The sequence below is a fragment of the Prolixibacter denitrificans genome, from assembly GCF_003014495.1.
Lineage (GTDB): Bacteria > Bacteroidota > Bacteroidia > Bacteroidales > Prolixibacteraceae > Prolixibacter > Prolixibacter denitrificans.
The window spans coordinates 1-230686 of sequence record NZ_PYGC01000008.1; the positions used below are offsets into that span (position 1 = coordinate 1).

The 230686-nt window shown below is 45.5% G+C and carries 161 protein-coding genes and 4 tRNA genes (1 of these 165 cut by a window edge); 98 read left to right on the forward strand and 67 right to left on the reverse strand.

Annotated features, from left to right (window positions below; genetic code table 11):
* Positions 1–139 precede the first annotated feature (139 nt).
* The 18 genes from CLV93_RS14395 (at position 140) to CLV93_RS14480 (ending at position 32330) form a co-directional block, all read left to right on the forward strand.
* Positions 140–3034, forward strand: coding sequence for a two-component regulator propeller domain-containing protein (locus tag CLV93_RS14395; RefSeq protein WP_146142035.1), 2895 nt, complete (start codon positions 140–142; stop codon positions 3032–3034).
* Between the two features lie 370 nt (positions 3035–3404).
* A complete protein-coding gene (locus CLV93_RS14400) occupies positions 3405–6398 on the forward strand; it encodes a SusC/RagA family TonB-linked outer membrane protein (protein ID WP_106542917.1) in 2994 nt (997 codons plus the stop codon).
* A gap of 27 nt (positions 6399–6425) precedes the next feature.
* A complete protein-coding gene (locus CLV93_RS14405) occupies positions 6426–7880 on the forward strand; it encodes a RagB/SusD family nutrient uptake outer membrane protein (RefSeq protein WP_106542918.1) in 1455 nt (484 codons plus the stop codon).
* A 93-nt stretch (positions 7881–7973) separates the two neighbouring features.
* On the forward strand, positions 7974–9323 hold the full coding sequence (locus CLV93_RS14410; RefSeq protein ID WP_106542919.1) for a glucoamylase family protein: 1350 nt from the start codon (positions 7974–7976) through the stop codon (positions 9321–9323).
* A gap of 83 nt (positions 9324–9406) precedes the next feature.
* Entirely contained in the window at positions 9407–11032 is a 1626-nt protein-coding gene (locus tag CLV93_RS14415; protein WP_170108961.1) for a glucoamylase family protein, read from the forward strand.
* Positions 11019–13304: a beta-glucosidase BglX gene (gene bglX, locus CLV93_RS14420; protein WP_106542920.1), complete on the forward strand. Its 2286-nt coding sequence runs from the start codon at positions 11019–11021 to the stop codon at positions 13302–13304. Before CLV93_RS14415 ends, bglX begins: the two co-directional genes overlap by 14 nt.
* A 61-nt stretch (positions 13305–13365) precedes the next feature.
* The gene (locus tag CLV93_RS14425) at positions 13366–15636 is read left to right on the forward strand and encodes a glycoside hydrolase family 3 N-terminal domain-containing protein (protein ID WP_246187205.1); all 2271 of its coding nucleotides are present in this window, start codon (positions 13366–13368) and stop codon (positions 15634–15636) included.
* A gap of 269 nt (positions 15637–15905) precedes the next feature.
* Positions 15906–17951: a M13 family metallopeptidase gene (locus CLV93_RS14430; RefSeq protein WP_106542921.1), complete on the forward strand. Its 2046-nt coding sequence runs from the start codon at positions 15906–15908 to the stop codon at positions 17949–17951.
* A 245-nt stretch (positions 17952–18196) separates the two neighbouring features.
* Positions 18197–18781, forward strand: coding sequence for an RNA polymerase sigma-70 factor (locus CLV93_RS14435; protein WP_106542922.1), 585 nt, complete (start codon positions 18197–18199; stop codon positions 18779–18781).
* 101 nt (positions 18782–18882) lie between these two features.
* Positions 18883–19872 (forward strand): FecR family protein, encoded by a 990-nt coding sequence (locus CLV93_RS14440; protein WP_106542923.1) that lies wholly within the window; start codon positions 18883–18885, stop codon positions 19870–19872.
* Positions 19873–20049: 177 nt separating this feature from the next.
* Positions 20050–23484 carry a SusC/RagA family TonB-linked outer membrane protein gene (locus CLV93_RS14445; protein WP_170108962.1) on the forward strand — a complete coding sequence of 1145 codons (3435 nt, stop codon included), beginning with the start codon at positions 20050–20052 and terminating at the stop codon, positions 23482–23484.
* Between the two features lie 12 nt (positions 23485–23496).
* The gene (locus CLV93_RS14450) at positions 23497–25026 is read left to right on the forward strand and encodes a SusD/RagB family nutrient-binding outer membrane lipoprotein (protein ID WP_106542925.1); all 1530 of its coding nucleotides are present in this window, start codon (positions 23497–23499) and stop codon (positions 25024–25026) included.
* Positions 25027–25158: 132 nt separating this feature from the next.
* Complete coding sequence (locus CLV93_RS14455) at positions 25159–25926, forward strand: glycoside hydrolase family 16 protein (RefSeq protein WP_106542926.1); 768 nt, start codon at positions 25159–25161, stop codon at positions 25924–25926.
* 51 nt (positions 25927–25977) lie between these two features.
* Entirely contained in the window at positions 25978–26826 is an 849-nt protein-coding gene (locus CLV93_RS14460; RefSeq protein WP_106542927.1) for an endonuclease/exonuclease/phosphatase family protein, read from the forward strand.
* A gap of 124 nt (positions 26827–26950) precedes the next feature.
* Positions 26951–29584, forward strand: a complete 2634-nt coding sequence (locus CLV93_RS14465; RefSeq protein WP_106542928.1) for a glycoside hydrolase family 2 TIM barrel-domain containing protein — start codon at positions 26951–26953, stop codon at positions 29582–29584.
* Positions 29585–29616: 32 nt separating this feature from the next.
* Entirely contained in the window at positions 29617–30582 is a 966-nt protein-coding gene (locus tag CLV93_RS14470; RefSeq protein WP_106542929.1) for a carboxylesterase family protein, read from the forward strand.
* A gap of 131 nt (positions 30583–30713) precedes the next feature.
* Complete coding sequence (locus CLV93_RS14475; protein ID WP_106543080.1) at positions 30714–31328, forward strand: thioredoxin family protein; 615 nt, start codon at positions 30714–30716, stop codon at positions 31326–31328.
* A 162-nt stretch (positions 31329–31490) separates the two neighbouring features.
* Complete coding sequence (locus CLV93_RS14480) at positions 31491–32330, forward strand: endonuclease/exonuclease/phosphatase family protein (protein ID WP_106542930.1); 840 nt, start codon at positions 31491–31493, stop codon at positions 32328–32330.
* 87 nt (positions 32331–32417) lie between these two features.
* Here CLV93_RS14480 and CLV93_RS14485 read toward each other — a convergent pair whose 3' ends face one another.
* Both CLV93_RS14485 and CLV93_RS14490 read right to left on the reverse strand, forming a co-directional pair.
* Positions 32418–33851 (reverse strand): monomeric [FeFe] hydrogenase, encoded by a 1434-nt coding sequence (locus CLV93_RS14485; RefSeq protein ID WP_106542931.1) that lies wholly within the window; start codon positions 33849–33851, stop codon positions 32418–32420.
* A gap of 189 nt (positions 33852–34040) precedes the next feature.
* Positions 34041–35243 (reverse strand): L-serine ammonia-lyase, encoded by a 1203-nt coding sequence (locus CLV93_RS14490; protein WP_106542932.1) that lies wholly within the window; start codon positions 35241–35243, stop codon positions 34041–34043.
* A gap of 213 nt (positions 35244–35456) precedes the next feature.
* On the opposite strand from CLV93_RS14490, the gene CLV93_RS14495 reads away from it, so the two are divergent.
* The 10 genes from CLV93_RS14495 (at position 35457) to CLV93_RS14540 (ending at position 52061) form a co-directional block, all read left to right on the forward strand.
* Positions 35457–35543 (forward strand) — tRNA-Ser (locus CLV93_RS14495).
* Between the two features lie 165 nt (positions 35544–35708).
* The gene (locus tag CLV93_RS14500; protein WP_106542933.1) at positions 35709–36092 is read left to right on the forward strand and encodes a co-chaperone GroES; all 384 of its coding nucleotides are present in this window, start codon (positions 35709–35711) and stop codon (positions 36090–36092) included.
* 46 nt (positions 36093–36138) lie between these two features.
* Entirely contained in the window at positions 36139–39039 is a 2901-nt protein-coding gene (locus CLV93_RS14505; protein WP_170108963.1) for a ligand-binding sensor domain-containing protein, read from the forward strand.
* 450 nt (positions 39040–39489) lie between these two features.
* Positions 39490–42555, forward strand: coding sequence for a SusC/RagA family TonB-linked outer membrane protein (locus CLV93_RS14510; protein WP_106542935.1), 3066 nt, complete (start codon positions 39490–39492; stop codon positions 42553–42555).
* A gap of 26 nt (positions 42556–42581) precedes the next feature.
* Entirely contained in the window at positions 42582–44117 is a 1536-nt protein-coding gene (locus CLV93_RS14515) for a RagB/SusD family nutrient uptake outer membrane protein (RefSeq protein WP_170108964.1), read from the forward strand.
* A gap of 51 nt (positions 44118–44168) precedes the next feature.
* The gene (locus CLV93_RS14520; RefSeq protein ID WP_106542937.1) at positions 44169–45923 is read left to right on the forward strand and encodes a PKD domain-containing protein; all 1755 of its coding nucleotides are present in this window, start codon (positions 44169–44171) and stop codon (positions 45921–45923) included.
* Positions 45924–46042: 119 nt separating this feature from the next.
* Positions 46043–48388 (forward strand): glycoside hydrolase family 3 N-terminal domain-containing protein, encoded by a 2346-nt coding sequence (locus CLV93_RS14525; protein ID WP_106542938.1) that lies wholly within the window; start codon positions 46043–46045, stop codon positions 48386–48388.
* Between the two features lie 23 nt (positions 48389–48411).
* Positions 48412–49251 (forward strand): glycoside hydrolase family 16 protein, encoded by an 840-nt coding sequence (locus CLV93_RS14530; protein ID WP_106542939.1) that lies wholly within the window; start codon positions 48412–48414, stop codon positions 49249–49251.
* A 14-nt stretch (positions 49252–49265) separates the two neighbouring features.
* Positions 49266–51056: a family 16 glycosylhydrolase gene (locus CLV93_RS20280; RefSeq protein ID WP_170108965.1), complete on the forward strand. Its 1791-nt coding sequence runs from the start codon at positions 49266–49268 to the stop codon at positions 51054–51056.
* A gap of 129 nt (positions 51057–51185) precedes the next feature.
* Positions 51186–52061 (forward strand): creatininase family protein, encoded by an 876-nt coding sequence (locus CLV93_RS14540; RefSeq protein WP_106542940.1) that lies wholly within the window; start codon positions 51186–51188, stop codon positions 52059–52061.
* 1209 nt (positions 52062–53270) lie between these two features.
* Here the strand turns inward: CLV93_RS14540 and CLV93_RS14545 are convergent.
* Positions 53271–53900, reverse strand: a complete 630-nt coding sequence (locus CLV93_RS14545) for a peroxiredoxin (protein ID WP_211297862.1) — start codon at positions 53898–53900, stop codon at positions 53271–53273.
* A gap of 250 nt (positions 53901–54150) precedes the next feature.
* Here CLV93_RS14545 and CLV93_RS14550 point away from each other — a divergent pair, with 250 nt between their 5' ends.
* Positions 54151–54573, forward strand: a complete 423-nt coding sequence (locus tag CLV93_RS14550; RefSeq protein WP_106542942.1) for a Fur family transcriptional regulator — start codon at positions 54151–54153, stop codon at positions 54571–54573.
* A 65-nt stretch (positions 54574–54638) separates the two neighbouring features.
* Positions 54639–54908 carry a hypothetical protein gene (locus tag CLV93_RS14555; RefSeq protein ID WP_106542943.1) on the forward strand — a complete coding sequence of 90 codons (270 nt, stop codon included), beginning with the start codon at positions 54639–54641 and terminating at the stop codon, positions 54906–54908.
* A gap of 10 nt (positions 54909–54918) precedes the next feature.
* On the opposite strand, the gene CLV93_RS14560 is transcribed toward CLV93_RS14555, so the two are convergent.
* Positions 54919–55776, reverse strand: a complete 858-nt coding sequence (locus CLV93_RS14560; RefSeq protein WP_106542944.1) for a hypothetical protein — start codon at positions 55774–55776, stop codon at positions 54919–54921.
* Positions 55777–55898: 122 nt separating this feature from the next.
* Here CLV93_RS14560 and CLV93_RS14565 point away from each other — a divergent pair, with 122 nt between their 5' ends.
* The 5 genes from CLV93_RS14565 (at position 55899) to CLV93_RS14585 (ending at position 63940) form a co-directional block, all read left to right on the forward strand.
* A complete protein-coding gene (locus tag CLV93_RS14565) occupies positions 55899–58133 on the forward strand; it encodes an APC family permease (RefSeq protein ID WP_106542945.1) in 2235 nt (744 codons plus the stop codon).
* A 108-nt stretch (positions 58134–58241) separates the two neighbouring features.
* Positions 58242–59039 carry a glycyl-radical enzyme activating protein gene (locus tag CLV93_RS14570; protein ID WP_170108966.1) on the forward strand — a complete coding sequence of 266 codons (798 nt, stop codon included), beginning with the start codon at positions 58242–58244 and terminating at the stop codon, positions 59037–59039.
* Positions 59040–59082: 43 nt separating this feature from the next.
* On the forward strand, positions 59083–61452 hold the full coding sequence (gene hypD, locus CLV93_RS14575; protein ID WP_106542947.1) for a trans-4-hydroxy-L-proline dehydratase: 2370 nt from the start codon (positions 59083–59085) through the stop codon (positions 61450–61452).
* Between the two features lie 115 nt (positions 61453–61567).
* The gene (locus CLV93_RS14580) at positions 61568–62608 is read left to right on the forward strand and encodes a proline racemase family protein (RefSeq protein WP_106542948.1); all 1041 of its coding nucleotides are present in this window, start codon (positions 61568–61570) and stop codon (positions 62606–62608) included.
* A 30-nt stretch (positions 62609–62638) separates the two neighbouring features.
* Entirely contained in the window at positions 62639–63940 is a 1302-nt protein-coding gene (locus CLV93_RS14585; RefSeq protein WP_106542949.1) for a S28 family serine protease, read from the forward strand.
* Positions 63941–63943: 3 nt separating this feature from the next.
* Here the strand turns inward: CLV93_RS14585 and CLV93_RS14590 are convergent, their stop codons facing one another.
* Positions 63944–65308: an alanine/glycine:cation symporter family protein gene (locus tag CLV93_RS14590; protein ID WP_106542950.1), complete on the reverse strand. Its 1365-nt coding sequence runs from the start codon at positions 65306–65308 to the stop codon at positions 63944–63946.
* Positions 65309–65440: 132 nt separating this feature from the next.
* Between CLV93_RS14590 and CLV93_RS14595 the strand changes: the two genes are divergently transcribed.
* Entirely contained in the window at positions 65441–66037 is a 597-nt protein-coding gene (locus tag CLV93_RS14595; RefSeq protein WP_106542951.1) for a TlpA family protein disulfide reductase, read from the forward strand.
* Positions 66038–66138: 101 nt separating this feature from the next.
* Here the strand turns inward: CLV93_RS14595 and CLV93_RS14600 are convergent, their stop codons facing one another.
* On the reverse strand, positions 66139–67965 hold the full coding sequence (locus tag CLV93_RS14600) for a glycoside hydrolase family 2 protein (protein ID WP_106542952.1): 1827 nt from the start codon (positions 67963–67965) through the stop codon (positions 66139–66141).
* A gap of 289 nt (positions 67966–68254) precedes the next feature.
* Between CLV93_RS14600 and CLV93_RS14605 the strand changes: the two genes are divergently transcribed.
* On the forward strand, positions 68255–69421 hold the full coding sequence (locus CLV93_RS14605) for a DUF819 family protein (RefSeq protein ID WP_106542953.1): 1167 nt from the start codon (positions 68255–68257) through the stop codon (positions 69419–69421).
* Between the two features lie 10 nt (positions 69422–69431).
* On the opposite strand, the gene ppk2 is transcribed toward CLV93_RS14605, so the two are convergent.
* From ppk2 to CLV93_RS14625, 4 genes are all read right to left on the reverse strand, one after another.
* Complete coding sequence (ppk2, locus tag CLV93_RS14610; RefSeq protein ID WP_106542954.1) at positions 69432–70280, reverse strand: polyphosphate kinase 2; 849 nt, start codon at positions 70278–70280, stop codon at positions 69432–69434.
* A 159-nt stretch (positions 70281–70439) separates the two neighbouring features.
* Complete coding sequence (locus CLV93_RS14615; protein ID WP_106542955.1) at positions 70440–71150, reverse strand: redoxin domain-containing protein; 711 nt, start codon at positions 71148–71150, stop codon at positions 70440–70442.
* 246 nt (positions 71151–71396) lie between these two features.
* Entirely contained in the window at positions 71397–71852 is a 456-nt protein-coding gene (gene tnpA / locus CLV93_RS20690; RefSeq protein WP_106542956.1) for an IS200/IS605 family transposase, read from the reverse strand.
* A 388-nt stretch (positions 71853–72240) separates the two neighbouring features.
* Positions 72241–73440 carry a glycoside hydrolase family 27 protein gene (locus CLV93_RS14625; RefSeq protein ID WP_106542957.1) on the reverse strand — a complete coding sequence of 400 codons (1200 nt, stop codon included), beginning with the start codon at positions 73438–73440 and terminating at the stop codon, positions 72241–72243.
* A gap of 262 nt (positions 73441–73702) precedes the next feature.
* Between CLV93_RS14625 and CLV93_RS14630 the strand changes: the two genes are divergently transcribed.
* From CLV93_RS14630 to CLV93_RS14660, 7 genes are all read left to right on the forward strand, one after another.
* Positions 73703–77809: a hybrid sensor histidine kinase/response regulator transcription factor gene (locus CLV93_RS14630; RefSeq protein ID WP_106542958.1), complete on the forward strand. Its 4107-nt coding sequence runs from the start codon at positions 73703–73705 to the stop codon at positions 77807–77809.
* A 162-nt stretch (positions 77810–77971) separates the two neighbouring features.
* On the forward strand, positions 77972–80440 hold the full coding sequence (locus tag CLV93_RS14635) for a hypothetical protein (protein ID WP_106542959.1): 2469 nt from the start codon (positions 77972–77974) through the stop codon (positions 80438–80440).
* 111 nt (positions 80441–80551) lie between these two features.
* Complete coding sequence (locus CLV93_RS14640) at positions 80552–83575, forward strand: SusC/RagA family TonB-linked outer membrane protein (protein WP_246187206.1); 3024 nt, start codon at positions 80552–80554, stop codon at positions 83573–83575.
* Between the two features lie 26 nt (positions 83576–83601).
* Positions 83602–85089: a RagB/SusD family nutrient uptake outer membrane protein gene (locus CLV93_RS14645; protein WP_106543081.1), complete on the forward strand. Its 1488-nt coding sequence runs from the start codon at positions 83602–83604 to the stop codon at positions 85087–85089.
* Between the two features lie 114 nt (positions 85090–85203).
* Positions 85204–86241 (forward strand): glycoside hydrolase family 130 protein, encoded by a 1038-nt coding sequence (locus tag CLV93_RS14650; protein WP_211297863.1) that lies wholly within the window; start codon positions 85204–85206, stop codon positions 86239–86241.
* Positions 86242–86269: 28 nt separating this feature from the next.
* Positions 86270–87505, forward strand: coding sequence for an MFS transporter (locus tag CLV93_RS14655; protein ID WP_106542962.1), 1236 nt, complete (start codon positions 86270–86272; stop codon positions 87503–87505).
* Between the two features lie 3 nt (positions 87506–87508).
* Positions 87509–89239, forward strand: coding sequence for a hypothetical protein (locus CLV93_RS14660; RefSeq protein ID WP_211297864.1), 1731 nt, complete (start codon positions 87509–87511; stop codon positions 89237–89239).
* 163 nt (positions 89240–89402) lie between these two features.
* Here the strand turns inward: CLV93_RS14660 and CLV93_RS14665 are convergent, their stop codons facing one another.
* On the reverse strand, positions 89403–90137 hold the full coding sequence (locus CLV93_RS14665) for a GntR family transcriptional regulator (RefSeq protein WP_106542963.1): 735 nt from the start codon (positions 90135–90137) through the stop codon (positions 89403–89405).
* A gap of 683 nt (positions 90138–90820) precedes the next feature.
* Between CLV93_RS14665 and CLV93_RS14670 the strand changes: the two genes are divergently transcribed.
* From CLV93_RS14670 to CLV93_RS14710, 9 genes are all read left to right on the forward strand, one after another.
* Positions 90821–93961 carry a SusC/RagA family TonB-linked outer membrane protein gene (locus CLV93_RS14670; protein WP_106542964.1) on the forward strand — a complete coding sequence of 1047 codons (3141 nt, stop codon included), beginning with the start codon at positions 90821–90823 and terminating at the stop codon, positions 93959–93961.
* A gap of 32 nt (positions 93962–93993) precedes the next feature.
* On the forward strand, positions 93994–95466 hold the full coding sequence (locus CLV93_RS14675; RefSeq protein WP_106542965.1) for a RagB/SusD family nutrient uptake outer membrane protein: 1473 nt from the start codon (positions 93994–93996) through the stop codon (positions 95464–95466).
* A 37-nt stretch (positions 95467–95503) separates the two neighbouring features.
* Positions 95504–96355, forward strand: coding sequence for a hypothetical protein (locus CLV93_RS14680; protein ID WP_106542966.1), 852 nt, complete (start codon positions 95504–95506; stop codon positions 96353–96355).
* Positions 96356–96511: 156 nt separating this feature from the next.
* On the forward strand, positions 96512–99208 hold the full coding sequence (locus CLV93_RS14685; protein WP_106542967.1) for a GH92 family glycosyl hydrolase: 2697 nt from the start codon (positions 96512–96514) through the stop codon (positions 99206–99208).
* 11 nt (positions 99209–99219) lie between these two features.
* The gene (locus CLV93_RS14690; protein WP_170108967.1) at positions 99220–101211 is read left to right on the forward strand and encodes a sialate O-acetylesterase; all 1992 of its coding nucleotides are present in this window, start codon (positions 99220–99222) and stop codon (positions 101209–101211) included.
* A gap of 16 nt (positions 101212–101227) precedes the next feature.
* Positions 101228–102349 carry a glycoside hydrolase family 183 protein gene (locus tag CLV93_RS14695; protein WP_106542969.1) on the forward strand — a complete coding sequence of 374 codons (1122 nt, stop codon included), beginning with the start codon at positions 101228–101230 and terminating at the stop codon, positions 102347–102349.
* 269 nt (positions 102350–102618) lie between these two features.
* Entirely contained in the window at positions 102619–104349 is a 1731-nt protein-coding gene (locus CLV93_RS14700; RefSeq protein WP_246187207.1) for a class I mannose-6-phosphate isomerase, read from the forward strand.
* 6 nt (positions 104350–104355) lie between these two features.
* Positions 104356–105297, forward strand: a complete 942-nt coding sequence (locus CLV93_RS14705) for an ROK family protein (RefSeq protein WP_106542971.1) — start codon at positions 104356–104358, stop codon at positions 105295–105297.
* A gap of 22 nt (positions 105298–105319) precedes the next feature.
* Complete coding sequence (locus tag CLV93_RS14710) at positions 105320–106471, forward strand: MFS transporter (protein ID WP_106542972.1); 1152 nt, start codon at positions 105320–105322, stop codon at positions 106469–106471.
* Between the two features lie 117 nt (positions 106472–106588).
* Here the strand turns inward: CLV93_RS14710 and CLV93_RS14715 are convergent, their stop codons facing one another.
* From CLV93_RS14715 to CLV93_RS14745, 7 genes are all read right to left on the reverse strand, one after another.
* A complete protein-coding gene (locus tag CLV93_RS14715; RefSeq protein WP_106542973.1) occupies positions 106589–107359 on the reverse strand; it encodes a LytR/AlgR family response regulator transcription factor in 771 nt (256 codons plus the stop codon).
* 12 nt (positions 107360–107371) lie between these two features.
* A complete protein-coding gene (locus CLV93_RS14720) occupies positions 107372–108394 on the reverse strand; it encodes a sensor histidine kinase (RefSeq protein WP_170108968.1) in 1023 nt (340 codons plus the stop codon).
* Between the two features lie 114 nt (positions 108395–108508).
* Positions 108509–109960, reverse strand: a complete 1452-nt coding sequence (locus CLV93_RS14725) for a TolC family protein (RefSeq protein WP_106542975.1) — start codon at positions 109958–109960, stop codon at positions 108509–108511.
* A gap of 6 nt (positions 109961–109966) precedes the next feature.
* On the reverse strand, positions 109967–113107 hold the full coding sequence (locus tag CLV93_RS14730) for an efflux RND transporter permease subunit (protein WP_106542976.1): 3141 nt from the start codon (positions 113105–113107) through the stop codon (positions 109967–109969).
* Positions 113107–114186 carry an efflux RND transporter periplasmic adaptor subunit gene (locus CLV93_RS14735; protein ID WP_106542977.1) on the reverse strand — a complete coding sequence of 360 codons (1080 nt, stop codon included), beginning with the start codon at positions 114184–114186 and terminating at the stop codon, positions 113107–113109. Before CLV93_RS14735 ends, CLV93_RS14730 begins: the two co-directional genes overlap by 1 nt.
* 191 nt (positions 114187–114377) lie before the next feature.
* Complete coding sequence (gene ovoA / locus CLV93_RS14740; RefSeq protein WP_106542978.1) at positions 114378–116504, reverse strand: 5-histidylcysteine sulfoxide synthase; 2127 nt, start codon at positions 116502–116504, stop codon at positions 114378–114380.
* 128 nt (positions 116505–116632) lie between these two features.
* Positions 116633–117166 (reverse strand): DUF7935 family protein, encoded by a 534-nt coding sequence (locus CLV93_RS14745; RefSeq protein ID WP_106542979.1) that lies wholly within the window; start codon positions 117164–117166, stop codon positions 116633–116635.
* A gap of 211 nt (positions 117167–117377) precedes the next feature.
* On the opposite strand from CLV93_RS14745, the gene CLV93_RS14750 reads away from it, so the two are divergent.
* Positions 117378–118571 carry a pyridoxal phosphate-dependent aminotransferase gene (locus CLV93_RS14750; protein WP_106542980.1) on the forward strand — a complete coding sequence of 398 codons (1194 nt, stop codon included), beginning with the start codon at positions 117378–117380 and terminating at the stop codon, positions 118569–118571.
* Between the two features lie 66 nt (positions 118572–118637).
* Here CLV93_RS14750 and CLV93_RS14755 read toward each other — a convergent pair whose 3' ends face one another.
* Together CLV93_RS14755 and CLV93_RS14760 are read right to left on the reverse strand one after the other, a co-directional pair.
* Positions 118638–118955, reverse strand: a complete 318-nt coding sequence (locus CLV93_RS14755; protein WP_211297865.1) for an antibiotic biosynthesis monooxygenase family protein — start codon at positions 118953–118955, stop codon at positions 118638–118640.
* A 6-nt stretch (positions 118956–118961) separates the two neighbouring features.
* Positions 118962–119399: a hypothetical protein gene (locus CLV93_RS14760; protein ID WP_106542982.1), complete on the reverse strand. Its 438-nt coding sequence runs from the start codon at positions 119397–119399 to the stop codon at positions 118962–118964.
* A 142-nt stretch (positions 119400–119541) separates the two neighbouring features.
* Between CLV93_RS14760 and CLV93_RS14765 the strand changes: the two genes are divergently transcribed.
* The 3 genes from CLV93_RS14765 to uvrB all read left to right on the forward strand — a co-directional run bounded on the left by CLV93_RS14765 (position 119542) and on the right by uvrB (position 123427).
* The gene (locus tag CLV93_RS14765) at positions 119542–120153 is read left to right on the forward strand and encodes an HAD family hydrolase (RefSeq protein ID WP_106542983.1); all 612 of its coding nucleotides are present in this window, start codon (positions 119542–119544) and stop codon (positions 120151–120153) included.
* A complete protein-coding gene (locus CLV93_RS14770; RefSeq protein WP_106542984.1) occupies positions 120125–121177 on the forward strand; it encodes an endonuclease/exonuclease/phosphatase family protein in 1053 nt (350 codons plus the stop codon). Before CLV93_RS14765 ends, CLV93_RS14770 begins: the two co-directional genes overlap by 29 nt.
* Before the next feature lie 204 nt (positions 121178–121381).
* Positions 121382–123427 (forward strand): excinuclease ABC subunit UvrB, encoded by a 2046-nt coding sequence (gene uvrB, locus CLV93_RS14775; protein WP_106542985.1) that lies wholly within the window; start codon positions 121382–121384, stop codon positions 123425–123427.
* A 116-nt stretch (positions 123428–123543) separates the two neighbouring features.
* Here the strand turns inward: uvrB and CLV93_RS14780 are convergent, their stop codons facing one another.
* The gene (locus tag CLV93_RS14780; RefSeq protein ID WP_106542986.1) at positions 123544–124404 is read right to left on the reverse strand and encodes a sigma-70 family RNA polymerase sigma factor; all 861 of its coding nucleotides are present in this window, start codon (positions 124402–124404) and stop codon (positions 123544–123546) included.
* Positions 124405–124496: 92 nt separating this feature from the next.
* Positions 124497–125960, reverse strand: a complete 1464-nt coding sequence (locus tag CLV93_RS14785) for a Do family serine endopeptidase (RefSeq protein ID WP_106542987.1) — start codon at positions 125958–125960, stop codon at positions 124497–124499.
* 155 nt (positions 125961–126115) lie between these two features.
* Between CLV93_RS14785 and dapF the strand changes: the two genes are divergently transcribed.
* Both dapF and CLV93_RS14795 read left to right on the forward strand, forming a co-directional pair.
* Complete coding sequence (dapF, locus tag CLV93_RS14790) at positions 126116–126898, forward strand: diaminopimelate epimerase (RefSeq protein ID WP_106542988.1); 783 nt, start codon at positions 126116–126118, stop codon at positions 126896–126898.
* A 21-nt stretch (positions 126899–126919) separates the two neighbouring features.
* Complete coding sequence (locus tag CLV93_RS14795) at positions 126920–129307, forward strand: cache domain-containing protein (RefSeq protein ID WP_106542989.1); 2388 nt, start codon at positions 126920–126922, stop codon at positions 129305–129307.
* 13 nt (positions 129308–129320) lie between these two features.
* Here CLV93_RS14795 and CLV93_RS14800 read toward each other — a convergent pair whose 3' ends face one another.
* From CLV93_RS14800 to CLV93_RS14815, 4 genes are all read right to left on the reverse strand, one after another.
* A complete protein-coding gene (locus CLV93_RS14800; RefSeq protein ID WP_106542990.1) occupies positions 129321–129905 on the reverse strand; it encodes an LOG family protein in 585 nt (194 codons plus the stop codon).
* Between the two features lie 60 nt (positions 129906–129965).
* Positions 129966–131930, reverse strand: a complete 1965-nt coding sequence (gene gyrB / locus CLV93_RS14805) for a DNA topoisomerase (ATP-hydrolyzing) subunit B (protein WP_106542991.1) — start codon at positions 131928–131930, stop codon at positions 129966–129968.
* A 315-nt stretch (positions 131931–132245) separates the two neighbouring features.
* Positions 132246–134039, reverse strand: a complete 1794-nt coding sequence (locus CLV93_RS14810) for a TonB-dependent receptor (protein ID WP_106542992.1) — start codon at positions 134037–134039, stop codon at positions 132246–132248.
* A gap of 12 nt (positions 134040–134051) precedes the next feature.
* Positions 134052–137147, reverse strand: coding sequence for a tetratricopeptide repeat protein (locus tag CLV93_RS14815; protein WP_146142036.1), 3096 nt, complete (start codon positions 137145–137147; stop codon positions 134052–134054).
* Between the two features lie 162 nt (positions 137148–137309).
* Here CLV93_RS14815 and CLV93_RS14820 point away from each other — a divergent pair, with 162 nt between their 5' ends.
* Entirely contained in the window at positions 137310–138029 is a 720-nt protein-coding gene (locus CLV93_RS14820; RefSeq protein ID WP_246187208.1) for a cell division ATP-binding protein FtsE, read from the forward strand.
* Here CLV93_RS14820 and CLV93_RS14825 read toward each other — a convergent pair.
* Complete coding sequence (locus CLV93_RS14825) at positions 138006–139139, reverse strand: glycosyltransferase family 4 protein (protein WP_146142037.1); 1134 nt, start codon at positions 139137–139139, stop codon at positions 138006–138008. The genes CLV93_RS14820 and CLV93_RS14825 overlap by 24 nt on opposite strands.
* A 91-nt stretch (positions 139140–139230) precedes the next feature.
* Here CLV93_RS14825 and murB point away from each other — a divergent pair, with 91 nt between their 5' ends.
* The gene (murB, locus tag CLV93_RS14830) at positions 139231–140250 is read left to right on the forward strand and encodes a UDP-N-acetylmuramate dehydrogenase (RefSeq protein ID WP_106542996.1); all 1020 of its coding nucleotides are present in this window, start codon (positions 139231–139233) and stop codon (positions 140248–140250) included.
* 14 nt (positions 140251–140264) lie between these two features.
* Here the strand turns inward: murB and mltG are convergent, their stop codons facing one another.
* On the reverse strand, positions 140265–141299 hold the full coding sequence (mltG, locus tag CLV93_RS14835; RefSeq protein WP_246187209.1) for an endolytic transglycosylase MltG: 1035 nt from the start codon (positions 141297–141299) through the stop codon (positions 140265–140267).
* A 189-nt stretch (positions 141300–141488) separates the two neighbouring features.
* Between mltG and CLV93_RS14840 the strand changes: the two genes are divergently transcribed.
* Positions 141489–142691: an FprA family A-type flavoprotein gene (locus CLV93_RS14840; RefSeq protein ID WP_246187210.1), complete on the forward strand. Its 1203-nt coding sequence runs from the start codon at positions 141489–141491 to the stop codon at positions 142689–142691.
* 77 nt (positions 142692–142768) lie between these two features.
* On the opposite strand, the gene CLV93_RS14845 is transcribed toward CLV93_RS14840, so the two are convergent.
* Both CLV93_RS14845 and CLV93_RS14850 read right to left on the reverse strand, forming a co-directional pair.
* Positions 142769–144301, reverse strand: a complete 1533-nt coding sequence (locus tag CLV93_RS14845; RefSeq protein ID WP_246187211.1) for a UxaA family hydrolase — start codon at positions 144299–144301, stop codon at positions 142769–142771.
* Positions 144302–144324: 23 nt separating this feature from the next.
* Complete coding sequence (locus CLV93_RS14850; RefSeq protein ID WP_106542999.1) at positions 144325–145806, reverse strand: tagaturonate reductase; 1482 nt, start codon at positions 145804–145806, stop codon at positions 144325–144327.
* Positions 145807–146067: 261 nt separating this feature from the next.
* On the opposite strand from CLV93_RS14850, the gene CLV93_RS14855 reads away from it, so the two are divergent.
* Positions 146068–146604 (forward strand): AAA family ATPase, encoded by a 537-nt coding sequence (locus CLV93_RS14855; protein WP_106543000.1) that lies wholly within the window; start codon positions 146068–146070, stop codon positions 146602–146604.
* 47 nt (positions 146605–146651) lie between these two features.
* Positions 146652–147443, forward strand: coding sequence for an SGNH/GDSL hydrolase family protein (locus CLV93_RS14860; RefSeq protein WP_106543001.1), 792 nt, complete (start codon positions 146652–146654; stop codon positions 147441–147443).
* A 70-nt stretch (positions 147444–147513) separates the two neighbouring features.
* Here CLV93_RS14860 and CLV93_RS14865 read toward each other — a convergent pair whose 3' ends face one another.
* The 18 genes from CLV93_RS14865 to CLV93_RS14950 all read right to left on the reverse strand — a co-directional run bounded on the left by CLV93_RS14865 (position 147514) and on the right by CLV93_RS14950 (position 171080).
* Positions 147514–149544 carry a transketolase family protein gene (locus CLV93_RS14865; protein ID WP_106543002.1) on the reverse strand — a complete coding sequence of 677 codons (2031 nt, stop codon included), beginning with the start codon at positions 149542–149544 and terminating at the stop codon, positions 147514–147516.
* A gap of 191 nt (positions 149545–149735) precedes the next feature.
* The gene (locus CLV93_RS14870; RefSeq protein WP_106543003.1) at positions 149736–150914 is read right to left on the reverse strand and encodes a phosphoglycerate dehydrogenase; all 1179 of its coding nucleotides are present in this window, start codon (positions 150912–150914) and stop codon (positions 149736–149738) included.
* Positions 150915–151028: 114 nt separating this feature from the next.
* On the reverse strand, positions 151029–152384 hold the full coding sequence (locus CLV93_RS14875) for a GntT/GntP/DsdX family permease (RefSeq protein WP_106543004.1): 1356 nt from the start codon (positions 152382–152384) through the stop codon (positions 151029–151031).
* A 35-nt stretch (positions 152385–152419) separates the two neighbouring features.
* Positions 152420–152707 carry a hypothetical protein gene (locus CLV93_RS14880; RefSeq protein WP_106543005.1) on the reverse strand — a complete coding sequence of 96 codons (288 nt, stop codon included), beginning with the start codon at positions 152705–152707 and terminating at the stop codon, positions 152420–152422.
* A gap of 72 nt (positions 152708–152779) precedes the next feature.
* Positions 152780–153124, reverse strand: coding sequence for a DUF3024 domain-containing protein (locus CLV93_RS14885; RefSeq protein WP_106543006.1), 345 nt, complete (start codon positions 153122–153124; stop codon positions 152780–152782).
* Positions 153125–153256: 132 nt separating this feature from the next.
* A complete protein-coding gene (locus CLV93_RS14890) occupies positions 153257–154063 on the reverse strand; it encodes an alpha/beta fold hydrolase (protein ID WP_106543007.1) in 807 nt (268 codons plus the stop codon).
* Positions 154064–154243: 180 nt separating this feature from the next.
* Positions 154244–156130 (reverse strand): serine hydrolase, encoded by a 1887-nt coding sequence (locus CLV93_RS14895; RefSeq protein WP_106543008.1) that lies wholly within the window; start codon positions 156128–156130, stop codon positions 154244–154246.
* 247 nt (positions 156131–156377) lie between these two features.
* On the reverse strand, positions 156378–158030 hold the full coding sequence (locus tag CLV93_RS14900; RefSeq protein WP_106543009.1) for a serine hydrolase: 1653 nt from the start codon (positions 158028–158030) through the stop codon (positions 156378–156380).
* Between the two features lie 170 nt (positions 158031–158200).
* Positions 158201–159127, reverse strand: coding sequence for a DUF6624 domain-containing protein (locus CLV93_RS14905; protein WP_106543010.1), 927 nt, complete (start codon positions 159125–159127; stop codon positions 158201–158203).
* 825 nt (positions 159128–159952) lie between these two features.
* Positions 159953–162016: a TonB-dependent receptor domain-containing protein gene (locus tag CLV93_RS14910; RefSeq protein WP_106543011.1), complete on the reverse strand. Its 2064-nt coding sequence runs from the start codon at positions 162014–162016 to the stop codon at positions 159953–159955.
* Positions 162017–162497: 481 nt separating this feature from the next.
* On the reverse strand, positions 162498–163952 hold the full coding sequence (gnd, locus tag CLV93_RS14915) for a decarboxylating NADP(+)-dependent phosphogluconate dehydrogenase (protein ID WP_106543012.1): 1455 nt from the start codon (positions 163950–163952) through the stop codon (positions 162498–162500).
* A 38-nt stretch (positions 163953–163990) separates the two neighbouring features.
* Positions 163991–165115, reverse strand: a complete 1125-nt coding sequence (gene pdxB / locus CLV93_RS14920) for a 4-phosphoerythronate dehydrogenase PdxB (RefSeq protein WP_106543013.1) — start codon at positions 165113–165115, stop codon at positions 163991–163993.
* A 53-nt stretch (positions 165116–165168) separates the two neighbouring features.
* Positions 165169–166161: a Gfo/Idh/MocA family protein gene (locus CLV93_RS14925; protein WP_106543014.1), complete on the reverse strand. Its 993-nt coding sequence runs from the start codon at positions 166159–166161 to the stop codon at positions 165169–165171.
* 33 nt (positions 166162–166194) lie between these two features.
* On the reverse strand, positions 166195–167481 hold the full coding sequence (locus tag CLV93_RS14930; protein WP_106543015.1) for a nickel-dependent putative hexonate epimerase: 1287 nt from the start codon (positions 167479–167481) through the stop codon (positions 166195–166197).
* Positions 167482–167636: 155 nt separating this feature from the next.
* Positions 167637–167924, reverse strand: a complete 288-nt coding sequence (locus tag CLV93_RS14935) for a four helix bundle protein (protein ID WP_106543016.1) — start codon at positions 167922–167924, stop codon at positions 167637–167639.
* Positions 167925–168003: 79 nt separating this feature from the next.
* On the reverse strand, positions 168004–169083 hold the full coding sequence (locus CLV93_RS14940; protein WP_106543017.1) for a sugar kinase: 1080 nt from the start codon (positions 169081–169083) through the stop codon (positions 168004–168006).
* Between the two features lie 47 nt (positions 169084–169130).
* A complete protein-coding gene (locus tag CLV93_RS14945; RefSeq protein ID WP_106543018.1) occupies positions 169131–169982 on the reverse strand; it encodes an SDR family oxidoreductase in 852 nt (283 codons plus the stop codon).
* Positions 169983–170021: 39 nt separating this feature from the next.
* Positions 170022–171080 carry a LacI family DNA-binding transcriptional regulator gene (locus CLV93_RS14950; protein WP_308788911.1) on the reverse strand — a complete coding sequence of 353 codons (1059 nt, stop codon included), beginning with the start codon at positions 171078–171080 and terminating at the stop codon, positions 170022–170024.
* A gap of 211 nt (positions 171081–171291) precedes the next feature.
* On the opposite strand from CLV93_RS14950, the gene CLV93_RS14955 reads away from it, so the two are divergent.
* From CLV93_RS14955 to CLV93_RS14985, 7 genes are read left to right on the forward strand one after another with little or no spacing between them, the layout of a single operon-like run.
* Positions 171292–172539, forward strand: a complete 1248-nt coding sequence (locus CLV93_RS14955) for a tagaturonate epimerase family protein (RefSeq protein ID WP_106543020.1) — start codon at positions 171292–171294, stop codon at positions 172537–172539.
* Between the two features lie 12 nt (positions 172540–172551).
* Positions 172552–173952: a glucuronate isomerase gene (uxaC, locus tag CLV93_RS14960; protein WP_106543021.1), complete on the forward strand. Its 1401-nt coding sequence runs from the start codon at positions 172552–172554 to the stop codon at positions 173950–173952.
* A gap of 56 nt (positions 173953–174008) precedes the next feature.
* Entirely contained in the window at positions 174009–175046 is a 1038-nt protein-coding gene (locus CLV93_RS14965; protein ID WP_106543022.1) for a sugar kinase, read from the forward strand.
* Positions 175047–175079: 33 nt separating this feature from the next.
* Entirely contained in the window at positions 175080–175751 is a 672-nt protein-coding gene (locus CLV93_RS14970) for a bifunctional 4-hydroxy-2-oxoglutarate aldolase/2-dehydro-3-deoxy-phosphogluconate aldolase (RefSeq protein ID WP_106543023.1), read from the forward strand.
* Between the two features lie 35 nt (positions 175752–175786).
* Positions 175787–176806 carry a TRAP transporter substrate-binding protein gene (locus CLV93_RS14975; protein WP_211297866.1) on the forward strand — a complete coding sequence of 340 codons (1020 nt, stop codon included), beginning with the start codon at positions 175787–175789 and terminating at the stop codon, positions 176804–176806.
* Positions 176807–176847: 41 nt separating this feature from the next.
* Positions 176848–177333, forward strand: a complete 486-nt coding sequence (locus CLV93_RS14980) for a TRAP transporter small permease (protein WP_106543024.1) — start codon at positions 176848–176850, stop codon at positions 177331–177333.
* 3 nt (positions 177334–177336) lie between these two features.
* Positions 177337–178635, forward strand: coding sequence for a TRAP transporter large permease (locus CLV93_RS14985; protein WP_106543025.1), 1299 nt, complete (start codon positions 177337–177339; stop codon positions 178633–178635).
* An 86-nt stretch (positions 178636–178721) separates the two neighbouring features.
* Here the strand turns inward: CLV93_RS14985 and galU are convergent, their stop codons facing one another.
* The 3 genes from galU to CLV93_RS15000 form a co-directional block, all read right to left on the reverse strand.
* Positions 178722–179588, reverse strand: coding sequence for a UTP--glucose-1-phosphate uridylyltransferase GalU (gene galU, locus CLV93_RS14990; RefSeq protein ID WP_106543026.1), 867 nt, complete (start codon positions 179586–179588; stop codon positions 178722–178724).
* An 89-nt stretch (positions 179589–179677) separates the two neighbouring features.
* A complete protein-coding gene (locus CLV93_RS14995) occupies positions 179678–181594 on the reverse strand; it encodes an AMP-dependent synthetase/ligase (RefSeq protein ID WP_106543027.1) in 1917 nt (638 codons plus the stop codon).
* Between the two features lie 165 nt (positions 181595–181759).
* Positions 181760–182809 carry an aldose epimerase family protein gene (locus tag CLV93_RS15000; protein WP_106543028.1) on the reverse strand — a complete coding sequence of 350 codons (1050 nt, stop codon included), beginning with the start codon at positions 182807–182809 and terminating at the stop codon, positions 181760–181762.
* Positions 182810–182922: 113 nt separating this feature from the next.
* Here CLV93_RS15000 and CLV93_RS15005 point away from each other — a divergent pair, with 113 nt between their 5' ends.
* The 5 genes from CLV93_RS15005 (at position 182923) to CLV93_RS15025 (ending at position 188955) form a co-directional block, all read left to right on the forward strand.
* Entirely contained in the window at positions 182923–183939 is a 1017-nt protein-coding gene (locus tag CLV93_RS15005; RefSeq protein ID WP_106543029.1) for a GntR family transcriptional regulator, read from the forward strand.
* 107 nt (positions 183940–184046) lie between these two features.
* Complete coding sequence (locus CLV93_RS15010) at positions 184047–185207, forward strand: galactokinase (protein ID WP_106543030.1); 1161 nt, start codon at positions 184047–184049, stop codon at positions 185205–185207.
* Positions 185208–185226: 19 nt separating this feature from the next.
* Positions 185227–186273 carry a UDP-glucose--hexose-1-phosphate uridylyltransferase gene (locus CLV93_RS15015; protein ID WP_106543031.1) on the forward strand — a complete coding sequence of 349 codons (1047 nt, stop codon included), beginning with the start codon at positions 185227–185229 and terminating at the stop codon, positions 186271–186273.
* 32 nt (positions 186274–186305) lie between these two features.
* The gene (locus tag CLV93_RS15020; RefSeq protein ID WP_106543032.1) at positions 186306–187928 is read left to right on the forward strand and encodes a sodium/sugar symporter; all 1623 of its coding nucleotides are present in this window, start codon (positions 186306–186308) and stop codon (positions 187926–187928) included.
* 91 nt (positions 187929–188019) lie between these two features.
* A complete protein-coding gene (locus CLV93_RS15025; protein ID WP_106543033.1) occupies positions 188020–188955 on the forward strand; it encodes a metallophosphoesterase in 936 nt (311 codons plus the stop codon).
* Positions 188956–189062: 107 nt separating this feature from the next.
* On the opposite strand, the gene CLV93_RS15030 is transcribed toward CLV93_RS15025, so the two are convergent.
* The 6 genes from CLV93_RS15030 to CLV93_RS15055 all read right to left on the reverse strand — a co-directional run bounded on the left by CLV93_RS15030 (position 189063) and on the right by CLV93_RS15055 (position 191550).
* Positions 189063–189136: transfer RNA gene (locus tag CLV93_RS15030), tRNA-Asp, on the reverse strand.
* A 23-nt stretch (positions 189137–189159) separates the two neighbouring features.
* A tRNA-Asp gene (locus CLV93_RS15035) sits at positions 189160–189236 on the reverse strand.
* Between the two features lie 25 nt (positions 189237–189261).
* Positions 189262–189338, reverse strand: a tRNA-Asp gene (locus CLV93_RS15040).
* Between the two features lie 172 nt (positions 189339–189510).
* On the reverse strand, positions 189511–190056 hold the full coding sequence (locus tag CLV93_RS15045) for an RsmD family RNA methyltransferase (protein ID WP_106543034.1): 546 nt from the start codon (positions 190054–190056) through the stop codon (positions 189511–189513).
* Positions 190047–190898: a DUF3822 family protein gene (locus tag CLV93_RS15050; protein ID WP_106543035.1), complete on the reverse strand. Its 852-nt coding sequence runs from the start codon at positions 190896–190898 to the stop codon at positions 190047–190049. The genes CLV93_RS15045 and CLV93_RS15050 overlap by 10 nt, the downstream gene beginning before the upstream one ends.
* Before the next feature lie 10 nt (positions 190899–190908).
* Positions 190909–191550: a hypothetical protein gene (locus tag CLV93_RS15055; RefSeq protein ID WP_106543036.1), complete on the reverse strand. Its 642-nt coding sequence runs from the start codon at positions 191548–191550 to the stop codon at positions 190909–190911.
* A gap of 88 nt (positions 191551–191638) precedes the next feature.
* On the opposite strand from CLV93_RS15055, the gene CLV93_RS15060 reads away from it, so the two are divergent.
* Positions 191639–193060 (forward strand): ATP-dependent DNA helicase, encoded by a 1422-nt coding sequence (locus CLV93_RS15060; RefSeq protein ID WP_106543037.1) that lies wholly within the window; start codon positions 191639–191641, stop codon positions 193058–193060.
* A 451-nt stretch (positions 193061–193511) separates the two neighbouring features.
* On the opposite strand, the gene CLV93_RS15065 is transcribed toward CLV93_RS15060, so the two are convergent.
* The 4 genes from CLV93_RS15065 to rpsA all read right to left on the reverse strand — a co-directional run bounded on the left by CLV93_RS15065 (position 193512) and on the right by rpsA (position 198164).
* A complete protein-coding gene (locus tag CLV93_RS15065; RefSeq protein ID WP_106543038.1) occupies positions 193512–194771 on the reverse strand; it encodes a C1 family peptidase in 1260 nt (419 codons plus the stop codon).
* A gap of 134 nt (positions 194772–194905) precedes the next feature.
* Entirely contained in the window at positions 194906–195823 is a 918-nt protein-coding gene (locus CLV93_RS15070) for a ribonuclease Z (protein WP_246187212.1), read from the reverse strand.
* Positions 195824–195898: 75 nt separating this feature from the next.
* Entirely contained in the window at positions 195899–196246 is a 348-nt protein-coding gene (locus CLV93_RS15075; protein WP_106543039.1) for an STAS domain-containing protein, read from the reverse strand.
* Positions 196247–196283: 37 nt separating this feature from the next.
* Complete coding sequence (gene rpsA / locus CLV93_RS15080) at positions 196284–198164, reverse strand: 30S ribosomal protein S1 (RefSeq protein ID WP_106543040.1); 1881 nt, start codon at positions 198162–198164, stop codon at positions 196284–196286.
* 298 nt (positions 198165–198462) lie between these two features.
* Here rpsA and CLV93_RS15085 point away from each other — a divergent pair, with 298 nt between their 5' ends.
* The 5 genes from CLV93_RS15085 (at position 198463) to CLV93_RS15105 (ending at position 203761) form a co-directional block, all read left to right on the forward strand.
* The gene (locus CLV93_RS15085; RefSeq protein ID WP_106543041.1) at positions 198463–199419 is read left to right on the forward strand and encodes a UDP-glucuronic acid decarboxylase family protein; all 957 of its coding nucleotides are present in this window, start codon (positions 198463–198465) and stop codon (positions 199417–199419) included.
* 165 nt (positions 199420–199584) lie between these two features.
* Positions 199585–200466, forward strand: coding sequence for a glucose-1-phosphate thymidylyltransferase RfbA (gene rfbA / locus CLV93_RS15090; protein WP_106543042.1), 882 nt, complete (start codon positions 199585–199587; stop codon positions 200464–200466).
* Between the two features lie 6 nt (positions 200467–200472).
* Positions 200473–201042 (forward strand): dTDP-4-dehydrorhamnose 3,5-epimerase, encoded by a 570-nt coding sequence (gene rfbC, locus CLV93_RS15095; RefSeq protein ID WP_106543043.1) that lies wholly within the window; start codon positions 200473–200475, stop codon positions 201040–201042.
* 96 nt (positions 201043–201138) lie between these two features.
* Complete coding sequence (rfbD, locus tag CLV93_RS15100; protein WP_106543044.1) at positions 201139–202008, forward strand: dTDP-4-dehydrorhamnose reductase; 870 nt, start codon at positions 201139–201141, stop codon at positions 202006–202008.
* A gap of 7 nt (positions 202009–202015) precedes the next feature.
* On the forward strand, positions 202016–203761 hold the full coding sequence (locus tag CLV93_RS15105) for a phospho-sugar mutase (protein ID WP_106543045.1): 1746 nt from the start codon (positions 202016–202018) through the stop codon (positions 203759–203761).
* Between the two features lie 73 nt (positions 203762–203834).
* Here the strand turns inward: CLV93_RS15105 and CLV93_RS15110 are convergent, their stop codons facing one another.
* On the reverse strand, positions 203835–206114 hold the full coding sequence (locus CLV93_RS15110) for a spermine/spermidine synthase domain-containing protein (RefSeq protein ID WP_106543046.1): 2280 nt from the start codon (positions 206112–206114) through the stop codon (positions 203835–203837).
* A 262-nt stretch (positions 206115–206376) separates the two neighbouring features.
* Between CLV93_RS15110 and CLV93_RS15115 the strand changes: the two genes are divergently transcribed.
* From CLV93_RS15115 to CLV93_RS15130, 4 genes are all read left to right on the forward strand, one after another.
* A complete protein-coding gene (locus CLV93_RS15115) occupies positions 206377–207132 on the forward strand; it encodes a 3-keto-disaccharide hydrolase (protein ID WP_106543047.1) in 756 nt (251 codons plus the stop codon).
* Positions 207133–207167: 35 nt separating this feature from the next.
* The gene (locus CLV93_RS15120) at positions 207168–207623 is read left to right on the forward strand and encodes a DUF5362 family protein (protein ID WP_106543048.1); all 456 of its coding nucleotides are present in this window, start codon (positions 207168–207170) and stop codon (positions 207621–207623) included.
* A 243-nt stretch (positions 207624–207866) separates the two neighbouring features.
* On the forward strand, positions 207867–209396 hold the full coding sequence (guaA, locus tag CLV93_RS15125; protein WP_106543049.1) for a glutamine-hydrolyzing GMP synthase: 1530 nt from the start codon (positions 207867–207869) through the stop codon (positions 209394–209396).
* Positions 209397–209647: 251 nt separating this feature from the next.
* Entirely contained in the window at positions 209648–210157 is a 510-nt protein-coding gene (locus tag CLV93_RS15130; protein WP_106543050.1) for a hypothetical protein, read from the forward strand.
* Positions 210158–210522: 365 nt separating this feature from the next.
* Here CLV93_RS15130 and CLV93_RS15135 read toward each other — a convergent pair whose 3' ends face one another.
* Positions 210523–212988: a DUF5686 and carboxypeptidase-like regulatory domain-containing protein gene (locus CLV93_RS15135; protein ID WP_170108970.1), complete on the reverse strand. Its 2466-nt coding sequence runs from the start codon at positions 212986–212988 to the stop codon at positions 210523–210525.
* A gap of 307 nt (positions 212989–213295) precedes the next feature.
* Between CLV93_RS15135 and CLV93_RS15140 the strand changes: the two genes are divergently transcribed.
* The 9 genes from CLV93_RS15140 to CLV93_RS15180 all read left to right on the forward strand — a co-directional run bounded on the left by CLV93_RS15140 (position 213296) and on the right by CLV93_RS15180 (position 222263).
* Positions 213296–213511, forward strand: coding sequence for a hypothetical protein (locus tag CLV93_RS15140; protein ID WP_106543052.1), 216 nt, complete (start codon positions 213296–213298; stop codon positions 213509–213511).
* Positions 213512–213540: 29 nt separating this feature from the next.
* On the forward strand, positions 213541–214011 hold the full coding sequence (locus CLV93_RS15145; protein ID WP_106543053.1) for an HAD family hydrolase: 471 nt from the start codon (positions 213541–213543) through the stop codon (positions 214009–214011).
* A 178-nt stretch (positions 214012–214189) separates the two neighbouring features.
* A complete protein-coding gene (locus CLV93_RS15150; RefSeq protein WP_106543054.1) occupies positions 214190–215995 on the forward strand; it encodes an AMP-dependent synthetase/ligase in 1806 nt (601 codons plus the stop codon).
* A 192-nt stretch (positions 215996–216187) separates the two neighbouring features.
* Complete coding sequence (locus CLV93_RS15155; protein WP_106543055.1) at positions 216188–217795, forward strand: S41 family peptidase; 1608 nt, start codon at positions 216188–216190, stop codon at positions 217793–217795.
* Positions 217796–217859: 64 nt separating this feature from the next.
* Positions 217860–218459, forward strand: coding sequence for a nicotinamide riboside transporter PnuC (gene pnuC / locus CLV93_RS15160; RefSeq protein ID WP_106543056.1), 600 nt, complete (start codon positions 217860–217862; stop codon positions 218457–218459).
* A 3-nt stretch (positions 218460–218462) separates the two neighbouring features.
* Entirely contained in the window at positions 218463–218990 is a 528-nt protein-coding gene (locus CLV93_RS15165; protein WP_246187213.1) for an AAA family ATPase, read from the forward strand.
* A 193-nt stretch (positions 218991–219183) separates the two neighbouring features.
* Positions 219184–220122 (forward strand): cysteine synthase A, encoded by a 939-nt coding sequence (cysK, locus tag CLV93_RS15170; protein WP_106543057.1) that lies wholly within the window; start codon positions 219184–219186, stop codon positions 220120–220122.
* Positions 220109–221044: a serine O-acetyltransferase gene (locus CLV93_RS15175; protein WP_106543058.1), complete on the forward strand. Its 936-nt coding sequence runs from the start codon at positions 220109–220111 to the stop codon at positions 221042–221044. The genes cysK and CLV93_RS15175 overlap by 14 nt, the downstream gene beginning before the upstream one ends.
* Before the next feature lie 70 nt (positions 221045–221114).
* On the forward strand, positions 221115–222263 hold the full coding sequence (locus CLV93_RS15180; protein WP_170108971.1) for a THUMP domain-containing class I SAM-dependent RNA methyltransferase: 1149 nt from the start codon (positions 221115–221117) through the stop codon (positions 222261–222263).
* 178 nt (positions 222264–222441) lie between these two features.
* Here the strand turns inward: CLV93_RS15180 and CLV93_RS20695 are convergent, their stop codons facing one another.
* From CLV93_RS20695 to CLV93_RS20705, 3 genes are all read right to left on the reverse strand, one after another.
* Entirely contained in the window at positions 222442–222549 is a 108-nt protein-coding gene (locus tag CLV93_RS20695; RefSeq protein WP_106543060.1) for a lactococcin family bacteriocin, read from the reverse strand.
* Between the two features lie 884 nt (positions 222550–223433).
* Complete coding sequence (locus CLV93_RS20700) at positions 223434–223541, reverse strand: lactococcin family bacteriocin (protein ID WP_106543060.1); 108 nt, start codon at positions 223539–223541, stop codon at positions 223434–223436.
* 61 nt (positions 223542–223602) lie between these two features.
* Positions 223603–223707, reverse strand: a complete 105-nt coding sequence (locus CLV93_RS20705; RefSeq protein WP_106543061.1) for a lactococcin family bacteriocin — start codon at positions 223705–223707, stop codon at positions 223603–223605.
* A 341-nt stretch (positions 223708–224048) separates the two neighbouring features.
* Here CLV93_RS20705 and CLV93_RS15200 point away from each other — a divergent pair, with 341 nt between their 5' ends.
* A complete protein-coding gene (locus tag CLV93_RS15200) occupies positions 224049–226805 on the forward strand; it encodes a CHAT domain-containing protein (RefSeq protein ID WP_170108972.1) in 2757 nt (918 codons plus the stop codon).
* 33 nt (positions 226806–226838) lie between these two features.
* Here CLV93_RS15200 and CLV93_RS15205 read toward each other — a convergent pair whose 3' ends face one another.
* Positions 226839–228980 carry a S9 family peptidase gene (locus CLV93_RS15205; RefSeq protein ID WP_106543063.1) on the reverse strand — a complete coding sequence of 714 codons (2142 nt, stop codon included), beginning with the start codon at positions 228978–228980 and terminating at the stop codon, positions 226839–226841.
* A 281-nt stretch (positions 228981–229261) separates the two neighbouring features.
* Here CLV93_RS15205 and CLV93_RS15210 point away from each other — a divergent pair, with 281 nt between their 5' ends.
* Both CLV93_RS15210 and CLV93_RS15215 read left to right on the forward strand, forming a co-directional pair.
* On the forward strand, positions 229262–229849 hold the full coding sequence (locus CLV93_RS15210; RefSeq protein ID WP_106543064.1) for an RNA polymerase sigma factor: 588 nt from the start codon (positions 229262–229264) through the stop codon (positions 229847–229849).
* Positions 229839–230686 carry the 5' portion of a tetratricopeptide repeat protein gene (locus CLV93_RS15215; protein ID WP_106543065.1) on the forward strand. 658 nt of this gene lie beyond the right edge of the window, so the window shows 848 of its 1506 coding nt (coding positions 1–848); the start codon lies at positions 229839–229841; the stop codon falls past the right edge of the window. The genes CLV93_RS15210 and CLV93_RS15215 overlap by 11 nt, the downstream gene beginning before the upstream one ends.

Sequence of the window (230686 nt, forward strand, 5' to 3'; positions counted from 1 at the left end):
CAACAATGCCTACCAAAAATCAGGAAAATGTTCGGAACAATCAGGTTAGCTGCTTAAAAAATGAGGCCGCCCTTTTTGGACAGCCTCTTTTTTATACCCCGTGTATCGTTATCTTTATGCCCCAATATTCGGTTGGTATATGAAAAGTGTTTGTGGGTTGATGACGATTCTGAAAAGGGGGTTGGTGTTGATAGGGTTTCTGCCGGTCATGGCCGTGGCCCAACCGCTGGTTCTTCATTATTCTAAAGGAGATTATAAAGGTGGAAACCAGAACTGGTCGATTGCACAGGATAAGCAGGGATTGATGTACATTGGAAACAGTGACGGCCTCCTGCAGTTTGACGGCACCAACTGGAAACTCTACTCGCTTCCCGACCGCAATATTGTACGCTCGGTTGGTGTAAGCCCGGATGGTAAAATTTATACCGGCGCTTTCGAAGAGTTCGGTTACTGGCAGCCCGACAAAACCGGACAATTAAAATACACTTCCATTTCACATTCCTATCCCGGTTTGAAGCTCCACAACTGGGAGTTTTGGCGTATCCTTTTTTCGCATGATAAAGTTTATTTTCAGTCCTTTGGGGCGCTTTTTTCTTATGATGGCGATACCGTTCATCAGATTCCTCTGCCATCGAATGTCATTTTAATGTCGCAGGTTGGCGATCGGTTGATTACGCAGGAAGACGGCGGCGGCTTGGTGGAGTTGGTGAATGATCGACCGGTCCATATTCCCGGCTCGGATTTTTTGGCTTCCACGCAAGTGAAAAGTATTATTCCGGGAGGAAAAGATACGTTGCTTGTTTGTACTTCGTCGCAGGGAATATACCAGCTGACTTCCGGAAAATTTTCTCCGTGGGGAGGTGATATTCAGGAATTCTCGAAGCAGAACGAATTAAATGTCGCTATTCCGTTGAAAAACGGATTTGCTTTCGGGACTATTTTGAACGGTGTGGTTATTACCGATCGGCACGGAAATATCAAAACACGGATTAATACGGATAGTGGACTTCAGAATAATACGGTTCTCGCGCTGAAGCAAGATCAAAAAGGCGGCTTGTGGGTCGCGATGAACAAAGGAATTGACTATGTGGAAATTAATTCTCCAATGTCGATTTATCGCGATAAGGACCAGCGAATTGGGGCTTTGACCTCTGCAGTTATTTTTGAGGGGAAATTGTTTATCGGTTCGAACCGGGGCGTTTACTATCGTGAGTTACTCAATGGAGATCCGAGGAAACCCGTCGGCAATTTTCAGTTTTTGGATGGAACACAAGGCCAGGTTTGGGATTTGCAGGTGCATGCGGGTTCATTAATTATCGGGCACAACCGTGGAACCTTTACTTACAAAAATGGCCGGCTTCGTCACATCAGTAACGTGTCCGGCGGATACATGGTCAAACCTTACGAGCGTGGTGGAAAAAAATACATGATCCAGAGCACGTATACTCATCTGGTTATTTATCGCCTGGAGAATGGCGAGTGGCGATACGATCATCAGGTCACCGGATTCAACGAGCCTTGCCGGTTTGTCGAAATAGGACCCTTCGGATATGTTTGGGTAAGCCATCAACAGAAGGGAGTTTACCGGTTGAAGTTGGATGCCAACTATCGAAAGGTGGTTGATACGCGTTATTTTGGACGCGTATCGGGACTGCCGGCCGATTTCGATGTACATGTATTTAAGCTTGCCAACCGGATTGTTCTGACATCTCCGGAAGGACTGTATACGTATGATGACCTGCATGAGAAGGTTGTTCCGATGGATGATTTGAATCAGAGGCTGGGAGAGCTTTCCGCGGCCCGTCGCATCATTCGGGTCGACGATAACCGATACTGGTTGATTAGTCGGAATATGCTTGGAATGGTTGATATTCGCGATAGCGGAGCCATGTTGGTCAGAAAGATGGACCCTGCTCTTTATGGTTTCTCGATGGTGGAACGATACGAAAATATTGTTTCACTGAATAACCGCATTCAGATGGTGTGCCTCGATGAGGGCTATGCTTTAATTGATTTGAGAAAAGACCTGAAAGATACCGTGGCACAGAAAATATTTTTCCGGGATGTAGTGGCATCGGGACGGAAAGGTGAAAAACGACGGTTACCTCTTTCAACAGCCAATTCTTACCAGACAATTCAGTTGCAGCCCTGGGAGCGGAGTATCAAGTTCCGGTTCGCCTCGTTGAATTATTCTCCCGACGGCAAGTCATATCAATATTATTTAGAAGGCTTGAAGCCTGATGAACACTGGAAATCGACTTCTCCGGAAGGAGTTGCGGTTTATGATCGCCTGACGGCAGGCAATTATGTTTTTCACGTCCGAAATATTGATGCATTTGGCCATCCCTTTTCTGAAATAACTTACCCATTTACCATCAAGCCCCATTGGTATGCCTCGTCTATGGCCTATTTTTTTTACGTCATTATCGGTGTGCTTTTTATCATTCTTGCCCAGTTGTTGTTGTACCGACGATTAAAACGACGAGAAGAAAAAGCCCGCCAGGAGAGACATGCAGAGTTGGAGCGGAGAAGGCAGGAAGAGCGGGAGCATGCTGAGAATGAAATTATCAAGCTGCGGAACGAAAAACTACAGGCCGAGCTTTCGCACAAAGACATTGAGCTGGCCAATTCGACCATGTCCATTATCCGGAAAAATGAGTCGCTCATTGAAATCAAGAAGGAGATTGAGAAGCAGAAAACCCAGTTGGGAACCCGCTATCCTAAAAACATGTACGAGAAGCTGGTTGGATTGGTAAACAAGAATTTGACGAATGAAGATGACTGGCTGGTTTTCGAATCACATTTCGATCAGGCTCATGAAAACTTCTTCCGGCGATTAAAAAATGAATATCCTTCCCTCACTCCGAGCGATTTGAAATTGTGTGCCTACCTCAGGTTGAATCTCGCAACGAAAGAAATTGCGCCGCTGCTCAATATTTCAGTTCGGGGAGTGGAGATTCGGCGATACCGTTTGCGCAAGAAACTGGAGCTGCCCCAGGAAAAAAATCTGGTTGAGTTCATGATGGAGTTTTAAACTGCTTTTGGAATTTTAATACGTCGCTTTATGACGTTTTGATGACATTTTAACCCCGTTTAAAAATAAGATCTTTGCTGTTTGGGTTCTTTTCCATCTCCTGAACGTTAAACATTCCTTGTATAATCTTATCATTCCTTAGTCTCATTTTGCATTTATTTAATCTAAGTTTTAGAAAGCATAACTTTTTATTCTGACTGATAATTAGTTTGGTATGAAGATGTGTTCCTTTCGTGATGTAGTGATGTGAAAGTCAAAAATTGGATGTTTTTTAACATGATGTAGGTAGGTAGGGGTGGCATTTTTCCTTTTTACTCCACCAGGGGGTTCTTTTGTAACATATTCAAATTGTCAAAAAAAGACTGAACGAATGAAAAAGAGTTTATTAACCCTTTTGGTGGTCCTTCTTGGCTTTACAGTAGTGATGGCACAAAACATCACCGTTAAAGGGAAGGTAACTGGCGCGGATGATGGAAAACCCATACCGGGTGCCAGTATTTTAGTGAAAGGTACCACAAACGGTACAATTACCGATTTTGATGGTAACTACTCGTTAAAAGTTCCGGCTGACGGTACGCTGGTATTCTCGTTTTTGGGAATGAAGACAGTAGAGCAACCGGTGAACGGACAGAAAGAAATTAATGTGACCCTTTCAACTTCTACTAAAGATCTTGGTGAAGTTCAGGTGGTGGGTTATGGTGTTCAGCGGAAGCAGGACATCACTGGTTCCATTGCCGGGGTGAAAGGAGCAGATTTGATTAAACAACCGGCCTTGACAGCTACCCAGGCTATTCAGGGAAAAGTGGCCGGTGTACAAGTTGTGAACTCCGGGGCTCCCGGGGCCGATCCACAGGTTCGTATTCGGGGTACAGGAACCATTCTTGGTGGAGCTAAGCCGCTCTATGTTGTCGATGGAGTCATTACCGACGATATTCGCAATATCAATAACTCGGATATTGTCTCGGTAGATGTGCTGAAAGATGCTTCGGCTGCCGCTATTTACGGTGTTCGTGGTGCAAATGGTGTGATCATTATTACGACTCGTGCCGGCGAGAAAGGTAAAATGAAAATTTCGTACGACGGCTATGTTGGCACTAATGTAGCAGCCCATAAGGTAAAAATGGCAGACTCGAAATTGTACGCTGAATATACCAACGAAGCTTTGGGCTACGATGGAAAAGCTCCGGCATTTGATTTGAACAACCTGCCTCCGTACAATACCGATTGGTTCGACGCAATTACCCGGAAGGGAATTAGCCAGAATCATAACCTTTCGGTAAGTGGTGGAAATGATAAGGCAACCTATTATTTCAGCATGGGGTATAAAAGCGATCAGGGAATCCTGGACGGAAACAATTACGATCGTTTGACACTCCGCTCAAATAATACGTATAAGGTGACCAAGTTCCTCGAAGTGGGTGACAACATTGGCCTGTCTCGATATAATTCGGACAACAAGCCTTATTCGGCTTTCACCGCAGCTTATCGTCAGGCACCGACTGTGCCGGTGAAGGATAAAAACGGAAATTATGGTTTCACTGACATCAACAACGTGGGTAACCCGAAAGCTACACTTGATTACACCCATGATAAAAGCTGGGGAACTCGTATTCAAGGTTCGGTTTACGCCAAAGTTGATTTCACCAAACATCTCCAGTTTAAATCGAATATGGGAGTTGACTTATCGGAAGATCACGGGCGTATATACAACCCGGTTTACACCGTTTCAGCAACTCAAAAGAATGAGATCTCCAAATTGAGTCTGCATCAAAATACCAATGCACACTGGATTTGGGATAATTACTTTACCTACAACAACCGTTGGGGAAATAGCCGGTTGAAACTGATGGGAGGTACAACAGCTGAAAAATACCGTACGCAATACATTGATGCTGCCCGCCAGAATGTACCTTCGCAAAAGAATTACTGGTATCTCGATTTGGGCGATGCAGCATCTGCAACCAACGGAAGCAATGGCACAAAGAATACCCGTAACTCCTACCTGGGGCGTGTCAACTACAGCTTCGCCAACAAGTATCTGTTTACCGGTACGATTCGTTACGATGGTTCGTCGATGTTTCCATCCAATAACCGTTGGGCAACGTTCCCTTCTGTTGGACTTGGCTGGGTATTAACCCAGGAGAACTTCCTGAAAGACAATGCATGGCTGACTAACCTGAAATTGCGTGCCAGCTGGGGTAAAATCGGTAACGATAATATACCTGCTGATGCGTTTACTTATCTCATCAACTCTGATTTGGCGTATGTGTTTGGTCCCGACCAGGCTTATACCAATGGTGGTACGATAACGGATATCAAAGACCCGAATCTGAAGTGGGAGGTAACCACTGAAACGGACCTTGGGCTGGAATACGGATTGTTCGACAATCGCCTTTCCGGTGAGTTTGACTATTACAACAAACTGACCTCGGATGCGTTGATTTTCGCTCCGATTGCCGGAATATTTGGAGATAACGATGGAAAATTCCTGACCAACAAAGCTGATATCCGAAATACTGGTTTTGAATTCTCGGCCAACTGGCGCGATAAAGTCACCTCCGATTTCAGCTACAATATTGGATTGAATGTGACGACCAACAAAAACCGCATCGAAAAAGTAGGCGGTGGTTTGCCAATCAACAGCGGTAGTTTAGGCAATGGTCAGATAACAACACAGACGGCAGAGGGACAGCCGATTGGTTCTTTCTGGGTATACCAAACCGATGGTATTTTCCACAATCAATCGGAATTGGATGCTTACGTGAATAGCAACGGCCAGCCTTTGATGCCAAACGCTAAGCCGGGTGACCTGAAACTTGTCGACCGGAATCACGATGGCGTTATCGACGATAAAGACCGTTATTATGCTGGCTCGTACAATCCCACGCTTATGATTGGGTTGAACCTCGGAGTGAACTATAAGAACTGGGATTTCTCTGTAGATTCTTATGGTAACTTTGGTGGTAAAATTTACAATGGTAAGAAAGCACAGCGCTGGGGTGGTGAAAACATCGAAGCATCGTTGGCCAACCGTTGGACGCCTCAAAATCAGAATACCAATATCCCAAGAGCTTCCGATGCTGTACCGGTGGCTTCTGACTATTATCTCGAGTCAGGCGACTTTTTCCGCTTCAATAACATGACTCTGGGATACGCGCTTCCCAAAACATTGACGGAGAAAGTATCGGTAAGCCGTTGCCGTTTCTACGTCTCAGCTCAAAATGCCATTACGTTGACAGGTTATAGTGGATATAACCCCGAGTTACCCGGACAGACAGGTTCAGGTACACTTGATTCCGGAATCGAGTTGAGCTCTTATCCTGAAACGGCTTCTTACCTCTTGGGTCTCAACATAACTTTCTAATTTGTATTGGATATGAAAACCAGAAAGATGAAATTATTATATATGGGGGCTGCGTTCGCTGCAGCTCTGCTAACCTTCTCGGGATGTTCGAGCAATTATCTGGACGTTCCGCCGGAGGGGAATATGACGCCAAAAGATTATTATTCTGATCATCCGACTGAAGTGGTAAATGCAGTGTATAACAAGCTGCTCGACTGGAACGAAAGCTCCTTCTCATGGATTGGTATTTCCAGCATCACTTCCGACGATGCCGATAAAGGTAGTTCTCCGGGTGATACCGGAACGGACAAAAATTTGCTGGATAACTTCACGTTTGGAGCCGATGCTTTGTCGTTCAACGATGTATGGCAGGGAAACTACGAAGGAGTTGCTCGTGCCAATCAGGCTCTGAAAGTGCTGGGGGAAGTGACCATTAATGATACACTGAAGAACCGCCTGGAAGGGGAAACCCGGTTCCTCCGCGCTTATTTCTACTGGAATCTGGTTCGGACGTTCGGTGCAGTGCCGTTGGTGGACAGAGTGCCCGATCCAACCAATCCGGCTGATGTGGCTATGGGAAATACCCGTGTAGCAAAGGATTCTATTTATGCGTTTATTAAAACGGATCTGCAGTTTGCTATTAATCATCTTCCGAAGAAGAGCGAATACGCGGCAAAAGATTTAGGTCGCGCGACCAAAGGAGCTGCACAAACCTTCCTGGCAAAGGTAAATCTGTATCAAAAGAACTGGTCGGAAGTATTGCGCCTGACCAATGAGGTGATCAATTCCGGTGAATATGCGCTGGTTAGTGATTACTCAACCATTTGGCGTGAAATCGGAGAGAACAATTCCGAGTCTATTTTCGAAATCCAGGGACGTGGTCAAACACCGAACAAAGGAGTTCAGGGATATGTCGACGTTCAGGGAGTAAGAGGTCAGTTCGGATGGGGCTTCAATGTTCCTTCGCAGGATTTGGCTGACACCTACGAGCCTGGTGACCTCCGGAAAGATGCAACGATTATCTATCCGGGAGAAACCATGTGGGACGGTACGGTAATTAATTCCAACACACCGAACCCGATGTACAACCAGAAAGCTTACCTGAGTCGTACGCAGGAAACATATGACGGAAACTCCTGGGAATCCAGCAAAAATGTCCGGATATTCCGTTACGCCGAAGTGTTGTTGATGAAAGCTGAAGCGGCTAATGAAATGGGCGACCCGGGTACTGCACTGGCGGCATTAAACCAGGTTCGCGAGCGGGCCGGCTTGCCGGATTACACCGAAACCAATCAGGACAATCTACGGCTGAAGATTTACCACGAACGTCGCGTGGAATTGGCATTCGAAGGCGACCGGACATTCGACCTGATTCGTCAGGGACGGGCAGCAACCGTGCTGGCCAAAGAAGGATTTGTGGCTGGTAAGAACGAGTTGTTCCCCATTCCGCAACGTCAGATCGAGCTGAGTGGCGGTGCATTGACTCAAAATCCAGGATACTAAAATTATTCATAGATGTTAGGATGAACTTCCCGGTATGGTGTAAATTTACCTTCCGGGAAGTTTCTTCCTGTTTGCCATACTCATACAATCCGGATGAACAAGTATCTTTTTTTCATATCCTTCTGGGTAGCTTTGACTTTAGTTTCCTGTTCAAAGAAAGGCGATAATTATGTGCCGCCGGATGGAGGAGGAACGCTGCCGAAGCCCCCACCCACTTTGACGGATGATGAGCTGATGGATACTGTTCAGCAAGCAACTTTCAGGTATTTCTGGGATTTCGCTCATCCGGTTTCCGGTCTTATCCGGGAACGAAGCAATGGGAACAACGATATCGTCACAATTGGAGGTTCCGGATTTGGTGTGATGGCCATTATTGTCGGCGTTAAACGAGGCTATATTATCCGCCAGGAAGCGGTGACAAGGTTATTGAAAATGGTCACTTTTCTGCGCGATAAAACCACTCGTTACCATGGAGCCTGGTCACACTGGCTCAACGGTTCGACGGGGGAAACGATACCTTTCTCGCAAAAGGACGACGGTAGTGACCTGGTGGAAACAGCTTATATGATTCAGGGACTGTTGACGGCAAGGCAGTTTTTTGATGGTTCATCAGCTGATGAGACCCAGTTGCGGGATATTATTACCGGGCTGTGGCAAGATGTTGACTGGAAGTGGTATACCAATGGACAGAACTATCTGTACTGGCACTGGTCGCCAGACTATGGTTGGGCGATGAACATGCCCATACGTGGTTTCAATGAGACGATGATTACTTATTTACTGGCCGTTGCGTCACCCACGCATCCGATTGCTCCGTCGCTTTACGATACGGGTTGGGCCGGAAATAATTATAACGCGACACTCATCGTTGACCAATATGGATATTACGGCGGTCCGTTATTTTTTACACACTATTCTTATTTGGGAATGGATCCGCACTTTTCGGATAAATACATTCGGGCATCTAAGTTTGCTTCTTATTTCGATCGCAATAAAGAACAAACGTTGCTAAACCGGCAATGGTGCATCGACCGTGCATCGGTGTATTCATACTACAACAAGAATTGCTGGGGACTGACGGCTTCGGATGATCCGGTAAACGGTTACATGGCACACGAGCCAACCACAGCCAACGATAACGGAACGATTACTCCTACAGCCGCAATTTCATCAATTGTCTACACGCCTACCGAATCGTTGGCAGCCATGCATTATCTCTACGATACATACGGTTCGAAGGGACTCTGGGGAAAGTATGGTTTTAAAGACGCCTTTAATATTCATGAGAACTGGTACGCTCCCTCTTACCTGGCGATAGACGAGGGCCCTATTATTGCAATGATTGAAAACCATCGCAGCGGAATTTTATGGGATAATTTTATGCAGGATCCGGACATTCAGACCATGTTTAGCAAGCTGGGATTTGAGAAAACAAACAATTAGAAAAACCAACAAAATTTTTAGCCGGCAATCGGCTTCTTTATCATTGACGTGATCGCCTTTTGGGCAGAAAAAGTGTTCATCTAATGAAAAAATTCTTCAGTATCATTATTATTCTCCTGCTGGTGAAAAGTGTTTCAGCACAGGATCATCTCAACCAATACCTTACCAAACCTGACCATTTTACAGCCAAAGGATATGACAGCCACGTAGAGCTACGCTGGCCCGATTTGAAAAATGCTGTATCCTACCGTTTGTATGCAGCAACCGACAGTGCTTACCAGTTGCGAACTGAAACGAAGAATAATTACTACCTCGATTTTGTAACGGATTTGGGGCGCAACATCTCTTTAAAATATAAGTTGGTTCCGGTTAACCGGAAAGGAAAAGAACTGACTTCCGAAACGGTGGAGGCCAACGCATCGATTCATGATTTTACCGATGAAGAGCTCATGAACATGGTGCAAAAATATACCTTCCGCTATTTCTGGAACTTTGGCCGGGCCGATTTGGGAATGGCCCGCGAACGCGATAATCATCCGGATGGCGATATCGTTACCATCGGCGGCTCCGGGTTTGGCGTAATGGCCTTGATGGTGGGAGTGAAACACGGCTGGATTACCCGCGAACAGGCGGTCGACCGGTTGTTGAACCTCACCAAATTTCTCAAAACAACCGACCGTTTTCATGGAATGTGGGCACACTGGTACAATGCCGATACACAGAAAGCTTATCATTTTAGTAAATACGATGACGGTGGCGATATTGTCGAATCTTCCTTTATGATGGAAGGCTTGCTGGCAGCCCGTCAGTTTTTTAACCATCCGACTCCCAAAGAGAAATTTCTGCAACAACAAATTACCGATCTGTGGAAATCGATGGATTGGGACTTCTATACCCGTGGTCAGGATGTTCTGTACTGGCACTGGTCTCCCGATTATGGCTGGAAAATGAATCATCCCATTCATGGGTACAACGAATGTCTGATTACCTATATTCTGGCGGCTTCGTCACCCGACCATGCCATTTCTCCGGACGTTTATCACAAAGGCTGGGCCGGGAACAACTGGGACACATTCGCCAATAATTCCACTTATTACGGCATGATGCTTCCATTGGGAAACCGCAAATGGATGGGCGGTCCGTTGTTCTTTGCTCACTATTCGTACATGGGATTGAATCCAAAAGGCTTGCGCGACCGGTATGCCAATTATTGGCAGCAAAACCGGCGGCAGACATTGATTAATCGTGCGTACTGCATCGATAACCCATACGGATGGAAAGGCTACGGCCCTGATTTCTGGGGACTCACAGCCGGCGATAAAGTCCCGGATGGATACACGGCGCACGCTCCGGGTTTCCAACGCGATTTGGGAACAATCACACCAACGGCAGCACTGTCATCAATGCCGTACACTCCGAACGAATCGATGAAAGTATTGAAAAACCTCTACCGGAATTACGGAAAGTATCTGTTTGGCCCGTTCGGCTTCTACGATGGAATTAATCTTTCGGTTGGAAATAAGCCGGAAGACCACGTGCGCAAAACCTACCTGGCCATCGATCAGGGGCCGATTGTGGTGATGATCGAAAATTACCGTTCAGGCTTGGTCTGGAACTCATTCATGAAAAATGAAGATGTGCTGAGAGGGTTGAAACGTTTGGATTTTACCATTGATAATAAACCCATTCAAGTAAATGAAACCAAGTAAACCGGGGAAGAGTCGAAGAATCGGAGTGCGGGCGATTGCTGCTTTAGCGGTAATCATGTTGGCGATGGTCGGTTGCCAGCCTTCCGGGAAGCAGGAGTCGAAAACGGCGCAATCGGAGAGCCGGTACTTCACCAATCCGGTGATTGCGCACAAAGTGGATTCCATTTTGTCATTGATGACGCTGGAAGAGAAGGCTGGTGAACTCTGTATTTTGGGAGCGGATCATCCGAACCTGAAACAGCTGATTAAGGAAGGTAAACTGGGTGGAACTAACGGAGTTCTTCCCGGCAGGAATGTTGGACAATACACCCGCCAGATGCAAACACTGGCGATGCAATCGCGGCTGAAAATTCCGCTGTTGTTTATGGGTGATGTCATTCACGGTTTCCAGACAGGTTTTCCGGTTCCGTTGGCGTTGGCTGCTTCGTGGGACCCCGACTTAACCCGAAAAACCGACAGCATTTCGGCCGTTGAGGCAACAGCATCCGGTGTGAGCTGGACGTTTAACCCGATGATTGACATAGCCCGCGATCCGCGTTGGGGCAGAATCGTAGAGGGCGCCGGCGAAGATCCGTATCTCGGTTCGTTAATGGCTGCGGCTGCAGTGAAAGGATACCAGGGCGAGAGCCTTGCATCGTCGCACACCATGATGGCTACTGCGAAACATTTTGTAGGCTACGGTGCTGTCCAGGCCGGTCGCGACTATAATACGGTGAATATGCCGGAACGCGAGCTTCGGGAAGTTTACCTGCCTCCGTTCGAGGCGGCTGTTAAAGCTGGAATCGGGGCTGTGATGCCCGCTTTTGTGGCCTTTAATGGTGTTCCGGTAACGGCCAACCACTTTTTGCTGCAGGATATTCTCCGAAAGGAACTAGACTTTAACGGAATTGTGGTTTCGGACTTTGACGCAGTGACCGAACTCCAGGAACATGGGGTAGCGTCTTCTGCGGCACAAGCCGACGAACTGGCGATGAAAGCGGGTGTCGATATGGATTTACACAGTGGTTCGTACCTCGAGAATTTACCCAAACTCGTAAAGGAAGGTAAAATACCGGAATCGGTGTTGGACAATGCGGTGCGAAAAGTGCTGACCATGAAGTTCAAACTGGGATTGTTCGATAATCCGTTCCGCTATAGCGACTCCACATTGGTGGCCAATAATGTTCTGCCGGCAAGCCATCGCGAAGCAGCGAGGAAAGTGGCTTGCAAGACATTTGTATTGCTGAAAAACGAAAAAAATATTTTACCGCTAAGCAAGAAACTTCAGTCTATTGCTGTGATTGGTCCCGCTGCTGATACTCAGGATAACTTATTAGGGCCGGTTCATGCACTGGCCCGGCCGGAAGATGTGGTGACCGTGCTGCAGGGAATTAAAAAGGCCGTTTCGCCATGGACGAAAGTAATTTATGCGAAAGGAACTGATTACAATACCAGTTCGGAAAGCGGTTTCCAGGAAGCTGTTCGGGCAGCCCGAAACGCTGATGTGGTCGTGATGGTAATTGGCGAAAACAACAGCATGTGCGGAGAAGGCGACAGCCGGGCTTCGTTACACTTGCCCGGTAACCAGCTCGATTTGGTGAAAGCTGTCGTGAAGACCGGAAAACCAGTGGTGGCAGTATTGGTGAATGGAAGGCCATTGGCTGTAAACTGGCTGAATGACCACGTGCCGGGCATTCTGGAAACCTGGTTTCCGGGTACCGAAGGCGGAAATGCGATTGCTGACGTGCTGTTTGGCGATTACAATCCGTCAGGGAAATTGCCGGTTACTTTTCCGAGAAGTGTCGGGCAGGTGCCCATCTTTTACAGTCATCTGAATACCGGACGGCCGTTCAATCCGAATGATAAATACACGACTCGTTACGTGGACATGCCCAATACACCGCTTTATCCGTTTGGTTACGGATTGAGTTATACGAATTTTTCTATTTCGCCGGTAAAACTGAATACACAAAACCTGAATTGGAATGATACGCTTAAAGTATCGGTTTCTGTTATCAATACCGGAGAACGGGCAGGAACGGAAGTGGTACAGCTGTATACGCATCAACAGGTGGCCGATGTCAGTCTTCCGGTGAAGCAATTGCGGGCATTTCAACGTGTTTGGTTGGTCCCCGGAGAAGTGAAGGAAATTACTTTCCGGCTAACGCGAAAAGATTTGGCAATTCTGGATAAAGATATGAAGTGGAAGACCGAACCGGGTACATTCGACGTGATGGTAGGAAGCAGTTCCGAAGTGACCAATTCGGCCGGTTTTACACTGAAGAAGCCGTGATATTCCTGGTAAGTAGACAACGATACATTATGAACCTGAAATTAGAATAGTAGTGAAAAAGATGACACAAAAACTGACGATGTTACTGACTGCGGGAGCGGTTCTGTTCCTGTCGTCCTGTCAGCAGCCTGTTAATAATAAGGTTGCGAAAAAAGACGAAGCATCGAAGTATTTCGACGAGCCGGTGATTACGCACAAGGTCGACTCGGTACTATCGATGATGACGCTGGACGAGAAGATCGGACAGCTAACGCTGTACTCCAGCGGTTGGGACAAAACCGGGCCGAGCATGAACGAGAATTACATTAATGACATAAAAGCCGGAAAATGCGGAAATATCTTTAACGCTTTTTCGCCGGATTACAACCGGAAATTGCAGAAGATTGCGATGGAACAGACACGGATGAAAATTCCGTTGCTGTTTGGTTACGATGTTATCCACGGACAGAAAACCATCTTCCCGATTCCGTTGGGTGAAGCGGCTTCGTGGGATTTAAAATCGATTCAGAAAACGGCATCTGCCGCTGCCGCCGAAGCTGCTGCTGCCGGTATTCAGTGGACTTATGCCCCGATGTGTGACATTGCTCGTGACCCTCGCTGGGGACGCGTATCCGAAGGTGCTGGTGAAGATCCGTACCTCGGAAGTAAAATTGCTGCCGCGCGTGTGCATGGTTTCCAGGGAACTGATTTGGCGTCGGATACAACCGTTGTGGCTTGCGTGAAGCACTTTGCGGCTTATGGTGCCCCGGAAGCCGGTCGCGATTACAATACCGTTGATATGTCGGAACGGAAACTCCGGGATGTTTATCTGCCTCCTTACAAGGCCGCAGTTGATGCCGGTGCCGGTACAGTGATGACTTCGTTTAATGATTTGAACGGTGTTCCGGCGACGGCCAATCATTTCCTGATGACCGATATCCTGCGCAAGGAGTGGGGCTTTAATGGCTTCGTGGTAACAGACTATACGGCGATTAACGAGCTGGTGCCTCACGGCATTGCCAAAAATGAGAAAGATGCAGCTGCCTTGGCGATGAACGCCGGTGTAGACATGGATATGCAAGGCGGAACTTATTCCAAATACCTGAAAGAATTGCTGAAGGAAGGCCGCGTGACGCAGCAGGAAATTGACAATGCCGTTCGTCGTGTCCTTCGGATTAAATTCCGTTTGGGATTGTTCGCCGACCCGTATAAATATTTCAGCAACAAGCGTGAGAAGAAGCTGACTTATTCGAAATATCATATGTCGCTGGCCCGCCAGATGGCCCGTGAGTCAATGGTATTGCTGAAGAATGATAAGGAAACACTTCCGTTGAAAAAAGGTCAGCGAATTGCGTTGATTGGCCCGTTGGCTAATTCACAGCGCGACCTGCTGGGCTCGTGGCATGCAGCCGGCGACTGGAAAATCAACAAGACCGTGAAGGAAGCCATGGAAGACCAGTTTGGCAGGCAGAATATCCGGTATGCCAAGGGGTGTGAACTGCGTGGCGATAACCGTTCCGGATTTGCAGCTGCGGTTTCGGCTGCCCGTCATTCCGACGTGGTGGTGATGGTATTGGGCGAATCGGCCGAATGGAGCGGCGAAGCGGCGAGTCGCGCGCACATCAATCTGCCGCATATTCAGTCCGAATTGCTGGAAGCGATCCACAAAACCGGCAAGCCTGTAGTGGTCGTGCTGATGAGCGGTCGTCCGCTGGCGCTCGACAAAGAGGTGCCCATGACCGACGCGATGCTGGAAGCCTGGTTCCCGGGAACAGAAGGAGCGCCTGCTTTGGCCGATGTCCTTTCGGGAAAATATAACCCGTCGGGTAAACTGCCGATGACTTTCCCGCGGATTACCGGTCAGATTCCGATTTATTACAGCGCGAAAAATACCGGTCGTCCTTATACCAAAACAGGTAAAGAACAGAAATACCGCTCGCGCTACCTGTTTACACCGAATACGCCAGAGTTCGCTTTCGGTCACGGATTGAGCTATACGACGTTTAGTTATTCGGCACCGAAGTTGAGTACAACGAAACTGGAAATGGGCGATACGCTTCATGTGAGTGCTACGATTACCAACACCGGTAACTACGACGGAACCGAAGTGGCTCAGTTGTATATTCGCGACATGGTGGGCAGTGTCACTCGTCCTGTTAAAGAACTGAAGGGTTTCCGGAGAATATTCCTGAAAAAGGGTGAAAGCAAAACGGTCCATTTCGATTTGACGATGAACGATCTTTCTTTCCACCGTAAGGATATGACCTGGGGTACCGAGCCCGGCGACTTCAAGGTATTTGTCGGCGGTGCTTCGGACGATGTGAAAGAAACCGCTTTTACGTTAGTGAAATAGGTTGGATTTAATATCATAGACTACTAAACACCGAACCGGTTGGCGTTATGTCAGCCGGTTTTTTTTACGCTTTAGAATTGGAGGATTTGAACAAGTTGCGAAAGGTCGTGTTCTAATCCTCTGATTACGAGAAGTTCGCCTGACGAGACCTTTGCCAGAATTAATGGAATAAGAATTCATGGTAATGGAATCTGGCTACTCCTCTGTAATTTTTACGATGAAATGCTCACATACTACGTGAAATCGACTTCAATTTAATCATACAGTTTATGAAGAAATTTTTGATTCCTGCTTTGCTTATTGCATCTGTGGCGTTCATGGCCTCTTGTTGCAATAACTCCAATACGACACAGGCTCCCGATGCCCTGGTATCGCACATCGACTCGACCGTGAAGCCGGGCGATGACTTTTTTATGTTTGCCAACGGAAAATGGTTCAAAGAGCACCCCATTCCGGCCAGCGAACAATACAACGGTATTTTTCAGATTATTCAGGATACCGTGAGTGCTCAGGTTCGTGATGTCTGTGAATCGTCTGCGGCGATGACCAATGTAGAGAAAGGAAGCAACCGCCAAAAAATCGGCGATTTCTTTTATTCAGGAATGGATAGCGTGTCGCTGAATAAGAATGGTGTGAAGCCGCTGAAAGCTGATTTCGAGCGAATCGACAAGATTGGCACCGGCAAAGATTTGTTTAAAGAACTGGCATATATCCAAACGGTGGCGGGCTCACCGATGTTCGGTTTTTACGTTGGCCAGGACGATAAAAACAGTAGCAAGAATGCCATCTTTATTTCGCAGGGCGGATTGAGTTTGCCTGATCGCGACTACTATTTTGCTACCGATGACCGGGCAAAGATGATTCGTAAAAAATTCGTCGCCTATCTCGACAGTATGTACACCATCATGGGGTACGATAAAGCAGAAGCGGCGAAAGCAGCCGATAATACGATGAAGCTGGAAACCGCACTGGCCAAATCTTCGCGGAAGCGGGAAGATACCCGTGACCCGTTGAAGAATTACAATAAAATGTCGTTTGCGCAGCTTAACCAGGATACACCCAATATTGACTGGCCCGTTTTCACGGAAGATATGGGCCTGGCGAAGGTCGATTCGGTGATTGTTGGTCAGCCGGAATTCCTGACCGCATTGAACGGCTATCTGAAGAGTTTCCCGATGAGCGTTTGGAAAGATTATCTGAAGTTCCACTTGCTGAATGGACTGGCTTCTTCTTTGGATGACCATACTTATATGACGGCTTTCAACTTTTACTCGAAAACCTTACGGGGAATTCAGGAACCGCGTCCGCGCTGGAAACGAGTGGTTGGCCATACTAATAGCGCCCTGGGTGACCTGGTGGGGCAGGTGTACGTGAAGGATTACCTGCCTGCCGGAACCAAAGAGAAACTGCTGGAAATTGGTCACGCTATCAAGAAGGTGTATGCTGAGCGCATAAAAAATCTGGACTGGATGACGGAAGGCACTAAAAAGAAAGCGCTGCACAAGCTGGACGTGATGATTATGAAAGTGGGGTATCCGGATAAGTGGAAAGATTTGAGCTCATTGCATGTCGACCGCACTTCCTATGTGCAGAATGTGATTAACGCCAACAAGTGGTACACGAATTACATGATCTCGAAATATGGTAAGCCGGTCGATCGGACAGAGTGGGGCATGGAGCCACAAACCTATAACGCATATTATAATCCATCGAACAACGAGATTGTGGTTCCGGGTTGTAACATCATGGTTCCGGGATACGAGCGCAAAATGGCTGACGATGCGATTCTGTATGCTATCATCGGTGGTTCTACTTTTGGCCATGAGATGACGCACGGCTTCGATGATCAGGGGAGCAAGTACGACGCAAAAGGCAACCTGAACAACTGGTGGACTCCTGAAGACAGCGTAAAATTCTACGCCAAAACCCGGATGATTGTGAAGCAGTTCGATGGCTATGTAGCTGTTGACAGTTTGCACATCAACGGTTCGATGACGCAGGGCGAGAATATTGCCGACCTGGGCGGTATCATGATGGGATACCAGGCTTTTCAGCAGACCAAACAATATAAGGACAATAAAAAGATTGCCGGCTTAACGCCTGACCAGCGTTTCTTCCTGGGATATGCCATGGCCTGGATGCTGAACATGCGTCCCGAAGCAATTGCCAACCAGGTGCGCAGCGATGTGCACTCCCCGGCCAAGTTCAGGGTGAATGGCCCGTTGTCGGACATGACGGCTTTTTACAAAACTTTCGATGTAAAAAAAGGCGATGCGATGTGGAGGCCTGATAGTTTGCGGGTCAAAATCTGGTAAAATAATACGCTCACAAAATATGCAAGCCCGCTGGTTTTCCGGCGGGCTTTGTTTTTGGGCTGTATTTTTTCTTCTTTTTCGTTATGTTTATGTTTTACAACATCGAATGCGACCAATGTGCTGCAAAAAGCGAGTAGTAATTTATTTTTGCTGAAATTCATCTGCTTATTGGGGAAGCATGTGTATTTACTTTTATTTCTGTGAAGAGGAAATTTTTCTATTTCTAAAATAATATTTTTGGTTTTATGCAGCTGATTAAGGGCATACGAGAGAAATATATTATAGAACGGTTGCGGAGCGGAGACCGAACCGCTTTTGAACTGTTGTTTCAGTTTTATTATCCGGGTCTGGTTATCTATGCCACTCAGTTTGCTGTTGACAGGGGGCAAGCCGAAGATATTGTGCAGAATATGTTTGTAAAGCTTTGGGAAAAGCGTCAGCGTGTGCAATTGGTTGATTCGTTGAAAGGTTATTTTTTTACATCCGTGCGGAACAGTTGTCTGAATTCGTTGAAACATCAAAAGGTCGAGAGCAAATACATCGGGCAGCTGTACGAGATGTCGGAGAAGAACCTGCTTTACCAACCCAACCTTTACATCGCATCGGAACTTCAGGACATTATTCGCCAGGCTATTGACGAACTACCGGAACGGTGCCGTGAAGTCTTTGTTTTGAGTCGCCTGGAGCAACTGAAGAATGATGAGATTGCTGAAAAGTTAAATCTATCCAAAAGGACAGTTGAGACGCATATCAGTCATGCGCTAAAAACCCTCCGCGTAAAGCTCAAGGATTACCTGCCTTTGCTCATTCTACTTGGTTTTAGACTTTAGTTTCAATAATCCTCGTAAACTTTTTTTGTCTTTTATTACGTGTGCCCCCAGAGTTGATTGTATTTGATATAAACGATACAAGAAGAGGGAATCGCATTCGTATGCATATAGAAGATAAAAAGAAAGAAGTTGTTGCCTTGCTAGAAGAGCGTGAGCGTATGGATACGCTGGAGCAGGTGTCTGAGGCGGTCAATGTTATCGACCTGGTAGATCATGTCGATGTTTCAGGTGCTTTTGTCAAGGTTAACAACCGGTTGCCGGGAGACAGCAAGTGGAGACTTTATGTTGGGTACCTGAGCAAAGCTGCTGCAATTTTGTTTCTCCCCGTACTGTTATTTGCCCTTTGGCAATATTATTTTTCGCAGGGAGGAATTTCCGGTGACCAGATTTCAATGCAACAGATAACGAGTCCGCCCGGAACCCGTTCTCAAATTATTCTCCCCGACGGTAGTAAAGTGTGGCTTAATGCCGAGAGTACCATTCGCTTTCCGATACCATTTTCCAGAAAAACACGAAATGTTTCGCTGATTGGACAAGCATTTTTCAGTGTGCAGAAAAACCCCGAAGTTCCTTTCATCGTAAAGGCTGACAATGTCCAGGTAAAAGTTCTGGGAACCCGGTTTGATGTGAACGCCTACCCGGACAGGGAAAAGGTTGGGGTAGTGTTGGCCCGCGGTAAAATTAGTTTGACGGCGGAAAATCAGGAGCATACTTCGTCGAAGTCCGTAATTCTACATCCGGGTGAACGCGCTGTTGTCGATCGTCAGCAGGGCGATATTCAACTTTCAGAAGGAAATATTGAAAAATACATCGCCTGGCATAACGGTCGCCTGGTATTTGATGAAACGCCGATGAAGGAAGTCGCCCGACAGTTGGAGTTATGGTATGGGGTAAAGGTCGTTATTGAAGATCCGGAAATTCTTAATTACCATTTTTCCACCACGTTCGAGAATGAATCGCTTTACCAGGTGCTTGAGTTGCTGAAGCTCTCTTCGCCTATTGAAATTGACTATCAACCTGCTCATTATGATGAGGGAGGTAAAAAAACATATTCAAAATCAATCGTCTATATCAAAAAGAAAACAAAATAGATTTTGCCAATGAGAAACAACTTGTAAAGAAGAAAGGAAGTGCGCCAACACTCCCTTTCATACCCGGTTAAGGGTTAAATTATTGAAAAGTAATAATCTAAAGGATTCAAATCTATGAAAAAAAAAGCTAACAACTTGCCGTTGTGGTATCACAGCTGCAAAAAACTTCTTGTTATCATGAGGCTTACAGCAGTAATACTATTGCTTACAACGTTGCAGACCTTTGCTCTTGAAGGTTACGCACAGTCAGCCCGTCTCTCTCTTGACATGAACAATGCTACTGTTAAGCAGGTATTGTCAGAAATTGAATCGCAGAGTGAGTTTTATTTCCTGTACAACAGCGATTTGATTAATGTCAACAGAAGGGTAAGTATTTCAGCCAGCAATGAGCGTATCGATCGGGTTTTGAACCAGCTGTTCAATGGGGAGAAAATTAATTATACCATTAAAGACCGGCACATTGTATTAAGTCCGGCAACAACCTCCGGCGTTCAGCAAGATATGAGCATAAAAGGTCACGTAGTCGACAAGACGGGTGGGCCGCTGCCCGGTGTGACCATTGTGATTAAAGGTACATCGAAAGGTACCATCACCGATGCGGATGGTAACTACGAGATGGATGATGTTCCGGCCAATGCAACGCTTGTTTTTTCCTTCGTTGGTATGAAACCACAGGAAATCAGCGTTCAAGGCAGGAGCAATATCAATGTTACAATGGTAGAAGAATCGATTGGTGTGGGTGAAGTCGTTGTAACAGCACTTGGTATCAAGCGTGAAGAGAAAGCACTGGGATATTCAGTTCAGACTGTCCAGGGGCAGAGCCTGCAAAAAGTTTCCGGTGTCGATGTAGGAACATCATTGACCGGTAAAGTAGCCGGGGTTTTGGTTCAAAACTCAACCGACTTTAACGTAGCACCTACCATCTCAGTCCGCGGTGAAAGTCCGTTGATTGTTATCGACGGGGTTGCATACGCCAATAAATCCCTGAACGATATCGCTGCAGATGATATTCAGTCAATGAGCGTTCTGAAAGGGGCAACCGCTTCCGCTCTTTACGGTTTCCGTGGAGAAAATGGTGCGATTCTGATTACGACCAAAAATGGTAGTACCAATAAATTGGGAGTATCCGTTGATGTCTCCTCGAATACGATGTTTAGCGCTGGCTTTCTGGCCATTCCCGAAAAGCAGAGTGTGTATGGTCGAGGTACGGCATATGTTTATAATATCAACTCCGATCAGTCCTGGGGAACCTTTATGGACGGAACCGTTAGAACGCAATGGGATCCGATTGCAAAGGAATTCCGGGATTACCCATACCTGCCTGTTGGAAAAAATAATTTTAAAAACTTCCTGGAGCCAGGTTATGTTACCAATAACAACGTAAGTGTCGCTTTTAAAACAGACAAAATAGCGTTGAGGAGTTCGTTGAACTGGACCCAGAACAAGGGACAGTATCCTAATTCGATGTTGAACAAATACACCTATACATTAGGCGGCGATATTACGCTGGATAAGTTCAAGTTTTCATCGAATATGTCGTATACCAAACGGGAAACGCCTAACATGGGTTCCAATGGTTATACTTCATACGACCCTATGTACACGCTGCTTATCTGGTCTTCTGCCGATTTCAACATTCTCGACTATAAAAACAACTACTGGCTGATACCGGGCCAGCTTCAGAACAACCAGTTCGGATACCATTTTGATACCAATACCTACAGTGGTAAAAATCAGAACGATCCGTATTTTGACCGGTATCAACGTACCAATGAGCAATCGCGTGATATTTTCAACGCCGATCTGACGACAAGTTATGATATTGCCCCGTGGTTGACTGCCACACTTCGTGGAGGTCTCGATTTCTTTATTAACCGTGGGCAGTTGAGGATATCGCAGGGATCATATACTTCTTCAGGTAACACGGGTATTCCCGGAAATCCTTATACCTGGAATGGTAGCCGGACCGGAGCTTACCTGACTGGTCGGACGCAGGGCTATAGTATCAACAGTGATTTCCTGTTGACCGGTAGCCGGACTTTCCTGGATAATTTCGATGTGGATTATTTGGCAGGGGGGACCATGTTCTACGACCGTAGCGACAACATCAACGCTGAGACCGTCGGTGGTATCTCAATACCGGAGTATTTCTCACTGAATGCTTCTGTAAATCCGGCAGCTGTTGGTGAAAGCACTTCGCAGCGACAAGTCAATTCACTGTTTGGTCGGGTCGCACTTTCGTGGAAGAAAATGCTCTTTGTGGATGTTACCGGTCGTAATGACTGGGTTTCCATGTTGGCCAATCCGAATGTACCGAAAGCGGACCGCTCTTATTTCTATCCGTCCATTTCCGGTAGCTTTGTCGTATCTGAGCTTCTGCCGTCTACCAAAAGCTGGTTGGACCTGATGAAATTCAGAGGTTCCTGGACACAAGCAAAAACCCCACCGAATCCGTATGCCATTAACAGTGTTTTCTCGGTTAATCCGGGCACGTGGAATGCTTTGAACGGAGCAACAGCACCGAGTTCGTTATATCTGAATACATACAGCCCGAACTCTTACACCACAACAGAAGTTGGTTTTCAGGCGATGACGTTCAAGAAGCGTTTTACGGTGGATGTGACTTATTATGCGAAGCATATTTTTGATATCCTGAAGCTGGGTCCGTTGTCATCAGCTACCGGATATACCGGTATTTATTTGAATACGGATGAACAACGCTCCAACCGCGGATGGGAAGTCGCTGTTACGGCTACACCGCTGAAGACAAAGGACTGGCAGTGGGACATCGGTGCCAACTGGTCGACCTATAAACAAGTTTATACGAAGCTCGATTCAACCTATACATCCAACTACGGAAAACCCTGGGTGAAGGTTGGAGAACGCACAGACGCTTTTACAACGAAAGATTACCTCCGCGTTCCTGATGGACCGTATGCCGGACAGCTGATTTACAATACCAGCGGCCGTGTTGTTAGGAGCAGCTATACTACCTTGTACGGTTACAGCGACCCGGACTGGATTTGGGGTTTGAACTCCACTTTGCGGTACAAGAACGTCAGCTTGTATATGTCGTTTGATGGGGTTGTCGGTGGTTTAATGCCTACCCGGACCGAAAGTTATATGTGGCAAGCCGGAGTGCATCCCAATTCGGTAACCGAAGCACGCAAATTGGATGTTGAGGATCCGAGTACGGGACACTACATCGGAGATGGCGTTCAGGTCATATCCGGGTCGGTTACTTATGATCCCAATGGTAATATTCTTACCGATAACCGCCAATACGCTCCCAATGATGTACCTGAAACATACAAGCAGGCAGTACAGGATTTCCATAACTCCAGCGCATGGGGTGGTAGCCCCAATCCTAATGATATATATGCCAGAACCTTCCTGAAACTTCGCGAGGTGTCGCTGACTTACACTGTTCCGGATAGATTCCTGAATAATTGGGGACGAGGAATTATTAAAGGGGCATCGATTGGTTTTGTCGGACAAAATGTATTGTTCTGGGCCAAGGATTTTAAATATTCTGATCCGGATGGCGGTAATGAAGACTTTTCTGACCCGTCAGTGAGATATCTTGGAGGTAATGTTAAACTTACATTCTAATAAAACAGAACTATGAAAAATCTAACATATATATTTCTATTGATTTTTTCTCTCTTTACTGCGGTTTCCTGCAGTAACTTCGAGGAAATCAATACAGACCCAAATAAAACGAATCAGGTAACATCCTCGATGCTTGCTACGCAGGTATTGAAAGATACGTACCGGTTTTGGAACCCGAACCCTTCTGATTTTACTTCCGGTAACTTGTTTAATAAACACGTTGCCATGCTGGAAACCAATCCCAACCCTGGCCAATATTATTATTCATATTGGCCTTACGGCAGTTTTGGTGCCTATTCCAGACTGACGGATCTTCAGTATATGACCCAATATGCAGAAGGTTCAAAATTTGAATCATCCTATAAAGGATTGCAGTTGTTCATGAAAGCCTGGTTTGGATTCTCGGCTACATTGGATATGGGTGATGTGCCCTACTCGGAAGCCGGAATGGCGACGGAAGGTATCACCCAACCCAAATATGATAAACAGGCCGATGTATTTGCTGAAATCCTGAGTGACTTGCAGAAAGCAGAGGCTGATTTTGCACAAGGCACGAATTTCGATGGCGACATCATGTACGGTGGCGATGTTACCAAGTGGAGAAAGCTTTGTAATGCCATGCAGTTGAAAGTTATTCAAACCATGAGCAAGCAGGCAACTTCGGAACAGAAAGCAAGGTTTGCTGCCATCGTTAACGCCGGAAATTTAATGACCGGTAACGACGATAACTTTAAGCTGGTCTACTCTGATAATCCGAATGCAACATATCCGATGTATAACGGCGAGGAGCGCAGACAGAATACGGGTGTAACACAGTTGGTTGTTAATGCGCTGAAGAATTTCAATGATCGCCGCTTGTTCTATTTTGCAGAACCGGCACAGGCACAAATTGACGGTGGACTTACCGAGTCGGATTGGGATGCCTATGTGGGAGCTCCTTCATCCATGGCTGCCGAGCAGCTTGCGTTGAACAATGCAGACGGTGACTATTCTTTGCTGAATAAACGTTACGTCGCTTTCATGGATAATGATCCGATGCTCTATTTCACTTACTCCGAACAGTGTTTCATTATTGCGGAAGCCATTGAAGAAGGTTGGGTTTCGGGTGATGCTCAGCAGTATTATCAAAATGGAGTGAAAGCCCAGCTGGAATATTACATGAACCTTCCTCACACAGCTGATTATGTGCACGGAATGGCTATCGATCAAAACTACATTGATAACTACTTTACGGGTGCTGCAGCTTATGCCACCAGCGGAACAAAAGAGGATCGCTTGCATCAAATATGGACACAACGCTGGTTGATTGATTTCTTCCAGGGTAATGGAGGAAACTACCAGCAATTCCTGCGTACAGGCTACCCGGTTTACCCGCTGAATCCTTCGACCAGTCTGAACCCGGAAGATCCGACCGTATATCCTAAGCGCTGGATGTACCCAACGGATGAACAAACCAAAAATCCGGTCAATTATCAAAAAGCTATTGACGAACAGTATAATGGATATGATGGAATCAATCAGGTTCCGTGGTATTTGAAGTAAAGGGTGAGCTTAATTAGTAAAAATGTGAATAAAATGGGGGAGAGCTAAGCCTCCCCCATTTTTTTACGGTATGTATAAATCATTGCCCGGATGACATTTTGGTATATCGGGTAAAATAAAACACCAAAAGCTATGAAACACAAAATAATATTCTTTTCAGTCATTTTATGTCTTGTTTCTTTCAGTGCATTTTCACAGTCTACTGAAGGCTACAAATTGGTTTGGCAAGACAATTTCGACGGAAATTCGCTTGACACCACATCTTGGAACAATCGGGTAATGAAACCGGGAACGGTGAACAACGAGTTGCAGCGTTACACCGATGGTAAAAACGTAGAAGTGAAAGATGGGAAGCTAATTATCGAAGCCCGGCATGAAAATAACGAATACACTTCCGGAAGAATCAATACCAAAGGCAAGCGCGAATTCACTTATGGTATTGTTAAAATGAGAGCGAAATTGCCGGCAGGTGTGGGCACATGGCCCGCATTGTGGATGTTGGGAGCAGATGTTAAGGAAGTAGGTTGGCCGGCTTGCGGGGAACTTGATATCATGGAGCATGTTGGCAAACAACCAGGCTTCATTCATTCTTCTATACACAATCCGTCGGGTTACGGAGCAACACCCTATACGGGAATCGTGGAAATAAAAAATCCTTACACTCAATTTCATATCTACAGTATGGAATGGACGAAAGATTTTATCACTTTTTACGTGGACGGCAAAAAGATCTATCACTATCAGCCTGAGCAAAAAAATATTAAGAACTGGCCTTTCGATAAACCTTTTTACCTGATCTTCAATATCGCGATTGGTGGTAATATGGGAGGTTCGAAAGTCGATAATAAATGTTTTCCGACTGACATGGTCGTTGACTGGGTGAAAGTATATCAGAAGTGATATCCGGATGGAAGAAAAACTGAAATAGTTAACAGAGAATAAGATATCAAAATGAAAAAGCTGTTTTTTCTGATTCTGGTGATAGGTTCTATCCAGGTAGCACAGGCTCAAAACCTAAAATTAATGACCTACAATCTCCGGTTGGCACTGGCGTCCGATGGATTGAATTCCTGGGAAAACCGGAAGGATTTTATGGTCGATCAGCTCAATTTTTATGCACCCGATATATTTGGTACGCAGGAAGGATTACCGAATCAAATAGATTACTTGAATAAAGAACTGAAAGATTATCAGTCGATTGGTCAGGGGCGCGAAGGCGGCAGCAAAGGAGAACATGTTGCTGTTTTTTACAATGCCAACCGCTTTAAGGTATTGGTGCATCACACGTTCTGGTTGTCGGAAACCCCCGATAAAGTTTCGAAAGGCTGGGATGCTGCTTATCTGCGAATTTGCACGTATGGCCTTTTCTACGATAAGTTGACGCATGAATCGTTCTGGGTTTTCAATACCCATTTGGACAACAGAGGGGAGCTAGCCCGTAAAAACGGTGTGGCCCTGGTGTTGAAAAAGATAAACGAAATCAATACTGCCAACCTGCCGGTGATATTAATGGGCGACCTGAATTCAACTCCGGAAAGTGATGTCATTCAGGAAATCGACAAGAGCTTCAACCAGTCCAAGTCGCTCAGCGAAATCAAGCCGTTTGGTCCTGCAGCCACCTTTAATGGTTTTCAATGGGATGTAAAACCGACCAACCGCATTGATTACATCTTTATCCGGAAAGGGGCGCCCATTGCTGTGAAGAAATATGCTGTATTACGCGATAGCCGGGATCACCGATTTCCGTCAGACCATTTTCCGGTTTTTGTAGAGGTGACCTTTACGAACAGTGATAAATGACACCTGATAGTTGCGTTAGCGCCTTCAATTTTAATTCCCCCATGGAACGTATTCCGGGGGAATTTTTTTGCCGGGAAACCCCGTTCTTGTTAAATTCAGACCTTCAATAAAATCAACTTACATCATGAGCCGACGACTGCTAGGTCTAGCTTTTTCCCTGTTTCTGAGCGCTTCAATTTGGGCTGCTCCCGTCATCAAAACCAGCTTGAACAGTGGCTGGTTTTTCCAACAAACTGATCATCCCGACAGTACAAAATGGGAACCGGTCAATGTTCCTCATACCTGGAACGCGAAAGATGCATTTGACGATCAGCCTGGATATTATCGCGGAACGGGTTGGTACCGGCGCAATTTATATGTGGATGCGGGCTGGAAAGGACAGAAGCTTTTTCTCGATTTTGAAGGAGTCAACAAAACAGCAACTGTTTTTATCAATGAGCAGAAAGTAGGCGAACACAAGGGCGGTTACACGGCTTTCAGTTTCGATATCTCTCCTTACGTGCATTACGGTTCTGACAATGATTTGCGCGTGGAAGTGAGCAATGCACCTGACCCGCAAATTCCTCCGCTGGAAGCTGATTTCACTTTTTACGGAGGCATTTATCGCGACGTGTGGCTCAAAGTGGATAACCCCATTCATTTCGCTTTCTCGAAATATGCGACGCCCGCGGTTTATGTCAATACGCCGCAGGTTTCTGCTGAATCTGCTCAGGTGAAGGTTCGGGGAACCGTTCGAAATGAGACCGGAAAAACAAATCGTCTGCTTGTTCGTTCTGAGATTTTTTCCCCGGAAGGGAAGCTCGTGGAGGTGCTGAACAAGGTGTTTACCGTAAGACGAAATAGCGATCGCGATTTTGAGATGGTTTCGAAACCGTTAAATAAACCGCAGCTTTGGTCGCCCGATGCTCCTAACTTATACACCGTAAAAACCACGGTGCAGCTTTACCATAGCGACAGTATTCTCGACGGGGTGGAGAGTCCGTTGGGCTTCCGGTGGTTTAAAGCTGATCCGAATTTGGGCTTTTTCCTGAATGGAAAACCATTGAAACTGCACGGACTGAACCGGCACCAGGATTTCGCCGGGTTGGGAAATGCCTTGCCCAATGATTTGCATAAAAAGGATTTTGAGCTGATAAAAAAGATGGGAGCCAACTTTGTCCGGCTGGCGCACTACCCACAGGCTCCGGAAGTGTATCGCGAATGCGACCGGCTGGGACTGCTTGTGTGGAGTGAAATCCCGGTGGTGAATGAAATTACCGAATCGAAGGAATTTACCGAGAACTGTTTGAATATGCAGCGGGAACAGATTCATCAAACCTACAACCATCCTTCGGTGGTGATGTATGGTTACATGAATGAAGTATTTATCCGTCTGGCATACGCAAAACAACTTTCCGACAGCGTTCGTAACTGGAAAATCAAAAATACGCTGAAACTGGCGCGAGAACTGGATTCGTTAACCCGAAGCGAGGCGCCCGGCCGGTTAACCGTGATGGCCTTGCATCAGAATCCCATCTACAATAAAACAGGAATTGCCGATATTCCGCAGGTAATTGGATGGAACCTGTATATGGGTTGGTACGGCGGTAAATACACCGATTTGGGAACTTTTCTCGACAAACAGCACGCGGAACATCCGAACCGCTGTATCATGCTTTCGGAGTACGGTCCCGGAAGCGATGTCCGGTTGCATACCGATCATCCGGAAGTGTGGGATTACTCCGAAGAATATCAGTTCCTTTCACATGCCAGCTATCGTTTCCAGGTGGACGAGCGTCCCTATGTAATGGGAATGGCTGCGTGGATTTTTGCCGACTTTGGTTCGGAAGGCCGCGCTGATGCGATTCCGCACATCAACCAGAAAGGTTTGGTAAAGTATAACCGCACGCCCAAGGATGTTTATCACTATTACCAGGTGATGAACGATAAGTTGCCGCGGGTAGCCATTGCCGGAACGAATTATACCAACCGGACTTATGTGGCAGATGAAAACGGAAAGTCGAAGCATCAGGTTTGGATGTTCACCAATTCAGGGCAAGTGACCCTATATCGAAACGGCGAGTGGATCAATTCTCAAAAACCGGTTGACGGCATTGTGAAGATGCAGGTTCCTTTCGTTTCAGGGCCCAATAAACTTTTGGCGGTGACTGATATGGCGGAAGATTCGCTGGTGGTTAATGTAAAAATGATTCCGCGAAAGCTGACAGCCGGAGAATTTCATACCATCCGCGTCAACGTGGGCAGTAATTGCAATTTCCATAATGAGTTGACCGGTGAAAACTGGATTCCTGACCAGCCATATCAGCCGGGAAGTTTTGGGTATGTCGGCGGCGATATTTATCATTCTGTTTCGTGGAAAGCGTTGAGTACACAATCCAACATCAAAGGAACGGATGACGATCCGCTTTATCAAACCATGCGCGAAGGACTGGAAAGCTATCGGTTCGATGTGCCGGATGGCTGTTACAAGGTGACATTGTTGTTTGCCGAACCCAACTCGAAAGCAGGACAACCGCAGTTGATTTATAACCTGAGCAACGAAGAGAATGAGCAAAAGGCTAACCTCAGGAGTTTTGGGATTTCGATGAACGGAGAACATGAAGTCGGGCATTTCAACCTGGCGCGCGATTACGGTGCTTTGCGGGCAGTAAAGAAGACTTTTATGGTGAATGTGAAAAAAGGCGAAGGTCTTTCAGTTCAATTTCTGCCTGAGCATGGAAAAACGCTGCTTAGTGGCATCCGTATCGAAAAACGTTGAATACAATCATAAATCAGATAAAGTATCGAAGCATGAAGAGAAAAGTATTTACACTATTGCTGACGTTGTTCGTCGCTGTTGGTGTATCGGCACAAACTCGCTACAAAGACGATATCGCCAGTGGTTTTGTCAAGAAAACTTACACGTATGCCGTGAAAGACAGTCAGCAACTGAAGCTGGATATCTATTTCCCGGCAGGCGATAAAGCGACCGACCGGGCAGCCTGGATTCATGTTCACGGTGGCGGATTTGCCGGTGGAAGCCGTGATTCCAAAGCCGATGTCAACCTGTGTACCCATCTGGCAAAGAAAGGTTATGTGACTGCCTCAATTTCGTACCGGTTAACCCGGAAAGGAACGGGGTTCGGATGTGATGTGCCTGCTGATGTGAAGATGGAGACTTTCCGGAAGGCGGTGAGTGATTTGCGCAGTGCTACGGCCTTCATGCTGAAGAATCATACAGAGTTTGGCATTGATAGCAGCCGTATTATTATTTCGGGAAGTAGTGCAGGTGCCGAAACAGTTTTGAATGCGGCTTACCGTCCGGTAACGCAATGGGTGGAAGGAAAGCAGGAATTGCCTACCGGATTCCGTTATGCGGGAGTGATTTCTTTTGCAGGCGCCATGGTCAATGCAGCCAATATTACGGCTGAAACAGCCATTCCTACGATGATGTTTCATGGAACGGCTGACAACCTGGTGCCTTATGCCACGGCGCCTCACCACTATTGCAGCATCGACAGTCCGGGCTACATGATGTTGGATGGCTCGTACACGATTGCGAACCGCTTGCGCAAACTGGGAAAAACTTATTGGCTGGAAACCCGCTGCGGCGCTGGTCACGAAATGTCGGGATTACCGATGACCCAATCGGTGGATGATATTGTCGATTTTGCTTACAACTATATCATTCTGGGTAAAAAGGCGCAGATTCATACCATCGACAAGAGTCCGAAGTACAAAAAGGGTGATTCCCTTTATGATTTTTGCGACAATTAGGCAGACAAACATCAAAGCATAAGCCAGGCAGTCTCTCGGAAACGGAGGCTGCTTTTTTTTGTTTCTTCATCCGGAAACATTTTATATGGCGGCCCGTAAACGCTTGTAGTATAAATTCTTAATTGATGCTTATGAAGAGAATGATTTTGCTTGTAACCCTGATTTTTACTGCATCATTGTATGCAGCGGCTCAGGTTCATTTGCCGGATTTTAAGCTCGGCGGAAAAGCCGTGATGACCGACGTAAAAATGAAAGATGTTTCCGGTAAAGAATATAGCCTGAATGATCTGAAAAAGGCCAATGGTTTGGTCGTTATTTTCTCTTGTAATACCTGCCCGTTTGTGAAAATGTGGGAAGGAAGATATCCTGAAATTAAAAAATGGGCGGATGAACACCAGGTTGGAATGGTGTTGGTGAATTCCAATTACCAAAAGAGGGATGGTGTTGATTCCTTTGAAGCCATGAAGGAACACGCAAAGGAGCATAATTACACCATGCCTTACGTGGTGGATAAAAATAGCCGCTTGGCCAATGCCTTCGATGCGAAGACCACACCGCATGTCTTTCTTTTTGACAAAGATTTCACGTTAGTGTATAAAGGTGCAATTGATGACAGTTATCAAAGTGCTGATAATGTGAAGAGTCCATACCTTAAGAATGCTATTTCGCAATTGGCTGCCGGAAAAATGGTGGCAAAAAATGAAACACCACCCGTTGGATGTAGTATAAAAAGAAAACTTGATTAGTCCACAAGTAGAAAATTGAGATGTTGAGAGAGGGAGAATTGCCGGATGGTGGTTCTTCCTTTTTTGCTTTACAGCGATATTGATTTTAGTTTTTAAAGCATTATGAAAAATGGATGAAAACTGCGATCATTGTATGGTTTCCTAACAAAAATCCATTTTATCATGCGAAAACTCCTGACTTACTTTTTTTTACTTTTACTGACCATACCGGTTTTCGGGCAGGAAAACATGAACATCATCACTTACAATATCCGGTATAACAATCCTGATGACGGAGTGAATGCCTGGCCCAACCGCAAAGCAGATGTTATCGCTCTTTTGAAATTCCATAAAGCGGACGTTTTTTGTGTGCAGGAGGCTTTGCACGACCAGATTGTCGATTTGAAAGAGGGAATGCGGACGTTTGATTATGTGGGAGTTGGTCGCGATAACGGCAAACAGGCAGGTGAATATTCTGCTATTTTTTATGATACACGCCGATATCGTTTACAAGAGCAGGGGCACTTCTGGTTGTCGGAAACTCCCAATAAGCCCGGTTTAGGTTGGGACGCAGCCTGTGTGCGAATTTGCTCGTGGGCGAAGTTGAGAGACCAGGAGAACAATCAATCGTTCTTCGTTTTTACGACCCACTTTGATCATGTTGGGGTAAAAGCCCGCGAAGAGTCGGCAAAACTGATTTATAAAAAAGTGCAGGAATTAGGAGGTGATCGTCTGCCGGTTTTCCTGACGGGTGATTTAAACCTGACGCCGGAAGCCAATGCGATTGCTTTGATTCGTAGTCAGTGGAAAGATTCACGGTTGGCAACGCTTTCTCCACCTTACGGACCGGTTGGTACGTTCGAGGGATTTGATTTCAACTCACCTTTGAAAAACAGGATTGATTACATTTTTGTCAACGATAAGTTGAGGGTGTTGCGCTATGGTGTTCTCTCCGATTCAAAGGAGCAACGCTATCCTTCCGATCATCTTCCCGTATTGGTGGAAGCCAAATTTATTGATTGACGAGTTGATAAGAGATAACAAAAGAGCCGGAATTCCTGTCAAGATTCCGGCTCGTGATTGTTTTGGCTGTAGTTTGATTCGTTTTCGTTATGCCTGAAGCGATTCTAATGTCGCTTTCAGTTGTTTTTTTCCCTGGCCGGTATCGACATGTGCACTCGGTCCGGCGATACATCCGCCCTCGCAAGCCATCACCTCCATAAAGTTACCCGGCGCTTTTCCTCTGCTGTATGCTTTCAGCAAACCAATTGATTTCTTGTTGATGCCATTTACTTCGATGGCCCGAACATCAACGGCGAGGCCTTCTGCTTTCACCGCTTCAACTACACCTCCAGATTGCGCAAATCCACGACTTTCAGGCGTGCTGTAGGTCAGTTTGACCGGCTCACAATTTTCAATATCAATTTCAAACCCTTTGAAGAATGAATCCAGTTCTTCAAACGTCATCACATAATCAACGTTCGGATCAATCATTGCTTCTTTCCGCTTAGCGATACACGGGCCAATGAACACGAGTTTGGCATCAGGATACTTTTTCCGGGCCAATTCTGCCGCATAGTACATCGGTGTTTTGGTATGCGAAACGTATGATTTCATGTTCGAAACATGCTTCTCGACGGCTTGTACGTACCCCGGACAGCAAGAGGTGGTCATAAACGACTGGCCGCTTTCCAGCTTTTCTTTTAGCTCAGCTGCTTCGTTGGTGGTCGTAATCATCGCACCCTGCGCTACTTCCATTACGTCATAAAAGCCCAGTTCTTTAATGGCAGCAAATACTTTTCCTGCTTCGTAATTGTACTGTCCCAGTATGGATGGAGCCGGCAGGGCAATTACCTGTTCACCGGCCTGAATGGCTTTGAAAATATCGATGATGTGTGAAATTTCGAAAATAGAACCAAACGGGCAGGCATTCAGGCATTTTCCGCAGTAGATGCATTTTGCGTCGTCAATGTGCTCAACACCTTGTTCGTCTTTGGAAATGGCGCCAACCGGGCAGGCTTCTTCGCACGGAACGGGCACGTGTACGATGGAGTGATACGGGCAGGCATTCTTACAAATACCACAGTTGACACATTTTTTCGGATCAATCTGAGCCTGTCCGTTGCAGTTGAAGGTGATGGCATTCTTCGGGCAATTCATTTTACACGGACTGGCCACACAACCACGACAAAGATTGGAAACCACGTAATTGACTTTGACACAGGCGGTACATGCTTCGTCCACTACCGTGAGGATTTCCTTGCGGGGAGCTGTGCGTTGACGTGCCTCGTTCGCATAATCGGCGAGTGGCATCAGTTCATCAGTTTCTTCTTCCGGAAGGAGCCCCAGGATCGGCATCAGTTTGTATTTCAGAACGGCCCGTTCTTTATAGATACAGCAACGACGCTGGGCACCTCGTTCCCGTGGGGACATTTCTACCGGGATCCGGTCAATCTGGTTTTCTAACTGGTCTTCTTTGATGAGTCCCGCCAATCGGGAAAGGAGCTCCCGCCTGACGATCATGGTATTATTGACGTATGCCATTGATTAAAGCCTGATTAAAGTTTGATTTCGGCGGCAAAAATATACTTTTTCTCAGGCTTGTATGTTTTATAACATATAAATCTATGTTACGGCACTAATTCAAAATCAATTTAAAGAAGCGATTGATTTTGAATTATATAAATCGAAATATATAGATATTATGTGTGCTTGTTTTTAGATGACGATTTGTTACATCTTCAAGCCGTGAAAGTGAGCTAATCCTCCTTCCGATGTCTCTTTGTAGAGATGAGGCAAATCGTGGCCGGTTTGTTTCATCGTCTGCACCACCTTATCAAAACTGATGAGATGACGTCCGTCGGAAAGCAGTGCGTAGTTTTTGTGGTTTAGTGCACGGGCAGCCGCGAAAGCGTTTCGCTCGATGCAGGGAACCTGTACCAGGCCGGCAATCGGATCGCATGTGAGGCCGAGATGATGTTCCAGTCCCATTTCTGCTGCATATTCAATCTGGAAAATGCTACCACCGCTCAGTTGTGTCACAGCAGCCGATGCCATGGCGCAGGCTGTTCCCACTTCGCCCTGGCAACCCACTTCAGCACCTGAAATGGAGGCGTTGGTTTTCACCAGCGTGCCGATTAATCCGGCGGTTGCCAACGCGTGCAGAATTTTTTGCTCCGAACTTTTGTGGTATTTCTTCATGTAATAAAGAACGGCCGGCAAAACACCACTGGCGCCGCACGTCGGAGCGGTGACAATCTCTCCGCCGGCAGCATTCTCTTCCGAAACAGCTAAGGCATAAGCATACAGCAACGAACGTTTCTTGATAGCTGGTTTGAAATTTCTCGCTTTTGCGTAATAACCGGCGGCTTTTCGCGGATACTTCAGCACACCGGGAAGTGTTCCTTCTGTATCGAGCCCTCGTTTAACAGCGGCTTCCATTACATGCCACACGTTTGCCAGGTAATTCCAGATTTCGGGGCCTTCGTTTACTTCCACATATTCCCAAATGCTTTTCCCGTTTTCGTAACACCACCCGAGAATGCTGTCCATGGTGGAATCGGGGTAAACGGAAACGGTTTCCAGCTCAGTTTGGTCATCTACAATGGCACCGCCGCCAACCGAGTATACCGTCCAGCTGGCGGTGACTTTTCCGTCACTGTCGAGAGCTTCCAGCTTTAGCGCGTTTGGATGGCGTTTTAAAAACGTTTCCCGCTCCCACAATATGGTGACACGGTCTGGGCCTAATGTATTTTGAATGGCGACGTCGGTTAAGTGGCCTCTGCCCGTGGCAGCGAGACTCCCGTATAACGTGACCCGATAGCTCGATGCATTGGGGGTTTGAGCCAGAAAACGTTCGGCCGCTTTCTTCGGTCCCATCGTGTGACTGGACGACGGGCCGTTACCAATTCGGAAAATTTCTTTGATGGACTCCATTTGAGGAAATATTTGTTGCGAAATAACGGTTTTTCCGGATATCAATCATGAAAGTTACCTCTTTTTTTTATGCTATTTCAGCAAACTGGTTTCGTTCAGCGGGCCTAAATTTCATCGATGGACAGAGCGAAAAGCAACCAGATGAAAGATGCCGATTTTTTGAGATGAATTTGTCTGTTATTGTCGAATATTTTTAACTTTGCCACCGCTTTTGGAGAGTTGCCGGAGTGGTCGAACGGGGCAGACTCGAAATCTGTTGTACCCTTCGGGGTACCGGGGGTTCGAATCCCTCACTCTCCGCATTGATTACCGAAATAAGCCTCGCATTTATGCGGGGCTTTCTTGTTTTAAGAGCGGCTGTTTAAACTCTTCCTATATTCCATCCCTGTTGTACTGAAAAGAATACTCAGAATATAGTTTTTTGGCAAAATGCTATATTTGTGCTGATAAACGATTTAACTTGACATGACACTGGATATTGATAAAAAGGATATTGCCAAATTTATCCTGGTGGGAGATCGGGTATTGGTAAAGCCCAAAAATCCGAATACACAGACGAAATCCGGGTTATATCTTCCCCCCGCAGCAGTAGAGAAAGAAAAAGTACAGACCGGCTATGTTATTAAGGTTGGTCCGGGATTTCCTATTCCGGCCATGACGGATGAAGATGAACCGTGGAAGGATAAGCATGAAGAGGTGAAGTATGTTCCGCTTCAGGCGCAAGCCGGTGATTTGGCCATTTACCTTAGTCAATCAGGTTACGAAATCGAATTTAACCAGGAAAAGTACGTGATTCTTCCGCACTCAGCAATTTTAATGCTGGTGAGAGATGAAGGACTTTTCGAATAACCAGCTTGAAGAACCCGTTTGCAGAAGCGGGAATGATGGGAGGCTTATGATGGATAGAAAGATAGTATCCGTTTTTTTTATATTACTTTTATTTTTAGGTGAATCGCTTCAGGGAGCGATAAAGAGCATTGGTCTGCCCGTCATCAAAAATTTCACCAAGCAAGATTATAGCGCCGGCACGCAAAGCTGGGCTATCGCTCAGGGGAGGGATGACAAACTGTATTTTGCCAATAATAACGGACTCTTACAGTTCGATGGCGTCAATTGGAACACCTACCCACTACCTAATTCATCCATTGTACGTTCGTTGTTGGTGGGCGATGAAAACCGGATCTACGTTGGTGGATTCAACGAATTTGGTTATTTCGATCCCGACCAACAGGGACGTATGGTCTATCATTCTCTGTCTTCTCATCTTCCGGACGACGAAAAAAACTTCGGTGAGATTTGGCGTATTTACAAATTTAAAGGGCAACTGGTTTTTCAGTCATATACCAGCCTAATGCTGTGGGATGGAAAAACGTTCCGGATTTTGCATCCTGAGAAAGATGAGCTGTTTCATTTTTCATTTAAAGTGAATGACCGACTGTGGATAGACAATCGCGCTGAGGGATTACAGGAGCTGGTTAACGGGAGACTGGTTACTCTTCCGGGTACGGAGAAAATACGTGGACAGGAAATCTGGGGAATATTACCGTTTCCGGGAAACCGGTTTATGATTGCGACACAGAACAAAGGCGTATTTCTGTATGATGGCAAAGAGATGGTGGCATGGGATAATGAAGCTGACCAGCTTTTGAAAGCAAATCGTGTGATGGGGATTGCTCAGATTGATGGTGACCATTATGCGTTTGGAACCATTTCTCACGGAGTTGTTATTACCGATTCGAAAGGCAATGTTGTTCAGAATATTAGTCGTGAAGAAGGATTGCAAAACAATACGGTTCTGTCGGTTTTCGTCGATAATGATCACAATCTCTGGCTTGGACTCGATAATGGTATTTCACAGATAAAAATAAACTCTCCGCTTTCGCTCATCGGGTTTAATAATGGTGTCGGGGCGACTTATTCTGCGGCAATTTATAAAGGGAAAATATATCTTGCTACTAACCAGGGAGTGGTGTACCACAGCTGGGATCCAGACAAGAAAATTAAGCGTTTGGGACGATTTACCATGCTGAACGCGACTCGTGGCCAAGCCTGGTCGTTGGAAGTATTTGACAATATTTTGCTTGTTGGACACAATGCCGGTGCGTTTCAAATAATTAACGGAAAGCCTCAGCAGATTTCTTCTGTTATCGGATATTGGGGGTTCAGGCAAGTTCCGGGACATCCTGACCTGTTGATTGGAGGACACTATAATGGTTTGTCGCTTTTCAAGAGAGGTCCGCAAGGCTGGAAATATGTGCGCGAAATTGAAGGGTTCAAAGAGTCATCACGGCAGTTCGAGTTTGACGACAAAGGAAATATCTGGATGGAACACGGTTATCGCGGGGTTTTCCGGATAGAAATCAGTGAAGATTATACGCATGTCATTCGCACCGAACTATACGGAAAGAAAGAAGGTTTGCCTCAGGCCATGAATGTGGGAATTTACCGCTTAAAAGACAGACTGGTTTTTCTGACTACCGATGGCGTATACCAATATTTCCCAAGTACCAATAGTTTCCGTAAAAGTCAGACCTATTCCGAGCTGTTCGGGAAATTGAAGGGATTAAGCTATATCAGGGAAGACAAAAGAGGTAATATCTGGTATTTCCGGAATAATCAGGCCGGAGTGATGCAGAAGCAACCCGATGGAACGTACCGTAGTGTTGAGATGCCTTTTAGGAGTTTGTCGGGAAGGTTTCTTCCTACTTTCGAATTTGTTTTGCCCGTCGATGAGCAGGATGTTTTTATCGGTTATGACGACGGCGTGGCTCATTATGACCCGACTTTCATTAAATCGTGGAATAACAAGTTTTACACGTTGATCAGTAAAGTGTCGGTGATTAAAACTGATTCGGTGATTTTTTACGGCAACGGCCTGCAAAAGCAGGTTTCATCTATTCCTTACCGGGAAAACGACCTTCGTTTTTATTTTGCTGCTGCCGATATGGAAAACATCGGGCACGTGACTTACCAATTGAAGTTAGAGGGATTTGATGACGACTGGAATAATTGGTCGGGGCGTACCATGCGTGATTATACCAACCTGCCGGAGGGGGACTATACCTTCATGGTAAGAGGAATCAACCGTTACGGAGTTGAGAGTGCTCCGGCTACCTATCGGTTTACCATATTGCCTCCTTGGTACCGGAGTGTGTGGGCATATCTTGTTTATGGCTTTTTGTTCTTACTGCTCGTGTGGGGAATTTATTATTTCATTCGCTGGAAAATGAAGCGTTCCAAAGAGAAGGAAGCTAACCGGCAACGGGAACTCTATGCCCGGCGGGAAGAAGAACTGGGACGAAAACAGTTGGAAGCTGATAAAGAAATTATTCGTTTACGGAACGATAAGTTGCGCAATGAGATGGTTCATAAAGAGAAAGAGTTGGCAAATGCTTCGATGGAGATGATCCAGAAGAACAAGATGCTCAACAAAATCAAAAACGATCTCAAGAAAGCGACGGAGAATATAACTGACGAAAGTTTACAGGCCCGGCTGAGGAGCATTCTGAGACGAATCGACCGCCAGGTAGACAACGAAAAGCAATGGCAGATATTCGAAACACATTTCGAAACTGTCCATGAAGATTTTCTGACACGGATAAAGGAGCAGTTTCCTGAGCTTTCTCCCAAAGAATTGAAATTGTGTGCCTATCTGCGGATGAATATTTCCAGCAAGGAAATAGCTGCCTTGATGAATATCTCTGTCAGAGGAGTTGAAATAAGTCGATACCGGTTGCGTAAAAAACTAGGCCTGCAACGTCACGATAATCTCACTGACTTTATTCTTCGTTTTTAGAATCGTACCAGAAAAATCTGCCTCTTTCTTTTTATTTCTTTCTCACTGTAAGACAATACATTTCTTTCCTACTCTATACGCTTTATCCGGATTAGCTGTTGGAGAGAATCTTACTTGTGTTTTGAACAAAAAGCCAGCGTTTCCTACAATCCTGGTAGTTCACATTTGCTTAATATTGGTCATACCTCTGTCAACCTTCCCCATTTTTTAATTTGATGTAGTCAAAATCAGTGTGAGATATGGCAATTTTTTAGTTTTTCAAATTACATAATCCTGAAAATAAATTAATTAAAAATTGAATGATGAAAAAATGATGTATTGTTAAAAAGTGTTTGATGAGTTTTTGTTGGGTGGTGAAATTCTTCTGAACACTATATGAAGACTTCTTTTGTGACTGTATTTGTAAAGTCAATGTTAAATCGATGTTGTTTTAAACTTTGATCCTACTCTATGAAAAAAGTCTTCATTTTAACGTTTCTGGTTCTGGTGGCAACACTGGGATTTGCTCAGGAACGGAATGTACAAGGAACGGTAACCAGCGCTGAAGATGGTTCGCCGATTCCGGGCGTTAGTATTTCGGTAAAAGGTACCACAACAGGAACCATTACCGATGTTAACGGTAACTATTTAATTAAGGTGGGCGATAACGCCACCCTGGTGTTTTCGTTTATTGGATTGAAAACGCAGGAAGTTCCGGTTCAGGGACAATCGCAAATCAACGTCAGCATGCAAAGCGAGACCATGGGCGTTGATGAAGTAGTGGTTGTTGGTTACGGTACACAAAAGAAAAGTGTTGTAACCGGTTCCATTGCCAAGGTAAACTCTTCGGATATCAATAAAACAGCTAATCTTCGGACCGAACAAGCACTTCAGGGACGTACCGCCGGTGTCACTATCACCAGCAACTCTGGTCAGCCCGGTGCAGGACTGGACGTGAAAGTTCGCGGTACCTCTTCTATCAACTCGGGTACACAGCCGTTGTATGTTGTCGACGGTGTTCCGGTTGACGGTGGAATTGACTACCTGAACCCCGGTGATATCGCATCCATCGAAGTGCTGAAAGATGCTGCTTCTGCTGCTATCTACGGTTCTCGTGGTGCGAATGGTGTTGTGCTGATCACCACCAAGAATGGTAAAGCCGGCAAAATGACCGTCTCATACGATGGCTATTACGGTATCCAGAATCCTTGGAAAAAATTGTCTGTTTTGGATGCAACGCAGTATGCAGTCATCATGAATGAAGCTTCTGTGAATGGTGGTGGCCAACCGATTTTCTCTGACCCATATTCTTATGGAAAAGGAACTGACTGGCAAGATGAGGTGTTTAACTATGATGCACCGATTCAGAATCACCAGGTAACCATTTCGGGTGGAAACGAGAAGTCGAAGTATCTGACTTCTATTTCGTACTTCAATCAGCAGGGTATTGTTGCCAAGGGACATTCAAATTATGAGCGCATGACCCTTCGTTTCAATGCTGATCACAATGTTTCCAAGATTTTCAAGTTTGGTCACAACTTTGGTTACTCTCGTAGCAAAAGCGAAGGCGTTGATGAAAACACGGAATGGGGTTCTCCGCTGGGACGTGCATTGAACATGGACCCGATTACTCCGGTCGTAGTAACTGATTCAACTGCCGCTGCAGCATTGCTGTCGAACTATCCTAATGCGGTAACCAATGCCAAAGGACAACCTTACGGAATTTCTCCTTATGTGACTTCCGAGATTGTGAACCCGGTAGCTGCACTGGCTATTCTGCATCATAAATATTACACCGACAAATTCGTAGGAAACCTGTACGCTGAATTGACGATTCTGAAGAATATCAAATTGCGTTCGACCTTTGGTGCTGATATTGCATTCTGGGGAAATGATGGTTCATCACCGGTTCATTATCTGAATGCAACCAATTACCAGGATTATAATAGTATGACCCGTGAAACCAGTAAGGCGTTGAACTTTAACTGGGAGAACACGATTACTTACCATAACCTGTGGAATGATACGCACGATTTCACTTTCCTGTTGGGTAATACCATTTACAAAGCCGAAGGAAACACCATGGGCGGTTCAAAACAGGGAATGCCCTTCTACGATCCGTCGATGAACTATTTCGACTATGCACAGAACGAAGAGAGTGAAAATCTGTACGGTTATGCATGGCACTCATCTTTGCTGTCGTACTTTGGCCGTATGAACTACAGCTACAAAGATAAGTACCTGTTTACCGGTACGGTTCGTATGGACGGTTCATCAAAGTTCGGACCGAACAATCGCTATGCAATATTCCCTTCATTCTCTGCTGGGTGGGTGCTTTCGCAGGAAGATTTCATGGCTGGAAGCAGCGTTGTGAATTTCCTGAAGATTCGTGCCAGCTGGGGACAAAACGGTAACCAGCAGATCGACGATTATGCGTATACTTCGTTGATTGGTAGCGGTAGTCGTTACACTTTCGGTGTTGATCAGACACTGACTCCAGGGGCAAGTCCTACGAAGATTTCGAACCCCGACCTGAAATGGGAAACGGTTGAGCAGACTGACATTGGTATGGATATCGGTTTGCTGAAAAATAAATTCCGTTTTGCACTCGACTATTATCACAAGTTAACCCGCGATATGTTGGTGACTGCACCGATTCCTGCACTTGTAGGTAATGCTGCTCCGCTGACTAACCTGGGCGATATGTTGAACACTGGTTTTGACGGTGAATTCAGCTACAAAGCCAAGATTGGTGAAGTGAGTCTGGACACCCGACTGACAGTTTCATACCTGAAGAATGAGGTTCAGAAAATCGGTAACGAATCTGGTTATATTACTGGTGCAACCTGGGGACCGGAAGGTATGCAGATTACCCGCATCGAAGAAGGTAAGCCAATGAACTATTTCTACGGCTACAAAACAAACGGTATCCTGCAAAACCAGGCAGAAGCTGATGCTTATAACTCAACCTATGGCCAAAGTGCTGTCCCGGGCGATGTTCGTTTTGTTGACGTCAACAACGACGGAACTATCAGCGATTTGGACCGCACCATGATTGGTGACCCGACTCCAAGTTGGACATATGGACTGAACGTTGGACTTAATTATCGCCAGTGGGATTTCAACCTCTTCTTGCAGGGCGTCACCGGAAACGATATCTACGATGCTTCTCACCGTTATGACCTGGCCAACGCCAATTACACTACTGAAGTACTGGATCGTTGGACCGGCGAGGGAACTTCTACAACCCACGCTCGTGTTACCCTGAACGATACGAACCGTAACTACCGTTCTTCAGATCTGTACGTTCATAGCGGAAACTATGTGCGTATCAAGAACCTGCAGATTGGATACTCCTTGCCGAAGGGAGCTACCAACTGGTTGCATATCTCAAGACTGAGAATCTATGGTTCAGCACAGAACCTCTACACCATTACAGGCTACAAAGGTTTTGACCCGGAAATCAACGGAGGTATTGACCGCGGTATTTATCCGCAGCCGCGTACCTACATGATGGGTGTAAACCTTACTTTCTAATGCTTAACAGGAAAATGACAAGAAAGATGAAAATTCAAAATATTCTCAAAGTTGCCCTTTTCTCCCTGGTGATCCTGTTCTCTACGTCATGTTCCGATTACCTGGACATGAAGCCGCTCAACACACGGGTTGAAGAGAACTTTTACCAGAATCAACAGGACATGTATGATGCAATGGTCGCTGTATACGACGTATTGCAATGGGGCGGTTATCAGGGGTATATCCCTGAAGAAACACTCGCAAATGTTGCTTCTGACGACGCGTATGCCGGCGGTGCCAACGCCGGTGACCAGCCTGCCTGGGTGGCGTTGGATAATTTCAGCCTGACCCCAACATTAGGGCCGCAGGCAAGTATCTGGGGACGCTATTACAGTGGTATTTATCGTGCTAACCTGTTCATGGAAAAGCTTCCCGGAGCAACCGTTTCTGACGATTTTGCCAAGCGTTCGACTGCTGAGGTTAAGTTCCTGAGAGCTTTCTATTACTTCCAGCTGGAGCGTTGGTTCGGAAATCTTCCATTGATTCTGAAAACGCTGAAGCCATCGGAATATGACTATCCGCAGAGCGCGCCCGCAGATATTTATGCTCAGATTGAAAAAGATTTGACTGAAGCGATTCCTGATCTTCCTTTAACGGTATCGGATAGCGAGAAAGGACGTATCACCAAAGGTGCCGCTGAATCGTTGCTGGCCCGCGTTATCTTATTCGAAAACGATGATGCCCGCATGGGGGAAGTGGCTAACCTGATTGACGATGTTGTGAACTCTGGCGTATACGATTTGGTACCGGATTATGGCCAGATCTTTACCAACGCAGGACGTAACAATATTGAGTCAGTATTTGAAATTCAGCACTCATACAACTCCAAGTGGGGAGACTGGGGGTGGCTGCCAGGCGGCGAAGGAAACATCGCTACTGTAATGATTGGTATGCGCGACTATAACGGACCTACTTTCCAGGCTGGTTGGGGATTCTCTCCTGTAACCGAAAAACTGGCTAACGATATGAAAGGCGACCCGCGTTTCCAATACTCTATCATCGATGTATCGGACGGTACCATGGATGAAACCGGTATGATGAACGCAACGCTTGACGGTGGTGAGCAGATTAAGTACAAGCCGGGTTATCAGAACACCGGGTACTTTGTCCGGAAAAATGCGCCGCTGAAGGAAAATGTAGCTCCTGACGGTGAACCGATGATCAACTACCCAAACAACGTTCGCGTCATTCGGTACTCGGATGTACTGCTGATGGGAGCAGAAGCTTATGCCCGCAGTGGTAACGACGGCAAAGCTCAGACTTACCTGAACGAGGTTCGTGACCGCGTTGGACTCCCTGCTGTAACAGCAACCGGAACTGATTTGGTACAGGCTATCTGGAAAGAGCGTCGCTTCGAACTGGCGTTCGAAGGTCAGCGTTACTGGGATCTGGTTCGTACCGGACGTGCATCATCTGTACTGGGTGATCGTAACTGGCAATCGGGCCGTAACGAGTACTTGCCTATTCCGCAGTCTGAAATTGACAACACCAATAGAACCCTGGAACAGAATCCGGGCTACTAAGCAGTGTTCTGATTTATCGATTCTTATTTGAAATATTAATACTGATTTGAAATGAAAATCAATAAGATATTCAATTATATATTCATCCTGGGAGCTATTGCACTGGCATTTACGTCATGCGACCCTCAGGTTGTAGACGGTCCGCAACTCGGGCCCAAGCCCTCGGCTGATCAGTTGTCTTTCACAATTGCTCAGGGAGCGGATGACTTTCATCCGGTAATTACCAATACTTCCAATATTACCGGAATTGCCAAATGGGATTTTGGTAATGGAAATAAGGGAACAGGAGAGTCTGTTACTCCGTATTATCCGTTATCTGGAAAATACACGGTTACTTTGACGCTTTATACTTCGGGCGGTTCTGCATCTGTAACAAAAGAATATACACAGGAAACAACCGATTATGCTTACTTCCAGGATCCGGCTATCATAGCCCTTTCCGGTGGTGTTGATAACCTGAACGGCAAAACCTGGGTGGCCGATTCATTGGCTCAGGGGCACTACGGTGTTGGTCCGGCAGGTTCTGACGGAACGACATGGTGGAGTGCAGCTCCTATGGATAAAAGCGGTTTTGGTGCTTATGACGATGAGCTGAATTTCAAACTCAACGGATTTGTGGTTACTTATACCAACCATGGAAAGTCCTTTGTTAAAAGCTATCAGTCGGGCGTCTCATTCTATTCAAACCCTGTTGATGCGGGTGGCGATTTGACAGTTGACTACACTCCCGAGCCGGGTAGCTGGTCTATTTCTACCGAGAATGGAAAGCAGTACCTGATCATGAACGGTCCGACTCCTATTTTCCCAACCTTCGACGTAGGTGCGGTAGACGGGAAGTATGAAATTCTGGACATTTCAGAGAATAAACTCGAGCTGGTTACTACCGGAGCCGATGGTAATGCTTGGCACTACCTGTTGATCCCCAAAGGCTATGTAAAACCAACCGTTAAGTGGGATTTAAATGTGGCAGCCGGAGCTGATGCCAATACATTTGATATTTCTCTGGCTAACGTGGATATACCTTCAGGAATCAGCATCAGCCAAGTAACCTATGATTTTGGCGACGGAAGTGATCCGGTTACTGTAAGTGACTATACACAGTCGGTATCTCATACCTATATGCGGCAAGGAACGTATACGGTGACAGCTACGCTCGAAGCAAACGAAGAGCAGGTGAAAACCAGTACCGTCGAAGTGGCGCAGAATTCTCCGGATTATGTGCCGTTCCAGCCGAATGTGATGGTGATGTACAACGATTTCAGCGAAGTACAGATGGAACCGGTTCTGGGACAGGATTGCTCGGTTGAGATTGTTCCCAACCCATCGAAAATCTACCCGAATAAATCTGCTTATGTAGCACACTACAGTAAATCCAATCAGCAATGGGCCAATGCCTACATGCAGTTACCTGCAGGGTATCGATTCGACTTACGTACTGTTCATACTTTCCAGATTATGGTTTATGGAAAAGCAGGGCAAGATGTGTTGCTGAAGTTGGAGAATACCGATATGGGTGGAAACGCCTGGCAAACAGGAGTTGAACTTCACTATACTATCCAGAGTGATAATACCTGGGAGATAGCTACCTTCGATTTCGCTGGTGCTGCGACAGCTGACCTGTCTTGGGATCCGGGATTGGCTCCATTGATGTCTAGTGACGTAACTACTGACGATCGTTACAGCAACGATTATTATAACGTTGTTCGTATTATGCTGAACCCGGGAAATGACGCCGGTGATTTCGATTTCTATTTCGATGAACTGCAAGGTCCGTCAGTAGAGGGAATTAAATCTGCACAGTTTTAACATTTGGATTTGTGATTAATAATATCCGGAGGTGTCATCGTACATCTCCGGATTTCTAAAATTTTGGGACCTTTTCGTAAGCAATTTTTAAGTGGTTTAAATTTTTAAGGATATTGGCTATGAGATTTAAGTGGTTGTTGGTGATTTTGTTGTTTGTGTTTAGTGGGCTGAATTCAATTCAGGCACAGCAATATGTACCTGTTGCGCAGAAAATAGATCCGAAAGTGGAGGCTAAAGTCGACAAGTTGTTGTCGAAAATGACCCTGGAGGAAAAAGTGGGGCAGATGTGTCAGGTTACACTCGACGTCATCACCAAAGGTCCCAATCAGTTTTCGTCCGACGAACCTTTGCAACTGGACACAAGCCTGGTTCGTAAAGCATTGGTCGATTACAAAGTCGGTTCCATTTTAAATACGGCAAACAACCGCGCCCGCACTCCACAAAAGTGGAACGAAATTATCTCTCAACTGCAAAAGGTAGCTACCAAAGAAACCCGCCTGGGTATTCCAATCATTTACGGGATTGATGGAATTCATGGAGCTACGTATACCGCCGGAGCAACTATTTTTCCTCAGGAAATTGCCATGGCGGCTACCCGTAACCGCACGCTCGTGCGTAAAGAAGCTGAAGTAAGTGCCTACGAAACCCGCGCATGCGGTATCCCGTGGACTTTTTCTCCGGTCCTCGACTTAGGCATCGATCCCCGCTGGCCCCGCATGTGGGAAACTTTTGGCGAAGATCCATACCTGGTAGCCCAGATGGGATACCAAATGATTAAAGGTTATGAAGGAGAAAACAACGATATTGATAATCCGGTGCATGTGGCTTCGTGTATGAAGCATTTCCTGGGCTACTCAGCAGCCAAATCAGGAAAGGATCGCACACCGGCCTGGCTTCCGGAAATCGATTTGCGGGAGCGTCACCTGGTTTCGTTTAAGAAAGCGATCAATGCAGGTGCTCACACGGTCATGATTAATTCGGGCATCATCAACGGTGTTCCGGTGCATGCCAGCTATGATATTATCACCAAACTGCTGAAACAGGAATTAGGCTTTAACGGACTGGTTGTTACTGACTGGGCCGATATCGAAAACCTGCACAACCGGGACAAAGTTGCCAAAACGCAAAAAGAAGCCGTTAAAATGGCCATTAATGCCGGAATCGACATGTCGATGGTTCCTTACAACTTCGATTTCTGCGACTACCTGACCGAGTTGGTGAAAGAAGGTGAAGTTCCCATGTCGCGTATCGACGATGCTGTACGTCGTATTTTGCGTGTGAAATACGAGTTGGGACTCTTCAAAACGCCGGTTACCCGAATGGCCGATTATCCCGATTTTGCTTCAAAGAAATTTGAAAATGATGCGTATGAGGCTGCTGCCGAAGCCATCACCTTGTTGCGCAATAATAACCATGTGCTTCCGCTTTCCGCGCATGCGAAAATTTTGGTGACTGGCCCAAATGCGAACTCGATGCGTACCCTGAATGGCGGCTGGACTTACAGCTGGCAGGGCGAAAAAGTGGAAGAGTTTGCCGGTAAATACAACACCATTCTCGAGGCTATCCGGAATCATGCAGGCGATAAGAATGTTACTTATGTCCCCGGTGTGGAATACAAAATGGATGGTACTTATAATGAAGAGCAAAATGTGGATATCGATGCAGCAGTGAAAGCAGCTGCTAACGTTGATGCGGTTGTTCTTTGTTTGGGCGAAAATACATACACCGAAAAGCCTGGTGACCTGAACGATTTGTACATTTCGGATAACCAGACTGCTTTGGCAAAAGCCCTGTCTGCTACAGGGAAACCGGTGATTCTGGTGCTGAATGAAGGTCGTCCGCGGTTGATTAGCAAATTTGCCGACCAAATGCAGGCTATCCTGCAGATTTACCTTCCGGGAAATTTTGGTGGCGATGCACTGGCCGATGTACTGTACGGAAAGGTAAATCCCAGCGGGAAATTGCCTTACACCTATCCTCGCTATCCGAACTCTCTGGTGGTGTACAATCACAAACCTTCCGAGGCACAGAAGAAAATGGAAGGAATGTATAACTACGAAGGCGATGTTGGTTCGCAATTCCCATTTGGTGCCGGCTTAAGTTATACGGATTTCACTTACTCAGATTTGAAGATTAACAAGTCCGAGCTGGATGGAAAGGACGATTTTACCATTTCGGTAACCGTAAAGAATACAGGCGACCGGGAAGGAAAGGAAGCGGTTCAGCTATACATTTCCGACTTGTATGCCTCGATTACGCCTGACGTAAAACGCTTACGCGGATTCGAAAAAGTGGACCTGAGACCAGGAGAAGCGAAAACGGTTACTTTCCATCTGAATACCCGTGATTTGGCTTTTGTTAATCATCAGTTGAAATATGTGGTGGAGGAAGGAAAATTTGTCGCTTCGGTAGCAAATCTGACGGTGCCGTTTTCAGTGAAGAATACACAAACATTCGATCGTTAAACGATATTATATTATAAAGGAAAATGAAAAGGATTTTTTCAGGAATTCTCTTGCTGTTAGTGGTTGTAGCCTGTCAAACAACAACTAAAAAAGCTGAAACCAAAGCGGATGTTATTCCGCAAAAGAAAGGTGACTGGAATCTGGTTTGGGATGATGAATTTAATTACGACGGTTTACCCGATTCGACGAAATGGAGTTTCGATACACAGGGAAATGAGAGTGGCTGGGGAAACCACGAAGCGGAATTTTATACTGATAAACGATTGGCGAATGCGCAGGTGGCCAACGGAATGTTGACCATCACCGCCCGGAAGGAAGATTTCGGTGGGAAGAAGTACACTTCGGCCCGTATTAGGACCATTCACAAAGGTGACTGGTTAGGTGGCCGCATCGAAGTGAAAGCTCGTCTGCCGAAAGGTAAAGGTTTGTGGCCTGCAATCTGGATGTTATCTACCGATTGGAAATATGGAGGCTGGCCCGAAAGTGGTGAGATTGATATCATGGAAAATGTGGGTTATGATCCGGATTCCATTCACGGCACCGTTCATACCAAAGCGTATAATCACGTCATCGGAACGCAGGTCGGGAAAACCATTTCAGTGCCCGATTGCCATGAAAAGTTCCATGTTTATGCCCTCGAATGGGATAATGAAAAGATGAGCATGTTTGTTGATGATCAGAAATACTTTACCTTTAATAACGAACATACCGGCTTCGAAGCCTGGCCGTTTGATCAGCCGTTTCATCTTATTTTGAATGTCGCGGTTGGTGGTGACTGGGGCGGAAAATACGGAATCGACGATTCGGTATTCCCACAATCGATGGATGTAGACTATGTGAGAGTCTATCAGAAAAGTAAATAACAGAGAGAATAGCGATGATGAAGTACCTGTTCGGCTTAATCGTTTTATTAGCGTGGTTTCCAGCTCATGTTGCAGCTCAGGGTTGTGAGCAGTTGATTTGGAGTGACGAATTCAACTATACCGGTACTCCAGACCAGCAAAAGTGGAGCTTTGAAACCGGTGCCGGTGGATGGGGAAATAACGAACTCCAGTATTACACCGACCGGCTTTCCAATGCTGAGGTGAAGGATGGCAATCTGGTCATTACTGCCCGGAAAGAGAGCTATCAGGGGAGCGATTATACATCGGCCCGACTGATTACCTATGACACTGGTGGATATTGGACATACGGACGTATTGAAGCGCGGATGAAATTGCCTTACGGACAGGGAATCTGGCCTGCATTCTGGATGCTGGGCAAGAGTTTCTTCGAGGGTACTTCGTGGCCAGCCTGCGGTGAGTTGGACATCATGGAGATGATTGGTGGCGGTGACAATGACAATACAGTTTACGGAACGGCACACTGGTATAACAATGGTAATGCCGATTACGGTTTGTCGTATACCAATCCGGATAAACTGGCTAATGCTTTCCACGTTTACGCTATCGAATGGGACAGCCAGTCGATTAAGTGGTACTTCGATGATAATTTGTATTGTACGCTGGATATTACACCCGCCTCGTTGTCAGCCTTCCATAATCCGTTTTTTATTATTCTGAATATTGCTGTGGGAGGTAACTGGCCGGGTAATCCCGACGCGACGACTGTTTTCCCGCAAACTATGGAGGTCGATTATGTTCGGGTGTACAGCGGGACGCCACCCAATCCAACGGTTACGGGGCCGTCAACCGCTACAGCGGATGATACCGTTCAATTTTCGACTCAGAATATTCCCAATGCAACTTATACCTGGACGATTCCCGCAGATGCAACGATTGTTTCCGGTGACGGAACAAACAGCATCTCTGTTCAGTGGGGAAATACTTCGGGAGACGTTTCTGTTTCGGTAACGACTAGTTGCGGAACGTACGATTCGAATAAGCTGAATGTGGCTGTCGTTAAACTACCCCCCAGCGATCCGTGGTATGTTCCGCACACGGTTGGCGGAAATGTCAACTGGCAGGTTGTCCAGACCAACAACAATACGATATCGCTTTCGATGGCAGGCGAGGATTTGGAAGTGGACTATGACGTGCAGAATCCGAGTGCATCGCCGGCGATCTATTATCCGTTCGATGGAATTTACGATTTGACAACCTCATCGACGGCTGTACTGGAGTTGAAAACCGAGGCGGGAAATGCGCCTTCAAACATGCGTTTCGAATTGGTGGATGTTAACGGCAACGTGAATACAGCCGACTTGCTGAAGATTGATTCACCCAATGACGATGGTGCGTATCACATTCATGCCCATATTTTTGGTCAGAATCCGGATAATATCTTTAAGCTCGACCAGATTAAGGGAATGCGCCTTTATTTTAACTATGGAGTGCTGGGAACTGTTGGTGCAGGTAAATTTTGGCTGAAGCCGGTAGAACTGACCAGCGAAGACATCACAACAGGCATTACCGACCTGAAAAGTCATCGGCTTACGTTATTTCCCAATCCGGTAAAAGATATTTTATCGGTTCAACTGCCTCAGGAAAGCTATGGCGCTTCTATTCTTAGCATTCACGATATGAATGGCCGTCTGTTGAGACGATTCAATACCGAATCGTTGGGCAGACCTTTGCAATTGAATCTTAGTGATTTTGCCTCCGGTGTTTATTTCCTCTCGATTCAGGTGGGGGATAAACGGTTTGCCGGGCAGTTTATCAAAAGATAGATTTTTTCATAGGATTGTTTTAGCTAGCCCCGGCCTTGGATGGTCGGGGTTTTTATTCCCTTTATGTTCATGGCGTTATTCAAAATAATTGGTATTTTCATTCCCGTAAACTAACTAAATAACTGAACCATGAAAAAGGTTTTTTTGATGGTGCTTCTCTGCGCCTTGACTTTCTCATTGTATGCTCAAAACCTTCCGGTGAAAATGGAAGAGATGACTGCTCCCCAGTATGTTAATGCGGTTGATCAGTCGAATGCTACCTGTATTATCCCGATAGGCGTGTTGGAAAAACACGGTCCGCACCTTCCATTGGGAACGGATTTGATTGATGTGCGGGAAGTGGTTTTGCGTGCTGCCGCGAAAGAGTACGCGATTGTTTTTCCTCCTTATTATTTTTCCCAGATTTTTGAGGCACGGCATCAGCCGGGAACCATTGCGTACAGTCAGAAGCTGATTTGGAATATGCTGCAGGAAACTTGCGACGAATTAGGTCGCAACGGCATTAAGAAAATTGTGCTGGTAAGCGGACATGGAGGCAACAGCAGTTTTCTTCCGTTTTTCTGCCAAAGCCAGTTGGCATCGAAAAAGGATTATGCTGTCGTGTTATTCCAGCCCAGCAGAAATGCAGAGGCGTATAAAGAAATAAACAAGGAACTGGTTCCCGGTGGTTCGGGACATGCAGGACAGTCGGAAACATCGGTAATGTTGGCTCATCGTCCCGATTTGGTGCACATGGACAAAGCGACTTCTCAATCGGGGAAAGACCAGGATCGGATTAAAGGAATCGACTCCGACTACGAAGGAATTTGGTGGTACGCCAAGTATCCGAATCATTATTGCGGCGATGGCTCGCTGGCTACAAAAGAGCTGGGTGAAAAGATTCTGAATGCGCAAGTGGATGAATTGGTTACCATGCTGAAGCAAGTGAAGGCCGATAACACGATTCTCGAGATGCAGAACAAGTTCTACGAGCAGGCCAAACACCCGATGGACACGAAACAGTAACAAAGAAAAAGGATGTCCGGGCGGACATCCTTTAACCTGCTTAACCTAACCTAATCTAACTAACTAGTCCTATGAAAAAAACTTGCTCCTTGTTTTCATTACAAAGATGCATCGAAATTGTGTTAGCTCGTTTTAAGCGAGGTTAAAGAGTTTTAATATTCTATTTTATTCTAACCAATGTGCGTTAAAAAGTATAAAAAGGCGGAGTTTTAGAACTTTTTTGAACAGAACCGCACACTAAATTATTTTGCCCGTAGGGCCATTAAAAAAAGGGAGAATCATCGGATTCTCCCTTTCAGCTTTACCTAACCTAATCAATCATTCCTATGAAAAAACAACTCTTATCTCGCCTGCAAAGGTGCGTCATTATTGTGTTAGCTTATTATAACCGAAGTTAAGGAAGTTGAAATCGTCGGATTTTGTGCCTTCGGTGGGGAGAATAAAAAAAGAGACAGCTTTTTTCAAACTGCCTCTTTTCCCTGTTTTCACTAATCCAACTAATCCTATGAAATTGTCCCTGTTGTTTGCAAGATAGCAACCGATAGCGTTAACTCGTTGTAAGGTGTGCTAATAAAAACTAAAACCATTTCCGGCGCTCTTTTTTCCTTTCCGGTAACCGTGAAATAAAAATGAGAAAGGATGCCAAAACTGACATCCTTCCTCTTTACGATTCAATCTAACCAAACCTACATTTATGAAAAAAATTGTTTCTGCTTTTCACTTGTAAAGGTCGCGCGTTTTTGTGTGAACTCGTTTTAACCGAGGTTAAATAAGTTTAATAGATAGTTTCCGGACTATCTTGCCTGATTGTGTTTCAAAAAGAAAAAAAGGATGCATGGTGCGTGCATCCTTTTCCTGCTTAACCTAACTAACCTAATTCTATGAAAAAAAACTTGCTCTTGTTACACTACAAATATGCAGCGGATTTTGGTTAAGCCGAACTAATGGAGGTTAAAGAATATTAAGGAATTAGGATTATTATGAGGTGCATTGTTAAAAACAGCAATAAAGCGGTCCGAAATACAAAATTCTGCTAAAAAGAGCGCTGCGGAAATAAAAAAAGCTGCCCTCAAAAATGGGAACAGCTTTCATCGAAAATATGGAGTTCTTGACGTTTGCGTTAAACAACGATTGTTGTTTGCAGATTGATGTTGATTTGGTTGATAAAGCTCAAGAGCTGCAATAACGTCTTATTTGGTATTCCCCCAATTAGTGATTTGACAGGTAAGAAGCAACGCTGTCGGCTGATTCTTTCATTGCATCCTGACCTTCGGTCCAGTTAGCCGGGCATACTTCGCCGTATTGCTGGAAGTGGTGCAATGCATCAACCATACGCAGTGTTTCGTCTACGTTACGGCCAAGCGGCATGTCGTTAATTACTTCGTGACGAACAACTCCTTCCTTGTCAATCAGGAACAGTCCGCGGTAAGCTACCGGCTCGCCTTTGAATACTGAATTTCCTTCTTCATCCAGGTCGTATTCTCCGGCCAGTACACCATATGCTTCAGAAATGGTTTTTGACAAGTCGGCTACGATAGGATATTTTACACCTTTAATACCACCGTTGTTCTTTTCGGTGTTCAACCATGCCCAGTGTGAAAACTCTGAATCGATAGAGCAGGCAACTACTTCAACGTCGCGTTTTTTGAATTCATCGATTTTAGCCTGGAAAGCATGAAGCTCTGTCGGGCAAACAAAGGTGAAGTCGAGTGGATAGAAGAAAAACACAACGTCTTTCTTACCAATGAATTGCTCCAGTGAGAAGTTTTCTACAATGTCATTTCCGTTTACTACGGCTTTTGCATTGAATGCAGGTGCTTTTTTTCCTACTAAACTCATAATGTTCGTTTTTTTATGTGTATAAACTGTTTTTCAAAATTTGTAACGATTACAAAATTATGTATAAATTTTAAATTTGAAAGGAGATTTTTATGAATAATATTGATGGGGTAATAGAGATAATTTATATGTAGAAATCAGCATATTTGTCGGGATTAAGCTGGTGATTGTTTTTTCTTCTGTTGTCGAGAAAGATAGGGGTGATAGGATGTAAACAAAAATATTTAAATTTGTAATTATTTCAGAAATTATGATTGACGACACGAAAATAAAATCTTTCCTGGGGCAAAACGGAATCAGTCCGCTACCCAAACGGGTGAAGATTATGCAATATCTCATCGAGAAGCATAACCATCCGACCGTGGATATGATTTATTCCGAGCTGTTGCACGAAATCCCGGGATTGTCGAAGACGACCGTTTACAACACGTTGAAATTGTTTACGAGCAAACGTGTCGCGGTGGCTTTGAATATTGAAGACAACGAAATCAGGTACGATGCCGACACGGCCACACACGGCCATTTTAAATGTCGGGTTTGCGATGGTGTATTTGATTTTTCGTTGGATCGTGACCAGTTACCGGAGATACCTTTAAACGGATTTTCCGTTGATGAGTACCATTACTATTTGAAAGGTGTTTGTTCATCCTGCCGTGAAAAAGGTTTGGGTTAAGAATATCGACACAACTTGATAAAACAGACTTTGACGTTAATTTTGTACCCAAACAGCATGCAATCATGGATGAAAAATTTCGGAAACTGAAAACAACTTTGCTGGAGCAGGAAAAGTGGCCTTTGCTTTACTTCTTCAAGTTTATCGTGCCGAACGATTCGGATAAAATCGAGCAAGTAAAGGAGCTTCTACCTACTAAAGACAACCTGTCATTTAGAACGAGTCGCGATATCCGCTACATTGCCATCAGCAGCAAGGAAGTGATGCCCGACGCCGATTCCATCATCGACGTGTACGAAAAAGCAGCTGAGATCAAAGGTGTGATTGCGCTGTAAAATCCTCCCCTTATTTGAATTCGCTGAAGAAAAGGTCGAGTGCTGTATGCATGCCGGCTCCCACATTATCCAGAAAATACCGAAGATTTGGATATGCCGGCGATAAATGATTCCGCTGGTTGAACAGCTGGTTGAAACCTTCGGCAAACTCCGGCCTCATATCAAACGCTTGGTTCATGGTTTCCCAAAGTAACCGGAACAGATTTTTCTCCCCATACAGTGTCTGGTCATCTATCGAAATTACTTTCAGCATTTGAAGGAGCAACTGGCGATCCTTTGCCTCAATGGCAACGGCCATGCCCATGAAAAAATACCGGAATAGAATTACCAACTCATTTTTATCGTTGTACTGAGGAATCGGAACCGGCAGAAAATTCATCTTCTTCAATAGGCTGACGCCTTCGCTGGTTTGTTGATTCAGGCCTTTCAGAAAAGCGTTCAGTCCTGCTACGGTTATTTGCTGAAAGATTTTGTCTTTTCCCGCCGGAATATTCTCCATCGCCTTGTCCAGCGTTTTCTCACATTTCAGAAAGACATCTGATGCTTCGGCTGATGGAGTAGTGAATAAATGCCACAGCAGCATGGAGCCCTGTTGGAGAAGGAATTTCCATTTTCGGGCTTGCGAGGCATAGGGCACAGCCAGTTGGTATTCCCGCGAAGCTTTCAGGTAGTGTCCAAATAGGGTGAATGCTTCCGCACGAAGTGATCGCAAATGAAGATATTCAGCGTGCTGTCCGCGAAAATCGATGATGCGGTCATCGTTCAGAAAAGACCTTAGAACCTCCGCATTCCGCTTCGATTTTCCCTGTTCAAACTTTTCACAAAGTTCTTTGTAAACATCTCCCGATTCAATATCTTGCTTTTCCATGACTGACCAAATTGGGCGTAAAATTAAGATATTCGGCTTAGCCGGAAAAATCTTCTTTCATCGCATTTCTTTTGTTGAAAAGGAGATGGCATTGGTTAAGGCAAACTAAATTTTATCCTTGTATGAGCTCGACTCCAAATTCTCAATCAGCCAACAGGAAAGGCTTCGGTACAGCTCCTGTTTTTATTACGGCTATTTGTACCATTCTGGGAGCTATTCTGTTTCTCCGTTTTGGGTATGCCGTCGGAACGGTTGGTTTTTTCGGTGTTATCGGTATTATCATTATCGGGCACCTGGTAACCATTCCTACGGCGCTCTCTTTATCCGAGATTGCGACCAACCGGAAAGTAGAAGGAGGAGGTGAGTATTTTATCATTTCAAGAAGTTTCGGGCTCAATATCGGTGCAACCATTGGACTGGCACTTTACTCATCACAGGCCATTTCTGTGGCCTTCTATGTTATTGCTTTCACCGAGGCTTTTTCGCCGTTTTTCGATTGGTGGCAAAATCACTTTGGGTGGGTATTACCCCGCCAGGCTATTAGTCTGCCAGTAATGGCTATTCTGGGGATGGTTATCATAAAAAAAGGCGCCAATATTGGTATGAAAGCGCTCTATGTGGTCGCAGCCATTCTCTTCATTGCCATAGGCCTTTTCTTTGCCGGGAAAACGGAATATTTTTCCACCGGTGTTTTTCATCAGATTCCGATGTCGATTAAGAACGTCAATCAGTTCTACATCGTCTTTGCTATTATTTTTCCGGCATTTACCGGAATGACGGCGGGAGTTGGACTCTCGGGTGATTTGAGAAATCCCAAAAAGTCTATCCCGATAGGCACACTGACGGCGACGGTTTTGGGCATGATTGTATATGTATTCATTGCCTGGAAATTGTACGTGTCAGCCAGCCCTGATTTACTATTGAACGACCAGCTGGTAATGGGAAAAATTGCCTTGGGAGGTGCATTGGTTGTGCCCATCGGACTGGCGGCGTCGACATTGTCTTCGGCACTCGGCTCTGTGCTCGTGGCGCCCAGAACATTGCAGGCAATTGCGCAGGACCACTCTTTCCCTTCCGGGAAGATTAACCGTTTTCTTTCGCGAAACGATGCCCGGCACGAACCGGCCAATGCTTCGATCGTGACGGTCGTTATTGCTTTGGTTTTTGTTGCGCTGGGTAATGTGAATATCGTTGCACAGATTATTTCGATGTTCTTCATGGTAACCTACGGTTCACTTAACCTGATTTCGTTCCTGAACCATTTTGGCGCCGATCCGTCGTATCGTCCCACGTTCCGCTCGCGTTGGTACATCTCGTTACTGGGATTTTTGATGAGCCTCTGGCTGATGTTCAAAATGAGTTCGGTTTATGCGTTTGTGGCTATCCTGGTCATTTTTATACTGTACCAGGCGATACAGCGTTATCAGCGAAAGCGCAGGGGAATGGCTTTTCTTTTCCGGAATGCATTTTTTCAGTTGAACAGAAGGTTGCAGGTTTTTCTGCAAAAGTCGCGGAGACCGGTTCGGACGGAACTGTGGCGTCCTTCAGTAATTAGTGTTTCGCGCACTTCATTTACCCAGTTGCGCACATTCCAATTGGTCAGTTGGATTTCCTACCGGTTTGGCTTTGGTACTTATATTCATCTGGTTGATGGATATTACTCCAAAGAAACAACAGCGGAAGCACAGAAAAAACAGGAAGAGCTGATTCAGATGACCACGCAAATTCCTAACCTGGTTTATCTGTATACCATGGTGTCGCCTTCCTATACTTCGGCGGTGGCCCAGGTGGTGCAACTTCCCGGTGTTTCCGGAATGGAAAACAATACGTTTGTATTTGAATATGACCGGAAAGATCCGGCCGAGTTGAAGCTCATCCGTGACAATTTTAACCTTGTCAGAGCCGGTGGCTTTGATATTCTTGTGCTGACGACGAATCATATGCCGCCGAACTACAAGGGGGGAATTCATGTCTGGATACAGACGACTGATGTGGAGAATGCCAACCTGATGATCCTGCTGAGTTACATTATCACCAGCCATCCATCGTGGAGTAAATCGCCCATCAAAATATTTACCATTAGTCCGAAGGATGAAATGGTGGAAGTCAGGAATACCCTCGAAAAGCTCTTGAAAGAAGGTCGTTTGCCTATTTCCCCGTTTAACATCGAAATTATCCCACATGATAAAGATACCGGACTTCGAAAGTTGGTAGCCGATCGGTCGCACGATGCCGGGTTAACAATGATTGGCTTTGAATCATCGCAAATTAAACACGATGACGATTTATTCCAGGGGTATGAAAATCCCGGAGATATCCTGTTTGTGAATTCGAGATTTACCAAATCGTTGGAGTAATCATTCAACTGGAATGAATATAAAGTGCACTCATTTCCAAAAACTCATGCCTTAATGCGCAAAAAATTAATATCTTGAGAGAAACTAACCACAACCAAACTGAAGACCTTGAAAGGCATTATTTTCGATATCAAGCGCTTTGCTGTGCACGATGGTCCCGGCATTCGAACGACCGTTTTTTTGCAGGGATGTCCGCTTCGTTGCTGGTGGTGCCATAATCCGGAGAGTCAATCCCTGGTTTGTTCCACCTGGCAAAAACATGTAGCCGTTAGTGGAAAAATCTTTCAGCAATCAAAAAAATCCGGCTACGAAATCGATTCAGCCGAACTGTTCCTTGAAATTCAGCGTGACGAAGTTTTTATGAACGAATCGAATGGTGGCGTGACCTTCTCCGGAGGTGAGCCGTTGTACCAACCCGAGTTTCTGTTCGAGGTAATGAAGCTTTGCCATGAAGCTGGAATGCATACGGTTTTGGATACTTCCGGCGTGGCATCGGAAAAGGTGTTAGATGATTCCATGCCGTTGACCGATTTGTATTATTTCGACATTAAACACCCCGATCCGACCTTGCATATGCACTATACCAACGTGCCACTGGAGCCTATTCTTCATAACCTTGATCGGCTACTGGAAGCCGGTAAGAAGGTGCAGATTCGGGTTCCGGTGATTCCCGGAATAAATAATCATCCGGAACAAGTTGATAAACTGAAAGAGTTAATAGCGCCCCGGTTGGAAAAAATAGAAGGAATCGATTTTTTGCCGTATCATGCAACCGGAAGTCATAAATATAAGGCACTGCAGATGGAAAACCGAATGAATGGAATTCCGACCATGAAGAAGGAGGAGTTATATGATTTGGCCGAGGTATTTCGGATTATGGGGGCGAAAGTGTCAGTTGGAGGATAAGAGGTGTTGGAATTAAATCAACAACAAGAGTTTCTATTCAAAAATGAACGAACGAATCAAACGACTTCGTCAGGCATCGCTTGATGCGCCTAATTGCCTTTCGGCAGAACGGGCTTTGCTGATTACCGAATTTTATAAGAGCGACGCAGCCCATGGTGTTTCTTCGCCGCTGATGCGAGCGATGGCTTTCCGCTACATTTTGTCCAACAAATTTATATGTGTCAATCCCGACGAATTGATTGTGGGTGAACGGGGACCGGCTCCGAAAGCAACTCCTACTTATCCCGAAATCAATTTGCATTCGATGAAGGACCTGGAAATCCTGCATTCCCGGGAAAAGGTTTCTTTTCAGGTAGACGAAGAGTTTCGAAAGGTTTATTCGGAAAAAGTGATTCCGTTTTGGAGCGGGAAAACCAATCGTGAACGGATTTTTGGCAACATGACTCCGGAATGGCTGGCTGCATACGATGCTGGTATATTTACGGAGTTTCAGGAACAACGGGCTCCGGGGCATACGGTTGCCGGTGAGAAGATTTTCCGCAAAGGCATGCTCGATATTATCGATGACATTTATCTGGCTAAGAAGGAACTGGATTTCATGAACGATCCGGCAGCCTATGATAAGCGCGAGGAGTTGCGTGCCATGGAAATTGCTGCCCGGGCTTTGATTGATTTTGCCGAACGGTATGCAGTAAAGCTTGACCGAATGGCTCAGATGGAAACAGATTTAGTCCGGAAATCTGAATTGCATCAAATGGCTGAGATTTGCCGTCGGGTTCCGGCTCATGCGCCGCAAACCTTTCATGAAGCGTTGCAACATTATTGGTTTGTGCATGTGGGAGTGATTACGGAGTTGAATCCGTGGGACTCGTTCAATCCCGGTCGCCTCGATCAGCATTTGTATCCTTTCTTCCGGAAGGAAATTGACGAAGGAGCGCTTACAAAAGAGAAAGCCACTGAAATATTGCAGTCTTTCTGGGTAAAGTTTAATAATCACCCGTCGCCGCCCAAGGTGGGGGTTACAGCTTTGGAAAGCAACACCTACACCGATTTTGCTTTGATTAACCTGGGAGGAGTGAAGCCCGATGGTTCGGATGCGGTGAACGAACTTTCTTATTTGCTGCTCGATGTGATTGAAGAGATGCGGATTCTTCAGCCTAGTTCCATGGTGCAGGTCAGCAAAAAGAATCCGGAAAGATTTTTGCGAAGAGCCGTCAACATTGTGAAAACCGGTTTTGGTCAGCCTTCGCTTTTCAATACCGACGCGATTATTCAGGAATTGGTTCGACAAGGAAAATCGCTTGTCGATGCGCGAAATGGTGGCGCGAGCGGCTGTGTGGAAACAGGAGCATTTGGAACAGAAGCTTATTTTCTGACCGGATATTTCAATCTTCCCAAAATATTGGAGCTGACATTGCATAACGGTCGCGATCCCCACTCAGGAAGACAACTGGGCCTGCAGACCGGCGACCCCGGCCAGTTTAATGCTTACGAGGATTTGTTGGAAGCATTCCAGCGACAGCTGACTTATTTTATCGATTTAAAAATCAGGGGAAATAATACGATTGAACGCATTTACGCCATTCACATGCCGGTGCCTTTTTTGTCTCTCATCATTGATGATTGTGTCGCAAGAGGTATCGATTACGTCGCGGGCGGCGCCCGGTACAATACCAGTTACATTCAGGGAGTTGGTCTGGGGTCTATCACCGATTCACTGACAGCGCTCCGAACGCACGTTTTTGAGAAAAAGGATATTGCCATGGAGCAGTTGTTGGAAGCAATGAGACGTAACTTCGAGGGATACGAAGATTTGCGCTACCGTTTGCTTTATGAAACTCCGAAGTTCGGGAATGATGACGATGTTGCAGACGAACAGGCAGTGCAGGTGTTCGAACGATTCTTTAAAACAGTTGACGGTAAGCCAAATACTCGTGGAGGCGTTCATCGCATTAATTTACTGCCGACTACCAGCCATGTTTATTTTGGAAGTGTGATGGGAGCGATGCCGGATGGGAGACAAGCCGGATTGCCCCTTTCAGAAGGAATATCGCCGGTACAGGGAGCTGATGTTCATGGGCCGACGGCTGTGGTGAAATCGGTGGCAAAAATTGATCATCTGCGAACGGGAGGTACATTGCTAAACCAGAAGTTCTCGCCCGATTTCTTCGCTGATGACACCGCTATTGCGAAGGTTGCCGCGTTGGTTCGTACTTATTTCCGTCTCGACGGTCATCACATACAATTCAATGTGGTGTCGGCAGATACACTGCGAAAAGCACAGGAAACTCCGGAAGACTACCGTGATTTGATTGTTCGCGTGGCCGGATACAGCGATTATTTCAACGACCTGGGAAAAGATCTGCAGGATGAAATTATCCGCCGGACGGAACATTCGGAAGTTACCAGCTAGTTTTTTTGGGGAAGAAAATTTCGTCTGCCTTTGTGGCAATTTGATTGCAAACTTCACGTTAGCATTGTATCTTTCGACATCTTGCATGTGATACTGACTACTTATTGTTTACCGGATGAATGAAGGGCTGAGTAAGGTGCGGTGGCAGCCGCCTGAGAACTGGTTGCAGGTCGATACCATTGATATGCATACAGGAGGAGAACCTTTGCGAATTATTGTCGATGGGCTTCCTGAAATTCCCGGACAAACTGTCCTGGAAAAACGTCGTTATTTCCGAAAACATTTGGATCATATCCGGAAGGCCTTGATGTGGGAACCACGTGGGCATGCCGATATGTACGGAGCTGTTTTGACGCCTCCGGTGACGCCTGACGGCCATTTCGGGGTATTCTTTATGCACAACGAAGGGTATTCCACTATGTGTGGCCATGCCATTATAGCGTTGGTGAAATTTGCCCTCGAAACCGGTTTGGTACAGTATCCGAAAGATGGGTTGATTCGGATCGATGCACCGCCCGGACGGATTGACGCTTTCGCGGAAATGAAAGGCAACAAGGTCGTGAAATCGTCATTTCACAACGTTCCTTCGTTTGTCTTGTTGCAGGATAAGACAGTAGATGTTCCGGGTTTTGGCAATATCCGGTTCGATGTGGCTTACGGCGGAACATTTTATGCATTTGTTGATGCCGATGAAATTGGCTTGGAATTGGTACCGCAGCAAATTAGCCGGATAATTGATCTGGGCAGAAAGATAAAAAAAGCGGTGGTCCGGAATTTTGACATTCTCCATCCGTTTGAGGCAGATCTTAGCTTTTTGTATGGAACCATATTCACGGGGAAACCTAAAGATGGAAAACATCACAGCCGGAATGTTTGCGTTTTTGCTAATGGTGAAGTCGATCGTTCGGCTACCGGTTCAGGTGTGAGCGCCCGGGCTGCACTTCATGCTGTGAAAGATGGTTTGGAAACGGGAAAAAGGCTGGTTATCGAAAGCTTGATTGATACAACGATGGATGTGGAAATAGCCGATGTTACTTCATTCGGGCCTTATTCTGCCGTTATTCCCAAAGTAGCCGGGACCGCATTTTTTACAGGACAGCATCGCTTTTTGATTGATCCGGATGACCCGTTGAAAGAAGGATTTTTAATTAGATAAACAGGTTTCTAACCTCCCAATTTGGTTGATATGATTCGTTTACGTTCGCTCTTACTTCTCAGTTTACTGCTCGTTTTTCAGGCGGTACAGGCTCAAACATTAACACTCGAACAACGACTGAAAGCGCTTCCCGATGTCTATTCGGTGAAGCCGATGGAGAGCAATGAGTTCTTCAAGCAAGCGTGGGTGGTTATGGTGGCGCAGCCACTCGACCATCAGCATCCCGATAAAGGCTTTTTTACGCAACGAGTGATTGTATCTCATCTCGGTTACGATAAACCGGTGGTTTTTATTACAGAAGGCTATGCCGGCGATTATGCTGCCACTCCAAAGTATTTGAACGAACTGAGTTTGGTCCTCGATGCCAACCAGATTTTTGTAGAGCACCGCTTTTTCGGTAAGTCAGTTCCTGATTCGATTGATACCAAATGGAAATACCTTACGGTAGAAAATGCTGCAGCCGATGATCATCAATTGGTGCAGATGTTCAAGAAGATTTATCATGACAAATGGATAAGTACGGGAATTAGTAAAGGCGGTGAGACGTGTTTGTATCATCGGGCACTTTATCCGAAAGATGTCGATATTTCGGTTCCTTATGTGGCTCCGTTGAACTTCTCCCGGGAAGAGCGCCGTGAGCCGGCTTTTATCGAGCACATTACCGGAACGAAAGAAGGACGGGAGAAAGTAGCGGCTTTCCAACGTCAGGTGCTGGAGCGGCGGGACCAGCTGTTTCCAATGTTTCAGACACTTTGTGACGAGAAGAAATATACCTTCCGAATTCCCTTGGAGGCAGTTTATGATTACTGCGTACTGGAATACTCGTTTTCGTTCTGGCAATGGGGACACGACATTGATGAAATTCCCGCACCGGATGCTCCGGACCAGGAAATTTTCGATCACTTTGTTCAGGTCAGCTCACCCGAATATTTCAGTATCGAAGGCAGCAAAGGATTTCTTCCTTTCTTCGTGCAGGCTGCCCGTCAGTTGGGATATTATGCATATGACATGAAGCCTTTTGCCGATTTGATGACTATCAAAAGCACGGAAGGTTATCTTACCCGGATTTGGTTGCCCAAAGAGGCCCGTTTTCCTTTCTCATCGGCAATGAGTGAGAAGGTGGACAAATATCTTCGCTCCGATGCCAGGCACATTTTGCTGATTTATGGCGGATGGGATCCATGGTCGGCTTCGGCGGCTGAGGCAGGCAAAAACAAGGGAGTGATGAAAATCGTGAAACCGGAAGGCAGTCACCGTACCCGCATCATGAATTTACCAGACAACTTACGTCAGCAAGCCATCGATACCCTGAAAGTTTGGTTGAGCGAATAGTTGCTAAGCCGTTTCTTCCTTTAAGCGGGCGAAATAACGTTTGGCTTCTTTCATCACTTTCGGCGAAAGTAGAAGAGCGGACACCATTGTGGGAATAGCCATTAGCGCAAACGCTCCGTCAATGAGGCTAATGATAACCGTCAAAGTGGAAGTGGCCCCGACCAGGATGGAAGCGGTATAAATCACGTGATAGACTTTTGCCCAACGCGTACCGAACAGATAAGTGACACATTTTCCTCCGTAATACGGGAATGCAAACAAACTGGTGATTGCAAAAATCAGGATGCTGACAATAAGAATGTAGGGGCCGTACACCGGAATCCCTTTCTCGAATGCTTCCGCGGTCAGCGTAATTCCGTTCACATCGGGGTGTTGCCACATTCCGGTTACGATAATGGTTAGTGCTGTCAGACTACAAACTACTATGGTATCGATAATCGGTCCAAGCATCGCTACGAGGCCTTCCCTGACCGGCTCGCTCGTTTTGGCAGCTCCGTGAGCCAGCGGTGCCGTTCCCAGTCCGGCTTCATTGGAGAAAGCCGCCCGTCGTACACCGGTTATCAAAACAGCTCCCATCGCTCCTCCGGCAACAGCTTTCCCCGAAAAGGCATCGGAAATGATTAGCTGAAAGCCTGATAGAATATTTCCCGGATGCCTGAAAAGAATGTAGAAAACGGCAACCAGGTAAACTACCACCATGAGTGGTACCAGCCGGCCCGCTGCCCGTCCGATTCTTTTGACACCACCAATAACAACTAAAGCTACAATTCCGGCAATGACCAAACCTGTGCTGAGGTTGGTGAGAAATCCGGTTCTCACTCCATTGGGAATCAGAATGACATCGCGGATAACCTGGGTTAGCTGGTTCGTCTGGAACAAAGGACTCACCCCGATTAGGCAAACCACGCTGTAAAATACGGCCAACGGTTTCCAGTTTTTTCCCAAACCTTCCGTAATAAAATACATGGGACCTCCCTGTATTTGTCCCCGGTCGTCCCGGCCACGGTACATAATCGCCAGTGTATTGGTGAAAAATTTGGTGGCGACGCCAATCAGAGCGGAAACCCACATCCAGAAAATGGCGCCCGGCCCTCCGGTAACGATGGCCACCGCCACACCACTAATATTTCCCATTCCAATGGTGGATGCGAGCGCTGTTGACAAGGCCTGATAATGGTTTAACTGTCCCGGTTCGTCGGGGTTATCGTAACGCCCTGTCAAAATGTTGACAGCATGACGCAGATAACGAAAAGGGATAAAACGTGAATAGATGAGAAACCAGCTTCCACCGCCGAGCAAAAGGATGAGCAGGGGTGTGCCCCAGGCAATGTTGCTGAATTTGATGATGAATTGTCCGATATTTTCCAAAGGAAGTGGTTGATTTGGTTCAGGATCAAAGATAGGAATTTCGGGGAATGGCCAAAATTCAAGGTAATGCAGCAGCGACTTGTGTGAAGGAAGTCACTTTCCCGGATACGGAAATTTCGTTATTTTACCCACATGAAGAAGTATCTGAAAAGACAATGGGAGCAGTTTAAAAAACAATCGCTCCTTGGAAAAATATTCGATGTCGTTATCCTGGTGATTCTGATTGGACTGGTATTCCCGCCTACGCGGAAGCCGGTAGCATCGTTGCTGATTCGCACCACGCTGATGGCGCCGGGGAAAGACGATCACAGCATCAAGTTAACGAATGAAGACTACCAGTTCGGGATATATGACCTGAATGGAGTGGAACACAGTTTTGCTGAGTTTAAAGGTAAGCCGGTATTTTTTAACCAATGGGCAACCTGGTGTCCTCCGTGTGTGGCGGAATTGCCCACCATCCAGAAGTTATACGATGATTATGGAGATAAAGTGGCTTTCGTTATAGCTACGCATGAAGCTCCGGCTAAAGTCAAACAGTTTATCAGCGATAATGGCTATACCTTTCCGGTATATATCGTTCCGGGGCAGGTTCCGGGTGTCTTCCAGACGCGTAGCATTCCGGCGTCGTATATTATATCGCCCGATGATAAATTGGTGTTACGAAAAAAAGGAGCCGCCGATTGGAACAGTTCAAGGGTAAGGAAAATGTTTGACGATATGATTCAATAGGCATGTTTTTGATTTGAATGATATTTTAATGCCATAACAGAACAGGCTGCCCCGGTTATCCGGAAAGCAGCCTGTTTTTATTTTGTCTTTTTCGAGAGCTGTTATTTGTCTTTCTCTTCCATCTTTTTATAAAATTTCTGAAGGACGAAGAAGGCTTTCTTCTTGGTGCCGTTTTGGCCAATCAGACCTTTGCGGTTCCATCCGTCCTGAGTAACCGGAAGAACACGTTTTGGCGAACGGAAATCACACAAAATCCACGGAGTGACGCCACGGAACTGTGGTATTTTCATCAACATCGGAAGTGTATGTTTGTAAATGCTTTCCTGGTATTCTTCCGACCAGCGGGTGAGTGAGTCGCCGTGTAATCCCTGCAATGCTCCACCACCAAATTCACTGACCATTACCGGTTTGTTGTATTTGATAATCCAGTTGATACTATCGCATTTTTCGGGCAGGCCATCGTACCAGCCCACATATTCGTTGAAGTTGATAATGTCGACATATTGCGCGAAAGGATCTTCCACAATCCGGTCGTAACGATTGTTGTTCCCGTGAACCTCCAGCGCGGCCGATATCAACCGGGTGCTGTCCATGCTTCGGGCATGTTGTGTCAGTTTGCGGAGGAAGTTCGTCCGCGCATCGCTAACCGGCGTTTCGTTGGCCATCGACCAAATGATAACGGAAGCCCGGTTTTTATCACGGGTGATCAGGTCGGTGAGCTGATGTTCGGCGTTTTTATAAGTGCCGGGATTGCTCCAGTCGATGGTCCAGTAAACCGGATTTTCTTCCCAAACCAGGATGCCCATCTTATCGGCCAGCCTAATCATATTCTCGGCATGTGGATAATGCGCCAGACGGACATAGTTGCAACCCAGTTCTTTCGCCCAGTTGAGTAGCGTTCGTGCATCCGATTCGGTATACGCCCGTCCGCCTCTCATCGGCATCTCTTCGTGAATGCAAATACCTCGTAGGAACATTGATTTTCCGTTGAGCAGAATGTCTGTTCCTTTGGTTTCGATGCTTCGGAAACCGATGGGCTCGGACACACTTTGACCTGCATTGGAAACGGTAACCTTATAGAGTTTTGGATGCTTCGGTGACCAGAGTTCCGCTTTCTTCAACTGAAAATCAACAGCAGCTTTCCCGTTTTCGTCGGTCGTGAAGGTTTTATTGATTTTCAGTTCGGGGATGCTGACCTGAACCGTTTGATTGGCAGCATTCGGACCGTTTAGCTTCACATAGCCGGCCACATCTTTTTGAGAACCTTTTTTAAGCTGAATATAGTAATCGGAAATAAAGGTTTGCGGAACTTCCACTACGTCTACATCGCGGGTAATGCCGCCATAATTCCACCAGTCGGTGTTCAGCGTGGGGACGCCCTCTTTATGACGCTTGTTATCGACCTTAAGCACCAGCGAGTTCTTTCCGTCTTTTTTCAGTAAATCAGTAATCTCGTAATTGAACGGAGTGAAGCCACCAATGTGCTTACCTAATTTTTTCCCGTTCAGGTAAACATCGGATTCGTAATTAACTGCTCCGAAATGAATGAAGACACGGTCGTTGGGATTGCTCTTCTTGTAGTCGAACAACTTGCGATACCAGATAGAGCCTTCGTAGTAGAGCAATTTCTCATCCTGTGAATTCCAGTCCCCCGGAACCCAAAGCGTCGGACTTTTGTCGAAATTATATTCTATTAGTTGTGTTTTGTTCGTTTGATGCTGGTCGAGAAAAAAACCTCCGTATGGATGCGGATTCGCATCGTAAGGTTTGTATCGATAATCGTAATATCCGGTCTCGTACGGATCGATGATGTAATGCCATTTCCCGTTAAGGGTAAATGTGTTGCGGCCGGGGATATTGGTGATGACAGTTTGAGCGTGTACCTGTCCGACCCAAATCAGGCAAAGCAGCAATGTTAACTTTTTCATAGTGTGAATATTATTGGTTTATTTCGAGCCTTGTTCGGAACTTTCAACAGCAAAAAAAGATGCCCGTTTGCGTTACCGGTAAAACTAATTGTTTTTTCAGAAAGAACATAGAAAACCAGCAAGCCAAGTGAGGAATTTTAATGAACTCTTTGGCAGGAAGTATTTTCCTCGTTAGATTTTTATGATCCAATAAACCGAAACGCCACTTGAAGGGTTTACGAAAAGAAATTCTTTAGAATCGTTCTATTAAAAGTATATTTGCTCTCTTGTAATCTAAAACTGATACATTATGTCGTTAATAGCCCCCGGAGATCATCTGGTCTTGTTTTCCCTTATAACCGGGGCTGCAGCCTTAGGGATGTGGTCGGAACACAAAAAGTGGTTTGGTAAGGTATCCGGAATTCTGGTTACTGTTTTGCTGATGTCTCTCTTGTCGATGTTAAATGTCGTTCCGCCGGCATCGAGTACGAGAGTACACGTACCTGTTTACGACCTGATCTTTACTTATTTTGTGCCGATTTCCATCCCGATGATGCTGATGGGGTCGAACATCATGCGTACCATTCGCGAAGGCGGCAAACTGTTGATTGCTTATATTATTGGGGCTATCGGTGTGGTGTTGGGTAGTTTTCTGGCTTTCTCACTGATTAATTTGGGGCCAGACTCCGGAAAAATGGCTGGTGTGATTACCTCGACGCTGATTGGCGGAAGTATGAACTTTGTTGCTACCGGAGAAGCTCTGCAAATTACTACCCATCCGCTGTTTTCTGCTACCATTGCTGTCGACAACTTTGCCGCCAGCCTGTTTATTCTTCTGCTTTTTATGCTTCCCGGGATTAAGTTCCTGGCGCGCTTTTTTGCCAAGCCCAAAGCCGAAAACAAGATAGAGGCAGTGGTACAGGAACACGAAAAATCCCAGCCCATTACGATGGAGCGCATGGGACTGACGCTGGTCATCGCAGTAGCCATTGCGGCATCAGGTGCCTGGTTAGGTGATTGGCTGCAATCGGTTTTTCACACTCAAATGGATTTGAGTATTCTCATCATTACGCTCATTTCGGTGCTGGTAGCGAATCTCTTTCCCAAACGTCTCAAGCCGCTCGAAGATACAGCCTTTTCAGTCGGACTGTGGATGATGTATATCTTTCTGGCTGCCATTGGTGCAGCAACCAACATGGCCGACATTTTGCACATCGGTCCGGCCATACTCGGATTTTACCTCATTATTCTGTTCTTCCACCTCATCTTTTTGGTGGCACTGGCAAAAATTTTCAAGCTCGATATCTATGAAGTCATGATATCATCGGCCGCCAACGTGATGGGGCCGTCAGTGGCAGCACCGATGGCCGCTTCGCTCGGACAAAAGAAATTGATTACTCCGGGTATTCTGGTGGGAATTCTCGGTTATGTCATTGGGACCTTTATCGGAGTTTCCATTGCATTAGCTTTGAGCTAAATCCGGGAGCTTAGTAAACTTCGGGGACGAAAGTCTGGTCGGTAATAGGAGGACGTACGTAGTTGTCCTTTTCAATGCGTGGTGGTAGTTCCATCGGTTCGGGCGTCAGATCCTTGTACGGAACTTTGCTCAGCAGGTGATGAATGCAATTGAGTCGGGCCCGTCGTTTGTTATCAGCCGGAACTACATACCACGGGGCTTGTTTGATATCGGTGTACCGGAACATTTCGTCTTTGGCACGAGAGTATTCCACCCACTTTTCGCGTGAAGCCAAATCCATGGGGCTGAGTTTCCAGCGCTTGGTCGGATCATCGAGTCGGGCCTGAAAACGCAGCTCCTGCTCTTCGTCAGAAACCGAAAACCAGTATTTGATAAGGATGATGCCGGAACGAACCAGCATGCGCTCGAATTCCGGACAGCTGCGCATAAATTCGTCGTATTCCTCGTCAGTACAAAAACCCATTACATGCTCTACGCCGGCACGGTTGTACCAGCTACGGTCGAAGAGAACCATCTCTCCGCCGGCAGGCAGTTCGGTGACATAGCGTTGAAAATACCATTGCGTCCGTTGGCGTTCTGTTGGTGTGCCGAGTGCTACAACGCGACATATACGAGGATTAAGTGGCTCCATAATGCGTTTGATAACGCCACCTTTTCCTGCAGCATCACGGCCTTCGAAAATAACCACCACTTTTAGCTGTTCCTGTCTGATCCATTCCTGCAACTTCACCAGCTCGATTTGCATCTTGCGCAGCTCCTTGTTGTAAATCTTTTTTCCTAAGCGGCGCTTGTCCTTTTTTTCGGGTTCGATGTGATCCGGTGATTTGTGATGCTTCTTTTTGGTTTTCTCTTTACTCATCGTAGCGGGTTTTTATGGTTACGACAGGAATGGAAGGCTTGAATCTCTTTAAAATTAAGGCTTTCCTTCTGCTTTCGCAAAAAAGTTCTTTCCTGAAACGATTCTATGAGAGCAGAAAAAACCTGGCTGCCTTTGACTACGCAGCCAGGTGATATTTTACTATTGGTTGTCAATCATGTCGTCGAGTACCTTTTCCAGGTAACTGTAACTCGGACGATCGATGGTATTTTGACTAAGATATTTGAATTGTACCACGCCGTTTTTATCGATAATGAATACGCAGGGAATCGCTTGCGGAGCGTTGCCACCGTCAAATTTTGGGTCGTAAAGTCCAAGCGAATCGGTGAGTTTATGGTCGGCGTCAGCGATGATGGTGATAGGCGTTTTCACATCTTCAGGCTTGATGGTGTGGTCCTTCGGAAACATTTTCCGGGCTGTGTGCATCCAGCGTTTCCGTCCTTCCGAAAGCTTGGTTGTGTCGGCAGGGTATTTCCACTGTTCTACCACTTTCATCTGTTGCGGAATGGTGGCAATCCACTGGGCAACGGTGTCCTTACTGTAGGGAAGCACAAAAGCCACTTTCAGATTGTGCTTTTCTTCCAACTGATTGAGTTTATCGAAGTCGATCATCTCCATGTAGTTGTACTGACAGATGTTGCACCAGTGGTTGGGGACAACCAGGCCGCGGTTGAATATCAGCATCACATTCTTGCCTTTGTAATCGTTGAGGTCGAACTCGCCGCCCTGGTATATCTGGGCTTTGAATTCTGGCATTTCCTGCCCAACAATTACTGCTTTCATCTGTCCGAAACTAACGAGGGAGGTGCCCAGCAACAGGGCAATCAGTAACAAAGAAGTTTTTGTTTTCATAGAATATATAGGTTTGATGTTTCTGTATGAGCGGCAGTTAATGGTGCCGATTAAAGTTAAGAGGTTTTTTTTAATGAATAATTAGGAAAATAGGGGAAGAGTTGATTAGGCTCAAGCCATGGGGAAGAATGGACATCCAGGTAGATGCTGATTAAAAGAGAGATTATTCCTGAATGAGGTATTGAATTGCCCCTGACTTCAGTCGGGGGAGAAAGGAACCAAAGAGAAAAAGGGCTTTAGCCCAATCTAACTTCCTTTAAGTTTTTGAAAATTGTATTTCTGAATAAATTCATCATACTCCTCCTGAAAAGTTTTGTGCCGGTGATGTTCTTCCTGATGTTTAATGTAGCCACTAACACGGTCTAACATCGATTCCGAGACAGAAACAGCAAAATAGTCATTTTGCCATGCGAATTTTCGCCCTCTTAAGGATTGCTGAAACTCCGGGTGTCGATTAATCCAGAAAGATGATTCTCCTTTGATGAGTTGAACAGTCTTCTGCAGTGTCTGATTTGTGCCCAGAGATATTAGACAATGGCAATGGTCCTTGAAACCATTGATGTGTTCTATGAATATCTCTTTGGAACCCGCATGCTCCCGGATATGTTGCCAGACTTGTTTTCTGAACTCAGTTGAGAATAATAATGGTTCTCGGTTTTTGGTGCTCCATACAAAATGGATATGTGTTTTAACAAAAGGCATCTGGTCTAGTATTTAGGTGATGGATATTGAAGATAGTAAAAATGAAGCACAAAGGAGGTGTCTGGAGGATTGAAATAGTTGGGCTAAAGCCCATTGTTGTGGGCATTTTAACCCCATGGCTGAAGCCATGGGCAATTGAAGAAGACAGGATGCGAGCAGGTTTTGGATTGATTATTTTTGGATGAAGCAGTTTTAATTGCCCCCGACTTCAGTCGGGAATCGGATGCAAGAATTTAGATTGGCTTTAGCCAAAGAAGAAATTGGGCTAAAGCCCATTTAGTGTTTAGACTTGGTTATCCCATGGCTGAAGCCATGGGCAATTAGGGGAATTCATAAAAAAATGCCCCATCACTGAGGCATTTTTCATTCCATATATAAAGTCTTCTTTTTATTTCTTTTCCGGTGTTAGCCGCAACATTAACACGCCATGGGCGGGGATGTCGGCGGTAAGATTTTTGCTTGTGTTGCCGATAGCTTTGTGTTGCCACAGGTCGCGCAAGTCATATTTTTTATCGCTGAAGGATACATAATGTTTCGCGTGACTGATGCCGGTTTTCTGCCAGTTGTAATCCAGCTTCCAGGGTGTGTCTGCCCGGTTGAGGAAGCAAACGGCTAGTTCATCATTGTCAAGGAATTTCACCCATATTTCTTGGTCTCCATAGTCGATGAAGCGGAATCCCTGTTCGCCCAGTGCATCCTGGTCAACCTGAATAACCTCCTCATTGGTGAGTATCTTCTTGGTTTCGTCGTCCATGCTGCGGAGATCGTTGCCGGCCATCAATGGAGCAGCTAACATACACCACATACTGAAGTGTGTTTTGTACTCCTCGTCAGTCATCCCACCATTACCTACTTCCAGCATATCGGGGTCGTTCCAGTGGCCGGGACCAGCGTATTTCCAAAGGTCGGCATTGAGGTCGATGATTTGGAGGACGCCTTTGGCTCCCCAGTTAATTTCTCCTTTGAACGAATCGAAAATGTCGCCGGTGGTGCGCCATAGGTTGCCAATGCCTTTGCCCCATTCCCACGGCTTGTTGGAACCCCACTCGCAAATGCTGAACACGATGGGACGGCCGGTAGCTTTCAGTGCATCACTCATGGTTTTGTAGGCGGCTTCGGCATTTTGTCCTTCGTTGTAACACCAATCGTATTTCAGGTAATCGACTCCCCAGGCTGCGTATTGACGAGCATCCTGGAATTGGTATCCGCGGCTTCCCGGTCGTTTCTGGCAGGTCATCGAACCGGCACAGGAGTAAATCCCGAATTTCAATCCCTTGGAATGAATGTAATCGGCCAGGGCTTTCATCCCGTCAGGGAAACGTTTCGGATCGGGAATGATGTTTCCGGCACTATCACGGCCTACCTGCCAGCAGTCGTCAATCACAATGTATTGATAACCGGCATCGGCCATGCCGCTGTTCACCATGGCATCGGCCATCTCTTTGATGAGTTTCTCGCTAACGTTACAGCCAAACTTGTTCCAGCTGTTCCAGCCCATCGGAGGAGTGGCTGCCAATGTTTCCGTTTTTTGAGCAAACAGCTGCATGCTGAAGAAAACCAGTAGAAGGAGCGTTGTTAGTTTTTTCATCGTTTATATGTGTTACGTTGATATTGTGTGATGAACGTTTGAGTGTTGTCGTGGCGAAGATTTGTCAGGGTAGTTTTGTGTGATTTGATTTAGCTCTCCGAAAATAATGATAATGTCGGTAAATCGTTTGAATTTAGAAGGAAATTGTATGATTGACATTAAGATATTTTGCGGTTTAGGGATATAGGACGGATACTTTTTGTCCCCTTTAACACTGAAAATAAACGTATCTTCGGGGTGTGCTTTTGTATTAAGGGGAATAATGAGCCATAAAGTTACTTGCTTTTTCATCGTCTTTCTTTTCCTGAATTTCTTCGGCCGTTCGATGGCCAGCGAGCGTCAGTTTGAAATCCGTACACTGACTAACTCCAACGGATTGTCGAACAGCTCGGTGAATGATATTTTTCAGGATTCGAACCATGTATTATGGATTGGTACATGGGACGGTTTGGATCGTTATGACGGACATGCCATCCAAATCTTTCGGCCCGAGCCCGATAATCCCAACAGTTTAAGTAACCAGGTGATTTTGAAGATTGAGGAGGGTAAGGATGGTTATCTCTGGGTCTTGACTATGCACGGCATTAACCGATTGAATCCGAATACCCGGCAAATCAAGCGATACTTTTTCGGTCGTGAAGACAAAGCACCTCTCACCGAGTCTGAGTTCCATCTGGCGGTTGACCAACAACGAAACATTTTTTTTGAAGCGAAGGAATGGGGATTGGGGTATTACGCCAACGATTCCATCCGGCGACTTTCATCCGGCGATTTACCGGCACAGGCCGTGCGGGAGATTCGTTTTTCTCCGGTAAACACGCTACTGATTCAATACGCTAATGGCGATTTGCTGGAAGTTCGCCTGCATCGCGACAGTGATGGTGCTGTGACGGTGGTGGGGCTGAAAAAAATTGCTCAACATGTTCGTGATTTTTTGAATGAATCGAAGGATAAGATTCTGCTGTTGACAACCGACGGGCGGTTGGCGACCTATTCTTTTACCGATGGTAAAATAGAAACAACCCGTTTTAGTGGTATTCAGAAGCTCATTGGGAAAACGCGTAGAGGCGTGTTGATTGCTGACTCGAAAAAGCATTTCATCCTGAAACCGGATGGAACGGTGGAGCAAAATTCGTGGCTTAGTCACATCAACAGCAGGAAATTGTCGACGGTTTTTGAAGGGAATGAAGGTGTGGTCTGGATTGGAACCGATGGAGACGGAATTTATAAGCTGTTTCCTCGTCACAAGCTGTTTCATTCGGTTACACAGGCGCAGATTCCGGCCTTGCGGGGTGGCAACGTGCGGGCGTTCTGTCTGGCTCCCGATAGTGCTTTGTGGGTTGGAACCAAGGGACAGGGACTGTTCCGATTTCCGGCACATTTTTACCAAAAAAACTCTGAGGAGAAAATTCCGGAAGAGAATTACTATTCCGCCAATTCACCACTCAACAATTCGGTCTTTTCGCTCTTTTGTGGTAGAGACAGCCTGATGTTTATCGGGACGGACGGTGACGGACTTTCGGTTTATGATTTCCGGTATCACCGTCTGATTGATTGGGCAGATATTGAGGGCTCTGAAAACTGTATAGCTTTTCGTTCGGTGTATGCCATTTATCAGGATGAAGAGGGAGTTATTTGGTTGGGAACGAATGGTTATGGAATGCTGCGGCTGCGGCTGGAAAGAAACGGACGCAAGCTACGGGTAACCGATTTTAAGCAGTACGTAGCGAATGAGAACCTGGCCGGAAAGCTGAGTAGTAATATTATTTTTTCCATCATTCCGGAGAATGGACAGGAGTTGTGGATTGGCACGCGATTGGGCGGACTGAATTTGTTTAATAAGAAAACGGAATCATTCCGGGTTTTCAGAAAGACGCCAGGCGATTCGTTAAGTCTGAGCAACGATGATATTCTTTGCCTGTACAAGGATGCCCAAAAGCGGTTGTGGATTGGCACCAGTTTGGGATTAAATTACCTTGAAACGGAAAAATTGACCGATCATCCCGCTTTTCACGGTTTTACCACAAACGATGGGTTGCCCAATAATACCATTCACGGTATGGTTTGCGATCATGCCGGAAACTTGTGGGTGAGCACGAATCTCGGACTTTCTCAATTCAACGTCGAAAATCACCGCTTTCGTAATTTCACTGAAGAGGACGGTTTGCAGAACAACGAGTTTGCCGATGGTGCATTCTTTCGGGATGACCAAACCGGATATATTTTTATGGGTGGTAACAGCGGCTTTAACTATTTCCGCTCATCCGAAATCGGCGAATACACTTATATCCCGAATATCGCGATTAGTGATATCAAAGGACAGAATGACGATAAGCCCTATTATCATTCGTTTGTGGTGACGCCTCAGTTGAGAAATCCTCCTCATGTTAACCTGAAATATGATCAAAACTTCTTCGATATTACACTGGCAGCGCTAAGCTTCATCAACAGTGAAAAGTGCCAGTATTCATACTATTTGGAGAATTTTGACAAGCAATGGAACAACATTCAGAACCGGCGTGTGATTTCGTTCACGAACGTTCCGCCCGGAAATTATACGCTGTGGCTGAAGTGGTCGAACAGCGACGGTATCTGGAGTCCGCCGGTTCATGCGGTCGATTTTCGTATCAAACCGATTTTCTGGGAATCGGCCTGGGCTATTGGTATCTACGTACTGCTGACTTTGTTCTTCCTACTGTTCGTACAAAATTACTGGAAGAAGCAGCAGTTGCTGAAACAGAATATCGAGCTTCGGAAGCGGGAAGAGGCGCTGCACCAGAACAAGCTGACCTTCTTCACGAATATCGCTCACGAGCTGCAAACACCGTTGACATTGATTGTTGGACCGTCGCAAAAGCTGGCGGACGACCCCGGCATCGATCATGAAGGAAAGAAGTTCGTACACATGATTCAGCGGAATACGAACAGGCTGTTGTTCCTTATCCAGCAGTTGCTGGAATTTCGCAAAGCGGAGAATGGGCATCTGGAAATGCAGACCATGTATTTTAACTTGGTGAACCTTGTGGAGCAGATAGCCGAACTGTTCGACGACTGGGCCATTCGGAACAAAATTGATTACAAGATTGAATCGCCACCGGAAATTCCCGGCTGGTATGATCAGGATAAGATTGAAAAGATCATCTTCAACCTGTTGTCGAATGCCTTTAAGTATACACCGCGGGGCGGAAATATCAAACTGAAGATGCAGATTGCTGAGTCGGACAAACAGGTACGCATCGAGGTGATGAACTCCGGGAAAGGAATTCCAAAGGAAAAAATTCCCCGCCTGTTTGAGCGATTTTTCATAACCGATGAAGGAGTCTCTTCTGATCCGGATAAATTCCGGACAGGGATTGGCCTGGCTTATACCCGTAGTTTGGTGACAGCCATGGGCGGTACCATTGATGTGGAAAGTGTGGAAAACAAGCTCACGACTTTTTCTGTGTTGATGCCTTGTTGTCAACCCAAAAGCGAGAATATCGATGAGCAGGAGCCGGTTGATGAAGTCGTTCTTTCCCGGCAGCTGCATCACATTCTGACAGAGTCAAAGTCGCAGCCTGATGACGGACAGGAAAAGGTGCGCACCCTGGAAACGCTGGAGAAAAAGCAGAAGACGCTTTTGATTGTGGAGGATGAACCGGATATTCACCAGTTACTGGATGGCATGCTGAAGGATAAGTACCGGCTGCTAACAGCTTACAACGGTGTGGAAGCGTTGAAAGTGATGGAAACAGAGATGCCGGACCTGATTATTAGCGACGTGATGATGCCGCAAATGGACGGAACAGAACTCTGCAAACAGCTGAAAACGGATCTGAAGACCTGCCATATTCCCATTATTCTTCTGACAGCCAAAAGTTCGGTTGCGCATCGGATTGAGGGCCTGGAGAGCGGTGCCAATTCGTACATCCCAAAGCCATTTCATCCCCAACACCTGGAAGTACGAATTGAGAAGCTGTTGGAAGAGCGAGATCGAATTGCCCGTTATTTTCAGCAAGGTAACGGATTGGAAAATCATATTCAGTTGTCGGTTGCGGAAGAAGACCAGCAGTTCATCGATAAAGTAATGGAAATTATTCGGCAGCACATCGACGACGAAAAATTACAGGCTACTTTTCTTGAAAATGAGATGGGCATGAGCAGCTCGCAGTTTTACCGGAAGTTGAAACAGGTTTCCGGTATGTCTCCCGGCGATATGATTCGGTCGATGCGTTTGAAACATGCTGCACAACTTTTAAAAACTTCTTCGCAAACGGTAACCGAGGTTTTCTACCAGTCGGGATTTAACAACCGCTCCTATTTCTACCGCGAATTTCAAAAAATGTTTGGTATTCCACCTAAGCAATACCAATTGAAATATCGGAAATAGATATTTCGTCCCTATTGCAATTTATTGTAAATCTGAATGTTTTCCTGATTGTATACACTTTTGAAGACATAGTGTACAGCATTTGCTTCGTTCCTGCTCCAACTTTGAGGTACCAATAATCCACACCTCGAATCAACCTGAAACAACTGTAAAATTAAACCAATGTTCCAAACAAAATCCAGGTCCGGTGTGACCGTGCTTTTCTTGTTGTTCCTATTGATGATTACAGCGACTGTCTCGGGACAAAACCTGAAATTGAAGGTTGAAGGTTCTCCTGAATCTGGTTATGGCGTCGCGTTGTACGATGGAGCTAAAAAGTTGCTGGCTGATTCAGGAGCTTTTACACTGCATCTGTCTAATCTGGATTTAACTTCCGATACCACGCTCTATAACTGGCGAGGTACTTCCTGGACCGGAAATGACAGTGTTGTCGAGCTGCAGAAGGAAACTTACATGAAAGCGCTCGATTCGAAACTGACTGTTAAAGTCACCTACCAAATTGTTAATCCGCACATCGTAAAGAAGACAGTTGAGCTTTTCCAGCCCAGCATGCTTTCCATGTATTATACCCTCCGGGAAAACAACGTTCCTGCGCAACAGCCGAAAAAATACGTGACATTCGAGCAGGACAATTTTCCGGGAGGATTCATTCACGAACTTTTTCCATCGGCCGGATTTGTCACCGCTGATAACATGACCGTCGGCTTTCTGACCGATGCAGGATATAAAAATCAGTTTACACGTACAACACGACGCCGGTTCAGTGGACGTGGTGGCGGTTTTGTCGGGATGCGCCAGCTTCCCGATCCAAGACTGTTTTCTACGGCTACACCTGAAGAGCGGGCTCAGGGGAAAGACTATGTACGTTTGACTTTTGGTGAGATGTTCAATCTGAATGCCGGAACCGAAACCGTCTTACCGCTTCCGCAGAAATATGTTCGGGAGGGTAAGCTTTCGGTTTCCCGGAAGGATAGTTTGATTGTACTGAATTGTCAGGCCGGTGGTAAGGCTGGTATCCAAACGATGACGCCGATTGCCGGACAAAAAGTGTATACTATCTCCTTCAAGGTGAAAGGTAATTTGCCGGTGGCGCTCAAACTCTACCGGATGAAAAATGGTCAGCAAGGACCAGAGCTCGAACACGGAGTTAAGTACATCGATGCATTTCCGTCGAAGACGGACGAGTGGACAGAATTCAAAGGAAGCATCTTGGTTCCTTACATCGAAGGTGATAGTGTTTCAATGTTCATCGGAAACACGTCCGGAAAAGCCGGGACGATGCAAATCAAGGATTTGGCGATTGCCGAAAATCATCCGGCTATTCAGCCCTATAACATTCTTCCGCTGGGGAAAAAGGAAACGAAAACCACCTACATTTTTGTCGAACCGTGGAAATCTCATCGCAATTTCATGATTGATTCGCAATCGAGGCTAGCGGAAGGAAAAGGCTTCAAAGGCTCGTTGATTGAAAAGATGTTGTATGCGAATGCCAACATGCTGACCTGGATTACTTCCGTGCATGATTTTACTCCGTTCAGTGTGCCGAATATGAATTATTCGCCCGACATGTACAACCGGGATTCGTTCTGGACGACTGTGGCGACTCATAATAAAAAACTGAACCTGGCTATCTGGAATCAGTGGGCTAAAACGCAAACTCCCGATGGTGCTATCGGAACTATCATTACGCCCTACATGGGCTCGGTGGAAGCCAAGGACAATGAAGCGACTATCGAGTGGTTGGTTTGGGCGCTGGTGAATCAACGTCGGTACGGAGTTCAGCTTCCAAAAGATAAAATTGACAAAGCCGTGTCGTTTGTGCTCAACTCGTTTGATAAGAACCGTGATGGTATTTGTGAATCGCATTTCTCGATGAGCCAGATTGACGTGTGTGACTATGTGCCGAAAACTGATCGTTTGGCGGTGAACCAGGGAATGTTCGCGGTAGCATTGCACACGATTAAGGCTATGGGATATGATATTTCAGATGAATACCTGAACAAGGCGGAATCGGAATACCGGAAATTCTACGACCCAAAACGGAAACATTTGCTATTCGACCGGGAATATCCCGATTTGATCTCGCTGACGGATTTGGTGCCTGAGTTTTTATCGCTCTGGCTGTTCGATCACCCCATGTTAACGGATGAGATGGTGAACAACCAGTTGAACGAGATGCCGTATCTGAATAAAGTTCCCAATTCTCCGCATCCGGAGATGGGCACGACTGCACCCATTTTGGTGCGCCTCACACATGATGCAAAAGGTTATTCCTATATGACTTCCGATTATCAGCCTTTCGGCGAATTTGGAAAAGCAAATTATGCAGACCACTCCCGCGATGGTTTTTATTACAACGGCGGAAGCTGGATGCGGGCAGAGTACTGCGCCTATGTGGTAGGCTTGAAACATGGCTGGCCCAAGGCAAAGGAAATGATGGAAAACCGGGCTTGGGCGGAAATCAATCTGAACCCAAAATGGCCTTTTAGCAAGGAATTTATTCCAACCCATTGGAAAAATACCGATGAATGGTGGCTTTCAACAAGGGGACTCAGTTGGAACGTGTTCATCCTGATGGCTGACGAAGTCGCGGGACTACGCACTCCTGATATGGATCCCGACTATAAATAATTGGATGTAATTAATGATGCTCAATCAATTAAATTTTTAAAGCTAACTTCTATGAAAATCTTTTTTATCACAAGATTTAGAAGGGAAATACTTGGGCTTGTATTTCTTTTTATGACAGGGGCCGTGTTCGGCCAGGTCAACGTGACCGGTACGGTTACAGATGAAAGCGGAACGACGCTTCCCGGAGTAACTGTAGTGGTTTCAGGAACGACCAATGGTAGCATTACCGATATGAATGGTAAGTATACCCTTCAGGTCGAAAATACCAACGTATCCCTCGATTTCTCTTTTGTGGGATACCAGAAACAGACTGTTCCGCTTGACGGAAAGACTGTTCTCAATGTCACGATGAAAGAGGAGAAGAAGCAAATCGACGAAGTGGTTGTTGTTGGTTATTCTGCACAGAAGAAAGCCACTCTTACCGGTGCGGTTTCTCCTGTTAATGTCTCCGATATTGACAAACGGAAAGTTGGAGATCTGTCACAGGCATTGCAGGGACAAATTGCCGGTGTACAAGTGACTTCCAGTACGGGTGCTCCCGGTGATAAAGTGAATATCCGTATCCGTGGTGAAGGAACTATCGGCAACAATAATCCACTTTATGTCATCGATGGTGTTCCTTCACGGGATATCAGTTTCCTCAATCCTTCGGATATTAAATCGATGACGGTATTGAAAGATGCTTCGGCCGCTGCTATTTATGGTGCTCGTGCAGCGGGTGGTGTTATCGTGATCACAACTAAAGAAGGTGTAAAAGGGAAAAGTAGCCTGGATGTCAGTTATTACACTGGAATTCAGAAGGTGGCTCACCTTCCCCATATGCTGAACGCAACGCAGTACATGAATGTAGTGGAAGAGGCCTGGAATAACGCTGGTTATTCAGGAACCAATCCTTACACTGCCGATAAAGGACGCAGCGATTTTGCCAATACCAACTGGCTCGATGCACTGTTCGAACTGGGACATTCGCAGAATGCACAGGTGACAGCTACCGGTGGTAACCAGAAAGTGCAGTACCTGTTGTCTGCTAACTACTATGGGCAGGATGGAATCGTGGTGTACAACAACGATAAGTATCAACGTATCAACTTCCGTTCGAATATCAACGTTAATCTGACTGAACGGTTGAAAATGGGTAGTAACCTGTTACTTTCGTACGTTACACAGGATGCTTTGTCATCGAAAGGTGATGAGCCGGGAATCATTCGTCACGCGATGATTCGTCCTCCGATTATCCCAATTTACAAGGACCCGAGCGATCCTACTTGGTCAGCTCAGGATCCATTTACTGACCTGCCGTTCTACAAGAACAAGGATTCGTTTGAAAGCAATAAGTACGAATGGTCACAGAACCCTATTGCGTTGGCTTACTTCACCGACGATGTGCGGAGTTACTACAAAACATTTGGTAACCTGTATGCAGAGTATGCTTTCCTCGGTGATAAGTCGCTGAAATTCAAAACAAATTTAGGTATTGATCTGACCTTCTCTCACAATAAGCAGTTTAACCAAAACTTTGGTGACGACGATGGTAGTGGTAGCGCTCTCGATCAGGGATTGGGACGTGAAAACCGCCCGAGCACACTGAATGAAGACCGAGGTGAAGAAATTACTTTCACCTGGGACAATACGTTGAACTACGTGAAAGACCTGGGTAAGAATTCTATCAACGCATTGGTCGGTAGCGAGTTCATTACCAATCACTCATCTTCCATCAGTGGTTCACGTGCACGTTACGATTATACCGGTAAAAACTTCCGCTATCTCGATTTCGGAGGTTCGCAGTATGACGTATGGAACGGAGGTTCTGCAGCTGAATGGGCACTGTTCTCATTATTTGGATCGGCAACGTATTCATATGATAGCAAGTATATGGTAACCGCCAACTTCCGTGCTGATGCTTCTTCGCGCTTTGCGGAAAACAACCGTTGGGGTTATTTCCCGTCAGTTTCAGCCGGATGGAAATTGTCGAATGAGAATTTCATGAAGGATTTAACCTGGTTGTCGGATTTGAAACTGAGAGCCAGTGTTGGACAGTTGGGTAACCAGGAAATTGATAACTATGCTTATCTGACGCTGTTGAGAAAAAGTGGTGACAGCTACCTGATTTCGCGTTACGGAAACCCGGACCTGAAGTGGGAAACTACTACGCAGTACAACTACGGTTTGGATTTGGGACTTCTGTCCAACAAAATCTATTTCACCGCGGACTACTTCATCAAGAATACAACTGATATTTTGTTGCCGATTACATTGCCGTCAATTGCAGGTGATGTATCTCCAACCTACGTGAATGCAGGTGCCGTTACCAACAAAGGTTTTGAGTTTGCTTTGACACTTCGTAACAGCGAACATCAGTTCAAATACAACATAAACCTGAATGTGGCGACCCTCAAAAATGAGGTAACGAAACTGCACCCGAACCTGCCGATGATTATCAACGCAGCCAGTAAAGGTGTAGCGCGTACCGTTGTTGGTCAGCCGCTGAATTCATACTACGGTTACGTGATGGAGGGAATCTATCAGAACACACAGGAAATTCAGGATCAACTTTACGGAACAGCTAATCCTACAGCGCAGCCGGGTGATATCCGGTTCAAGGATTTGAATGGCGATGGTATTATCAACGATAAAGACCGGACGTTCATCGGAAACTCCATTCCGAAACTGACTTATGGAATGAACCTGACTGGTGAATACAAAGGCTTCGACTTGTCTCTGTTGTTCCAGGGAGTGCACGGTGTTGACCGTTACAATGATGGTAAGAAGATTGTCGACTACGATACCCGTCCGTTCAACTACACGACCCGCGTATTGAGTGCATGGCACGGCGAAGGTACCAGCAATACCATTCCGCGTGTAAGCTTCACAGATAACGGTAGTAGCAAAATTTCCAGTGTATTCGTTGAGGATGCTTCTTATTTCCGTCTGAAAAACGTGGAACTGGGTTACACATTCAAACAGTTGATGCAGCGTTCGAATACCTTCAAAAACCTGCGTGCTTACGTCTCTGCTCAGAATGTATTCACCATTACCGATTACACCGGTCTCGATCCGGAATCGACCGATTTGATTGACATGGGAACTTACCCGCAATCAAGAGCTTTCATTCTTGGTGTTGATGTGAAATTTTAATGTCCCAGCTAAAAAAATTCAGTAAAATGAGAAAAATATATATGATACTGGTTGCATCAACTTTACTGTTGTTCACCGGTTGCGACAAATATCTCTACAAGGAACCCATCGGGTTGATAACACCCGACCAGGTAGATACCTCACCAACCGAAAGTGCGGTGGAATATTCAGTCTTTACTTCGTACCAATTGCTTTCCAGTACCCTGAATATTATTGGGCAATGGGGCTGGGATGACGGAACTGTTCTTCGCAACGATTTTATCCTGAGTGATATCGCTTCGGATGACATGCAGAAGAAATGGAATCCGGATGGTGACCAGGCCTGGATGGATCAAATTGATCATTTCAATTTTACTTCAGACAATGGTGGTTTTAACGGGCAGTGGGCTTATGATTATGACGGTATTTCCCGTGCCAATCGGGCTATCAGTTACCTGACCAATGATGAGTTGATGAGTAAACTGACTATGGACAGTAACCTGAAAAACCGTTTGCTGGGTGAGGTTTACTTCCTGAGAGCTTTCTACTACTTCGATTTGGTTAATAATTTCGGAGACGTTCCGCTGTTGCTGAAGCCGCTGGAAAGTTTCTCTGAAGCGTATGATGTAGCCGTTCGTACACCGAAAGCTCAGGTGATGGACCAAATTCGTGCTGACCTGGCTCAGGCTGTTACATTGCTGCCTAACAGCAAATATTCTGATGATAGTCAGCCATGGCGTGCGTCAAAAGGTGCTGCTATTGCCATGCAGGCAAAAGTAGAGCTGTATACCGAAAATTGGCAGAAAGTGCTGGATTACGTCAATCAGTTGGATGGCCTTGGTTTCTATTCGCTCGATGATAATTACTTCGACAACTTCCAGGTTGAGAAAGAGTTCACTGACAACGAGGTGATCTTTGCTTACGACCATGAAAGTAATACAGTTCCGAGATCAGGTAACGGTTTGTGTGCATTACTGGGATGGGGCTTTGTAGCACCTGAACAGAACTTTATTGATGAATTTGAGCCGAACGATCCGCGTCTACTCTATACGGTCGACGTAGACAATCAGGCCGTTTACAAATTGATGGGTGAAACCAATACGGATAACAAAGGAAATGACGATTCGCCCAGTAACAAGATTTACATCCGGTATGCTGATGTAATGCTTTGGAAAGCGGAAGCCGATATCAATCTGGGAAACTACTCCGAAGCCATTGGTATCATCAATCAAGTCAGGGCACGGGCACGGAATTCTGTTGCTATCGACGGAACTACACCTCCGGCAGGTACCTTGCCTGATCGCGATGTGAATTCAACTGACAAGGCTCAGATTATGGGTTGGTTGCGTCACGAGCGCCGTGTGGAGCTTGGCTTTGAATCACAGCGCTTCAATGACTTGAAACGTTGGGGAATTGCCAAAGATGTACTGGATGCACAGGGTCAAAACTTCCAGGATAATAACTATCTCTATCCAATTCCACAGCGTGAAATTGATAAATCAGGTGGTACTATTACCCAGAACCCGGGTTATTAATGCTTAACAGATAATAGATAAAGGAAACAGGATGCCCCATAGTTTATGTCGGATATTCGGGGCATCCTTGTTTTCAAATTCCGCTAAGAAAAAGACAAAAAGCTAGTTATGGATATGGCAAAGAGATTCGCCGGGAACCCGATCTTGCGCCCCGGTGATCTGAAACCGAGCAGGGAAGGATTGAAAATTGAATGCTTGCTCAATCCGGGAGTGTTCCGGTACGATGGAAAGATATGGATGTTGCTTCGGGTAGCCGAACGTCCTGAGCAGAAGGAAGGATTCACTACTTTCCCTGTTTACAGTGAAGATGGTGAGCTGCAGATTATGGAGTTCAAGAATGATGACCCGGATCTCGATTTGTCCGATCCCCGGGTTATCAGCTATCAGGGACAAGATTATCTGACAACGATTTCGCACTTGCGCCTGGTTTGCAGTGACGATGGCGTCCATTTTCATGAACCAGAAGGATATCCTTTGCTCACCGGAAAGGGAATTCACGAATCTTACGGAATTGAAGACTGTCGGGTATCGCAAATAGACGACACCTACCATTTGACTTACACTGCCGTTTCACATTTGGGTGTAGGAGTAGGGCTCAGGACAACCAAAGACTGGAGAGAATTCGAACATCACGGGATGATATTTCCTGCGCACAATAAGGACAGTGCCATTTTCGAAGAAAAGATTAACGGTCGTTATTATGCGTTTCATCGTCCCAGCAGTCCTGAATTAGGAGGAAACTATATCTGGTTAGCCAGTTCGCCGGATGGTGATCACTGGGGAAATCATCAGTGTATTGCACAAACACGGAAAGGAAAGTGGGACAGTGTGCGCATTGGTGCAGGTGCCGCTCCCATTCGCACGGACGAAGGCTGGCTGGAAATCTATCATGGAGCCAACGAGGACAACCAGTATTGCCTGGGTGCTTTGTTGCTGGATATTGACGATCCGTCGAAAGTGCTGGCCCGTTCCGAAGAGCCCATCATGATGCCGGCAGAAGAATATGAAAAGACCGGATTTTTCGGCAATGTCATTTTTACCAACGGCCATCTGGTAGATGGTGATGAAATTACCATGTATTACGGTGCGGCCGATGAAGTGATTTGCGGTGCAAAATTCTCTGTCAAAGAGATTTTGAAATCACTGCATTAGAAAAACGAATGATCTCAACTGAGGAATTATGCTGAATAAACTGGTTAACGAATACCGCGTGTTTAATAACTATCCCAAGGGCATGCGGATACTACTGATTACGAATTTAATCTATTCGCTGGTACTGCCGATTATCGAGATGTTTATCGGTGCCTATATCATGCGAAATTCGCACGAAGCCAAGCTGGTGGTTATCTTTCAGCTGGCACTTTATTCCGGTATTCCGTTAACCTTTGCCATCAACGGATTTCTTCTCCGGAAGATAAAAATCGCATGGCTTTATTCATTTGGAATGCTGCTAAGCGGCGTTTCTATGTCGGCCATGATGATGCTCCATGAGCTGGATGCGACCGGTATTGGTGTCGCTGGATTGATCATGGGACTATCCTACGGTTTCTTCTGGGCCAACCGTGATTTTCTGGCGCTGGAGACAACCGACGATAATAACCGTAACTACTACTACGGGCTTGAATCATTTTTCTATACGCTGACTGGGGTGATTGTACCTTATGTAGTTGGTGTATTTATTGGGGCCACCGATGAACATCACTGGTTTGGAGGGAATACCAACATGGCGTACCGGATCGTTACGGCGTCGGTCTTCCTGTTGACGATTATCTCTTCCATTGTGGTTCACCGGGGTAACTTTGTTAACCCAAAACAAGAACGTTTTCTCTATTTCCGGTTTCACGTTCTCTGGCGAAAAATGCTGGGGCTGGCGTCACTGAAAGGATTAGCGCAGGGGTACATTGTTACAGCTCCGGCTATGTTAATCATGAAGCTGGTTGGGAACGAAGACGTATTGGGAACCGTGCAGGCTATTGGAGCCATTTTTTCTGCGATTGTCCTCTATCTTATCGGACGAATGGCGAAACCGAAGCACCGTATTTATATATTTTCGTTTGGGTTGCTGTTATTTGCTACCGGAAGTTTCATTAATGCAGGACTTTATTCCTCGCTGGGTGTGATACTTTTCATGTTGTGTCTGGTAATGGCTCGCCCATTGTTGGATGTGGCCTATTTCCCGATTCAGTTGAAGGTAATCGATACGGTAGCAGCTATTGAAAAACGAAACCAATTTACGTATATTCTGAATCACGAGTTGGGATTGTATGTAGGACGTTTGATCGGATGTGGACTTTTCATTCTGATGGCAACCTACATCGGTGAAGATTTTGCGTTGAAATATGCGCTGGTGATTATCGGTTTGTTGCAGTTATTGTCCATTTTCGTTGCACAGAATATCATCAAATCAAAATACTAAACCATGAAGAAAATATCATTGTTAGCAGCCATTATTCTGATGTTGGCATCTTGTGCCCCAAAGCAGGAGTTGCGTCATCAGGATAAGGTGCAGCAAAAAATGCTGGAGCGGATCGGTCAAATGCCCGATTTGCCTTCTCCTTATAAAATGCTTGACTGGAAAGCGAAAGCCAGAGGGTTTGACAAACTGGTTTTTGATTCTACTCAAACCGGTGATTACTGGCCGCTCATCTGGACCGATAATTCGCAGAAAAACTTTCCGCAGAAAACATTCGGAATTTATACCGCCATTGGCGACGTTCGCCAGGGACCGGATCATCACAACGGAATTTTCCATGAGTCACTCACGACGATGGGAGCAGTTCTCGGAGCGACCCTGATGGGCATTGACAAATCAAATCAGGATGGTAAGGATTATGTGAACATGCTTCGGAATTATTTCAACAAGGATACCGGTTGGGATATCATGATGAACAATACCTGTCCCGAAGTGGCTTTGTTGGGAGGCGGTTACGGCCGCGACTGGTGGTACGATGTTTTTCCGAATGTCATCTATTACGGAATCATGAATTTCTATCCGAATGAGGAAAATGCTACTCCGCTGCTTCGGTCCATCGCTGATAAATTCTTGGCCGCCGATTCAGTGTTGAACGGTAACTATCATCATTCGTTTTTTAACTATGGAAAACTGGAACCGGAAGACAGCCAGATATGCCCTCAACAGGATGCTGCGGCTGGACATGCGTACGTATTATATGCGGCGTATAAAAAGTTCGGTGACAAGCGTTACCTCGAAGGTGCCAAATCGGCTTTGGATGCATTGCTAAGTCAAAAGGACAATACGTTCTACGAGATTTTGATGCCTTTCGGAGCCTATGTGGCAGCCCGTTTGAATGCTGAAGAAGGCACTCATTATGATTTCACCAAAATCATGAAATGGACCTTTAACGGCGATGCCAAATGCCGCAGAGGTTGGGGCGTTTTAGCTGATAACTGGAATGGTTTCGACGTTTCGGGATTGGTTGGCAGTACTTACGATAACGGTGGTTATGCCTTCCTGATGAACACCTTCGATGTAGCCTGGGCGCTGGTTCCCATGGTTCGCTACGATCCTTCCTGGTCGAAAGTTGTTGGCAAGTGGATGTTGAATGCAGCGAATGCTGCTCATCTGTTTTATCCGTATGAAATCCCGGATGATCATCAGACGATTCCTCAGTTGAAATCAGTGACCAAAGGCGTTATTGCTTACGAAGGTTTGACAAAAAAATCAGCTTATGAGCAGTTTGCAGATATCAAAGCTCCGGTAGCGCAGGGTGACGGCCCCAATTGGGTGAAAGGTAAGAATCCCTGGGTGAGTCAGTTCAGCGTTTACGGAAGTGCCCAGGCGGGTGTTTTTGGTAGCATTATCGATACTACTAACGTGAAAGGAGTTCTTCAGCTCAACCTGCTGGCTTGCGATTTCTATCGTGATAAAGCGTATCCTACTTACCTGTACAGCAATCCTTACCCGGAAGCAAAAGCTGTTAAGTTGAATTGTGGAACAGCTCCGGTGGATTTGTATAATGTGTTAACGCATAGCTTTATTCGTAAAAACGTAACCGGAAAAACCGAGTTTACGCTGGAACCGAATGACGTAGCGATGCTTGTTTTGGTTCCGGCTAACGGAACGCCACAATACCATGGAAACAAATTATTGGTGAATAATGTGGTGGTAGATTACGCCATTGCAAAGTAAGAAACAGCTTTTTTTATTATAGTTTGGGTCAAATTGAAAACGCGCCGCAGCATTTGTCTGTTTGGCGCGTTTTTGTTTCTTACCGAATAGAGTGCAATGTCTGAATTGACTTTGTTCTCGCTAAAGTCGTTTCAGCTTTAAACGAGGATAATCTCCATGGATGCTATTTTTTTCGCTCACTCTCAACCGTGTAGACAAAGCTGTCTCCCCTGTAGTAACCATAGTTGTACTCAATCGGGCGTTTATTTTCGTCAAATACGAATCGCTTACGAAACAGTACCGGTTCACCAACGGTTAAATCAAGCTTCTTACAAAGAAAAGGTGTTGCTTTAATTGCGCTAATCTCTTCATAAGAGAGAGAGGCTTTAACATGGTATGTTTCTTCCAGCATTTCATAAAGTGGCCGGCTGAAATCTTCATTTCCTGTTAAACCAATCTCGGGATTGAAATATGATATGAAATAGACGAATGGAAAATCCTCTTTACCTCTAAGTCTCTCTAACGATAGTAACCTTGATTCTGGTTTTAGGTCAAAGAATGATAAAACTTCTTCTTCCGGTACTTGCCAACTTAGGTGCAACTCAAAATTGTGGGCAACTAGTCCCATCGCTTTCATCTCTTGTGTAAAGCTGAGCCAGTTTTTTGCTCTTCCTGAGATTCCCCGGGTGGCAACTTTGGTCCCATACCCTTTCCTTCTGATCAACAAACCTTCGGTTACCAGCTTATTGATCGAATGTCGCAGTGTATTTCTTGAAATATTTAATTGTTTCGAAAGTTCAACCTCACTGGGCAACAACTTTCCTTTCTGATATTCTTCCCGATTAATCAGTTCCCGGAGTAACTTTTCCGCCTGTGAGTGGAGAGGGGTAGAGCTATTGTGGTCGATTTTTAATTTCATATGATGTAGAAAACAGGTTTAAAATGAATTGTAATCTCAATTGTGTACATTTTTGCTGTAAATGTTCATACAAATATACATCGATTCCCGAAATTTGAAAATAAATATTTTAGTAGAGATTGCAAATGATTGTAAATGAATCCTAAATGTGCTGTGAGGATGAGATGGAGACTTGAATGCCTAGTCTGCATTTGCAGTAAAGTAAAACGAACATGTCAATTGGGATTGTTTGATGTTATTCACTACGGCTGTATTTATTTCCCTTATAACGTTAAGAGCTGATTTTGAGTGTTGAAATTCAGGTGTAATTAAACTGAATTGAGCTCATATGTGGCGATTTACCTTTTCCCTTCCGGGTTCATGTGTAGATTTTTAGTGTCGTTGATATTGTAGGTGCTGAAAAAAGATGCGGATGATCAAAAACATCTCTTTGCGCTTTTTTTTTCTAAAAAAAGAATATATGTTTGCACAAATACATAATTGTATGAACAAATATCGTTTCCTCCTATTATGATGATGCTATTATTCGATTGATGTTTATTCTGTTGGTATTTAGTATTGTATTTGGTTTGATGGGTGATGGCGTTGGTGTTTGTTTGACAAAAATGTGTTGAGGTATAAGAATCCATTCCAGTAATGTATGAACAAATAAAATCTTAATTTGCAAAATTAAACCTGCTATCATGAAACATAACTTACATTTAAAAGCACTTTTTGCTTTTGTCTTAATCTTGCTTTTCATTGATGTTTCTGCAGAGAATCGCAAGGGAAATAACTTACAAAACGTTTCAATTCAGCAAGAAAAGGTTGTTAGTGGTAAGGTGACTTCTGAGCAGGGAGAAGCTTTACCCGGAGTTAATGTGGTCATTAAAGGGACTACAAACGGAACAATCACGAACGTTAATGGTGAGTACTCAATCAAGGTTCCTGCCAGGGAGACAGTATTGGTATTTTCTTTTATTGGTTACAAATCTCAGGAAATAACGATCACAGATAAGTCTGTTGTTGACGTTGTTTTAAAAACCTCGACAGAGAAAATTTCTGATGTTGTAGTTATTGGTTACGGAGCTGTCAAAAAATCTGACTTGACCGGCTCTGTTTCTTCGGTGAAAGCTGAAGATTTAAAAGCGGTTCCGGCTACAACTTTTGACCAGGCTTTACAGGGAAGAGCAGCTGGTGTTCAGGTTGTACAGTCGAGTGGTGTTCCCGGGGGAGCAACGAATATACGGATTCGGGGAACGAGTTCTGTAAACGCTAGTAGCGAACCACTCTATGTCATCGACGGTATGTTGGTAAACAGCGATGCCGGAGAAGTTTCAGTGGGTGGTCGCGGCCCCAATATTGGTCCGCTGGCGTCAATAAATCCGGATGATATTGAATCGATTGAGGTGTTGAAAGACGCTTCAGCCGCAGCTATTTATGGTTCGCGCGGTGCAAATGGTGTTATTTTGATCACCACCAAACGTGGTAAGGAAGGAAAAGGTAAAATTGATATCGATTGTTACTATGGAGTGCAACAGGTCGCTCACAAGCTCGACTTGTTAAATGCTGCTCAATTTGCCAATTTGGTGAATGATGCTGCAATAAACGCAGGGCAAGTACCGGAATACGTGAATCCGAAGAATTTAGGAAAGGGAACCGATTGGCAGGAAGCTCTTTTCAGAATAGCTCCTATTGCTAACTACCAGCTGTCATTTTCCGGCGGAACAAAGAAAACGAAATATGCTGTTTCCGGAGCTTATTTTACACAGGACGGGATTGTAGTCGGATCTAATTTCGATAGGTATTCGTTCAGGGTCAATTTGGATCAGGAAATTAATCCTTATGTGAAACTAGGTACGAACATATCATTTTCGGGTATCGGAGCCAACCGCGTTGAAACTGGTCCTGGAGCCATTGTTGGTGGAGTTGTCTCAAACGCACTGCAGATGAATCCAATTCTTCCGATTTATGATGCAACTCAGCCTGGTGGTTATACCTATGAGAGTGATAGGAAAGACGCAATTGGTAATCCGGTAGCAGAGGCAAAGGAATATAAATCACTTACAAACACTTATCGACTGATTGGTAATACCTACCTGATGTTTCAGTTAAGTAAAGGACTCGAACTTAAAACGAGCTTCGGAATAGATGGATTAACATCCAAATCGAGGTCGTTCGGTCCAAATTACTTGAAGCGAACTGCCAACAGTAAGGGGGAAGCCTGGATTAATGACTTGCAGGCACTCACCTGGTTAAATGAGAATACCCTAACCTTTAATCATCAATTTGATAAGAATAACCGGATTGATGTACTACTGGGTTTTACCATGCAGCAGTTTAAAAATGAGAGTTTATCGGCAAGTGCTTTTGACTTTCCCGACAACAGGACCGGGTATCATAACCTAAGCGTCGCGCTAAATCCGCAAAACCCGGTTAATAACGAGTCGAAATGGAGTATGCTCTCCTATCTGGGAAGAATCAACTACAACCTGAAGGAAAAGTACTTACTCACTTTCTCTGGACGTATTGATGGTTCTTCAAAATTCGCAGAGGGTAATAAGTATGGATTCTTTCCTTCCGGTGCTTTTGCATGGAGAGCATCGCAGGAGAAGTTTCTGAAGAACGTCGAATGGCTTTCCAATTTGAAGGTCAGAACGAGTTATGGGTTTATCGGAAATCAGTCAATCAATCCGTATCAGTCTCTGGCATTGATTGGACCTGTTGGTCAGGGAGTATTTAACAGCGCATCAGGTTCCGAAGTTTTTACCGGAAACGAGCCTCTTTCATATCCCAATAAAAATCTGAAATGGGAAACAACTGAGCAAGCTAATGTCGGTATTGATTTTGGGGCACTGGACAATAAGATAACACTCTCAGCAGACGTTTATTTGAAGAAGACCTCAGATTTGTTGCTGAACACGCCAATACCTTATACAACCGGTTTTATGGCAACTCTTTTGAATGTTGGAAATGTCCAGAATAAAGGTCTTGACCTTGATTTTCGCACTATCAACTTTCAGGGAAAATTCTCGTGGAATACATCAATAAACTTCTCAATTAACAGGAATAAAATAACCAACCTGGCGGGACAAAACGATATCAATCTTGGCTATGGTAATATTTTGCGTGAAGGTCAGCCTATTGGAACTTTCTACGGATACGTTTTTGATGGTATCTTTCAATCAGATGAAGAAGCGGCCAGTAGCCCTGTTCTGAAGGGACAGGAACCAACAGGTCCGAATCCTCTTTCCAGAGCAAAAGCAGGAGATCGGAAGTACAAAGATTTAAATGGTGATGGTGTCATTGATGAAAGCGACCGCACGCTAATTGGCTCGGCACAACCTGATTTTATTTACGGAATTAACAACGAATTGTCCTATAAAAACTTCCGCCTGACATTCTTTTTCCAGGGTTCTAAGGGGAACGATATGATCAATATGAACCTTTCGAACCTGGAAAACTTCAATGGACAGCAGAATGTGCTGGCTGAAGCGGGCTTAAATCGTTGGACTCCCGAAAATCACAGTAATAAATATCCAAGGGCTCTTGCCACCGGAAGTCTTGACAACGTTTTCTCTTCGCGATTTGTAGAAGACGCTTCCTACTTCCGTCTCAAGAACGTCACTCTGAGTTATAGCTTGCCGAATCACATCCTGAACAGGATTGGAGTAACCAAGTTGCGGCTTTATGCAACCGGAACAAATCTTTGGACGGTTACCGGTTATAAGGGCTACGATCCGGAAGGTAATGCCTATGGAAATACAACGAATATAGTTGGCGTCGACAATGGTAATTACCCGCAGACAAAATCATACACCTTTGGTGTTCAGGTCGGCTTCTAATCATAGTACTTCACATCAAAAGACGCGTAAAAATGAAAAATTCAATAAAAAACAATATACAAGTTAAATGGTGGCTGGTAGTCGTCGCTCTACTGATGAGTTCGTGCAGCGATTTTCTGAAAGAGGACCCTCAAAATGTCGTGGCACAAACCAATTATTATCAGAATGAAAAAGATGCAATTTCTGCAGTAAATTCCATCTATGCATGGTTGGGGTCATATGATTTTGCCTATGGAAATACAGCAGGTATATATCATAGCACCTTCTGGATCACCCAGGGGTTGGCTTCCGATGAAATGAACAATAATCAATTGGGAGCTCCGGACCTCGACCAGTTAGCTACTTTTAGTTATAATTCAGAGAATGGAGCGATTCTGGAAATCTGGAAGATGCACTACAAAGCTATTTACGTGGCTAATATTGCCATCGATCGCATCCCCAAAATCGATATGGATCCGACATTACGTTCCAGATTGGTTAATGAGGCAAAGTTTCTTCGGGGGCTTCTCTATTTTAATCTCGTTAGGATGTTCGGCCAGGTTCCATTGTTGGTTAATGAGAATGAACCATTAACTCCTGAGGTATCAACTGTAGATGAAATTTACACGCAGATTATTAATGATTTAACAGACGCAGAGAATCTTCCCGACAGTTATCCTGTTGGAAATGGACTGGGGAGAGCAACTTCAGGCGCTGCGAAATCATTGCTGGCGAAAGTATATCTAACGAGAGGAGAATACCAAAAGTGTGCTGATATGGCGCAGGAGGTAATTAATTCGGGTAGATATCAGCTCTGGAGCAACTATAGTGATGTGTTTAAGCTTTCAAGCAGAAACGGCAAAGAGGCTATTTTTTCTGTAGGGTTTGGCGATGCGGACGGAGCGATCTCATTCTGGGAAGTAGGCCAGTTTAACGTTCGATTGCTACCAGCTGAGTTATCGCGTGATATTCCTGAAATATCGAATACACAAGGGTGGCAGGTTGCTACTCAAAACCTTTATGATTCCTATAGTTCGGCTGACAGCCGGAAAGATGTGACTTTCATGACCCAGTTTAATAAACCGGATGGCTCCACAGTAAATCTGGATAAGATTTATTTTCAAAAGTATTGGGATAAAGAAGCAGATCCAACTGCCGGCGGTTCGAAAAATGACTTCCCGGTATTGCGTTATTCAGATGTGTTGTTGATGGATGCAGAGGCGAATGCTCAGCTGGGGAACTTCGCGCCGGCAAACACCTATTTGAATATGGTTCGTAACCGGGCCAATCTTTCGGATGTTGATATTACCTCAAAAGATGCATTCATCAGTGAGGTGCTCTCAGAAAGAAGAAAAGAATTTGCCTGCGAAGGACAACGTTGGTTCGACCTGGTTAGAACACAAAAACTGATTGATAAAGTACAGGCTGCAAAAGGAATCACTCCGGGTGATGAATATAAGCTGTTCCCAATACCACTCAGGGAGCGGGATTTAAATCCGAACCTCCCTCAAAATCCGGGGTTCTAAACCAACTCATTGAATAAAAAACTTAATACTGACAGGAATGAAATCAATAACGAAATATATAAAATACTTGCTTGTACTGTTGTTTGCGCTAAGCTTGTACCAGTGCGAAGAAAACTATACAGAGAACATTTCTGATAATCCAAAGATTACGCTATCCGTGCCTACTGCACCCGGACACGCACAATATAAGGTTCAGGTAGAATCCGGTTATGATATTACCGTTCCGGTTAAAATAAGCTCTTCCAGTAATTTGAAAGAGTTTAAAATCACCAAAACGTTGAATCTTAATGCAGATCCTTCTTTTGGAGATAATGGGGTAATGACCGTTTTCAATTCAGATAAAGGAAAAGACTTCGACTATTCATTCACTTATATTCCGTCTACTCAGGATGTGGATCAGTTAGTCGGTTTTACTTTCACAGCAGTCAATAATGACGGGAGTGTGTCAGAGAGTGATTTGACACTTGTCGTCACTCTTTCTCCCCGCGATAACTTACCCCGTAAAAGGTGGAACCTTAAGTCGGTATTGTGGGTGACTAATCCGGATCATCCTAACCAGGAGTCTATCAGCGATTGTGAAAAGGATAATTCGATGTTGTTGAATGCCGATGGAACGATGTCGGTAGATTACGGAACAGACACTGGCTCCGGTAACTGTGCATATGATGGTCTTACAGTATATGATAGCTGGGAGCTCACTCCTGACGATCAGTATTTTATTCGCACTTCTCATGGTTTGTTTACTCCGGATGTTGAGGTGACTGACACGTTTGTGGTTCGAACGCTCACGGTACAACAATTCGCTATTGAACAAACTGTTGACCTGTCAGTATTTGGCGGCGGAACAGATGAGAAATTTCTTTATGTCTATGACGCTGGCCCCAGGTAATTGTTAGGTGCCATCGATTCGAATCATAGGATGAAAACACATCCGGACCTCTGGTGTTGGCCGAGAGGTTCGGATGTCAATAAACCCGATTGGTTGTCGGATAGATAAATCGGAATACGTCTTATAATTGGAGTGCAAAATATCAAAATCGAAACCATGACATTGAAGTTTAATTTTCTCATATTATTCTGTTTGCTGAGCTTTGCTGCGTTTGCCGGACCAGATAATATTGCGGGGAAGGCAAAAGTAACAGCATCCTCCGTTTTGGATCAGCATTACAATGCGGATAATGTGACAGATGGTATTATCGGAGTTGCGGGAAACGGTGAGTGGGCCTGCAAAGGGAAAACCGCTTATTGGGGATATGTTCGTTTCCCATGGATACAATTAACCTGGGATAAGCCACAGATGGTCGGCAAAGTGGTTTTGTATGATAGGCCATCAGAAAAGGAGCATATCGCCGGAGGCAAACTTTTGTTTAGTGATGGTAGTGTGGTTTGGGTAAATCAGATCCCGAATGATGGTACTGCTAAAGCCGTTTCGTTTAAGGCAAAGAAGACAAAATGGATAAAATTCATTGTCACTGATGGTACAGGCAAAAATCTGGGGCTGTCAGAAATAGAGGTATTCCCTTCTCCGGAGCAATATAAAGATTATGTATCTACAGTCGACCCATATATTGAAACTGACCGTGGACGCTATTTCTTCTTTATTACCGGAGCCCGCCCATTTGGTATGGTCGGTGCAGCACCTATGACCCGGAATAAAAATCAAAGCGGTGGTGGTTACAATTACAATGAGACAGAAATACTGGGATTCCCCCAGATTCATACATGGATGATCTCAGGCATTGATATTATGCCAACATCCAGTGATATAGACCCGACCCTTGGTGAGCAGGGGTGGAAATCAAAATTTTCACATGACGATGAAATTGTTCAGCCAGGTTATCAGAGGGTCTATTTGAGAAAATATCACACGTGGGTTGAGCTTACTGCAACCGATCGGGTAACCTTTCACCGGTTCCGGTTTACGAAGGATATGAAAGCGAAGATACTCACGAGCCTCGGCGGGTATGTTGGTAACAGCAGAATGGTGAATGCATCCGTAAAAGAGGTCAGTAAAAAGGAATTTGAGGGATCTTTCACTTCAACAGACCGGCTTTGGGGCGGACCAAAAAATGTTCAGGTCTATTTTGTCGCACGGTTCGATAAGCCATTTGAACAATTGGACGGCTGGCAAGGGAAAAAGAACTACAGCGATATCACAGAAATAAAAGGTGATAGTGCTGGTGTTTCGCCTGTTTTTGATGTGAAAGCCGGCGACCAGCTGCAAATGAAGATAGCTGTTTCCTATACCAGTATTGAAAATGCTCGTAAAAATCTCGAAGCGGAGTGTACCACATGGAATTTTGACCAGGTACGTAACGAAACGAGAACCATATGGAACAATCTTTTAGGTCGAATTCAGGTCGAAGGTGGTACAAACAAACAACGTATAAAGTTTTACACCGACTTGTGGCATGTTCTATTAGGTCGTCAGAAAATTAATGATGTAAATGGCGATTATCCCGATAGAACAACCGGGGTTCGGGATGGGAATTTTACTGATGCAGTTCTGAAAATAAGGACGCTCCCGAAAGATTCCAATGGGCATTTGAAATACAATATGTACAACACCGATGCACTCTGGTTGACACAATGGAATGTAAATATACTATGGGGCCTGGCCTGGCCGGAAATCATGGATGATTTGTCAGCTTCGATGATTCAATATGCCGAAAATGGGTATTTAATTCCCCGGGGGCCCTGTGGGGGAGGCTATTCCTACATCATGACGAGTTGTCCTGCAACTAACCTGATTGTTAGTACTTACATGAAAGGCTTACTCACCAAAGTAGATGCCAATTTGGCCTATAAAATGGTGAAACAAAATGCCCTTCCGGGCGGAATGTTGGGAAGTAAAGACGATATTAAATTCTATACAAAAAACGGTTACTGGCCCAATAATGCTGGTATTACAGTTGAAGCTACGTTCCAGGATTTTGCTATCGCTCAGATGGCTAAAAAACTAGGTAAGAAGAAAGATTATAATTTCTTTATTCATCGATCAGAAGGATGGAAAAAACTATTCGACCCCAGGCAGAAATTGCTATTCCCTAAAGATAAAGATGGCAACTTCACTTCTCACGATCCCTTATCTGGTGCAGGATGGGTGGAAGCCAATTCATGGCAGGCTACCTGGGGGGTATCTCAGGATATTCCCGGATTAGCCAAATTGATGGGAGGTAATGATACATTGTGTGCTAAGCTGAATCATGCTTTCGAAATGGCAGAACCCTCTGATTTTGTTTTTGCATACAATAAGGGATACATCAGTTATGCTAACCAACCAGGTCTGTCTGATGCACATGTCTTTAATTATGCCGGAAAGCCATGGTTAACCCAGTACTGGGTTCGGAAGGTAAAGGAAAAGGCTTACGGTGGAACAACACCCGACCTTGGATACGGTGGTCAGGATGAAGACCAGGGACAAATGGGGGGCTTGAGCGTTCTAATGGCTATCGGATTATTCAATATTCAGGGTAATGTAAATGCAGATCCGGTATATGACATCACCTCTCCAATTTTCGACAAAGTCACAATCAGGCTCAATCCGAAATATTATAAAGGGAAATCCTTTGTTATCACAACTGAGAATAACTCCAGGGAAAACATGTATATCCAAAAAGCTTTCTTAAACGGAAAAGCCTGGAATAAACCCTGGTTTAGTCATGAGCTGTTTGAGAAAGGTGGCACGTTGAAACTGATATTGGGTGACCAGCCAAATAAGAAATGGGGAGTAGTAAACTAACGATACATATCATGAAATATATAGTCAAAGTTATTCTTTTTATCGCTCTGGGCTTTTCCGTTGAAAACACTTATGCCCAATTGACTGTGGCGTCATACTTTAATGACCACATGATTTTACAGCGCAAAAAGGAGAATAAAATTTGGGGCCAGGCGAAAGCAAAAGACTGGATCACGGTATCCATCGATGGCCATACCTCAAAAACGAGAGCGGATAAAGAAGGAGCCTGGAGTACACAACTGCCTCCTTTTCCTGCCGGTGGTCCTTACTCAATCGTTATAGCAGATAAAAAGGATACACTTAAGATTGATGACGTGCTGTTTGGAGACGTTTGGCTCTGTAGCGGGCAGTCCAATATGGAACATGCTGTTATTTCCTTCCCGTGGGGGAAAGAGGAAATGAAAAAGGCTTCCAATCCTAATATTCGCTTTATCGACATACCCAATAGGATTGATGAAGTTCCCGGAAATGATTTACCCAAAACTGTTGAGTGGAAAACGGCAACAGGTCAGAATATAAAAAACCTTTCTGCGGTATCGTATTGGTTTGCCAAAAATTTGCAGCCCAAAGTAGGTGTCCCAATTGGTTTAATAACCTCTGCCTGGAGTGGCACTGCTATTGAACCCTGGATGGATATTGAATCTCTTAAACCTTTTCCTGAATACAAGGAGGTTCTTGACTATTTGCAGGATGATCCGAAACCGCATGCTCAAATAGAGAAAGAGTTCCAGAAATACCTGAAAACCGAGTGGGGACCCAGGTATTACTACAAAGGAATTGGGATGAAAGAAAAGTGGTATGAACCTTCAACTGATTATAGCTCCTGGACTCCCATCAAATTACCAACCTGGTGGGAAAATGCAGGCATAGGTTTGGATCATCACGATGGTGTAGTATGGTTTCGGACGACTTTTGACCTGCCTAAAAACTTTAAGGACTCAACCTATTTTATCGATCTGAATCTCATTAAGGACTATGACATTGTTTGGGTAAACGGCGTTAAACTAGGTGAGACTTTCGGAGACCAAAACTGGCGGCACTATTGGGCACCTCGCTCCATCCTGAAGCCCAAAGGTAATTCCCTCGTCGTAAGAGTTTATAATATTGGTGGCTATGGAGGTATGAATTTCAGTCCACTTTGGGCAACTCCTATTCTGAAAGGAAAATGGGTTTGCAAAAAAGGACTGACAATTGATCCGGACACCGTGCCGAAACCAAGGATTGTCAATAAGAGCCCCTATGGTTATCCGACAGCTATTTATAATGCCATGATACACCCTCTCTTGAATGTCAGTTTCACTGGAGCAATTTGGTATCAGGGAGAATCTAATGCAGGTAGAGCACAGGAATATAAAGCGATATTCCCGGCAATGATCAAGTGCTGGAGAAGGGTATTTAATGAAGGCGATTTCCCGTTTTACTTCGTTCAGCTTGCCAACTTTACCAAAGAAGCCAGCAAACCGGTTAATGACGAATGGGCTGAACTGCGCGAATCGCAGGAAGCAGCTTTAAAGCTGCCTAATACAGGTATGGCCGTGGCAATTGATATAGGCGAGGCAGATAATATTCATCCGACCAATAAAATGGAAGTAGGCAGAAGGCTTGCTCTCCAGGCTTTGAAAAAGACATACCATCAAAACGTGGTTGCTCAGAGCCCTTCATTCAAGAGTATGGAGATAAAGGGTGATTCCATTATTATCAACATTGAAACTTATGGAGATAGCTTAATCTGTACGAACAAATATGGCTATGTAAATGGTTTTGCTGTTGCAGCCAAAGGGCAGGAATTTCATTGGGCGAAGGCTCGTTTACGAGGTAAGCAAATCATTGTTCATAGTGATAAAGTGAAGAAGCCTGTTGATGTGCGGTATGCCTGGTCCGAGAATCCTGGTAAACTGAACATTTACAATACTAATCATCTTCCGCTTCGTCCATTTAGAACGGATAAAAGAAGCGGGGTCACAGATGGGCGAACCTTTGGCTTAGACAAAGTATATTTTTAAACCAAACTAATTTGTAATGAAGGCAATCAATAAGTATTTTTTATTGGTGATTTTACTCGGTGCTATGGGATGTCATTCACCCAAACCGAATGCACCGAAAAGCTCTGCTGTAACCAAGGATAGTACATTCAATAAACTCTTTCATCAGGATTCAGGCGGGTTAACAGGAGCCGATGGTACAATTTCGGTGCCCATGCCCGATGGTAGTTCCGTATTCATGATGGGGGACAGTTTTTTGGGTAAAGTGGTAGACAATAAAAGAGATACCACTACTAAGATGATTCACAATACCTTTGTTGTTGTCAACCCAACACAAACAGGTACCCGTACTTTATACCAGGGAACATATCAGGATCCGGAAGCATTTGTGATTCCCAAAAACGACCCGGGCAAATTCTATTGGCCCGCAAATGGTTTTGTTAGGGATAGTGTCTTTCACTTTTTTGCGTCCCGTTTTTATATGTCAGGTAAAGGTATGTGGGGATTTGAATTTGTGAATACCGATTATTTCAGATACTCATGGCCTGACTTCAAACCATTGTCTGTTGAGCCATTTAAGTATACTTCAATCAACCATGTACATTGGGGACACGCCATACTCGATGCGGGCAAATACATTTACATTTATGGCTGTAAACCCGATTCCAATAAAGTGTCAAAAGCCTTTGCCTGCCGCACGCATGTGGATAGCAGTAAGTCTCTTGATTTGAATGATGTGGAGTTTTTTGATGGGCATGGATGGTCAAAGAATCCAGTGAGTATAGCTCCCATGAAAGGTACCACATCACAGATATCCGAACAATTCTCTGTATTTCATTATAAGGACAAATATATTCTCTTGTCACAGGACAGGGGTATAGGGACTGGTGATATATTCACCTACACTTCAAATACGCCGGTAGGTCCCTGGGGAAATAAGCAGCTAATCTACAAAGCAAGAGAATCAGAAAGAGACAAGGATATTATTACTTACAATGCGATGGCTCATCCACAGTACATTCGTGATGGCGAATTGCTGGTCAGTTATAATGTTAACTCGCTCAAAATATCGAAGGTTTTTAAGAACGTAAATAACTATCGGCCTCGATTTATTCGGGTGCCAATGGATAAGATATTAAACAATAGAACTAAAAAGTAATAAGTTAAAAAAGAAGTATATCGGTTGTACTGGTAGCAGACCTTCACTGGTTTGTTGCGCAGCTATACATCATTTGGCACTCTTAAGTATGCAGCATGTCCTCAATGTGGGGAGAATGTGAATGAACCAATTGTTCACTTTTGAATTTATCGACCGGAATTGTGAACATGCATCCTTTGTGATACTTGAAAATCTTAGTGAGTGCAATTGTATTAACTAGTTGAGGGATTTAGAATATGGAACAGAAGAGGAATACAACACAGTTTTTAATGCCCTATCATTTGTCGGATCATGTTTCTGATGGATATGATATTTATCCATCGTACAAACTCGGCTCCGACAAAATTCATACAGATTTCAAATCGCTAGCCAAAAGAATCTCATCAGATAGCATTTCGCTCATAGACGGTTATGCAGGAGTCGACTTCGCATTCATAAGGAAAAGACTGGAAAGCGAATTGCAGGAAATGGGTCTGAAGATTAACTGGGTTAATACGGAAGATTTATTTAAGTCCGAGAGCGAAATTGACCAGCTTATCGAACCTTTCATGGGAGAGAGCGACTCCATTTTTGGTAGCCGGGCAACGATTGAATTGTCTGACTATTTCGACCAATCAAAACTCAATGACATAAAAATCAGTTCAAACGCTGATATCAATATTGTCTACGGCGCAGGTGCGCAATTAGTTGGCTTGAAAGGCACGTTGGTTTATATTGATCTTCCCAAAAATGAGCTTCAGTTCAGGGCCAGGGCAAATTTTGCCAGAAATCTGGGAACTAGTCAGGTATTTGACATGAGAACCACTTATAAAAGATTCTATTTTGTCGACTGGGTTGTATTGAACAGGCATAAGAAGCAAATCCTGAAACAGATTGATGTTATTGTCGATGGTCAGGGAGAAGAGCACATTACCTGGATGGAGGGTGACGACCTGAGGACTGGTTTAAATGAGATGGGCAAATCACTTTTTCGTGTGAGGCCTTGGTTTGAACCGGGTGTTTGGGGTGGTAGTTGGATGAAAGAGAATATAAAGGGTGTAAATCCGGATGTCCCTAACTATGCCTGGTCCTTTGAACTAATTACTCCTGAAAATGGGATTGTTTTCGAAAGTAATAAGAATCTGCTTGAAGTTTCCTTTGATTTTTTGATGTACCAGGAAGGCGATGCTGTCATGGGTAAACACAGAGAAGTTTACGGTGATGAGTTTCCAATTCGCTTTGATTTTCTGGACACTTTTGACGGGGGAAATCTCTCCATTCAATGTCATCCGTACCTGGAATACGCGAAAGAGCATTTTGGAGAGCAGATAACGCAAGAGGAAACCTACTATATTCTGGATAAGAAAGAGGATGCTTCTGTTTATTTAGGATTTCAGGAAGATATACAACCCGAAGAGTTCAGAATGGCGTTGTGGGATAGTTTTAATACGAACAAGGAACTTGACATAACCCGGTACGTGCAAAAGCACAGTGCCCAAAAACACGACCTGTTTCTTATTCCTCCGGGAACAATCCATGGCTCCGGTATTGACAATTTGGTGCTTGAAATCAGTACAACTCCTTACATCTTTACATTTAAAATGTATGATTGGGTTAGGCCCGATTTGAATGGGAAGCCACGTCCGCTCAATATTGAGCATGGCATGAAAAACCTTGATTTCGAGCGAAAAGGTGAAAGGGTGAAAAGCGAATTGATCTCTCAGCCACAGTTGGTAAACGAAGGTAGTGATTGGAAGCAGTATGAACTACCGACTCACGAAGAGCATTCGTACCGGGTAAACCGATATCATTTCGACACGGAAATCACAATTCAGACTGAAGGGAAATTTAATGTACTCAGTTTGGTGGAAGGTTCAACCATTGAAGTTGAAACGGAAAACGGGAGCAAACAAATATTTAAATTCGCTGAAACGTTTGTTGTTCCTGCAGCGGCCGTTAGTTATACGATAAAAAACAATTCCGATAAGGAAGCGACCGTTGTAGTTGCATTTATGAAATAAGATGGAATGGTAATGAATAGAAAATATGCTATAGGAGTAGATGTTGGTGGTAGCCACATCAGTTCTGTCTTGGTTGATATTGAGAGTAAGGCGATTATTCCGGATAGTTATGCCGAGCAAAAGGTCGATAATAAAGCGACCTCGGAGGAAATCCTTGATAATTGGAGCGCAGCGATCAGGAAAACGCTCAACAGTATTGAACCGGAAAACCTGCTGGGCATTGGATTTGCTATGCCAGGGCCATTCGATTATGAGAATGGAATCTCGCAGATTCAGGGGGTCGATAAATATGAGGCGTTGTACGGCGTAAATGTTACAAATGAATTAAGAGACAGGCTCCAGTTGAATCAATCAGTCCCATTGAGATACCTGAACGATGCCATGTCGTTTGGTGTGGGTGAATGTTGGATGGGTGAAGCATCGGCCTATGAAAATGTAGTTGCTATTACATTAGGTACGGGCTTCGGCTCTGCTTTTTTGTCGAATGGTATTCCGGTAATCGAAGGTAAAAGCGTACCTAAAATGGGGTATGTGTATCATATTTCATATGAAAATGGAATTGCTGATGATTATTTTTCCACCCGATGGTTCATTGATGAGTATCAAAAACGAACTGGTGTTAAGTGTTCAGGAGTCAAAGAGATTGCTGACAAAGCGAACAATGAAGTCGAAGCGGAAAAACTCTTTTCTGACTTTGGTAATAGCCTGGGGAATTTTTTGAGTCCGTTACTGGAATCATTTAATGCGGATTGTCTGGTGATTGGAGGAAACATCTCCGGTGCTTATAATTTGTTTGGTCCTTCCTTCGAAAAAGCTTTGAAGAGCAGCGGGCTGAATATTGAAATCGCTATTTCAGGTTTGATGGAAACAGCGGCGATGGCTGGTAGTGGTCGCCTGGCAGATGAAGCTTACTGGACTGACATAAAACATCTAATCCCCAATATCTAACCCGTCAAAAGACAATAGTTCTATGAAAAATAATAAATCAAATTTAGCAGTACTTCCTGTCCTATTCGGGTTTTTCATAATGGGATTCGCTGATGTGGTAGGTATTTCAACCAGCTATGTAAAACAAGATTTTCATTTAAGCGATTCGCTGGCGAACCTTCTTCCCATGATGGTTTTCCTGTGGTTTGCTGTTTTTTCCGTTCCTACTGGTTTATTGATGAATTCAATAGGAAGAAAGAAGACGGTTTTACTTAGTCTGGCTATCACGTTTATTGCTTTAATCATTCCACTTATTGCCTATCGATTCTCCATAATACTGTTTGCATTTGCGTTATTGGGAATCGGTAATACGATTACCCAGGTTTCACTGAATCCGTTGCTAACCAATGTGGTGAGCAATGAGAAGCTTACGAGTAGTCTCACTTTAGGCCAGTTTGTAAAAGCAATAGCTTCTTTCTCGGGCCCAATTATCACTGGCTTGGCATTTGGTAGTTTTGGCAACTGGAAATTAATTTTTCCAATATTTGCTGCGGTCACTTTGATTTCTGGTTTGTGGTTGGTCCTGACGCCGATACCAAAAGAAAAGCAGGAAGTAGCCACCTCCGGATTTGTTGAGAGTTTCAGTTTGTTGAAAGATCCGGTAATTCTAATGCTTTTCATAGGAATCGTTTTGTTAGTGGGGATTGATGTAGGTCTGAATACAGCCTTGCCGAAGTTTCTAATGGAGCGAAGTGATATTCCAATCGAGAAAGCCGGACTTGCTACAAGTCTCTACTTTGCGGCTCGTACGATTGGAACCTTTGTAGGAGCAATTCTGCTAATGAAAGTGTCTGGACGGAAATTTTATATCGGGAGTATGATCTTGGGAACTGTCGCTATGTTCGTGTTACTCATTCTTTCCAATATCTGGGGTATCCTTGTCATGGTATTTCTGTTAGGCCTGGCAATTGCCAACGTGTTTCCGATCATTTTCTCGGCCGCATTAAAGAAAGAGCCACAAAGAGCGAACGAAGTTTCCGGACTATTGATCATGGGGGTTGCCGGTGGAGCCGTTTTACCTCCAATCATGGGGGTTGTAGCTGATTATTCAAGTCAAACAGGAGCGATGTTTGTTCTTCTGTTGGCTTTGATATATCTGCTTTTCAGTGCTTTTAAAATGCAGCGTGATAAATAATAGCTAGTTAGTTTTTCATCGAACGCATTTTCTGAGAAGTAGGACTTGTCTTTTTTTAGCATTTGGGGCAAATTGAAAACGCGCCGCAGCATTTGTCTGTTTGGCGCGTTTTTGTTTTTACCGGTCCAGCCAGTTGCGGAAGAAGCGGGCGCGTTCGCGGCTGACGATGATTTTCTCTTCCGATTCGGGTTTGGTTTTTACGACTAGTTTCCCGTTGAACCAGTTGTTTACCCTGCTCACCGCATCGATGTTGATGATGAATTGCCGGTTAGCCCGGAAAAATTGCTCAGGGTCTAGTTGCTTTTCCAGTTTGTCCAGCGGATGGTCGACTACGTGATTTACTTGCTGAAAAGTGATCGCTGTGGTGGTTTTTTGCGAGCTGTAGAAAAAAGCAATGTCGTTCACATTGATCTTCACAAATCCGTCAGCGGTGGGAACGGCCATCCGGGTACGGTATTTCTTCTGTCCGCTGAGTAGTGCTTCCGCCAGTTCTTTGTAGTCGGAGCCCAGTAGCTCGGTTGCTTTTACCTGTTTTTGCATGGCATCCAGCTTCTCGATGCTCTTTTCGAGCATGGCCGGCTCAATGGGTTTCAGCAGGTAGTCAACGCTGTTGACCCGGAACGCCTGAATGGCGTATTCATCGTAAGAGGTAACGAAGATGACAAAGGATTGTGGCTGAATCGCGTCAAATATCTCGAAACAGATGCCGTCGGAGAGTTGAATATCGGAGAAAATGAGGTCGGGATTGGGATGCGTTTTTAGCCAATCAACCGAATCGCGTACGCTGTCCAGACAGGCAAGAATTTGCCAGTCGGGCCTGATGTTGCTGATCAAATCAGTCATCATCCGCTGCGTGGGTAATTCATCTTCAATAATCAAGACATTCATGACCTTGCAAATTTAATCGAGAAGCGGGATTTGCACAGTGAATTCCGTCTCCGTTTCCGTTATTTTAATGGTTTTCCCGGACAATAGCCGGTAGCGGTCCGACAGGTTATTCAGGCCCGTACCCGAACTGAATGTTGTTGTTTTCTCCTGCCGGTTATTCCGAACCTCCAGTGTCATTGTTGCAGCATCAGTTTTGAGCCAAATGTGTAACGGCTCTTTTTCGGTTGCCCGGTTATGTTTGATGGCGTTTTCCACCAGAATCTGTAAAGTCAATGGAGGAATACGCGATTTGAGCAGTTCCGGTTCCACCTGATTGTCCAGTGAAATAGCTTCTCCTAACCGTATTTTATGTAGGAAGATGAATTTTTCGGTAAACTGAAGTTCCTTTTCCAGCGAAACCGTTTCATCGTCGCGGCGTTGCAGTACATAACGGTATACATCGGCCATTTTCCGGGCAAACTCCTGCGCTTTATCCGGGTTATATTGAATCTCCGAAATCAGTACACTCAGGCTGTTAAACAGGAAGTGCGGGTTCATCTGGTTCTGGAGGACACGGTATTCCGATTTCAGCTTCTCCTGTTTTAGTTTTTCATTTTCTATCAACGAATTCCGCCAGTTAGAGAAAAAGCTTCGTAGGAATAAAATGCTATTGAAAATGAGTACGAAAATAGCACCGAAAACATAGGTCAGGATGATTCCACGGAAGTGCACTCCCGGATCGCAGGTGTCTTTTGGAATAGCTTGGAATAAGGCAATACCAACGATGGCGGTCCACAATAAACTTAGCGAAACCTGCTTGAAAACCCGTGGCACAATACGGAAGAACCAGGGCGTTTTCTTGTCCAAATACCGGTTGATCTGGATATTTCCTTCACTCAATAAGTTGAATCCGATAATGGCCAGAATATACGGATACGAATCGTTGAGCGGGTTTTGCGTGGGAGTTAAAATGAAATTGACAAACTGAAGGGTCAGGAGGGCCAACAGGGACACGATGCCCAGACGGATTAGTGTGAAGCGAAATTTGTTCGACATGATGCCTTCCTTTTTATCTCCTATCCCGAAATATAGCATAATTCTTTACATCACTAAAATGATTGGATACGATTCCCTCCAGCCTGACAATTTCTCATCTCAGGTTACAAAAATCTACTCTTTCTTTTTGGCTGTATCATTTGCCGGTACCAGTTTGCCAATGGTTTTCAGGTACTGCGTAACGCTCAGTTTTACATTCGATTTGGCATCGATATTATCGCTTAAGGCCTTTTCCCATTGCGCTTGTCCTTCGAGGTAATTGGCCAGTGTTTCCATGCCCACTTCGTAATTGTCCTTGCTCTCTTTCAGGTTCTCTTTGGCTTGTTCCAGTGCCTTTTCAGTGAGGTTTAGACGTGTCAATGCATCTTTCAGATTGAACCGGGCTTTCGCAATTTGGAGTGTCATCTTTTCGGTGACGTCCTGCAGATCGGTTTTTTGCATTTCCTGCTCGGCCTCTGCTGCCTTAATTTTGTTGCGTCCTTCGCCCCAGTTGAAAATAGGGATCTTAAGCGAAGCCATGGCCGTGAAAGCGGTACCGGCATAGGTTGAGCCGTTTATTTTCGGACCCTCCAGGTAATTGTAGCCCGCCGAGGCGCCCAGCTGCGGGAGAAAATCAGCACGCGTCAGACCGACTTGTTGCTGTTTCAGTTCCACCTGCTTCTTCACGATCTGCCAGGCGGGGCGGTTTTGCGGATTCTCATCTTCCGGGTTGGTGGAGGGAATAACTCCGATAGTCAGACTGTCGGCTGCTGTCACGGAAGTATTCAATGGCAAACCAATGATGCGGCAAAGGTTCATGCGCGCCAGTTCCCGGCCGTTTTCTGCTTTCTGAACCATCAGTACCGCTTCGTTTCGTTTTACTTCGGCTTTCAACAAGTCGTTGCGTGAACTCATTCCGGTATCGTAACTGTTTTGCAAGATTTTGACCAGTTCGTCGAGCATCTTTTTGTACTCTTTGGCGGCCTTCACCTTATCCTTCAGCGTGAGATAGGTCCAGTAAGCCTGGTCACTTTCGTAGATGACGTTTGACTGCTGCAACCGGATATTCGCGTCAGCCATTTCTTCTGCCAGACCAGCCATCTCGTTGGCCTTGCGGATTTTCCCTCCCATGTAAATGGGTTGTTCCAGTTTCACACCGGCCAATGCCACGCCTTTGAGACCGATTTCCAGGTTGACGTCGGGCATGAAGGCATACATGTTGAAAACCGGGTTCCCGTCGGACCCCATGACCGGCTGCCCTGTGGACGGATTAACCATCACATTGGGCTGCAATTGCCCGTTGGCATCGGGCGTATAGGTCGGTAGATAGCCGCCGTTGATGGTGTAATCAATGGTCTTGGGCGTATAGAGGAAGGTTCCGGTAGCCGATAATTTCGGGAAATAATTGGCCCGGTAAGCCTTTCTGTCATACGTGGCTTTCTCTTTCTGTGTGTTGGCCTTGCTGATCTGTTTGCTATACTCCAGGGCCATTTCACGGCATTTGTCCCGGTTAAGGGATAGCTGCGCATGAGCAACCGTTGCAGATGCAAGGAATATGAGAATGAATATATGAATTCGTTGTATCATGGTTGATTACTTTTTAGATGCTTCCCGTTTGGGATGATGAATCTTAAAGAAAAGTGAATAGAGCACCGGTATAAAAATCAATGTGATGAGTGTTCCCACCAGCAATCCGGCCATGATGGTGACTGCCAACGAGCCGAACATATCATCGGGTAGGAGCGGAATCATACCCAGAATGGTGGTTAAGGAGGCCATCATAACCGGACGAAGCCTGGAAGCTGATGAATCGATGATCGCCTGATAGCGGTCTTTTCCCGATTCGATTTGCAGGCCTATCTCCTCAATGAGCACCACACCGTTTTTAATCATCATCCCTATCAATCCCAACGCACCGACGATGGCAACAAAGCCAAATTCTTTTCCTGAAAGGAGCATACCAGAAACAATCCCAATGGTAGCCAACGGCAGACTGAGCAGGATAATGGCTGGTTTTTTGAAATCTCTGAACAGGGCAATCAGGATACCAATCATCAGGATAATCGCCATGGGCAGGTGCATGAATAGGTATTTCTGAGATTCGCTGCTGGCCTCATATTCCCCTTGCCATTTCAGGTGGTAGCCTTCGGGCAGCTTGATGGCTTCGATTTTACCTTTGATATTTTGGCGCACCTCTTCCGGCGAATGTCCGGGTACGTTATTGCATTGTGCCTTGATAGCCCGCTCGCCATTGTGTCTTCGAACGACCGGTTCTTCCCACTGTGGAGAAATCCCTTTGGTCGCCTGGTTGAGTGGTTTGCTACCCAGTGCTTTCTCCAGCAGGTCGGCTTTCGTTGTCTGACCGGTCAACAAGCCCCGCAGCTCCTGCGGACTGATATTCCCGGTCGTAGGAGTCAGGCTCCAAACCGGAATATTATCAAGTTTCTGAACTGGTTTTCCTTCCGCATTTGTGCTTTTCAGGTAGATGGGAAGCGTGTGCGTTCCTTCGTGATAATTTCCGACCGGCAAACCATCAGTTGCAGCGAGCAGTGCCAGGCTGACATCGCTTCGGGATAAACCTGCCTGACGGGCCAGCGGCTGATAATAATCGACCTTCAGGTACGGTGTTTCCGGCTCCCAATTGTTGGTCACCAGCGTAGCCGTTGGTTCTGCTTTCATGATATCTTCCGCTTTCTTCGCCAGCTTTTTCAAAACAGCCGGGTCCGGACCGGTGAACAGCGCTTCAATTGGAAATTCCTTGTACATCAGGTTGTACCGCTTCATGCGGACGTAAGCCTGAGGATAATGTGCTGTCAGATATTTCTGCAACGTATCCATCTTCTCTTTCAGCACATCAGGGCTGGTGAAATCGACGATGAGCTCTCCGTAATTCTGTGATGGTTGAGCGATGGAGCGGACCAGGTTATAACGGGCAGGTGTTCCACCCAAACTGGTGGTTACATGCGTTACCTCTGGTTGCTTCATCAGGTACTCTTCCATGCTTTTCAGGTCACTGTTCACCTGCTCGATACGGGTTCCACCATGAGCGCGATATTCGATGTACAACTGGTTGTAGCTCAGGTCGGGGAAGAATCCCTGTTTCACGTACCTATATGAAAATCCGGTGATAAGTAGCAAAACAGCAGTTGCTCCAATGGTCAGTGCACGGTGATACAGCAGGAAGTTCAAAGTCTTCCTGAAAAAGTCATAGATCTTACCTTCATGTGCACCTTTGCCGTTGCTTTTGATTTTCGACTTCTTGAACCGCTTATCAGCGATGATCGGGATATGTGTTAGTGCGAGAACCCAACTCAGCAACAGCGATACAGCCAGTACGATGAACAGGTCGCGGACATATTCACCGGAGGTATCGGGCGACAGGAAGATGGGCAGAAACGCAATGATGGCAATCAGTGTGGCTCCCAGTAAGGGGAGTGCCGTTTTCTTTGCCGTATTTCGCAACGCCTTCGACTTCTTGACGCCGTTTTGCAGGTCTACCAGGATGCCATCAACAATCACAATGGCGTTGTCGACCAGCATTCCCATGGCAACAATCAGCGATGCCAGCGACACACGTTGCAACGTCCCGTTGAAGAAGTTCAGAAACAGGAATGAGCCCAGGATGGTAATGATGAGGCCGCTACCAATTAGGATACCGCTTCGCAGTCCCATGGTAATCATAAGGATGACAATAACGATCAGTACCGATTCGAGCAGGTTGACCATGAAGCCTTTGATGGCATCTTCTACCTTATCGGGCTGGAAGAAAACTTTGTGAAAGCTGATGCCGGCCGGAATGCGTGATTGCTGCAGTTCGGCCAGCTTGGCATCGATTTTTTTTCCAAGACTGATGATATTTCCACCTTTCTCCATCGAAAAGGCGATTCCCAGCGCTTTCTGTCCGTCGTAACGCATCAGTTGCCGGTACGGTTCCTGGTACCCACGGGTCACCGTAGCCACATCTTTCAACCGGATTTGATCGGATTCGTGGCCTTGGATCAGCAGATTTTTAATATCGTCAATACTCTTGTACGTATCATTAACGGCAACCCGGAGGCGTTTGCTTCCGGCATTGAACTCGCCGGCGTAAACAGTTTTATTCTGGCTGTTCAGCGTGTTCAGAATCTCGGCGGGATGAACGCCCAGGTTGGCCATCCGGTTCTCTTTGAACTCTACATTGATACAAGGATTCCGTTCTCCGTAAATTTGTACCCGGCTGACACCCGGAATATCCTGTACCTCGCGTTTTACGAGATCGGCATAGTCCGACATTTTCTCATAGCTGTAGCCATCGGCAGTCATGGCGTAGAACATGCCATACACGTCGCCGAAATCATCAACAACGATGGATTGCTGCGCTTCACTAGGTAGAGAAGCCTGGGCATCGTGGACCTTACGGCGAAGGATATTCCATTTTTCTTCCAGCTCATTTGCTTTTGTCGTGCTTTTCAGCTCGACTTTTATCTCTGAATAGTTGTCCAGCGACCGGGAGTCGATACTTTTGATGTCTCCCATCGAGCGAATGGCCTTCTCCAGTTTATCGGTAACCTGAAGTTCAACTTCATGGGCCGATGCTCCCGGGTAAACGGTTACCACCAGGGCCTGCTTTACTTTGATTTCCGGGTCTTCCAGCTTGCTCATTTTGAAAAATGAGTAAGCCCCTCCGGCAATCAGGACGAAAAGCAGAAAATAAACCAGTGGCTTATTTTTAAATGCGCTTTCAGTCAAATTCATTATAACAGCCCTCCTACATTTGTTTTGCTAACCGGTGCCAATGGTTTTACTTTCTGTCCCTCTTTCAGCGAATGCACGCCAGCTGTGACAATTAATTCACCCGCTTTTAATCCGGAAGAGATCTCCATCGTTCCATTGCTGCGAACAGACTGTGTGGTTACCTCGCGGGGTTCGATCTGATTTGTTTTCGGCGAATAAATCCAGACCATCGATTTTCCATTCCGGTCGAACACTGCGGTTACCGGAACGAATACCAAATCCTGGTTTCCTGTCAGGTAGTTGATGGTTATATTGACATTCATTCCTGCCGCAACGTGAAGGTCTTTGGGCGGTTCCAAACGGAAACGGGCCTGGTACAACTGGTTCATATTCGATTTGGGGACAATCTCCAGCAATTTCAGCGGAATGGGCTGATTGGGATATACATCCACCGTACAGGAAAAGCCGGCAAATTGATTCTGCCGGATATAGTCGGTTGCCGGAATATCGGCATCTACTTCAAAATGTGAGGTGTTGAGGAAGGAAACAATCGGGTATCCGGCGTCGACTGTTTCGTGATTATCGTAGAATTTCTTTTGCACATACCCATCGAAAGGAGCAACGAGCCGTGTATCTTTCAATGCATTGCGATCGGCATTTAGCTTTGCTGTGATTTGTTTTAGACCGGAAATCGCTTTGTCGTAGTCGTTCGGCGTTACACTGTTGCGTTTGTACAACTCCTTCACCCGGTCGGCCTGCGCTTTAACCTGGTCGTACTTGGCCTGGCTGGCCGCCAGCTGAATTTTGTAATCGCGCGGATCGATTTGGGAAATCAGCTGACCTTTCTTCACAAACTGACCTTCCTGAACCGGAAAACGAAGAATCGGTCCGGCAACGCGGAAAGCCAAATTAACTTCGGTGGCCGGTTTGATTTTTCCGGGATATTGAACGGATTGTACTTGCTGGCCCTGCATTACAGTATCTATTTTTACCGTTTGCATGGTTACTTGCTCTGTCTTTTTTTCCTGGCATGCGCTGAAAAACAGGATTATCGCCATCAATAAACCTGTTGTCAGAAATCCTTTCGCTGAGGTTCTCATTGTTATTTCACATTTTGATTTGGTGCAAAATTACGGTGAAGGGAAGAGTGAATGGGAGAAAATGGACCGAACCGTCAATTTGGAGAAATGAACTGAAATATATTTTCCTGAAGCGTCAGATGTTGAAAAAACAAAAAAAATCCCTTGCCATGCTGAATGACAAGGGACTATGCGCTTATTTAATTCAAAGTTTAACGTTTCTTCCAGAAGGAAACTTCCACATCTTTCACTTCGTATTTCCGTTTGGAATAAGGCAATACCGACTGAAGGTGTTCGTCGTCGCCTGCTGGCTCGAAGTGCTCGGAGAGTAGCTGCGTTAAGGCATCGCGGGTCCAAACCGGTTCACCATCTTCGCGGTAGCCACCCAGCCAGTTGTTTTTGTCAGTTCGCTCTTCATCCCAACTATAGGAAGATGCGATAACCAACAGTCCGCCAGCATTCAGTCGGTCGTGTACCTGGTTCAGGAACCTGGCCGGATTGTACATTTCGTCCAGAATGTCGTTCACTAAAATCAAGTCGTAACCTGTGTAAAGGTCTTTCAGATTCGAAGCATCGGCCTGGTAAAAGGCAACTTTCCCGGTTAATGCTTCCATATCCAAATCCTTTAGGTTGATTTGATGGTAGGAAACCAACTCGCCTTCTTCCGGGAAGATGTACTGCATGTTACCGTTTTCCTGAAGTTCGATAGCCAGGCGAATATTCCTTGCGGTGAAATCCAAACCAGTCACTTCGTCGAACGAACGGGCCAATTCCCAGGTTGAACGTCCGGTTTTACACCCCAAATCAAGTGCCCGACCAGTGTTGCCCTGCATTTTTTCGATACATCTTTCGGCAATGACCTTATGGTAGTTCGGAAATCCATGCAAGCCCGGACCGTATTGAGCATGGCTGTAATGGACCACTTCCGGATCGGTTTCGTATACATCACGTTGAATGACGATCGGATTTTCCGATTCCACATAACGGAAGCCGGCATGTTGATAGAAGTGCCTGCGGAAGGCATATCGTGCATCGCGGGTGGCTTCGTTCCCGGTGGAAATCCAGGAACCACCTTTGATAAGGTTGTGTTTTAAATCGAACGTTGGCGTCGAAAAATCGTCGTAAAACGGGTGCACCTTGAAGCCGCCAAAACCGGTAATGGGGGTTTCAGTCCACTGCCAAACATTACCGATAATATCGTAGAAGTCGCCGAATACAAATTCGTTCACAGGGCAAGGACTTTGATAGCGTTCCATGTTGATGTTGCCGGGCGCTTTGTCCCAGTATGGCTGGTCGGGAATTTGTGCCAAATCGTGCAACCGGTACCACTCTTCTTCGGTGGCTAACCGGATGGAACGGCCGGTTACTTCCGATTTCCAGTTGCAAAAGGCTTTCGCCTCCAGGTAGTTGACCTCTACCGGCCATGACCATGGCATGTCGGTTTCGTTGTATACCAGCCGGAGTTTCCAGTCATTGCCGTCTTTTCTCCAGAATAAAGGATGTTCGGCTTCTTTGTAACTCTTCCAGGCCCAGCCTTCTTCGGTCCAGTATTTCTCTTCGTGGTAGCCGCCTGCTTCTATGAACTCGAGAAACTCGCCGTTTGAACAGAGAAACTTCGATGCTTTGAACGGTTTCAGTTCTACTTCGTGTTGACCGTATTCGTTATCCCAGCCATACAAGGGATGCTGGCGGTCTTTCCCCATTTTTACGGTTCCAGCTTCTACTGGGAGTAATGAATTGGCCGGAGCGTCACCATTTTCGGTGGAGAGATTCCAGCCTTCGATTGGTTGAAGGTATTTCAGCGGAAGCTGACGGATAAGTACCGATGAGGTTTCGAGGTGAATTCGTGCGTGCTCAATGCCCATCATGATGACCCAAAACGGGCTTTTCCAGTCGACAGGCATGGAGAGCGGAAGTTCCTTGATCACCTGATCGACGCGGTTGCGAACCTGCTTCCGGTAAGCGCGAACTTCGTCAACCGGAGGCCAGTTGTAATGGTTCATATCCAAATCATCCCACGACATTTCATCGACACCAACAGCAAACATCGATTCGAATTTCGGGTTGATGCGCTCATCGATGATCTTGGATAGGATGAGTTTATTGATGAAAAATACAGCCGTATGACCAAAATAGAAGATCAACGGATGGCGCAGTGGATCAGCCCGCTCGTACAGTGCCGATTCATCAGCAAATACTTCAAAAAGATGTTCATCAATGTCGAATGTCTGGTGAAAATAGGTCAATATCCGTTGCCGCATTTCTTCGGCAGTTCCTGTGTTGAGGATAGGTGTCCGGGTATCGAAAAGTTCTTTTCGGTTGACCGTTACTGTTTTCATGATTTATGGTTCGGTGGTTTCTGTGTTGATAACACGATAGTAGGGGGAAATTGTTTAGATTATCCTCATAAAAAATGTGAAAAAATAACGATTGGTCAGACTTTCTGCAGGTTATTTCACATCTTTCATTAAAAGAACATGCGAACCTCTTTTTTCAATTCTGCCAGTGCGATGGTCACCGGCTGATCGTCCTGCTCCATGTACATCTGGAAAATTTTATTGCTGAGCGAGATGGCCGGCTCATCTTTTTTCACTTCATCAGCGGCCTTGTTGATAAGCATGACCAAAGATTCTTTGGCTCCTCTCAATGCTTCCCACGCCGTAACCGATACATAAATTTGTTGTGACAGATTGTGCTCGTACTCCTGCCTGATTTGTTTGAGTAACTCGTAATGAAACTGAACGGCCGAAGTGTCAGCAGCTAAGGTGCGGTTGAGAAGCGATTGCGGTGAAATTCTTTCCAGGAAGAGCGTCAACCGTTCGTAGGCCTGAAGCCTGACGGGCGTGACTTGTCCCTGGTTTTCGACCCTGAATTCAAATTCCCTTTGCCGCTGACTATTTTCCAGCATATCGCGGAATAAAAAATAGGCGGTGAGGAATACAACCAGGGCCGGTAATGTAATTTTTAGAATTTCATAAAAACTGTTGATATTGCCGTCCATTTGAGAAAATTTTAAATTTTTCGTGACAAAAACTGTTAATCTGTTAAAATATGATGAACTTTTTTGTCAATTGTCCATTTATAAGAGTCGAGGTCCAGTAAAATTTTCTATTTTGTCCTCGGAAACTATAACAATTATAAAGAAATTTACCGAAAATTCACCGGAACATAGTTTGGCCGGTAAATGAACAAATTTTCTGATTCAGACTATTATGGAAAAAGTTGCCGACAGGATTGCACGTCTATCCGTTTCACAAACCCTGGCCATGGCCCAAAAAAGCCGTGAATTAAAAGAACAGGGAATTGACGTAATTAGTTTGGGAGTGGGCGAACCCGATTTCGACACGCCCGAATTCATCAAGGAAGCTGCCAAGAAAGCAGTGGATGATAATTTTTCACATTATTCTCCCGTTCCCGGATATCCGGTGCTGCGGAATGCCATCGTCAATAAGTTGAAACGAGACAACGGTCTGGATTATACCCCTGACCAGATTGTGGTTTCCAATGGTGCCAAGCATTCACTTGCCAATGTGCTGCAAGTGGTGGTTGAAGAGGGCGATGAGGTGATTGTACCGGCCCCTTACTGGGTTACTTACGTTGAGCTGGTTAAGCTTTCGGGAGGCAAGAACGTAGTGATTAAAACTTCGGTTGACTCCGGTTTTAAAATTACCCCGGAACAGCTCGAAGCAGCCATCACGCCCAAAACCCGGGCATTCTTGTTTAGTAGCCCGAGTAATCCTACCGGGAAATTGTATACCCGTGATGAGTTGAAAGTTTTCGCCGATATTTTCGCCAAACACCCCAATATCATCGTTATTTCTGATGAAATTTATGAATACATCACCTATGGTGGAAAGCATGAATCTATTGCTCAGTTTGATGAAATCAAGGAGCAGGTAATCGTTGTGAACGGAGTTTCGAAAGCATACGCCATGACCGGCTACCGGATTGGTTACATCGCTGCGCCAACCTGGATTGCCAAAGGGTGTAATAAATTACAGGGACAATATACATCAGGCCCGAACTCAGTGGCTCAGATGGCTTCGGCTGCTGCCATTAACTCCGATAATGCTGAGGTGTATAAAATGGTTGCTCAGTTTCAGAAACGCCGTGACATGGTGATGGAACTGATGGCGGAAATTCCGGGACTGAAAACCAGTAAGCCGGAAGGAGCTTTCTACGTATTTCCCGATGTGACTTACTATTTTGGTAAGAAGGTGGGAGATATTGAAATTAAGGATGCAACCGATTTGAGCATGTATCTGTTGAACGAAGCTCATGTTGGTGTGGTGACAGGTGCCGCTTTTGGTGACCCGAACTGTCTGCGGGTTTCATATGCTGCTTCGGAAGCTGAATTGCGTGAGGCGATTTCCCGCATCAAAGATGCATTGAACAAACTAGTATAGAAATTGAACTAATATTATATGAAAAGAGGAAGGCCGAAAGCCCTCCTCTTTTTTTATTGTGGGTTGCTATTTTTCGAATCCATAGTCGTGTTCCACTTTGGCAATCCGGGTTTTAAAACTCCGGTACCAGTCGCGCCTTCCTTTTTCTCTGACTGCTGCGTGTTCAGCATTTTCTTTCCATCTTTTGATGGAATCCAGGTCGCGCCAATAAGATACCGTGATACCTAATTCCTCACGCGCACTTTCAACGCCCAAAAATCCGTCCTGCTGTCTGGCCAGTTCGACCATCCTTTCTGAAGCGGCAGCATAGCCGTTGTCTCCTTCTGTTCTTACCGAAGTGAAAATCACAGCATAATAGGTCGGTTCAGGTGTTTGGGCAATCATGATGATTTACTTGGTAGAGTCTTTCATCGGTGCTTCCTGGGTTACCGCCGGTTTTTCCTTTCCGCTTCTGATGAAATAATTGTATTGGAAGAAGATGGCAACAGAATAGGCGACGGTCAAGATGGCAAGTATAGCGTATCTTTTGCTTTTTCGCTGCCGCAGAAGAATGGTAAACAGGGCCAGTACTCCTCCAATTCCGGCCTGCCAGCCGAGCGATATTACCTGGAAATCCATCGGCATACTCCCGTCAGGTAACGGATGAGGATTCAAGTCGGCAAAAAGATTCACACCGAGGGCGAAAAGTCCTGTCGCTACCATCGTGAACCATCCGGCTAAATTGAGTTTTCCTTTCTTTTCTACATAGCCAAAAATGACCAGCCCAATTCCCAGAAAAATTCCCCACTGCGGGATGATGGTGTATAAGTAAAACGGATTATTACTCATGAGGTTTTTGATTGATTGTATTGGCGAAAAATAGGGAATTTTCAGCAGTTAAGTCAGCCATTTTAAGTTTTCTTAAACTAATTGCCAGGTAATAGGCAGATAGCAAAGGATTCGTTATTTTTACGTCTATTTTTATTTCTTTATGAATAACAAGTTAGAAGTTGATCCGCGCGCTCGCGGACTTATTTTTGATATCGACGGGACGATTTGCGATACAATGCCGGTGCATTATATTGCATGGAGAGACACGGCAAAAGAGTATGGCATTGATTTCACGATTCCGTTGTTTGAATCGGTAACAGGAATGCCGGCACTGGAAACCTGCCAGCTGTTAAAGGAAAAATTCAATAAGGATTTTGACCCGGAAGAGTTTACCCGAATCAAGGAGTTGCGTTATGAGGAGAACATTCATAAAGTAAAGCCAGTAGAGCCGGTTGTTGAACTTATTCACGAATACCACGGAAAACTGCCCATGGCCTGCGGAACCGGTGGTTATAAAAGATTAGCCTGGATGGCGTTGGAAAAGGCTGGTGTAAAAGATTGTTTCGAACACCTGGTATCAGCAGAAGACGTAAAAAAACATAAACCTGACCCCGAAACTTTTTTGACAGCAGCTAGTTTAATACATATTAGCCCAACCGATTGCCAGGTTTTCGAGGATGGAAAACTGGGCTTACAGGCAGCGGAATCTGCCGGTATGATTGCAACTGATGTTACCAAATACTATGAAGTTACCATTGGCCGTGAAGTATAACCGTTTTTTTCTATCGATGGTGCTGGCAGGAAGCCTGCTGCTCATCAATTCGTGTAGTACGCCGAGAAAGAGTGAGCCGAAAGTGAAAGCTACCTCGGTTGTTTTTTACAATGTGGAAAACTTGTTCGATACCATTAACAATCAAGGCGAACGTGATTTTGAGTTCAGTCCTGAATCTCCTAAAAAATGGAATACCGAGCGATATACCAAAAAGCTGAATGATATTGCGCATGTATTGATGGACGTGGATACGGTTGGAAAGCCCGGATTGATTGGGATGGCCGAAATCGAGAATCAATCGGTGTTGAATGATTTGGTCCGGACGAAGCGTATGGCCCCTGTGCATTACCAGATTATCCACGAAGAGAGTCCGGATTACCGCGGTATCGACGTGGCGCTGCTTTATCGCCCCGATATCTTCAAAGAGATAACGCATACGGTCATCGGCATTCATTTTAAAGACGATCCGGATTATCATACGCGTGATATTCTCTACGCTAAGTTACTTTCCGGTAAGAATGACACCATTCACGTGTTCGTCAACCACTGGCCTTCGCGCCGTGGAGGGCTTGAAAAGTCGCAACCCAAACGGGTGTTTGTCGCTTCGGTGCTCCGTGCCCAGGTAGATTCGATTACCCGATTGAACCCTGATGCGAAGATAATTATCATGGGTGATATGAACGATGAACCGGAAAACAAAAGTCTTTTCAAGGTATTGCAGGCAATTCCGGGTACGGATGGCACATTGCACAGTTTGCTTTACCAGGCTTCGATGAAGGGAAAAGGAACCTATTATTTCCGTGGCAACTGGAATATGCTCGACAATCTGGTTGTGTCACATGATTTGCTGACGGCAAAACGTGGTTGGACGACAGTTCCTGCATCAGGGAAGGTATTTCATGAAAAATGGATGGAATACCGCAACAAAAATGGAGTGATGGCACCGAACCGCACTTATGGCGGACCGAATTATTACGGTGGTATCAGCGATCATTTCCCGGTCTATTTTATCCTGCACCGGTAGGAGTGTTGCTGCAAGTTCGAAAATCAACCTGAACAGTTCGAAGCCTTACCTTAACAGGCGGAAGCTTGTTCGGTGAAGGCGGAAGGGCTTTTTTCCCTGTTCGAAGCTCAATCAGTGGAGGCGGAAACCCAGTTGACAAACAGGGAAAACGATCTGCCAGTTGTTATTGGTGACGTGTTCGGTTTAAACGAATAACCGTTTGCTATGAAGTTTAAAATTGTTTCAGAATATCAACCTACCGGCGACCAACCGGAAGCGATTAATCAATTGGCCCAGGGGATCAACGAGGGAGCCAAACACCAGACCTTGTTGGGGGTGACCGGCTCGGGGAAAACCTTCACGATGGCGAATGTAATTGAGAAGGTGGAGCGGCCGACACTCATTCTGAGTCATAACAAAACACTGGCAGCGCAGTTGTATGGCGAGATGAAGCAATTCTTCCCGGATAATGCGGTGGAATATTTTGTTTCGTACTATGATTACTACCAGCCCGAAGCTTATCTTCCGGTAACGGATACATATATTGAAAAGGATTTATCGATTAACGACGAGATTGAGAAGTTGCGGTTAAGTGCGACTTCAGCTCTACTTTCGGGGCGTCGCGATGTGATTGTCGTTTCGTCGGTTTCGTGCCTGTATGGTATCGGTAACCCGGAAGATTTTCATCAGAATGTTTCGACGTTGAAAGTGGGAGATACCGTTAGCCGGAATGCTTTCCTGCGCCAACTCGTCGATGCGATGTACTCGCGCAACGAAGTGAGTTTTAACCGGGGAACTTTTCGGGTAAAGGGCGATACGGTGGATGTGTATCCGGCTTACGCGGATTATGCTTACCGGATTGTTTTCTGGGGTGATGAAATTGAAGAGCTGATTTCGTTTGATCCGGAAACCGGGCAGGCGATAGATGACCACGACAATATTATTATTTATCCGGCTACCATTTTCGTTACCACGAAAGAGCGGACGCAGTCAGCCATCCGGCAAATCCAGGATGATTTGGTGAAACAGATCGAATTTTTCGAAAACGAAGGAAAACGGGCGGAAGCCAAACGAATTGATGACCGGGTAAATTATGACCTGGAGATGATTCGGGAATTGGGATATTGTCCGGGCATTGAGAACTATTCCCGTTATTTTGATGGTCGTAAGGCGGGAACCCGTCCGTTCTGTTTACTCGACTATTTTCCGGATGATTTTCTGATGGTGATCGATGAGAGTCACGTGACGATTCCGCAAATCAGGGCGATGTACGGAGGCGACCGGGCACGAAAGGTAAATTTGGTGGAATACGGTTTTCGTCTGCCGGCAGCTATCGATAACCGGCCGTTGAAGTTTGAGGAGTTTGAGGATATTATCAACCAAATTGTATACGTCAGCGCGACGCCTGCGGAATATGAGTTGGAGAAAAGTGAAGGTGTCGTCGTAGAACAGATTATTCGCCCAACTGGATTGCTCGATCCCAAAATCGAGGTGCGTCCCAGCACCAATCAGATTGACGATTTGATGGAAGAAATTCATCAGCGTGTGCAGCGGAACGAGCGGATACTGGTAACGACACTAACCAAGCGAATGGCGGAAGAGCTCACCAGCTATTTCACCCGGATGGATATTCAGACCCGTTACATTCACTCCGATGTGGACACGTTGGAGCGTGTTCAGATTATGGAAGATCTGCGAAAAGGAGAATTCGACGTATTGGTCGGAATTAACTTGCTTCGTGAAGGACTGGACTTGCCGGAAGTTTCCTTGGTAGCGATTCTGGATGCGGACAAGGAAGGTTTCCTGCGTTCGGAGCGTTCGCTAACGCAGACGGCTGGTCGGGCTGCACGAAACCTGAATGGCCTGGTCATTATGTACGCCGATAAGATTACGCAATCAATGCAAAAAACCATTGATTCGACCAACCGCCGCCGTGCGAAGCAGATGGCTTACAACGAAGAGAACAATATTACGCCGCAGCAGATCATCAAAGCGACCCGCGAAATTATCGGATACGAGTATCGGAAAGAGAAAGAAACGACTGGTTCACCGAAAGCTTACGCAGGGCCGCCTCCAGCCGATGTGGCTGCCGATCCGGTTGTGCAGTACATGACGGTGGATGCCCTGGAAAAAGCTATCGCCAATACGAAGAAAGAAATGGAGAAAGCAGCCAAAGAGCTGGACTTCATCGAAGCTGCCCAGTTGCGTGATGAGATGTACCGCCTTCAGGGATTGCTGAAAGAGCGTTCGGGCGAGAAAAGCAAGCGATAACAATTCCAGTATAAGATCTGAAAAGTTAACATTCAGATATAAAAAAGCCCCGCTCATTTGGCGGGGCTAATCTTATCTGTATAAGATTGTTGTCTTGAATGTGCTTTCGGATTGCCTTATCCAAGGTAGGTTTTTAACAACTTGCTGCGAGAGGTGTGTCTCAGGCGGCGGATTGCTTTCTCCTTGATCTGGCGAACACGCTCGCGTGTCAAACCGAAACGCTCTCCTATCTCTTCGAGGGTCATTTCCTGACAACCAATTCCGAAGAACATACGAATGATATCGGCTTCCCTTTCGGTGAGAGTTGCCAGAGAACGGTCAATTTCCCTTGCCAGCGATTCGTCGATGAGTGAGCGGTCGGCGTTGGGCGAATCGTTGTTCACCAAAACGTCGAGCAGACTATTGTCTTCACCGTCAACGAACGGAGCGTCAACTGAAACGTGGCGGCCGGAAACACGCAGTGTGTCGGCTACCTTATCAGCCGGAAGATCGAGCTCTTTTGCCAACTCCTCGGGTGAGGGTTTGCGCTGATGTTCCTGTTCAAACTTCGAGAATGCCTTGTTGATTTTGTTCAGCGAACCAACCTGGTTCAAGGGTAAACGGACAATTCTCGATTGTTCGGCCAGAGCCTGGAGAATAGACTGACGAATCCACCACACCGCATACGAGATGAACTTGAATCCTCGTGTTTCGTCGAATTTTTCTGCGGCTTTTATCAATCCCAGGTTACCTTCGTTAATCAAGTCAGGTAAACTTAATCCCTGGTTTTGATATTGCTTTGCCACGGAAACTACGAAACGAAGATTGGCTCGTGTCAGTTTCTCGAGTGCTGCCTGGTCGCCTTTTTTAATGCGTTGCGCCAGTTCGACTTCTTCCTCAACGGTAATGAGTTCTTCTTTACCAATTTCCTGAAGATACTTGTCGAGAGAAGCACTCTCGCGGTTCGTAATAGATTTTGTAATCTTAAGTTGTCTCATGCTCTCCGATTAAAAGTCCGCAAATTTACGAAAGAATGAATTGTCATGCAAATTATCAGTCATCAGAATGAAGCGGACTTCGACAATTCAACTTATTCTACTCTAAAAACATAGTAGGCCCACTGTCCATTCGGATAGACTCCTTCGATTAGAATCGGACGGCCTTCCTCTGTTTGGTTAAGGGCACGTTTTACATCATCAACCGAGGAAACGGGCTTTTTGTTTATCTCAGTAATGATAAATCCTTCTTTTACACCTAAATCTTTTAGTTTGCCTTTGCTCAATTCATCTACCTGAATTCCACTGTTAAGTTGCAGGCGTTGCATATCCTGATCGGATACCGCACCAAATTTTGCTCCAAGGACTGAGAAGGACTCTTTTAAAATGCTTGTGTCTCCTCGTGTGTTACGAAGGGTTACCTCGTATTGTTTCAGTTTACCGTCCCTTTTGATGGTTAATGTTACCTTGTCGCCGGGACGACGTTTACCAAGCTGTTCCATCAATTCCGGGTTGGTATTTACGGTTGTATTATCAATCTTCAGAATTACGTCGCCGGGTTTTATTCCTGCGTGTTTGGCTGCACCGTCATCTGTAACGCTGTTTACATAAATACCTTCAATTTTGTCGATGTCGTGCTCTTTGGCCACTTGCGAGGTTACCTTCTGAATGGTTACACCCAGCATAGCACGTTGAACTTCGCCATATTCCTTCAGGTCACTGACTACTTTTTGGGCAATGGCGGCCGGAACGGCAAATGAATAACCAGAGTAAGAACCGGTGCGTGATGCAATGGCGGTGTTGATACCTACCAGTTCGCCGCGTGTATTAACCAGGGCGCCTCCGCTGTTACCCGGATTTACAGCTGCATCGGTCTGAATAAACGATTCCAGTGGCATTTTACCTGCGTTGATACCGATAGCACGTCCCTTGGCACTGACGATACCGGCAGTAACGGTTGAAGTCAGGTTGAACGGGTTTCCTACAGCTAGTACCCATTCGCCTAATTTCAGCGCATCCGAGTTACCCCAGGTGAGGTATGGAAGATTTTTTGCATCGATTTTTACCAGGGCGATATCCGTGTTTGGATCGCGTCCGATCACCTTGGCGGGATATTTTTGATCGTCGTTGAGAATGACTTCAATGTTCGATGCATCGTCGATTACATGATTGTTAGTAACGATGTAACCATCGGGACTGATAATCACACCCGACCCTGACGCACGGGTATACTGGGGTTGCTGTTGCTGGTATTGTCCTCCCCGGTCGCCGAAGAAGAAATCGAAGAAGGGATTTCCACTACCGCCTCCATACGCCTGGTTTTTAATCATCGTTTGAATGTGTACCACCGCGTGTACCGATTTTTCAGCAGCGTAAGTCAAATCGGGTACTCCGCCCTGAGGTGCACTTGGCAAACTGGTTAATTGAACCGGTTGAGAAGGCTCCTGAATGGTTACCACTTTTGTTTTTCCAATTGTTGCAGAATAAACAGCTACCGCGATAACTGCACCCGCAAAAGCAATGAGTAGATTTGTTGTTACTTTCTTAAACTTATTCATACTCCGTATTTTTAGAGATTAACTATATTTTCTGCAGATTTTGCCGGCAATTTGTGTACCATTGCAGAGCAAATTTATTGAAACAAACAATTTAGGTAGCCGTTGTATCGTACTGATTAACATATTTTAACTAACTTTTGGAGATGTTAGAAGTCATGGAGACAAAGTTTTACAAATACCAGGGAGCCGGAAACGACTTTGTGATCGTCGATAACCGCGATGAACACTTTGATGGAGACAATGTGGAGTTGATTGCTTCTATTTGTGATCGACGATTTGGTGTCGGAGCAGACGGGTTGATGTTGCTTCAGTCGCATCCCGAACATGATTTCGTTATGCGGTATTTCAATGCGGATGGACGTGAAGCCAGTATGTGTGGAAACGGAGGTCGCTGTATCGTGGCTTTTGCCAGGAAACTGGGCGTTATAGGCAATAAAACAACCTTTCTGGCCGTTGATGGTGTACACGAAGCGGTTATAGACGCGAATGGTCTGGTTAACCTGAAAATGCAAAATGTTTCCAAGGTCGAAAACAATGGAGACTTTTTCTTTTTGGACACCGGTTCGCCCCATTACGTTCGGTTTGCTGATGACATCGATTCGATTGATGTAGTGAACGAAGGAAGACAGGTGAGAAACTCAGAACGCTTTGCCGCGGAAGGAACTAATGTCAACTTTGTTCAGCTTTGTGATAACGGAATTAAAGTGTATACCTACGAACGTGGCGTAGAGGACGAAACCCTGGCTTGTGGAACGGGTATTACAGCATCGGCTTTGTGCGCAGCCATCAGAACAGGGAAAGAGGAAGGATATTTTCCGGTAGAAGCGAAAGGCGGACAACTGGAAGTTTCTTTCAAACGTTCAGGAAATCAATTTACCGAGATTTGGTTAAAAGGTCCCGCCACTTTTGTTTTTGATGGAACAATAGCAATCGATTAATCCTTTTATCCTAAATTTTCGATGAAAGAAAAAATGTGGGAACGTCTGAAGTTTTTCAAATCGGTGTCGATGCCCGGGTTCTTTGGACGTGCCTTCTTCATTACTTTCCTGGTTACCTTCCTATTGGTTTTCATCGTTTACAATTTCTCAGAATGGCATAGTTTCCGGGTAAACCGGGAGCACCGGATTAATCAGATTTTTAATCAGGAAGAATCCAATCTCGAATCACGAGTTGACGGCGAGATAAAATATATTACGTACCGCCGCGAAGAATACATCGATAATCTGAAATCTTCTCTTTCCCGAAGTGTGGAATCGGCTTCCAGTATGGCCGAATCGATGTGGAGTAAGTATAAAAATGTATATCCTGAGCATCGGGTTCGGGAAATGATTCTCACTTCATTGTCAGCTTATATTGGACCCGGGATGAAAGGAAAACTCTTTGTCAACACGCTTGACGGAAAAAGCTTGATTTTTCCCGGCAAAGGTGTTGGTAAAGGAATTAGTCTGAAAAGTTTTCAGGATTCATTGGGGAATTATGTGGTACGAAAAGAGTTGAATCTGCTTCGGAAAAAAGACAGCGGCTTTCTTGAATATTACAACTCAGACAATCATGAGTTGGATAAAATAGCTTATATACAGAGGGTTGATGATTTGGGCTGGTATATCGGGCATCGTGTTTATCCCGGGGATTTTAAGTCTGACATTCAGCAAAGTATTGTCCATAAGTTGACGGAGCAGTGGAAGAATACGGGGGATGTCATCTTCATCAATAAATTTGACGGAACACCTGTGATTATGGACGGAGTTCCATACAGCGGTAATATGAATTTGGTGACGAATGCTCCTCAAAGCAAGACCACGGTTTTTCAGCAAGAGCTAAATTTGGTGAAGCAAAATCAGCAGGGGGGCTTTTTCCGTTGTAACTGGTATAATCATGTTAGCCAGACTTCCGACAGCATTATGGTGTATGTCCGTTCGGTTCCCGAGTGGAATTGGATTGTTGGCGGGGTCGCTTATTTGTCGGACGCCCGGAAAAAGGCCGAAAGTGAAGGTCAACAATTAAAACGCCGATATTATAAAGCCATTGTAACTACGCTGGTTGTACTTGCCCTTTTCTCACTTATCTTTTTCGTTTTTCTGAATTATTATTTCCGGCGTTTTTATGCTGATATCAATTGGTTTATTACCTATTTCAAGCATCCCAAAGGGCATTTTATTCCAACAGAAAAAATTCATTTTAAGGAAATACGCTCTTTGGGTGAATCAGCCAATCAAATGATGGCTACTCGTTTGCAAATCGAAGATGAGTTGATTTTCAACCAGAAGGCGCTCAAGCATCTTTTTAACGTGGCTCCGGTTGCGATGATCGTGGTTGTCGACGAGGATCAGATTGAAATGGCGAATCATGCATTTGAAGAGCTTTTTGAATATTCTCAGAAAGAAGTAGTCGGCATGTCGTTGAGTTCTCTAATCTGTAAGGATAATTCCGAATGGATTTCGGTGAAGAATATTGGGACGGATGGTAGTCATACCAGCGTTGAGCGTGAGCTTGTCCGTTACACGAGAACAGGTCAGAAATTGTTGGTGTCAGCCATTTTTACAGTGCTGAGCAGCAACGAAGGCAAGAACCAGATGCTCCACATCTACCGGAATATCACTGACGAGCGAAACCGGGAAATACAACTGAAAAGTGCACTGCATAAAGCAAAAGAAGCCGACCAATTGAAATCTGCTTTTTTGGCGAATATGTCGCACGAGATACGAACCCCCATGAATGCTATCTTCGGCTTTTCGGAGTTACTGGGAGATTCGGATATCACGCCTGTCGAACAGGAATTGTACATCAAATACATACAGAAGAGTGGTGATACGCTGCTACACCTGATTGACGATATCATCGATTTCTCGAAGATTGAGGCCGGACAACTGGCGTTAGCCAAAGAACCTTTTTCGGTGAATAAATCGCTCATCGATTTGATTCGCCTGTATCAGAAAATGGTGGCCGAAGAGAGAGACGGTAAAGTGGAGATGAGTTTTCAGTCTAATCTTCCGGATGCACTAAAAATAACTTCGGACGTTGTCAGGGTAAGACAGATTTTGAGTAATCTTCTATCAAATGCCTTCAAGTTTACTTCGGAAGGGCACATTGCAGTGAAATACCTGTTGGAAGGTAATTTTGTGGTTTTTCGGGTGGAAGACTCTGGTATCGGGATCGAGAAGAAGAATCAGCAGCTTATCTTCGAACGTTTCCGTCAGGCAGAACCGGCCTATAACCGGAGTTTTGGCGGAGCAGGACTGGGCTTATCCATCTGCAAAGGATTGGTCGAACTGCTGGGAGGTGAATTGGGGGTTGAGTCGGAATTTGGCAAAGGTTCTGTTTTCTATTTTACCATCCCGTTAGATTGATGCCCGCTAATCCCTATTTTTTACCGGGAACATCGAACCATTTGCTTTCCAGTTCTTCTGGCTGGTAATTTTCGACATACTCCATCGCATCGCTGGCATCTTTCGCTACGTAGTACATTTTCTTATATTCTTCGCGCGCAAATATTTCATCGTATGAGCGCTGAAATTGTTGAAGAAGCGCATCATAAAATCCGTTGGTATTGATAAATACGATGGGTTTGTTGTGGTAGTGAAGTTGTTTGAGCGTAATCACCTCGAGAATCTCTTCCAGTGTTCCAAATCCTCCCGGAAGGGCAATGAATGCATCCGAACGTTTCCGCATCAGGTATTTGCGTTCCCGCATGTTCGGTGTCACAATCAATTCATCGTCGTGCTCCGAAGCCAGGTTCCGGTCGTGGATTGACTGCGGAATAATGCCCAGCGAAACAGCTCCTGCCTGACGAGCAGCATCGGCACAGGCGTGCATCAACCCAACATTCGAACCACCGTAAACAATGTTGTGGTGGTTGTCACCAATCAATGTTCCCAGCAATTTGGCTTCTTCAAAATAGACATCAGCAATGGCATTGCTCGAAGAGCAGAAAACACAAATATTCACGACTCAGAAATTTTATTGTAATACATTAAAAAAGGCTGGCCCAGGGCCAGCCTTCAGGCTTTATACATCGATATTCGCGTATGTTGCGTTGTCCTCAATGAACTTTTTCCGGGGCGGCACATCATCACCCATGAGCATGGAGAAGATGTGGTCGGCTTCAGCAGCATTCTCAATAGTCACCTGCCTTAGCGTACGTTGTTCCGGGTTCATGGTCGTTTCCCAAAGCTGCTCGGCGTTCATCTCACCCAAACCTTTGTATCGCTGAATATGCAGGTTGCTTTCACTTCCACCTCCCCATTCGTTGATAAGGGCGATACGTTGTTGTTCCGTCCAGCAGTAGGTTTCTTTCTTGCCTTTGCGCACCAAATAAAGCGGTGGTGTGGCAATGTATACATATCCGTTACGAATCAAATCCTGCATGTAGCGGAAAAAGAAAGTCATGATAAGCGTCGCGATGTGAGAACCGTCGACGTCGGCATCGGTCATGATTACTATCTTGTGATACCGCAGCTTATCGATGTTCAATGCTTTCTGGTCTTCTTCGGTTCCTACCGTGATACCTAAAGCAGTGTAGATGTTGCGAATTTCTTCACTTTCGAAAACCTTGTGCGACATGGCTTTTTCCACGTTCAGGATTTTTCCCCTTAACGGGAGAATGGCCTGAAAGCGACGATCGCGGCCTTGTTTTGCAGTTCCGCCTGCCGAATCACCCTCGACGAGGAAAACTTCGCATTGTTCCGGATCTTTTTCCGAGCAATCGGCCAGTTTTCCCGGTAGACCACCACCTGATAATACCGTTTTTCGCTGAACCAGTTCCCTTGCTTTGCGGGCTGCATGACGTGCCTGAGCAGCAAGAATAACTTTGTTTACAATGGTTTTCGCATCTTTCGGATGCTCTTCCAGGTAGTACGAAAGCATTTCACTAACTGCCTGGTCAACTGAGGCGCTGATTTCGGAGTTTCCGAGCTTGGTTTTGGTCTGTCCCTCAAACTGTGGCTCAGCTACCTTTACCGAAACAACGGCCGTCAATCCTTCACGAAAGTCATCCCCACTGATGTCGAATTTCAACTTGGCCAGCATGCCGCTGGTTTCCGCATAATTCTTCAGGGTACGGGTTAAACCACGCCGGAAACCGGTGAGGTGTGTACCTCCTTCAATGGTGTTAATGTTATTAACGTATGAGTGAATGTTCTCGGTAAACGAAGAGTTGTAAGTCATCGCGATTTCTACCGGAACACCATTTTTCTCTGTTGTGATGTGAATCGTTTCGTCAATCAGTCGCTCACGGGTGCCGTCCAGGTAATCGACAAATTCGGACAATCCGGCTTCTGAAAAGAATTCTTCTCTTTTGAATTCACCGTTTTCGTCCTGTTCCCGTTTGTCAATAATAACCAGTCGGATACCACTGTTCAGGAACGCCAGTTCCCGCAGACGAGCCGAGAGAATGTCGTATTTATACGTGGTTGTACTGAAGATGGAATCATCTGGGCGGAAGGTAACGATGGTACCGCTTTTGTCCGTTTCACCAATAATTTTGGTTTCACTGATAGGAACGCCTCGCTGGTACTCCTGCTCCCAGATTTTTCCATCGCGGTGAATTTCCGCACGAAGGTGAGATGAAAGTGCGTTAACACACGAAACACCAACACCGTGCAAACCACCGGAAACCTTATATGAGTCTTTGTTAAACTTACCACCGGCGTGGAGAACGGTCATTACCACTTCCAGAGCCGATTTATTTTCCTTGGAGTGGCGCTCCGTCGGGATACCACGTCCGTCGTCTTTTACTGAGATGGAGTTATCTTCGTTGATGATAACTTCGATGTTCTTACAGTAGCCTGCCAGCGCTTCGTCGATGGAGTTGTCAACTACCTCGTATACCAAATGGTGCAAACCTTTAACGTTTACATCACCGATGTACATCGCGGGACGCTTACGTACAGCCTCTAAACCTTCCAGTACCTGAATACTGTCGGCTGAATAATCGGAGTTGTTGTTCAATCCGTTATTTTCAAATTCACTCATTCTATGAATTATTTAAATTCTCAATCTCGCCGGAATCCTTCGCATTCCAACCCCGACCTGATAACCAAAGAGCAAAAGTGGTTGCGGACAATACTTTAGCAACTGCCGGTGAAAAGACAGTTTAAGTTCCGCATTTTCAGGTCTTTTTTCATGGTAGGCAAATATAGCAAAATAATCCCGGTTAACCTGATATTTTGGACCCTCAAAACCGGGTTTTTATCAACAAATCAATGTGTGTTAAGTGTCAGATTATCAGATAAAAATAAACCCCGAAAAAGCTTCGGGGTAAAATGAGACTAAAATATCTTAATTTGCTTAAAATGACCAGCTTGCACCGACCATAAATCGCATGCCTTGCGAGGTGTAACCCAACCACCTGTCATAGTGTTGGTTGAATACGTTATCGAGGCGGCTGAAAAGCTTCAAACGGTAGGGCAGCTCGTATTCCGCACCGATATTCATATTCACAATTGGATCGAGTGAAACGATGTCCCGGTAGGGAGAAGGCCTTGCTGAACTGAGTGGATCGTAATGATATAGAACAATAGCCTTCCGGTTTCCGGTAATATTCACATCGATAAAACCGGTTAGCCGCTGGGTAAACCTTACGCCCGACGAAACCGTTGCATCGAAATTGGGCTTGTACGAAGCGACATCCAGACTGTCAAGCGAGTAGCTGTAATAGTTTGCTTTGATTTGCAGGTAGTAGTCGCTTCCGCTGAAATAGGAAATTTCGGCATTCAGATTGAGGATGCCGGCGTTATCATATTCAACATCAAAGTCATTCTTGTACAACCACTCGTTCGTGGAAATTGGGTACATTGGACTGAGTACCCTGGGGGCTGCATTCGTGACAAAGAAATGCATGTTGTGCGCCTTGCTGTATTTCACACCGGCTTTGTAACTGATTTGCGGGCTGATTTTTCCTTTGAAACCGCCGAAGACAATGTATTTGTAATCGGTGTTCCGGATATCGTGCCGTGGGTTAGCCCAAGGATTTTCTTTAGCTATCGCGGAATAGTTGTTGTTCTGCAGGTAGCCATCGGCGCCGGCATACAGCGTCATGATATTTTCCACGGGGGTTAGTTCCAAATCGAGTTTGGGATACACCTTGAAAATGGCATTCCGGTCATCGTCTGATACCGACCAGGTATTCAGACCGGCACGAATTTTCCATGCATCGCCGCACAGCAGCACTGATGGATTCAGCTTGAACCAGATGCTGTTGCGTTTGTTTGAGTTCGGATTATCGAAATTGTCAATGCTGTCGGTCGAATAGTAATCGAGGGACGACTGAAGCAGGCCGTGCAGGTTGCCGAAATCGTTGTCAAACTCAGCAATCATTCCGGCGTTATTCTCGGTTTGCCCGGTTTTTGCGTTGAAATTGGAATAATGCAAACCTGCGTTGTATTGCAACTCACTGCGGGAGTTCTCACTGCTTTTCAAGCCTACATTGACCCGCCAGTTTTGCAAGCGTTGTTTGTCGTTGAAATAGCCATAGCCATTATTCTTCACGTAGGCCGGAATGGAATCCGGGTAACCGTAAAACTTCACTACGTTCCGGTCGTAATTCAGGTTGACCGAAAACACCGATTTCCTGAAAAAGTACTTCCCGAAAACCTCCAGGTTATTGTGGCTGTATGGAGCATCGACTTTTTTGCCGGTACTATTTAATTTCACACTTCCCGCGGACGAGAGATGCCGGTAGTGAACTCCGAAAATGGAGTTCTTGCCTTTGGGCTGGTTGAAAAAGAATTCCCCGTAAGGCGTATTGTAAGTTCCCAGCCCCACTTTCAGATAACCATAACCGTTCTCTGTCGATTCGTGCAGGTTGATGGTTGCAGCCGATACGGGAACAGTTTTGAATCCGGTCATGATCGGCTCGGCGTCGATGTGGTAGTCGAACTGCGGCGTGAAACGGGTTGTGTCGTCAATTTCCGGCATCGGACTGATTTTGTACGCATCCGATACGCTCGGGCGATAAGCTTTCACCACTTCCACCTGCTTGTTGATGGTCGTGTCCTGCTTTTGGGCCAATGCTGTAGCTGTACTTCCCAGTCCCATAGCCAGGGTAAATAATATGCTGAGTGAAATATTCTGATGTTTCATGATGCTTTCAGATTATTGGTTGGAGCTAATGGAATCAGTTGTGGAAGTTGTCACAGAATCCTGCTGACTTTGTGCAGCGGATTGTGCTTTCTGTTTTGCTTCCAAATCTTTCAGATACAGTTCCGACTCCTTAATGATTCCATCGTCGGGCTCTCCGTAATTATCGATGATACTCTGGAGCGTATGTGTTGCCTGGAACAGGTCACCCTCTTTTTCATAAACATGAGCCAGCAGAATGAAGCTTTTGGCCAGCCAATATTGGTGCGGGGTGTTCTTGTCGATGAAACTCATCACCTCATCCTCGGCTGCTTTCAACTGGTTATGGTCGTAATAGTACTTACACACCTGGTATTTCGCTTCGGCACCTTCGGCCGTTTTGGTATCCTTCGATAACTTGCGGAATAGCGTATACGCTTTTGTTGGCTCGTTGAGCGCGAGGTAAGCCTTGGCTGCTTTGTATTCCGCTTCACGCGAAATTTCTTCCGGTACTTTTTCCGTATTCCGGATTTGCCAGCCTGCTTCGGTTACCGCTTGATAATTTTTCAGTTCGTAATTGCTTCGCAGTATTCCCGTGAGGGCAGTCAGATTGTCTTTCGAATTGTTGGACTGTTTTTCAAGGCGCGTGTACAGTGCAAGCGCTTTGTTGTAGTCTTTTTCCCGGTAGGCGATTTCGGATGCTTTTAATAATGCCGGTTCAGAGAAAATGTTATCACCACGACTCAGCACATAATCATAATCGACAGCAGCCTGCTGAAGGTTTTGTTGATTGTAGTACAGCTCGCCGCGGTAGAAATGTGCATTGATGGCAAACGCTCCGTCCGGGAAGCGACTGAGATAACTGGTCAGCGCATCCATCGCTTTGGGACTTTGCTTCATGTAGAGATTTTCAGCCGAAGTGTACAGCAACGAATCCTGTTCCGATTGAGAGGGTGTCGCTGTTTTTCCCAAACTTTGGGCATACGTGAAGTAATCTTCCACTTGGTTCATCTCCACATAATTGTTCCGGATTCCTGTCAATGCTGCTTTGGCTTCCGGTGTATTCGCGTATTTCTCAACTACCTGTTTGTAGTACGAAAGCGAGTTGTTGTAGTCGTTTTCGTTGAAACTGATGAGTCCCAATTGCAACAGCGCTTTCGGCTGATATGGGCTGTTTGGGTAATTGACCAGCAAATTCTTGAAGCTCTTCTTCGCGTTGTCATCGTTATGGGCCCGCTCCCAGGCACGACCGGTTTCGAAAATGGCATCATCGCGATAGCGCGAATCGGGGAACTGAACTTGCAACTTGTTCAGGTCGTTAATTTTTTGCTGTTGCTTATGCAGCAGACCATAGCAGAAAGCCGTTTGAAACAGTGCATAGTCTGCATCGTAGGTGTTCATGTGGTACGCCTTCTGATACTGAGCAATCGCATCCTGGAAACTGCGCTGAACATACGCGCAATCGCCTAACCGGTTGTATGCATCGGCCACCTGCTTAGGATCTTTGTCGTGCGGGAAGGTGAGAAACTTCCGGAACCAACTGGCAGCCTGGCCAAATTTCTCCTGGTCGAAATAGGCGTAACCGATGTTGTAGTTGGAAAGTGCATATTCCTTCTTCATTCGGTATGAACCGGCCGTCGACTGGAAGCGACGGTAATCGAGAATAGCGGCTTCCTTATCGTTGAGGCGGTATTCCGCTTCCCCTTTCCAGTAATAAGACAGCGCTTTCAATTCGTCGTTGTATTGGCTGTATTGTAATGACTTATTGAATAATTCAATGGCCTGCTTTAGTTTTGTATCGCGGAAAAATTCCAGCGCGCGATAGTAGGCTACCCGCTGATACGCTTTCTTGATAGCCGGACTTTTCACTTTGATTTTATCCAGCGATGCCAGTGCATCCTTGTAGTTACGGGTCGTCATGAAAACCTTCACAAGGTAATCGTAAGCGACATCGTTCCGTTCGGAGTTGGGATATAGCGTAATGTATTTGTCGAACGCCTTGATGGCTTCGTTAAAGGGGGAATAATCCAGCTCGTAAGTGATTTTGGCATACTGGAACAACGCATCTTCCTTAATTTTCGGGTCGAAACTCATTTCCGATGCATTGGAGAAAGCCATCATTGCTTTTTGCTTCTGACCATCTTTCAGGTAGGCACCTGCCAGATGATAATAGGCATTCTGTGCTACAGCATCTTTATCGCGTGTGGCCCGTTCGAGATTGGCGATGGCTTGTTTGTAATCGCCGGTCTCGTATTGACACATCCCGATGATGTAATAATCATCCGTGGTCGGTTTTTCCGTGTTCTTCATGTAATCATTCAAATACGGAAGAGCTTTGCTGTATTGCTCCTTTTGAAACCAGGAATTTCCGATGATCTTGGAGATATCAATTTTTCGTTCGGGCGATGCGGCTTTCAGTAATGGCGGGGCCATTTTGATTACCTCATCATATTTTTTCTGCATGAAATAGATTTGTGCCGTATAGAACGGTACAATTCCGGAGTATTGCGGATCGTCCTTCAGTTTCTGGAATTCTAACAGCGCCGTTTCGTAGTTTCCTTCGAGGTAGTTGATGTGCGCCCAGTAGTATGCGGCTGCACGGGAAAACCTGCCCCGTTTGTTTTTCAAATCATAGAAATAGGTTTTGGCCTTTTCGTTCTCTCCGTTGTCCAGGTAGCAATACCCCAATTTGAATTTGTATTCGTCGCTTTCTGCTTTTGGAAGCAGGTAGGCGTCTACTTTTTCATAATCGCGCATGGCTTGCCGGTAGCGTTTGTTGCCAAACTCCACGTTCGCCAGACGGAAATGCGCCATCGAAATTTGTGGCGAGTTGGGATATTTGTCTATGAAATCTTCCAGCTCTTCTTTTCCATTCCGGTTTCCCATCACCAAAGCACAAACTGCTTTGTAGTAGGTCGCTTCGGCAAACATCCCCGATGAAGGCTCGCTCTGTTTGATGATTTTATTGAACTCGTGGTAAGCCGAGCTGAATTTTCGTGTCTGGAAAAGCTCCAGTGCTGTACGGTAAGTTTCGTCAATACCGGTTGGACTGGTTACCGGTTGCGCATAAGTTGCCAAGGTAACAAGCAGTATCAATCCAAGCGTAAAAAACGATCTAGCTATGAATTTCATGTGATTTTTTTCTAATCTGATTTTACAGGGTGTAATCAGGTTAAACACTGTTCGTTTTGGTTTAAAGAAGAGAATCCACAAATTGTTCCGCAAAAAAAACTTAGTTTTGTCTGAAGCGGCCTCATACAAAAATATAATTTTCACTTAAACTTTCGATTACTGGTGGAAGCAATCATTGAACTAAAAGGTGCAGATATTTATCAACGGGAGAATCTGATTCTGAAAGACGTTAGTCTTCAGGTAGAAAAGGGCGAATTTCTGTACATTATCGGGAAAGTGGGAAGTGGTAAGTCCAGCCTTCTGAAAACCTTCTATGTCGAATTGCCCCTGATTGAAGGCGAAGGAGAAGTAGTTGGTTACAAGTTGCAAGCCATCAAACGGAAACATATTCCGCTACTGCGAAGGAAATTAGGAATCGTTTTTCAGGATTTCCAATTGCTGATCGATCGAAGTGTATATAAAAATCTGGAATTTGTACTGAAGGCAACCGGCTGGAAACAGGAGCGCGCTATCAAGGACCGCATCCGGGAAGTGCTCGAAATTGTCGACATGCCGCATTCCGGCTCGAAGATGCCGCACCAGTTGTCGGGAGGTGAGCAGCAACGTATTGTCATTGCGCGGGCTTTGCTGAATAATCCGGAGATTATTCTGGCCGATGAGCCTACCGGAAACCTGGACCCGGAAACGTCGGAGTCTCTTCTCAATGTTTTGAAGGCGATTAATAAAGAGGGAAAAACCGTTGTTATCGCCACGCATGATTACCCGTTAATCCGGAAATTCCCGGCCCGAAAAGTGGCCTGTGAAGATGGAGGTGTTCGTGAAGTGGGTGAAGAAGAGGAAATTATTGATTTCGAATCGTTACTCGACGACGAGTTGTCCTGATTCTTCCAGGAAGGGCGCGTAAATAGCAGCCAGCTTCTTTTCTTCGTTCTCCCAGCACAGTTCACGGGCTGCCAGCGAAGCATTTTCTTCCCATATCTTTCGGTAATCTTTAGCTGAGAACAATGCGTTGATTTGTTGGGCGACGGCTTCGGGTGTGCGCTCTCTTAGTACTTCTCCAACTTTGTAATTTTCGACTAAGTTGCGCATTTCCGGTAAATCGGATACAAGCACTGGAATTCCCGCATGGATGTAATCGAACAGTTTGTTGGGTAATGCAAAGTGATAGCTTAATCCCAGGTCTTCTTCCAGCGAAATGCCTAAATCGGCTTGCGGTGTCAGGAAGTGGAGCTCGGAAAGAGATAATCTTCCGAGAAAGACAACTTTCCCTCCCAGGTCTTCCCGAATGACCAGTTCCTGAAGTTCATTCTTTTTATCTCCGTCGCCGGCCAACAGCAGAATACTTTTGGGAATATATTTCATAGCCTGAATAATCATCTCCAGACCGCGCCCCATATTCAACGCTCCCTGGTAAAGAATGATTTGTTGGTCGCCGAAATCCATCTGGCGGTCGCCCGGAATAAAAGTCACCGGCGAGAATCGCGGCATATTCCGGATAACGGTAAACTCTTTCCGGTAAACCGAAGAAAGGCACTCCGAAATAGATTGACTAACGGTGTACGCCGAATGCACATGAGAGAGCGAAAGCTTCTCGAGCCTTTGCCACATCCTTTTTACCAACGGGCGCTTGATGACTTCCGGGACTTCAGTAAACAATTCGTGGCTGTCGTAAATAACCGGCAACTTACGCAAGGTCGCTGCCGCTGTTATTCCCGGAAGGGTATCCAGATCATTTGCAACCAGTACGTTGTATTTTCCGAAAAGAACATGGAAAAAGAGTCGTAAATTAAAGAAGGCATAAAATAACGGACCTTTGTTGAAAAGTAACCGAAACCTTCGTGTCTGGTAAGGTCTCGACAGGGAACCGCTTTTTTTGAAGCGCCGTCCCAAAAGTGTTACTTCGAAGCCCATCTTTTGCAGCGATGAGGCAACTTTATGTACGCGGTGATCTGTTACGAGATCATTGGTTGCTGCCAGGAGTATTTTTCGCACGTTTGTCAAATTCTAGTTGTAAAGATACGCAGTTAAAAAGGAAACGTAAATATCCCTGCTTCTATTATCTTTGCCATCAAAAATTTAAGGTATGTTCATCCTCTACCACGATTATTCCTTGCTGACCAGGAACACATTTGGCATCGATGTTAAAGCTAAATCTTTTCTGTCATTTTCTGATGCTCAGGGACTGATCCAGTTTTACCAATCGAATCCGGAATACCGTGATATGGAATATTTGATTGTGGGTGGAGGAAGCAACATGTTGTTTTTGCACGACGTGGATGAGCTGGTTTTATCATCCGATATTTCCGGTATTGAGATTTTGAAAGAGGACAAGGAATCGGTTTGGGTAGAAGCCGGTGCAGGTATTGATTGGGACGAGTTCGTGGCATTTTGTGTGGGTAACCGTTGGGGAGGAGTTGAAAATCTTTCACTGATTCCCGGAAAGGTTGGAGCGGCTCCTGTTCAGAACATCGGAGCGTATGGTGTTGAAGTGGGCTCTGTCATTCGTGAGGTTCGCGGTGTCGATCTGCAAACGTTGCAGCAAAAGAGTTTTACCCGCGAAATGTGTCAGTTTTCTTATCGGAATAGCATATTCAAGCAGGAATGGAAAGGGCGCTTTGCGGTCACTTCGGTAGTGTTTGAATTGAGCAAAAAACCTGAATTCAGAATAGATTATGGCGATGTTGCAGCCGAAGTGGAGCGTCTCGGAAAAGTATCTCACTCGACTATTCGACGGGCGGTTATCGCTATTCGGGAACGAAAGTTGCCGGATCCTGAAATTATTGGTAATGCTGGTAGTTTTTTCAAGAATCCTGTGGTCGAGGAAGAAACAGCCAATGCATTAAAGGCAAAATATCCCGAGATTCCGCTCTATCCGGCTGGTGCCGGAAAAGTGAAAATAGCCGCCGCCTGGTTGATTGAAAAGGCCGGCTGGAAAGGAAAACGCGTTGGCCAGGCCGGCGTGCACGACCGCCAGGCGCTGGTACTGGTTAATCATGGTGGTGCCACCGGACAGGAAATCTTCGACCTGTCGGAACAAATCCGGATCGATGTAGAAAATAAATTTGCGATTCAGCTCGAACGGGAAGTGAACGTCATCGGATAAACTACTTTCCCGAATTATTTAAAAATGCGGTTTTTATTCAATGCTCGTTGGTAACGTGCTGCATTCCGGTTGTGTTCCCGCAAGGTTCTCGAGAAATTGTGGTAACCCGAAAAATCTTCCTTCGCACAGAAATACAGATATTTACTTTTCTCGTAGTTCAGTACCGCCTCAATGCTTTTCGGATTCGGGAAATTGATGGGGCCGGGAGGTAATCCTTTGTATTTGTATGTATTGTAAGGCGAATCAATTTCGAGGTGTTGATTGAGAACGCGTTTGATGCTAAAATCACCAACAGCAAATTTTACAGTTGGGTCGGCCTGCAACCGCCAGCCACGTTTCAGTCGGTTGATGTAAACGCCGGCAATTTTATGCATTTCATCCGGTTTCACGGTTTCTTCCTGAACGATTGATGCCAACGTTGTCGCCTGAACGGGAGTCATTCCCGCCGCTTCAGCTTTCTTTTTCCGTTCGTCTGTCCAAAAACGATCATATTCCTGGTGCATGCGATCCACAAATTCCGCGGGAGTTGTTGTCCAGTACAATTCGTAGGTATTGGGAATAAACATGGCCGGGAAAGCAGCGTAAGTAAAGCCGTACTTCTTTGCTTCGGCGGTGTCGGTTAGCATTTTTAAAAAAGCAGTCGAATCCGCCTCCATGTAGTGAGCTAGTCGGCCCGCCAAATCTTTCCGGAAACGGATATTGTTGAACGTTACTTTAATGGGCGTTTGAGCTCCGGAGCGTAACATATCAATCAGTTTGTTGTTGCTCCAGTTTTTTTCGAGCTTGTAGGCACCGGGTTTGATTAAATCCGGATACTTTTTTTTGTTGGCCACCCAATTGATGGACTTATAATTGACCAAAAAATCACCCGCCTTCAGCGAATCAATCACCTGGTCGTAAGTAGCACCATTGGGGATATAAACAAAGCCAGTATGTTTCACATTATTTTCGAAAATGTACCCATACAGCTGAAAAGCACGAATGCCAACCACAATAAAACCGATGGCTACCAATATAATGACCCATTTTCCCAATCTGGGGAAAACCATTAGTCTGTTTCTACGCTCAATTCCCATACTTAGTCTTTCTTGGTCGTAAAAATAGTAAATTCAGTTTAACTCACCAGATGGAATATCTTGCTCATCTATTTATGTTTTATTGACAATTATTCAACGGTTTACACCTAAATATTTTATATTTTCGTGCCTGAATTATAAAACCGAAAAATCGTTAACTGTTTGGAGGACAATCTTATGCATCAGGTAAAACTTGCAGATGAAATTTATTATGTAGGAGTAAACGACCGAAAAACCCATCTTTTTGAAAATTACTGGCCGCTGCCGCACGGAATGGCTTACAACTCGTATTTGATTGTTGATGAGAAAGTAGCCTTGATGGACACGGTGGAGCGCGCGTTTATCGACGAGTATCTTTCGAATATTAAAAATATACTGGGCGACCGGAAGGTTGATTATTTGGTGATCAACCACATGGAGCCCGATCATTCCGGAGCGATTCGCAGCATCGTGGCCGAATATCCAGATATTACCCTTGTCGGGAATAAGAAGACGTTCCCGATGCTGGAGAATTTTTACCAGATTAAGGAAAACACGTTGGAAGTAGGCGATGGTGATGAACTTCCGTTGGGAAAAAATACACTAGAGTTTTACACGATTCCGATGGTGCACTGGCCCGAAACGATGGTTAGTTTCGAAAAAACGAATGGCATACTGTTCTCAGCTGATGCATTTGGAGCCTTTGGTACGCTCGATGGTGGAATTTTCGATGATGAACTGAATCTCAGTTTCTACGAAGAGGAAATGATGCGCTACTTTACCAATATTGTTGGAAAGTATAGTCCGCATACGCAACGTGCCATGAAAAAGCTGAGTGGCCTGGACATTAAAATGATTGCTGCACTTCATGGTCCTATCTGGCGTTCGCATACCGATTTTGTGCTTTCGCGATACGATAAGTGGAGCCGCTACGAAACGGAAGAGGGAGTTGTGATTGTGTACGGAAGTATGTACGGGAATACCGAAAAAATGGCTGATGTGATTGCCCGGCAACTGGCCGAGCGCGGCGTGAAAAACATTCGTGTTTACGATGCTTCCAAAACGCATCAGTCTTACATTATCAGCGATATTTTCAAATACAAGGGATTTATTGTTGGTAGTGCTGCCTACAACAACGAGATGTTCCCGTCGGTGGAGGCGCTCGTTTCCAAAATTGAGCACATGGGTATCAAAGAGCACCTGCTGGGTGTTTTTGGTTCCTTTTCGTGGAATGGTGGTGGCGTGAAAAATCTCATGAAGTTCGCTGAGAACATCAAGTGGAATTTGGTGTACGATCCGGTGGAAGAAAAAGGCGCGTTGAAAGCTGATAAATTTCAGATGTGCATCGACCTGGCCAATGCCATGGCTGACAAGTTGAGAGAATAATCTTTATTCAGATATAAACGAAAAGGCTGTCTTCGAATTGAGGACAGCCTTTCTTTTGCTCTTCAGATGCGGTGTACTTACAATGTTATACCTGATTTGAAAATGGCCATTTCGCGGAAACCGCTTTTCTCGTGATTCAGCTTTTCGCCGCTGGCCACGTTGATGATATATTGTACAAAATCTTCCAGAAGTTCGTCCATTGGTTTCCCGTTGACCAGCTCACCCGCATTGAAATCGATCCAATGCTTTTTCTTCTCGTAAATGGGCGTATTGGTCGAGATTTTCATGGTCGGAATGAAACTCCCGAAAGGAGTTCCGCGTCCGGTGGTAAACAACACCATCTGACATCCGCTAAAACCAAGTGCCGACGTCGCCACCAAATCGTTTCCTGGCGCAGATAAGAGGTTGAGACCTTTCTTGCTCAACGGTTCGCCGTATTTCAGCACATCTGCAATGGTTGCATTCCCACCTTTTTGGGTACACCCCAGCGATTTTTCTTCCAGCGTTGTTATTCCGCCGGCTTTATTTCCGGGAGAAGGATTTTCATAAACCGGCTGATTATGCGATGTGAAGTAATCTTTGAAATCGTTGATTAAACTGACGGTCTTATCGAATATAATACTGTTTTCAGCCCGCTCCATCAATTGCTTTTCGGCGCCAAACATTTCCGGTACTTCCGTGAGAATAGTAGTTCCGCCGGAAGCGGTCAGGAAATCGGAGAAAGCGCCCAACAACGGGTTCGCGGTGATGCCGGAAAAACCATCGGAGCCGCCACATTTCAGGCCGATGTTTAGTTCAGAAACGGGAACTTCTTCTCGTTGATCATGGCGCATGATTTCATAGAGCTCCTTCAGGATTTTTACTCCTTCTTCGATTTCATCCTCGACCGCCTGTGCTTTCAGGAAACGAACACGCTCTTCATCGAAATCGCCCAGCGACTCCCGGAATTCTTCCATCTGCAAATTTTCGCAACCCAGGCTGAGAACCAACACACCACCGGCATTCGGGTGTTTGGCCATATTCCCCAATACCTTACGCGTATTGGCATGGTCGTCGCCCAACTGAGAACAACCGTAGTTGTGCTTGAAAACCTGGACCGCATCGATATCATCCGGCTGAACTTCCGATTTGAAGATGTCCAGAATCTGCTGAGCCTGCCCATTCACGCAGCCAACCGTCGGGATGATCCAGAGTTCGTTTCGGATACCGGCTTTGCCGTTTTTCCGCAGGTAGCCTTTAAACGTGCGGGACGAATCGCCTTCTGCAACTCTCCTGAAATTGGGATAGTACTCGTATTCCAGGTTTCCCGACAGGTTGGTTTTAAGGTTATGCGAGTGAATATGTTCGCCGGCTTCAATCGTAGCGGTGGCGTGTCCAATGGGTTCGCCATACTTCAGAATCCATTCGTCGGGTTCGATTTTCCGGACTGCGATTTTGTGACCGGCCGGAATTTCCTGCAACGTAGTTATCAGTTGGCCGTCAACTTCCAGCTGCTCACCGGAGGTCAACGGATTCAGGCAAACAACAACATTGTCTTTGGGCGATATGCGAATAAATTTTTCCATCTCTCTTTTGGCTAAAGCCGGAATTGCTCCCGGCCTTTCATTCATCACAATAAAATTCAGGTGTACGCTTAAGCAACTTTCTTTTCGGGATTTTTCTTTCCCAAAACCGATTTCACCGCCTGCTTCATGCCGGCCTTTTCAATCAGGTAGAGGTAACCGGCTACGGCTTCGGTGAGGCCGGAAACCTGGTTCAAATCCTGTTTCCAGAGTTGTTTCAGATTGAGCACTTTGCTCGTTAGCTGGTGCATTCCTTCTGGCGTACCGTCATATGCGTCCCACACTTCGCGGTAGAAATCCAGAATCCATTGGTCGTCGTTCAGCGTGTAAGCAACGCCATCGACACTGCCTTTGTAGTATGCGATGGAGGCTGCCAGCGAGAAAACCAGTTTTTGCGGCAAACGACCCTCTTTTTCGAAATAGTCGAGCAGTGAAGGCAGGTTGCGGGTTTCCCATTTTGACATGGCGTTGAGCGCAATGCTTTTCCATTCGTGGCGGATATACGGATTATAGAAACGTTCCAGAATTTTGGTGGCAAACGCTTCCAGTTCATTTCGGTTTCCAGGAATACCGGTGAGAATCTCCTCGTAAACCATTTCTTTCATGAACCGGCCGATTTCGAGATTTTCGATGCTTTCGCGAACGGTTGGCAGTCCATACAGCAACGACGTTGCAAAGCTTCCGGTGTGGCAGCCGTTCAGCACACGTACCTTCTGTTCGCGGTAGCGGGTCATGTCTTTCACGAATTTCACCTCAAGACCAGCTTCCTGTGCCGGAAATTCTTTTTGCACCCATTCCGGTCCTTCGATGACCCATAGGTGAAAATATTCGGCTTCGGTTACCAGATTATCTTCGTAGCCCAGCTCTTCCTGAATTTCCTTGATGTTTTCCTTCGGAAATCCGGGAACGATGCGGTCGACCAGTGAATTGCAGAAAGCACATGAAGTTTCCACCCAGTCGATGAATTCGACTTCCAGTTTCCAGTTTTCGGCGTGCTGTAACACGTATTTCTTGAGGAAATCGGCATTGCGGTCAATCAGCTCGCAGGCGATGATGATTAATCCTTTTGACGGATCGCCTTCGAATGTTTTAAAACGCTGGTAGAGCAGCGCCGTCATTTTTCCCGGGAAGGATTTCTGCGGCTGCATGTCCAGCTGGTCGTTTTCATCGAATACAATGCCCGCCTCGGTTGTGTTGGAAATAACGAAACGGAGTTCGGGATTATCAATCACTTCCCGGTAGGAATCGAAATCGGTATATGGGTTGATGCCCCGGTTGATGCAGTCAATTAGCTCGGCTTCTTTTACCGGCTGACCGTTTTTCATTCCTTTCAGGCAGACATGATACAGGCCATCCTGGGCGTTCAGCATGTCAACCATGCCGCGCTCGATGGGTTGAACAACTGTAATTCCGGAGTTGAAACCGACGGTTTTGTTCATTCGGTTCACCATCCAATCGGTGAAGGAGCGAAGGAAATTGCCTTCTCCAAATTGTAAGATCCTTTCGGGATAAGCTGGAAGATTGGTTACATTACTGCGGTTCAGTGTCTTCATTTTCTTCTTGATTTATTGATCTCGTGTTCGTACACGGAATGTCGTTTTAAAAAATCCGTGTTCGCACACGGATTCGGGCGCTAAAGTATGAATTTATGTTATTGGTTCGTCATTAAAATTTTTCGATCGATTGTATTTTTCTGTATATCAAATATTTGTGAACAACAATTAATGATAAGTTAATCTAGTTGTGCCCGATAAAGGGCTAATTCGTTAAGCGGAAGCATATTATTTCTAAATTAGGAGTAGAAATCAGACGAAATGGTTTATGTTTTGACAGGTGGTCCCGGGTTTGGAAAAACCTTGTTGGCTGAAAAGCTGGCAGAAAGAGGTTACCGGATTGGGCACGAAACAGCACGGGCATTGATAGAAGAAGAGCAGAAGCGTAATGGAGAGATATTACCCTGGCGGAATTCCTTGGAATTCGAACGTCGGGTGATGGAAGCGCGTATTCGGTTCCTGGAAGAGACCCCGGAAGAGGAGATTGCTTTTGCCGACAGGGGGTTACTGGATCAGGCAGCATTTTCGTACTACAAAGGAAAGGCGGTTTCCGACTCGTTGACGTTTGCCATTAAAAAACATCGGTATGCCACAACTGTTTTTATTGCGCCTCCCTGGAAGGAAATTTATCAGACGGATGCCGTTCGAAAAGAGACTTTTTACGAGGCTTTCCGCATTCACGAATGTGTTGTAAAAGCCTACCGGGAAAACGGCTATCGCTTGGTCGAACTCCCGAAAGTGGCGGTTGAGGAGCGACTGCAATTTGTATTGGATTATGTTGCTACACGTTCTGAATGATGAGTTCCAGTTACTATTCGAGATACTTAACTACAAAAATACAGCGTATGAAACGAACTGATCGCCGGGAATTTTTGAAGAAAACAGCTTTGAGTGCCGGAGCACTGGCAGCCATTCCGGGAATTATCGGGGCAACCGTCAAATCTACAGATGCGCAGGTCGAAACTGAAATTTTATCGGAAGTCTTTCTGAAGAAGAATGATGTGATCGTCTTTCAAGGCGATTCGATTACGGATTTTTGGAGGGACAAAAAAGATCAACGCCCGAATGATCCCTTGGGATTTGGCCCGGGATATGTTTTCCTGGCTGCATCCACCTTGCTCGATCATTTTGCCGAAAAACACCTGACTATTTACAACCGGGGAATTAGCGGGAACAAAGTTTTCCAACTGGCCGACCGGTGGGAAAAAGACTGTCTGGAACTGAACCCGAGGTTACTCTCGATTCTCATCGGCGTGAACGATTACTGGCACATGCACAATGGAAAATACGACGGTACAATCGAAACTTACGAGAATGATTATCGTGCTTTGCTGAAACGAACCAAAGCTGCTTTACCGGATGTGAAGCTGGTGATTGGTGAGCCTTTCGCAGTTTTGGGCGGTAGTGCCGTTGACGATAGCTGGTTTCCGGCTTTTGATGCCTACCGGAAAGTGGCCCGCAAACTGGCCAAAGAGTTCGACGCGATTTTCATTCCGTACCAATCGGTTTTCGATGAAGCATCGAAGCGGGTGGGGCCGAAGTACTGGACGGCTGACGGTGTGCATCCTTCCGTGGCTGGTTGTCATTTGATGGCTGCCGCGTGGCTGAAATCGGTATTTGGGATGGAACAAGGATGATACAATATTTCCTGAAATAAAAAATCCCCGGCCAAAACGACCGGGGATTTCCATTGGTAACAAGTGCAAGTTATTTTCCAAGGAATATTTTTACTTGTTTGTATACGTTCTCTCCGTTGAAGCCCAACTCTTCGTCGAGCACCGTGTAAGGCGCCGAGAATCCAAACGAGTTGAGTCCCCAAACTGCACCGGCGTCTCCAACCAGTCCTTTCAGGGTAACCGGCAAACCAGCCGTCATACCGAATTTCGGTACGTTAACCGGAAGTACTTCTTCCTGGTAAGCTTTCTCCTGATTGCGGAAAAGACCTTCGGAAGGTACGGAAACCACACGAACTTTCAAACCGTCGCGCTCACGCAGCAGAGCGGCACCGTCGACTAGTGTCGCAACTTCGGAACCTGAAGCCAGCAGGATAACATCCGGGTTGGCGTCGTTCTCAACAATGTATGCACCTTTTTCAGCCTGCAGCGCGTCTGTGTAACGGTCGCTGTTGGCCGGCAGGTCTTTTATATTCTGACGAGACAAAATCAATGCAGTCGGTGTATCTGTATTCTCGAGGGCCATTTTCCATGATACCGTTGTTTCGGGACCATCGGCGGGACGAAGAACCAACATCGAGTTGTCGCCGTGGTGATTTTTCAACTGCTCGAGCAGACGAATTTGAGCTTCCTGTTCCACCGGCTGGTGAGTAGGACCGTCTTCGCCTACGCGGAATGCGTCGTGTGTCCAAACATATTTGACCGGAAGTTCCATCAGCGCAGCCAAACGAACGGCGGGCTTCATGTAGTCGGAGAACACGAAGAAGGTTCCGCACACCGGAATCACACCACCGTGAAGTGCCAGACCGTTCATTACACAAGCCATGGTCAATTCGGAAACACCTGCCTGCAGGAACGCTCCGGTGAAGTCGTTCTTGGCAAACGGATGGGTCTTTTTCAGGAAGCCATCGGTTTTGTCGGAGTTCGACAAGTCAGCCGAAGCCACAATCATGTTTTCAACCTGATCAGCGAAAGCGGCCAAAACAGTACCTGATGCAGCACGGGTTGCCGTGTTGGCTTTTTGTTCCAGTGCGGCAAAATCGAATTCAGGAATGTCACCGGAAAGGAAGCTTTCCAGTTTCTCGGCTAATTCAGGATTGGCTTTTTCCCATTTTTCTTTCTCTGCTTCGAACTCTTTTACCCATTGGCGCAATTCCTCCTGACGTTTTTTATAAAGCTCTTCTACTTCGGGGAAAATTTGGAATGGCTCCTTCGGATCGCCACCCAGGTTTTCGATGGTTTTGTCGAGCGAAGCACCGGCTGCCGAAAGCGGTTGCCCGTGAGTAGAAACTTTGCGCTCGAAACTATCGCCGCCATCGGTTACAGCACCTTTACCCATAATGGTTTTACCAATGATGAGCGTGGGCTTTTCTTTTTCTTCGGTGGCAATTTTCAACGCACCGCGGATGGCTTCTGTGTCGTTTCCTTCGATGGTCAGTACTTTCCATCCCCAGGCTTCGTATTTTTTTGCTGTATCTTCAGTTGTTACTTCATCGGTTTCGGAAGAGAGCTGAATATCGTTCGAATCGTAGAACATAATCAGGTTGCTCAATCCGAGGAAACCGGCCAGACGACCTGCTCCCTGCGAAACTTCTTCCTGGATACCACCATCAGAGATGAAAGAAAAAGTTTTATGTGACATCCATTCGCCAAACCTTGCGGAGAGGAATCGTTCTGCAATAGCAGCTCCAACGGCCATGGTGTGTCCCTGTCCCAGCGGTCCGGAAGTGTTTTCCACCCCCCGCTCAGTATCCAGTTCCGGGTGACCCGGAGTAACTGAACCCCACTGACGGAAGTTCTTCAGATCTTCCATGGAGAATTTTCCCGAGAGGGCCAGAACAGAATAAAGCATGGGAGACATGTGACCGGGATCGAGGAAGAAACGATCGCGGAACGGCCAGCTCATGTCGTCCGGATTGTATTTTAAGAATTCAGAATACAAAATATTTGCATAATCAGCTCCGCCCATAGCACCGCCAGGGTGACCTGAATTTGCTTTGTCGACCATGGCGGCCGATAAAATCCGAATGTTGTCTGCTGCTTTATTGGTTAAATTGTTCTTCATCTGGTTGTGATTAAAATATTTTCGACGTAAAAATAGAAATTTTTGATTAGTAAAACGGCAACAATAGGTGTAAAAAATACACTTTCATTATTTACCTTCTGCAAACTGATTTACATCTGAGTTTGTATAAAAAGAAACACCCCAGAACCAGTAAGGTTTGGAGTGTTTTTTTATCTAAATATTAAAGATTGTTATTTCTGTCCGGGAAGAACGCGAACCAGGAAGATGCCTTCAATCTCGCGAAGTTTGTCACTCACTTCAGGATCCAGCTCATTCCGGTCGATATCGATGATGTTGTAGGCAATGCCGTTGCGGTTGCGGTTCATCATATCGGCAATGTTCACGCCGTAACCTGCCAGCAATGTTGAGATCTGGCTCACCATATTCGGAACGTTCTTGTTGGCGATGAGAATGCGGGCGCCTCCGTTGCGGTTCATCGCTACATCGGGGAAGTTCACCGAGTTGCGGATGTTCCCGTTTTCGAGGTAGTCGCGAACTTCACGCACGGCCATTACCGCGCAGTTGGTTTCCGATTCCTGCGTAGAAGCACCCAGGTGAGGAATGGCAATTACATTCTTCATGTTCAGAACGTCGGCATCCGGGAAGTCGGTTACATACCAACCTACTTTTCCGCTTTCGAGTGCCGGTTTCAGATCGGCGTTGGAAACCAGTCCGCCACGGGCGAAGTTCAGGATGCGTACACCGTCCTTCATCATGGCGATTTTTTCGGCATCGATGAAGTTTTTGGTTTTGTCCATCAACGGAATCTGCAGCGTTACGTAATCGGCTTGCGCCAACAGCGCTTCAATACTTTCGGCACGCGCAATGTTCTGGTTCAACTCCCATGCATGCTCAACAGAGATATACGGGTCAAAACCAATCACGTTCATGTCCAGTGCTTCAGCAGCATTTGCTACCATAACACCGATTGCCCCCAATCCGATGATCGCCAGTGTTTTTCCTTTGATTTCGTTACCGGCGAAGTTCGATTTTCCTTTTTCGACCATGGGAGCGACATTATTGCCTTCTCCCTTCAAGGTCTTGGCCCACTCAATTCCACCGGCAATGTTCCGGGACGAAAGCAGCATACCGGCAATTACCAGTTCTTTTACCGCGTTGGCGTTGGCACCCGGGGTATTGAATACAACAATGCCTTTGTCGGTGCATTTATCAATCGGGATGTTATTTACTCCGGCTCCGGCACGGGCAATGGCTTTCAGGGATGATGGAAGCTCCATATCGTGCATTTTGAAACTGCGGAGCACGATGCCTTCCGGTTCGGTTACTTCGCCGCCTACTTCGTAAGCGTCAGCCGGAAAGAGTTTTAACCCTTTTTCGTCAATCTTGTTCAGTGTCTGAATTTTGTACATGTTGCGTGGTGTTTTGTGGGACGTATTTTACTGTGGAATGACAAAGGTCATAAAAAGAATGGAATCATTTAAGTGATTATTCGGATAAATATCCATCCTTAAGAATTTTTTTACCTACACGAAGAAACTCAATCCAAGGCTGAGGACTAATCCCGAAACCGAGATGATGGTTTCCATCACGGTCCATGACCGGAGCGTCTGTTTTTCGTCGATGCCGAAGTATTTTCCTACCAGCCAAAAACCGCTATCGTTGACATGGGACAGGATGGTGGCTCCCGCTGCAATGGAAAGCACAATGAGTGCACGATGTGGAGCCGAAAGGTCGAAAACTTCCAGCACAGGTGCCATGATACCGGCTGCCGTGATCATCGCAACGGTTGAGCTTCCCTGTGTCACGCGAACAACTGCTGCCAGCAACCAGGCTAGGAGCAATGGCGGAAGAGCCGAGTTGGCGATGGAATGGGCCAGCATTTTTCCAATCCCGGAGTCGATGAGCACTTGCTTGAATACTCCGCCTGCTCCGGTAATCAGGATGATGATGCCGGCGGGGCCAAGCGCTTTGGTACTGATGTCGAGCAACTCTTTTCCGGAAACGCCTCTTTTCGTTCCCAGAAAATAGAGTGAGAGCAACGTTGCCAGGGTTAATGCGGTGAAAGGATGTCCCAGGAAACTGATAATATCGGTTGTTGTGCTGGCAGCGATGATTTTTTTGCTGACTAAAACACCGGAGATGGTGTTGACCAGAATGAGTAACAATGGAACGCCAATCAGCGCGGCAATGATGCCAAAGTTGGGCAACTGGCTGGTATCAGTATGCTTCTCATCTTCCTGCAAAAAAGCGGGAGGAGAGGCCGTGATTCGTTTACTGATGAATTTTCCGAACACTGGTCCGGCAATGATAGCGGTAGGCAACCCAACTATGAAACCAAGCAGGATGACCCAGCCCAGGTTGGCACCAACAATCTCGGCCACAGCCACCGGGCCCGGAGTAGGCGGAATAAAGCTGTGTGTAACCGCCAGACCCGCTAAAAGAGGAATTCCGTAATACAATACAGGTCGCCCTGTATCCCGCGAAAGCGCGTAAACGATGGGGACCAGAATGATGAAACCGACATCGAAGAAAACCGGGATGGCAACGATGAAGCCGGTTAGCACCATAGCCCATGAAGCACGTTCGTATCCAAATTTACCGACCAGGTAATGGGCCAGTGAACGGGCCCCTCCGCTGTGTTCCAGCAATGCTCCGAAAATGGCGCCAAGGCCAACAACAGTTGCGACAAAACCGAGTGTTCCGCCCATCCCGTTCTGGATACTTTCCAGCACTTTGTCGGGTTTCATGCCGGTGGCCAGACCGACATACATGCTCGTAACGATGAGCGCGATGAACGCATTGATTTTGAATCGGAGGACAAGTAACAACAGTAAGGCAACCGCCGAGATGACAATCGCCAGAAGCATCAACTGGCTCATAGATTTTGGTTTATCGGATTGTGAATCGCTTTCTGTTACCGACGCTTGGAAAAACGGCTAAACAGAAATACTCCTAAAAATAGAAAATATATCAACCCGCCCACAATGGCGAAGATGAATCCCAATTCATAAAGCGACGGGAGTGCTGCCATGCGTACGAGGCAAAACAGGGCGAAAAAGAACCAGGTAAGCGAATGGAACCAGCGCAGCACGAAATTCATAAACCGGTCGACCCGTGTTTTGGGCGGCAACGGTCGCGGTGCGAAACGCAGATAAAGGATGGCAATCGCCATACATCCAACAAAGAGCCAGGTCCATTCCATAATGACAAGTTTTTCACCGCTAAGATAATGCTTTTGGAAAATCGGAACGTTGGAAAAGTTGAGAGAAGGAGACTAGCCGAAAAAGCAGCTGTGTTTGTCTTCCTTAACAATCTCAAAGAATCCAACGATATCATTTACCTCCGGATTTGGGTTGTAGGATACCCATTTCCCATTTGCCCGCAGCCAATATATCTGCCAGATTCCGCGACTCTTAATAAATTTCGTTTTTGCAAATGGGGAATTGATTTTTTTATCCTTTTTGTCCCATCGCGGTCTGATTTCAAAAAGCTCAAGCGTGTTATTCCGGAAGGAGTATCCAATGTCCAATTCGTCTCTCATGTGAACTGAAGGGCGCATTGTTTCAATGAGTTTCTGAATTCTTACTTCCAAAAGATTGATGTTCTTGTCGTGGTCCATGTATTCAGTTTTAATAACGATTTTAACAAATAGCGGCAAATTTGCTGTGTCCCTTATCAGTAAATTATGCCATTTGTGGCTAATCCAACAATCTCTCCCCGGTCATTGGTGAATTCTATCTGTATATGCGGTTCATATTGTGTCCATTGATCGCAGGAATGATTTGACACTGTTTGCAAAGCGTTCCGGCTGATCCATGTGGAGTGCGTGGCCGGCTTCCGGAATTTGTGCGATCTGAATTTTCGGATTCAGATGTTGTAGCTCTTCGGCAACAATAGGCGAAACCACACCTTTATCGCCAAATACGAGCAGGGTTGGAACATTAATCGTCTTCACCAATTGTTGATAATCGGGATTGGGTGGCGTAAGAACATCGAAGGCGGCCATGCTGGTTTGAAGTCTCGCCCGGGCAAATAGCTCAAGCGTCTGGGATGTTCGGTTCGGTTGTCTGCCACGCGCTTCCGCAATAACTTCTTCCAAAGGCATGTTCAGAACTTGTCGATGCCGGTCTGCCACATCGCTATCGCGAACTTCGCGCTGAACTTTTGGACTCAGGAAAGTCGGATCGGCCAGGATAAGGCCACCAAGTAGCCCGGGATTTTGGCTGGCGACTACGGTTGCTGTCATCCCTCCCATGGAATGTCCGAGCAAAACCGGAGGGGAAAGGTTCAGTGCCTTTATTAAACCGACAACATCGTTTGCATGGTCCCCGTAACGGTAGCCAAAGTCAGGAGTGCTCGATTCTCCGTGTCCCCGGGCATCCGGCATGATGACATCATAATCGTTTTCAAAGGCGCGGGCCAAATCAGTCCAGCAGAGCCCGTTCGTCATTAATCCGTGAAGCAAAATCAAAGGGGGCTTTTTTCCGCCGGTTCTCGTGTAGTGAATGTGAATTCCGTTTGTTTTACAGATGGTATCGCTCCACTCAGTCGCTTTCATTTTGCCAAATTAGAAATTTTCTTTAGAAAAACTTAAGTGCTGCTTTGTGTGCCTTGGCTTTCATCATATTTGGACCTAATGAGGCCCTTTTAGTCGGTTGAATGTATTGGTATATGGCAGAGCTGCCTACCTCGTTGGTCGTCGCTAGTTATCGTTTTTAATCTTTGATGGAATATCCCTTTATTCAAAATCTGTTGCAAATTCATAAAACATTTCCGGCCATGACATTGATGCAGGAGTGAAGCCATATTCAAATCCAAGTCTGATGATAGTAAGCTTCTTCTGCGGACAGATATACACATATTCGCCCTTGTTTCCCATGCCAAAAAAGTCATTGGCATTTTTCTGCCCGCTACGAAATTTCCCCCACCAGAGATAGTTATAATAGGTATTATTTTTTAAAAGATAATCATAATATCCCTTTGGTCTTTCTTGTGGTTGCGTTGCTTCTTGTACCCAGCTTTCAGGTATTACTTGTATGCCATTGTATTTGCCTTTATTTAAAAAAAGCAAAGCGAATCGTGCATAATCGTGAGCATGGCAGTTGATACCGCTTTCCATTTTCTCAAAACCATGCTCGTCAAGGCTCCAACTGGCATTACCTCCTCCCATTTTTTGCCATAGTCTTTCTGATGCATATTTAGCAACCGACTTGCCGGTTGTTCGTTCCAGAATCATACCGAGCAATAGGGGGTTATAGTTATTGTAAAGCCAATGTTTGCCTGGGTGGTCCGAGATTCTGACATGTTCTAAGACCGCACTTCGTAAATCGGGAGATTGATAAGTAAACTCATCATCGGAAGGAAATCCATCATGCGAATAGGCAAGTCCTGAACTCATACTTAACAAATCCCTGATGGTAATTTCTGAAAAACGGGCATCCTTTTTCATCAACTCAGGCAGATACTTGGTTATTTTATCCTCTTCGCTTTTAATCAACCCATCCGAAATAGCCAATCCTACCAGGGTACAGACAAATGATTTAGCCACCGAAAATGAGGTAAATGTTGAGTCTTTATTAAAGCCATTAAAATAGTTTTCATATAGAATGGTGTCATTTCGCAATACAATAAATGCTGTGGTTTGCGATCTTTCCAGCATGGTTTCGAAATCGATATTTGTATGTAGATTTTTGAAATACGAGGTATTTTCAAAAATTCTCTTAACCCTTTCTGGTCGCATACTGTATTGAAGCATCCTGGGATGTTCAGCCCCACTAATATCCCTCTTCTTAAATATTAAATAGTCCATTACGGAAGCATCTCCTCCCTGGCACCTGCCCAACATAGTGCTAACATCAATTTTTGACTTTTTATAAGCCAATCGATCTTTAATATTTACTCCGGATAAATTTTGGGGATGGGTTTGATTTATTTCATGCAGCACTACGGTTTGAAACTTTCCTATATTCTTGGTGGCCGGCCATTGAACCATTCTGTTGTTTTGCTTATCGTTCCGGATGATTTGTATGGCCATTGTCATACTGTCCTTGTTCCATCTTACGGGCAGGTTCTCCAATGGAATTTTCATTTCTACCGTGTATCCATCCTGATTTCTTTTAACGGCAGAAGTCCATTTTGAAGAAAAAGAAAAGGACAAATCCCTGGTTGGCGGATTTAAAGAACCATCCAATTCATTGCCGGCAGCATCAGCAAGAAAGGCATAGGCATTAATTCCATCATGATACGTGTCGACACAAAAGGCTACCCAATCATTACTCAACATGAACTGGTCGTCCTTGTCCAGACGTGTTCTGTTCAATTCAGAAGTACTGTTTACCTTACATTTAAAGGCGGCATAAAGATTATCTGCATCATAGGCAAAACAGGCCGTTGTGTTATTGTATTCGCCATTTTCATCGTACAATTGGTTGGTAAGGGGTGTTTGTTGCCAGACGGGTTCGTTTAATATGCCATCAATATTTATTGTAAGGTTTGTTTTATGTGCTGTTATTTTTGGGTTTAAATTTTGCGCATGAGCAAATAGTGCAATACCGAAAAAAAACAGGGTAAAGTATATTTTTTTTCGAAGGTCATATTTTTGAAAACCATCTGTTTGTAATCCCATCTTTCAGGTTTTTATTATTTAAAAATATTCGCGAAACCTTAGAAGAGTACTAATTCTGGTTTTGCTTCCTTTAATAATTGTGTTTTTCGTTGAAGCAAAAGTAACAGCAATGTTCTGCGTAAAAGTTCGGGATTATAATTGAGAACCAAAAAGTCTGAATTTGTAAGTTGATGGGAGAAATGCAAAACCGTTACATAATTATTCACTTAAAATGGATTAGTAGTTGTTTTCTTTGACAGATAGTCTATCAAGGTGTCTCGTTTTTCTTTTTCCCTACAATCTTCTGACCGCCTTTGTATATGATAAATGAATCAATGTTGCCACTATCATTTTCAATAAACTCCATTTCAGCATCAAAAACTTTAGGAAAGAATTTTGTTTCTGATTCCGGGAAAACCTGAAATTTCTGGCGTCCTGTGGCTTGTGTCATTAATTTTCCATCCTCAAAAGTTACATTGATATTAAATCCAGGTCGTATTTCGTAAACACCAATGTACCGCTTCATTATCTCCGGACTTACTTGTATCTCATTGTGTAACGGAATCGGTTTATCCGTTTTTATTCCCTTTGTTTTGTTTATTCGATTGGAGAAACTTGCTTCCATCCTATTTCCTTCTTCCTGAAATTGAATTTTAGACAAACTATTTTCGAAGAAAAAGGCATTTCCCTTTATTGGATATAATCTCTTTTTGCTACTTCCGGTTCTTTGACTGTACAAATTATTATTATGTAGCGTTATTATTCTGGTTGTGTGGTCTTCAAACTCATATACACCAACTAATTTTTTAAGATATTCATTGTCAACAGCTATTGCATCTTCCTGTGTGGGGTATGGTTTATTAATGGCAAGTGCAGCCATTCGGGTTGAAACCTGCCCGGGATCATGACAATCACAGTTTGAAAAGACTGCAACGAATACATCTTCATTTGGAAGATAGATTGAGTTGGTAACGTAGCCAAAAATCCCACCACTATGTTCAATGGTTGGACTTCCATTGATATCATTCAGGCTCCAGCCATAACCATAATTTATTTTCTTACCGTTGTTTAATCGATAATTGGTGAACGCTAAATCTATCGATTCCTTTTTGACCAGTTTGTTGGAGCGAATTGCCCGGTTCCAAATAAAGAGATCTTCAACCGTTGACATCAGGGCGCCAGCAGAATATGGTTGTGTAAAGCTCAGGTATTCGGTATTAACATAGTCTCCTCTTTTTTGGTACCCATAAGCTCTGTTTTTAATTATTTTGGAATGACTGCCGTAGAAAGTATGGTGCATTCCAAGGGGTTCGAAAATATTTGATTTGACAAATTGTTCATAGGTTTGCCCTGATACCTTTTCAATAATGTAACCAAGAATAAAGTAGGCGGAATTATTATATCTCCATTCCTCCCCGGGAGCAAAATCCATGGGCTCATTCTTGAAAAAATCGATGAACTCTTTTGGTTTAAAGTCTTTTCTCCAAACTGAAAACCAGTTCTTCATCGATGTATAACTTTTTATTCCGGAGGTGTGCGTTAGTAAATGATGAATACTAATGTGATAACCCTGAGTAGGGTAGTCCTTGATGAATTTAGTAATGTCATCATCCAGATTCAGTTTTCCCTGCTCCATCAACATTAATATGGAAACAGCGGTAAACTGTTTCGTTATTGACCCGATTTCATACACCATATCGGGCTCCGTTTTAACATCTAATTCCAGATTAGCCATCCCAAAGGCCTTGTGATAGATGACTTTCCCATTAATTGCTACTAATGCCGTTGCTCCGGGCCAAGATGGCTGGAATGCCTTCTCAAGCATTTCATCAAACTGTTTTTCGAGTTTTTGAGCATGAACTGTAGTTGACAATCCAGAGAGAAGAATAAGTATATATAGTGTTTTTCTTAGGTAGTTCATTGTCTTTTTATTGTGTGTAGCGGATATGCTGGTCATTTTAATTATACTCCAAATTACATGTCAGGCTTGTCGGTGAACACCACGTTTTATCACAAAAACAGGCTCCAATGAATCAGCCGGTGCATTCGACTTAGTCCATCGGAGCCTGATTGGTAGTCGTTTTCTTCTGTCTACTCCTTTTCAGCAACCGGCCAATCGATATTAAACCGTGCCTTTAGGTAGGGTTTCAAAGGACCTAATCCAATTTCGGCTCTGCGCTTGTCGACATTTTCAGGTTCCTTAATGGGATAAGGTACCCGTACCATATGGTCGAATCTGACTTGTGTTCCATATAACTGTTCCTTGCCTTCCTCTACCAGCAACCGGTCGCACATTTTGGCATATCTGAGCGGTTGTGCTTCTCCATTTTTGAAGGCCTTTTCCAGCATCGGAAAGTATTTGGCCCTGAGTTCATGACTGGCATGATTGATGATCAATGCTGCTCCTGCCGCGGCAACCTCTGTCACCGCTGATGCTGTTGGCCAGCCATATTGGCTCAGCAGTTCCGGTAGTCGCTCTTCGTTTTCCTTTTTGTTTTTTTCTTCCATCGCGAGAACAGGAAAGATGGCCGGCGTACTAAAATACCCCCCGTTTTTCATGTATTTCTTTCTTTCAATATTCCCAGCATACATCATCCCCTGGTCTTTGATGATCATCCGGAACAATTCCCGGGCAAACGGTTTGTTTTTTATCGGGCCATGTTTCGCTTCATATTTTTCAAATTGAGCATCTTCCACTTTTTTCCACCTCGGATCATCGATAATGCTTAGAAAGTCCGGGTTGTATAATGGTTCCAGCGTGGAGTCGTTTTGAAGTGCGATGTTCAGGAAATAGAAAGTGGTGTCTCTCATTTGGGTAGTCCATAAAAGTGCAGTGGTGGAAGCAATTTTATACGATATTTCAGCAGAAGGATGCTGTACCATGGTTTCGCCATATTTCATTAAAGAGGGCATTAAAAGCCCTTCTCTCTTCAAACTGTCTGCTGTGCTTGTGTTGTTTTGTCCAAACGCTGCCTGCAAAAGAAACAGCGTTAATGAAAGTGTGATTAGTTTTTTCATTGTCAATTCTATTTATGTTTTGTGACAATGATAGAGTGTTTGGGTAGTTGAGAAATTAAAAATCGCCGAATTGCAGGTTTAGTGATGGATTCAACAATTTTACAACATGGAGTATGTTTCAGCTATTTACAATTTGATGTTCCCGGATGTTTTGTGAAGTGCCGTTTTCATTACAGAAACAACACGCAACGAATCACCCGGAGGCATTGAGCTTATTCCATTGGCATGTGAAGATGTGTCATCAGGTATTCATTCCATCCCGTTTGCGTCTGACGAGGCACTTTTACCCACTTAGATGATTTCACCGGCATCTGGCGGAGCACTCTGAATGATTAAGAGTCGTTCATCAGGTTGTGATGAGGCACCTTCAGCAACCGAAAGCATTTTATCACCTGCGTATGAGGTCCCTCAGTTTCGGGAAGATGTTCATGCACGCTGCATGAAGTGTGTCTGTTTCGGGAAGATGCTCATGCACGCTGCATGGAGTGTGTCAGTTTCGGGAAGATGTTCATGCACGCTGCATGAAGTGTGTCAGTTTCGGGAGGATGTTCATGCATGCTGCATGGAGTGCTTCAGTTTCGGGGAGATACTCGTCACGCTGCAACGGGTTGCCTCAGTTTCGGGGAGATATTTTTCTCGCTGCAACGAGGTGCCTCCGTTCCCGGAAGATGTTCGTCACGCAGCAACGGATACCTCCCGGGAAGCCAGGCGTTTCATCAGATGCTGGTTGAGTCCCACCGTGGGCTGTAAGGATGTCATCCCTCCGGAGGATGACATCCTTCAATCAGCACTGGTAAAATCTCACAATTGTAGTGGATTAATCCTTTATAGGGTGACTCGAAGTCCGATATGGAAGCTCCTTCCCGGTTCGTAGTAAAGACTTCCGGTTTCGGCACCGCTGTTTTTGTAGGCACGGCTCAGATGCTCCACATAGTTTACATTGAAAATATTGGTGACCGATGCATTGATGCTGACCGCTTTTGCCGGACTGTACGAAAAATCCCAGTCGAAAACCGAAAATCCAGGTGTTGTGCTTTCAGCAAATGCTTTTGAAACCCGGTTCTGGTCGGCTGCAAAGCGACCATGAATGCGCGTTTGTACTTTTTTATTTTTGAAAGCGATAAAGCTGTTGACCGTGAATGGGGGGATTTCCGGAAGCGGCTCATTAAGCGTACTGTTCTGAGCATACGTATAGGCAGCTGAAAGCGAATAGGTAAAATTGTTCAGGAACTTTACTTCGGCCCCGGCTTCGAAACCGGTCATAAAAGCCTTATCAATATTGGTAAACACTTTGGTCCCGTATGGCGGGTTGCAGGCCATAAACTTCTTGTGAATGGACGTGTCGAGTCTGGCGCTGATGTAGTTGGTCAGGTACGAATAAAAGGCGTCGCCGTACACCTTCAGGTTATCGCTGTTGTATTCAATACGCACATCGCTTTGGTGGTTGGTTTCCGCCTTCAATCCGGGATTCCCAAGGTATTCATAGGCATCGGTTCCAATGCTGAGGTGGTTGATGAATACTTCGCTCAAATCGGGTGCCCGCTGTGCGATGGCGATGGCCCACTGCAGGCTCCAGTCACGGTTGATGTACCAGTTAAGCCGGCTGCTGACCGATGGAAGTATTTTGGCTTCGGGCTGAATATTATTGTTGTATTGCGCTTTAAAATCGTCGGCCGGATCGTTGATTTGGTAGGAAGTCCTGTCGGCACGCAAACCAGCTGTCCACGAAACTTTTTTGCTGACTTCCAGTCGGTTTTCAGCAAACAGGCCAATATTGTCCCGTTTGCTGTTCTGCCAGATTTTATCAACAACATTCATCGGCGACGGTAACGTAACTCCGGTACACGGATTGATGATCACCTTGCGGTTCCGGTTGCCTTGCTTGGCAATTTCTTTGAAGTCGGCCCCGGCATAGAGCGTATTCCGGCTTCCGGTTGCCAGCTTAAACTCGGTTCTTCCTCCGTACACCTGAGCCTTAAGTGGTGACACGGCTTCTACCATTTTCCAGGAAGGGCGTCTTCTGGTCGACATTTGGTGGTCGACCAGAGAAGTATACAGTTTTATTTTGATGTTTCTAACGACTTTCGATACATCGGACAGCGCATAATCCAGCGAGCCGATGGTGCTTTTGTCGAAATCGGCGTCCATGGGCAAGCCGGCATACAGCACATCGCTGGCTTTGCCTTGCCGGAAGGTTAGTTGCAGCCGTTGTTTGGCGCTGAAGTTCCAGCCTGTCTTCAAGGTATAGTCCCATCGGCTAAACGATGACGGAATCACGGTTCCGTTGCCACTTTTATAACTACCGTAGTCTTTATACCCGGCATTCAGCAGGAAGTCGAATTTCTTCCCGGCATACAGCGAATTGATATTTCCGTAGTAATTGTTCCCGTTCGACTGGTAGCCAAGGTCGATTTTTGTATCAACCGGATTATTGGGATGGTATACCGGTCGCTTGCTGACAATGTTGATCAGTCCCCCGAACGACTGGTACCTCATGTCGTAAGGGCCTTTCACGATTTCTATTTTCTCGATATCCTCGGGTGAGATTTGAGAAATCGCCGGGTCCATACGGTTAGGGCAGGCGTTCGCCGACTTCACTCCGCCATCGAATTGCACATTGAGCTGACTGTATTTGAAGCCTCTAAGAATCGGCTCTGTTCCGTAGTTCCCCTTTTTGATAATGCCAAAACCACTCTGGTTTCTGAAAATGGCTCCTACGTCATGAGGACTTTCAATCTGGATGGATTTTAAGTCGATATCGGTTCCCTTCAGGTTTTGCTGGGAGACGACGAGAACTTCTTCAATGGCAATGGTGTCAGGTTGGGTTTGAGCCTGTGTAGTTGCAATACCGATAAGCAGAAATACTGCAACCAGGTACATTTTTTTCATAAGAATGACTGATGAGTAATATTAGTTGAAAAATCAGGGTAACTGTGATGCCCTTGTAATGTTATTGGGCGCCAAAATGTTCATGACAGTGGTGAGATTTCCCTCTTTCGTCAAGTTGTTTGCCCCTCCCGGCCTCCCCAATCGGGGAGGAGAGCGGTCGCTGACGGTGTGCAATTAAGCAACTTATCCAGTCTGAAGGTCCGGTTTAATTCAGCCCAATGACAATGCCTTGGGCATTGAAATGATATCATGCCATAATGTGGTCGAGAAATGGTTTGGATTGAAATGGTGAGGTCGTTTCGACCGCAATAGCGTTGTGATTCATTAGGGGACAACAACAGGAACTCTTTTAACGATAGAAACAACAGTAACGGCAAAGCCTAACCTGAAACCAGTCTAATCTCTCTCATATAACATCTTCCTACAAAAAAATCCCGGAAAGAGAGCTCTTCCCGGGATGGACTTATCTGAAAACTGTTCGTTACACGTTGTAAGTCGACGAGGCGGTATCGCCACCGTGGCCGGTCCAGTTGGTGTGGAAAAACTCGCCACGCGGTTTGTCAACCCGCTCGTAGGTATGCGCTCCGAAGTAGTCGCGCTGTGCCTGCAACAGGTTGGCGGGCAGACGCTCACTGCGGAAACCATCGAAATAGTTCAGGGCAGTGGTCATAGCCGGAGCCGATACGCCGTTCATCACAGCGGTTGCTACCACACGACGCCATCCTTCCTGGGCGGCTTCAATTTTTCCTTTAAAGAAATCGTCGAGCAGGAGGTTCTCCAAATCGCCATTCTTGTCGTAGGCCTTTTTGATGTCGCCGAGGAATTTCGAGCGGATGATACATCCACCTCGCCACATCAGGGCAATACCTCCGTAGTTGAGGTTCCAGTTGTGCTCTTTGGCTGCCTCGCGCATCAGGTCGTAACCCTGTGCGTAGGAGATGATTTTGGCTCCATACAGGGCATCTTTCAAATCTTTCAGGAACTGTTCGCGATCGCCGTCAAAATTGGCTTTCGGTCCGCTCAGCGCTTTCGATGCGGTGACACGCAAATCCTTCTGTGCTGAGAGGCAGCGGGCAAATACAGCTTCGCCAATCAAAGTCAACGGAATGCCTAAATCGAGTGCCGAAATTCCGGTCCATTTTCCGGTACCTTTCTGTCCGGCGGTATCGAGAATTTTTTCTACCAACGGGTCACCCTCTTCATCGCGGTAGCCGAGAATATCGCGGGTAATTTCGATGAGGTAGCTGTCCAGATCACCTTTGTTCCATTCGGCAAACACGTCGTGCATTTCGTCGTAGCTCATGCCGAGCAGATCTTTCATGATCTGATAAGCTTCGGTGATGATCTGCATGTCGCCATACTCGATACCGTTGTGTACCATTTTCACGAAGTGGCCGGCACCGTTCTCACCAACCCAGTCACAGCAAGGAGTTCCGTCTTCTACTTTAGCAGCGATGGACTGGAAAATATCTTTTACAAAAGGCCATGCTTCGGGACTACCTCCGGGCATCATCGACGGGCCGTGCAGGGCACCTTCTTCACCACCCGAAACACCAGTTCCGATGTATCGCAGTCCTTTACTTTCCACGTATTCGGTACGACGAATCGTATCGGGAAAGTGGGAGTTTCCGCCATCAATGATGATGTCACCTTCTTCGAGGTGCGGGATGATTTTTTCGATGAGGTCATCCACCGGTTGCCCGGCTTTCACCAGCATCATCACTTTGCGTGGGCGCTCCAGGTTGACTGTCAACTCTTCGATGGTGTGGCAACCGATGAAATTTTTCCCGGCGCCGCGACCGTTGATGAATTTGTCTACTTTTTCGGTGGTACGATTATATACAGCAACAGTAAAACCCTTGCTTTCCATGTTGAGCACGAGGTTTTCACCCATTACTGCGAGGCCGATGAGGCCAATGTCTGCTTTTTCTTTCATGTGTTCTTATGTTTTGAATACGATTAATGTGCTTTTATTTATGTTGTTTTAAAACCGAACGTTTTAAGTCGTTTCATTGTTTCCGACGAACTGTTAAGAAGCGTTATATGGTACACCGGGAATTCGCGGCGGACCGGATAGTCGCCCCGTTGTTTTTCGAAGCTTTCCGGCGAAAGGCGCAACCGCTTATCATCTTCCCGAATGTCATAGGTATCGAGAACTGCTCTTTTCAAAATTTCTTCGGTGCTTTTACCGGTTTCGTCCGAGGTGATTTCGGTCGATGCCGGAAGTTCCACATTCTGGCAGGTCCAGTTGTCAACTCCCAAACCGAAAAACCGACTGACAGCCTGTACACTCATGGCGGTCCCGTTGGCTTTTCCATCTTTGGAATAACCGGCGATATGTGGTGTGGCGATGTCGACTCTATCGAGCAATTCACGGTCGATGTCGGGTTCATTTTCCCAGCAGTCGATTACGGCACCAGCAATTTGGTTGGTGTTTAATGCTTTTTTCAGCGCTTCGGTCTCCACCACTTCGCCGCGGCATGAGTTGATGACGAATGGTTTTTTTCCCGCTTTCGCGAAGAAGGCTTTTTTGGCCATGTGAAAGGTTTTGTCCTCACCAGCCATGTTCAGCGGTACATGCAGCGTGATGATATCGCTTTGATCCAGAATTTCGTCCAGCGAAACGAAGTCGCCTTTTCCTTCCGCTCGTTCGCGGGGCGGGTCGTTCAGCAGAACCTTCATGCCGTATGCTTTGGCAATCCGGGCTACTTTCTTGCCAACATTTCCGACCCCAACAATGCCAATGGTCTTTCCGCTAAGCGAAAAGTTATGCTTTTCACTCAACACCGCCAGTGCCGATGCAATGTATTGCTCTACCGAGCCCGAATTACAGCCCGGTGCATTGGTCCATTCAATACCGGCCTCGCTACAGTATTCGGTGTCGATGTGATCGAATCCGATGGTGGCGGTGGCAATGAATTTAACGTTGGAACCTTCCAGCAGTTTCCGGTTGCACCTGGTTCGCGTGCGGGTAATCAGCGCATCGGCATTTTTCACCACTTCGGGCGTTGTCTGGCTTCCCGGTAGGTAAACCACTTCGGCAAACGGTTCCAGTGCCCCTTTGATGTAAGGTATTTTGTCGTCGATAATAATTTTCATCGTTGCTTCACTTTCGTGTGAATAACAGGTTAATCGGGTTAGGGGTTCGCTGGTTATTTCCCGGAATAAAAGTTACTGACCATTTCGTCCATTACACGGCTGGTGCGGGCAGCACTTTCGCCTGTGGATGCTGCTTTTCCATTACCGCGAAGTTCATCGACGATGGTTTGCAGCAAGTTTTGCTGAACGTGATCCGGAGCGGGGAAAGGGAATTCCTGTTTCCCGGCTGCCGTTTCGAGAATGACAGGCGTAAACTCGAACGTCGAAAGCCGGATATTCCCGGTACTGCCGATGATTTCGATTTCATCTAGATTATTCTGTTCCGAAGTCGTGAAACACCACGTTCCGGTTCCGGCAACGCCCGTTTCATGTAACCAATTACCCAGCACCATGTCTTCGGCAGGATACGCTCCGGCCTGGTTGAAGGCTTGTCCGCGTACATCGCGGATGGGACCGAACCAAGCGTCGAGAATATCAAGTTGATGAGCTGCTAAATCGAAGAACAAACCTCCGCCGGCAATTTCCGGAATGACGCGCCACGGAAGATTTCCCTCGTTATACTCTTCTTCGTTGAAAGTCCGGTAGAAACGAATGTTAACCAACCGTACGTCGCCAATGGCTTTGGCTTCGAGCAGTTCTTTCACTTTCAGAAATCCGGGTAAGCGGCGACGATAATATGCTACAAATAGTGGCATGCCGGTTTCCTTCGAAACGCGGTTCATCTCTTCGCATTCGCGGAAGTTGAGGGCCATGGGTTTTTCCACGTACACCGGTTTGCCGGCTTTCATCGCCTGAATGGCATATTTTGCGTGTGTTTCGGGCGGAGTTGCCACATAAATGGCATTCACTTCCGGATCGTTGATGAGTTGGTCGGCATCGCTGTACCACTTGGAAACATTGTGGCGACGGGCATAATCCTCCGCTTTTTCAGCCGAACGGCGCATCACTGCTACCAACTTCGAGTGCTCAATTTTTTGTAGTGCCGGACCGCTTTTTACTTCGGTCACTTTTCCGCATCCAATGATTCCCCACCTGATTTCTTCCATGAAAATGAAAAATTTTTGTGTGCCAATTTATGATTAATCCTTGAACCGGTCTTTGTGAGCCCACAGGCCCAACGCCGGATTGGGGACGTAAAATATCTCTTCGCCGTTAGGCAATTGGTTCCATCCGTCTTTCAACTGATGCGGATCGTATGTCTGCATTACTTCGTCGAGGGCTTTGTATTGAAATCCTACGCTTTCAATCTCTTCCTGCGTAAGGTTTTCTTCATTGGTGCCCGGGCAGTAGGTAATCGTGAAGCGTCCTTCGGAACTACCGTGAATGAGGTGTGCTGCGGCGCTCAGGTTATTCCTCAGTTCAGCGTTTTTCTCTACCATTTCCAGCGTATGTGGCGTTCCATGGTAGCCGTATTTTCGGATCAGTTTGTCGATTTCCGGGTCTTCTCCAAACTCCTTCAAAGCCGGAGCCAGAATAATCAGTTCAGCATTGTCGGCCAGTGCCATCCGGGTACGGTAAATGGCTTTGTTGCCCAGCCAGGTCGATTTGAACTCTGTGGGATCGAGATAAACGACCGCCTTTTTTATGGGCTTCTTCACCATTTCAAAATTCACTTTCACCGAAAGGGCAGCCGCCTTGTCGAACGCTTCAAAGTCGTCACCAATGAACAGGCCGCGAACTTTCAGTTTGCCATCACCGCCGGCTTCCACTACCGTGAGAACATAGAGGATGGGCAATTCGGATGCGACTTTTTCGCTGGCATAATTAAACACGCGACGTACCGGTGTGTCGGAGCGGCCCATCATTTTTTCCATGCCGTAAACAGCCCCGAGGAAATGGCTCTTGTTGATTCCTTCTGCTCCTCCAGTTCCAACAAAAATATTCTTGTTGTAGTTGGCCATACCGACTACTTCATGAGGAACGACCTGTCCAACGGAGAGAATCAAATCGTGGCCGCCGTCGCGCAACAGTTTGTTGACTTGTACCGGCCATGGATAGTCGATGGCACCTTTGGAAACTTCCTTGACATATTCACCGGGAACTTCGCCTAAGGTAACCACGTCGTTCCGCCAGTCGTGCTCGCGAAATAGTTCCATTGGAGTCTGTCCGAACATGTGATGTATCTGTTCTTCCGTCATGGGACTATGCGTTCCCAAAGCCGGAAGTATATCGGTGAGTTTGTCGCCATAATATTGCCAGGCAAATTCGGTCAACTCACCGGCGTGTGACGGGTATCGGGTATAGTCCGGCGGAATGGCCAGCACTTTACCGACATCTCCGAGTTTATCGAGCGCCGTAAACAGGCCTTCCTGCAAGTCGACTGCACTTAGCTCCTGTTCGGGCGATCCTGTTTCGTAGTAAATCATATTTCTTTTAATAAGGCTCAGGAACAGGCAAAGGCACAGAAAGGAGCCCTTTGTCTCGACCTGAGCAGATTATTTTTCAAGGGAGTAGATCAAAGCATTAATTTCTTCGATTGCTTCTTTGTAACGTTTAATCAAATCTTCTGATATTTCGGAATTCAAATATTCCTGAGATTGGGCGACCATATTTGACTCATCGATTCGTAGGCACTTCCTCTGGCAATCTTGTAAAAACGGGTTTTATCTTTGGGTTCGTAACGTCCGTAACCTTCAGCTAAATTGTGAACCACAGAATTGGCGGCCCGTTTTAAATCATCCGTCAAAGCAAATCGCTCATCTGCCGGAAAACGCTTGATTATTTGGTAAACTTCAACCAACAAGGTAAAGGCTTTCTGCCACACGGGCATGTCTCTGAAATCGTTGTATTTCTTGTCTCTATAGCTCATCTCATATTTGGTAAAATCGATTTGCCATGATTCTTTTCTTTTGCCTTCGCCTGTGCCTTTGCCTTTGCCTTTTTTTATCTTATCTCTTTACACGCGCATTTCCTTCCCAGATGCTCCAAACCATCTCTTCGTCGGCAGGCTGAGCGTAGTCTGTCAGGAACGTAGTAGCCAGTGCACCGGTAGCCCAGCCAAACTGCGGCCATTTTTCAGCTTCCCAACCTTTCAGGATACCATATAAAAGACCGCCAACAAAACCATCACCACCGCCGATGCGGTCGAGTACGTTGATTTTACGGGGCTCGATGACTTGCCATTCAGCACCGGCGAGCATGACAGCTCCCCACAGGTGCTCGTTGGTACTGACCACTTGCCGTAATGTTGTGGCAAATACCGACGCATTGGGGAATGATTTCTTCACGTTTGTGATGAGGCCTCTGAAACCTTCAATATCGGCTTCGATGCCTTTTCCTCCGGCTTCAGGACCTTCAATCCCAAAGCATAGCTGAAAATCTTCTTCATTCCCAATAAGGATATCGGCAACCGATGCTATTTCAGTAAAGTTTTTCCGCAACTCTTCGGCGCGGCCTTTCCAGAAGGAAGCACGGTAGTTCAAATCGAAAGAGATGCGTGTGCCATGCTTTTTGGCGGCGCGGGCAATCTCGAGACAGAAAGTGCTGGTTTCAGGAGAAAGTGCGGCAATCAGTCCCGATAGGTGAACGATTTGGACGCCTTCTTTACCGAAAATACGTTCCAAATCAAAATCTTTTACGTTGAGAGTCCGGCCCACTTCACCTGCACGGTCGTTTTGCACGCGTGGCCCGCGAGAACCGAAACCGCTGTCGGCAATATTGAACTGGTGACGGTAACCCCATGGATCGCCTTGCGGAACTTCCGGTCCTTCGTAATCCATGTGGCGGCTTTTCAGATTGCTTTTGATGAACTTTGCCACCGGACTTCCCTTCACGAAAGTGGTTAGAACTTTGACCGGCATTCCGAGAAAAGAGGCAATACTAGCCACATTGGTTTCGGCGCTCGTCGCCTGCATCTCGAAAAGGTTACTGCTGTGCACCGGTTGTCCGTTCACCGGCGTAATGCGCACGCCCATGCTGGTGGGTACCAACAGTGAATATTGACAATTTTGTTTGAGTTGAAGATCCATTTTACTATTTCTTTTTACTGATTTTCCTGAACTGGGTTTAGTTTTCCTTAAACTCCGCTGTAGGCGTTGAAACCTCCGTCAACCGGGATGACAACGCCCGTGACAAATGACGAGAGGTTAGAGAGCAGAAGTAATACAGTTCCCTGCAAATCTTCCGGTTCACCGAATTTCCCCATCGGAGTGTTGTCCACAATTTTCTGCCCTCGCTTGGAGTAATTGCCGGTTTTTTCGTCCAACACCAGGAAGCGGTTTTGCTCGGTGATAAAAAAGCCCGGAGCGACAGCGTTTACGCGTATACCGACTTTGGCCATGTGCACCGCCAGCCATTCAGTGAAATTATTAATCGAAGCTTTAGCTGCAGAATAGGCCGGTATCTTCGTTAATGGATGGTAGGCATTCATGGAAGAAACGTTCAGGACCACACCTGTTTTCTTCTTCAGCATGTCGCGGGTGAAAACCATGGTCGGTAACACCGTTCCTTTGAAATTGAGGTCGAAAACATTGTCGAATCCTTCCATTTCCAGTCCGTAGAAAGTCGACTGAAGGTCGTCCAAATCAGACTCCTGCATTTGTTCTACGCCGGTCGTTGCTTTCGGCGAGTTTCCTCCTGCATTGTTGACGAGAATATCGATCGGGCCGAGTTGCTCTTTAATCGATTGATGAGCTTGTTCCAACTGGGCTTTGTCCAGCACGTCGCCTTTGATCCAGATGACTGTTCCTCCGGTTTCCCGGGAAATCTCTTCAGCAACCTGTTTCCCTTTTTCTTCACCACGTGAAACAATTGCAACTTTTGCCCCGACGGTTGCCAGGGCTGATACAATAGCTTTTCCAATAACTCCGGCTCCACCGGTTACAACACATACTTTCCCGTTAAGGTCGTCGAACGTAAAGTCTTTCATGGATCTAATGTCTTGTAGATTCAGTTTTTCTGTTTCAGATTATTTGGCACTGTAGTAATCCAGATTTTCCCGGGTGATAATATCGATGGATGTGAAGTGTTCTTTTTCCACCGGCTGTTTCCTGAGAACGTGATCGAACAACGCATTTAGCGCGTTGTAGCCCTGTTCCTCCGGATTCTGACAGATGAGAAAATCGATGGCATCTTTCTTCAGCATTTTCACGTTGGGCGGAATGAGGTCGTAGCCTAAAATTCGCGGATGAAGCCCCAGTTTTGAAAAATACTCAGCCACAATGTGAACCCGTGAATTGGTTACATAAACGCAGTCGATTTTTTCCGGAGCCAATCCTTTGGCAGCTATCTGCTGTTTCAGTTCGGCTTCACTTTCCTGAATTTCCATCTTAATGACTTTCTGCTGAATGGATTTCTCTTTGAAATAGTCAAAGAATCCTTGTTCGCGCTGATGGAGGTGGTTTTGATTATCCAGTTCACGACCGATATGAATCAACAGAAAAACGCGTTCTTCCGGCAGACCGTAATTTAATAGTTTAGCCGCCAGGTATCCGCTCTGGAAAGAGTTCTGCCCGATGTAACTCACGGGATGCGTCTCTTTCAGATTGGAATCGATATAAACATAAGGAATGTCTAATGCATCCAATGTTGAAGTGAATAATTTTGCCTCCCGGCTGATCCACGGAGCCAGTAAAACCCCGGCCGGCGGATTCTCCAGAATATCAACCGTCTTTTCATTGAATGAAGCGGAACCATCGGTATCAAACAGGTAAAGATCCAATTTTACACCAAATTGGGCCAGCTCTTCTGCTGCCCGGTCAATTCCGGAGAGCGGACGGGTCCAATAGGATTCTTTGGTTGGCGCTTTGGGGAGCAGCACAGCGAATGAGGTTTCTTTTTTGGAAGCTAATGAACTGGCCAAAAAATTGGGGCGGTAGTCCAGATCATTAATGATGGACAGTATTTTTTCTTTGGTCGCGGCCGAAACTTCACCACGGTTGTGTAACACCCGGTCAACTGTACCGATCGATACACCTGCTTTTTCCGCGATGTCTTTTATACGGATTATTTTTCGTTCCTGTTTGATAAGGCAAAATTTTTAAGGTTCAATGTTCAGTTCAACAAACAAATCTATGAAAAAAAAGATTTGTCGTGTACGATAACGGCAAAAAACTATTTTAAAACATAAAAGAGCGATCTATTGGGTTTTTAAGTTTTGTGTTCAGGAAAAAGTTACTACTTTCGTGAACGAACACGGAAAACGTGTGTGAGTAAATTCTGTTGAAAATAAGCTGATTATGAAACTTGGAAAATATAGCTTTGGTATCGGTGATCGGTTCGCCAGAGAAGGTGAGGCACAGCTTCGGGCCATCATGAAAGCTCAAAAAGCAGGCATCGATATCAGTCCGGTTTGGAACAAGTCCAACCGCGAACATACCATCGTTAATTCGAAACCGGAAGATACCCGGAACGAAGCTGATGCAGCTGTGGCAGCTTTGGGGTATCAGGGAGCCTATTTTGTCGATGCCGACCATATTGGCTTGGGAAACGTTGAGGGATTTCTTGAGTCGTCCAACTTTTTCACGCTGGATGTGGCTGCTTTTATTGGCAAGGCCTCTTCCGCCGATGATGTGGATGATTTCCTGGATGCCTGCGAAAAGTACAAAGGTGAATGGCAAATTCCCGGTATCGATTCTCCGTTCAAAGTGGATGAAGAGTTTTTGAGGGAAATGGCCGATCGTTTCCTTGCAGCCATCGCTGAAGCAGGAAATATTTACCGGTTCATCAAGGCACGGAAAAAGGATAACGACTTCATTACCGAAGTTTCGATGGATGAGGTGGAAGCTCCGCAGACACCTATCGAGATGTTCTTCATCCTGAAAATGATTGCTGACGAGGGTATTCCTGTGCAAACGATTGCCCCTAAGTTCACCGGGCGTTTTAATAAAGGTGTCGATTATGTCGGCGATGTGAAGCAGTTTGCCCGCGAGTTTGAAGAAGACATTCTCGTTATCGATTTTGCTGTGAAAGAATTCGGTCTTCCGGAAACGTTGAAGTTGAGCGTGCATTCCGGATCGGATAAGTTCTCCATTTATCCGGTGATGGCCGAAATTATTCGTAAACATGATAAAGGCCTTCACGTAAAAACGGCTGGTACTACCTGGCTCGAAGAGGTGATTGGCCTGGCGCTGGCTGGCGGCGAAGCACTGGAACTGGCCAGGAATATTTATAAAAAGGCGCTGAAGCGGAAAGACGAACTGTGTGCGCCATATGCCGATGTGATTGATATTGACGACCAATTGCTGCCGTCGGTTTCTGATGTTGATAGCTGGACGAGCGAGCAGTTTGCGAATGCGTTGCGTCATATTCCCGGTCATCCGGAATACAATCCAGGTTTCCGTCAGTTAATTCATGTTGGGTACAAAATTGCCGCTGAATATGGCGAAACATATACTTCGCTGATTGAAAAGAATAAAGAGCTGGTTGGAAGTTGTGTGGAGGAAAACCTGTTTGACCGCCACCTGAAGAGACTGTTTAATTTGTAAAAGGATAGATAGATGAAACCTTTTTTGGGAGAAGATTTTTTGTTGGAAACCGATACGGCGCGTCAATTATATCACGAGCATGCGGCTAAAATGCCCATCTTCGACTATCACTGTCACATCTCTCCGAAAGAAATTGCCGAGAACAAATCATTCCGTAACCTAACGGAAATTTGGCTTTACGGTGATCATTATAAATGGAGAGCGATGCGTACCAATGGCGTGGACGAACGCTATTGTACCGGTGACGCTACGGATGAGGAGAAGTTCATGAAGTGGGCGGAAACCGTACCTCATACATTGAGAAATCCTTTGTATCACTGGACGCATCTGGAATTGAAAAAGCCTTTTGGGTTCAATAAAATTCTGAATGAAAAGACGGCGAAGGAAATTTGGGAAGAAGCGAATGAAAAACTGAATACGCCCGACTTCTCCTGTCGTGGTATTATCCGGAAAGCCAATGTGCACACCATTTGTACGACGGACGATCCGGTTGATTCGCTGGAATATCACCGGCAAATCAAAGAAGATGGTTTCGAGGTGAACGTGTTGCCGGCCTGGCGCCCTGACAAGGCCATGGCAATCGAAAATACAGAAGCTTTTAATGCTTATATCGATCAACTTTCGGCTGTAGCCGGAATGGATATCTCAACTTTCGACCAGTTGATGGAAGCACTGGATAGGCGTCATGCTTTCTTCCATGAAAATGGCTGTCGATTGTCTGACCACGGCCTGGAAACGCTCTACGCTGAACCGTACACGAACGCAGAAATTGCAGCGATTTTCAGCAAGGTGCGCGGCGGTGGAAAAGTTAACCAGGAAGAGTTGTTGAAGTTCCGTTCGGCCATGCTGTACGAGTTCTCCGTAATGGATCACAAGCGGGGCTGGACGCAGCAGTACCACCTGGGAGCCATGCGAAACAATAACCGCCGTTTGTTCGAAACGTTGGGACCGGATACCGGCTTCGATTCCATTGGCGATTATTCGCAGGCTACTGCTATGTCGCGTTTCTTCGACCGTCTCGATTATGAAGAAAAACTGACACAAACCATTCTGTATAACCTGAACCCGCGCGACAACGAGGTGATAGCTACCATGCTCGGAAACTTTCAGGACGGTTCCGTACCCGGAAAATTCCAGTTTGGTTCGGGCTGGTGGTTTCTTGACCAAAAAGACGGCATGACCAAACAAATGAATGCCCTGTCGAATCTCGGATTGCTAAGCCGTTTCGTTGGTATGCTGACCGATTCCAGAAGCTTTTTGTCGTATAGCCGTCACGAATATTTCCGTCGCATCTTGTGCAACCTCCTCGGGAATGACGTCGAAAACGGTGAAATGCCGGCTGACATGGAACTGCTGGGACAGATGGTTGAGAACATCAGTTTCAACAACGCGGAGAATTATTTCCACTTTTAGAAAGGAGAAACAAACCAAAGAATATTAACCAATACAAGAATAAAAGTTGCTTAACGATGGATAAAAAAGTGGTCACTTTTGGTGAGATCATGTTGAGATTGGCTACTCCCGGATATCAGCGGTTTAGCCAGGCGAAGGAGTTTACGGCCACCTTTGGAGGGGGCGAGGCAAACGTCGCTGTTTCGCTGGCAAACTACGGCGTACCGGTTGATTTTGTCAGCCGGTTGCCGAAGAATGATATCGGGAAATCGTGCCTGATGGATTTGCAGAAATACGGTGTCGGTGTCGATAAGATGATTTGGGGCGGAGAACGTCTCGGAATTTACTTCCTGGAAACAGGTGCCGTTAGCCGTGCGTCGAAGGTGGTTTATGACCGGGCACATTCAGCCATTTCCGAAATTGAGCCGGGAATGATCAACTGGGAAGAAGTGCTGAAAGATGCGCAATGGTTTCACTGGACCGGAATTACACCGGCTATTTCGCAGGGAGCTGCCGATGTACTGGCCGAAGGAATTGCGAAAGCCAACGAAATGGGCGTAACCGTTTCGTGTGATTTAAACTACCGGAAAAATCTCTGGAAATACGGAAAAACAGCCGGAGAAGTGATGCCGGACTTAGTCGCCGGTACGGATGTCGTTCTCGGAAATGAAGAAGATGCCGAGATGGTTTTGGGTATCAAACCCGAAGGAGTTGATGTAACAGGAGGTCATGTTTCCGGGGCTGCATACGAATCGGTGTCCAAACAAATCATGGCAAAATTCCCGCGTGTGAAGAAAGTGATCACAACGCTTCGTGGTTCTGTCAGCGCTAATCACAATAGTTGGTCGGGCGTACTTTGGAACGGAAAAGAGCTGTTTGAAGCGCCTACCTATCAGATAACACACATTGTCGACCGTGTTGGCGGCGGTGATTCGTTCATGGGCGGTTTGATTTATGGCTTGCTGACCTGGCCGGAAGACGAGCAAAAAGCATTGAATTTCGCGGTAGCTGCTTCTTGCCTGAAGCATACGATTTATGGCGATTACAACCAGGTGACCGTTGAGGAGGTGATGAAGCTGATGTCGGGCGATGCCTCAGGTCGTGTATCCCGGTAGGAATTAGAAATACAAGGAAACTAAAAAATAGAAATGGCTAGATTTTCAAGGATTGAAGTTGCACTGAAAATGAAAGAAACTGGAATTATTCCGGTTTTCTTCCATTCGGATGCAGGCGTGTGTAAACATGTGCTGAAGGCTTGTTATGACGGAGGTGTACGGGTTTTTGAATTTACCAACCGCGGTGATTTTGCACACGAAGTATTTGCTGAACTGAATCATTGGGCTGCTGCCGAGATGCCCGATATGATGCTGGGAGTAGGCTCTGTTGTGGATGCGGGTACGGCTTCGTTATACATCCAACTGGGAGCCAACTTCATCGTTTCTCCGGTTCTGAACCCGGATATGGCGAAAGTTTGTAACCGCCGGAAAATTCTCTGGTCGCCCGGTTGCGGTTCGTTAACCGAAATTAATCAGGCTGAAGAGTACGGAGCTGAAATCTGTAAGATTTTCCCGGGAGCACAGGTGGGCGGACCATCGTTTGTGAAGGCGATAAAAGGCCCGTGCCCGTGGACAAGCCTGATGCCGACAGGCGGAGTTGAACCGACTGAAGAAAGCCTGAGAGCCTGGTTTGGTGCCGGTGTCACTTGCGTGGGAATGGGATCGCAGCTGATAACAAAAGAGATTGTTCATAAAGGAAATTATTCGGATTTAACGAATAAGGTAAAGCAGGTATTTGAAATACTGGAAGAAATCAGAGGGTGAGGAACCAGCTTTTTTCTTTTTGAAAACCAAAAGACATGATAAAATCCAAACCGATAATGTCCTTTCTGCTGCTGATGGGATTTTTCATTTTTTCGTCCTGCCAGCAACATCAGAAAGTGACGGTACTGAAACTGGGCCACAGCCTGGCACCGACGAATTCGGTGCATAAAGCCATGGTGTACATGGGCAAGCGGCTGGAGAAGTTGTCAGGTGGTACCATGAAACTAGAGATTTATCCTTCCAGTCAGTTAGGTGGTGAGAGTCAATGCCTGGAGCTGCTCCAAATCGGTTCGTTGGCGATGACAAAAGTTTCGGCTGCTGCACTCGAAGGTTTCGCTCCGGAGTTTCAGGTACTCAGTCTTCCTTATATTTTTAAAGATAAAGCACACGCCTTCAAAGTGCTTGACGGTCCCATTGGACAGGGAATGTTAAAGCAAGCTCAGAAATTCTGGTTGCGTGGACTGTGTTATTACGACGCCGGAAGCCGCTCCTTTTATACAAAAGACACTCCGATTAATTCTCCGGATGATTTGAATGGATTAAAAATCAGGGTGATGAAGAGTAAGACCGCTGTGGAAATGGTGAAATTGTTAGGTGGTTCTCCCACCCCGATTTCATTTGGAGAGTTGTACACAGCCTTGCAAGGCGGCGTGGTCGATGGTGCGGAAAATAACCCGCCGAGTTTCTATCTGTCTCATCATTACGAAGTATGTAAATATTACTCGTTGGATGAGCATACGATGGTTCCCGATGTGTTGCTCATCAGTACCATTGTATGGAATAAGCTGACCCCGCAGCAGCAGAAATGGCTTCAGGAAGCAGCTAACGAATCGGTTCCCGTTCAGCGCAAGCTATGGGCGGAATCGGAAAAAGAGAGCCTGGCAGCTGTGAAGAAAGCCGGAGTGAAAATTATTCATCCAGATAAGGAGCCTTTTAGAGACAAGGTGAAGGGAATGTATGAGCAATATAAAAATGATTCGACCCTCTATTCGCTGATTAAGCGAATTCAGGCGGTTGATACACTGAAACTTTCCGGTGACAAGGGTGGGGAGTGATTTCTCCGGGAACTGAAAATTCATCACTAAACGTCTTTAAAATGAAACTCCGAAACATTGTAGATAAAATACTGGAGCGGGCCGTAGTCATTCTCATGGGCGCACTGGTCCTCGATGTCCTCTGGCAGGTAGCCAGCCGATATATCTTCCAGGACCCGAGCTCCTTTACCGATGAGTTGGCCGGATTCCTCCTGATTTGGGTAGGATTGCTGGGAGCTGCCTGGGCTGCAGGAATGAAGCAACACCTTGCGATCGATTTGCTGTCGCAGAAACTGTCACCCGAACGCCGGAAATACCTTGATGTTCTCGTCAATATTCTGGTGATGTTATTCGCTCTTGCGGTGATGGTCGTCGGTGGAATTTGGCTGGTATATACCCGTTTCTATCTGGGGCAGATATCAGCTGCCATGCAGATTCCTCTCGGCTATGTATACCTTGTTGTTCCGCTAAGCGGCTTTCTCATCATATTTTATAGTATCGACGAGATTGCCCGGTTGACTAAAAATCCAAACGCTGAAAAGATTTGATTCATGGAAACATTAGGAATATTTGTTCTGGTTATTTCGTTCATCATTTTTCTGGCCATTGGTGTGCCCATTGCCTTCAGCATTGGATTGGCAGCCTTGCTGACACTTCTTTTAAGTGTAGGAATGTTGCCGGCATTTACTACGCTGGCTCAGCAGATGGCTACCGGACTTGATAGTTTTGCGCTACTCGCCATACCCTTTTTCATATTAGCGGGGCAACTCATGAACCGGGGCGGAATCGCCATCCGGTTGATCTCGTTTGCGAAAGTATTGGTCGGACGGCTTCCCGGAGGACTGGCTTTTGTGAACGTACTTGCCAACATGCTTTTTGGTGCCATTTCTGGTTCTGCGGCTGCGTCGGCTTCGGCTATTGGCAGTATCATGGGACCTGAAATGGAGAAATCGGGCTATAACAAAAATTTTAGCGCGGCTATTAATATTACCAGTGCGACGACGGGATTGAGCATCCCGCCGAGTAACATTTTGATTGTATACTCGCTGGCTTCAGGAGGTGCTTCGATTGCTGCACTTTTCCTGGCAGGATATATCCCCGGAATTCTCACTGGCTTATCGCTGATGATTGTTGGTGCTGTTTTCGCTGTTAGAAAAAAATATCCGCTTTGCGAGAAATATACACTTCGCCAGAGTGTGAAAATCTTTATTCAGGCTATCCCCAGTTTATTATTGCTTTTAGTGGTGATTGGTGGAATTATCGCTGGAATTTTTACCGCAACGGAAGCCTCGGCTGTAGCAGTTTTGTACTGTTTCGTTTTGGCAATGGCTTATAAAGAAATTAAGTTAAGCGATTTGCCCGGAATTCTTCTGAAATCTGTAGGAACGACAGCCATTGTGCTTTTGCTGGTGGCAACATCCATGGGACTTTCGTGGGTAATGTCGTATCAGAACATCCCCCAGGGAGTGAGTGACGCTTTGTTGAGCGTGTCCGGCAATCCTGTTATTGTTTTGCTGATCATCAACTTCATCCTGCTGTTCGTGGGCGTGTTCATGGATATGACGCCGGCTGTGCTGATTTTCACGCCGATTTTCCTTCCGGTGGTTACATCGCAGTTGGGGATGGACCCGATTCATTTTGGTATTATCATGGTAATGAACCTTTCGGTAGGACTTTGTACGCCGCCTGTGGGCTCGGTTTTGTTTATCGGTTGTAGTGTGGCGAACACGAAAATACAACATGTCATCGAGCCACTGTTACCTATGTTTGTGGTGATGATTATCACGTTATTACTTGTTACTTACGTTCCGGAACTGAGCTTGTGGTTACCTCACGTTTTTGGATACTAGCAAACAGATGATAGATTGATTCATAGAAGTAGTGAGAGGAGTTCAGAAATGGACTCCTCTTTTTTTTCAGGAGGATGGAAGTTTCTTTATAGTTTTTGGGCCAGCTCTTTTAACCAGTTTTTCAGGCTTTCGCCGATGTCTTCCTGTTCCATTCCAAACAGGATATTGGTTTTAATAAACTCCAGCTTGTCGCCAATGTCGAAGAGTTCTCCTTTCAGTTTTACACCGTAGATTTTTTCGTTTTGCAGAAGGGCCTGCATCGCATCAGTAATTTGAATCTCATTGTTTTTCCCGGGAGGTGTTTTTTCAAGGAAACTGAAAATTTCCGGCGTGAAGACGTAACGGCTGGCAATGGACAGGTTCGACGGAGCTTCGTGGATAGTTGGCTTTTCAACCAGCCTTTTTGCCTGAAGGATGTTGTCGTGCAAAAGAGCACCGTCGAAAATGCCGTAACGGCTCACCATGTCTTTCGGGACCTCTTCTAGTCCAACCACCGAGCTATTGTATTTTTCCGCTACTTCAACAAGTTGTCGGGTAACCGGAATTTCACTCCTGAAAATGGTATCGCCCAATAGTACGGCAAATGGTTCATTGCCTACATGATCACGGGCATGCAGAATAGCATCGCCCAAGCCGTTCATTTCTTTCTGCCACACGAAATGGATGTTGGCCATATCGGTAATGCGGCGAATAGTATCCAGTTCCCTGAACTTTCTCTTTTCTTTCAGCAGGTATTCCAGCTCAAAAGAGCGGTCGAAATATTCTTCCACAGCTCGTTTCCCGCGGCCAATAATCATCAGAATATCGGTAATTCCGGAGGCAACGGCTTCTTCCACCACATATTGAATGACCGGAGTGTCGACTATCGGAATCATCTCTTTGGGCTGCGCTTTGGTGATGGGGAGGAAGCGGGTGCCAAATCCGGCTGCAGGTATAACGGCTTTTCGTATCATGATTCTATCGCTGTTTCCGGTTCATTGTACAAAAAATATCCGGAATAGTTCAATTTTCCATTGACATATTCCGGATACAAATTAGCTGTTTAGAGCGTTCCGTTCCATTTGGCAATAGCCTCCATGTTCATCGGGTTGATGATGTTACGGGCTTCAGCTGTATAAAGGAACTCCAGTTCTTTGGCGAAATATTCGGTGATTTTTCCACGAACCATTTTCATGGTACTGTTCATCAAATGGTTTTGTTCGGTGAAGGCTTCCGGAAGTACAACAATGGTAGTTGGTAGCCAGCGCTCGGGAAACATGCCTTCGTACTTTCCGCCTTTGCGGTAAGCATCGACTTCCTGTTTGAGAATTTCCAACGATTTTTGGTTGCCTTCTTCGGTTCCCGGCTCAATGCCCAGCTTCTGCAATTTCCGGTTAATAGCGCCAATATTAGGTACCAGCATTCCGGAAGTATAAGGATTCTGGTTATTATAAAGCATAGCTTGATCGATGAACTCCGACTGGTCGACTAACGCTTCCTCGATACCTTCCGGGCTGAACTTTTCACCATCGTTTCCAATCAACAGGCTCTTGAAACGTCCGAGAACATACAAAAATCCATCCTTGCTCATGTATCCCATGTCGCCTGTGTGCAGCCAGCCATCTTTTAAGGTTTCGGCTGATGCTTTCGGGTTTTTCCAGTAACCCACCATCACGTTGTCGCCTTTGATGATGATTTCACCTTTTTCGCCAACTGGCAAATCTTTTCCCTCCTCGTCGCAAATTCTCAAATCAAGGTCTTTCACTAAACGTCCCGATGAACCGAATTTGATGGCGTGGAGTGCGTTGGAAGAAATGACGGGCGAAGCCTCGGAAAGTCCGTAGCCCTGGCAAACCGGTACGCCAATGGCTGCAAAAAAGCGCTGAAGCTCGATGTCGAGCAGGGCGCCTCCGCCCACAAAGAATTTCAGTTCGCCACCAAACGCTTCCCTGATTTTGGAGAACAGAATTTTATCGTAGAAAGCAACCGCGGGCCTCATCAACGCACGCCAGCCTTTTCCTTTATTCCAGCCATTGCCGTTATAGGCGTAGCCGACTTTTAGTCCTTGTTTGAAAAGTCTCTCCGCGGTTTTTCCTTTGGCCTGAATATTTTTCTCGATGTTTTTCCGGAAGTTCTTCGAAAGAGCCGGCACACTCATCAAAATGTTTGGCTTCAGCTCTTTGATGTTGTTCGGGACATTGCGCAATGTTTCCATCGGTGAACGGCCTATTTGTACGGAACCAATACTGGCACCATTTACCATGAAGCTGTATAAGCAGGCGGTGTGCGCAAATGAGTGATCCCAAGGCAGAATTGCCAGTGTCCGGAAGTTTTCATCGATCTCCATCAATGAATTGGACTGAGCCACGTTAGCTGCATAGTTGAGGTGAGAAAGCATAATTCCTTTCGGGTCAGCAGTGGTTCCCGATGTATAGGAGATGTTAGCCAAATCGTCGGGTTGAATGCCTTGCCAAATGGCGTCAAAACTGGCTTTCTTTTCCGGGTCTGCCAGGAAGGTCTTTCCTTGCTCAAGCAGATCGTCAAAATTGAGATCGTTCGTTCCCGGATTTTCCTTTTCATCGATGTAAATTACTTTTTCCAACGCAGGCAATTCTTTGCGGATACTTTCAATCTTTTCAGCCTGTTGTCCGGATACGATGAGCATTTTTGCCCCGGAATGTTCTAACCTGAATTTAAGTTCGTACGGTTCCAGTTTCACCGACAGGGGAACATTGATAGCCTCGCAGTATAAAATTCCCAATTCGCTAATTAACCATGCATTGCGTCCTTCGGATAGCAAGCCAACACGGTCTCCCATTTCCAGCCCGGCCGACAACAAACCAGCACCGAACTGATGAACCTGTTCGTGAATTTCACGATAAGTGGATGGCTCGTATTGGTCTTTTGTTTTTTCCCAAAGAAGAGGATTGTCAGGAAATTTAGCGACGCTTTGTTCAAAAAGCTCAATAAGTGTCTTCATAGATGTCTCTTTTTCCGTCGGCGAATACCGTAGTTTAGGATTTTTGTTAAGCAAGATTCAAAACTATGGAAATTTCCGTTAATCAGAAAAATGTTTTAAAGCCTGAAAAAGGCATAAAAATACCCGAACAGATTCTGTTCAGGTATTTGTTGGCTAGTGTGTTATCTATTTCAATCCGAAGCGGTAAACGGTTTTTGAGTGAAACTGCTCTCCGGGTTGCAACCTCGTCGAAGGAAAATCGGGGTGATTGGGAGAGTCGGGATAGTGCTGCGTTTCGAGCGCGACACCAGCGTAACGCCCCAGTTGTTTGCCGTTACTCCCAGTCATTTCCGGAATGTAGTACCCTGTGTAGAGCTGAATTCCCGGCTCGGTGGTCAGGACCTCGATTGTTCGACCCGATGAATCTTCTGAAAGGAGCGCTGCCTTTTTCAGCTTATCCGTATCATCACCCAAAACAAAATTCAAATCGTATCCGTCTTTCAGTTCGTTGATTTTTGTTCCCAACTCATGCTCTTCGGTAAAGTCGAATGGTGTTCCTACTACATCATTGATTTTCCCGGTAGGAATAAGCGTTGCATCGGTTTCGGTGTAGCGATCTGAGTAAAGTTTCAGATTGTGCTGCAGAATATTTTCGCGGTTTCCCGTTAGATTGAAGTAGGTATGATTGGTGAGGTTAACGACCGTTGTGTGGTCGGTTTCAGCTTTGTACTCAATGCCGAGCTCGTTTTTGTGGTTGAGCGTATAGGTAACCGTCACATCCAGGTTGCCTGGATAACCTTCTTCCATGTGAATGCTCCGGTATTTCAATTCAACGCCAATCATGTCTGGTTTTTCGATTTTGTGGGGAGCCCACACTACTTTATCGAAGCCGGTTAATCCTCCGTGCAGGTGATTGGGGCCATTATTGACCGCGAGTTTGTATTCCCGTCCGTCAAGGGTGAATTTTCCGTTAGCGATGCGGTTGGCGTAACGTCCGGCGATGCAACCAAAATACGGACATCCGGCCAAGTATTCCTCGCTGACGTAATCTTCCAACTCCGAAAAGCCCAGCGCAATGTTATCGGTTTTGTCGGTTTTGTCGGGCGTTTCAATTGAGGTAATAATGCCACCGTAATTGGTGATTTTAACGGTGACGCCATTATCATTCCTTAACTTGTATAGAAAGACTTTTTCTCCTTTGGGAGTGGTTCCAAATACTTCTCTTTTTAATTCCATAGATTTCCGGATTTTTTGAAATTCTATATAAAAGTAAACATACCAGTAGGGACTGGTAGTATTTTAGATGATTTTTTTCAACTTTGTAATTTATAAATTTATCTGTTTACTCCATGAATCAAGTGAAATTGAACCACATATTTCAGATTGATGAAACGGCTGGAATTCCCAAATACAGACAAATCATCAGTTCGGTTTACAAAGCGATTGAGCAAGGGAACCTGAAAAAAGGCGACAAGATTCCATCACTGAATGAGATTTGTCAGTCATTCGACTTATCGCGTGATACCGTGATGGTGGCATTGAATGAGTTGAAAGCGAGAGGAGTGGTTTCTTCCGTACCCGGAAAAGGTTACTACATCGATAGCACCGTGCTTGATTATGAGAAGCGGATATTTGTTCTGTTCGATGAGCTGAATGTGTTCAAAGAAGACTTGTACAACGCGTTTACGAGCCAGTTGGACAATAAAACCAGTGTTGATATTTACTTTCACCACTTCAATTTCAATCTGTTTGAAAAGCTGGTAACTGAAGCGGCCGGAAAATACAGCGCATATGTAATTATGCCGGCCACCTTTGACAATACGAGCCAGGTGATTCGCCATCTCCCCAATGACAAGGTTTATGTTCTCGACCGTGAAAAAGCCGATTTAGAAGACTATCCGGTCATCTTCCAGGATTTTGAGCAGGATGTTATCGATGCTTTAACCGACGGAAAAGATTTGCTGGAGAAGTACGACAAGTTGGTGATGCATTTCCCGGGAGGAAAAGAACCGGAAGGAAGGGTTGAGGGATTCAAACGTTTCTGTGAAGAAAATGGGATCGAGCATGAGGTCATTTACTCGCTCAGCAGCCGGAAAGTGAAAAAAGGTGAAGCTTACTTCGTCATGTCGGACCGGAACCTCGTAAGGATGGTTAAAAAAGCTGCAGAGGAAAATCTAACGCTGGGTAAAGATTTAGGACTGGTTTCGTTTAACGATACGGTTTTGAAAGAAGTTGTAGCCGGGGGGATTACCACCATTTCAACTGATTTTAAACTGATGGGGGAAACGTTGGCTGAGCTTGTTGAACGAAAGACATCAGGGAAACTGCGCAATCCGTCGGCTCTCATTCGGCGGAATTCATTGTAAGATATTTCAGAAGGGAATCTCAGGTGAAAACATTTTGCCAATTGAGGAATATTGGATATTTTTACCAACCAGTACCTACCAGTATGAATTAAAGAAATCAAACTCGAATGAATATTGAAGAATTAAAGCAGCAGTTTGTCAATAAATACGGTAAAGGTGAAGTATCTGTGTATTTCTCGCCGGGGCGTGTTAACCTGATTGGAGAGCATACCGACTACAACGGCGGATTTGTATTTCCCTGTGCACTTACCTTTGGTACTTATTGCCTCATCAGGAAAAACGACAAAAAGAGCTTTCACTTTGCTTCGTTGAATGTGGAAAACGAAGCGGATATCACTATTGATCAATTGACAGAACCCGTAGGAAACGAGTGGTTCAATTATCCGTTGGGCGTGATTGCCCAGTTTGTGAAAAAGGGAAAAACTCCTGATATCGGCGCTGACCTTCTTTTCTGGGGAAATGTGCCTAATGGTGCCGGACTTTCATCGTCTGCAGCGTTGGAAATGGTAACCGGAGTGGCGATTAATGATATATACGGGTACGCTGAGGAGCGGGTTGAGCTGGTGAAAATGGGACAGATGGCCGAGCACGAATTTGCCGGCGTTCATTGTGGAATCATGGATCAATTTGCTTCCGGAATGGCTCATAAGGATCATGCTCTTTTTCTGAATTGCGATACGCTGGACTACGAGCAGGTTCCGGTTAAGCTGGACGGAGTGAAGATTGTCATCGGAAATACTAACAGTCCGCATAAGCTCGATTCGGGAATGTACAATAAGCGCGTAGCGGAATGTAAGGCTGCCGTTAAAGCGATTCAACCTTTTAAATCCATTAAACAACTGGGAGAATTATCATGGGAAGATTTTCTGGAAGTTCAGGATAAAATTGAAGACGAAACGGTTCGCAAGCGTGCCCGCCACGTAATTTCTGAAATTAAGCGTACCCGCGATGCAGTGGATGCTCTCAAAGCCGGAAAGCTGGAAAAATTCGGCCAGTTGATGAACGGCTCGCACGACTCGCTCCGGGATGACTATGAAGTAACCGGCAACGAGTTGGATACCATGGTGGAAGAAGCCCGAAAAATTGATGGCGTGATTGGTTCCCGCATGACTGGTGGTGGATTTGGTGGCAGCACGGTTTCGTTGGTGAAAGACGAAGCGGTTGATGCGTTCATCGAACAGGTAGGCCGGAATTATGAAGCTCGCACGGGGCTGAAGCCGGAGTTCTACGTAGCCGAAGTTGGAGAGGGAAGTCACAAGGTTTGCTAATCGTAAAAGTCCAAATGATATGTCTGATTTTAATTTGACCGATCATCCGCACCGGCGATACAATGCGCTAACCGGTGAGTGGGCATTGGTTTCACCGCATAGGGCAAAACGTCCGTGGCAGGGACAGGTGGAGAAAATTCAGGAAGAGAAACGCCCGCCATATGATCCAACCTGTTATTTGTGTGCAGGTAACGAGCGTGCAGGTGGTGAGAAAAATCCGGATTATCAATCCACTTATGTATTCCGAAACGATTTCAGTGCATTACTGGAAGATACGCCGGAGGGACTCTTGGAAGAAGGAGAATTGTTCAGGGCCGAGAGTGAACGCGGAGTTTGCAAAGTGATTTGTTTCAGCCCGCGACACGATTTGACGATTCCTGAAATGGAGGTCGGGGAAATTGCCAAAGTGGTCGATGTTTGGCAAAGTGAATATAAAGAGTTGGGGGCAAAGGATTTTATCAACTATGTTCAGATTTTTGAAAACAAAGGAAGTGTGATGGGATGTTCCAATCCGCATCCGCACGGACAAATCTGGTCGTCAAGTTCCATTCCGAATGAACCCGCCAAAGAACAAATGGCACAACTTCAGTATTACAATAATCACCGGCGGACATTGCTGGGCGATTACCTGAAAAGTGAACTGGAGAAGAAAGAACGGATTCTAATTGAGAATGAGCATTTCGTGGTGTTAGTTCCATACTGGGCCATTTGGCCGTTCGAAAGCATGGTTATCAGCCGGCGGGCTATTCAACATCTTGGGCAGTTTACGAGTGAGGAGAAAATGGCTTTGGCCGACATATACAAACGTTTGACGGTGATGTACGATAACCTGTTTGAGGTTTCGTTTCCTTATTCGGCCGGTATTCATCAAAGTCCAACCGATGATGAACCGCATCCGGAATGGCATTTCCATATGCATTTTTACCCGCCGTTGTTACGTTCTGCTACCGTGAAGAAGTTTATGGTAGGCTATGAGATGCTGGCTACTCCGCAGCGCGATATCACGGCAGAAACGAGTGCAGAGCGTTTACGGTCGCTTTCAACCGTTCACTATAAACAGAGATAAGAAATCATAAATCGATACTAAATCCAATTCATATGTTTACATTTTGGGATTATATGGCTTTCGTACTCTACGCCGTCGTGATTTTGGGCGTAGGGCTATGGGTTTCGAGAGAAAAGAAAGGCCATAAGAAAAATGCAGAGGATTACTTCCTGGCAAGCAAAGGACTACCTTGGTGGGCTATTGGTGCGTCGGTAATTGCGGCCAATATTTCGGCTGAGCAATTCATTGGTATGTCCGGTTCCGGCTTTGCCATTGGGCTGGGAATTGCTTCCTACGAGTGGATGGGAGCCGCTACGCTGATCATTGTTGGTAAATTCTTCCTGCCTATCTTCCTCGACAAGGGAATTTACACCATGCCGCAGTTCCTCGAAGTTCGTTACGATGGACGCGTGCGTTTGGCTTTGGCCATTTTCTGGTTGTTGGTGTATGTATTCGTTAACCTTACTTCCGTGATGTACCTTGGTGCGTTGGCTTTGGAGACCATTATGGGAGTGCCGTTAATCTACGGTATTATTGCATTGGCGCTCTTTGCTGCTCTTTATTCAATATATGGTGGATTGAAAGCCGTTGCCTGGACGGATGTGATTCAGGTAATTTTCCTCGTGGCCGGTGGTTTGATTACTACCTGGCTGGCACTGGATGCTGTGGCTGATAAATTTGGCGTGAATGGACCGCTCAACGGCTTTGTTGAATTGATGAAGCAGGCACCGGAAAAATTCAATATGATTATTCACAAGGGTGAATTACTGGTTCCCAACGGAACGAACGGTGGCACACGTGACGCATTTCAAGACCTTCCCGGAATATCGGTATTGGTCGGTGGATTATGGGTGGCCAACCTGGCTTACTTCGGTTTTAACCAGTACATCATTCAGCGTGGATTGGCAGCTAAAAGTGTCGATGAAGCTCAGAAAGGAATGATCTTCGCTGGTTTCCTCAAGATTTTAACACCGCTTATCGTGGTTCTTCCGGGTATTGCCGCTTTTGTGCTTACACGCAATACCGATGTGGTTATCGATCCTTCCGATAAAGCGTACCCGTGGTTGTTGCATACGTTTATTCCCACTGGAGTGAAGGGATTGACTTTTGCTGCACTGGCGGCTGCGATTGTTTCGTCGCTGGCTTCGATGCTGAATTCCACTTCCACGATTTTTACGATGGATATTTACAAAAAACACATCCGGCCTGAAGCTTCGCAAACGCACCTGGTAACCATCGGTCGTTTAACTTCTTTCACGGCGCTGGTGATTGCCGTTTTCGTGGCACGTCCGCTACTGGGTGGCCTTGATCAGGCGTTCCAGTTTATTCAGGATTTTACCGGAATGATTACGCCGGGAGTACTGGCCATTTTCGGACTGGGAATGTTCTGGAAGAAAGCGCATGCTAACGGTGCTTTGCTTACCGCCATTTTGACCATCCCGCTGGGGTTTGCGTTCAAGGCTTTGATGCCGAATCTGCCTTTCATGAACCGGATGGGAATTGTCTTCCTGATCCTGGCAACTATTTTAATTGTGGTGAGTCTGCTGGAATCAAAAGCAGACGATCCGAATGGCTTGATCATGAAGAAAGATTATTTCAGAACATCGAAAGGATTTAATATTGGGGCAATCATTATTAGTCTCATTCTGATAGTTTTCTACACCGTTTGGTGGTAGTAAACCAAATTACAGGATAAATGTGAGCAGCCTCGTATTTCGGGGCTGCTTTTTTTATTTCCGATTTCAATAATTTTTAAATTTACTGCCCATGAAGGAAAATACTCCATTCTATGATATCATTGGCGATGTGCATGGCCACGCAGAATTGCTGAAGAAACTGCTCAAAAAGCTCAACTATGAGCTGAAAGACGGGGTTTGGCAGCACAAGAAGCGCAAAGCTGTTTTTGTGGGTGACTTCATTAACCGGGGGCCTCAAATCAGGGAAACCCTGGAAATTGTGAGAGGAATGGTGGAAGCCGGAACCGCATATGCTATTCTGGGAAACCATGAGTACGCTGCCATTTTGTATCACATCAAAGATTCAGGAGGAACCTATCTCGGCAGACATATTTCGGGTAACCGGAACCAAATTAGTAAGACACTGAGCCAGTTTAAAAACGAAAAAGAGCTTTGGAAAGACTATCTCAGGTGGTTGCGAACGCTGCCATTGTTTCTCGATTTGGGCGAGATACGAGTGGCTCATGCCTATTGGAACGATGCTGAGATTGATTATCTGAAAGAGATTATGCCTGCAGACAAACTGAAGAAGCGTTTTCTTCGCGAAATACATGAAAACGGACATCCTGCTTCAGAGGTGGTCTATCACCTGTTAAAAGGGCTGGAATACCGCACGCCGGCCGATTTGATTGTGAAGGACACCAGGGGAATGACGCGGAGAACCTTCCGGATGAACTGGTGGGAATCACCTTCCGGGAAAACATTCCGAAGCCTTTCGTTTGGAAATAAGTTTGTGTTGCCCGATTATTCCGTTCCGCAGGAAATCGTTCCGCGATTCGAACCGTATTCTGAAGACCAACCACCTGTATTTTTCGGGCACTACTGCCTTTCCGGATGTTGTGCTATTCCGCAGTCCAATTTATGTTGCGTGGACAGTTGCGTGGCAACGACTGGAAAATTGATGGCTTATCGCTGGAAAGGGGAGAAGACATTAACCGAGGAACATCTGATTTCTGTAAAGGATTGATTGATGCTTCGCTCAGGCTTCTTTCCGTTATTCCCCTCAAAATATTGCTGATTTTAAACAGCGACCTGTTAAAACACAAAAGCCCCGGAATAACTCCGAGGCTTTCGCGGTCTGGACGGGACTCGAACCCGCGACCCCATGCGTGACAGGCATGTATTCTAACCAACTGAACTACCAGACCAAAATGGTTTTCTCAATATTTTTTGGCGGTCCGGACGGGACTCGAACCCGCGACCCCATGCGTGACAGGCATGTATTCTAACCAACTGAACTACCGGACCAAAATCGTTTTCCTTAATATTTTATTGGCGGTCTGGACGGGACTCGAACCCGCGACCCCATGCGTGACAGGCATGTATTCTAACCAACTGAACTACCAGACCATGTGTTTTTCAGGAAAACGTTCACAAAATATGAAAGAACCGGGCCTTGCGCCCTGCCTTATTTTTAAAGGCGATGCAAATATATAGCTTGTTTCTTTAACTGCAAATCTATACCCCAATTTTTTTACCAATTTTTCAGTAAACGAAACCGGAAACGCTTTCGCGAATATACTTAATCTTTTTCTTGTGAGAAGATGGAAAAATGAACACTTCCGTATTTGCGCAATTCGCTGAAGCGGGGGTGTGAGCTAAAATTGTTTGTTTTTCCGTGCTCGAGGATGAAAATGCCGCCCGGATTTAACAAGTCGTTCTGAAAGATAAGCTCTGGCAAGGTTTCCAGATTGGGGAGGTCATACGGCGGATCGGCGAATACCAAATCGTATTTTCCTGCACTTTTTTCGATAAATCGGAAAACATCACCTTTAATCAGGTGAACTGCTTTCTCAACTCCCAGCTTTTTTATCGTTTCCTGAATAAAGGAAAAGTGGCGATAGTTTTTTTCCACGCAAGTGACCTTTTCGCATCCGCGTGAAACAAATTCCAACGTAATGCTTCCGGTTCCCCCGAATAGGTCGAGCACGGAAATTTCGTTCAAATCTATCCGGTGAATCAGAATATTGAAAAGATTTTCCCTGGCAAAATCAGTAGTGGGTCTTGCTTTGAAGCTGTTGCCCGGACTGAAATGCCTTCCTTTGAATTCTCCGCCGATTATTCGCATCGATATAAACTTAACAGGGGTGCGTAGTAGTGTTCGGGAATCTCGTTAAAGGTGTAGCTGTATTGGTACGTTTTATCGAGTTTGGCAAACGAAACCTTTCGGATGTATTTTTTCAGAAGGTAATAGTGTGGTGCCATCCGGGAAATCGATCCGGAAATAATCACATTTACTTTTTCGGGATTGAGTTTTAATTGCTCGAAAATGTACATCACATAATACAGCACATCATTTTCGTCCCGGTAGGTAAAGTTGTTGTATAATTTGAGTTTTGGGCCTTCTATGGCAATCAAATCAAAATTGTGCCGGAAGAAATTTAAATGTACCTCTACCCGTTCTGTCTGCGATTTGTTGCGTTTTAATGCGCTTTCAACAATCGGGTATATATGGTGCCGCAACGTTGCTTTTGGAAACTTGGCGAGAAGGAATTCGCGGAAGTTGACCGGAATTTCATAAAGCGACCAGGCTTCAGCCTTGTTGAGATGTGTTTTCTCGATGGTGAAATTCTTTTCCAGCGGATGGTTGAAAGCGAAAAACTTTTCGGCTGTTCCTCTTGAGTACATGGCTTCCGGTACCAGCGTCGATTTCCGCGTGGAGTAGATAATGTCGACACTTTTGTATTCGAGGTTGAAAAGCTCCTCTTCTTCAATTACATCTCTCAACCGGTTGAGCAACAGACGCGGCCTTTTCAAAAAAACAGGGTGGTTCCGCAGCAGGACGTATTTCCCCTTCGGAATATCGAGTATACAAAAAGAAAATCCATCCAGACTAATCTGGATGGATAAATGATATAGTAAAGATTGGGTACTATCAAATGTTTTGTCAATAAAACGAATATCTCGCATTAGCTAAACATTATTCCCAGTTTCCTGCATTGTTATTTGCTTCGGTAAGTGAACCAACTTTCAAGCCGGGATATTTTCCGTCAACCCTGCTTTTCTCATTCAGATTAATAATTTCCTGTCCGTACTCATCTTCCAACTGGCTTAGAATGATATTGTTGTGTGCACGAGCTTCGAATACAGCAACGTCAACACCCGAACCAGTTTTCACGCGGGTAGCACCCAGGAAAAATTTCTTGCCACCGGAGTAAGGGATGATCGGCAATTTGTTGATTGGATAATTCTTGCCAAAAACCGAGTCCAATACAGCAACTTTGATCGTATCACGGATGATCTTACCTTCTCTCAGCGCTTTTTCTTCTGTCCAGCCGGCGTCAATCATCGAGTCAGTCACAGAACCAATTTTACGTACCAACGGCAACGAGTCAGTCTTTACAAAGGTGAGCAGCGTATCCCAACTACCAGTGAATTTTCCATTCACATCCTTGTAAGCCAGCTCTGCCTTACGAATATCTTTCAGTCTATTCACGACCGCGTCGTAGCGTACTTTTTTCTCTTTCTGAAAATCGATCGGCCTCCGAACAGTGTCGTATATCTCATATGTCAGCACGACTGCTGCGATGATAAGAACAACTTGTAGTAATATTTTCTTCATTTTTTTTCTGAATGAATTTGTTGGTTTGCCTGCAAATTTAAAAAAAAAAATAAATCTTGGGCTGCGGAACTCGCTTAATTTCTGTGATATGTTAAAAAACCACGTTAAGAATTCAATATACGAAGTATTGGGATTTGAACCAACTGAAAGTCAGAAAGAAATGATTGACTTGCTTGCTGGTTACATCACCTCCCCCCATGCCGATTTGGTTTTCCTGCTGAAGGGATACGCGGGTACCGGGAAGACTTCTGTAGTGAGTTCTTTGGTGAAGGTTTTAGCCGGAATGAAGATTCGGACAGTTTTGCTTGCTCCTACCGGAAGGGCTGCCAAGGTACTGTCGCATTATGCGCAAACAACTGCATTAACGATTCACAAGAAAATTTATCGGCAAAAATCGACTGCCGATGGTACCGGCCGGTTTTCACTCGATCGGAACTTATATAAGGATACCGTTTTTATTGTCGACGAAGCGTCCATGATTTCCAACCTGGGCCAGGAGAACTCGATTTTCGGGTCGGGCCATTTGCTCGACGACCTGGTCGAGTATGTCTATTCCGGGATCAACTGCCGGCTAATCCTGGTGGGCGACGTGGCCCAGTTGCCTCCGGTGGGCTTGGATATCAGTCCGGCGCTCTATCCGCAGGAACTCGAATATTACAACCTCGAAGTGCTGATGAGCGAACTCTCCGATGTGGTGAGGCAGGAGGCTAATTCCGGTATCCTGCACAACGCTACGCAAATCAGAACGATGTTGGAAGAGGAAACGTCGTTTGGTTACTGGCCCATTGAAACTGAAGACTTTGATGATATTATCCGCTTGAGCGGAGAAGAGTTGATTGAGGAAATTTCTTCCTGTTACAGTAAATACGGGATGGAAGAGACCATGATTGTTACACGCTCCAACAAGCGGGCTAACAAATTCAACGAAGGCATTCGCCGAACCGTTCTCTACCGCGAAGAAGAACTCTCCACCGGCGATTTGTTGATGGTGGTGAAGAATAATTATTACTGGCCCAAGGAAATAGAAGAACTGGATTTTATTGCCAATGGTGACATTGCCGAGGTCATCCGGATACGCAAATATGAAGAAATGTACGGTTTCCGCTTTGCGAATGTCTCTTTACGGTTTATCGATTATAAAGACGTGGAGATCGATTGTAAAATCTTTTTGGATACGCTGATGCACGATGGCGCCTCCTTCACATCGGCCGAAAATAAACGCTTGTTCGAAGCAGTTTCGGAGGATTATCTCGATATCCGGAATAAACGGCAACGATGGGAAAAAATTCGCGAAAACGAATATTTCAACGCGCTGCAGGTGAAGTTTGCCTACGCGGTGACTTGCCACAAAGCGCAGGGGGGGCAATGGAAGGCTGTTTTTGTCGATCATGGTTATTTGACAGAAGAGATGATTGACCGTGAATACCTGCGTTGGATGTATACCGCTTTTACACGCCCAACCGAACGACTTTACCTGGTTAACTTCCGGAAAGAATTTTTTGGAGAATAAAACAGCGGATTTTCTTCCTTGCATTCCTGTTTAAGGATTCTTCGCGTGCAATTAACCCTGAACGAATATGTTTTGGGGTTTTTTATAAATAGAATATTGCTGAGCAAAAATGTTTGGACTTTTTTATAAATAGATTATTGCTGAGCAAACGTGTTTCGGCTTCATTTTATTTAGGAGAAAGCTGAGCAAAAATGCATGGGATTATTTCTAACCAGAATGTGACTGAGCAAATGTGTTTCGGCTTTATTCTATTTAGGAGGGCGGTGAGCAAACGTGTTTAGGGGTATTCTGAGTTAAATTGAATGCCAAACAAAAATGCTTAGCCATAATCCGGACAAATCCCGGGCTTTACAAATTGGTTTGGGGATTTCTGGTGGCAAAGGAGGTTCCAAGCGGAGTTGTTTTCCAGGAAAAGAAAAACGGGAACTTAAAAAAGCTCCCGTTCCTTGTTTTATTTCTTTTCGTCGAATTTCTTCAGAATATCTTTTACCGCAGCACGGTTGATGGTGAAGCCCATCATTTTCAGCTTCACATAATCCTGGCTGAAGAAGTAGTAGCCAAATTCCGGTGCGTTCGGGTCGTTGTTACGCGAGCCCGAGCTGGAATCTTTAATCAGGTACCAGTCTTTGCCGTCACCATTAAAATTGGCGAGGTAACCCACCAGGTGCATACCATGATCGTCGGTAGTACTTTCGTTGGCAAAACGGAATTCACGGGCATCGTCGTTGATGTAAGCCGACGGAATATCGAAATCGGGTACAATCGCGCACTGTGTTTCGCGTGAAAAACCTGCCTCCGAAACATCGCCGCCAATACTCATGGTGTAACCTTCGCGAATCGCGTCATGTATGATTTTCATGAAGACATCGAGCGGAACATTGTAGTAATCTTTGTTGTGCCACCAGTTGTCCGGTACTTCGTATTCTACTTTCTGCCAGTAAGGCTTTTGCTTGTACGAAAGAATTTCCACGAAATCATTCGGATCGAATTTCAGGTAGTCCTTCATGTATGCAGTAGGTGTCATATCTTTTCCATCGACCATGAAATGCGTTGGAGGAACACCCATGTAGTGGTTCATGATGTCTTTGATGGTTGCCAGTACTTGTTCTTCATTCCAGGCGTTGTTCTTTTTCACCGATTCGAGGTAGTTTTTCATCTCGGCAAACATCTTGGCGTGCGAATGAAATTTGTGACCGTCAATCAGACCTGTATAGGCCGATTCAGGCATCAAACCGTACTGTTTTGCCAAACGGGCATCTGCATTTCCTTCCGAACCTTCGTCGAACAGAGAGTTGCCCCGTTTCTCGACATAGCGGCGGGCTTTTGCAACATATTCCCAATAAACCATATACATTTCCGACAACTTCACTTTTTTGCCGGTCATGCGGTAAATTTCCGATTCGTAAAACGAAAGGGTAGAGAAATCCCAGCAGGTACCGGTGTTCCCTTGCGAAATAGGCGGATTGGCCCAATAACGTTTGTAAAGGTCTACTTTGTTGGGAAGCTTCATTCCCGATTGGTCCATCTGGAAACGATAGTAAGACGGTTCCTTAGCGAGTGAGTCGTTTACCGCGTTTACATCTTTCATGATGGTTTGGTAGTAGTACCCTTTCCCTTGCGGGATTTCAACCATTTTGCCTTTGTCGCGGTCCTGGGCGAACAAATTGGCCGAGGCCAGCAAAACAGCTGCCAAAAGAATAATTCTTTTCATGCAAGTTTGTATTTGATTATTGTTTTTCTGCAACAGGTCAGAATGAGCCGCTAAGAGCGAAACATTATGACTTGTTCGACAGAGCGTTATTTTTAAAGGTTCTAAAAATAGAGATTTCTGACGAAAGAAAATGCTCAGAGTATTTCAAATGTTGCCCCGTCTTCAGCGGGATAACTCTCTGGGAAAATGGTTCGCGCATCATCGACGAGTGGCTGAATGTCGTTGTAACGGGCGGAAAAGTGTCCCAGAATCAGTTTTCTGGCGTTGGCTTGTTGTGCCATCTTAGCTGCTTCGCCGGCCGTGGAATGATACGTTTTGTGAGCCCAATCTTCCAGATCGTTGGCAAAAGTGGCTTCGTGGTAAAGCAAATCGACTCCGCTGATGGATTTCAGGGCAGGTTCGTGGTAAATGGTGTCGGTGCAAAAGGCATAGGAGCGCGGTTTTTCAGCCGGCAGGATCAACTCGGCATTCGGAATCACCCGTCCATCGGGAAGCATAAAATCGCTGCCTTCTTTAATCTTTACCCGCTCTTTCAGCGGAATATCAAATTCCTCCAGCTTATCCTTCCGGAGATGTGGAAGTTTCGGTTGTTCGCTAAAGCGGAATCCGCAACAGGGAACCCGGTGTTTCAGCGGGAACGATTCGACTTTTATTTTCTTGTTCTCGAAAATTACCTGCGGGCGCTTGAAGTTGAGCGGATGAAAGACAACCCGAAAATCCATTTCGCTGCGGAAGAAAGTGGTGTGGCAGTCGAGAATTTCCTGTAAAGGTGAATGCGCATAGATGTGCAAATCGTTTTTCCGTCCGAGCAACGACATGGTGGAAAGTAAACCGGGCAACCCGAAAATGTGATCGCCATGAAGATGTGAAATGAAAATGTGGTTAAGCTTTCCGATTCTGGCTTTGTATCTCCGGAGTTGAATCTGTGTGCCTTCGCCGCAGTCGATCAAATAGGGCTGGTTGTTGAGGGAAACAACCTGGGAGGTAGGGAAGCGTTGGGAGGTCGGCAGCGCCGAACTGCTTCCGAGAATGGTAACCGTAAACGGGATCATACATTGGTTTTGACCAAATATAAAAAGAAAGCCCGGCTTGTTCAAACCGGGCTTTTTCTTTATATCTGAAAAGACTTATGCATCTTTATTGAGCAGTTTACTGGCTTCCTTTTCATCGGTTGTGATGGTCAAAACCGTGTCGAGCATTGCCAGTTTTATCAGCTTGTCAACCATCGGTGTCAATCCGCACAAGACGAATTGTCCCGAAACATTTTCACAAAGCCGATTGCCTACTAACAGGGCGCTCAGACCCGACGAGTCACAATATGTACACTCACTGATATCGAGGACAATGTTCTTCTGTCCGTTTTCCGTTGCCAATACCAGTTCCGATTTCAAATCGGGTGCTATAAGACTATCGAGCCTTTCGTTGTGCACCTGAATGACGGCGTAGCCTTCTTTATTCTGCGTACCAAAGTTCATAGATGCAAGATAAGAAATTATGATGAATTACAATTTCTTATTCATTGTCTTTTTTTTCGTCTTTCTCCATCTTGGATTTCAGAGCAGCCAAATCGCTGATATCACCAAGAGTGGTTTTCTCCAGGTTATCCTTAACGGTTTTCATACCTTTTTGAGTCTGCTTGGTAGCAGTTCTCTTCTTGGCATTGTCTTCAGCTTTCTTCACATCTTCGTACACACGTGAGTGAGACAGGATGATGCGCTTAGCTGATTTGGAGAACTCGATTACTTTGAATTCCAGTTTTTCGTCGAGTTTCACCTGCGAACCGTCTTCTTTAACCAGGTGACGAGGAGTAGCGAAACCTTCAACACCGTAAGGCAGTGAAATTACCGCTCCTTTATCGAAGATGTCGATAACGGTACCTTCGTGGATAGAATCAACCGTAAAGATGGTTTCGAATACATCCCATGGGTTTTCTTCGAGTTGCTTGTGACCAAGGCTCAAACGACGATTGTCTTTGTCGATGTCGAGAACTACTACTTCGATGTCAGCACCGATAGAAGTGAATTCTGACGGGTGTTTGATTTTCTTGGTCCAGCTCAGGTCGCTGATGTGGATCAGGCCGTCAACACCTTCTTCGATTTCAACAAATACACCGAAATTGGTGAAGTTGCGAACGCGTGCGGTATGTTTCGAACCAACGGAGTATTTCTCGTCGATTTTCTCCCATGGATCCGGTTTCAGCTGCTTGATACCGAGAGACATTTTGCGATCTTCACGGTCAAGAGTCAAAATCATGGCTTCCACTTCGTCACCTACTTTCAGGAAGTCCTGAGCAGAGCGCAGGTGCTGTGACCAGCTCATCTCTGATACGTGAATCAGACCTTCAACGCCGGCAGCGATTTCAACAAATGCTCCGTAATCAGCCAGAACAACTACTTTACCTTTTACGATGTCGCCTACTTTCAGCTCGGCGCTTAGGTTATCCCACGGATGTGGAGTCAGCTGTTTCAGACCAAGTGCAATACGTTTCTTGTCATCATCGAAGTCGAGAATAACCACGTTGATTTTCTGATCGAGCTGTACGATTTCGCTCGGATGCGAAACGCGGCCCCAGCTCAGGTCGGTAATGTGAATCAAACCGTCTACGCCACCCAGGTCGATGAATACACCGTAAGAGGTAATGTTTTTGACAGTTCCTTCGAGAACCTGACCTTTTTCGAGTTTCGAGATAATTTCTTTCTTCTGCTGCTCGAGTTCAGCTTCGATAAGTGCCTTGTGTGAAACAACCACGTTACGGAATTCCTGGTTGATTTTAACCACTTTGAATTCCATGGTTTTTCCAACATAAATGTCGTAGTCACGGATGGGCTTCACGTCGATTTGCGAACCGGGAAGGAAGGCTTCGATACCGAATACGTCGACAATCATACCGCCTTTGGTGCGGCACTTGATGTAACCGGTGATTACTTCGTCTTTTTCCAATGCGGCATTTACGCGATCCCAGCTGCGCAGTGCGCGGGCTTTTTTGTGAGAGAGGACTAACTGACCTTTTTGATCTTCGAGGCTTTCAACATATACCTCTACAGTGTCGCCCACTTTCAGGTCAGGATTGTAGCGGAATTCGTTCAGTGAAACGATACCATCCGATTTGTAGCCGATGTCAACAACTACTTCACGTTTGTTCAGTGAAATTACTTTTCCGTCAACAACTTCTTTTTCCTGCAATACAGAAAGAGTATCGTTGTACAGAGCGGTCATTTCATCTTTTTTCTCGCCAGTGGCTTCCAGGGAAGTACCTTCAAAGGCATCCCAGTCAAAATCTTCGTCAGCCTCTTTCGAGGTAACTTTTTTAGCTTCCACCTTCTCGGCTTTAGCTTCTTCAGCAGCTTGGTTTACTGCTTCTGTTTGTTCGAGATTTTCTTTGTTTTCGCTCATGTAATGTTAAGCTTGTAACTTTTTATAAATTAGACATTATTTTGAATGCGCCGCAAAATTAGAACATAAACCCAATAAATCAAATCTTTGGGTCTCTTTTTTGCTGAAAGTCGGAGGTTTGCAGAGATATTTAAGAGATTGTCGTGCGGTAGTCTTCCTTTCGTGTCCTGGTCATGCGTCGCTTTACGTAATGTATCTTTATTTTGTAACTTTGCTACTCCGCGACTGCCTTGGCTAAATCCCTTTATTGCATGCAACAAGGTGGCCGACGCGATGGTTTACTAAAATTGATGGTTTTGTGAAAAAAATTCTGGTAACCGGAGGAGCCGGATTTCTCGGTTCGCACTTGTGCAGCAGGCTGCTCGATGAAGGCAACGAGGTGATTTGTCTCGATAACTACTTCACCGGCTCGAAACGAAATGTACTTCCCTTGCTCGATAATCCTTACTTCGAACTGGTTCGTCACGACGTGACGATGCCTTATTTTATCGAAGTAGATGAGATATATAACCTGGCTTGTCCGGCGTCGCCGATTCATTACCAGGTCAATCCCATCAAAACCATCAAAACTTCGGTGATGGGGGCGATCAATATGTGTGGCTTGGCCAAACGGATTAAAGCGAAGATTTTACAGGCTTCCACGAGCGAAGTGTACGGCGATCCACAAATTCATCCGCAAACAGAAGATTACTGGGGGCATGTCAATCCCATCGGACCGCGCTCGTGTTACGACGAGGGAAAGCGTTGTGCCGAATCGTTGATGATGAATTACAACTTGCAAAATGATGTTCGCATCAAAATCATCCGTATTTTCAATACTTATGGCCCGCATATGAATCCGCTCGACGGGCGGGTGGTCTCCAATTTTGTCGTTCAGGCGTTGACCGGAAAAGACATAACCGTTTATGGCGATGGCCTCCAAACAAGAAGTTTTCAGTATGTAGATGACCTGATTGAAGCAATGATTCGGATGATGAATACGCCGGATGATTTCATGGGGCCGGTGAATGTTGGAAATCCCAACCAGTTTTCAATGCTGGAACTGGCGAACGAAGTTTTGGACATAACCGGTTCGTCTTCCAAAATTGTTCATCTTCCCGCCCCACAGGATGATCCCGAGCAACGTCAACCCGATATTTCTTTGGCGAAAGAGAAACTGAATGGCTGGGAACCAAAAGTTCAGCTCAGGGAAGGATTGGAGAAAACGGTAGCTTATTTTGACAGCATGCTTCAACGCGGAGAATTGAAGCTTTGATTATTTATACTGAAATGGCATGTTTCAGAATACTCTTCCTGTGAACTTTTTTAAATACTTGTACCTTTAGCCTGATGAAACCATTGTGTTGTGAAGCAAACGACGGCATTTAGTTCTCGCCGAAAAAAGCCGGCGAATTTTTTTTGACCCAAAATTAGAAGGCATATGAAGGGAATTATCCTCGCAGGCGGTTCTGGTACACGTCTGTATCCAATTACGAAAAGTATTTCGAAACAATTGCTGCCCATCTACGACAAGCCGATGGTGTATTATCCGTTGTCGGTGCTGATGCTGGCGGGTATTCGTGAGGTGCTTATCATTACCACTCCGTCCGACAAAAATTATTTTCAGAACCTGCTGGAAGATGGCAGTCAGCTGGGCCTGCAGATTTCGTATGCCGAACAGCCATCGCCCGATGGACTGGCACAGGCCTTTATTATTGGTGAGGAATTTATCGGAAACGATGATGTTTGCCTGATTTTGGGTGACAATATTTTTCACGGTTACGGTTTTAGTCAGATGCTGGAAGACGCTGCAGCCTATCGGGCAGGCGCGGTTGTTTTTGGTTATTTCGTGAATGATCCGGAACGTTACGGCGTGGTTGAATTTGCCGAAAATGGCAAAGTGCTCAGTCTGGAAGAAAAACCGACGGAACCCAAATCCAATTATGCGGTAACCGGCCTGTATTTCTATCCGAATGATGTGGTGGGAAAAGCAAAAACATTGAAGCCATCGGCTCGGGGTGAATTGGAGATTACCGATCTGAACCGTCTCTATCTCGAAGAGGGTAAATTGCGCGTTAAGTTGTTGGGGCGAGGGATGGCCTGGCTCGATACCGGAACACACGAGAGTTTAATTGAGGCGTCGAATTTCATTGCTACTATCGAGCACCGGCAGGGATTGAAAGTGGCCTGCCTTGAGGAGATTGCCTATAACAAAGGCTGGATTGGCCGGGAGCAATTACTCACACTGGCTGAACCGCTGAAGAAAAACCAATACGGCCAGTATTTAATACAGTTGGCTAATCAAAAGAAAGCAACTTTTTAGAAGAGTATGGAGATAGAGAAGACAGATCTGCCGGGATTGCTGATTGTTCATCCGAGAATTTTCCGCGACGAGCGTGGTTATTTCTACGAAAGTTACAATGAGCAGAAGTATAAAGAGGCAGGAATTGAAACGGTTTTTGTTCAGGATAATGAATCGCGTTCGGTACGGGGCGTGGTTCGTGGGTTGCATTATCAGTTGAAGCCTCATGCACAGGCGAAACTGGTTCGCGTGCTCGAGGGAACAGTTTTCGATGTGGCAGTAGATATCCGAAAAGATTCACCCACTTTCGGAAAATGGTTTGGTGCAGAGCTTTCCGCTGAAAACAAAAAACAGTTGTACATCCCCGAAGGATTTGCTCATGGTTTTTCGGTGCTGAGCGAAACTGCTGTGCTGGCTTATAAATGCAACGAATTGTATCATCCGGAGTCGGAAAGAGGAATTGCACTGGACGATCCAGAGCTTCAAATCGACTGGAAAATCTCTCACGAGGAGTTCATCATTTCGGATAAAGACAAAAAAAGTCCGCGTTTCCACGATGCCGAAATGAATTTTATCTTTGCTGAAAATCAAATCTAAAATAGAGTAACCAATCGTTCCGAAAGATTTGTGCCGAGCGGATTGTAAAACATTTCGCTGTGCCGGTTTTCTGTCGGAAAAGAAGTAATTGTCGTTATGAAGATTCTTATAACAGGGGCCTCTGGTCAATTGGGAAGTGAGTTCAAGGAGTTGGATAAGGAAACGCCACAACATCAGTTTCTATTTACTGATGTAGATGAACTGGATATTACCAATCCGGATGCTTTAGCAGAATATTTTTCCAAAGAAAATCCGGGGCTGGTGGTAAACTGTGCGGCCTACACCGCTGTTGATAAAGCAGAGGACGAACCGGAGAAAGCGGGTCTCATTAATCGTGACGCCGTCCGGAATCTGGCCTATGCATGCCATGCGTCCGGCTCGCGTTTTATCCATATTTCAACCGATTATGTGTTCGACGGAAAAAATTTCCGACCTTACGTAGAGAATGATCCAGTGAACCCGGTTTCGGTTTACGGACGGACGAAGATGGAAGGTGAAGGGGAACTGTTGCTGGCTGGAATCAAAGGTATTGTGATTCGGACCTCGTGGTTGTATTCATCGTTTGGGAACAATTTCGTGAAAACGATGATCAAACTGGGCAAAGAACGTGACGAACTAAATGTGGTTTTCGATCAGATTGGAACGCCGACCTACGCTCGCGATCTCGCGAAAGCTGTTATCGCGATAGCGGATAAACTGATGAATGATCCTGCTGATTTTAAACGCGGCATTTATCATTTCTCCAACGAAGGAGTGGCCAGCTGGTACGATTTCACGTTGGCGATTCACGAATTGCACGGAGGAATTGATTGTCAAGTCTTCCCGGTAGGTTCGGAAGAATTCCCGACCAAAGCGCCACGTCCTCATTATTCTGTTCTGAATAAAACGAAAATAAAATCAACCTTCGGCCTGTCAATTCCCCATTGGCGGGAGAGCCTGAAGGAGTGTATAACAAAACTTAAATAATATCCGGATGAAGCAAAATGACGTTCTGGAGATGGTCAAAGCCAAAGCAAATGAATGGCTGACCGGGAATTACGACGAAGAGACCAAAGCGGAAATAAAGCGCTTGCTCGAAAATGACGATACCACCGAGTTAATCGATGCTTTTTACAAAGACCTTGAGTTTGGTACCGGCGGATTGCGCGGTGTCATGGGAGCGGGTTCGAACCGAATGAACATTTATACGGTGGGAGCTGCCACTCAGGGATTGAGTAATTACCTGAAAATCGCTTTCGCGGATTTGGAGCAAATCAAGGTGGCGATTGGGCACGATTGCCGCAACAACAGTCGTTTGTTTGCTGAAACAGCGGCGAAGATTTTCTCGGCGAACGGTTTCAAAGTCTATCTCTTCGAAGATTTGCGTCCGACTCCGGAACTTTCATATGCCATTCGTGAACTGGGTTGCCAGAGCGGAATTATCCTGACCGCTTCACACAACCCGAAAGAATATAACGGCTACAAGGCTTACTGGAACGATGGTTCGCAGGTTGTTGCTCCGCACGACGTGAACATTATCCGCGAAGTGGAGAAAGTGAAAGTCGACGATATTCGTTTTGACGGAAGCGAAGAGAACATTACCATCATGGGCGCTGATATCGATGAGAAATTCCTCAGTAAAGTGGTGACTGTTTCGCTTTCGCCGGATGCAGTGGAAAGGCAGAAAGATCTGAAGATTGTTTATACGCCCATTCACGGAACCGGTGTGAAACTGGTACCCATGGCACTTAATCGCATGGGCTTTACCAACGTTATTCACATTCCGGAACAGGATGTGGTGAGCGGTGATTTTCCAACGGTGGTTTCTCCGAACCCGGAAGAGCCGGCTGCCATGAAACTGGCGATGGAGAAAGCGGCTGAAGTGGACGCCGACATCGTGATGGCTACCGACCCGGATGCTGACCGCATTGGTGTGGCCGTGAAAAACGATAAAGGCGAGTTCTTCATCGTGAACGGTAACCAAACCGTGTTACTTTTCCTCTATTACATCATCACCAAGCGGAAAGAATCGGGAGACCTTGTCGGGAATGAGTTCGTGGTGAAAACCATTGTGACTTCTGAATTGGTCGCCGAAATCGCCCGTCGTAATGATGTGGAATATTACGATTGCTACACTGGTTTCAAATACATTGCCGACGTCATTCGTGAAAACGAAGGCGTGAAGAAATACATCGGCGGTGGAGAAGAAAGTTTCGGTTTCCTCCCGGCCGACTTCGTTCGTGATAAAGATGCGGTTTCGTCTTGTGCGCTGATGGCTGAGGTTGCTGCCTGGGCAAAAGACAACGGCAAATCGCTGTACGAACTATTGCAGGACATTTACCTGGAATACGGTTTCTCGAAAGAGCGCATGAAATATGTGGTACGGAAAGGAAAAGCAGGTGCAGAGGAGATTCAGCAAATGATGGTCAACTTCCGTGAAAATCCGCCGAAGGAACTGGCCGGTTCCAAAGTGGCTGTTGTGAAAGATTACAGTACCCTGAAGGTGAAAAACCTGCTGGATGGTTCAGAAACTGATATCGACCAGAAAGAGACCTCGAACGTGCTGCAGTTCTTCACCGAAGATGGTTCGAAAGTTTCGGTTCGTCCATCTGGTACAGAGCCGAAGATTAAATTCTACATCGAAGTAAAAGGTGAACTAAAGTCGCGCGAGCAATTCGATCAATTGGATGCCGAAGCGAATGAAAAAGTCGATAAAGTGATGGCCGATATGGGCTTGTAATCATTGAATCGAATAGAAAAATAAAAACGGCCTTCCAATGACGGGAGGCCGTTTTCTTATGGGTAAAATGAATTTACTCTTTTATCCACACCCGTTCGGAGCGCATCAGCAACATCGCCAGGAAATAGGCAAAAGCGCCGGTAACCAAAGCAACCCGGTAGCCATAATTAAAGGCTACCAGCATGATCGCCGTAGATCCCAGTACCGATGCAGCGCCGTTGACTGCAAATCCCCAGTCAACCAACGAACCCACGCGCAGCGTTCCTTTCGGGAAAGGCATTCCCATGAAAAAGCCGAGTGGCAGTATCAACACCATTGTGACTAATATTCTACCTGAAATGGGAAGAAGGACCAGTTTCTCAGTCAGGAATCCGAATAACAGGACGTCTAATACAATCCAGGCAATAATTCCCAGAAATGGGGTGGTTGACGCGAATCGTGATGAGAAGAAACTGCCGATTCCCGATGCCAGCAATAACGAGAAAAGGATGGTCATAAAGGCGTAAGAGCTGGAACCGATGAACAATGTGTATTTCTGGATTAGAATCACTTCGACCGTCATAAACGCTATTCCGATAAGGAAAAAATAAAGCCAACCGCGTACATTCAGTTTTTCGCCCTTTTTCAGGAATGGAATCAGGTTAATTGGGATAATCAGCAAGCCGATGACCAACAGGATGATGGTAATGAGTAGCTTCGCCAGTGGAAATCCTTTGAACTCCCAGGGTTGGACAGTTTCCAATTCCGAGACATGGAAATTCTTCCACATGCCCATCTGCGCCGCAAACGGACGGTTATCCGTTGATGGCGACAGGTCGGTGGCGCTGTTTTCCTGGGCGGTTCTCCAGCCGTTTTCCACAATTTGGTTAATGAGATTGTTTTTGATAGAATCGGGACTCGGATAAACAATCCGGAACTGCGGATAATTCTCGGAGGAGAGATCATACAGCGCATTTTCCCATGTGGCTTTCTCCATCGGTTGTTTACTCATCAGCATCACCATTCTGCCCCTTCCGGGAAAATCATAAACCGCCAGGTGTCTGGCCGGATTGGGAACATTCAACTTTTTCATGGCGTCGATGGCGTCATTCACCAAACGCGGAATATAAAATTGATGGTCGAGTAGCATGATGCCGCTGTCGCTCATGGCGCGGTAGTAATCTTCGAACGCTTCGCGGGTGAACAGGTAATTCTCGGCCAGGGCAAACGAACCGGAAGCCAGTGCGGCAAAGGTATTGGTGCTTCCTGAATAGATAATATCGAACTTATTCCGGAATTGTCTCACATATGCGCGCCCGTCTTCAGTGACCACTTTAACCCGTTTGTTGTGGTACATATTTCCCGTAAAATCTTTCAGAAAACCATCGGTCATCATGTAGTTCAGGTAAGGAACTACTTCAACGGCGTGAATTTCTGTCGCACCTTCGTACAGCGCATTTAATACATCAGCGCCGCCGCCGGCACCCAGCGATAGGAACGTGCACGAGTCGGTTCTGCCAATCAGGTATTTCAGCGGATAACCCGACACCCGTTTCAGCGAATCCGGCTTGTCGAGGTCGCCATCGAACTGAAAGGTTGGAGCATGCGCTGCATTATCGATGATACAATAATAAAAATCGTCACCAGCCTTTGCTACTTTGATGTTCGCCATGGCATCCCATTGCGAGAAAATGACCGGGAAACGCTCTTTTCGTTCCTTGTGAATCAAGGTTTCTGCTTGCGGGAGAAGAAAGAGAACAATCAGCGAGAGTACGGCCGGAACGGTTCGCCACCATTTGGGAGCTTGTATGAGTGCGGCCAATAAAACCGGAAGACATATCAGCAGTGTTGTTCTTTGTGTTTGGATGGTATTCATCAGCACAACTGCGATAACCACTCCGAGACCGGCACCGATCAGATCGGCCATGTACAGCGTTGATATTTTCTTGTTTTCAAGTTTGAAGAGTAGCGTTAACGCCATTCCTCCCCAGAAAAATGAAGAACTGAGAATGACGATGGTCAGAATAAATTTGAGCAGCATCCAACCACTTGAAAACAGGTGGGTGAAATTTAAATCGAGGCGCAAAACCAGTGCGGGGCCAATCAATGCGAGTATTCCCGAAAGGGTAAGATAAAGCCAGATAAGCGAAGAATTGTTTAATTTCCGGAAAAACCGAATGCTTAAACCACCGAGTCCCAGGCCGAGGATGGCCAGCGAGAGAATAAGAAAAGCGAACGTGTAAAAGAATTCGGCGGAGAAGATGCGTGTCCATAAAATCTCCAGTGCAATAAATGTTACCGACATGAGCAAAATACTCAGCCCGTGTTTCCAAATACCGGATGGGTGGGACGGTGAAGATTGATCTGTATGCATGTTCAAAGGTTTGTGGGTTTGATAGTTGATTGATTCTTTGGTTATTTAATAGTATCCTGAAAAAGGATTTCATTACATGCCGGAGCGAAAAAGTATACATGTCGAGGTACTTATTTAGAAAGCTAGTTAGCAATCGATTTGCGCGATATTTTTTTACTTTTACGTTAAACAAATTTTATTTTCAAGCGCAGGAACCTAATCAAAATGCATCTTTCCTTATGGTGGAGAGAGCAAACTCGTTAATAAACTAAATAATCAACTCATGAAAACAACTAACCTGATAGCGCTGACTGTGGGCATGTTCTGTGTGTCGCAGGTAATGGCCCAGGAGCCGATGAAAATGAAACCGGAAATGACTGAATTCTGGGACCCGGAGGTAACCGTGGTGACTCCGGGAGACGAACCTTCCGATGCTCCTTGCGACGCTACTGTTTTGTTTGACGGAACGCCCGGTAGTTTGGCCGCCAATTGGGTGGGACAAGATGGTAATGCCCCGAAATGGAACGTGGCTGACGGTTGTGTAACCGTCGTTCGCGGAACCGGTGTGATTCAAACCAAGGAGAAATTTGGCGACGTTCAATTGCATATCGAATGGCGCACACCAGCCGAAGTCGTTGGTAAAAGCCAGGGCCGTGGAAATTCGGGTATCTTTCTGCAGGAGCGTTATGAACTCCAGGTGCTCGATAATTATAACAATCGAACCTATCGCAACGGACAGGCGGGTTCTATTTACAAACAATATGCGCCGTTGGTGAACGTTTGCAAGAAGCCGGGCGAGTGGCAAACTTATGATATCATTTACACGGCTCCGCGCTTTAAAGAAGACGGAACATTATTCACTCCGGCACGTTTTACCGTTTTGCAAAACGGCGTGTTGGTGCAGAACAATGTTCAGTTGCTGGGTCCGACCGAATACATTGGTATTCCGCAATACAAAGCGCACGGAAATGGTTCGGTAATTTTACAAGACCATGGCAACCCGGTGAGCTACCGGAATATCTGGATAAGAAAATTATAAACATCAATATTGTTTAACCTCAATTAATTAGTTCTATGGAATTGATAGAAAACAAGGGCATTACTTTGTCAGAGGATGCTCTTCGTCAGATTAGCCAGACGGCAAAATGGGCACAGTTCCTGGCTATCATTGGCTTTGTTGTTACGGCGCTGATTGTCGTAGCCGGATTGTTTATGGGCTCGTTTATGTCCGTTTTCAGAGAGATGGGAGGAGGAACGGCACCCATGCCGCGCATTCCTTATATGGCGGTTTCGGTGATATACGTTATCATGGGAGGAATTTATTTTATTCCCAGCTGGTTCCTGTATAAGTTTTCGACGGAAACCCGCAAAGCGTTGATCGGAAACGATGAGGAAATCCTGACGCAGGCGTTTGCGAATCTTCGCCGGACTTTCAAATTTATGGGTATCATGACCATCGTAATTATTGGCCTGTATGTGTTGGTCATTATTGCGGTGACGATTGGCGCTGCTGCAGGAGCTGCTTTTTAATTAAGTTATTTTACATAGATTCTTTAGGAAGGGTCTTTCGGTTGTTGCCGAAGGACCCTTTTTTCTTTTTGTTCACTTTCGTGAAGACGTGAAAATGGCCGGTATTAAAGCTGAAGTAATTTCAAAATGGCAGACCGTGTGAAGAAATTGCAAAGATTTTTTCGGGTGCACCCCCTCTTTTTCAGCATCAGTAAAATATCCATATCTTTGCGGCAAAATTCACAACCCTCTTAATTCCACACCATGCAGGAGAAAATTTTGATTCTCGACTTTGGTTCCCAGTACACTCAGCTGATCGGGCGGCGTGTTCGCGAACTGAACGTCTATTGTGAAATTCATCCCTTCAACCATTTTCCGGAAATCGATGAGTCAGTGAAAGGTGTCATCCTTTCGGGAAGCCCGTTCTCGGTTCGCGATGAACAGGCGCCGCGCATCGATTTGGAGGAGATAAAAGGAAAGATGCCGCTTTTAGGCGTTTGCTACGGCGCGCAGTACATGGCGCATTTCTTTGGCGGCGAAGTCGCTCCTTCAGACAGTCGTGAGTATGGCCGGGCCAACCTGAAATACATAGACCAGAGCAACGACCTGTTTAAAGGTATCAACCTGGATACGCAGGTTTGGATGTCACATGGCGATACCATCGTTCGGATGCCGGAGAATTACCAGGTGATTGCCTCCACTTCGGATGTGGAGAATGCTGCTTACAAAATTGAAGGCGAAACAACGTACGCGATTCAGTTTCACCCGGAAGTGTATCACACCACCGAAGGCCGCGAATTGCTGAAAAACTACGTGGTTGACATCTGTGGTTGCAAACAGGACTGGACACCTGCATCGTTCATCGAAACGACCGTGAAGGAGTTACGCGACCAGCTTGGTAACGACAAAGTGGTGCTCGGTTTGTCGGGCGGTGTCGATTCGAGTGTGGCCGGTGTGCTCCTGCACAAAGCCATCGGGAAGAACCTGACCTGCATTTTCGTGGATAACGGGTTGTTACGAAAGAATGAATTTGAAGATGTGCTGGAATCCTACAAGGACATGGGATTGAATGTGATTGGTGTGGATGCGAAGGAGAAATTCTGGAACGACCTGAAGGGCGTGACCGATCCGGAGCAGAAGCGCAAAATCATTGGCCGCGATTTCATCGAAGTGTTCGATGTGGAAGCACACAAAATACAGGATGTGAAGTGGCTGGCTCAGGGTACCATTTATCCCGATGTCATCGAATCGGTTTCGGTGAATGGCCCTTCAGCTACCATCAAGTCACACCACAACGTTGGCGGATTGCCTGAGAAGATGCACCTGAAGGTGGTGGAGCCGCTGAAGCTGCTTTTCAAAGATGAGGTACGGCGTGTGGGAAAGGCGCTCGATATTAAAGCTTCGTTGCTGGGACGTCATCCGTTCCCGGGACCGGGTTTGGGTATCCGTATTCTTAGCGATATTACTCCTGAGAAAGTGCGCATCCTTCAGGAAGCTGATGCGATTTTTATCAATACCATGAAAGAGTGGGGGCTTTACGACGATGTATGGCAGGCAGGTGTGATGCTGCTGCCGGTACAGTCTGTAGGCGTAATGGGCGATGAACGGACGTACGAAAACGTGGTGGCGCTCCGGGCAGTTGCCTCTACAGACGGTATGACGGCCGACTGGGTTCATCTTCCGTACGATTTCCTGGCCAAAGTTTCCAACGATATCATTAACAAAGTGCGTGGCATTAACCGCGTGGTGTACGACATCAGTTCCAAACCGCCGGCCACCATCGAATGGGAATAATCACCTTGAAAATATATTGTCAGCGGGCTGTCCACTTCGGATGGCCCGTTTTTGTTTTCTATTTTTCATAATAATTTCCATTCACCACACAGAATCGACCGTTCACATACCAGATCCGTACGTTCATCAAAAAATGCTGAAAATGAAGGGGGTAGATATTTGTTGTGTAGTTTTATAGAAGCATAATTATTTTAACTTGCATTATGTTCCACATAACGCATCAATACCCAAATCCAAAAAATATCTACATTATGAAGAAATTGTTGCCTCTCTTTTTCATCCTATCTGCTTTTATGAGCTGTTCAAGAGACAATGTACCCCAATCGGGGACCCACATTGGAGCAGTAGCGGAAATAAGTTTCCTCAATCAAAACCATGAAGATTTACTCGATACGTTGACGCCCGGCTCCTTTGCGTTTGATGATATGAGACTTTATTATCTGAAGCATGATAAGAAAGTTGAAGTTTATGATCCGCATATGGATGCTCCGCGGGATCTCAGGCTTATCAAGGCGACACCTAAGCGTTTATGGATTGGCTTCTCTACGGATACGGTGGAAGGCGTAATTGGTGAAAAAGATGGTAATAAGATTGGAGTGTCTATTGCTTATTTACAATTAAGCGATGCTGTTACTGATACCATCAAAACCGAGTGGGAAAGCCAGTCAGGTAATTTTTGTATCACCAAAGTGTGGTACAACGGAGAACTTCTTGGTCAGCCTGGCAGTACACCTTTCAAGGTGATCAAAAATCAGGAATAGTAGCATTGCATTTGTTCAATTAATATTCAGCGGGCTGTCTGATTCGGATGGCCCGTGTTTTTATAAACCTAAAACGAGGCTATAAGGATGTCATCCCTTCGAGGGATGACATCCTTAAATCAACATCGGCATTTCAGACAAACTTCAGTAGATTTGGCTAAAGCCGGAAAATATCTGAACTCATCAACCTCCGGCTAAAGCCGAAGGCAACTGAAACCATGAAGATGAATTGCCCATGGCTTCAACCCTGGGATGCGTTGATGCGGCACCCCCCCGCGGTCGCGCGATTGTTTGGATTGAAAAATGAATGTTGTTTCGACCGCAAGTATGTGAACATCTTTAATCCGCAATCCTCAATTTTCAATTTATAATGAAAACTGTAGCGAAAAGAATATCCCCAAATTCGTGACATCCGGATTGTGGTAATTCATCCGCCAAACGGCATCAACACGCAGGAGTTTTAATATATTCTCAATTCCCACAGACGTTTCCATGTAAGGCTTTTTCCCCAGTCCGGTCATGCCGGGAAGTAGCTGCATCTCGTTTTGCGTGTCATTGTTGAGGCGACCTTCCAGCACTTTTAGTCCGGCTACGGTACGCCACTTTAACTTCCGCATCAGCGGAATTTTGTTCAGGAAGAATCCATTGAAATGTTGCTCCAGCGACAAACTGGCCCACTGGTCGCTGGCAAACTCCTGGTAGTTCATCAGGTTGTAGGCGTAAATATCGTATGCGTACGTTTCGTTTCCTTCATGGATTTTCAGCAAAGGAAAAGGAACGGTTCCCCATGTTTTCCCGGCACGCAGAAGGTAAGTGGTGTAGCCGAACGGACTGACGGGAAGCTTATCGTACATATCGAAATAGGCCTTGTAATAGTTGTAATCTCCGCCCAGTTCTTTCCGGCCAACGGTCAGGTTTAGGTTGAAAATAGGATTCTTCGTATCGAGATAAATCTTCTCAAAATCGTCCTGCATGTAATGCTGGCCCGGTGCATACCGCGTTTTCAGCGTAAGTTCTCCCGACTCGAAGTGGTCAATCGGATTCCCGTTTTGATCCACGAAAGGCACATATGGTCCGGAGTACATCTTGTTATAGCTATACTGCAATTGGTTTTTCCATCCGCCCACCCACTCTTTGGTCACGGTAAAGTTGAACTGATTCATCATGTTCAGCCTGGTGGTCGGGTTCTTGCTTAGCAGCGAGGTCATGATGTTGTCCTCCATAAACGCGTTGCTGCTTTTCCCCAACAGTTGATAGTCATGCTTATACTGGGCGTTTAGCGAGAATTCGGGATCTTTTTTGAAGAAGTATTCAGCGCCGCCGCCGTATTTGAAATCTTTATCTTTTAGACCGTAAGCGCCAAAGCCATTGAATCGCCAGTTTTTGCTGAAATCGATGGTAGTGCGCCCGCCCAACCGGAAGCGCTGCCCTTCCACCTGGTTGTAGCTGTACATGTAGTAGTACGGGCCGAGTTCCACCGGGCCTAAATCTTTGTACCCGTAGTAAAACATATGAATGTAGTCAGCAACGGTTTTAAACAACGGCACATTTTTAATGGAGTCGACCATCGAATAAATTTGCGATTCGCTTTTGCTGAGTTTTTCGGGGCGGTTATCCGTCCAGAAAGTTGAATCTTTTTCCAAAGCGTCACTGGCCACGCTGATTTCCCGTTTCATCTTTTTTAAATCCTTCGGCGGCGGGGTGAACTGCAATGAATCGTACAAGGTAGTTTTGCGCCCCATGATGCCAATCATCTTGGCTTCTTTATTCTTCTGCAGGTTAATGTCTGCAAAAATCATGTCCTTGCGGGGTAGCCACCGGCCGTCGCTGTATCTGAACTCCTTGTCGATGTCGAGCGTGTTGACGAAGTTGATATTCGCTTTCTTCGACAGTTTCCAGGCCACTTTGGTAATGGCGTAGGTCGAATCGGCGACCCAGAATTTTCCCGTAAAGGTCGGACTCTGAATCTGCTTGGGTTTGAACGATACCTCGTACACTTTGTGGCCATCTACCATGGCGCTGTCGAGTAGGTAATACTGGTAAAACAACAGCCCGTGATTGTTCAGCGGCGATACCAGTCCAATATCCGATACGTGAAGGTAGTTGGCATAAATATCGAAGTCCTGGTACATTTTTCCGGTGAATTCGGTAATCATGCTCGTGGTCATTCCCGAGGCTTTGGTCGCCAATACCCGTTCGTGGTCGGCACCATCGTGCTGGTGATAGTAATCCGAAAAGGTTTCAGTCATAAACACCGGCAGGTAAGTCTTTCCATCCGATTTCAGGGTATCGAGGTGTGCGAATACAAAGGCAAATTGGTCCCACAGTTTGGAGCCTTTCTTCGGCTTCTTGACATTCTTCAGATCGATTTCCATCTTGGTGTAGACTTTACACTGGTAATCGGGAAATTTCTTCGGGTCGTTGATGTCCTTCCGGGCGATGATTTTTCGCAGCAGCGCATGGGCCGGATTCACCGGTGGAGTAACGTCTACCTGGTCGATATTGTAAGTTTCGCTCACCAGTCGGATATTGATAACCTGAGCGCCGGGCTTAAGGCTGATCTCCTGCATTTTGTATCCTACGGCAGATACCTGTATCACCGAAAGGGACAACTTGGACGACAGCCGGTAATGCCCTGTTGTGTCCGAGATGGCGCCTATGGTGGTGCCTTTAAACACAATGTTGGCATACGGTACCGGTTCGTTGGTGCCGGCATCGGTAATGGTTCCCCTAACCTCGGTGGTTTGTGCCTGAACAGTTCCGGTGAGGAATAATAGGAGCAGGAGGATTGACAGCCTGCTGTATATTGCTTTTTTGTCGCGTATCGTCACGATTTACAATCTCTTGTGTAAAATCCGGTTGCCCGGAATCTATAAAACGATGATTCTACAGTGAAAGTCCTGGTTGCTTCATCCTACCGGAATCGTTATCCAGATAATCCGCATTAAAACGCATCTGTGGTAGGAGAAGTTTATACTAAACGCAATTTGCGGATACTTTTCGATTGGATTGCTCTTTTTAGCGGTAATTTTACGTTAAGTTTAATACGCTTTTGTCAGAACGAAACAGCTGCGAGATTTGTTATTTCTGAAGTTGCTGCCCCTCCCCGAGTGATGTTTTTTTCTCAAACTCTGAAAAATGTGGAATCAGTTCATCAGATTTTTTCTATTGTTTGGTGTGTCCTTCGGAGTAATCGCCGGCATTATAACGTACTTGATTACGTACAGTGAGTTGGTGAAGCATTTTGCCGAAAAGGAGTATCCCCGTAAGCTGGCTATCCGTTCGGGATTGGCGGCATTTGTTTTCTTTTTAATCATCGGAGCGATACTGGGCCTTTTTGTGGTGAAGCAATAAAGAATATTTGTTCGTAGAAAAAAGTTGATATGATGACGATTGATATTCCCGGAAGCCGGGAAATACTGGTGAAATGTTTGGTGCTTGATTACAATGGCACCCTGGCGATTGACGGAAAATTGATAGCGGGCCTCGAACCGCTGCTGAATCAATTGAGTGAGCAACTCGAAATTTTTGTGCTGACAGCTGATACATTCGGAACCGTGGAAAAGGAATTGGCCGGAGTTAACTGCCAGGTTTCGGTTATCCAACAGGAAGAGCAGGATAAGCAGAAAGAACAATTTGTGACGAGTTTGGGAAAAGAAAATGTGGTGGCCATCGGGAACGGCTTGAATGATGCGCTGATGCTGGCGAGTGCCGAACTGGGGATTGTTTTGCTGCAGGCCGAAGGAGCTGCTATAAAAACACTGCTGAGTGCCGATGTGGTTTGCCGGCACATTACCGACGCCCTGGAATTGTTGATCAACCCGCTTCGGTTGAAAGCGACGTTGCGGAATTAGTTGATTGTATTTGATCAGATTCAAAAGGAAGTGGCTGATAGTTTGCTAGTAAGAATAGTTGTTAATGAAAATGTTTTGGCATTCTTTTGATGCTCAATACCTCTCACTTTTTCGTTTTATATTCCGAAAAGGAAATATGCCTGATAAAAGCTATTTTTGGGGTTGAAATTTGAAAACCATGCAAAACTTAACAAGACTTTTTGATATCCTCGATCTTTACCGGGGAGAGTACAGCCAGAAGGAAGTGGCTTTCGCCCGGAAAGAGAATGGAAAATGGCAGCCCTGGTCGGCCGCCGACTATGTGCGTCGATCGGATGCCGTAGCCTGTGCACTGCTTAACCTGGGACTGGAGAAAGGCGACAAGGTCGCTACGATTTCAGGTAACCGTCCGGAATGGAACGTGCTCGACATGGGAGCGGCGCAGGCCGGAATTGTTCACGTACCGGTTTATCCAACGCTCAGCCTCGATGAACAAAAATATATTCTCCGCCATGCCGGCGTGAAATACCTGTTTGTGGGCGACCGCAGCATTCAGGCAAAACTGGATGAATTGCAGTCAGCTACACCGTCACTTGAAGGAATTTATTCCTTCAACGAAGTTGACAATGCCCGTTCGTGGAATGAATTTGTGGCAAAGGGTGAAGAGCTGCTGCCGGAGATGAAAGAAAAGGTAGAGGAGATAAAAGGCAGCATCGATGAAAATGATTTGCTGACGCTGATTTATACTTCCGGAACCACCGGAACGCCCAAAGGAGTAATGCTTTCGCACAAAAACCTGATGAGTAATTCCAAGGCGACTGCATACAAACTGGGGCATGGACCGCGTGCCATGGGACAGTCGCATGTAGCGCTTTCGTTTTTGCCGCTCTGTCATGTTTACGAGCGCATGATGAACTACAATTTCCAGATCAACGGTTTGTCGGTTTACTATGCCGAAAGTTTGGCAACGATTGCCCGCGATATCAAAGAAATTCGTCCGCATGTCTTTAACACGGTTCCGCGTCTGCTGGAGAAAGTACACGAACGCGTGATGGAAGTAGGTAAGGATTTGACTGGCGTGAAGAAGTGGATTTTCGACGAAGCGATAAAATTCACCCGGAAATTCTATGTCGGCATCAAATTCAATCCCGTCGACCAATTGAAATTCAATTTCTTCGATAAGCTTATCTACTCGAAATGGCGCGAAGCTTTGGGTGGTCGCATCAACTACATGGTTTCTGGAGGCTCGGCATTGCAAATCAACCTGCACCAGTTTTTCTGGATGGCCAGTATGCGCGTTTACGAAGGTTATGGTCTGACTGAAACCTCGCCGGTGATTTTTGTGAACGACCCGATGGATGATTCTCGTGTCAAGTTGGGAACGGTTGGTCCGGCCTTGGATAATGGTACGGAAACCAGAATTGCCGAAGACGGCGAAATACTGGCCAAAGGGCCCGGACTGATGATGGGCTATTTTAAGGAAGAAGAGATGACCCGCGAAGTGATTGACGACGAAGGTTGGTTTCATACCGGCGATATTGGTGTGCTCGACGAAGGTAAATTCCTGCGCATCACCGACCGGAAGAAAGAGATCTTCAAACTGAAATCGGGTAAATATGTAGCTCCGCAAGCTGTTGAAAATATCCTGAAAGGCTCACATTTTATTGAACAGGTGCTCGTTGTTGGCGAAAATCAGAAGTTTGCCAGTGCGATTGTTGTTCCTGCTTTTGAGGCATTGGAAAAATTTGCCGCAGAGAAAAAGCTGGAATTCAGTAACCGGGAGGAGATGATTCAGCATCCCGAAATTGACGCGCTGTTGCGGAAAGAAGTTCGTCAGGCGAATAAAAAGCTGGGAAATAACGAGCAGGTTAAACGCTTCAAGCTGGTAGCTGATACCTGGTCGCAGGGTACGGGCGAACTCTCGCAAACGTTGAAATTGAAGCGCAAGGTGTTGCATCAAAAATACGATGCGCTCATCCGGGAGATTTTTTCGATTGAAGATTAAAACTTTACTAACCCGAAAACAGTTTACTAATCAATAGCATGTTGGAGAGAAAAATCCTCGCCAAAAGGTTATTTAATGTTAATCTGAAAGCCTGTTTGAAAGAATCAGGTTATTTTCGGGTGAAATTGTGTTATTTTTGTGAAAACCGATGGCTGTCAGATTAAGTTGTAGCCCGTTGAAAATTTGATGACTATGAGATATTTGAAATTATCCCTATTACTTTTTGTATTCACGGCTCTGCTGGTTCCTTCTCCGGTGCAGGCGCAGGAAAACGATGTGCAGTCGCAGGCTATTAAATTTGGGCGGGTGCTTCGTCTGATCCAGACATTTTACGTCGATACAACCAACCTGAAATCGCTCACCGAAGATGCCATCAGGAAAGTGCTTTCCGATTTAGACCCACACTCGGTTTACATATCTGCAAAAGAGGTGGAGGAGATGAACGAGCCGTTGCAGGGAAATTTCGAAGGGATTGGCATTTCATTCAATATTCACCAGGATACGTTGATGGTGTTGACGACGATTCCCGGAGGACCTTCGGAGAAAGTTGGCCTTCGTCCCGGCGACCGCATTGTAACGGTCGATGGTAAGAATATTGCGGGCATCGGGTTGACGAATCAGAACGTATTCGATATGCTTCGCGGTGACAAGGGGACGAAAGTGAATCTTCAGATCAAACGAAAAGGAGAGAAGAATCTACTGGATTTCACCATCGTTCGCGATAAAATCCCGATTCACAGTCTCGATGCAGCTTACATGCTGGACAAGAATATTGCTTACGTCAAGTTGAACCGTTTTGCCGCTACCACTCCCGACGAGTTTCTGAAGGCGATGGATAACCTTCAAAATAAAAACAAAGTGGAAGGCTTGGTACTCGATCTTCGTGGTAACGGAGGAGGCTACCTGCGTGCGGCTATTGATTTGGCCGACCAGTTCCTGCCCAATCATCGTCTGGTTGTTTACACAAAAGGAATCCATTCGCCCAAGCGGGAATATTTTGCTACCGGAAGTGGTGACTTTGAAAACGGTAAGGTGGTTATTCTGGTTGACGAAGGTTCGGCTTCGGCCAGTGAGATTGTCACAGGTGCTATTCAGGATTGGGACCGCGGCGTGGTAATTGGTCGCCGGACATTTGGAAAAGGATTGGTTCAGCAGCCTTTTATGCTAAGTGATGGCTCGATGATTCGTCTGACAACGGCTCACTATTATACGCCTTCCGGCAGAAATATTCAGAAACCTTATTCGAAAGGAATAAAGGAATACCGGAACGATTATCTGGAACGGTTCGAGCATGGCGAATTCTTCAGTCGCGACAGCATCAATTTGCCCGATTCACTGCTGACGCACACGTTGGTTACCAAGCGGAAAGTGTACGGCGGAGGTGGCATTATGCCCGATATTTTTGTTCCAATGGATACCTCGGTGAATTATCGTTACTACAACGAGTTGGTTCGAAAGAATGTATTGTTCCCGTTTGTAGTCGGATACATGGACAAAAATCGTGGAGAACTGCTGAAACAGTACAAAACATTCGACGCATTTAACAAGGATTACGCTGTAAGTGATGCGATGTATCAGAAGCTGGTGGCGAAAGGAGATGAGGAAGGAATTAAGCCGGAGAAAGAAAATCCGGAAGTTTCGGAGAATCTGCTGAAGCAACAGATCAAGGCGCTAATTGCCCGCGATTTGTATGATAATGGCACTTATTTCCAGATTATGAATGAGGATGATAAGGCCATAAAGAAAGCTATTGAGGTACTTTCAGACAGCAAATTATACGATAAATATCTCGGGCGGTAAGTCGTCATAGTGAGAAGACAATAACAGTCCGGCCATCTCAGCCGGACTTCTTTTATGTGCAGCAATGACTGAAATATTATCCTGGTTACAGGAGCATTGGGTGGAAGTAAGCGGAACCATTTCAGGTCTGGCTTATCTCTATTTTTCTATTCGGCAAAGCATTTGGACCTGGCCGCTGGGGTTGCTCTCTTCAGCACTCTACGTGTATGTTTTTTTTGTATCGAAGTTTTACGCCGATATGGGCTTGCAGGTTTACTACGTCGTCATTAGTATTTACGGATGGTACGCCTGGCTTCACGGAAACGGCAATAGCAACAATCATGGTGAGTTGAAGGTCTCCCGAACCTCACTTGTCCTTTGGGTAAAGCTGTTTATTGTTAATCTGCTGTTGTATGTCGGAATTGTATATATACTGATCAATTTCACGGATTCTCCGGTTCCTTACTGGGATTCGTTTACGACAGCCCTGAGTATTGTTGCTACCTGGATGTTGGCCCGTAAAAAAATTGAGCATTGGTTGCTTTGGGTAGTTATTGATGCTGTTTCGTTGGGATTGTATATTTATAAAGGTTTGTATGCCACAACCGTTTTATTCTTCGTTTATACCGTCATGGCCGTAGTTGGTTTTATTGAGTGGCGAAAAGATTTAGCAAACAACCGGTAATTTATGGCAGAGAAAATAAAACATATCGTCATAACAGGTCCAGAATCTACCGGAAAAACAGAACTGGCCCGGGGATTGGCTGAGCATTATCAAACAACCTGGGTTCCGGAGTACGCCCGAAACTATGTGGAAAATCTTGGAAGGCCTTATACCCGGGACGATGTCGAGACCATTGCCCGACATCAGCTTTTGCAGGAAAAAGAATTTCAGGCGAAAGCCCAAAATGGATTTCTGTTTTTTGATACCTGGTTGATCATTACAAAAATTTGGTTTGAAGTGGTGTACGGTGAATGTCCGGACTGGATAAAGGAGCACATTAGTCAATCCCACATTGATCTGTTTTTGGTTTGCGATACCGATTTGCCCTGGATTCCGGATTCTGTTCGTGAGAATGGTGGGGAAAAGCGCGATGAACTAATGGATATGTATTGCCGCGAAATAGAGTCTTTCGGATTTCCTTATGCGATTGTTTCAGGTACCGGTGAGGCCCGTTTGAACAATGCCCTGAAGTTTCTTTACGAAAAATTATGAAACCATAACCGGTCACTTTTGTTAGCATCACATACAAAATATCGGTAACTTTAAATAGGGGTAACATTTTTTGAGACTGACTTAACAGGTCTCACTTGTTTACCTTTTAGTTTTGCCTGTATTGTCAGATGGCGTTTTTCGGACATGTACTTCGTTGTCGAAACCCTCGCCGTTGGCGCTGAAAAGAATCCACATGAAGATTGCACAAAACATTACGGAATTGATTGGCCAAACTCCTTTGGTCCGGTTAAACAAATTGACCAAGGGCATAGAAGCCGAAGTTTTGGTGAAGCTAGAGTCATTTAACCCAGGAGGCTCGGTGAAGGATCGGTTGGGACTGGCCCTAATTCAGGCCGCTGAGCGGGATGGATTAATCAACGAACATACAACCATCATTGAACCGACAAGCGGAAATACCGGTGTTGGTCTGGCCATGGTTTGTGCATCGAAAGGTTATGCATTGAAGATTGTCATGCCTGAAACAGCAACGGTAGAACGCCGTATGATTATCGAGGCGTACGGAGCGGAAGTCATTCTAACTCCCGGAAAGGAAGGAATGAAGGGTTCTATTGCCAAGGCCGAACAATTGCAAGCTGAAATCCTGGATAGTTTCATTCCCATGCAGTTTACCAATCCTGCGAATCCCGAAATGCACCGGAAAACGACTGCCTATGAGATATGGAACGATACCGATGGTACGGTGGATATCTTTGTAGCCGGAGCTGGAACAGGAGGAACCATAACGGGAGTTTCCGAGGAACTGAAAAAACTGAATCCGAAAATCCGGACCATGGTTGTAGAGCCGGAAGATTCGGCCATATTATCAGGGAAAGAGCCGGGAGGACATAAAATTCAGGGAATTGGGCCCGGATTTATTCCGGAAGTGTTGAATACCTCGAGTTACGATGAAGTCTGTTGCGTTTCGAATGACCACGCATACGAAACAGCCAGAAGACTGAGTAAGGAAGAAGGAATTTTTTGTGGAATTTCATCGGGCGCGAATGTTTATGCAGCAATCGAAATTGCCAGGCGGCCGGAAAACAAGAACAAGCGAATTGTAACCATTATTTGCGATACAGGAGAACGATATTTAAGCACCCCATTATTCAGTAATCATCATGAGAAAGATTAATCAGAAAGATATAGACAACCGTTTGACAAAAGCCATCAGGGAGTTGTCGGATCCCAAGTCCTATGATTTGGTATGTCACGAACATCGCTTGGGAGAGCCCATGCCGTCGATTGATAAACTGGCAAAAATGGTCGATAAAATCAGACAGATCATTTTTCCAGGATATTTTGGCGACATCAACTTAAACCTCGGGACTATTGAGTATTACATTGGGGTGATGATTGATGAAGTATTTGAGCTGATTTCAGAGCAGATTCTGGCTGGGTTATGTTTCTCATGCAGTGACAACGAACGTCCGGAGATGCTGCAGCTGGAGAAAGATGCTTCTCAGATTGCCACTAAATTTATTGAAGGTTTGCCAGAGATCAGGCGGGTTATGACCACTGATGTGAATGCTGCCTACTTGGGCGACCCGGCTGCTAACGGAATCGGAGAAGTTATTTTCTGTTATCCGGCCACCCGGGCTATTTCCAATTATCGTATTGCCCACCATCTGTTGAAACTCGGAGTCCCACTCATTCCGCGTATTATTACAGAGATGGCTCACTCTGAAACCGGGATCGATATCCATCCCCGCGCTGAGATCGGAGAATATTTCAGTATTGACCACGGAACAGGTGTCGTCATCGGTTCAACCAGTGTGATTGGTAAAAATGTGAAACTTTACCAGGGGGTTACGCTTGGCGCGAAAAGCTTTCCGCTTGACGAAAATGGTAATCCGATTAAGGGAATTCCTCGTCATCCGGTTGTGGAAGACAATGTGGTGGTTTATTCCAACGCGACCGTTTTGGGGCGAATTACCATTGGACACGATTCAGTTATTGGTGGTAACGTGTGGGTTACCAATAGTTTGCCTCCTCACTCCAAGGTTGTTCAGGTGAAGAGCCGACAAGCTGAATTTGTGGATGGGAGTGGAATTTAGGCTTGCGGTTTGATTTATCCGCGATTCGGTTAACTTTGCCGGGCAAATTAATGGATAAATGACTGCATTGATGGAAAAGTTTCAGATGGTTGCCAAAACGTTCGCCGGTTTAGAGGGCGTTTTGGCCAGTGAGCTCGAAATACTGGGGGCTGAAAATATTAATGAAGGAAGACGTGCTGTAACCTTCGAAGGTACAAAAGAAACTCTTTACAAAGCCAACTTTTGTCTGAGAACAGCGCTCCGTATTTTAAAACCCGTTGCAGAATTCCATGTGAACGATCGGGAAGATTTGTACGCCGGTGCAAAAGAAATCGACTGGTCCCAATTTATCGAGCTTGGAAAAACCATCGCCGTTGACAGTGTAGTCAGTTCTGAGCTTTTCATCAACTCCATGTTTGTTTCTCTGAAGGTGAAAGATGCGATTGTCGATCAGTTTAGGGAAAAGACCCGCAAACGTCCTTCCGTCAATACTGAAGATCCGGATATCCGGATCAATGTTCATTTAACCGGAAATAAATGTACGGTTTCTCTTGACAGCTCTGGTGAATCGCTCCATAAGCGTGGTTACCGTGTGGCACAAACCGAAGCGCCTATTAATGAAGTATTGGGTGCTGGAATGATTTTGTTATCCGGATGGGATGGAAAAAAGAATTTCCTCGATCCAATGTGTGGATCAGGAACACTTTTGATTGAGGCAGCCATGATTGCCTTGGGAATTCCTCCGGGGATGTATCGTAAATCGTTTAGTTTCGAGCGTTGGCTGGATTTCGATGAGGAGTTGTTCGAAGAAATCTACAATGCCGACTATGAAAAAGATTTCGATGGGCAAATTGTAGGTTCTGATATTTCTACCCGTAACGTGGCAATTGCACGTGCCAATATTAAAAATGCGGGATTGTCGAAATATATTGAAGTGGATACGATGGATTTTGCTCAGCTTCAACCGCCATTCGAAAATGGAATTATTGTTACTAATCCGCCTTACGGAGAACGCTTGAAGCCATTTTCATTGCGTGCACTCTATCAGATGATAGGCGATAGCCTTAAAAACAATTTTCCGGGCTTTGAAGCCTGGATGATTTCCAGCTCGAAAGATGGCTTGAAAAGTGTTGGTTTACGGCCTGCAGAAAAGATGACGCTCTACAACGGTGCTTTAGAATGCAGCTACCGATGCTATCAGCTTTATCAAGGCTCTAAGAAGTCTTCAAAAAGAGACTAATGTGTAATTCAATTTCTTCCAAGTGCTTCAAACTGCTTTTGATATTGAATTCTATTGCCAGGATATTACAAGAACTGTAAAGAACGCTTTGAAAATGATAAATACACTAGTTCAATGTATCCATCGAGGCAATACGCTTAATATCTTTTCAGTTTAATTACGGTTTGGCTCTTTCAGCTTATTGCAAAATTGTTCCGCCTGGAGCTAAAACGGTCCCTACTTGTCCGCCTTTAACGGTTGATAATTCTTCGTTAGAGAGAATTTCGAAGGTTGAGATAGATTTCATAACAGAGTATTTAAATGGTTAAACAACAACTATAGAACTAAAAGAAAAATTAGATCGTAGATTACTGAAGAATTGTACCACCCGGAGGTATAACAGTTCCGTCCTGACCACCTTTAACAGTAGACAACTCTTCTGTAGACAGAATTTCCAAATTGAGAGAATTCATAACAAATGCTTTTAATGGTTAAACATGTTCCTTATTTATTTCCTTGCATTTGTTAATACCGGAAAACCGGAAAAGGTTACCCCCTAAATCAGAAAAAAATCAAAAAAAAAGTTCGTGATGTTTGTATGGTGCTTATTGTAAGTCTATTGTAGGGAATCGTTTTTTGATGGAATCGACGAGAAGTCTATAGTGTTTTGTAGACCAAAGTAAAAAATTGGAGGAATAATCTTGCCCTGTCCAGACATAATAGGTATGCAACAGAGAGGGATGGAATGACGTTGTCAATAATAAAGAATCTCATTTGATTAATAGAACTTATTATTACGATAAGTTTCTGAAGATGTAGGGTTTTTGTGAGGTGGTTTGCAGCGAGTTAATTAGTTGCCATTTTCAGGTCTGCTCTCAGATCAAATTTGAATTGAGAGACTTTTCTTCAATCACGAAACAGTGTAACGTTTGTCGAATAAATGCAGATAACGATCTATTTAAAAACTTATTTCTTGAGAGCCGAGTGGTGATTATAAAAAGCTAGAACAGATACATAATGTCAAATGACCAGATCTGAAAAACTACTGATTCTGATATTGAATTCTATTGCCAGGATATTACAAGAACTGTAAAGAACGCTTTGAAAATGATAAATACACTAGTTCAATGTATCCATCGAGGCAATACCATTAATATCTTTTCAGTTTAATTACAGTTTGGCTGTTTTAGCTTATTGCAAAATTGTTCCGCCTGGAGCTAAAACGGTCCCTACTTGTCCGCCTTTAACGGTTGATAATTCTTCGTTAGAGAGAATTTCGAAGGTTGAGATAGATTTCATAACAGAGTATTTAAATGGTTAAATAACAACTATAGAACTAAAAGAAAAATTAGATCGTAGATTACTGAAGAATTGTACCGCCCGGAGCTATAACGGTTCCATATTGTCCGCCCTTTAAGGTTGATAATTCTTCTGTAGACAAAATTTCCAAATTGAGAGAATTCATAACAAATGCTTTTAATGGTTAAACATGTTCCTTATTTGTTTCCTTGCATTTGTTAATACCGGAAAAGCTAAAAAGGTTACCCCCTAAATCAGAAAAAACTCAAAAAAATTATTTAGTTAACATCTAAGTGTTCAAAAATCAGGGGTATATCAGTCGCGTTATTTTCGATAATAAAACCTATTTTTGTGGATGATACTTTATTTGGAAGGTCTATGAGACTTTATAATCTGTTTTTTCATTGGAGTGGAAAGGTTCTCATTTTAGGGATTTTTATACTCTTGACAATTCCTGCTTGGGGAGAAGTTGATTCAATTCAAAAAGAAGATCATTATTCAGAGGCAGTGAGTGAATTTCGCAATTTCAATTTTGAGGACGCATTGGCTAAGTTCAAACTTGCAATTGACGATAGAGTGGAGCAGTATGGTGAAATGTCCATAGAGGTGGGGAATGTGTATTCCAATATTGGAATTATACTCAAGCAGGTTGGGCGCGACAAGGAGGCCATTGACAATTATTCCGAAGCGGAAAAAATATATTTGCAGGTAGGAAAAAAAGCTTTGCCCAACCTGGCAAGTCTGTACAATAATATCGGATTTCTCTATATTCAAAATGGTGATTTTAATACAGCACTGACCTATCTGGAAAATTCGAAAAGCATATTTGAAAGGATCAGGCGATTGGACAGTCCAAATTATCTGACCTTACTATTGAATCTTACGACTGCTTATACAATGTTGAAGAGGTATCCTGATGCTTTTAGTGTTGTTAATGAGCTTAAAGGTAGGGATAAAAATGCCTATGCATTGCTTAGTTATTATGAATCTACTGGATATGTATATAGCAAGATGGAAAAGTACCCGGAAGCTCTGGAAAATCTTTTTTCAGCGTATGAATACGGGAAAGAGAAGCTAGGTGAAGACTTTTATCACGAAGAAGTTATATTGAGCAATATTGGAACCGCATATTTAAATGAAGATCAGTATAATAACGCACTATTATATTTTAATAAATCATTGTTATTGGCTAAAAAGAAGTTCGGTGAAAAGAATGAAGCTTCTTCTGTCATACTAGGTAATATTGGTGTCGTTTATATTCGAAAGTCGGCAAAGGCAAGTGATTTGAGTAAATTTTTGGTGGAAAAGAGAAACCTAATCCTGAAATCGTTGGATTATTTTCAACAGGCTTTGATAGCAATTTCTCCTGATTTTGACGAAAAAGACTGGTCAAGAAATCCGGATATTCAGAATTCATATAGTAATGGTCAGCTGTTGGAAAATCTAAAGCGAAAGGCAGATGCATTGCGCCAACTGGCGGAGGTAGAGACAAATTCAGGAGATCAAGAGTCAGCAATGAAATATCTCAAAAATTCGTTGAGTACGTATGAGCAAGCTATCGAAGTAATTCACCTTTTAAGGAATGGGTATTTGAATCAGGAGAGCAAGTTGGCGCTGGCGGAGAATGAACAGTCGACCTATTTTGAGACGGTTGATGTTGCTACGAAGCTGTATGAGAAGACGGGTGAACGGCATTACCTGGAACAGGCGTTCGAAGTTTCGGAAAGAGGCAAATCCGCGACATTCTTATCAGCTTTACGAGATTTAAAAGCACAAAAGTTTGGAGGGATTCCGGATTCACTACGTAACCAGGAAGAGACGCTGAAGAGTGAGATTGCTGCTTACAAGGCATTTATTTTCAATGAGAATAATAAAGAAAAGCCCGACTCCGTTAAGCTGGGGCGTTGGCAGTCGAAGGTTTATGAATTGGAGCAAAACTACTCTGACCTGATTCATCTGTTTGAGCAAAATTATCCGAACTACTACAACCTGAAATATTCGGATGATGTGGTGACTGTAGATAAGCTTCAGAATTACCTGAAACACCGCGATGCCTTGATTGAGTATGCTGTGAATGAGCCTGAAAAAGGAAAGCCCGGCGAACTAATAACTTTTTTTGTTACCAGTCAGAAATGTGAGGTGAAACGGCAGGTGCTCAATGACGGTTACAACAAAGACATTAATACTTTTCTTGGTTTCCTGCGGAATCCGGATGTATTGAATACCAACCGAAAAAGCTACAATGCTTATGCCCGTTCTGCGTACAGCCTGTACAAGCTTTTAGTGCAGCCTTTCGCGTCTGAAATTCAGGGCTACCGGCTGATTTTTATTCCGGATAATAAACTGGCTTATTTACCCTTCGATGGGATGATTAGTTCCATGCCAGACACGACTCACATGGACTTCCGTAAGCTGCATTATCTGATTAAGGACTTTCCGATTTCGTACTCATACTCAGCAACGTTATTGTACCAGTATTTTAAAAGCGATGCCACGGCACCTCATAATTTAATTGCTTTTGCACCTGACTATTCAAAAGGAGCCACGGTGGATATTAATGCCATTCGTGATGGAGTAAGGGAGAATTTATCGCCGTTGCCGGGAGCCAAAGAGGAGGTAAAAGGAATAACGAAGTTGATTTCGGGGGATGTTTTTGATAATTCAAAAGCTACGGAGAGCAATTTCAAAAAAGATGCAGGCAACTATGATATTCTACACCTGGCGATGCATACGGTTTTGAATGATAGTTTGCCAATGTATTCTAAACTGGTATTTTCACCGGAAAGCGACACGATAAATGATGGCTGGCTGAATACGTATGAGGTTTACAATATGAAACTGAAGGCTCGCCTGGCAGTTCTGAGTGCATGTAATACGGGTTCCGGTAAATTGCGAAAAGGTGAAGGTGTTGTCAGTTTAGCCCGTGGATTCTTGTATGCCGGCTGCCCCAGTATTGTGATGACACTTTGGAATGTAGAGGACGTTTCCAGCGCCAAGCTGATGATTAACTTCTATAAATATTTGCTGAAGGGGTACTCGAAGGATGAGGCGTTGCGCAAGGCGAAGCTCGATCATTTGGCCAATGCCGATCCGTTGAAAGCGCATCCTTATTATTGGTTGGGGTATGTACTGGTTGGCGATCAAACACCACTATTCAGTACCAAAGTTCCCTATTTCATTGGATTAATCATCATCCTTTTGTTCGTGGTGATTGGAGAACGATTCTGGGTAGAGCGCAGAAGAAAAAGAAGAATGAAAAGATAAAAAAAGCCCCGTTTGTAGCGGGGCTTTCTGTTACTATAGATTTTGCAGGAAATAATCACTAACCTTTCTCATCAAATGGATGCGGTCAATGCCATGGACATTGTGCTCTGACGTAGGATAAACAAAGAAATCAACTTGTTTCTGTTGTTTAATACACTCCCGCAGGAATTGCATGCTTTGTTGCATTACGACAGTTTGGTCTTCGGCTCCGTGAATCAACATTAACTTCCCTTTCAGAGAAGAAACATGGTTCAGCATGTTGCACTCTTTGTAACCCTCAGGATTTTCCTGGGGAGTATCCATGTAGCGCTCTCCGTACATTACTTCATACATCTTCCAGTCGACTACCGGACCACCGGCAACGCCAACTTTGAAAACTTCGGGATGGCGCAACATCAGGTTCAGCGTCATGAACCCGCCGAAACTCCAGCCATGCACGCCAATTCTGTTTTTGTCGACATAGGGAAGTGATTCCAGGTAGTCGATGCCTTTCATTTGATCGGCAGTTTCATTAATTCCCAGGTGACGATGAATAATGTTTTCGAAGGCCGCTCCGCGATTCTCCGAACCTCTGTTGTCGACGGTAAAGGCGATGTATCCCTTCTGTGCCATATAATATTGCCAGAAACGGGCGTTGTTGTGCCAGGTATTTCTGACGAGCTGCGCATGGGGTCCACCGTATACATACACAATGACTGGGTATTTTTTTGTTGAATCGAAATCCGCAGGTAAGATCATCCGGCAATAAAGGTCCGTTTTTCCATCGGCTGCTTTGATCGTGAAAATGGTATTCTTCCCAAATTTGAAGTCTTTCAGCGTATTTGCAGCTGTTAAAAGATTACTAACAACTTTACCTTTGTTGGTAATCAGGTTGGTTACCCTTGGAACACTTTTACTTTGATACGTATCGAGCAGGTATTTTCCATCGTCGCTCAACAAGGCCTGATGCGTTCCGTCGGCTTTGTCTAGCCGGGTTATTTTCCCGTTGCTGATTTGAACTTTGTAGATATTTCTGTCAATCGGGCTCTCCTTGGTGGATACGAAATACATGTATTTTTCAGCTGGGTCAAATCCCAGAATATCGGTCACTTCCCATGGGCCCTTTGTGATTTGTTTCAGCATCTTTCCTGAGGTGTCGTAGAGGTAAACGTGGAAATAACCATCCTTACGCGACCAGCGGTAAAAGTGGTTGGGATTTGTTTTTGAGAAGACGATTGGGTGAAGAGGTTCAACATAGGTTTTGCTGGTTTCTTCATATAATGTTTTCACGAAATCACCAGTAGTAGCGTCGTACTGGTTAAGCTTCATGTCATCTTGATCCCGGTTTAATTCCGCAATGTAGATGTACTTTTCAGCAGGCCCCCAGGCAATGTTTGTGAGGTAATGGTCCAGCGGTTTACCGGTTTTCAGGAACACGGTCTTCTGAGTCTTACAATTATATACCCCGAGGGTTACATGGTGGCTTTTCATTCCTGCCATCGGGTATTTCACGGGTTTTAGCTCCGCTTCCCGTGTCATAAAATCAACGATGGGGTAATCGCGCACCATGGTTTCATCTTTGCGGTAGAAAGCCAGCAAATCGCCTTTGGGAGACCAGAAGGTACCTTTTGTGATACCGAATTCACGACGATGAACGTATTGGCCATTAACGATTCCTGTATTCTGGTCATCAGTTATAGCAGTCATCCCGTTTTCATCGGCCACCCACAGGTTATTATCTAACGTAAACGCCACCTTTTGTGCTTTCGCATTGAAATCGGCGAATTTTCCCTCCGGTTTAATGGAAATTGTTTTGGCAATGTGTTGGGAGTTGAGCTGGTAAAGGTTGAAATGGTTACCATTTCTGAAAAGTATTTCGTCCGGATTTATCCAGCTGATTGAGGGAAAACGCTTCAGTGTATCCTGACCCGCGGCCCTCAAAGCATTGTTAATTTGGATTGTTGAGGCATATTCAACCTCTTTTCCTTTTATATTTTTTCCAATCAACTTATGTTTTTCAACATAAGAATATGTATCCTTACTATTCTTTACCCAGGCAAGTTGGTGAAGTCGTTCCGGATTGTATTGACCGTACCGACCAATAATGGCATCTTTTAGCGTTAATTGCCGGGTTTGCGCAAAGGCTGTGGCGCCTATAAACATAAAGGCCACAAGAAGTTTTAAAGTTTTCTGCATCAGAGATATGTTTTTATATGAAATATGAAGAATAAAAAATTTTCATTTTGGCACATAAAAATAGAGAAAGTTCCGTTTTTACTTTGAGCTGACCCTGATTTGTCGGTTTGTAGATTGAATTTTTTTCTCTAAAATTGTTGTAAGCATGAAGTGAGAAAACTAAATCTTCCTATTTTTTGTCGTCTCTTTTGGCTTATTTTTCAAGGGAAACGAAAAAAAATTGAAAAAAAATTGAGTTTACCGGGTTACCTTTTGAGTTGAAAACGTATTAACTAGTGAAAATGATAAATTACACGAACGAAGAACTCCTGAATGGAATTCTGAGGAACGACAATGTAATCCTGCAATACATTTACAAGAACTTTTACTACAAGGTTAACTTCTACGTAAAGAAGAACAGTGGTAATGATGAAGATGCCAGTGATATTTTTCAAGAGGCCATCATCGTCATATACCGTAAGCTTAAAGCCAATGACCTGGTTTTAAACAATGCTTCTTTCGAAACGTACCTCTACTCGGTATGCAAAATCCTCTGGCTTAAGCAACTTAGTAAGAAGAAAGCTGAAAGGGATATGGTGCTTGATAACGCCGGCCTATCAGACGAGGAGTACGACTATAACATCGTAGAAGTAGCTGACAAGAACGAACGGTACCGGTTGTATCAGAAGCATTTCCAAATGCTCGGATCCGACTGTCAAAAGCTGTTACAGCTATTCTTTGATAAAATACCGTTACGTCAAATCTCACAAATGATGGGATATAAGAGTGAGAAGTACGCCAAAAAGCGCAAGTTTAAGTGCAAGGAGTACTTGATCACCAGTATCAAGCAGGATTTGAATTATAAAAAACTGATTGAAGATGATACCTGAAGTAAATAAATATGAGTTGGTCGAGATGTACCTGGGTGGTGAATTGACGGGAGACCAACTCAATGCGTTCCGGACGCGTCTGGTCGACGATCCAGAACTGGCTGAGATCCTCAAGCTGAGCCAGGAGATCGAAGAGGCGATGAGCGAAAAAGACGTGATGGAACTGAGAGGTAATCTGCAAGAAATAACTAACTCCTTCGATTTAGACGAAAACTTCTCCCCGGAAATTTCAGAAGCCTACTTCGGACTGGCTGAAGAAATCGAAGATATTTCTGACCTCGACCTGGATGACGAGGAACTTAACTCCTACAGTAACTCACTCCAGAAACTGCATTTGCAGAATCACAAGAAAGCCTCCAAAGAGACTGTTCATCAAGTTTATAAAGACGAAGCCGAACCGGTTAGTGATAACGAATCCGGCGAATTCACTGAAGCAGACGAATTGCTGTTCCAGGAAATCGAGGATGCCGTTATGGAAAAAGATATTATGGAGCTGAGGGCTAATATCGAAACGATAGCCAAACATATGCCTGCTCATAACCGCACGGTGGAAGAAATTGAAGAATACGTTTCCGGAGATCTATCCGATAAGGAGATGGAAGCCATCGAGCTGGATGCCGAAAGTAATATGGATCTGGCTAACGATATCCAACTGTTCCACGAAGTCAACGAAGCGATCGGCGAAGAAGATGTCATGGAGCTGCGTGCCGCACTGAACATTATCAGTGAAAACGAAAGTTCACATGCTCGTCAATACGAAGAAATCGAAAGCTTCCTGTCCGACGAAATGGATGAAGCGAGTGTTGCTTCGTTCGAGGACGAGATGGCCATGAATCC

Excerpts from the sequence above, each read along its gene's own strand:
- CLV93_RS14625 (WP_106542957.1), bottom strand. The coding sequence starts at position 73,440 with ATGAAAAAACTAACAACGCTCCTTCTACTGGTTTTCTTCAGCATGCAG.
- CLV93_RS14905 (WP_106543010.1), bottom strand. The coding sequence starts at position 159,127 with ATGAAAAAACTAATCACACTTTCATTAACGCTGTTTCTTTTGCAGGCA.
- rfbD (WP_106543044.1), top strand. The coding sequence starts at position 201,139 with ATGAAGATTCTTATAACAGGGGCCTCTGGTCAATTGGGAAGTGAGTTC.
- CLV93_RS14485 (WP_106542931.1), bottom strand. The coding sequence starts at position 33,851 with ATGGCATACGTCAATAATACCATGATCGTCAGGCGGGAGCTCCTTTCC.
- CLV93_RS15065 (WP_106543038.1), bottom strand. The coding sequence starts at position 194,771 with ATGAAAAGAATTATTCTTTTGGCAGCTGTTTTGCTGGCCTCGGCCAAT.
- gyrB (WP_106542991.1), bottom strand. The coding sequence starts at position 131,930 with ATGAGTGAATTTGAAAATAACGGATTGAACAACAACTCCGATTATTCA.
- uvrB (WP_106542985.1), top strand. The coding sequence starts at position 121,382 with ATGAAGTTTAAAATTGTTTCAGAATATCAACCTACCGGCGACCAACCG.
- CLV93_RS14965 (WP_106543022.1), top strand. The coding sequence starts at position 174,009 with ATGGATAAAAAAGTGGTCACTTTTGGTGAGATCATGTTGAGATTGGCT.
- CLV93_RS14980 (WP_106543024.1), top strand. The coding sequence starts at position 176,848 with ATGAAACTCCGAAACATTGTAGATAAAATACTGGAGCGGGCCGTAGTC.
- mltG (WP_246187209.1), bottom strand. The coding sequence starts at position 141,299 with ATGGTTTTCCCCAGATTGGGAAAATGGGTCATTATATTGGTAGCCATC.
- CLV93_RS15165 (WP_246187213.1), top strand. The coding sequence starts at position 218,463 with ATGGCAGAGAAAATAAAACATATCGTCATAACAGGTCCAGAATCTACC.
- CLV93_RS14665 (WP_106542963.1), bottom strand. The coding sequence starts at position 90,137 with ATGAAATTAAAAATCGACCACAATAGCTCTACCCCTCTCCACTCACAG.
- CLV93_RS15075 (WP_106543039.1), bottom strand. The coding sequence starts at position 196,246 with ATGAACTTTGGTACGCAGAATAAAGAAGGCTACGCCGTCATTCAGGTG.
- CLV93_RS14810 (WP_106542992.1), bottom strand. The coding sequence starts at position 134,039 with ATGAAACATCAGAATATTTCACTCAGCATATTATTTACCCTGGCTATG.
- CLV93_RS15000 (WP_106543028.1), bottom strand. The coding sequence starts at position 182,809 with ATGGAATTAAAAAGAGAAGTATTTGGAACCACTCCCAAAGGAGAAAAA.
- CLV93_RS14445 (WP_170108962.1), top strand. The coding sequence starts at position 20,050 with ATGAGGCTTACAGCAGTAATACTATTGCTTACAACGTTGCAGACCTTT.
- CLV93_RS15060 (WP_106543037.1), top strand. The coding sequence starts at position 191,639 with ATGTTAAAAAACCACGTTAAGAATTCAATATACGAAGTATTGGGATTT.
- CLV93_RS15025 (WP_106543033.1), top strand. The coding sequence starts at position 188,020 with ATGAAGGAAAATACTCCATTCTATGATATCATTGGCGATGTGCATGGC.
- CLV93_RS20705 (WP_106543061.1), bottom strand. The coding sequence starts at position 223,707 with ATGAATTCTCTCAATTTGGAAATTTTGTCTACAGAAGAATTATCAACC.
- CLV93_RS14400 (WP_106542917.1), top strand. The coding sequence starts at position 3,405 with ATGAAAAAGAGTTTATTAACCCTTTTGGTGGTCCTTCTTGGCTTTACA.
- CLV93_RS14875 (WP_106543004.1), bottom strand. The coding sequence starts at position 152,384 with ATGAGCCAGTTGATGCTTCTGGCGATTGTCATCTCGGCGGTTGCCTTA.
- CLV93_RS14680 (WP_106542966.1), top strand. The coding sequence starts at position 95,504 with ATGAAATCAATAACGAAATATATAAAATACTTGCTTGTACTGTTGTTT.
- CLV93_RS14480 (WP_106542930.1), top strand. The coding sequence starts at position 31,491 with ATGCGAAAACTCCTGACTTACTTTTTTTTACTTTTACTGACCATACCG.
- CLV93_RS14995 (WP_106543027.1), bottom strand. The coding sequence starts at position 181,594 with ATGAAGACACTTATTGAGCTTTTTGAACAAAGCGTCGCTAAATTTCCT.
- CLV93_RS14650 (WP_211297863.1), top strand. The coding sequence starts at position 85,204 with ATGGCAAAGAGATTCGCCGGGAACCCGATCTTGCGCCCCGGTGATCTG.
- gnd (WP_106543012.1), bottom strand. The coding sequence starts at position 163,952 with ATGAAAGAAAAAGCAGACATTGGCCTCATCGGCCTCGCAGTAATGGGT.
- CLV93_RS14885 (WP_106543006.1), bottom strand. The coding sequence starts at position 153,124 with ATGGACCACGACAAGAACATCAATCTTTTGGAAGTAAGAATTCAGAAA.
- murB (WP_106542996.1), top strand. The coding sequence starts at position 139,231 with ATGTTCATCCTCTACCACGATTATTCCTTGCTGACCAGGAACACATTT.
- CLV93_RS14640 (WP_246187206.1), top strand. The coding sequence starts at position 80,552 with ATGACAGGGGCCGTGTTCGGCCAGGTCAACGTGACCGGTACGGTTACA.
- CLV93_RS14785 (WP_106542987.1), bottom strand. The coding sequence starts at position 125,960 with ATGAATAAGTTTAAGAAAGTAACAACAAATCTACTCATTGCTTTTGCG.
- tnpA (WP_106542956.1), bottom strand. The coding sequence starts at position 71,852 with ATGCCTTTTGTTAAAACACATATCCATTTTGTATGGAGCACCAAAAAC.
- CLV93_RS14780 (WP_106542986.1), bottom strand. The coding sequence starts at position 124,404 with ATGAGACAACTTAAGATTACAAAATCTATTACGAACCGCGAGAGTGCT.
- CLV93_RS15015 (WP_106543031.1), top strand. The coding sequence starts at position 185,227 with ATGTCTGATTTTAATTTGACCGATCATCCGCACCGGCGATACAATGCG.
- hypD (WP_106542947.1), top strand. The coding sequence starts at position 59,083 with ATGAACGAACGAATCAAACGACTTCGTCAGGCATCGCTTGATGCGCCT.
- pdxB (WP_106543013.1), bottom strand. The coding sequence starts at position 165,115 with ATGAAAATTATTATCGACGACAAAATACCTTACATCAAAGGGGCACTG.
- uxaC (WP_106543021.1), top strand. The coding sequence starts at position 172,552 with ATGAAACCTTTTTTGGGAGAAGATTTTTTGTTGGAAACCGATACGGCG.
- dapF (WP_106542988.1), top strand. The coding sequence starts at position 126,116 with ATGGAGACAAAGTTTTACAAATACCAGGGAGCCGGAAACGACTTTGTG.
- CLV93_RS14970 (WP_106543023.1), top strand. The coding sequence starts at position 175,080 with ATGGCTAGATTTTCAAGGATTGAAGTTGCACTGAAAATGAAAGAAACT.
- CLV93_RS14505 (WP_170108963.1), top strand. The coding sequence starts at position 36,139 with ATGATGGATAGAAAGATAGTATCCGTTTTTTTTATATTACTTTTATTT.
- CLV93_RS14500 (WP_106542933.1), top strand. The coding sequence starts at position 35,709 with ATGACACTGGATATTGATAAAAAGGATATTGCCAAATTTATCCTGGTG.
- CLV93_RS14735 (WP_106542977.1), bottom strand. The coding sequence starts at position 114,186 with ATGAGAACCTCAGCGAAAGGATTTCTGACAACAGGTTTATTGATGGCG.
- CLV93_RS14815 (WP_146142036.1), bottom strand. The coding sequence starts at position 137,147 with ATGAAATTCATAGCTAGATCGTTTTTTACGCTTGGATTGATACTGCTT.
- CLV93_RS14865 (WP_106543002.1), bottom strand. The coding sequence starts at position 149,544 with ATGAAGAACAATTTAACCAATAAAGCAGCAGACAACATTCGGATTTTA.
- CLV93_RS15205 (WP_106543063.1), bottom strand. The coding sequence starts at position 228,980 with ATGCAGAAAACTTTAAAACTTCTTGTGGCCTTTATGTTTATAGGCGCC.
- CLV93_RS14670 (WP_106542964.1), top strand. The coding sequence starts at position 90,821 with ATGAAACATAACTTACATTTAAAAGCACTTTTTGCTTTTGTCTTAATC.
- CLV93_RS14925 (WP_106543014.1), bottom strand. The coding sequence starts at position 166,161 with ATGGAAGAAATCAGGTGGGGAATCATTGGATGCGGAAAAGTGACCGAA.
- CLV93_RS14515 (WP_170108964.1), top strand. The coding sequence starts at position 42,582 with ATGAAAATTCAAAATATTCTCAAAGTTGCCCTTTTCTCCCTGGTGATC.
- CLV93_RS14605 (WP_106542953.1), top strand. The coding sequence starts at position 68,255 with ATGTCGTTAATAGCCCCCGGAGATCATCTGGTCTTGTTTTCCCTTATA.
- bglX (WP_106542920.1), top strand. The coding sequence starts at position 11,019 with ATGAAACCAAGTAAACCGGGGAAGAGTCGAAGAATCGGAGTGCGGGCG.
- CLV93_RS14430 (WP_106542921.1), top strand. The coding sequence starts at position 15,906 with ATGAAGAAATTTTTGATTCCTGCTTTGCTTATTGCATCTGTGGCGTTC.
- CLV93_RS15105 (WP_106543045.1), top strand. The coding sequence starts at position 202,016 with ATGAAGCAAAATGACGTTCTGGAGATGGTCAAAGCCAAAGCAAATGAA.
- CLV93_RS20695 (WP_106543060.1), bottom strand. The coding sequence starts at position 222,549 with ATGAAATCTATCTCAACCTTCGAAATTCTCTCTAACGAAGAATTATCA.
- CLV93_RS14520 (WP_106542937.1), top strand. The coding sequence starts at position 44,169 with ATGAAAATCAATAAGATATTCAATTATATATTCATCCTGGGAGCTATT.
- CLV93_RS14945 (WP_106543018.1), bottom strand. The coding sequence starts at position 169,982 with ATGAAAGACTTTACGTTCGACGACCTTAACGGGAAAGTATGTGTTGTA.
- CLV93_RS14585 (WP_106542949.1), top strand. The coding sequence starts at position 62,639 with ATGATTCGTTTACGTTCGCTCTTACTTCTCAGTTTACTGCTCGTTTTT.
- CLV93_RS14975 (WP_211297866.1), top strand. The coding sequence starts at position 175,787 with ATGATAAAATCCAAACCGATAATGTCCTTTCTGCTGCTGATGGGATTT.
- CLV93_RS15020 (WP_106543032.1), top strand. The coding sequence starts at position 186,306 with ATGTTTACATTTTGGGATTATATGGCTTTCGTACTCTACGCCGTCGTG.
- CLV93_RS14685 (WP_106542967.1), top strand. The coding sequence starts at position 96,512 with ATGACATTGAAGTTTAATTTTCTCATATTATTCTGTTTGCTGAGCTTT.
- CLV93_RS14395 (WP_146142035.1), top strand. The coding sequence starts at position 140 with ATGAAAAGTGTTTGTGGGTTGATGACGATTCTGAAAAGGGGGTTGGTG.
- CLV93_RS14455 (WP_106542926.1), top strand. The coding sequence starts at position 25,159 with ATGAAACACAAAATAATATTCTTTTCAGTCATTTTATGTCTTGTTTCT.
- CLV93_RS14580 (WP_106542948.1), top strand. The coding sequence starts at position 61,568 with ATGAATGAAGGGCTGAGTAAGGTGCGGTGGCAGCCGCCTGAGAACTGG.
- CLV93_RS14615 (WP_106542955.1), bottom strand. The coding sequence starts at position 71,150 with ATGAAAACAAAAACTTCTTTGTTACTGATTGCCCTGTTGCTGGGCACC.
- CLV93_RS14695 (WP_106542969.1), top strand. The coding sequence starts at position 101,228 with ATGAAGGCAATCAATAAGTATTTTTTATTGGTGATTTTACTCGGTGCT.
- CLV93_RS14560 (WP_106542944.1), bottom strand. The coding sequence starts at position 55,776 with ATGGAAAAGCAAGATATTGAATCGGGAGATGTTTACAAAGAACTTTGT.
- CLV93_RS14725 (WP_106542975.1), bottom strand. The coding sequence starts at position 109,960 with ATGATACAACGAATTCATATATTCATTCTCATATTCCTTGCATCTGCA.
- CLV93_RS14750 (WP_106542980.1), top strand. The coding sequence starts at position 117,378 with ATGGAAAAAGTTGCCGACAGGATTGCACGTCTATCCGTTTCACAAACC.
- CLV93_RS14595 (WP_106542951.1), top strand. The coding sequence starts at position 65,441 with ATGAAGAAGTATCTGAAAAGACAATGGGAGCAGTTTAAAAAACAATCG.
- CLV93_RS14660 (WP_211297864.1), top strand. The coding sequence starts at position 87,509 with ATGAAGAAAATATCATTGTTAGCAGCCATTATTCTGATGTTGGCATCT.
- CLV93_RS15010 (WP_106543030.1), top strand. The coding sequence starts at position 184,047 with ATGAATATTGAAGAATTAAAGCAGCAGTTTGTCAATAAATACGGTAAA.
- CLV93_RS14745 (WP_106542979.1), bottom strand. The coding sequence starts at position 117,166 with ATGGACGGCAATATCAACAGTTTTTATGAAATTCTAAAAATTACATTA.
- CLV93_RS14730 (WP_106542976.1), bottom strand. The coding sequence starts at position 113,107 with ATGAATTTGACTGAAAGCGCATTTAAAAATAAGCCACTGGTTTATTTT.
- CLV93_RS14490 (WP_106542932.1), bottom strand. The coding sequence starts at position 35,243 with ATGGAGTCCATCAAAGAAATTTTCCGAATTGGTAACGGCCCGTCGTCC.
- CLV93_RS14850 (WP_106542999.1), bottom strand. The coding sequence starts at position 145,806 with ATGAAGACACTGAACCGCAGTAATGTAACCAATCTTCCAGCTTATCCC.
- CLV93_RS14410 (WP_106542919.1), top strand. The coding sequence starts at position 7,974 with ATGAACAAGTATCTTTTTTTCATATCCTTCTGGGTAGCTTTGACTTTA.
- CLV93_RS14530 (WP_106542939.1), top strand. The coding sequence starts at position 48,412 with ATGAAAAGGATTTTTTCAGGAATTCTCTTGCTGTTAGTGGTTGTAGCC.
- CLV93_RS14760 (WP_106542982.1), bottom strand. The coding sequence starts at position 119,399 with ATGAGTAATAATCCGTTTTACTTATACACCATCATCCCGCAGTGGGGA.
- CLV93_RS14755 (WP_211297865.1), bottom strand. The coding sequence starts at position 118,955 with ATGATTGCCCAAACACCTGAACCGACCTATTATGCTGTGATTTTCACT.
- CLV93_RS14470 (WP_106542929.1), top strand. The coding sequence starts at position 29,617 with ATGAAGAGAAAAGTATTTACACTATTGCTGACGTTGTTCGTCGCTGTT.
- CLV93_RS14645 (WP_106543081.1), top strand. The coding sequence starts at position 83,602 with ATGAGAAAAATATATATGATACTGGTTGCATCAACTTTACTGTTGTTC.
- CLV93_RS14425 (WP_246187205.1), top strand. The coding sequence starts at position 13,366 with ATGACACAAAAACTGACGATGTTACTGACTGCGGGAGCGGTTCTGTTC.
- CLV93_RS20700 (WP_106543060.1), bottom strand. The coding sequence starts at position 223,541 with ATGAAATCTATCTCAACCTTCGAAATTCTCTCTAACGAAGAATTATCA.
- CLV93_RS14465 (WP_106542928.1), top strand. The coding sequence starts at position 26,951 with ATGAGCCGACGACTGCTAGGTCTAGCTTTTTCCCTGTTTCTGAGCGCT.
- CLV93_RS14930 (WP_106543015.1), bottom strand. The coding sequence starts at position 167,481 with ATGATTTACTACGAAACAGGATCGCCCGAACAGGAGCTAAGTGCAGTC.
- CLV93_RS14795 (WP_106542989.1), top strand. The coding sequence starts at position 126,920 with ATGAAAGAAAAAATGTGGGAACGTCTGAAGTTTTTCAAATCGGTGTCG.
- CLV93_RS14770 (WP_106542984.1), top strand. The coding sequence starts at position 120,125 with ATGAAGTTACCATTGGCCGTGAAGTATAACCGTTTTTTTCTATCGATG.
- CLV93_RS14870 (WP_106543003.1), bottom strand. The coding sequence starts at position 150,914 with ATGTACAAAATTCAGACACTGAACAAGATTGACGAAAAAGGGTTAAAA.
- rpsA (WP_106543040.1), bottom strand. The coding sequence starts at position 198,164 with ATGAGCGAAAACAAAGAAAATCTCGAACAAACAGAAGCAGTAAACCAA.
- cysK (WP_106543057.1), top strand. The coding sequence starts at position 219,184 with ATGAAGATTGCACAAAACATTACGGAATTGATTGGCCAAACTCCTTTG.
- CLV93_RS15145 (WP_106543053.1), top strand. The coding sequence starts at position 213,541 with ATGATGACGATTGATATTCCCGGAAGCCGGGAAATACTGGTGAAATGT.
- CLV93_RS14415 (WP_170108961.1), top strand. The coding sequence starts at position 9,407 with ATGAAAAAATTCTTCAGTATCATTATTATTCTCCTGCTGGTGAAAAGT.
- galU (WP_106543026.1), bottom strand. The coding sequence starts at position 179,588 with ATGATACGAAAAGCCGTTATACCTGCAGCCGGATTTGGCACCCGCTTC.
- CLV93_RS15155 (WP_106543055.1), top strand. The coding sequence starts at position 216,188 with ATGAGATATTTGAAATTATCCCTATTACTTTTTGTATTCACGGCTCTG.
- CLV93_RS15150 (WP_106543054.1), top strand. The coding sequence starts at position 214,190 with ATGCAAAACTTAACAAGACTTTTTGATATCCTCGATCTTTACCGGGGA.
- CLV93_RS14525 (WP_106542938.1), top strand. The coding sequence starts at position 46,043 with ATGAGATTTAAGTGGTTGTTGGTGATTTTGTTGTTTGTGTTTAGTGGG.
- CLV93_RS14635 (WP_106542959.1), top strand. The coding sequence starts at position 77,972 with ATGTTCCAAACAAAATCCAGGTCCGGTGTGACCGTGCTTTTCTTGTTG.
- CLV93_RS15175 (WP_106543058.1), top strand. The coding sequence starts at position 220,109 with ATGAGAAAGATTAATCAGAAAGATATAGACAACCGTTTGACAAAAGCC.
- CLV93_RS14900 (WP_106543009.1), bottom strand. The coding sequence starts at position 158,030 with ATGAACTACCTAAGAAAAACACTATATATACTTATTCTTCTCTCTGGA.
- CLV93_RS14460 (WP_106542927.1), top strand. The coding sequence starts at position 25,978 with ATGAAAAAGCTGTTTTTTCTGATTCTGGTGATAGGTTCTATCCAGGTA.
- CLV93_RS14435 (WP_106542922.1), top strand. The coding sequence starts at position 18,197 with ATGCAGCTGATTAAGGGCATACGAGAGAAATATATTATAGAACGGTTG.
- CLV93_RS15110 (WP_106543046.1), bottom strand. The coding sequence starts at position 206,114 with ATGCATACAGATCAATCTTCACCGTCCCACCCATCCGGTATTTGGAAA.
- CLV93_RS15070 (WP_246187212.1), bottom strand. The coding sequence starts at position 195,823 with ATGATCCCGTTTACGGTTACCATTCTCGGAAGCAGTTCGGCGCTGCCG.
- CLV93_RS14910 (WP_106543011.1), bottom strand. The coding sequence starts at position 162,016 with ATGAAAAAAATGTACCTGGTTGCAGTATTTCTGCTTATCGGTATTGCA.
- CLV93_RS14475 (WP_106543080.1), top strand. The coding sequence starts at position 30,714 with ATGAAGAGAATGATTTTGCTTGTAACCCTGATTTTTACTGCATCATTG.
- CLV93_RS14765 (WP_106542983.1), top strand. The coding sequence starts at position 119,542 with ATGAATAACAAGTTAGAAGTTGATCCGCGCGCTCGCGGACTTATTTTT.
- CLV93_RS15210 (WP_106543064.1), top strand. The coding sequence starts at position 229,262 with ATGATAAATTACACGAACGAAGAACTCCTGAATGGAATTCTGAGGAAC.
- CLV93_RS14705 (WP_106542971.1), top strand. The coding sequence starts at position 104,356 with ATGGTAATGAATAGAAAATATGCTATAGGAGTAGATGTTGGTGGTAGC.
- CLV93_RS14655 (WP_106542962.1), top strand. The coding sequence starts at position 86,270 with ATGCTGAATAAACTGGTTAACGAATACCGCGTGTTTAATAACTATCCC.
- CLV93_RS15045 (WP_106543034.1), bottom strand. The coding sequence starts at position 190,056 with ATGCGAATAATCGGCGGAGAATTCAAAGGAAGGCATTTCAGTCCGGGC.
- guaA (WP_106543049.1), top strand. The coding sequence starts at position 207,867 with ATGCAGGAGAAAATTTTGATTCTCGACTTTGGTTCCCAGTACACTCAG.
- CLV93_RS15130 (WP_106543050.1), top strand. The coding sequence starts at position 209,648 with ATGAAGAAATTGTTGCCTCTCTTTTTCATCCTATCTGCTTTTATGAGC.
- CLV93_RS14555 (WP_106542943.1), top strand. The coding sequence starts at position 54,639 with ATGGATGAAAAATTTCGGAAACTGAAAACAACTTTGCTGGAGCAGGAA.
- CLV93_RS14890 (WP_106543007.1), bottom strand. The coding sequence starts at position 154,063 with ATGAAAGCGACTGAGTGGAGCGATACCATCTGTAAAACAAACGGAATT.
- CLV93_RS14600 (WP_106542952.1), bottom strand. The coding sequence starts at position 67,965 with ATGAAAAAGTTAACATTGCTGCTTTGCCTGATTTGGGTCGGACAGGTA.
- CLV93_RS15005 (WP_106543029.1), top strand. The coding sequence starts at position 182,923 with ATGAATCAAGTGAAATTGAACCACATATTTCAGATTGATGAAACGGCT.
- CLV93_RS14550 (WP_106542942.1), top strand. The coding sequence starts at position 54,151 with ATGATTGACGACACGAAAATAAAATCTTTCCTGGGGCAAAACGGAATC.
- CLV93_RS14710 (WP_106542972.1), top strand. The coding sequence starts at position 105,320 with ATGAAAAATAATAAATCAAATTTAGCAGTACTTCCTGTCCTATTCGGG.
- CLV93_RS14565 (WP_106542945.1), top strand. The coding sequence starts at position 55,899 with ATGAGCTCGACTCCAAATTCTCAATCAGCCAACAGGAAAGGCTTCGGT.
- CLV93_RS14880 (WP_106543005.1), bottom strand. The coding sequence starts at position 152,707 with ATGGAATGGACCTGGCTCTTTGTTGGATGTATGGCGATTGCCATCCTT.
- CLV93_RS15115 (WP_106543047.1), top strand. The coding sequence starts at position 206,377 with ATGAAAACAACTAACCTGATAGCGCTGACTGTGGGCATGTTCTGTGTG.
- ovoA (WP_106542978.1), bottom strand. The coding sequence starts at position 116,504 with ATGAAAACAGTAACGGTCAACCGAAAAGAACTTTTCGATACCCGGACA.
- CLV93_RS14895 (WP_106543008.1), bottom strand. The coding sequence starts at position 156,130 with ATGGGATTACAAACAGATGGTTTTCAAAAATATGACCTTCGAAAAAAA.
- CLV93_RS14845 (WP_246187211.1), bottom strand. The coding sequence starts at position 144,301 with ATGAATGAAAGGCCGGGAGCAATTCCGGCTTTAGCCAAAAGAGAGATG.
- CLV93_RS14940 (WP_106543017.1), bottom strand. The coding sequence starts at position 169,083 with ATGGATCTTCAACTCAAACAAAATTGTCAATATTCACTGTTGGTACCC.
- CLV93_RS14860 (WP_106543001.1), top strand. The coding sequence starts at position 146,652 with ATGAAACGAACTGATCGCCGGGAATTTTTGAAGAAAACAGCTTTGAGT.
- CLV93_RS14545 (WP_211297862.1), bottom strand. The coding sequence starts at position 53,900 with ATGAGTTTAGTAGGAAAAAAAGCACCTGCATTCAATGCAAAAGCCGTA.
- CLV93_RS14510 (WP_106542935.1), top strand. The coding sequence starts at position 39,490 with ATGAAAAAAGTCTTCATTTTAACGTTTCTGGTTCTGGTGGCAACACTG.
- CLV93_RS14440 (WP_106542923.1), top strand. The coding sequence starts at position 18,883 with ATGCATATAGAAGATAAAAAGAAAGAAGTTGTTGCCTTGCTAGAAGAG.
- CLV93_RS14985 (WP_106543025.1), top strand. The coding sequence starts at position 177,337 with ATGGAAACATTAGGAATATTTGTTCTGGTTATTTCGTTCATCATTTTT.
- rfbC (WP_106543043.1), top strand. The coding sequence starts at position 200,473 with ATGGAGATAGAGAAGACAGATCTGCCGGGATTGCTGATTGTTCATCCG.
- CLV93_RS14450 (WP_106542925.1), top strand. The coding sequence starts at position 23,497 with ATGAAAAATCTAACATATATATTTCTATTGATTTTTTCTCTCTTTACT.
- CLV93_RS14675 (WP_106542965.1), top strand. The coding sequence starts at position 93,994 with ATGAAAAATTCAATAAAAAACAATATACAAGTTAAATGGTGGCTGGTA.
- CLV93_RS14720 (WP_170108968.1), bottom strand. The coding sequence starts at position 108,394 with ATGTCGAACAAATTTCGCTTCACACTAATCCGTCTGGGCATCGTGTCC.
- CLV93_RS14630 (WP_106542958.1), top strand. The coding sequence starts at position 73,703 with ATGAGCCATAAAGTTACTTGCTTTTTCATCGTCTTTCTTTTCCTGAAT.
- CLV93_RS14855 (WP_106543000.1), top strand. The coding sequence starts at position 146,068 with ATGGTTTATGTTTTGACAGGTGGTCCCGGGTTTGGAAAAACCTTGTTG.
- rfbA (WP_106543042.1), top strand. The coding sequence starts at position 199,585 with ATGAAGGGAATTATCCTCGCAGGCGGTTCTGGTACACGTCTGTATCCA.
- CLV93_RS14935 (WP_106543016.1), bottom strand. The coding sequence starts at position 167,924 with ATGAGCTATAGAGACAAGAAATACAACGATTTCAGAGACATGCCCGTG.
- CLV93_RS14715 (WP_106542973.1), bottom strand. The coding sequence starts at position 107,359 with ATGAATGTCTTGATTATTGAAGATGAATTACCCACGCAGCGGATGATG.
- CLV93_RS15140 (WP_106543052.1), top strand. The coding sequence starts at position 213,296 with ATGTGGAATCAGTTCATCAGATTTTTTCTATTGTTTGGTGTGTCCTTC.
- CLV93_RS14405 (WP_106542918.1), top strand. The coding sequence starts at position 6,426 with ATGAAATTATTATATATGGGGGCTGCGTTCGCTGCAGCTCTGCTAACC.
- CLV93_RS14700 (WP_246187207.1), top strand. The coding sequence starts at position 102,619 with ATGCCCTATCATTTGTCGGATCATGTTTCTGATGGATATGATATTTAT.
- CLV93_RS14690 (WP_170108967.1), top strand. The coding sequence starts at position 99,220 with ATGAAATATATAGTCAAAGTTATTCTTTTTATCGCTCTGGGCTTTTCC.
- CLV93_RS14540 (WP_106542940.1), top strand. The coding sequence starts at position 51,186 with ATGAAAAAGGTTTTTTTGATGGTGCTTCTCTGCGCCTTGACTTTCTCA.
- CLV93_RS15180 (WP_170108971.1), top strand. The coding sequence starts at position 221,115 with ATGGAAAAGTTTCAGATGGTTGCCAAAACGTTCGCCGGTTTAGAGGGC.
- ppk2 (WP_106542954.1), bottom strand. The coding sequence starts at position 70,280 with ATGAGTAAAGAGAAAACCAAAAAGAAGCATCACAAATCACCGGATCAC.
- CLV93_RS15050 (WP_106543035.1), bottom strand. The coding sequence starts at position 190,898 with ATGCGAGATATTCGTTTTATTGACAAAACATTTGATAGTACCCAATCT.
- CLV93_RS15120 (WP_106543048.1), top strand. The coding sequence starts at position 207,168 with ATGGAATTGATAGAAAACAAGGGCATTACTTTGTCAGAGGATGCTCTT.
- CLV93_RS20280 (WP_170108965.1), top strand. The coding sequence starts at position 49,266 with ATGATGAAGTACCTGTTCGGCTTAATCGTTTTATTAGCGTGGTTTCCA.
- pnuC (WP_106543056.1), top strand. The coding sequence starts at position 217,860 with ATGACTGAAATATTATCCTGGTTACAGGAGCATTGGGTGGAAGTAAGC.
- CLV93_RS15055 (WP_106543036.1), bottom strand. The coding sequence starts at position 191,550 with ATGAAGAAAATATTACTACAAGTTGTTCTTATCATCGCAGCAGTCGTG.
- CLV93_RS14955 (WP_106543020.1), top strand. The coding sequence starts at position 171,292 with ATGAAACTTGGAAAATATAGCTTTGGTATCGGTGATCGGTTCGCCAGA.